General features: G+C 39.5%; 217 protein-coding genes, 10 pseudogenes, 2 riboswitches and 1 other annotated feature (1 of these 230 only partly in view). Of the genes and pseudogenes, 171 read left to right on the forward strand and 56 right to left on the reverse strand.

The genetic code is table 11. The features are described from left to right. From hypB to BQ5321_RS12000, 6 genes are all read left to right on the forward strand, one after another. Positions 1-690: the 3' portion of a hydrogenase nickel incorporation protein HypB gene (hypB, locus tag BQ5321_RS11975; protein WP_071394715.1), read on the forward strand. It extends 6 nt beyond the left edge of the window; 690 of the gene's 696 nt are visible here — the last part of the coding sequence; the start codon falls outside the window, past its left edge; its stop codon occupies positions 688-690. Beyond that, entirely contained in the window at positions 687-1406 is a 720-nt protein-coding gene (locus tag BQ5321_RS11980) for a HesA/MoeB/ThiF family protein (RefSeq protein WP_071394716.1), read from the forward strand. Before hypB ends, BQ5321_RS11980 begins: the two co-directional genes overlap by 4 nt. 159 nt (positions 1407-1565) lie before the next feature. Further along, positions 1566-1766: a helix-turn-helix transcriptional regulator gene (locus tag BQ5321_RS11985; RefSeq protein WP_071394717.1), complete on the forward strand. Its 201-nt coding sequence runs from the start codon at positions 1566-1568 to the stop codon at positions 1764-1766. Further along, on the forward strand, positions 1767-2447 hold the full coding sequence (locus BQ5321_RS11990; RefSeq protein WP_071394718.1) for a DUF3169 family protein: 681 nt from the start codon (positions 1767-1769) through the stop codon (positions 2445-2447). Positions 2448-2659: 212 nt separating this feature from the next. Next, complete coding sequence (locus BQ5321_RS11995) at positions 2660-3046, forward strand: thiol-disulfide oxidoreductase DCC family protein (RefSeq protein WP_071394719.1); 387 nt, start codon at positions 2660-2662, stop codon at positions 3044-3046. 898 nt (positions 3047-3944) lie between these two features. Further along, the gene (locus BQ5321_RS12000; RefSeq protein ID WP_315970103.1) at positions 3945-4895 is read left to right on the forward strand and encodes a ribose-phosphate diphosphokinase; all 951 of its coding nucleotides are present in this window, start codon (positions 3945-3947) and stop codon (positions 4893-4895) included. Between the two features lie 223 nt (positions 4896-5118). Here the strand turns inward: BQ5321_RS12000 and BQ5321_RS12005 are convergent, their stop codons facing one another. Then, positions 5119-5655: a hydrolase gene (locus BQ5321_RS12005; protein ID WP_071396884.1), complete on the reverse strand. Its 537-nt coding sequence runs from the start codon at positions 5653-5655 to the stop codon at positions 5119-5121. Positions 5656-6073: 418 nt separating this feature from the next. On the opposite strand from BQ5321_RS12005, the gene BQ5321_RS24270 reads away from it, so the two are divergent. Further along, positions 6074-6223: a hypothetical protein gene (locus tag BQ5321_RS24270; protein WP_159433428.1), complete on the forward strand. Its 150-nt coding sequence runs from the start codon at positions 6074-6076 to the stop codon at positions 6221-6223. Positions 6224-6301: 78 nt separating this feature from the next. Here the strand turns inward: BQ5321_RS24270 and BQ5321_RS12015 are convergent, their stop codons facing one another. Beyond that, positions 6302-6751: a DUF2269 family protein gene (locus BQ5321_RS12015; RefSeq protein WP_071394722.1), complete on the reverse strand. Its 450-nt coding sequence runs from the start codon at positions 6749-6751 to the stop codon at positions 6302-6304. 363 nt (positions 6752-7114) lie between these two features. On the opposite strand from BQ5321_RS12015, the gene BQ5321_RS12020 reads away from it, so the two are divergent. From BQ5321_RS12020 to BQ5321_RS12030, 3 genes are all read left to right on the forward strand, one after another. Further along, positions 7115-8599, forward strand: a complete 1485-nt coding sequence (locus tag BQ5321_RS12020; protein WP_071394723.1) for an aldehyde dehydrogenase family protein — start codon at positions 7115-7117, stop codon at positions 8597-8599. Between the two features lie 221 nt (positions 8600-8820). Then, on the forward strand, positions 8821-10491 hold the full coding sequence (locus tag BQ5321_RS12025) for a GAF domain-containing sensor histidine kinase (RefSeq protein WP_187143741.1): 1671 nt from the start codon (positions 8821-8823) through the stop codon (positions 10489-10491). 1 nt (position 10492) lies between these two features. Then, positions 10493-11941, forward strand: a complete 1449-nt coding sequence (locus BQ5321_RS12030) for a sigma-54-dependent transcriptional regulator (protein ID WP_071394724.1) — start codon at positions 10493-10495, stop codon at positions 11939-11941. Between the two features lie 120 nt (positions 11942-12061). Here BQ5321_RS12030 and adhP read toward each other — a convergent pair whose 3' ends face one another. Then, positions 12062-13072: an alcohol dehydrogenase AdhP gene (gene adhP / locus BQ5321_RS12035; protein WP_071396886.1), complete on the reverse strand. Its 1011-nt coding sequence runs from the start codon at positions 13070-13072 to the stop codon at positions 12062-12064. A gap of 382 nt (positions 13073-13454) precedes the next feature. On the opposite strand from adhP, the gene BQ5321_RS12040 reads away from it, so the two are divergent. Then, complete coding sequence (locus BQ5321_RS12040) at positions 13455-14582, forward strand: iron-containing alcohol dehydrogenase (RefSeq protein WP_071396887.1); 1128 nt, start codon at positions 13455-13457, stop codon at positions 14580-14582. A gap of 125 nt (positions 14583-14707) precedes the next feature. Continuing rightward, positions 14708-15304 carry a polysaccharide deacetylase family protein gene (locus BQ5321_RS12045; RefSeq protein WP_071394725.1) on the forward strand — a complete coding sequence of 199 codons (597 nt, stop codon included), beginning with the start codon at positions 14708-14710 and terminating at the stop codon, positions 15302-15304. A gap of 286 nt (positions 15305-15590) precedes the next feature. Here BQ5321_RS12045 and BQ5321_RS24030 read toward each other — a convergent pair whose 3' ends face one another. The 3 genes from BQ5321_RS24030 to BQ5321_RS12055 all read right to left on the reverse strand — a co-directional run bounded on the left by BQ5321_RS24030 (position 15591) and on the right by BQ5321_RS12055 (position 18001). Beyond that, entirely contained in the window at positions 15591-15743 is a 153-nt protein-coding gene (locus tag BQ5321_RS24030; RefSeq protein ID WP_139187792.1) for a BH0509 family protein, read from the reverse strand. Between the two features lie 243 nt (positions 15744-15986). Beyond that, entirely contained in the window at positions 15987-17315 is a 1329-nt protein-coding gene (locus BQ5321_RS12050; RefSeq protein WP_071394726.1) for a sensor histidine kinase, read from the reverse strand. After that, a complete protein-coding gene (locus BQ5321_RS12055; protein ID WP_071394727.1) occupies positions 17312-18001 on the reverse strand; it encodes a response regulator in 690 nt (229 codons plus the stop codon). Before BQ5321_RS12055 ends, BQ5321_RS12050 begins: the two co-directional genes overlap by 4 nt. A 179-nt stretch (positions 18002-18180) precedes the next feature. On the opposite strand from BQ5321_RS12055, the gene BQ5321_RS12060 reads away from it, so the two are divergent. From BQ5321_RS12060 to BQ5321_RS12150, 19 genes are all read left to right on the forward strand, one after another. Continuing rightward, positions 18181-18693, forward strand: a complete 513-nt coding sequence (locus tag BQ5321_RS12060; protein WP_071394728.1) for a hypothetical protein — start codon at positions 18181-18183, stop codon at positions 18691-18693. A 447-nt stretch (positions 18694-19140) separates the two neighbouring features. After that, entirely contained in the window at positions 19141-19410 is a 270-nt protein-coding gene (locus tag BQ5321_RS12065) for a CD3324 family protein (protein ID WP_071394729.1), read from the forward strand. Positions 19411-19548: 138 nt separating this feature from the next. Beyond that, positions 19549-20199: a FusB/FusC family EF-G-binding protein gene (locus tag BQ5321_RS12070; RefSeq protein ID WP_071394730.1), complete on the forward strand. Its 651-nt coding sequence runs from the start codon at positions 19549-19551 to the stop codon at positions 20197-20199. A gap of 434 nt (positions 20200-20633) precedes the next feature. Then, entirely contained in the window at positions 20634-21086 is a 453-nt protein-coding gene (locus BQ5321_RS12075) for an SRPBCC family protein (RefSeq protein ID WP_071394731.1), read from the forward strand. Positions 21087-21369: 283 nt separating this feature from the next. Next, positions 21370-21765, forward strand: coding sequence for a VOC family protein (locus BQ5321_RS12080; RefSeq protein ID WP_071394732.1), 396 nt, complete (start codon positions 21370-21372; stop codon positions 21763-21765). A gap of 238 nt (positions 21766-22003) precedes the next feature. Next, positions 22004-23128, forward strand: coding sequence for a betaine/proline/choline family ABC transporter ATP-binding protein (locus BQ5321_RS12085; protein WP_071394733.1), 1125 nt, complete (start codon positions 22004-22006; stop codon positions 23126-23128). Positions 23129-23143: 15 nt separating this feature from the next. After that, entirely contained in the window at positions 23144-23797 is a 654-nt protein-coding gene (locus BQ5321_RS12090; protein WP_071394734.1) for an ABC transporter permease, read from the forward strand. 17 nt (positions 23798-23814) lie between these two features. Beyond that, entirely contained in the window at positions 23815-24729 is a 915-nt protein-coding gene (locus BQ5321_RS12095; protein ID WP_200798711.1) for an osmoprotectant ABC transporter substrate-binding protein, read from the forward strand. Between the two features lie 21 nt (positions 24730-24750). Continuing rightward, complete coding sequence (locus tag BQ5321_RS12100; protein ID WP_071394735.1) at positions 24751-25404, forward strand: ABC transporter permease; 654 nt, start codon at positions 24751-24753, stop codon at positions 25402-25404. Between the two features lie 170 nt (positions 25405-25574). After that, positions 25575-26201 carry a hypothetical protein gene (locus BQ5321_RS12105; protein ID WP_071394736.1) on the forward strand — a complete coding sequence of 209 codons (627 nt, stop codon included), beginning with the start codon at positions 25575-25577 and terminating at the stop codon, positions 26199-26201. Positions 26202-26588: 387 nt separating this feature from the next. Continuing rightward, positions 26589-27476: a 3-hydroxyacyl-CoA dehydrogenase family protein gene (locus BQ5321_RS12110; RefSeq protein WP_071394737.1), complete on the forward strand. Its 888-nt coding sequence runs from the start codon at positions 26589-26591 to the stop codon at positions 27474-27476. Further along, positions 27473-28273, forward strand: coding sequence for an enoyl-CoA hydratase/isomerase family protein (locus tag BQ5321_RS12115; protein WP_071394738.1), 801 nt, complete (start codon positions 27473-27475; stop codon positions 28271-28273). The genes BQ5321_RS12110 and BQ5321_RS12115 overlap by 4 nt, the downstream gene beginning before the upstream one ends. A 138-nt stretch (positions 28274-28411) precedes the next feature. After that, positions 28412-29629 carry a thiolase family protein gene (locus tag BQ5321_RS12120; RefSeq protein WP_071394739.1) on the forward strand — a complete coding sequence of 406 codons (1218 nt, stop codon included), beginning with the start codon at positions 28412-28414 and terminating at the stop codon, positions 29627-29629. Between the two features lie 97 nt (positions 29630-29726). Then, entirely contained in the window at positions 29727-31325 is a 1599-nt protein-coding gene (locus tag BQ5321_RS12125) for an acyl CoA:acetate/3-ketoacid CoA transferase (RefSeq protein ID WP_071394740.1), read from the forward strand. Positions 31326-31522: 197 nt separating this feature from the next. Continuing rightward, positions 31523-32497, forward strand: a complete 975-nt coding sequence (locus BQ5321_RS12130; RefSeq protein ID WP_071394741.1) for an MBL fold metallo-hydrolase — start codon at positions 31523-31525, stop codon at positions 32495-32497. A 262-nt stretch (positions 32498-32759) separates the two neighbouring features. Beyond that, positions 32760-33887 carry an acyl-CoA dehydrogenase family protein gene (locus BQ5321_RS12135; RefSeq protein ID WP_071394742.1) on the forward strand — a complete coding sequence of 376 codons (1128 nt, stop codon included), beginning with the start codon at positions 32760-32762 and terminating at the stop codon, positions 33885-33887. 46 nt (positions 33888-33933) lie between these two features. Next, entirely contained in the window at positions 33934-34686 is a 753-nt protein-coding gene (locus BQ5321_RS12140; protein WP_071394743.1) for an electron transfer flavoprotein subunit beta/FixA family protein, read from the forward strand. Between the two features lie 66 nt (positions 34687-34752). Then, positions 34753-35751: an electron transfer flavoprotein subunit alpha/FixB family protein gene (locus BQ5321_RS12145; RefSeq protein ID WP_071394744.1), complete on the forward strand. Its 999-nt coding sequence runs from the start codon at positions 34753-34755 to the stop codon at positions 35749-35751. 237 nt (positions 35752-35988) lie between these two features. Continuing rightward, entirely contained in the window at positions 35989-38079 is a 2091-nt protein-coding gene (locus tag BQ5321_RS12150; RefSeq protein WP_071394745.1) for a (Fe-S)-binding protein, read from the forward strand. A gap of 87 nt (positions 38080-38166) precedes the next feature. On the opposite strand, the gene BQ5321_RS12155 is transcribed toward BQ5321_RS12150, so the two are convergent. After that, positions 38167-39561, reverse strand: a complete 1395-nt coding sequence (locus BQ5321_RS12155; RefSeq protein WP_071394746.1) for a solute carrier family 23 protein — start codon at positions 39559-39561, stop codon at positions 38167-38169. A gap of 719 nt (positions 39562-40280) precedes the next feature. Between BQ5321_RS12155 and BQ5321_RS12160 the strand changes: the two genes are divergently transcribed. From BQ5321_RS12160 to BQ5321_RS12200, 9 genes are all read left to right on the forward strand, one after another. Next, complete coding sequence (locus tag BQ5321_RS12160) at positions 40281-42494, forward strand: helix-turn-helix domain-containing protein (RefSeq protein ID WP_071394747.1); 2214 nt, start codon at positions 40281-40283, stop codon at positions 42492-42494. 559 nt (positions 42495-43053) lie between these two features. Further along, the gene (locus BQ5321_RS12165) at positions 43054-44622 is read left to right on the forward strand and encodes a class I adenylate-forming enzyme family protein (RefSeq protein WP_234978393.1); all 1569 of its coding nucleotides are present in this window, start codon (positions 43054-43056) and stop codon (positions 44620-44622) included. A 71-nt stretch (positions 44623-44693) separates the two neighbouring features. Further along, on the forward strand, positions 44694-45101 hold the full coding sequence (locus BQ5321_RS12170) for an acyl-CoA thioesterase (protein ID WP_071396890.1): 408 nt from the start codon (positions 44694-44696) through the stop codon (positions 45099-45101). Positions 45102-45219: 118 nt separating this feature from the next. After that, on the forward strand, positions 45220-45912 hold the full coding sequence (locus tag BQ5321_RS12175; protein WP_071394748.1) for a response regulator transcription factor: 693 nt from the start codon (positions 45220-45222) through the stop codon (positions 45910-45912). Positions 45913-45992: 80 nt separating this feature from the next. Continuing rightward, positions 45993-46916 (forward strand): ATP-binding cassette domain-containing protein, encoded by a 924-nt coding sequence (locus tag BQ5321_RS12180; protein ID WP_071394749.1) that lies wholly within the window; start codon positions 45993-45995, stop codon positions 46914-46916. Continuing rightward, positions 46909-47676 (forward strand): ABC transporter permease, encoded by a 768-nt coding sequence (locus tag BQ5321_RS12185; protein WP_071394750.1) that lies wholly within the window; start codon positions 46909-46911, stop codon positions 47674-47676. The genes BQ5321_RS12180 and BQ5321_RS12185 overlap by 8 nt, the downstream gene beginning before the upstream one ends. A 24-nt stretch (positions 47677-47700) precedes the next feature. Then, positions 47701-48600 (forward strand): sensor histidine kinase, encoded by a 900-nt coding sequence (locus tag BQ5321_RS12190; protein ID WP_071394751.1) that lies wholly within the window; start codon positions 47701-47703, stop codon positions 48598-48600. A 32-nt stretch (positions 48601-48632) separates the two neighbouring features. After that, the gene (locus BQ5321_RS23740; protein ID WP_084786756.1) at positions 48633-50078 is read left to right on the forward strand and encodes a serine hydrolase domain-containing protein; all 1446 of its coding nucleotides are present in this window, start codon (positions 48633-48635) and stop codon (positions 50076-50078) included. 265 nt (positions 50079-50343) lie between these two features. Beyond that, a complete protein-coding gene (locus BQ5321_RS12200; RefSeq protein WP_071394752.1) occupies positions 50344-50805 on the forward strand; it encodes a hypothetical protein in 462 nt (153 codons plus the stop codon). Positions 50806-51118: 313 nt separating this feature from the next. Here the strand turns inward: BQ5321_RS12200 and BQ5321_RS12205 are convergent, their stop codons facing one another. From BQ5321_RS12205 to BQ5321_RS24275, 3 genes are all read right to left on the reverse strand, one after another. Continuing rightward, complete coding sequence (locus tag BQ5321_RS12205) at positions 51119-51487, reverse strand: DUF134 domain-containing protein (protein WP_071394753.1); 369 nt, start codon at positions 51485-51487, stop codon at positions 51119-51121. A gap of 259 nt (positions 51488-51746) precedes the next feature. After that, complete coding sequence (locus BQ5321_RS12210) at positions 51747-52271, reverse strand: Fur family transcriptional regulator (protein WP_071394754.1); 525 nt, start codon at positions 52269-52271, stop codon at positions 51747-51749. A gap of 283 nt (positions 52272-52554) precedes the next feature. Further along, positions 52555-52716: a hypothetical protein gene (locus tag BQ5321_RS24275; RefSeq protein ID WP_159433429.1), complete on the reverse strand. Its 162-nt coding sequence runs from the start codon at positions 52714-52716 to the stop codon at positions 52555-52557. 183 nt (positions 52717-52899) lie between these two features. Between BQ5321_RS24275 and BQ5321_RS12215 the strand changes: the two genes are divergently transcribed. From BQ5321_RS12215 to BQ5321_RS12240, 6 genes are all read left to right on the forward strand, one after another. Continuing rightward, positions 52900-54444, forward strand: coding sequence for a phytoene desaturase family protein (locus BQ5321_RS12215; RefSeq protein WP_071394755.1), 1545 nt, complete (start codon positions 52900-52902; stop codon positions 54442-54444). Between the two features lie 191 nt (positions 54445-54635). After that, a complete protein-coding gene (locus tag BQ5321_RS12220) occupies positions 54636-55208 on the forward strand; it encodes a TetR/AcrR family transcriptional regulator (RefSeq protein ID WP_071394756.1) in 573 nt (190 codons plus the stop codon). Positions 55209-55301: 93 nt separating this feature from the next. Further along, positions 55302-56219 carry an SDR family NAD(P)-dependent oxidoreductase gene (locus BQ5321_RS12225; RefSeq protein ID WP_071394757.1) on the forward strand — a complete coding sequence of 306 codons (918 nt, stop codon included), beginning with the start codon at positions 55302-55304 and terminating at the stop codon, positions 56217-56219. Between the two features lie 123 nt (positions 56220-56342). Beyond that, positions 56343-57221, forward strand: coding sequence for a LysR family transcriptional regulator (locus BQ5321_RS12230; RefSeq protein ID WP_071394758.1), 879 nt, complete (start codon positions 56343-56345; stop codon positions 57219-57221). 126 nt (positions 57222-57347) lie between these two features. After that, positions 57348-58415, forward strand: a complete 1068-nt coding sequence (locus BQ5321_RS12235) for a branched-chain amino acid aminotransferase (RefSeq protein ID WP_390622162.1) — start codon at positions 57348-57350, stop codon at positions 58413-58415. Between the two features lie 130 nt (positions 58416-58545). Continuing rightward, positions 58546-60618: a LysM peptidoglycan-binding domain-containing protein gene (locus BQ5321_RS12240; protein WP_071394760.1), complete on the forward strand. Its 2073-nt coding sequence runs from the start codon at positions 58546-58548 to the stop codon at positions 60616-60618. 62 nt (positions 60619-60680) lie between these two features. Here the strand turns inward: BQ5321_RS12240 and BQ5321_RS12245 are convergent, their stop codons facing one another. Further along, entirely contained in the window at positions 60681-61673 is a 993-nt protein-coding gene (locus tag BQ5321_RS12245) for a DUF3231 family protein (RefSeq protein WP_071394761.1), read from the reverse strand. Positions 61674-61895: 222 nt separating this feature from the next. Between BQ5321_RS12245 and BQ5321_RS12250 the strand changes: the two genes are divergently transcribed. Then, a complete protein-coding gene (locus tag BQ5321_RS12250) occupies positions 61896-62438 on the forward strand; it encodes a DUF7010 family protein (protein WP_071394762.1) in 543 nt (180 codons plus the stop codon). Between the two features lie 67 nt (positions 62439-62505). On the opposite strand, the gene BQ5321_RS12255 is transcribed toward BQ5321_RS12250, so the two are convergent. The 4 genes from BQ5321_RS12255 to BQ5321_RS12270 all read right to left on the reverse strand — a co-directional run bounded on the left by BQ5321_RS12255 (position 62506) and on the right by BQ5321_RS12270 (position 67596). Further along, a complete protein-coding gene (locus tag BQ5321_RS12255) occupies positions 62506-65088 on the reverse strand; it encodes an ABC transporter permease (protein WP_071394763.1) in 2583 nt (860 codons plus the stop codon). Beyond that, on the reverse strand, positions 65085-65768 hold the full coding sequence (locus BQ5321_RS12260; RefSeq protein WP_071394764.1) for an ABC transporter ATP-binding protein: 684 nt from the start codon (positions 65766-65768) through the stop codon (positions 65085-65087). The genes BQ5321_RS12255 and BQ5321_RS12260 overlap by 4 nt, the downstream gene beginning before the upstream one ends. Before the next feature lie 138 nt (positions 65769-65906). Further along, positions 65907-66911 carry a sensor histidine kinase gene (locus BQ5321_RS12265; protein WP_071396892.1) on the reverse strand — a complete coding sequence of 335 codons (1005 nt, stop codon included), beginning with the start codon at positions 66909-66911 and terminating at the stop codon, positions 65907-65909. 1 nt (position 66912) lies between these two features. Beyond that, positions 66913-67596, reverse strand: a complete 684-nt coding sequence (locus BQ5321_RS12270) for a response regulator transcription factor (RefSeq protein ID WP_071394765.1) — start codon at positions 67594-67596, stop codon at positions 66913-66915. Positions 67597-67856: 260 nt separating this feature from the next. Here BQ5321_RS12270 and BQ5321_RS12275 point away from each other — a divergent pair, with 260 nt between their 5' ends. Continuing rightward, complete coding sequence (locus tag BQ5321_RS12275; RefSeq protein WP_071394766.1) at positions 67857-68207, forward strand: DUF6054 family protein; 351 nt, start codon at positions 67857-67859, stop codon at positions 68205-68207. A 74-nt stretch (positions 68208-68281) separates the two neighbouring features. Beyond that, the gene (locus tag BQ5321_RS12280) at positions 68282-69025 is read left to right on the forward strand and encodes a hypothetical protein (RefSeq protein ID WP_071394767.1); all 744 of its coding nucleotides are present in this window, start codon (positions 68282-68284) and stop codon (positions 69023-69025) included. Between the two features lie 133 nt (positions 69026-69158). Here BQ5321_RS12280 and BQ5321_RS12285 read toward each other — a convergent pair whose 3' ends face one another. Next, on the reverse strand, positions 69159-69902 hold the full coding sequence (locus tag BQ5321_RS12285; RefSeq protein WP_071394768.1) for an NADPH-dependent oxidoreductase: 744 nt from the start codon (positions 69900-69902) through the stop codon (positions 69159-69161). 421 nt (positions 69903-70323) lie between these two features. Here BQ5321_RS12285 and BQ5321_RS12290 point away from each other — a divergent pair, with 421 nt between their 5' ends. The 19 genes from BQ5321_RS12290 (at position 70324) to BQ5321_RS12385 (ending at position 88704) form a co-directional block, all read left to right on the forward strand. Then, a complete protein-coding gene (locus tag BQ5321_RS12290) occupies positions 70324-70872 on the forward strand; it encodes a hypothetical protein (RefSeq protein ID WP_071394769.1) in 549 nt (182 codons plus the stop codon). Between the two features lie 551 nt (positions 70873-71423). After that, the gene (locus tag BQ5321_RS12295; protein ID WP_071394770.1) at positions 71424-71783 is read left to right on the forward strand and encodes a hydrogenase maturation nickel metallochaperone HypA/HybF; all 360 of its coding nucleotides are present in this window, start codon (positions 71424-71426) and stop codon (positions 71781-71783) included. 109 nt (positions 71784-71892) lie between these two features. After that, positions 71893-72420 (forward strand): cytochrome b5 domain-containing protein, encoded by a 528-nt coding sequence (locus BQ5321_RS12300; protein ID WP_071394771.1) that lies wholly within the window; start codon positions 71893-71895, stop codon positions 72418-72420. Beyond that, positions 72420-73340: a hydrogenase small subunit gene (locus tag BQ5321_RS12305; RefSeq protein ID WP_084786757.1), complete on the forward strand. Its 921-nt coding sequence runs from the start codon at positions 72420-72422 to the stop codon at positions 73338-73340. Before BQ5321_RS12300 ends, BQ5321_RS12305 begins: the two co-directional genes overlap by 1 nt. After that, positions 73318-74724: a nickel-dependent hydrogenase large subunit gene (locus BQ5321_RS12310; protein WP_071394772.1), complete on the forward strand. Its 1407-nt coding sequence runs from the start codon at positions 73318-73320 to the stop codon at positions 74722-74724. Before BQ5321_RS12305 ends, BQ5321_RS12310 begins: the two co-directional genes overlap by 23 nt. Next, positions 74724-75179 (forward strand): hydrogenase maturation protease, encoded by a 456-nt coding sequence (locus BQ5321_RS12315; protein WP_071394773.1) that lies wholly within the window; start codon positions 74724-74726, stop codon positions 75177-75179. Before BQ5321_RS12310 ends, BQ5321_RS12315 begins: the two co-directional genes overlap by 1 nt. Before the next feature lie 426 nt (positions 75180-75605). Beyond that, positions 75606-76607, forward strand: coding sequence for a macro domain-containing protein (locus BQ5321_RS12320; protein WP_071394774.1), 1002 nt, complete (start codon positions 75606-75608; stop codon positions 76605-76607). A 78-nt stretch (positions 76608-76685) separates the two neighbouring features. After that, positions 76686-77336 carry a vWA domain-containing protein gene (locus tag BQ5321_RS12325; RefSeq protein WP_071394775.1) on the forward strand — a complete coding sequence of 217 codons (651 nt, stop codon included), beginning with the start codon at positions 76686-76688 and terminating at the stop codon, positions 77334-77336. A 679-nt stretch (positions 77337-78015) separates the two neighbouring features. Then, positions 78016-78285, forward strand: coding sequence for a hypothetical protein (locus BQ5321_RS12335; RefSeq protein WP_071394777.1), 270 nt, complete (start codon positions 78016-78018; stop codon positions 78283-78285). 105 nt (positions 78286-78390) lie between these two features. Further along, positions 78391-79008 (forward strand): DUF1835 domain-containing protein, encoded by a 618-nt coding sequence (locus BQ5321_RS12340; RefSeq protein ID WP_071394778.1) that lies wholly within the window; start codon positions 78391-78393, stop codon positions 79006-79008. Positions 79009-79136: 128 nt separating this feature from the next. Beyond that, entirely contained in the window at positions 79137-80396 is a 1260-nt protein-coding gene (locus BQ5321_RS12345) for an RNA-guided endonuclease InsQ/TnpB family protein (RefSeq protein WP_071394779.1), read from the forward strand. Then, positions 80389-80700 carry a DUF3658 domain-containing protein gene (locus tag BQ5321_RS24830; protein ID WP_071394780.1) on the forward strand — a complete coding sequence of 104 codons (312 nt, stop codon included), beginning with the start codon at positions 80389-80391 and terminating at the stop codon, positions 80698-80700. The genes BQ5321_RS12345 and BQ5321_RS24830 overlap by 8 nt, the downstream gene beginning before the upstream one ends. A 60-nt stretch (positions 80701-80760) precedes the next feature. Then, entirely contained in the window at positions 80761-81642 is an 882-nt protein-coding gene (locus BQ5321_RS12355) for an EamA family transporter (RefSeq protein ID WP_071394781.1), read from the forward strand. A 64-nt stretch (positions 81643-81706) separates the two neighbouring features. Then, positions 81707-83959, forward strand: coding sequence for an ATP-binding cassette domain-containing protein (locus BQ5321_RS12360; RefSeq protein WP_071394782.1), 2253 nt, complete (start codon positions 81707-81709; stop codon positions 83957-83959). A gap of 101 nt (positions 83960-84060) precedes the next feature. Further along, a complete protein-coding gene (locus BQ5321_RS12365; protein WP_071394783.1) occupies positions 84061-84663 on the forward strand; it encodes a hypothetical protein in 603 nt (200 codons plus the stop codon). 1 nt (position 84664) lies between these two features. Continuing rightward, the gene (locus BQ5321_RS12370) at positions 84665-84997 is read left to right on the forward strand and encodes a hypothetical protein (protein WP_071394784.1); all 333 of its coding nucleotides are present in this window, start codon (positions 84665-84667) and stop codon (positions 84995-84997) included. Between the two features lie 40 nt (positions 84998-85037). Further along, entirely contained in the window at positions 85038-85814 is a 777-nt protein-coding gene (locus tag BQ5321_RS12375) for a class I SAM-dependent methyltransferase (protein ID WP_071394785.1), read from the forward strand. A gap of 1064 nt (positions 85815-86878) precedes the next feature. Then, positions 86879-87757, forward strand: a complete 879-nt coding sequence (locus BQ5321_RS12380) for an MFS transporter (RefSeq protein WP_200798727.1) — start codon at positions 86879-86881, stop codon at positions 87755-87757. A gap of 74 nt (positions 87758-87831) precedes the next feature. Then, positions 87832-88704 carry an SDR family oxidoreductase gene (locus tag BQ5321_RS12385; protein WP_071394786.1) on the forward strand — a complete coding sequence of 291 codons (873 nt, stop codon included), beginning with the start codon at positions 87832-87834 and terminating at the stop codon, positions 88702-88704. 151 nt (positions 88705-88855) lie between these two features. Here the strand turns inward: BQ5321_RS12385 and BQ5321_RS25100 are convergent, their stop codons facing one another. After that, the gene (locus tag BQ5321_RS25100; RefSeq protein ID WP_084786758.1) at positions 88856-89029 is read right to left on the reverse strand and encodes an EAL domain-containing protein; all 174 of its coding nucleotides are present in this window, start codon (positions 89027-89029) and stop codon (positions 88856-88858) included. Positions 89030-89193: 164 nt separating this feature from the next. Here BQ5321_RS25100 and BQ5321_RS12390 point away from each other — a divergent pair, with 164 nt between their 5' ends. From BQ5321_RS12390 to BQ5321_RS12400, 3 genes are read left to right on the forward strand one after another with little or no spacing between them, the layout of a single operon-like run. Further along, the gene (locus tag BQ5321_RS12390) at positions 89194-90396 is read left to right on the forward strand and encodes an efflux RND transporter periplasmic adaptor subunit (RefSeq protein WP_084786759.1); all 1203 of its coding nucleotides are present in this window, start codon (positions 89194-89196) and stop codon (positions 90394-90396) included. After that, positions 90380-91060 carry an ABC transporter ATP-binding protein gene (locus tag BQ5321_RS12395; RefSeq protein ID WP_071394787.1) on the forward strand — a complete coding sequence of 227 codons (681 nt, stop codon included), beginning with the start codon at positions 90380-90382 and terminating at the stop codon, positions 91058-91060. The genes BQ5321_RS12390 and BQ5321_RS12395 overlap by 17 nt, the downstream gene beginning before the upstream one ends. Next, positions 91057-92268 (forward strand): ABC transporter permease, encoded by a 1212-nt coding sequence (locus tag BQ5321_RS12400; protein ID WP_071394788.1) that lies wholly within the window; start codon positions 91057-91059, stop codon positions 92266-92268. The genes BQ5321_RS12395 and BQ5321_RS12400 overlap by 4 nt, the downstream gene beginning before the upstream one ends. A gap of 50 nt (positions 92269-92318) precedes the next feature. Here the strand turns inward: BQ5321_RS12400 and BQ5321_RS12405 are convergent. Beyond that, positions 92319-92753, reverse strand: a pseudogene (locus tag BQ5321_RS12405) (LysR family transcriptional regulator substrate-binding protein); the annotation flags it as partial. 231 nt (positions 92754-92984) lie between these two features. Then, positions 92985-93172: riboswitch (cobalamin riboswitch) on the forward strand. Positions 93173-93330: 158 nt separating this feature from the next. Here BQ5321_RS12405 and BQ5321_RS12410 point away from each other — a divergent pair. The 7 genes from BQ5321_RS12410 to BQ5321_RS12440 all read left to right on the forward strand — a co-directional run bounded on the left by BQ5321_RS12410 (position 93331) and on the right by BQ5321_RS12440 (position 101528). Then, on the forward strand, positions 93331-94311 hold the full coding sequence (locus BQ5321_RS12410) for an ABC transporter substrate-binding protein (RefSeq protein ID WP_071394790.1): 981 nt from the start codon (positions 93331-93333) through the stop codon (positions 94309-94311). Beyond that, on the forward strand, positions 94308-95348 hold the full coding sequence (locus BQ5321_RS12415; protein ID WP_071394791.1) for a FecCD family ABC transporter permease: 1041 nt from the start codon (positions 94308-94310) through the stop codon (positions 95346-95348). Before BQ5321_RS12410 ends, BQ5321_RS12415 begins: the two co-directional genes overlap by 4 nt. Continuing rightward, the gene (locus tag BQ5321_RS12420; protein ID WP_071394792.1) at positions 95348-96226 is read left to right on the forward strand and encodes an ABC transporter ATP-binding protein; all 879 of its coding nucleotides are present in this window, start codon (positions 95348-95350) and stop codon (positions 96224-96226) included. Before BQ5321_RS12415 ends, BQ5321_RS12420 begins: the two co-directional genes overlap by 1 nt. A 16-nt stretch (positions 96227-96242) precedes the next feature. Then, positions 96243-97070: a cobalamin-binding protein gene (locus BQ5321_RS12425; protein WP_071394793.1), complete on the forward strand. Its 828-nt coding sequence runs from the start codon at positions 96243-96245 to the stop codon at positions 97068-97070. Next, the gene (locus BQ5321_RS12430) at positions 97052-98455 is read left to right on the forward strand and encodes a cobyrinic acid a,c-diamide synthase CobB (protein ID WP_071394794.1); all 1404 of its coding nucleotides are present in this window, start codon (positions 97052-97054) and stop codon (positions 98453-98455) included. The genes BQ5321_RS12425 and BQ5321_RS12430 overlap by 19 nt, the downstream gene beginning before the upstream one ends. A gap of 114 nt (positions 98456-98569) precedes the next feature. Next, positions 98570-99607 (forward strand): right-handed parallel beta-helix repeat-containing protein, encoded by a 1038-nt coding sequence (locus BQ5321_RS12435; RefSeq protein ID WP_071394795.1) that lies wholly within the window; start codon positions 98570-98572, stop codon positions 99605-99607. 112 nt (positions 99608-99719) lie between these two features. Then, positions 99720-101528: a sulfatase-like hydrolase/transferase gene (locus tag BQ5321_RS12440; RefSeq protein ID WP_071394796.1), complete on the forward strand. Its 1809-nt coding sequence runs from the start codon at positions 99720-99722 to the stop codon at positions 101526-101528. A 188-nt stretch (positions 101529-101716) separates the two neighbouring features. Here the strand turns inward: BQ5321_RS12440 and BQ5321_RS12445 are convergent, their stop codons facing one another. Further along, a complete protein-coding gene (locus BQ5321_RS12445; RefSeq protein ID WP_234978396.1) occupies positions 101717-104221 on the reverse strand; it encodes a phosphodiester glycosidase family protein in 2505 nt (834 codons plus the stop codon). A gap of 757 nt (positions 104222-104978) precedes the next feature. On the opposite strand from BQ5321_RS12445, the gene BQ5321_RS12450 reads away from it, so the two are divergent. From BQ5321_RS12450 to BQ5321_RS12480, 7 genes and pseudogenes are all read left to right on the forward strand, one after another. Beyond that, the gene (locus BQ5321_RS12450; protein ID WP_071396895.1) at positions 104979-105521 is read left to right on the forward strand and encodes an NADPH-dependent FMN reductase; all 543 of its coding nucleotides are present in this window, start codon (positions 104979-104981) and stop codon (positions 105519-105521) included. 382 nt (positions 105522-105903) lie between these two features. Further along, positions 105904-106509, forward strand: a complete 606-nt coding sequence (locus BQ5321_RS12455) for an IS607 family transposase (protein WP_071394798.1) — start codon at positions 105904-105906, stop codon at positions 106507-106509. Between the two features lie 227 nt (positions 106510-106736). After that, positions 106737-107108, forward strand: a complete 372-nt coding sequence (locus BQ5321_RS12460) for a zinc ribbon domain-containing protein (protein WP_071394799.1) — start codon at positions 106737-106739, stop codon at positions 107106-107108. A 212-nt stretch (positions 107109-107320) separates the two neighbouring features. Then, positions 107321-108399 (forward strand): annotated as a pseudogene (locus tag BQ5321_RS12465) (DUF3626 domain-containing protein). A gap of 200 nt (positions 108400-108599) precedes the next feature. Then, positions 108600-109412: an alpha/beta fold hydrolase gene (locus tag BQ5321_RS12470; RefSeq protein WP_084786762.1), complete on the forward strand. Its 813-nt coding sequence runs from the start codon at positions 108600-108602 to the stop codon at positions 109410-109412. Positions 109413-109569: 157 nt separating this feature from the next. Continuing rightward, complete coding sequence (locus BQ5321_RS12475; protein ID WP_071394801.1) at positions 109570-109779, forward strand: hypothetical protein; 210 nt, start codon at positions 109570-109572, stop codon at positions 109777-109779. Positions 109780-110038: 259 nt separating this feature from the next. Beyond that, positions 110039-110710: a DNA alkylation repair protein gene (locus BQ5321_RS12480; RefSeq protein ID WP_071394802.1), complete on the forward strand. Its 672-nt coding sequence runs from the start codon at positions 110039-110041 to the stop codon at positions 110708-110710. 411 nt (positions 110711-111121) lie between these two features. Here the strand turns inward: BQ5321_RS12480 and BQ5321_RS24835 are convergent, their stop codons facing one another. Genes BQ5321_RS24835 through BQ5321_RS12490 form a run of 3 tightly spaced genes read right to left on the reverse strand, consistent with a single transcriptional unit; the run spans position 111122 to position 113350 of the window. Next, a complete protein-coding gene (locus BQ5321_RS24835; protein WP_261798763.1) occupies positions 111122-111253 on the reverse strand; it encodes a hypothetical protein in 132 nt (43 codons plus the stop codon). 29 nt (positions 111254-111282) lie between these two features. Beyond that, the gene (locus BQ5321_RS12485; RefSeq protein WP_071394803.1) at positions 111283-113079 is read right to left on the reverse strand and encodes a PDDEXK-like family protein; all 1797 of its coding nucleotides are present in this window, start codon (positions 113077-113079) and stop codon (positions 111283-111285) included. Between the two features lie 37 nt (positions 113080-113116). Beyond that, positions 113117-113350 carry a hypothetical protein gene (locus BQ5321_RS12490; protein WP_071394804.1) on the reverse strand — a complete coding sequence of 78 codons (234 nt, stop codon included), beginning with the start codon at positions 113348-113350 and terminating at the stop codon, positions 113117-113119. Between the two features lie 380 nt (positions 113351-113730). On the opposite strand from BQ5321_RS12490, the gene BQ5321_RS12495 reads away from it, so the two are divergent. After that, positions 113731-114579 (forward strand): sialate O-acetylesterase, encoded by an 849-nt coding sequence (locus tag BQ5321_RS12495; protein WP_071394805.1) that lies wholly within the window; start codon positions 113731-113733, stop codon positions 114577-114579. 203 nt (positions 114580-114782) lie between these two features. On the opposite strand, the pseudogene BQ5321_RS25195 reads toward BQ5321_RS12495, so the two are convergent. Further along, a pseudogene (locus tag BQ5321_RS25195) lies at positions 114783-115563 on the reverse strand (Rpn family recombination-promoting nuclease/putative transposase); the annotation flags it as partial. 205 nt (positions 115564-115768) lie between these two features. Here BQ5321_RS25195 and BQ5321_RS12505 point away from each other — a divergent pair. The 10 genes and pseudogenes from BQ5321_RS12505 to BQ5321_RS12545 all read left to right on the forward strand — a co-directional run bounded on the left by BQ5321_RS12505 (position 115769) and on the right by BQ5321_RS12545 (position 122911). Further along, positions 115769-116128 carry a hypothetical protein gene (locus tag BQ5321_RS12505; protein WP_071394806.1) on the forward strand — a complete coding sequence of 120 codons (360 nt, stop codon included), beginning with the start codon at positions 115769-115771 and terminating at the stop codon, positions 116126-116128. 38 nt (positions 116129-116166) lie between these two features. Further along, complete coding sequence (locus BQ5321_RS12510; protein WP_071394807.1) at positions 116167-116922, forward strand: conserved phage C-terminal domain-containing protein; 756 nt, start codon at positions 116167-116169, stop codon at positions 116920-116922. Further along, positions 116915-117259 (forward strand): replicative helicase loader/inhibitor, encoded by a 345-nt coding sequence (locus BQ5321_RS12515; RefSeq protein ID WP_084786764.1) that lies wholly within the window; start codon positions 116915-116917, stop codon positions 117257-117259. The genes BQ5321_RS12510 and BQ5321_RS12515 overlap by 8 nt, the downstream gene beginning before the upstream one ends. Beyond that, positions 117256-118554: a replicative DNA helicase gene (gene dnaB, locus BQ5321_RS12520; protein ID WP_071394809.1), complete on the forward strand. Its 1299-nt coding sequence runs from the start codon at positions 117256-117258 to the stop codon at positions 118552-118554. The genes BQ5321_RS12515 and dnaB overlap by 4 nt, the downstream gene beginning before the upstream one ends. 245 nt (positions 118555-118799) lie before the next feature. Further along, positions 118800-119225 carry a PH domain-containing protein gene (locus tag BQ5321_RS12525; RefSeq protein ID WP_071394810.1) on the forward strand — a complete coding sequence of 142 codons (426 nt, stop codon included), beginning with the start codon at positions 118800-118802 and terminating at the stop codon, positions 119223-119225. Positions 119226-119436: 211 nt separating this feature from the next. Further along, positions 119437-119754, forward strand: a complete 318-nt coding sequence (locus BQ5321_RS12530; protein WP_071394811.1) for a PadR family transcriptional regulator — start codon at positions 119437-119439, stop codon at positions 119752-119754. After that, positions 119751-120458, forward strand: coding sequence for a DUF2812 domain-containing protein (locus BQ5321_RS12535; RefSeq protein ID WP_071394812.1), 708 nt, complete (start codon positions 119751-119753; stop codon positions 120456-120458). The genes BQ5321_RS12530 and BQ5321_RS12535 overlap by 4 nt, the downstream gene beginning before the upstream one ends. A gap of 24 nt (positions 120459-120482) precedes the next feature. Beyond that, a pseudogene (locus BQ5321_RS23750) lies at positions 120483-120605 on the forward strand (helix-turn-helix domain-containing protein); the annotation flags it as partial. Between the two features lie 512 nt (positions 120606-121117). Further along, positions 121118-122197 carry an NAD(P)H-dependent flavin oxidoreductase gene (locus BQ5321_RS12540; RefSeq protein ID WP_071394813.1) on the forward strand — a complete coding sequence of 360 codons (1080 nt, stop codon included), beginning with the start codon at positions 121118-121120 and terminating at the stop codon, positions 122195-122197. Positions 122198-122569: 372 nt separating this feature from the next. Further along, entirely contained in the window at positions 122570-122911 is a 342-nt protein-coding gene (locus tag BQ5321_RS12545) for a MerR family DNA-binding transcriptional regulator (RefSeq protein ID WP_071394814.1), read from the forward strand. A gap of 134 nt (positions 122912-123045) precedes the next feature. Here BQ5321_RS12545 and BQ5321_RS12550 read toward each other — a convergent pair. Beyond that, a pseudogene (locus BQ5321_RS12550) lies at positions 123046-124604 on the reverse strand (IS3 family transposase). A 131-nt stretch (positions 124605-124735) separates the two neighbouring features. On the opposite strand from BQ5321_RS12550, the gene BQ5321_RS12560 reads away from it, so the two are divergent. From BQ5321_RS12560 to BQ5321_RS12575, 4 genes are all read left to right on the forward strand, one after another. Beyond that, the gene (locus BQ5321_RS12560) at positions 124736-125416 is read left to right on the forward strand and encodes a zinc ribbon domain-containing protein (RefSeq protein WP_071394816.1); all 681 of its coding nucleotides are present in this window, start codon (positions 124736-124738) and stop codon (positions 125414-125416) included. A gap of 83 nt (positions 125417-125499) precedes the next feature. Further along, positions 125500-126408 carry a serine hydrolase domain-containing protein gene (locus BQ5321_RS12565; protein WP_084786766.1) on the forward strand — a complete coding sequence of 303 codons (909 nt, stop codon included), beginning with the start codon at positions 125500-125502 and terminating at the stop codon, positions 126406-126408. Positions 126409-126802: 394 nt separating this feature from the next. Next, positions 126803-127372, forward strand: a complete 570-nt coding sequence (locus BQ5321_RS12570; RefSeq protein WP_071394818.1) for a sigma-70 family RNA polymerase sigma factor — start codon at positions 126803-126805, stop codon at positions 127370-127372. Continuing rightward, positions 127369-128394 (forward strand): DUF4179 domain-containing protein, encoded by a 1026-nt coding sequence (locus BQ5321_RS12575; protein ID WP_071394819.1) that lies wholly within the window; start codon positions 127369-127371, stop codon positions 128392-128394. Before BQ5321_RS12570 ends, BQ5321_RS12575 begins: the two co-directional genes overlap by 4 nt. Positions 128395-128595: 201 nt before the next feature. Here the strand turns inward: BQ5321_RS12575 and BQ5321_RS12585 are convergent, their stop codons facing one another. Then, complete coding sequence (locus BQ5321_RS12585; protein WP_071394821.1) at positions 128596-128970, reverse strand: antitoxin VbhA family protein; 375 nt, start codon at positions 128968-128970, stop codon at positions 128596-128598. A gap of 103 nt (positions 128971-129073) precedes the next feature. Here BQ5321_RS12585 and BQ5321_RS24285 point away from each other — a divergent pair, with 103 nt between their 5' ends. The 3 genes and pseudogenes from BQ5321_RS24285 to BQ5321_RS12595 all read left to right on the forward strand — a co-directional run bounded on the left by BQ5321_RS24285 (position 129074) and on the right by BQ5321_RS12595 (position 131004). Then, complete coding sequence (locus BQ5321_RS24285) at positions 129074-129250, forward strand: hypothetical protein (protein ID WP_159433431.1); 177 nt, start codon at positions 129074-129076, stop codon at positions 129248-129250. 335 nt (positions 129251-129585) lie between these two features. Beyond that, positions 129586-130401 (forward strand): annotated as a pseudogene (locus BQ5321_RS12590) (lipid II flippase Amj family protein). Between the two features lie 234 nt (positions 130402-130635). After that, positions 130636-131004, forward strand: coding sequence for a hypothetical protein (locus BQ5321_RS12595; RefSeq protein ID WP_071394822.1), 369 nt, complete (start codon positions 130636-130638; stop codon positions 131002-131004). A gap of 545 nt (positions 131005-131549) precedes the next feature. Here BQ5321_RS12595 and BQ5321_RS12600 read toward each other — a convergent pair. Then, positions 131550-132500 carry a transposase gene (locus tag BQ5321_RS12600; RefSeq protein ID WP_234978398.1) on the reverse strand — a complete coding sequence of 317 codons (951 nt, stop codon included), beginning with the start codon at positions 132498-132500 and terminating at the stop codon, positions 131550-131552. A gap of 502 nt (positions 132501-133002) precedes the next feature. Between BQ5321_RS12600 and BQ5321_RS12605 the strand changes: the two genes are divergently transcribed. Continuing rightward, positions 133003-133194, forward strand: coding sequence for a hypothetical protein (locus BQ5321_RS12605; RefSeq protein WP_071392721.1), 192 nt, complete (start codon positions 133003-133005; stop codon positions 133192-133194). On the opposite strand, the gene BQ5321_RS12610 is transcribed toward BQ5321_RS12605, so the two are convergent. After that, positions 133169-133732 (reverse strand): IS110 family transposase, encoded by a 564-nt coding sequence (locus BQ5321_RS12610; RefSeq protein ID WP_452082099.1) that lies wholly within the window; start codon positions 133730-133732, stop codon positions 133169-133171. The two genes, BQ5321_RS12605 and BQ5321_RS12610, sit on opposite strands and share 26 nt — an antisense overlap. Positions 133733-133794: 62 nt before the next feature. Between BQ5321_RS12610 and BQ5321_RS25200 the strand changes: the two are divergent. The 12 genes and pseudogenes from BQ5321_RS25200 to BQ5321_RS12670 all read left to right on the forward strand — a co-directional run. Then, positions 133795-134241, forward strand: a pseudogene (locus tag BQ5321_RS25200) (IS66 family transposase); the annotation flags it as partial. Positions 134242-134376: 135 nt separating this feature from the next. Beyond that, entirely contained in the window at positions 134377-134691 is a 315-nt protein-coding gene (locus tag BQ5321_RS12620) for a gamma-glutamylcyclotransferase family protein (RefSeq protein WP_071394823.1), read from the forward strand. A gap of 571 nt (positions 134692-135262) precedes the next feature. Then, on the forward strand, positions 135263-137560 hold the full coding sequence (locus BQ5321_RS12625; protein WP_071394824.1) for a hypothetical protein: 2298 nt from the start codon (positions 135263-135265) through the stop codon (positions 137558-137560). Beyond that, entirely contained in the window at positions 137557-138228 is a 672-nt protein-coding gene (locus tag BQ5321_RS12630) for an OmpA/MotB family protein (protein ID WP_071394825.1), read from the forward strand. The genes BQ5321_RS12625 and BQ5321_RS12630 overlap by 4 nt, the downstream gene beginning before the upstream one ends. Continuing rightward, positions 138225-139493 carry a hypothetical protein gene (locus BQ5321_RS12635; RefSeq protein ID WP_071394826.1) on the forward strand — a complete coding sequence of 423 codons (1269 nt, stop codon included), beginning with the start codon at positions 138225-138227 and terminating at the stop codon, positions 139491-139493. The genes BQ5321_RS12630 and BQ5321_RS12635 overlap by 4 nt, the downstream gene beginning before the upstream one ends. After that, positions 139438-142077 carry a DEAD/DEAH box helicase gene (locus tag BQ5321_RS12640; RefSeq protein ID WP_071394827.1) on the forward strand — a complete coding sequence of 880 codons (2640 nt, stop codon included), beginning with the start codon at positions 139438-139440 and terminating at the stop codon, positions 142075-142077. The genes BQ5321_RS12635 and BQ5321_RS12640 overlap by 56 nt, the downstream gene beginning before the upstream one ends. 19 nt (positions 142078-142096) lie before the next feature. Beyond that, positions 142097-143224, forward strand: a complete 1128-nt coding sequence (locus BQ5321_RS12645; protein ID WP_234978400.1) for a DUF4145 domain-containing protein — start codon at positions 142097-142099, stop codon at positions 143222-143224. Between the two features lie 1067 nt (positions 143225-144291). Continuing rightward, the gene (locus BQ5321_RS12655) at positions 144292-144579 is read left to right on the forward strand and encodes a nucleotidyltransferase family protein (RefSeq protein ID WP_071394829.1); all 288 of its coding nucleotides are present in this window, start codon (positions 144292-144294) and stop codon (positions 144577-144579) included. Further along, on the forward strand, positions 144576-144908 hold the full coding sequence (locus BQ5321_RS12660; protein ID WP_071394830.1) for a HepT-like ribonuclease domain-containing protein: 333 nt from the start codon (positions 144576-144578) through the stop codon (positions 144906-144908). Before BQ5321_RS12655 ends, BQ5321_RS12660 begins: the two co-directional genes overlap by 4 nt. Before the next feature lie 124 nt (positions 144909-145032). Beyond that, positions 145033-145325, forward strand: a pseudogene (locus BQ5321_RS23755) (HNH endonuclease); the annotation flags it as partial. A 301-nt stretch (positions 145326-145626) separates the two neighbouring features. After that, positions 145627-145998: a GNAT family N-acetyltransferase gene (locus BQ5321_RS24680; RefSeq protein WP_234978401.1), complete on the forward strand. Its 372-nt coding sequence runs from the start codon at positions 145627-145629 to the stop codon at positions 145996-145998. A 625-nt stretch (positions 145999-146623) separates the two neighbouring features. Then, a complete protein-coding gene (locus tag BQ5321_RS12670; protein WP_084786771.1) occupies positions 146624-147817 on the forward strand; it encodes a YecA family protein in 1194 nt (397 codons plus the stop codon). A 560-nt stretch (positions 147818-148377) separates the two neighbouring features. On the opposite strand, the gene BQ5321_RS12675 is transcribed toward BQ5321_RS12670, so the two are convergent. Next, positions 148378-149085 carry an HAD family hydrolase gene (locus BQ5321_RS12675; RefSeq protein WP_071394831.1) on the reverse strand — a complete coding sequence of 236 codons (708 nt, stop codon included), beginning with the start codon at positions 149083-149085 and terminating at the stop codon, positions 148378-148380. Between the two features lie 379 nt (positions 149086-149464). Here BQ5321_RS12675 and BQ5321_RS12680 point away from each other — a divergent pair, with 379 nt between their 5' ends. The 5 genes from BQ5321_RS12680 to BQ5321_RS12700 all read left to right on the forward strand — a co-directional run bounded on the left by BQ5321_RS12680 (position 149465) and on the right by BQ5321_RS12700 (position 154391). Next, positions 149465-150148, forward strand: a complete 684-nt coding sequence (locus BQ5321_RS12680; RefSeq protein WP_071394832.1) for a response regulator transcription factor — start codon at positions 149465-149467, stop codon at positions 150146-150148. Positions 150149-150159: 11 nt separating this feature from the next. Beyond that, positions 150160-151212, forward strand: a complete 1053-nt coding sequence (locus BQ5321_RS12685) for a sensor histidine kinase (protein WP_071394833.1) — start codon at positions 150160-150162, stop codon at positions 151210-151212. Between the two features lie 150 nt (positions 151213-151362). Continuing rightward, a complete protein-coding gene (locus tag BQ5321_RS12690; RefSeq protein ID WP_071394834.1) occupies positions 151363-152142 on the forward strand; it encodes an ABC transporter ATP-binding protein in 780 nt (259 codons plus the stop codon). Then, positions 152139-154061, forward strand: a complete 1923-nt coding sequence (locus BQ5321_RS12695) for an ABC transporter permease (protein WP_071394835.1) — start codon at positions 152139-152141, stop codon at positions 154059-154061. Before BQ5321_RS12690 ends, BQ5321_RS12695 begins: the two co-directional genes overlap by 4 nt. 15 nt (positions 154062-154076) lie before the next feature. Further along, complete coding sequence (locus tag BQ5321_RS12700; protein ID WP_071394836.1) at positions 154077-154391, forward strand: YxeA family protein; 315 nt, start codon at positions 154077-154079, stop codon at positions 154389-154391. Positions 154392-154490: 99 nt separating this feature from the next. Here BQ5321_RS12700 and BQ5321_RS12705 read toward each other — a convergent pair whose 3' ends face one another. Together BQ5321_RS12705 and BQ5321_RS12710 are read right to left on the reverse strand one after the other, a co-directional pair. After that, on the reverse strand, positions 154491-156158 hold the full coding sequence (locus tag BQ5321_RS12705; RefSeq protein WP_390622163.1) for a glycosyl hydrolase family 28-related protein: 1668 nt from the start codon (positions 156156-156158) through the stop codon (positions 154491-154493). Positions 156159-156514: 356 nt separating this feature from the next. Beyond that, positions 156515-157561: a YeiH family protein gene (locus BQ5321_RS12710; protein WP_071394838.1), complete on the reverse strand. Its 1047-nt coding sequence runs from the start codon at positions 157559-157561 to the stop codon at positions 156515-156517. Between the two features lie 119 nt (positions 157562-157680). Between BQ5321_RS12710 and BQ5321_RS12715 the strand changes: the two genes are divergently transcribed. The 5 genes from BQ5321_RS12715 (at position 157681) to BQ5321_RS12735 (ending at position 161858) form a co-directional block, all read left to right on the forward strand. After that, positions 157681-158574 (forward strand): LysR family transcriptional regulator, encoded by an 894-nt coding sequence (locus BQ5321_RS12715; RefSeq protein WP_071394839.1) that lies wholly within the window; start codon positions 157681-157683, stop codon positions 158572-158574. Positions 158575-159172: 598 nt separating this feature from the next. Then, positions 159173-160048: an SDR family oxidoreductase gene (locus BQ5321_RS12720; RefSeq protein ID WP_071394840.1), complete on the forward strand. Its 876-nt coding sequence runs from the start codon at positions 159173-159175 to the stop codon at positions 160046-160048. A gap of 49 nt (positions 160049-160097) precedes the next feature. Beyond that, complete coding sequence (locus tag BQ5321_RS12725) at positions 160098-160763, forward strand: DUF429 domain-containing protein (RefSeq protein ID WP_071394841.1); 666 nt, start codon at positions 160098-160100, stop codon at positions 160761-160763. A gap of 220 nt (positions 160764-160983) precedes the next feature. Next, positions 160984-161352 carry an IclR family transcriptional regulator gene (locus BQ5321_RS12730; RefSeq protein WP_071394842.1) on the forward strand — a complete coding sequence of 123 codons (369 nt, stop codon included), beginning with the start codon at positions 160984-160986 and terminating at the stop codon, positions 161350-161352. 200 nt (positions 161353-161552) lie between these two features. Next, positions 161553-161858: a UPF0175 family protein gene (locus BQ5321_RS12735; protein ID WP_071396898.1), complete on the forward strand. Its 306-nt coding sequence runs from the start codon at positions 161553-161555 to the stop codon at positions 161856-161858. A gap of 687 nt (positions 161859-162545) precedes the next feature. On the opposite strand, the gene BQ5321_RS12740 is transcribed toward BQ5321_RS12735, so the two are convergent. Next, complete coding sequence (locus tag BQ5321_RS12740; RefSeq protein ID WP_071394843.1) at positions 162546-162728, reverse strand: hypothetical protein; 183 nt, start codon at positions 162726-162728, stop codon at positions 162546-162548. A 337-nt stretch (positions 162729-163065) separates the two neighbouring features. Next, positions 163066-163309, forward strand: a binding site (T-box leader). A 68-nt stretch (positions 163310-163377) separates the two neighbouring features. Here BQ5321_RS12740 and BQ5321_RS12745 point away from each other — a divergent pair. The 5 genes and pseudogenes from BQ5321_RS12745 to BQ5321_RS12765 all read left to right on the forward strand — a co-directional run bounded on the left by BQ5321_RS12745 (position 163378) and on the right by BQ5321_RS12765 (position 168245). Further along, positions 163378-165081, forward strand: a complete 1704-nt coding sequence (locus BQ5321_RS12745) for a 2-isopropylmalate synthase (RefSeq protein WP_071394844.1) — start codon at positions 163378-163380, stop codon at positions 165079-165081. Between the two features lie 160 nt (positions 165082-165241). Next, entirely contained in the window at positions 165242-165961 is a 720-nt protein-coding gene (locus BQ5321_RS12750; RefSeq protein WP_071394845.1) for a hypothetical protein, read from the forward strand. 204 nt (positions 165962-166165) lie between these two features. Beyond that, on the forward strand, positions 166166-166501 hold the full coding sequence (locus tag BQ5321_RS12755) for a hypothetical protein (RefSeq protein WP_071394846.1): 336 nt from the start codon (positions 166166-166168) through the stop codon (positions 166499-166501). Between the two features lie 138 nt (positions 166502-166639). Further along, a complete protein-coding gene (locus BQ5321_RS12760) occupies positions 166640-167155 on the forward strand; it encodes a GNAT family N-acetyltransferase (protein WP_071394847.1) in 516 nt (171 codons plus the stop codon). Positions 167156-167333: 178 nt separating this feature from the next. Continuing rightward, positions 167334-168245 (forward strand): annotated as a pseudogene (locus BQ5321_RS12765) (MBL fold metallo-hydrolase). A 120-nt stretch (positions 168246-168365) separates the two neighbouring features. Here the strand turns inward: BQ5321_RS12765 and BQ5321_RS12770 are convergent. Further along, positions 168366-169787, reverse strand: a complete 1422-nt coding sequence (locus tag BQ5321_RS12770; protein ID WP_071396899.1) for a DHA2 family efflux MFS transporter permease subunit — start codon at positions 169785-169787, stop codon at positions 168366-168368. Between the two features lie 409 nt (positions 169788-170196). Between BQ5321_RS12770 and BQ5321_RS12775 the strand changes: the two genes are divergently transcribed. From BQ5321_RS12775 to BQ5321_RS12795, 4 genes and pseudogenes are all read left to right on the forward strand, one after another. Continuing rightward, a complete protein-coding gene (locus tag BQ5321_RS12775) occupies positions 170197-171480 on the forward strand; it encodes an SPFH domain-containing protein (protein ID WP_071394848.1) in 1284 nt (427 codons plus the stop codon). 207 nt (positions 171481-171687) lie between these two features. After that, positions 171688-172752 (forward strand): TFIIB-type zinc ribbon-containing protein, encoded by a 1065-nt coding sequence (locus tag BQ5321_RS12780; RefSeq protein ID WP_071394849.1) that lies wholly within the window; start codon positions 171688-171690, stop codon positions 172750-172752. Further along, a complete protein-coding gene (locus BQ5321_RS12785) occupies positions 172746-173579 on the forward strand; it encodes a TPM domain-containing protein (RefSeq protein WP_071394850.1) in 834 nt (277 codons plus the stop codon). Before BQ5321_RS12780 ends, BQ5321_RS12785 begins: the two co-directional genes overlap by 7 nt. A 423-nt stretch (positions 173580-174002) precedes the next feature. Then, a pseudogene (locus tag BQ5321_RS12795) lies at positions 174003-175115 on the forward strand (transposase); the annotation flags it as partial. Positions 175116-175194: 79 nt separating this feature from the next. Here BQ5321_RS12795 and tnpB read toward each other — a convergent pair. Then, a complete protein-coding gene (tnpB, locus tag BQ5321_RS12800) occupies positions 175195-176367 on the reverse strand; it encodes an IS200/IS605 family element RNA-guided endonuclease TnpB (protein ID WP_071394852.1) in 1173 nt (390 codons plus the stop codon). A 66-nt stretch (positions 176368-176433) separates the two neighbouring features. Between tnpB and BQ5321_RS24450 the strand changes: the two genes are divergently transcribed. From BQ5321_RS24450 to BQ5321_RS24685, 4 genes are all read left to right on the forward strand, one after another. Beyond that, positions 176434-176571 carry a hypothetical protein gene (locus BQ5321_RS24450; RefSeq protein ID WP_187143718.1) on the forward strand — a complete coding sequence of 46 codons (138 nt, stop codon included), beginning with the start codon at positions 176434-176436 and terminating at the stop codon, positions 176569-176571. Between the two features lie 625 nt (positions 176572-177196). After that, the gene (locus BQ5321_RS12805) at positions 177197-177388 is read left to right on the forward strand and encodes a helix-turn-helix transcriptional regulator (protein ID WP_071394853.1); all 192 of its coding nucleotides are present in this window, start codon (positions 177197-177199) and stop codon (positions 177386-177388) included. Continuing rightward, positions 177381-177959 carry a peptide deformylase gene (def, locus tag BQ5321_RS12810; protein ID WP_071394854.1) on the forward strand — a complete coding sequence of 193 codons (579 nt, stop codon included), beginning with the start codon at positions 177381-177383 and terminating at the stop codon, positions 177957-177959. Before BQ5321_RS12805 ends, def begins: the two co-directional genes overlap by 8 nt. Before the next feature lie 79 nt (positions 177960-178038). Further along, on the forward strand, positions 178039-178131 hold the full coding sequence (locus BQ5321_RS24685) for a hypothetical protein (RefSeq protein WP_234978464.1): 93 nt from the start codon (positions 178039-178041) through the stop codon (positions 178129-178131). A 225-nt stretch (positions 178132-178356) separates the two neighbouring features. Here BQ5321_RS24685 and arr read toward each other — a convergent pair whose 3' ends face one another. Next, positions 178357-178773, reverse strand: a complete 417-nt coding sequence (gene arr / locus BQ5321_RS12815; protein WP_071394855.1) for an NAD(+)--rifampin ADP-ribosyltransferase — start codon at positions 178771-178773, stop codon at positions 178357-178359. A gap of 363 nt (positions 178774-179136) precedes the next feature. On the opposite strand from arr, the gene BQ5321_RS12820 reads away from it, so the two are divergent. Next, positions 179137-180195 (forward strand): alpha/beta hydrolase family protein, encoded by a 1059-nt coding sequence (locus tag BQ5321_RS12820; protein ID WP_200798712.1) that lies wholly within the window; start codon positions 179137-179139, stop codon positions 180193-180195. A 439-nt stretch (positions 180196-180634) separates the two neighbouring features. On the opposite strand, the gene BQ5321_RS12825 is transcribed toward BQ5321_RS12820, so the two are convergent. The 3 genes from BQ5321_RS12825 to BQ5321_RS12835 all read right to left on the reverse strand — a co-directional run bounded on the left by BQ5321_RS12825 (position 180635) and on the right by BQ5321_RS12835 (position 182995). Next, the gene (locus BQ5321_RS12825) at positions 180635-181828 is read right to left on the reverse strand and encodes a chromate transporter (protein ID WP_071394856.1); all 1194 of its coding nucleotides are present in this window, start codon (positions 181826-181828) and stop codon (positions 180635-180637) included. An 18-nt stretch (positions 181829-181846) separates the two neighbouring features. Then, positions 181847-182155, reverse strand: a complete 309-nt coding sequence (locus tag BQ5321_RS12830; protein WP_071394857.1) for a PadR family transcriptional regulator — start codon at positions 182153-182155, stop codon at positions 181847-181849. 252 nt (positions 182156-182407) lie between these two features. Further along, a complete protein-coding gene (locus BQ5321_RS12835) occupies positions 182408-182995 on the reverse strand; it encodes a TetR/AcrR family transcriptional regulator (RefSeq protein ID WP_071394858.1) in 588 nt (195 codons plus the stop codon). A gap of 145 nt (positions 182996-183140) precedes the next feature. Here BQ5321_RS12835 and BQ5321_RS12840 point away from each other — a divergent pair, with 145 nt between their 5' ends. From BQ5321_RS12840 to BQ5321_RS24045, 11 genes are all read left to right on the forward strand, one after another. Further along, on the forward strand, positions 183141-184004 hold the full coding sequence (locus BQ5321_RS12840; protein ID WP_071394859.1) for an alpha/beta fold hydrolase: 864 nt from the start codon (positions 183141-183143) through the stop codon (positions 184002-184004). Positions 184005-184180: 176 nt separating this feature from the next. After that, the gene (locus BQ5321_RS12845) at positions 184181-184900 is read left to right on the forward strand and encodes a sigma-70 family RNA polymerase sigma factor (protein ID WP_071394860.1); all 720 of its coding nucleotides are present in this window, start codon (positions 184181-184183) and stop codon (positions 184898-184900) included. Between the two features lie 50 nt (positions 184901-184950). Further along, positions 184951-185526 (forward strand): ATP-dependent Clp endopeptidase proteolytic subunit ClpP, encoded by a 576-nt coding sequence (clpP, locus tag BQ5321_RS12850; RefSeq protein WP_071394861.1) that lies wholly within the window; start codon positions 184951-184953, stop codon positions 185524-185526. A 220-nt stretch (positions 185527-185746) separates the two neighbouring features. Beyond that, the gene (locus BQ5321_RS12855; protein ID WP_071394862.1) at positions 185747-185965 is read left to right on the forward strand and encodes a DUF1659 domain-containing protein; all 219 of its coding nucleotides are present in this window, start codon (positions 185747-185749) and stop codon (positions 185963-185965) included. 35 nt (positions 185966-186000) lie between these two features. Continuing rightward, entirely contained in the window at positions 186001-186219 is a 219-nt protein-coding gene (locus BQ5321_RS12860) for a DUF2922 domain-containing protein (RefSeq protein ID WP_071394863.1), read from the forward strand. A gap of 105 nt (positions 186220-186324) precedes the next feature. Then, entirely contained in the window at positions 186325-186456 is a 132-nt protein-coding gene (locus tag BQ5321_RS12865) for a YvrJ family protein (protein WP_071396901.1), read from the forward strand. A 220-nt stretch (positions 186457-186676) separates the two neighbouring features. Next, complete coding sequence (locus tag BQ5321_RS12870; protein WP_071394864.1) at positions 186677-188929, forward strand: oxidoreductase; 2253 nt, start codon at positions 186677-186679, stop codon at positions 188927-188929. A 354-nt stretch (positions 188930-189283) separates the two neighbouring features. Further along, positions 189284-189565: a hypothetical protein gene (locus tag BQ5321_RS12875; protein ID WP_071394865.1), complete on the forward strand. Its 282-nt coding sequence runs from the start codon at positions 189284-189286 to the stop codon at positions 189563-189565. A gap of 345 nt (positions 189566-189910) precedes the next feature. Next, positions 189911-190051 (forward strand): YczI family protein, encoded by a 141-nt coding sequence (locus tag BQ5321_RS24690; RefSeq protein ID WP_234978402.1) that lies wholly within the window; start codon positions 189911-189913, stop codon positions 190049-190051. A gap of 61 nt (positions 190052-190112) precedes the next feature. Further along, a complete protein-coding gene (locus BQ5321_RS12885) occupies positions 190113-190412 on the forward strand; it encodes a hypothetical protein (RefSeq protein ID WP_071394867.1) in 300 nt (99 codons plus the stop codon). 113 nt (positions 190413-190525) lie between these two features. Then, positions 190526-190630 (forward strand): LPXTG cell wall anchor domain-containing protein, encoded by a 105-nt coding sequence (locus tag BQ5321_RS24045; protein ID WP_139187796.1) that lies wholly within the window; start codon positions 190526-190528, stop codon positions 190628-190630. A 205-nt stretch (positions 190631-190835) separates the two neighbouring features. On the opposite strand, the gene BQ5321_RS12890 is transcribed toward BQ5321_RS24045, so the two are convergent. From BQ5321_RS12890 to BQ5321_RS12900, 3 genes are all read right to left on the reverse strand, one after another. Continuing rightward, complete coding sequence (locus BQ5321_RS12890) at positions 190836-191117, reverse strand: YciI family protein (protein ID WP_071394868.1); 282 nt, start codon at positions 191115-191117, stop codon at positions 190836-190838. Positions 191118-191291: 174 nt separating this feature from the next. Continuing rightward, positions 191292-191927 carry a hypothetical protein gene (locus tag BQ5321_RS12895; RefSeq protein ID WP_071394869.1) on the reverse strand — a complete coding sequence of 212 codons (636 nt, stop codon included), beginning with the start codon at positions 191925-191927 and terminating at the stop codon, positions 191292-191294. Between the two features lie 3 nt (positions 191928-191930). Continuing rightward, positions 191931-192695 (reverse strand): MerR family transcriptional regulator, encoded by a 765-nt coding sequence (locus BQ5321_RS12900; RefSeq protein WP_071394870.1) that lies wholly within the window; start codon positions 192693-192695, stop codon positions 191931-191933. Positions 192696-192960: 265 nt separating this feature from the next. On the opposite strand from BQ5321_RS12900, the gene BQ5321_RS12905 reads away from it, so the two are divergent. Then, the gene (locus BQ5321_RS12905) at positions 192961-193494 is read left to right on the forward strand and encodes a hypothetical protein (protein ID WP_071394871.1); all 534 of its coding nucleotides are present in this window, start codon (positions 192961-192963) and stop codon (positions 193492-193494) included. A gap of 67 nt (positions 193495-193561) precedes the next feature. Beyond that, a complete protein-coding gene (locus tag BQ5321_RS12910; protein ID WP_071394872.1) occupies positions 193562-194542 on the forward strand; it encodes an NADPH:quinone reductase in 981 nt (326 codons plus the stop codon). A 195-nt stretch (positions 194543-194737) separates the two neighbouring features. Here BQ5321_RS12910 and rbr read toward each other — a convergent pair whose 3' ends face one another. After that, entirely contained in the window at positions 194738-195271 is a 534-nt protein-coding gene (rbr, locus tag BQ5321_RS12915) for a rubrerythrin (protein ID WP_071394873.1), read from the reverse strand. Between the two features lie 426 nt (positions 195272-195697). On the opposite strand from rbr, the gene BQ5321_RS12920 reads away from it, so the two are divergent. From BQ5321_RS12920 to BQ5321_RS12940, 5 genes are all read left to right on the forward strand, one after another. Beyond that, entirely contained in the window at positions 195698-196006 is a 309-nt protein-coding gene (locus BQ5321_RS12920) for a hypothetical protein (protein WP_071394874.1), read from the forward strand. A 106-nt stretch (positions 196007-196112) separates the two neighbouring features. After that, the gene (modA, locus tag BQ5321_RS12925; RefSeq protein ID WP_071394875.1) at positions 196113-196934 is read left to right on the forward strand and encodes a molybdate ABC transporter substrate-binding protein; all 822 of its coding nucleotides are present in this window, start codon (positions 196113-196115) and stop codon (positions 196932-196934) included. After that, a complete protein-coding gene (gene modB / locus BQ5321_RS12930) occupies positions 196915-197595 on the forward strand; it encodes a molybdate ABC transporter permease subunit (RefSeq protein WP_071394876.1) in 681 nt (226 codons plus the stop codon). The genes modA and modB overlap by 20 nt, the downstream gene beginning before the upstream one ends. 64 nt (positions 197596-197659) lie before the next feature. Beyond that, positions 197660-198370, forward strand: coding sequence for an MOSC domain-containing protein (locus BQ5321_RS12935; protein WP_071394877.1), 711 nt, complete (start codon positions 197660-197662; stop codon positions 198368-198370). 273 nt (positions 198371-198643) lie between these two features. Beyond that, positions 198644-199906 carry a hypothetical protein gene (locus BQ5321_RS12940; protein WP_071394878.1) on the forward strand — a complete coding sequence of 421 codons (1263 nt, stop codon included), beginning with the start codon at positions 198644-198646 and terminating at the stop codon, positions 199904-199906. Between the two features lie 53 nt (positions 199907-199959). Here BQ5321_RS12940 and BQ5321_RS12945 read toward each other — a convergent pair whose 3' ends face one another. Beyond that, positions 199960-200583 (reverse strand): nitroreductase family protein, encoded by a 624-nt coding sequence (locus tag BQ5321_RS12945; protein ID WP_071394879.1) that lies wholly within the window; start codon positions 200581-200583, stop codon positions 199960-199962. Between the two features lie 228 nt (positions 200584-200811). Here BQ5321_RS12945 and BQ5321_RS12950 point away from each other — a divergent pair, with 228 nt between their 5' ends. Together BQ5321_RS12950 and BQ5321_RS12955 are read left to right on the forward strand one after the other, a co-directional pair. Beyond that, positions 200812-201243 carry a hypothetical protein gene (locus tag BQ5321_RS12950; protein ID WP_071394880.1) on the forward strand — a complete coding sequence of 144 codons (432 nt, stop codon included), beginning with the start codon at positions 200812-200814 and terminating at the stop codon, positions 201241-201243. Between the two features lie 328 nt (positions 201244-201571). Then, positions 201572-202765: an MFS transporter gene (locus tag BQ5321_RS12955; RefSeq protein WP_071394881.1), complete on the forward strand. Its 1194-nt coding sequence runs from the start codon at positions 201572-201574 to the stop codon at positions 202763-202765. Between the two features lie 129 nt (positions 202766-202894). Here the strand turns inward: BQ5321_RS12955 and BQ5321_RS12960 are convergent, their stop codons facing one another. Continuing rightward, positions 202895-203422, reverse strand: a complete 528-nt coding sequence (locus BQ5321_RS12960; RefSeq protein WP_071394882.1) for a VUT family protein — start codon at positions 203420-203422, stop codon at positions 202895-202897. 13 nt (positions 203423-203435) lie between these two features. After that, positions 203436-203933, reverse strand: coding sequence for a preQ(1) synthase (gene queF, locus BQ5321_RS12965; RefSeq protein ID WP_071394883.1), 498 nt, complete (start codon positions 203931-203933; stop codon positions 203436-203438). Positions 203934-204346: 413 nt separating this feature from the next. Between queF and BQ5321_RS12970 the strand changes: the two genes are divergently transcribed. Further along, a complete protein-coding gene (locus tag BQ5321_RS12970) occupies positions 204347-204718 on the forward strand; it encodes a hypothetical protein (protein WP_071394884.1) in 372 nt (123 codons plus the stop codon). 226 nt (positions 204719-204944) lie between these two features. On the opposite strand, the gene BQ5321_RS12975 is transcribed toward BQ5321_RS12970, so the two are convergent. Next, positions 204945-205241: a HesB/YadR/YfhF family protein gene (locus BQ5321_RS12975; protein ID WP_071394885.1), complete on the reverse strand. Its 297-nt coding sequence runs from the start codon at positions 205239-205241 to the stop codon at positions 204945-204947. Positions 205242-205876: 635 nt separating this feature from the next. Here BQ5321_RS12975 and BQ5321_RS12980 point away from each other — a divergent pair. From BQ5321_RS12980 to BQ5321_RS12995, 4 genes are all read left to right on the forward strand, one after another. Then, entirely contained in the window at positions 205877-206755 is an 879-nt protein-coding gene (locus BQ5321_RS12980) for a thermonuclease family protein (protein WP_315970105.1), read from the forward strand. A gap of 132 nt (positions 206756-206887) precedes the next feature. Continuing rightward, positions 206888-207295 (forward strand): VOC family protein, encoded by a 408-nt coding sequence (locus BQ5321_RS12985; RefSeq protein WP_071394887.1) that lies wholly within the window; start codon positions 206888-206890, stop codon positions 207293-207295. Between the two features lie 193 nt (positions 207296-207488). Beyond that, positions 207489-209366, forward strand: a complete 1878-nt coding sequence (locus BQ5321_RS12990) for a sensor domain-containing diguanylate cyclase (RefSeq protein WP_071394888.1) — start codon at positions 207489-207491, stop codon at positions 209364-209366. 23 nt (positions 209367-209389) lie between these two features. Next, positions 209390-209986, forward strand: a complete 597-nt coding sequence (locus tag BQ5321_RS12995; RefSeq protein ID WP_234978465.1) for an EAL domain-containing protein — start codon at positions 209390-209392, stop codon at positions 209984-209986. 392 nt (positions 209987-210378) lie between these two features. Here BQ5321_RS12995 and BQ5321_RS13000 read toward each other — a convergent pair whose 3' ends face one another. After that, complete coding sequence (locus tag BQ5321_RS13000; RefSeq protein ID WP_071394890.1) at positions 210379-211311, reverse strand: diacylglycerol/lipid kinase family protein; 933 nt, start codon at positions 211309-211311, stop codon at positions 210379-210381. A gap of 274 nt (positions 211312-211585) precedes the next feature. On the opposite strand from BQ5321_RS13000, the gene BQ5321_RS13005 reads away from it, so the two are divergent. Then, on the forward strand, positions 211586-212437 hold the full coding sequence (locus BQ5321_RS13005) for a DegV family protein (RefSeq protein ID WP_071394891.1): 852 nt from the start codon (positions 211586-211588) through the stop codon (positions 212435-212437). 49 nt (positions 212438-212486) lie between these two features. On the opposite strand, the gene BQ5321_RS13010 is transcribed toward BQ5321_RS13005, so the two are convergent. Next, on the reverse strand, positions 212487-212729 hold the full coding sequence (locus BQ5321_RS13010) for a hypothetical protein (protein ID WP_071394892.1): 243 nt from the start codon (positions 212727-212729) through the stop codon (positions 212487-212489). Positions 212730-212998: 269 nt separating this feature from the next. Here BQ5321_RS13010 and BQ5321_RS13015 point away from each other — a divergent pair, with 269 nt between their 5' ends. After that, positions 212999-213217, forward strand: a complete 219-nt coding sequence (locus tag BQ5321_RS13015) for a hypothetical protein (protein ID WP_071394893.1) — start codon at positions 212999-213001, stop codon at positions 213215-213217. Between the two features lie 68 nt (positions 213218-213285). Here the strand turns inward: BQ5321_RS13015 and BQ5321_RS13020 are convergent, their stop codons facing one another. Further along, positions 213286-216435, reverse strand: coding sequence for an S-layer homology domain-containing protein (locus BQ5321_RS13020; RefSeq protein WP_071394894.1), 3150 nt, complete (start codon positions 216433-216435; stop codon positions 213286-213288). A 264-nt stretch (positions 216436-216699) separates the two neighbouring features. On the opposite strand from BQ5321_RS13020, the gene BQ5321_RS13025 reads away from it, so the two are divergent. Next, entirely contained in the window at positions 216700-217488 is a 789-nt protein-coding gene (locus BQ5321_RS13025; protein WP_159433432.1) for a S1C family serine protease, read from the forward strand. Positions 217489-217539: 51 nt separating this feature from the next. Here the strand turns inward: BQ5321_RS13025 and dacB are convergent, their stop codons facing one another. The 5 genes from dacB to BQ5321_RS13050 all read right to left on the reverse strand — a co-directional run bounded on the left by dacB (position 217540) and on the right by BQ5321_RS13050 (position 221764). After that, a complete protein-coding gene (gene dacB / locus BQ5321_RS13030; protein ID WP_071394895.1) occupies positions 217540-219027 on the reverse strand; it encodes a D-alanyl-D-alanine carboxypeptidase/D-alanyl-D-alanine endopeptidase in 1488 nt (495 codons plus the stop codon). Positions 219028-219184: 157 nt separating this feature from the next. Then, positions 219185-219367 carry a hypothetical protein gene (locus BQ5321_RS13035; RefSeq protein WP_071394896.1) on the reverse strand — a complete coding sequence of 61 codons (183 nt, stop codon included), beginning with the start codon at positions 219365-219367 and terminating at the stop codon, positions 219185-219187. 60 nt (positions 219368-219427) lie between these two features. Continuing rightward, the gene (locus BQ5321_RS13040) at positions 219428-220372 is read right to left on the reverse strand and encodes a DMT family transporter (RefSeq protein ID WP_234978467.1); all 945 of its coding nucleotides are present in this window, start codon (positions 220370-220372) and stop codon (positions 219428-219430) included. A gap of 354 nt (positions 220373-220726) precedes the next feature. Continuing rightward, the gene (locus BQ5321_RS13045; RefSeq protein WP_071394898.1) at positions 220727-220984 is read right to left on the reverse strand and encodes a DUF1292 domain-containing protein; all 258 of its coding nucleotides are present in this window, start codon (positions 220982-220984) and stop codon (positions 220727-220729) included. 108 nt (positions 220985-221092) lie between these two features. Beyond that, complete coding sequence (locus BQ5321_RS13050) at positions 221093-221764, reverse strand: DUF421 domain-containing protein (RefSeq protein WP_071394899.1); 672 nt, start codon at positions 221762-221764, stop codon at positions 221093-221095. 397 nt (positions 221765-222161) lie between these two features. Between BQ5321_RS13050 and BQ5321_RS13055 the strand changes: the two genes are divergently transcribed. Together BQ5321_RS13055 and BQ5321_RS13060 are read left to right on the forward strand one after the other, a co-directional pair. Next, entirely contained in the window at positions 222162-223166 is a 1005-nt protein-coding gene (locus BQ5321_RS13055) for a 2-oxoacid:acceptor oxidoreductase family protein (RefSeq protein ID WP_071394900.1), read from the forward strand. A 26-nt stretch (positions 223167-223192) separates the two neighbouring features. Next, positions 223193-225511: a thiamine pyrophosphate-dependent enzyme gene (locus tag BQ5321_RS13060; RefSeq protein ID WP_071394901.1), complete on the forward strand. Its 2319-nt coding sequence runs from the start codon at positions 223193-223195 to the stop codon at positions 225509-225511. A gap of 61 nt (positions 225512-225572) precedes the next feature. Here the strand turns inward: BQ5321_RS13060 and BQ5321_RS13065 are convergent, their stop codons facing one another. Continuing rightward, a complete protein-coding gene (locus BQ5321_RS13065; RefSeq protein ID WP_071394902.1) occupies positions 225573-227543 on the reverse strand; it encodes a CoA-disulfide reductase in 1971 nt (656 codons plus the stop codon). A 373-nt stretch (positions 227544-227916) separates the two neighbouring features. Between BQ5321_RS13065 and BQ5321_RS13070 the strand changes: the two genes are divergently transcribed. Continuing rightward, a complete protein-coding gene (locus BQ5321_RS13070; RefSeq protein WP_071394903.1) occupies positions 227917-228753 on the forward strand; it encodes a methyl-accepting chemotaxis protein in 837 nt (278 codons plus the stop codon). Positions 228754-228836: 83 nt separating this feature from the next. On the opposite strand, the gene thiW is transcribed toward BQ5321_RS13070, so the two are convergent. Together thiW and BQ5321_RS13080 are read right to left on the reverse strand one after the other, a co-directional pair. After that, complete coding sequence (thiW, locus tag BQ5321_RS13075; RefSeq protein ID WP_071394904.1) at positions 228837-229340, reverse strand: energy coupling factor transporter S component ThiW; 504 nt, start codon at positions 229338-229340, stop codon at positions 228837-228839. A gap of 267 nt (positions 229341-229607) precedes the next feature. Continuing rightward, positions 229608-229716: riboswitch (TPP riboswitch) on the reverse strand. Between the two features lie 67 nt (positions 229717-229783). After that, positions 229784-230410, reverse strand: a complete 627-nt coding sequence (locus tag BQ5321_RS13080) for a class I SAM-dependent methyltransferase (RefSeq protein ID WP_071394905.1) — start codon at positions 230408-230410, stop codon at positions 229784-229786. Positions 230411-230686: the final 276 nt, after the last annotated feature.

Consider the following 230686-nt stretch of genomic DNA (forward strand, 5'->3'; position numbering starts at 1 on the left):
GAAATAAGTGTGATCGATAGTATCCTGAAGGCTAATGATGAGCGAAGTTGCTTAAATAGAAAGCTACTAGATGAAAAAAAGGTGTATACCATCAATCTGATGGGTTCACCAGGCGCAGGCAGAACAACCATCATCGAGAAGCTGATTTCCAGGTTAAAACAAGAGCTAAACATAGCGGTAATTGAAGGAGATCTTTTTACAGCTATGGACGCTCAAAAAATAGAGTCACACGGTGTTCCTGTCGTTCAAGTTAACACGAGAGGGGCCTGTCATCTTGATGCACAAATGCTGAAGAAGGCCATTGATCAACTCAATCTGGACCGTATCGATTTACTCATCATTGAGAATGTCGGTAATTTGGCTTGTCCAGCTGAGTTTGCACTGGGCGAGGATAGCATCCTAACCATTTTGAGCACAACAGAAGGAAGTGACAAGCCACTGAAATATCCATTTATTTTTGAAAAATCGGATGCCGTTATCTTAAATAAAATGGATCTGATTGAGTTTACCAACTTCGATTCGTTGAAATTTTTCCAAGAGGTCCAATTACTCAACAAAAATACCAGTTTATTTCAAACCTCCTGCAGGCAGGAATCTGGATTGGATGAATTATGCTGTTGGTTGGAATGGAAGGTAAAAGCGAAACAGGAAAGCAGCGCAGTCAGTACTTCGAAGGAGGTACTGCTATGAGATATGATCGACAAATAATCATTCCTCAAATTGGACCGGACGGGCAAAAAAAACTGGAGCAGAGTACCGTGACAGTAATCGGGACAGGCGGGCTCGGTTCCCCGGTGCTGACCTATCTCGCCAGTGCAGGGGTTGGGACCATTAGAATGATCGATTGTGATGTTGTTTCGGAGTCTAATCTAAACCGTCAGTTTTTACATCTTACGGAAGATATCGGAAAGTTGAAGCTTCAGTCAGCAAAGGAAAAACTAGCTAGGCTCAATCCTCATATTCATCTAGTTATGATTGATACGAAATTGGAGCTCGAAAACAGTGAAGAGCTTCTTGCAGGTTCTGATGTGGTCGTTGACTGTGTTGATCATCTTGCTACAAGGACTGCGGTCGCATGTGCATGTATAAAGCTGAATATTCCCCTCGTAGAAGGCGGAGTTGAAGGGTTCTATGGCTATGTGATAGATATTAACAAAGACTCTGCTTGCTTATCCTGTATCGGTTATGATGAGGCAAAACAAAAAACGCCGGTTCCGATTATGGGTGTGACAGCCGGTGTGATTGGCAGTCTGCAGGCAAACGAGTGTATCAAGCTGCTTCTGAAAATCGGCGAGCCACTCTTTGGTCGCATGCTATGCTATGACGGGCTAAGCGGAAGCTGGGATGAAATAGCGGTAAAAAAATCAGAAAGCTGCTCCGTTCATGGAGAAAATCATCATAAATAAGCTTTCAAGGGCATGAATCCAAAAACGGATTGATGCTTTTTTTATTTTTTTAAGGATGACGAATGAGACCGTTTTGACAAAATTGCTATTCATTTTGACAAATATACTTGTCAAAATGAATAGTATCTTTTACAATTAAAATAGAAAGGAGATGCAGATATGAAGAGTCGGCTGAAGGAGCTTCGGGCACGGGATGGTTTAAATCAAACCCAGCTTGCTAAGCTCGCCAAAGTGTCTAGACAAACCATTAGTTTAATTGAACGGGAAGAATTTATTCCTTCACTCTTAATTGCCGTCCGTATCGCACGTATTTTTAAGGAACCTGTTGAAAGTGTATTTTTAATAGAGGAGGAAGAATAAATGAAAGCATGGTTACATATTTTATTAAGTGCTATTGCTGGCTTTGTCGTATCCATTCTTTTGATTAAAGGGTTTAAGGAAGTGGATTTCATCCAATATGCAGATAGCGTGGTAGTCGGTATTCTGGTGATTATTTTCATCCTGCTTATGCTGAGCGTTGTGTTTTATAGACAAATTAAAAGATTAAATAATCAAGAGGTTTCCGGTGATGAAGAGGATGAAATGGACGGCTTAATGTATAAAAAAGCTGCAGATTATTCATTATTTGTACAGTTGAGTATGATTCTTGCCGTTTTAGCTCTATGTATCTCTGTTATTACAACTCAATCAGTCGCCATTGCGATTACTTCAGTTACGGCCATGTTTATTTGTTATCTTTTTAGTATGCTCTTAACCATTCTTATGAAGCAGGTATACCCTGAGCGCAATCTACCAGGCTTTTCCGAGAAGGATTATGCCAAAAAGTTATTAGAAGTATCTGATGAAGGGGAACGACATGTCATGCTGATGGGATTGTACAAATCCTACAATTTCTTTAGTATTGGCTTACTCTTTGCCATTTTCATTACGACCTTTTATTCGCTTGCCACAGGCAACTCACAGATTTTTTCTATTATTGTCATGTGCATGGTCTTACTGCTGGCACACGGAAAGTATAGCTTGACGATTCGGAATAAATGATGCTACATCCACTTTTCAAGACAATCGATATCAGGATAGAATAACTGCCAGGAATTCGTACCAACGACGAGTTTTGGCAGTTTTTTTAATTTTTCAGAATAAAATATTCATTCAGGTATTCACAATGCCAACCTTGTGTGTTAAAAGGTTAGTAGGAGTGTTAAAGGGCAAAAAAGAAGTAATGATTGAAAGAGGCACAGGGAGGCGAAGGCTTGAACGTTATTCTATTCGACGGAGAATGTCATCTTTGCGATGAAAGTGTTCAATTTATCATCAAACGGGACCAAAAGGCTCTTTATTATTTCGCTTCCCTACAAAGTGAAGCAGGTCAAGAGCTATTAAGAAAGTATCAAATTCCTGTTCATCTAAATAGTTTTATCCTTATTGAGGGTCGGCAATGCTTTTACAAATCATCAGCTGCACTTAGAGTATGCAGGAATTTAAAGGGTGGATGGAGATTATTATATGGCTTGTCCATCGTCCCTAAACCATTGCGAGATTATATATATGAAATTGTTGCTAGGAATAGGTATAAATGGTTTGGGAAGAAGGAGAGCTGTATGCTACCGGATCCTAAAATAAGAAAGCGGTTTTTATAAGTTTTATATCGTTAGACTCTATACTCGTTGGAGGTATTTACTTATTAAAAAAAGGATTAACAAGAAAAGTAACATAGAAGCTATGCCTCTAAGCAAATCAATGCCTTCTGCATAACAATATCGTTTATAATACGAATGTAGTACAAACATCAGGAGGGTAAGAATGATTATTACAGACGCAGGACGTGAAGAATTACAACAAATGTTCACTGAAGAGAACTGTTCGAGCATTCGTATTTTTTTTAGTGGGTATGGCTGAGGACAGCCGAGAATTGGACTGGCTCTGGACGAGCCGGAAGCAGACGATATCATTGTCACAATAAATGAAATAACAGTAGCGATTGACCCCTTCATTGAACAAGTGACAGAAGACCTTGTTCTTGACCGGAGTGGACAGGGTAGTGGGATTTCAATGTTTGGAAATACAGGAGATTGTTGCTAGTAGAATGATTAATATTTTTGTTTAACTTCATTCAGCAAATGCTTTTTGTACCGAAAGCTTGCGACAGGTACAGAAGTCCTCCACTTCTACAAGTGGGGGATGAATGCAAATGGTACTTCGATTCAGTGGGGGTACAAACCCCCGCTGAATGAAGTTAAGCCTCCGGCGGATGTCTCGGATTTTCTAAAGGTAGTTTATCGAGCAAGCTCGATAAAAATCCGGACGCAAATTCGCCCGTCGAATTTGATACTAATAATATGTATAAAAAGGTCCGATTATGGGCCTTTTTTAGTATTTACAAGCCGTCTTTGGTTATAGATAAAGCGGTGGAGTTCTAGACCAATTTATTTTAACATGGTTAGTCACTATTTCCACTTCGCAAAAGAATGAAATAACGGTTATAATAAAGAAAATAATAACGAATTTTGTAGAAAAAAGGGTATGGGGGTACAGGGAGTGTCTAATAAAGAGAAGAATAAAGTAAAATTATTTACTTTGAATTCAAATCGCGAGCTGGCATTAGAAATTGCCGAAAAATTAGGGTATGAGCTGGGCAAGGTTCATGTCGATCGTTTTAGCGATGGAGAAATTCAAATACATATTGAAGAAACAGTACGAGATAGTGATGTTTTTATCATTCAATCTACGTCAGGCCCTGTTAATGAAAATACGATGGAGCTCCTCATTATGATTGATGCCTTAAAGAGGGCTTCTGCCAGCCAAATCAATGTGGTGATTCCTTATTTTGGGTATGCACGACAGGATCGATTGGCACGTCCGAGGGAGCCAATCACGGCAAAATTAATGGCAAATCTATTGCAAAAAGCTGGTGCGACAAGAGTTCTTTCCATTGACCTCCATACAGACCAAATGCAGGGATTTTTTGATATTCCGATGGAACATTTAACGGGAATACCGGTTCTTTCGCAGTATATTGAAAACAAAGGGTTAGAAAATATCGTTGTCGTGTCAGCACATCTTGGGAGCGTTCGAAGGGCTAGAAAATTAGCCGATATACTAGACGTTCCCCTAGCACTGGTGGATGAAAGGGAGCCGGAAGAATGCGGGACTGAAACTCGCAGCGTCATCGGAGATGTGGAAGGTAAAAATGTTATTTTGATTGATGATTTAATTGATACAGGGACTACGATGCTGACTGCAGCCCAAGCTATCGCAGAAAGCGGTGCTAAGTCTATCTATGCCTGCTGTACGCATCCTGTTTTAACAGGAAATGTGATTGAAAAAATTGAACGCTCACCCATCACAGAACTGGTCGTGACCAATACGATTCAGCTGCCTCAGGAAAAGCAGCTACAGAAGATTGTCACCATTTCTGTGGCACCATTATTGGCAGATGCTATTGACCGAATTCATTTTGAAAAAGCAGTGAGTCCTTTGTTTGAATAGAATATGGTATGAACGTAAGAAGCCGAACAAATTTGTTTTCGGCTTCTTACGTTCATACTCGCATACAGAGTCATCTACTTGAATGATTGACAACTCGATTCTTTTGATAATCGGCTTTTCTTGTCCGAACTAAGGGGTAGCTCTGACAAATTCTCTTAAAAAGCAGTGCTCGTTGTCCGAACTTAAGAGGAGACTCTATCAAGTTCTCTCATAAATACCTTTTTTACTTCACTAATCGCAATATCGTTTTAAATTCCTCATGGTCGGCCCTTTGCAACAACTCATACATAATCATTTCCGTACTAGTAGGCAATATACCCAGTGCTTGCATTTTTACTAATCCAATTTCCTTGTTTTCCTTCGTACGGGAGGAGACGGCATCTGCTACGACTTCAACCTCAAAGCCCTGTTCCTTTAGCTGTCTAGCAGTCTGATAGACACAAATATGGGCTTCAATGCCTGTAATAATAAATTGAGTTCGACCACTTCTTTTAACAGCCTCCATAAACTCTTCTTCCCGGCAGGCACTAAAGGAAATTTTGCTAATCGGCTGCTCCGTTAAATGCTGGGCAATCTCTGGTGAGGTGGGTCCTAACCGGCTCGGATTCTGTTCCAGCCATAAAATCGGGACCTCCAATGCCTGCATCGCTTGAACCAGCTTTGCTGAATTACTAATAACAGATTCGCTTTCCTCCACAATGGTGGCTAGCTTTCCTTGTACATCCACAAGCACAAGACAAGCTTCTTCTACTGTAAACAACATGACTCACTCCCTAAATTAAGAATTATACTATTAATATTACATATTTTTTAGGAAAAAAGGTGGTTTTTCCTTCTCATTAATCAAATTCGCCCGTCGAATTTGCGTCCGGATTTTTATCGAGCTTGCTCGATAAACTACCTTTAAAAAAATCCATGACATCCGCCGGAGGTTTAACTTCATTCAGCCGGGGTGTGAACCCCACTGAATCGAAGAACCATTTGCATTCATCCCCCACTTGTAGAAGTGGAGGACTTCTGTACCTGTCGCAAGCTTTCGGTACAAAAAGCATTTGCTGAATGAAGTTAAATGTACTAAAAAGTTCAAACTTTAAAATCAAATAAAATAAGCCTTTTTGTATAATTTATCTATTATAGTAAAATAGTAATCAAGAAGGAAAATTTCACTTGGAGGGTTGATGAAAGTGACGATACATGTGTGTCCGAAATGCTACGAAGAAGGAAAGCTTGTTCAAATCAAATTCATCGGTAATTACGGCATCGTCATGTGGTGTGATGAATGTCAGGAAGCCTATTATGAAGAAGAGCAGGAGGCCGCCGCCTTATAGCAAGGCGGTAATCCTTGCCTAAAAAACACTCGTTTTTTGACGAGCAATGTGTTTGATACTCCTCGAAAACGAATGAAGTTAAAACGGCTTAACAGACATGAGCACAATAATCAGGATAGCTAGAAGAGTCACTACCATATGGATAGGGGTAGTCGCTTTAGCAACCGCTTTATATTCCTTTGGTATTTCTTCCCCCTTAGAGTCCATCACAACAGGCATAACCTTTTTCATCTTTGCCCCAATGACAACATAAATTAAAAATTCCACAATGATATATAAAACAATCGAACCAACAAACCAAATTTCTTTGAAATAACTAGGTGATAAATATCCCATTATGAAACCTGTGATAATTAAGATGGCACCGCCGATTTGCGGATACTTTTCTAATCTTTTCATCAGCACAAGGGTATGCTTTAATTGAGACAAATTTTGCGGCATGGTCGATATCACTGGAAAGGCAAAGGTAACACCGATTCCAATGATGGCGGCTAACACATGAAGTAATAATAAAAGCGAATAAAACAAAAAATCACCTCCTAATTAAGAACAACTAAATGTATGCTGTAAAATTAATAGATATGTTTCTATAAAATTGCAAAATATAACAAGGAAAAAGGAAAGGGAATACGCATGTATTGTCATCAGACAGGAGGAACGATATTTTGTTTCTGTCAGCCGGAATATCGGCTCAAGAAGCCGTTTTTTCGGCTATTTTTTTATTTTCTTTTGAAAAAAATAGAAGATTCCCTCCTGCAACCATTGGCATCCTATTTGCTTATAGAAAGAGTGAAATCTAAAAAAAGGGAGATGAGCACTTCGTTAATTCTGAATATTCAGTTAACAAAAGCCGGATGCTAGCAAAATATTAAAATATGAGGAGGAAATAGGATGAAACAGCTTACAGAGGGGATTAATGAAAAGGTTGTAAGGTTTTTACAAGGAAATAAGAAATTATATATTAATGGGCAATTTGTGGAAAGTCAATCTGGAAAGACCTTTGATACGTATAATCCTGCAACAGGAGAGGTTTTAGCAAGTGTGTATGAAGCGAATGCCATGGATATTGATCAAGCAGTAAAAGCTGCTCGAAAAGCCTTCGATGAGGGTCCATGGTCAAAAATGAGCGCTTCTAGCCGAAGCAGGCTGATGTACAAGCTTGCTGATTTAATGGAAGAAAATAGTGCTGAGCTTGCCCAGCTCGAAACGTTAGATAACGGGAAGCCGATTCGTGAAACATCTAATGCCGATATTCCATTATCCATTGAACATATGCGCTATTATGCCGGCTGGTCAACTAAACTGGTTGGTCAAACCATTCCGGTTAATGGGCCATTCTTCAATTATACGCGACATGAAGCGGTTGGGGTTGTCGGACAGATTATCCCTTGGAATTTCCCGCTTTTAATGGCGATGTGGAAGTTGGGAGCTGCGCTTGCAACAGGCTGCACCATCGTCCTGAAGCCAGCTGAACAAACACCATTATCCGTCCTTTACTTAGCCGAATTAATAGAAGAAGCTGGTTTCCCACCAGGTGTAATTAATATTGTTCCAGGCTTTGGTGAAACAGCTGGTCAGCCGCTTGTTGATCACCCCTTAGTAGATAAGATTGCTTTCACCGGTTCAACAGCGGTAGGTAAGCGGATCATGGCAAGTGCTTCAAATACTTTAAAGCGAGTCACACTAGAGCTAGGTGGAAAATCACCGAATATCATTTTACCTGATGCGGATTTAACCAAGGCTATTCCCGGAGCCTTAAATGGAGTCATGTTCAATCAGGGACAGGTATGCTGCGCTGGATCACGTGTATTCATTCAAAAGAAACAATTTGATAATGTGATAGCGGATATGGCGGCACATGCGAACAACATCAAACAGGGTGCCGGCATCCATGGTGATACTGAAATTGGACCGCTTGTTTCAGCAGAACAGCAAAACCGAGTACTAAGCTACATTGACAAAGGGCTTAATGAAGGGGCACAGCTTGTTGCAGGAGGGAAAAAGCCTCAGGAGCAGGGCTACTTCGTCGCACCAACTATTTTTGCCGACGTACGAGATGAAATGACGATTGCCAGGGAAGAAATTTTTGGACCGGTTATTTCTGCCATGCCGTATGAGGATTTAGATGAATTAGTGAAGCGGGCAAACAATAGCGACTTTGGCCTTGCTGCGGGTGTTTGGACACGGGATTTGCAAAACGCACATTACATTGCGAACAATCTTCGGGCTGGTACGGTTTGGGTAAACTGCTACAATGTCTTTGATGCGGCGTCACCATTCGGTGGCTTTAAGCAATCCGGTATTGGCCGTGAAATGGGCTCCTATGCGCTTGAAAATTATACAGAAGTAAAAAGTGTCTGGATTTCGCTGAATTAAACGAAAAGGTCCTTACATCCTTGGATGAAAAATGTTGGATAGTAAAAAACTCGTCAAAATTGACGGGTTTTTTTACCATTTCTTAAGTTATGAACGGGGACCTGCAATACTCTGATGAATATACTTCAGAAAATTTTGGCAACAGGTTATTTTTTTGATAAATTAGTCTTAAATCGTTTTATGATGAACAGGATGGATATGCTTCCTAAGGGGGAACTTATGTGCAGAACAGGGAGAGAATGATTGAGCTTTTGACGGGGGTGCAGTCGTCCAAGCGGAATTATTATACAGAGTTAAAGAAGACAGTAGGAGAGCTGCAGAAGAAGAATATTCAATTAGAAATCATTAATGAGGTAATGAAGGGCTTTAATGTGGAGATGTCGATGGAGGATTTACTAAGGAACGTCCTTGAGAAGCTAAAGGAAATTTTTCCAATTGAAAGAATAAGCTTATCGATGATAGAGGAGAAGGATCTGATTCTAACAAATATCTATCCTTCGAATTCCTTTGTTATTAAACCAGGAACCGCTTTTCCACAGGACAGCTCCTTATATTGGCATGTGATGAACTCTGGCCAACCTTACCTGTATACAAAACAAGAGGAAAGTCAGCCTTGGTTTGAAGAAATGGCGTTTGCCGAAATGGGACTTAATAGTATTTTTATTTTTCCATTAAAAAGGAAGGGACAGGTAACAGGGATTCTATCGCTCGGCAGTCAAGATATGCTTGAGGGCTATTGGTCTGATTTATCCTTTTTTCAACAATTATCAGATCAGCTGGCCGTTTGTATTGAGAACACGCATCTTTATAAAGAGGTGCTGATGACGAAAAAGAAGTGGGAAAAGACCTTTCAAGCGGTGCCTGATGCCATTATCATTATCGGGTTAAATCGCGTCATTCTACAGGCAAACGAATCCGCACATCAATATTATCCAACAAAGGAAAGTCTGATTGGAAGACGAGTGGACGAGCTTTTGTTCTCGGAGGAGGAAAATCACCCATTTCAACAGAAGCTGCTTGAGCTCCACACCTCTTCTGATGAAATACATATTGAAAATAAAATCTATGAATGTCATAGCTATCCTATTTTCGATGATGCTAACAGCCATTTTGCCTCCATCATCTATTTGGAGGATGTGACAGCCAAAAGGCGGATTGAAGCACAGCTGATTCAATCTGGAAAGCTGGCGGCAATTGGGGAAATGGCTGCAGGGGTGGCCCATGAACTGAATAATCCACTTACAGCCATTATGGGCAATGCACAGCTGCTCCTACGAAAAGCGGATCGTGCTGATGTAAACTATCAGCTGCTAGAATCTGTTTATGAATGTGGAAAACGGAGCAAAACTATCATCCAGAATCTGCTCACCTTTTCCCGACAGGATGAATACTTATTTGAGGTCTGTTCCATTAATGAAGCTGTACAGCAAGCATTATGTTTAATAGGAAATCAACTGACAAAACAAGGAATTAAAGTGGAAACGAGACTGGATACGACCCTTCCGCCCATTGAAGGCAGCTGCCAGCAGATTGGTCAGATCATCTTAAATCTACTTTTAAATGCAAAGGACGCCATGGAGGATAGTGAACAAAATGATAAAAGGGTAATCCTTCAAACGTACCTTGATAAAAACTCCCCTCATATTATTCTTACTGTTACGGATAATGGCTGTGGGATGGAGAAAGACGTGCTGTCAGAAATTTTTCATCCCTTTTATACAACGAAAAATGCGGCGAAGGGGCATGGCCTTGGTCTATCGGTCAGTATTGGCATTGCACAATCGCATGGAGGAACGTTACAGGCTGAAAGTGTGCCGGGAGAGGGCAGCTGTTTTATCCTGAAGCTGCCGATTCTAGGAAATGTAAATCATGAGGAAGAAAGGGAACGCTAGCATGTCTACTATTTTAGTTGTTGATGATGAGAAAGATATTTGTATTTTTCTTCGCCACCTATTAAGTGAGAAAGGGCATCAAGTCACACTTTGTACAAGCAGGCGGGAGTTTGACGATGTGAAGAATGCTGTCTCATTTGATCTGGCCTTTTTGGATGTTAGGCTTCCTGATGGAAACGGGCTTGAAATACTAAAGGACCTGAAGACTTCTCAGCCCTTGTGCAAGGTGATTGTGATGACAGGCTATAGTACGGTAAAAACAGCCGTAGAAGCGATTAAGCTAGGAGCCTATGATTTTATCGAAAAACCATTTGATGAGATTGAAGAGATTGAAAGAATAACCGAACGGCTTTTGACAGGCGGAGTCACACCTTCCCATGATCATGTACATGATTTGGCTACCCAAATAGGCTGCTTTATCGGACAACAGGAAGAAATGAATCAATTGTTTTCACTGGCCTATAAATTTGCCCAGAAAAATGTAAACATCTTGATTGAGGGAGAAACAGGGACAGGCAAGGAGGTGCTTGCCCATTTTATCCATGAGGCAAGTCAGAGGTCTCATTATCCTTTTATTGGGGTCAATTGTGGAGCGATTTCGGAGCATTTACTTGAAAGTGAGCTTTTTGGTCATACAAAAGGGTCCTTTACCGGTGCAGCGAAGGATCGTAAGGGATTCTTTGAATTGGCGGATAAAGGGACTTTATTTTTAGATGAAATAGGTGAAGCATCCCTAGCGACACAGGTGAAGCTTTTGCGTGTTCTTGAGACAGGGGAATTCATGAAGGTAGGAGGGGAAACGGTCCAGAGAAGCAAAGCAAGATTAATTACGGCATCACATGTTGATTTGCATCAGGCTGTGACAAAGGGAACCTTCCGTGAGGATTTATTATATCGTCTAGATGTGGTGAAATTAACCATCCCGCCCTTACGAAAAAGGGTGGAGGATATCCCACAATTGATCGACGATTATGTAAAAAGACATCAATTAAAGCTGTCCTTTACGGAAGATACGCTTCAGCTTCTTAAAAGCTACAACTGGCCGGGGAATATCCGTGAACTGGTCAATATCATCAAAAGAGCAGCAGCCTTAGCTGAAGGGGAAACAGCCTATATTACGCCGGATTATCTGCCAACGAAAATCACCAGTCCTATCGAAGGGGCTATAGAGATGGCAGCGGCAGAAGAAGGCGCTCAGTTTGCCGGTAAAAATCTCGGTTTTGATTCCTTTCTTGATCTATGGCAGCAGGAAATAAGAGACATGTGGAAATCAGAGGAAATCACGGAATTACAGCTGGTCCTTGATGGCATTAAAAGGCTGGAAACAGAAGCGATTCATGCCTTTATCGAGAAATCATTGAAGAAAACAGTTGGAAATCGGAAAGAGGCAGTAGAGGGTCTTGGAATTACAATGAGAAAGCTTAGATATTATTTGAATGAAAAAAAGTAGGCTTAAATTATACTCTAACATAAAGATAGCAGTGCACATTTGGGTGTGCACTGCTAAATCGGATTGTCTATTGAGATTGAACAAGATAGCGGACAACCCCAGTGATAGGTTAAAACGAAATTACATCTTTAAAACGATTCGGCCGTTAATTTTACCGGAAGACATCTTATCAAACACTTCATTAATCGAGTCAAGCGGAGCTGTTTCGATTTGCGAACGAACTTTACCACGAGCTGCAAAGTCAAGCGCTTCCTGCATGTCTTTTCTGGTTCCAACGATAGAGCCTTTTACGGAAACTCCGTTAAGTACTGTATCGAAAATTGGGATTGGAAGCTCATCATGCGGAAGTCCAACCACGACGAGAGTTCCACCTCTTTTAACAGATTGATAGGCTTGTTCAAAGGCTTTTTTCGTTACGGCAACACTTACAGATGCTTGTACGCCGCCCACTTTTTCCTTAATCGTTTCAACAGGATCAACCTTTAAGCCATTGATGGTAATGTCAGCACCTAATTGTGAAGCAAGCTCTAACTTTTCATCGGCAATGTCGACTGCAATGACGTTGAAGCCCATCGCTTTAGCATATTGGAGAGCAATATGACCAAGACCGCCGATACCATAGATAGCTACCCAATCGCCTGGCTTCGCTTCGGAAACCTTCAGCGCCTTGTAGGTTGTTACACCTGCACACAGAATAGGGGCCACTTCCACTGGATCAAGACCTTCTGGAATTCTTGCTACATAATCAGCTGGTGCTTTGCAATATTCAGCATAGCCGCCATCAACAGAATATCCGCCGTTTAGCTGATTCGGACAAAGGGTTTCTCTGCCGCTTAGGCAATATTCGCATTCACCGCAAGCCGAGAATAACCACGGAATCCCAACGCGATCGCCCATTTTCAATGATTTCACGCCTTCGCCTACTTCAACGACAACGCCAACCCCCTCATGTCCAGGAATTAAAGGAAGCTTTGGTTTTACTGGCCAATCGCCATGTGCCGCGTGCAGGTCCGTATGGCAGACACCGCAGGCTTCGATTTTGACCAGAACTTCTCCGTGTTCTAAAGTGGGTTTTGCCACCTCTTTAATCTCCAAGGCTTGTTTAAATTCATTGACGACGGCTGCTTTCATTTTTTCTGTTCCTTGATGATTCATTTGTACTTGCTGCTCTACTGTTTTCATTTTTACATCATCCTTTTTAAAAAATTTTTTAACGCTTCACCCTTGTATTAGCAAGCATCATGCCAATTGTAAAAATCATATGAATATTAAGAAAATAACGCTTTTAAATTTATCAAAGCCAAAATATTGTGGAGATAGGCCAATTTTTCGGCTAAGTCAGCCGTATTATCGGTCATTTTCTAATAGATGATGGAAGAGATTAATAGAACATCGGATAATTTAAAGAAAATTTGTAAAATTCAACCCTTTTACAGTAAAATCAAGTCATAAGGTTTCATTTTCCATACATATTGAAAAAAGGTCGGTGGAGGGTTTGATTACGAAATTTGTTATGCCAGAGGTGATTTTTGGTGATTACTCGCTTAAGCAGGTGGGGGAAAGCTGTATCCGTCTTGGAGCGCAAAAGGTCTTGATTGTAACCGATACAGGGGTCATTCGTGCGGGCTGGGTCGAACATGTGATTGAGAGCTGTCAAGAAGCAGGGCTAAGCTATGTTTGCTTCGATGATATATCGACCAATCCAAAGGCTGAACAGGCAGAGCGGGGCACTGCTGTTTACCGGGAGAATCAGTGTGATGCGATTATTGGGGTTGGGGGTGGTAGTGTGATTGATATCGCTAAGGCGATCGCCATCCTCGCTACGAATGGGGGAAGAATTTCAGACTATGAGGGCGTCGACAGAATTGATATACCGCTGCCACCTTTAGTTATGGCTGGAACCACTGCAGGCTCGGGTGCAGAAGTGTCTCAATTCTCCGTCATCGTTGATTCTGAAAGAATGAAGAAAATGACGATTATTTCTAAGTCCCTTGTTCCTGATATTGCCATCATTGACCCTATTACGCTGTCAACGAAAAGCAGCCATCTAACAGCCTCAACCGGATTAGATGTATTAACCCATGCGATAGAGGCCTATGTTAGTATCGCAGCGACACAAATGACCGATGTTTTTGCCAAAAATGCGATTGCATTGGTTTCGAATAATTTACGGCCTTCGACAGCATCACAACTAAACGCAAAGGCTAAAAATAATATGGCTATGGCCAGTCTTCATGCTGGACTTGCTTTTTCAAATGCAATCTTGGGTGCTGTACATGCTATCAGTCATGCGATTGGCGGAAGATATCCGATGATGCATGGAGATTTAAATGCTGTCCTTCTTCCCCATGTGATGGAATTTAATTTGCTGGCAAACCCAACTAGATTTAAGGAAATTGCCGAGTTGCTTGGTGAAAATATTACGGGGTTATCTACAATGGAAGCAGGACAAAAAGGAATCGAGCATATCAAACAACTATCCTTTGACATTGGGGCACCACAGCGGCTGTCAGAAATGGGCTTTGAAGAGCATATGATAAAAGAAATTAGTCAGATTGCCCTGCAGGACGCCTGTATGATTACTAACCCAAGAGATATTACCGCCCAGGATGTCGAAGGGATACTGCAAAAGGCGTTGTGATGGTGGGGTAGCGATAATGAAGAAAAAAACGTGGTAGAATATAATAAGTCCATGTCCATTTAATATGAAACAGTAATATAAGGAGTGAAATAATGGGGCATCCATGAGTAGTCTCGGATAAGGTCGTGTACGATCTTCAGGATAATAGGTGGGTAAAAAACAGCAATCAAATCAAACCAACAGAGAAAAAGGTGGTCCTTACCTTTGATGATGGACCGAGCCGCAGTTTAACGGCCATTTTAGACATTTTAAAGGAAAAAGATGTAAAGGCGATATTTTTTTGGCAATCAAGATTAGTTCATAAGCAAAGACCCTGGAAAAGAGTGTTACTGGAAGGTCATAAAATCGGTTCGCATGCTCAAAATCACAAAAACTTGGTCAAATTATGTAATGAGCAGCAATATCAACAAATTAAAGGTTCAGTTGAAAAGATAAATAACATGACAGGAGCTCAAGTACAATTTTTCAGACCACCATTTGGTCAATACAATGAGTATACGATGTCTGTCTTGAAGGAATTACAATTAGTCCCTATGCTGTGGGAAATTTCTTCCTTTGACTGGGAACTCAAGCACAATCCCGATAAGATTATTTGTAATGTGGTCAACCATTTAATGGATGGTTCGGTTATTCTCCTTCATGAATTAGAGCAAACAGTAGCCATACTCCCACAGTTAATAGATAAAATTCGAGAACATGGATATGAATTTACCGTAATATAATGGAAAGAGGGTCTGGTATGTAGAACCATTTAATAGTACATCTACATACCAGACCCTCTATTTTAATTTCATTCAGCAAATGCTTTTTGTACCGAAAGCTTGCGACAGGTACAGAAGTCCTCCACTTCTACAAGTGGGGGATGAAGGCAAATCGAACTTCGATTCAGCGGGGTTGAAACCCCGGCTGAATGAAGTTAAGCTTCCGGCGAGTTATGCGATTTTTTAAAGGTAATGTACCCGAGCGAACTCAGGTTATCCGGACGCAAATTCGGTGATCGAATTAGATTTAAAAGTCGCTTTCCATAATTTTTCGTCTGTAAGCAAATTCATAGGTGTTATCGAGTGAATGATCGCTCATCTTTTCTAATTGGAAACGATTCACACCAAAATAATTAACTAAAAATTGGATTATGTTATCTCGCTCTTGATTCGAAAGCATTTTCATCATCCTCCCTTTTAATATATAACACATATATTTAACTTAAAACTATTATATAACAGAAAAACCATAAAAGTCACACTTTTATTTTAAAAATATTCCGACTTTTTCCGCGATTGTTTTCGACATGGAATGAACATAGCTCGATTCGTGGCGGTCAAAAGAAACTCCTCCTAATAAAAAGGGGATAAGGCTTTCCCTTATCTCCTTCGTTGAGCAAAGTGTACTTTTCAATGTCCATTTTCACAATGGGAGTTGAATGATAAACATAGTCCCCACATTCAACTTACTTTCCACTTCAATATTCCCGCCATGTGATTGGATATATTGCTTCGCGATGGCGAGGCCAAGTCCTGTACCACCGCTGTCTCTTGAACGAGCTTGATCCGTGCGATAAAATCGATCAAATAAATGTGGCAGATGCTCCGGTTCAATTCCTACGCCAGTATCCTCTACAATCACCTTTAAGGTTTGGTTGTCCTCCTTTAGTAAGCGAATGGAAATATGTCCATTTTCTGGGGTATACCGTAAAGCATTCATAAGTAAATTAAGAAGAACCTGTTTCATGCGATTTGCATCAATAAGCACGGTCGTATCGTTTGTGTGTTTATCAAGCTCTAAATGGATGCTTTTCTCTTCAGCTAATGGCTCCAAGGCAAAGAGAAGCTGGGAAGCTAGTTCAGACATGTCGGTTGGCACTTTGTCTAATGTCAATTTACCTGCTTCTGCAAATGAGAGGATTCGTAGGTCCTCTACTAACTGATTCAGCCGAATCAGCTCATCCTGTAATGGCAATAAGGTTTCCGGCTGAATCATTTTTCCCTGCTGCTGTAAATAGTCCAATTTACCACTAATAATGGTCAATGGCGTTCTAAGCTCATGTGCGACATCGGCCGTGAGATTTTTACGGAGGGTTTCGGCATGCTCCAGCTCCTTTGACATATGATTAAAGGCTTCAGCAATTTTTCCATATTCATCCTTCGTTTCGGTCTGAACCTGGATTCCCAGCTCACCTTTACCCAGCCTGTCGATCACAGGCAATAGCTTTTGTAATGGCGCAGCAAGCCATTTTGATAGTCGATAAGCAATAATCAACGAAATCAAGATAAGAATGGAGCCGGTCACAGTTAGAATAAAAACAACCGATATCGGGATTCCAATCATGACCTTGGTGAAATTGGCTATTTCGGGGTCATAATAATAGAACTCACCAACTCTATCCTTTGCAATACGAATGTCACCCTTAATCCCCAGATTGCGTATTAATTGATGGGATGAGTCACCTTTTTGGTAAACAATCTGTTGTTCTTTGTCCAGAACCAATAGTTCTGGATCATCCTGTTGAATCGTTTTTAAGACGTCGATCTGTTGAAGGTCATTCCAGGAGTCATTATTCTGTAAAAAATAGGCGGTTAATTCCTGAGTCAGGAGCTTCATTTCTTGACCTCTTGTTTCGTCGATACCCACTTCAAGGGTTTTTTTCACCGTAATATGGGTCATAAGAATAAAAACAAGGCTGACTCCTAGGATGGAAAGGGCTAAGGCTAAAAAAAGCTTTCGGTGAAAACTCATGGTTGATCACCGAAACGATAGCCAAATCCGTATACCGTTTGAATGTACGTCGGATTGGCTGGGTCATCCTCGATTTTTTTTCGTAATCTGCTAATATGGGCATCAACCGTACGTTCAACATTCAATAGTTCATCCTCTAATGCAGCCTTTAATAGTTGAAGCCGGCTATAAACGATTCCAGGCTTTTCCGCAAGTGTTAATAATAGCTTGAATTCAGTAGGTGTCATCGTCATTTCTACACCATTTTTCCAGACACGATACTGTGAGACTGATATGGTCAACTCACCACGCTCTATCGTTTCCTCCGTTGTAGCAGGGGTAACGCCAATTCTTCTCAGTACGGAACGAATTCGAGCTAACAGCTCTCGTAAGGAGAAGGGCTTTGTTATATAATCATCCGCTCCTACTTCCAGGCCAACGATTTTATCCATTTCATCTGATTTGGCGGTTACCATAATAATGCCGGTTTTACTTGTCTTTCGAATTTCACGGCAAACATCCAGACCATTCATTTGTGGCATCATCCAATCAAGGACAACTAATGCTGGATTTACTTCATTGATTTTCGCTAGCGCCTCTGTTCCTGATTGTGCAGTAACGATTTCATATCCTTCATTTTTCAAGAAAGCCCCCATGAAATCTAGTACTTTTATCTCGTCGTCTACTATTAAGATGGTTTCAGCCATGAATATTCTCCTTTATTTTCTCCATTTTCCACATTATACACTACGGATGATTCAATCTTTAAGATTTCACTGAAACCGTAATAGACCGCAACAAGTTCGCAACATTTCATTGTTACTATTAAAACGTACCCAAGATGGTAACAATATAATCTCAATAAAGTATAGGAGGAATTAACCCTATGGCCTATCGACTCACTCAGAAGAAAAAAAGCATTCTAGTAGCCATACATGTTCTATCAGTCGCTTCATGGATAGGCGGTACACTTGCGATGTTGCTGCTTGCTTTCTATTTAAAAACTGGAGCGAATGCGGAACAGCTATTATATACGATGGGAAGCATGGAGGTAATTGATGAGAACCTATTAAAGTATCCCGCTCTGCTCTCGTTACTTACAGGTATTTTATTGTCTGTTTGGACACAATGGGGGCTGACGAAGCATTACTGGGTAATCATAAAATTTAGTTTAACACTATTAACGATATTAATCGGTATTTTCTTTTTAAGTAAATGGACAGCTGGAATAGGGGAAATGATTGAAAGTATGGGCTTTGGCTCGTTAGAAAATAAAGAGTTCCAATCGACTTGGCTGTCGATTGTGACAACCTCTAGCTTTAATCTTTTATGCTTGGCATTCATGACCTTTATTACGTATCTAAAACCATTTGGCAAGGTAAAGAAAAATAAAAAATAACAAATACGATTTGGGGCCTTATGATCGGGGCGATTGCTTTCGCAATATTGAGAAATAAAAGGGCATTTTAAAGACTGACTGGGATAAAGGGCAGATAACATTCACAATAGCATCATCCATCAGGATGGTGTTATTTTTCTTAAAAAATTAGTGAGGCTTCATGAACTGCTGGATATATGTTAGGGGAAAGAGGCTAAATGATTCATATGAATAATAAATTGTTTTCATCACCACTGGTATTGTCTATAATAAGACTTAAAGGGGGTGCGTACAGTTGGAGAATCATGTAAGATTGTCTGGTACTTCTTCCACTCATGCAAAGCCTATAATTGGAAAGGCGATACTTTGCATGGGGCGAAATGTTTGATTAAATCGCTGAATAAGCTTTTCTAATATCATGGCTTTGCACCTTATTTTTAAAAGTTCAAAATAAGGGAGCGGGCAAACGTGAAATATATGAATGCAAACCAAGTACTACCTGAAAAGCTAATCATGGAAATTCAAAAATATGTCCAGGGGACAGCACTTTATATACCGAAACCGGAAACGGAATATCGAAAATGGGGCACCTCCAGTGGCGGGAGAAACATGCTCGATAGACGAAACGCAGAAATTCGAGCTTTATTTAGGAACGGCAGCACGATTGAGCGACTGGCCGAAGAGTATTATCTTTCAACAGCAACCATTAAGAAAATCGTATATTCACATAATAAGTGAGGAAAAAAGCACTGGTGAAAATCATCAGTGCTTTTTTGGATAAAAAACGTTTCTAAATCATTCTCTCCATTTTATTGATTTACTGGATGAAGTAAACTAAGTTTTAGCTTTGTCAGTAATAGATTAGGAGTGAATAGGATGAATGAAGAATTCATTAAGAATGAACAGATAAATTATATTAAACAACAAATGGGCTTGATTAAAGATAGTGCCAAAAAGAATCTTCCGCCAGCTGTTATGATGGCTGTCATTGACCTGGCAAATGCCAAAATCCTAGACCTTTTTCCAAATACATCCTCTAAGCAACAGGCATTGCTGGACCTTTCCAGCTTGAAAACAGATGACGAGTATAAGCAATATATCGAGCGGCTTACAGAATATCTGATTCCCTTCCCAAAGGTCACAGAGCAGCAGCTGAAAAAGCTGTTCCCCAAGAATAAAAAGCTAAAGCTGCCTGATTTAACCAGTATAGACTACAGCCAGTTGACCTATTTAAGCTGGAATGATTTAGGATCGAATAAAAAGTATATCGTCTATGAGCTGGAGGGGAGAATATCCGGCATTGAATGCCGGTTAACACCAACGGGTAAAAAGAATATTTGTTCCTTCTGTAATTCTCACAGCGAAGTGGCCTATTTCTCCACAGTCACAAAAGCGAAAAAGCCGAAAAACCCAGATTATTACCGAGCCATTGGTAACCTGATTTGCACCGATAGCCATGAGTGCAACAAAAAAATCACCAATGTTGATTACTTAACCGAGTTTCTAAAGGATTCATTAGCAAGATAAATAATCAAATTCGCCCGTCGAATTTGCGTCCGGATTACCTGAGCTTGCTCGAATAAACTACCTTTAAAAAATCCGTGACATCCGCCGGAGGCTTAACTTCATTCAGCCGGGGTTTGAACCCCCACTAAATCGAAGTACTATTTGCCTTCATCCCCCACTTGTAGAAAGACTTCTGTACCTGTCGCAAGCTTTCGGCATTTGCTGAATGAAGTTAAAGGTCCATAGCACAACAGTGAACTATCGACCTTTTTATATGTTCCTTCCTCCTTCTATGATTCAATGATGGAAAACAAGATTTTTCAGATGTGCCTAGTCAACCTTTAAAGAAGGAAAAAAGATGGCTCTTGTTGAACTTATAGAAACAACTTAATAAGTACTAAATAATTAATTAGTTATTTTTATTGTATTTCAACGTATTGGAGGAGGGGGTTTACTTGAGTATTCGCTTTGAAGTCAAAAAAACAATCGAGGTCCCTAAGCAACAGGCTTACATAGGTCTCCTTGACCTTGACTCAGCTCAGAGTTGGATGCAAGGATTAGTCGGGATGGAGCGATTGGATGAGGGTCCAATGCGTGTAGGAAGTCAGTGGAGAGAAACAAGAACCATGTTTGGAAAAGAGGCTTCTGAGCATTTTGAGGTAGTCGAACTGAAGGAGCCGGATAAGATTGTGCTCCGCTGCGATGGATCAAAGGGAACTACGGGGAAAGGTGAATTTGTGTTTACGTATATTCTGAATTCATGCGGTAATCATACTGAGATTACTTTAGATGGAGAGATCAACGGACTTACAGGATTAACCAAACTATTTGGTAAAATGATGGCCGGAACCTTTAAGAAGGCATGTGAGAAGGATTTAGATGCTTTAAAAATATATTTAGAGAATTAATTGAAGAGTGGTAAAGGAGAACGCTATGATACAATCGTTCATCGGGATGAAATCTTTTCTGCCATGAAGGTGGGAGAGGATGGCTATGTCGGAATGGTTTGATATCCTATCACAGGGATATCAAACCGTTGATTTATATCGAATGCAGAAAAAATAAAATTCTCCTTAAATCATAGAATCCAGTATATTCTTTCCGGTTTTCTTCAATAATGGATAAAGGCTTTCATGTCGAAAAAAGAATAATCATTTGTTGATGACGAAAAATCAATAGTAGGAGGAAATCATGGGAAGATTAATTCATTTCGAAATCCATGTCGAAAATATGGATCGAGCAAGAAATTTCTATGGAGACGTATTTGGCTGGACGTTTCAGGACTGGAGTGAATATGCAGGCATGCCCTATTTTGGTGTAGTGACTGGCTCCGATGATGAGCTTGGGATTAATGGAGCACTTATGCAGCGGCAGGGTCCTGCTCCAGAACCCAATCAAGCATTGAATGGCTATGCCTGTACAATCGGTGTGGAGGATTATGATTCAATCGAAGCAAAAATCCTTGAACATGGTGGCAAGCTCGCCTTGCCGAAATACGCACTGCCTGGAATGGCTTGGCAAGGCTACTATATTGATACAGAAGGAAATATCTTTGGCATACATCAGCCAGATGAAAACGCGAAATAATCAGGGGCAGAGGAACCATATTGAACCAATTACGACTTGGTTCAGAGTGATTCCTCTGTCTTTTTTCTTTTACCTCAGATAAAAGAAAAATTCGCTGGTCATGTCATGGAAGTGAATATTCTATTGGATAATATAGGATTAATTAACAATTTTTATATTTTTTGAATTTAATATTATTTTAGAATAGTATATAATAGATTGTGAAGCATTTCATTAATCACATGGAGGTGTAGGTTCATTGCTGAAATTTGACCATGTTACAAAAATCTATAAAGGCGGTAAGAAGGCTGTTGATGATTTTACATTAGACATCAAAAAAGGAGAGTTTATCTGCTTTATTGGACCTAGCGGCTGTGGAAAAACAACCATTATGAAGATGATTAACCGTCTTATCGAACCCTCTGCCGGAAATATCTACATAAACGGTGAGAATGTGATGGATAAAAATCCTGTCCAGCTTAGACGGGAGATTGGCTATGTCATCCAACAAATCGGACTATTTCCTCATATGACGATTCAAGAAAACATCACGCTAGTCCTTAAATTGTTAAAATGGCCGGAAGAAAAACGTTATACACGTGCAAAAGAGTTATTATCCTTAGTTGACATGACTTCCGATTATTTAGATCGTTATCCACATGAACTGAGCGGTGGGCAGCAACAGCGGATTGGTGTGCTACGTGCCCTTGCCGCAGATCAGCCCCTTATTCTAATGGACGAGCCCTTTGGCGCTTTAGATCCTATTACTCGCGATGCCTTACAGGATGAATTCAAAAAACTTCAGAAAAAACTAGGAAAAACCATCGTATTTGTTACTCACGATATGGACGAGGCCATTAAATTGGCCGATCGAATTGTCGTCTTAAGAGAGGGACAGGTTGTCCAATATGATACCCCTGATGAAATATTGCGAAATCCCATTAATGAATTTGTCGAAGAATTTATTGGTAAGGAACGCTTAGTACAGGCAAGACCCAATATTCAAACCGTCGAACAAATCATGAACCCCCATCCTATTACCATAACCGGCAACCATTCCTTTTCTGAAGCGATTCAGTTAATGAAGCAGCATCGGGTGGATTCCCTGCTAGTGGTTGATGAAAAGCAAGTGTTTAAAGGGGTAATTGATGTTGAAAGCATCGATCAAAACCGAAAAAAAGCCAGCTATGTCATCGAAGTCATCAACAAGGAGGTTTTTACCGTTGAAACCGGCACATTAGTCCGTGACACGGTGCGAAAGATATTAAAAAAAGGCATAAAAAATGTGCCGGTCGTTGACCAGGATCATCATTTAGTTGGGATTGTGACAAGAACAAGCTTAGTAGACATTGTCTATGATTCTATCTGGGGAGAGGTTGAATAATAAGGAGGAGTTGAAATGAATCAAATATTCACGTTCCTAGGCACCTATGGATCTGAAATGCTATTCAAAATATGGGAGCATTTATATATTTCTGTGATTGCGGCCTTATTAGGGATTGTAGTAGCAGTCCCACTGGGGGTGGTCTTAACAAGAATGCCAAGGGCTGCCGAAGCCGTAATGGGGATATTAAGTATTATCCAAACAATACCGAGCTTTGCCATCCTGGCTTTTTTCATCCCGATCCTAGGTGTAGGCAAGCTTCCGGCCATTACCGCTCTATTTTTCTATTCAGTCCTGCCTATCCTGAGAAACACCTATACAGGTGTAAAAGGAGTAAATCAAAATTTAATTGAAGCTGGACGCGGGATGGGAATGACTGGATGGGAAAGAGTGATGTATGTAGAAATCCCATTAGCTATACCGGTGATTATGGCCGGGATTCGGATGTCCACCGTCTATTTAATTGGCTGGGCAACATTAGCATCCTATATTGGCGCCGGCGGACTCGGTGATTATATCTTCAGCGGCTTGAATTTATTTCTCCCTGAATTCATTATTGCTGGCGCGGTTCCGGTAACCATTCTTGCCTTACTGGTCGATCTTTTTCTAGGAAAAGTAGAGGAGTGGGTAACACCGAAAGGAATCAGAAAGCTGCAGGTAAGAGCGTAGGAAGGAGCTGGTTTAAAATGACAAATATGAAAAAGAGATTATTCTTCGGATTAACGTCTTTAATCGTTTTCTTATCAGCTTGTTCCCTTCCAGGCTTAAGTGGTACAAGTGAAAATACGATTAGGATTGGAACAACCAACACATCTGAATCGCAAATAATTGGATATATGACAAGGTATATGATTGAGCATTATACAGATTACCAGGTGGAAATGGTCAATAACTTAGGCTCTTCTATCGTGCAGCATCAGGCTATGACGGATGGTCAGGTCGATATTACACCAACACGCTATACAGGGACTGATTTAGCAGGAGCACTGGGGATGGAGCCTGTTAAAGATCCGGTAGAGGCCATGGAAATAGTCCAACGGGAATTTATGAAAAGGTTTGACCAGACATGGTTTGATTCCTATGGTTTTGAAAATTCCTATGCTTTTACTGTAACGGAGGATTTTGCTGCAAAGGAAAATCTTGAGTCAGTCTCTGACCTCGAGAGATTAGCGCCTGAATTACGATTAGGAGTTGATAATTCATGGCTGAAGCGGAAGGGTGACGGCTATGACGGCTTCGTTCAAACCTATGGCTTCAAATTTGGGGAAACGATGCCGATGCAGCTTGGTTTAGTCTATCAGGCAGTGGCCAATGATGAAATGGATGTTGTATTAGCCTATACCTCAGATGGACGGATCGCAGCATTTGATTTGAAGGTATTACAGGATGATCAACAGTTTTTCCCACCCTATGATACCTCATTAGTGGCTAGAAATGATTGTTTAAGAAATCACCCTGAGCTGACAGATATCTTTCAGCGCTTGGTCGGTAAAATCAATACAGAAAAAATGCAGGAATTGAACTATGAAGCAGACGGTTTAATGATTGAGCCCGCTATCGTAGCTCAATCCTTTTTAGAGGAAAATCATTATTTTGAGTAAAGAACAACGGAGGTGAAGAGAGTGGAAATCATACAGGATTTATTTCACTATTATTTTCAAAATGCAGGCTATGTTTGGGAGCAGTTCTTCCGTCAATTTCTGATGTCGGCTTACGGAGTTTTATTCGGCGCCATTGTCGGAATTCCAGTCGGCATCCTTATTGCCCGATATAACAAATTAAGTCCATGGGTGCTTTCATTAGCTAATATCATTCAAACGATTCCCGCTTTAGCAATGCTGGCGGTCTTAATGCTGGTGATGGGACTTGGTTCCAATACGGTGGTCTTTGCATTATTTCTTTATTCCTTATTACCGATTATTAAAAACACCTACACAGGGATTCGGAACGTGGATCATGCTATTTTGGAATCTGGAAAGGCAATGGGAATGACCAAGCTTCAGATATTACGGATGGTCGAAATCCCTTTATCGATTTCAGTCATCATGGCAGGTCTACGTACGGCGCTTGTGATTACGATTGGTGTGTCTACGATTGGAACGTTTATCGGTGCAGGTGGTCTAGGAGATATTATCATTCGTGGAACGAATGTATCAGATGGAACAGCGATTATCCTAGCAGGGGCCATTCCTACCGCCTTAATGGCCGTTATAGCCGATATCACCATGGGCTGGGTTGAACGCAGGCTCTCGCCGATTAAAACAGGTACGAATTAGGTAGGTATGAGAGTGGTCCGTTCTTACGGTTTTTGTCGCATCATTAAGAAGTTCACCGAGGCGAAAATCTATCAGCAAGTAGGGGAATTACTAGTCTAATTGAATGAACTCGATAGGAATATCTAGTAAAATAAAAGAGAGGGCTAAGGTTCAAAAAGGAAGTGGCAAATATGAAAGGGAAAACCCCATTGTTGGTTGGTGGTTTTATTGGTGTATTTGTTGTTGGTGCCCTATTAGGTTATGTTGGTCACTCATTAGTAACAAAGGATGCCCTCGAAGCTGCTAATGAGGAAGCCGTCATACAAACACCTGAGGAAAATCATTCACAGTCTTCTGATGAAGAGGTTGCTCAAACACCTGCTGAGCCAGAATCTAACACTTCTGAAGAAGATAAAATCTTAACAGATACGTATATCTGTCCTATCACTGGAGAAGTATTTGAAAGCGGGACAGGAATGGGACAAAACTTTGCCCAATCCCTGCAACAGGATATTGCAGAATCTCTTGAGATGACAGTGGAAGAGTTACAGACTTCCCGTTCAGAGGGGAAAACGGTATCTGTGCTTGCAGAGGAAAAAGGGATCACGGTTGACGAGCTAAAGGAAAGAATAATCACAACAAGGAAAGTGAAGCTTGAACAACTAGTAGCTGATGGCATCATTAGTCAAGAACAAATGGATCTTATGATGGAAAATGTTCATTCTATTGTAGAAACAGCCCTCTATCGCGATGGCTATGTTCCACTCAATCCACAAGCCGGAATGGGCTGGGGCCCAGGTGGAAGATGGAACAACTAGCCTTAAACCTCAGAGAAATAGAAGGAACCTACAGATATTAGTTATGGGAAATCCCCTGAGCAGGCATCATGATTTCTTACATTTATGCACATTCTTTAGGAATGTGTCTTTTTTATTTAAGCTGTGTTAAGTACAATGTTGATTTTCCAGCAGGTTGATTGTAGTGGAAGGCACGCAAACTCCCGCGGGAGAAAATCAACACTCATGTTTAACAGAGCTTTTATTTAAGATAAGTAAAGCCGTGCAGATACAAGCTACCTTCCTTCATAATAGATGAAATATTCGAAAACTTTCCTACAGCATGTAGATTACAACATTTTTTGCAAGCCTTTACAATAAAGTTATAAATTAATAAATCAATAATAAATGGAAGAGGAGAGATAGATTATGACGATTAAAACAGTTGGTGTTGTTGGCGCAGGTTCAATGGGATCAGGGATTGCAAATGTATTTGCATTAAATGGATATCATGTTGTATTACGCGATATTGAGGAGCGTTTTGTTCAAGGTGGACTTTCTCGCATTGATAAGTTTATGAGCAAAAGTGTGCAAAAAGGAAAGATGACAGAAGAAGCCAAACAAGAGGTTCTTTCTCGTATCACATTAACAACGGATCTAGAGGATTTGAAGGATGTAGATTTAGTGGTAGAGGCCGTACTGGAAGATATGGATTTAAAACAATCTGTATTCTCGCAGCTAGATGAGATCGTAAGAGAAGAGGTTATTTTAGCAACCAATACTTCCTCCTTATCTATTACAGAAATTGCTTCTGCAACCAAACGTGCCGATCGTGTAGCTGGACTGCATTTCTTCAATCCAGCACAAGTAATGAAGCTCGTTGAGGTTGTTAGAGGGTTAAATACTAGTGATGAAACGGTAGCAGCACTTAAAGAAGTGTCTGAAGTGTTGAAAAAAGAAGTAGTTGAAGTGAAAAAGGACGTTCCTGGTTTCATCGTAAACCGTATTATGATTCCGCAATTTATTGAGGCCATTAAGGTTCTTGAAGAAGGAATTGCATCAAAAGAAGATATTGATAAAGCCATGCGTTACGGCTTAAACCATCCAATGGGCTCCTTCGAGCTTCAGGATTATGCGGGTGTCGATATAGGCTACCATGTAATGGAATATTTCCAAAAGGAATTTGCCGATAATCGCTGGGCACCACCATTATTATTGAAAAATATGATGAGAGATGGTCGTTTCGGTAAAAAGGTCGGCAGAGGCTTCTATGATTATAACCAAGAACCAGCAAAAAAAGAGAAGGTGACAAAATGAGCATCGAAAATGTAGTAACAGAATACAAGTATTTAATGGTTGAAGTAGAGAACAAAGTAGCAACCGTTACCATTAATCGTGCACCGGTCAATGCTTTAAACGCTCAAGTCTATCAAGAGCTTTCCAGGATATTCGATGTGCTAGATGCAAATGATGATGTGCATGTAGTGGTAATAACTGGAGCAGGTGAAAAAGCCTTTGTAGCAGGTGCGGATATTAACGAGATGGCTGGTGCAGATCTTGTAACGGTTGTAAAAAATAACAAAATATCTCGCAATATGTTCAAAAAGGTGGAGAATTCCACGAAGCCAGTTATTGCGGCACTTAACGGTCTTGCTTTAGGCGGTGGTTTTGAACTGGCGCTAGCCTGTGATCTTCGTGTTGCTTCAGAAAATGCTAAGTTTGCTTTTCCTGAAGTCGGTCTTGGCATTATCCCTGGAGGCGGCGGTACACAGCGATTGCAAAAAATTATTGGACAAGGTCTTGCAAAAGAGCTTCTATACACAGGTGAAATGTTTACAGCAGAGCAAGCTTTAAGCTGGCATATCGTAAACAAAGTGGTCCCAGCAGGTGAAGCGCTAGCTGCTGCAAAGGAATTGGCAGAAAAATTAGCGAAACAGCCGCCAGTTGCTTTACAAATGCTGAAGCTTGCTGTTAACACAGGAGCAAACACCGATATAGAATCTGGACTAATCATTGAAAGTAACAGCTTCAATACAGCCTTTTCCACTGAGGATGGTAAAGAAGGCCTCGTCGCCTTTACTGAAAAAAGAAAACCAAATTACAAAGGTAAATAATAAAAGCTGTTAACAGGTATAAGAGTGAACGATGGAAAAAACCGGGTGGATGATATCCCCCGTTTTTTTCTCAAATGAATTAAATGTAGAATTTTCTAAAATTACTAACAAAAAGATGGATAGAAGAGGAGAATAGAAATGGGTAAAGTAGTGATTACAAGCGGAGCAAGAACAGCAGTTGGCGCCTTTCTTGGCGGTTTAAAAACAGTTCCGGTAGAAGAATTAGCAGCAACCGCCATCAAAGAAGCATTAAAACGTTCAAATGATCTTGATCCAAAATTAGTGGATGATGTTGTATTAGGACATGTGGAATCCTCAGGTGATGCACCAAACCTTGGTAGAAATGCTGCCTTATTAGCAGGCTTGGACCATGTACCAGGGTATACGCTAAATCGTATTTGTGGTTCTGGAATTCAATCCATTGTCAATGCGACACAGGATATCCTAACAGGGAACTCTGAGATTGTTGTAGCCGGCGGTGCAGAAAGCTTATCCAGAGCTCCTTATTATCTACCATTAGAGGTTCGTTATGATGGGTTTAAAATGGGCAACCAGGAATTAAGGGACGCCAATACAAAGTTCCATCACAATTGCCAGCCATATCCACAATTCCCGATTATGCATATGGGAAATACAGCAGAGAATGTCAATCGGAAATGTGAGATTTCGAGAGAAGATCAGGACCTATTTGCCTACAATAGTCAAATGAGGGCAAAAGCAGCGGTGGAAAGCGGGAGATTTGAAAGAGAGATTGTACCCGTCGAGATTAAAGGGAGAAAAGGTGTTACCGTTATCGATAAAGACGAGCATCCAAAGCCACATACAACATTAGAGGCACTAGCCAAGCTGAGACCAGCATTCGAAAAGGATGGTTCTGTTACGGCAGGAAACGCATCTGGATTAAATGATGGCGGTGCAGCGGTAGTTGTCATGTCAGAGGAAAAAGCAAACGAATTAGGGCTTACTCCAATGGTAGAAATCGTCGATTTCGCGGTAGCTGGCCTTGATCCATCTCTTATGGGACTTGGACCCGTATTTGCCATTCGGAAGCTATTAGAAAAAACAGGAATGGCGAAGGAAGACATTGATTTATATGAAATCAATGAGGCTTTCGCAGGTCAAATGCTTGGCTGCATGAAAGAATTAGACATGTATTTAGATAGCCCATTATATGACAGATTGAACGTAAATGGCGGTGCAGTAGCACTTGGGCACCCACTTGGAATGAGTGGGACGAGAATTACCATTTCCTTAATGTACGAATTAATCGAAAGAAAGGCAAAATACGGGATTGCCAGTGCGTGTATTGGCGGCGGTATGGGAATTGCCCTATTAATTAAAAATCCAAATGCTTAAATGATGAGGATATCGTGCTTGAAAAATGAGCTTAGCACGATATCTTCTCCTGTAAAAGTGGATATGATAGATCGGTAAGCAAGGGGGATGATGGACAATGAGTAAAAAGATTTCTCTAGAACAGGCTACTAAACTAATTAATGACGGTGATATTGTTGCTACGACGGCCTCTTCTGGTTTGGCTGGTTTACCTGAGGAGCTAATTGTCGGCATTGGAGAGCGTTATAAAGCTGAAGGAAGTCCGAAAAATATAACCTTTGTTAATGGTTCTGGTATCGGGATTAACTCGGAAGGAAGAGGAATGGACCATATTGCGCACGAAGGTTTAGTAAAACGAGTAATCTCCGGTCATGCCGGCTTTTCTCATCGCATGTCAAGATTTATTTCTGAAGGAAAAGTCGAAGGCTACCTGTTTCCGCAAGGAGTCTTGACACAAATCTGGAGATCCACGGCTGGAAATAAGCCAGGTGTACTTACAAAGGTTGGTTTAGGTACTTTTGTGGATCCTAGAATTCAAGGTGCCAAGGCTAACTCTATAACCACAGAGGATTTAATTCGTGTTGTTGAATTAAATGGTGAAGAATGGCTTCATTATCCTAATATTGACGTGAAGGTTGCTTTGATTCGGGGAACGACAGCAGATGAAAATGGCAATATTACAACCGAGCATGAAGCAGCAAACTTTGAAATATTAGCATTAGCAACTGCAGCGCGGAACAATGGCGGTATTGTCATTGCACAGGTAGAAAATATCGCTAAAGCAGGGGCACTTGATCCAAAGAAAGTTCGAGTTCCTGGCGTGTTGGTCGACTATATTGTCGTATCGGAAAAACCAGAATATCACTCCCAAACAATGGCAAGATACTATCATCCTGCCCTTTCTGGAGAAATGCGTGTGCCGCTTGGCTCGATTGAACCCGTTAAACTAAATGCTAAAAAAATCATTGCTAGACGTGCTGCAATGGAATTATCGCCAAGCTCGATTGTCAACCTGGGAGTTGGTATGCCGGCACTGGTTTCAAATGTTGCAGCCGAAGAAGGGGTTTCAGATGAAATGACCTTAACGGTAGAATTTGGTATTTTCGGCGGAGTACCTGCGAGTGGCTTTGACTTTGGAGCGTCTTATAATCCCGAGGCCATCATTAATCATGATGCCATGTTTGATTTCTATGATGGCGGAGGGCTTGATGCAGCATTCTTAGGCTTGGCTCAGGTTGATCAGTACGGAAACGTCAATGTGAGTCAATTTGGTCCGAAAGTTGTGGGTCCAGGTGGCTTTATTAATATTAGCCAATCCTCCAAAAAGGTTGTATTCATGGGTCAATTTACAGTCGAATCAAAAGAAAAAATAGAAAACAATCAAATGGTGATCACCAATCATGGTAAAGGAAGAAAAATAGTCAACAATGTTGAGCAGATTACCTTCAGCGGCGAGTATGCATCAAAAGCAGGGATTCCTGTTTTATACGTCACGGAAAGAGCGGTTTTTGACGTTGTTGACGGTAAACTAAGACTTATTGAAATCGCACCAGGCCTAGACCTTGAAGAAGATATACTAGCATGGATGGACTTTAGACCATTAATTGATGACAGCTTGAAACCGATGGATCCAAGTATCTTCCAAGAGCAATGGGGGGGACTTAAGGAAATCATTGATGAAAAAAGAAGGAAGAAAGTCTTACAGACTATCGTCTAAACATATAAGATGCAGCTTGATGGTTCTGCCATCAGGCTGTTTTAATTTAAGATACTGGCTAAGCTCCTCAATTCGGTTACAATAGTATGGTAAAATTGAAGGGAAATGAATGGTATTTTGTATATCTTATTGGTCCAATCTTTTCCTTATTGTATGATTTGTAATCCTTCATTCTAGCTAAAAAAAGGAAGATACATATGATGAACAATACATTGCCGATAGTAGAAGTTGCAGACGATATCTATTTATTATCCCTTCCAGTGCCCTTAATGCATCAGGTCAATTGTTATTTATTTCGGGGTGAAAATGGCTTCACACTAATAGATACTGGTGTGTATATAAAAGAAGGAATCGAAATCTGGGAAAGTCTAATGTCATCTGGAATGATCATTGAAAAAGTAGTTTTAACACATTTTCATCTTGATCATATCGGCTTTGCGAGATGGTTTCAGGAAAAGCATCATATCCCTGTTTATATCTCTCATCTAGGATATCAGGAGATGAAAAAAAGGAGAGAAGGAGACTACTCGGATTGGGTTTTTAGCGTATTCGAAGAGCATGATGGGTTTCGGGTATATAGAGCCGCAATAGAAGAACAGATTGCTCTAGAAACCCAATTGAGTGATATTTATGACTTTGAACCTGACGGAATTTTGAATCCTAAGCAAATGATTAGGATTGGAAATGAAAGCTATGAAACCATTTGGACACCGGGACATTCCTTTGACCATTTTTGTTTTTATAACCAAGAAAAAAAGTGTATGGTTACAGGTGATCATATATTGGAGAAAATTTCCCCAATTGTGTTAATCGAGTCACGTGCTGATGTAAACCCCTTAATGAATTACTTCGATTCTTTAGAAAAAGTAAAGGATTATCATGTTGAAATAGCACTTCCAGGACATGGTCGTGTGATGAAACAGATTAATAATAGAATCGCAGAAATAAAATCAGGTCACGACTATCGGATGAAACAAATGATTCAATCACTTAATAGTGGCGGTAAAACAGCAGGTCAGTTGACAGAAGAAGTATACAAGAAAGGGTACAACAAATTTGCGTACGGTCCTATTATGTCCACGATTGTAAGATGTATTTACCTTGAATCCATTGGTCGATTAAAATCAAAATGCATTAACGGTAAAAGAATTTATGAATTGACGTGTGAATAGGGTTGACTACTAATCATTGGGCTGGAGATGATCCAAAACTACTGATTTTTATCTACAGGATAAAGATGAGTAGTTTTTTTATTTGAAAATTATACCAAAATTCTTTCTTTTTCGTTTCTGCATAATGAAAATCTACAGAATATTCCTACATCATGAAGGTATGTTTTTACCTGAAAACACCCTAAAATTTAACTATGAGCTAAAACGATATAGTAAATATTCATTTAGAGTCAATTAGATATGTTTAAGGGGGATTACGGAAATGGATTTTAGATTAAATGAAGATCAAGAAGCAATCAAAATAATGGCACGGGATTTTGTGAATCAAGAAATGATCCCAGTAGCAAGGGAGTACGATGAAAAGGAAGAATTTCCTTTTCACATCCATGACAAACTGAGAGAAGTCGGTTTATATAATTTAGCTCTTCCGGAGGAATATGGCGGACCTGGAATCGATAAGATTTCACATGCTTTAATTGTAGAAGAATTAGCAAGAGGCTGCGCAGGGATTGCGACTTCGGTTGAAGCCAATTCCTTGGCCTCGTATCCCATCCTTGTAGGTGGGACAGAAGAACAAAAGAAAAAGTATTTTGGGATTATTGTCAATGGAGGATACTCAGCCTTTGCTCTTACAGAACCGTCTGCTGGCAGTGACGTTTCTGGTTTGAAAACTACTGCAGAGCGTGTTGGGGATGAATACATTTTAAACGGAGAGAAATGTTTTATTACAAATGCCAGCTATGCGAATTATTATACTGTCTTAGCGAAACTAAAAGACTCCAATAAATTTGTTGCGTTTATCGTTGACCGAGAATTAGAAGGCTTAAATGTCGGTCCGCATGAAAAGAAAATGGGTCTGCGATCCTCCAACACGGCTTCCGTAACCTTTGATGATGTACGTGTTCCCGCAGAGAATCTACTTGGCGAAGAGGGTGATGGCTTTAAAATCTTTATGAAAGCGTTATCCTATGCTCGTCCAATGGTAGGTGCCCAGGCCCTGGGGATTGCACAAGGGGCCTACGAAGAAGCGTTACGTTACGCGAAAGAAAGAAAGCAGTTTGGAAAACCAATTGCCAACTTCCAGGGCATTCAATTTATGCTAGCAGATATGGCCATGCAGGTAGAAGCAGCCCGATTACTCGTTCATAAGTCGGTATGGTATGTACAACAGGGAACACCGAATACAAAGGCTTCATCTTTTGCTAAATGTTATGCTTCAGACATAGCGATGAAAGTAGCAACAGATGCTGTGCAAATTCACGGAGGGTACGGTTTTATTCGCGAATATGCGGTTGAAAAATATTTCCGTGATGCGAAAATTATGCAAATCTATGAAGGCACAAACCAAATTCAACGTGTCGTCATTGCGAAGGATATTCTAGCAGATTAATAGATGTAAAAAAACACATTAGGAACTAAGGAGGAGCGGAAATACAATGAATATTTATGTTGTGATGAAACGTACTTTTGACACAGAAGAAAAGATTTCTATTATAAACGGACAAATCAATGAGGAAAGTGCAGAGTTCATCATTAATCCTTATGATGAATATGCCGTTGAAGAAGCTCTTAAACTACGAGAAGAACATGGCGGCGAAGTAACGGTTGTGACATTAGGGGAAGAAGAAGCGGAGAAACAGCTTCGAACAGCCCTTGCGATGGGTGCTGATAAAGCCGTTCTGATTCATGATGAAGAGGTGGGAGAAGGTGACGAATTTACATCTGCATTCATTTTAAGCACCTACCTGAAAGACCAAAAGGCCGATATTATTTTAGCGGGAAATACAACCGTTGACGGCAGTTCCGGTCAAGTCGGCCCGAGACTTGCAGAAGCATTAGGATTCAGTTGTGTGACAACGATTACGAAGCTGGCAGTGGAAGGGGACAAAGCCATCATCGAACGTGATGTCGAAGGAGATGTGGAAACGGTTGAAGTACAGCTTCCATTGTTAGTAACCTGCCAGCAAGGATTAAATGAACCGCGCTATCCTTCCCTACCAGGCATTATGAAGGCGAAGAAGAAACCGTTAGAAAAACTAGATTTAGATGACCTAGACATTGATGAGGAAGAGGCAGAAGCAAAAACAACCACTGTTAACCGCTTTATGCCGGCAGCCAAGAGTACAGGAAGAATCCTTGCAGGTGAAATCTCTCAACAAGTGAAAGAGCTTGCCTCTTTACTACGATAATAATCCAAAATGACCATATAATGCTCGTCCAAAATTAGAATATATGAAATAAGGGGAGGGACCGTTATGTCAAAAAAGGTATTAGTTTTAGGTGAAGTACGTCAAGGAGAGCTGCGCCAGGTTTCGCTTGAAGCGATTGCGGCAGCGAAGCAAATAGCAGCTGCAGGAGAGGTCGTTGGACTTTTGCTAGGAAATGAGGCTGCTAGTCTAGCCCCGACTATGATTCAATACGGAGCAGATCGTGTTTTAGTGGCTGATCATCCACATTTACAGAACTTTACACCTGATGGATACACGCAGGCAGTCATGCAGGTGCTAGAGCTGGAGAAACCTGAAGGCTTTATTTTGGGACATACTTCGATTGGAAAGGATATTTCTCCACGAATTGCTGCGAAGTTAAATGCTGGTTTAATTTCTGATGCAGTAGCCCTTGAACAGGACGGCGAGAAGTTCATCTTTACTCGCCCAATTTACTCAGGGAAAGCGTTTGAGAAAAAGGTTATGAAAGAGGGATTGATTTTTGCTACAATTCGTCCGAATAATATCGAAGCCTTAGCAAAGGAAGAAGCACGTACAGGTGAAATAGCATCCTTTGCGGTTGATATGAAGGATCTACGTACAATCGTAAAAGACATTGTACGCAAAACGGCAGGCGGCGTTGATTTGTCAGAGGCGAAGGTGATTGTATCCGGCGGCCGTGGTGTAAAGAGTGAGGAAGGGTTTAACATCCTTCAGGAGTTAGCTGATGCACTTGGTGGTGCAGTAGGGGCTTCACGCGGTGCTTGTGATGCGGGGTACAGTGATTATTCCTTACAGATTGGTCAAACTGGAAAGGTAGTGACACCTGATATTTATATCGCCTGCGGAATATCTGGTGCGATTCAGCATGTAGCCGGTATGTCAAACTCAAAAGTGATTGTTGCCATCAACAAGGATCCCGAAGCCAATATTTTCAGCATCGCTGATTATGGAATTGTTGGAGATCTCTTTGAAGTGGTGCCGTTATTAGTAGCTGAGTTTAACTTCATTCAGCAGAAGTCCGCAACTTCTATATGTGGGGGATGAATGCAAATGGTACTCCGATTCAGTGGAGGTTCAAACCCCGGCTGAATGAAGTTAAGCCTCCGGCGAGTCATGCGATTTTTTAAAGGTAGTTTACCCGAGCGAGCTCAGGTAATCCGGACGCAAATTCGACGAGCGAATTTGATAAGCGTAGCTTTTAACTAAACAGAATAATTGTGGTAAATCTAATTAGGGAGGAAATCATTTCCTCCCTTTTACTTACAGCAACCATGGGAGGAGATGAATAGGATGTTATCATTATTGAATTTACTTGCTTTCCTAGCCGTGGCAGGATATGCAGTCTATTTATTTGTTAATCTTGTATATACCCGCTATTTGTTTATCAAGCTTGGCAAAAAAGCGGAGTTCGAACCAAACCTAAAGGAAAGAATCCATCTCGTTTTAAAGAACGGGTTCGGTCACTCGAAGCTGTTCAAAGACAATAAAAGCGGTCTGATGCATCTCGTTTTATTTTATACTTTTTTTATCATTCAGATAGGTCTTATTGAATTAATCGTAAAGGGATTTATTAATGGCTATGAATTTCCTTTTGGTGAAGCCCATAAATATTTTAGTCTCCTGCAGGAATGGGCGACATTCCTTATGCTTATAGCCGTTCTCTATGGCTTTTTCCGCCGATATGGCGAAAAGCTAAAGCGATTGCAATGGAAGCGCGATGGTAAAGCCGCATTTGTTTATCTTGCCTTAAGTACCCTGACTTTATCAATCTTGATTACATTAGGGTTTGAAGCGGTTATGTTAAATCACGAACCTAATCTAGTCTATGCGCCATTTTCAGGTGTGATTGCGCAGCTGTTTTCTGGAATTGGAGCCAATGCCGGAACGTTCCTGTTCTATGTATTCTGGTGGATTCATATGCTGACGGTCTTTACCTTCCTTGTGTTTGTACCACAGTCAAAGCAATTTCATGAGCTGTTCGCCATGGTCAATATTTTTTTCAAAAAGCAAGGCCCAGTGGGTAAATTAAATAAGATTGATTTTGAGGATGAGACAAAAGAGGTGTTTGGTGTTGGAAAAATTGAGGACTTTAAGCAGCAACAGCTGATTGATTTATATGCCTGTGCCGAATGCGGACGTTGTACCAATATGTGTCCGGCATCAGGTACCGGAAAAACATTATCTCCTATGGACTTGATTTTGAAGATGAGAGATCACTTGACAGAAAAAGGGGCAGCGGTTACGTCCAGACAGCCTTGGGCACCTGCCTTTGTTTTTAAAAACACAAAAGCCAACCAACTGGCGTTAGCAGGCAGTGGGACAGAGGAAGTCGCAGCCGCCAAGGAGGATGTTAGTTTAATTGGGGATGTCATTACAGAAGAGGAAATTTGGGCCTGTACAACGTGCCGAAACTGTGAAGATCAATGTCCTGTGATGAATGAGCATGTTGATAAAATCATCGATCTTCGCCGTTACTTAGTACTGACAGAAGGAAAAATGAATAGTGATGCCCAGCGCGCGATAACCAATATCGAGCGTCAAGGAAATCCATGGGGAATGAACCGTAAGGAACGTGTCAACTGGCGTGATGCTGTAGAGGAGGTCATCATTCCAACAGCAAAAGAATTGAAAAAAGCAGGCGAAGTGTTCGACTATTTATTCTTTATTGGCTCTATGGGGTCCTATGACAATCGCAGTCAAAAGCTGACACAGTCCTTTGTTCGACTATTAAATCATGCAGGGGTAAAGTTTGCGATTCTTGGGAATGAAGAAAAGAACTCCGGTGATACACCGCGCCGGATTGGTAACGAGTTCTTATTCCAGGAATTAGCCAACACAAATATTGAAACGTTCAAGAAATATAATGTGAAGAAAATTGTCACGATGGATCCACATGCGTTTAATACACTTAAGAATGAATATCCTGAATTTGGCTTAGAAGCAGAGGTATATCATCATACACAAATGCTGACTATGTTAATGGAAGAAGGCAAGCTGAAGCCGAGTAAGGCTGTTGATGAAATCATTACGTACCATGATTCCTGTTATTTAGGCCGTTATAACAATGTATACGATGCACCACGTGACATCTTGAAGGCGATACCAGGTGTTACTCTCGTAGAACCTGAGCGCAAGCGTGAAACGGCTATGTGCTGCGGTGCCGGCGGCGGACTCATGTGGATGGAGGAAGACAAGGGGACACGAATCAACGTAGCAAGAACGGAGCAGCTGCTTGATACAAATCCAACCATTATTAGTACAGGCTGTCCTTACTGCTTAACCATGATCGGTGATGGAACGAAAGCTAAAGAGGTAAATGAAAAGGTTCAAACGCTTGATATAGTTGAAATACTTGAAAAGTCCATTATCTAAATGAAAAAAGCTGATTCCAGCAGTCACAAGTATATGACTGGGGATCAGCTTTTTTCATTTATTCATGTGGAAAACTTGTCTAATCTTTTATGAAATCTGTTCAGCTTTTTCTTCTTGTTTTTCCGTTACGGCCTTTTCCATTCCATCTTTTTTCAAGGACAATAGATTCTTACGTTGGATAAGGAAGTAAAGCACCATCCCAATCATTAATCCATATGCCGCACCGTAAAGTGCAAGGACAACGGCCATGACTACGGCAACACCGATTTCTTCTTCTGTATTTACCTGCTTCACGCCAAGTGTTACACAGAGATACCCTGTCAGGATGAGTGTGATGGAATAAGCAACCGGTAAAATGGGTTGAAAGAATGTAACAAGCGGTAAGACGAATAGGGCACATATCATCGAAATAACGAGTGAATTAGAACCAGAAAAAATCGAATCCATTGCTTTTCTGCCAAAGGTATATCGTTCGGCAACTGAGGCTGTTCCGGCAGAGAATAATGGGCCTGCTAACCCTGGATGCGGTGCAAAGAAGGAATGTAAAAATCCGCGAACCGCTGTCACCATATGAACTTGATTCATATCATATTGAATTTTTTCATCTTTTCTAGCTTCATTTGCACGGCGGACGATATTTTCACCAACGATAATATCACCATAAGCTATAATATAAGCAAGAATCCCTGTTGGAATCGCACTTATTAGTAAGCTGAGGCTAGGGAAGCCAACAACAAATGGTGTTACATTCCATAATTCCGCAATATTCGGGATTGTAATTCCCCATTGTACCTGTGGCATCGAATATTCGCCCACAATCCAGCCCACGACCATTGCGATAAGAATGGCGGGTACAATCCCAAAGTTAGCAATTTTCTTAAAGAAACGGTTATGAGCGTATAGCTTCTTGAAATGAAGAGAGAACATGATATATAAGCAAAGCATTCCACCGATTGTTAACGTAATAGGGGTTGCCGCTAGCCGGCCGCCTTCTTGAATTTCCCCCATTATGGCTCCAATCCCGGCACCAATTAAAATTCCTGCTTTCAATGAATTAGGCAAAATCTTAATCACCTTTTGTCCAAGACCTGTGACCCCAAGAAGAAAGAAAATGAGCGCTGTCACAAACTGCACAGCAATTAAGGCTCGAACGGCTTCAGGACCGGGTTCGAATTTTCCTAGGAAGACAATCAATACCGGTAACACCGGGGTGATGAAACCAGAAACAAATGGAACACCAAGGGTAGAAGGCAATACCATTAGGATCAGATGTAGAATGACAATCGCTAAGGCTGCCTCATAGGACATCCCGAGGACCGTCCTCATAATTTCAATCATACTCAGTCCAATGGTAAAAATAACAACCCCTTGAATCAACTCAGGTGTTTCTAAACGATAATGGATAAACGGCAGCCTCAATTGATATTTTCCAATCGGCCAATAGGGCTGGATTTCTCCATCTTTTCTTTTAAAGATAGACATTCACTTTCCTCCTATAAATAGAATCAAATTCGCCCGTCGAATTTGCATCCGGATTACCTGAGCTCGCTCGGGTAAACTACCTTTAAAAAATCGCATGACTCGCCGGAGGCTTAACTTTTTACGTGCTAGGGTTCATTTCCTTTAAATAATTATCCTAGTATGAAGGCTTCTCCTTTCCACTGTATTGATTCATCAAAACTTGTAATAGTTCTGAATTATCAGAAATTAGTAATAATCTTACCAATCAGCAGAAATATATTCATACTATGATAAGTAGGTATTTAACGATTGAAATTCAGACGTTTTGACCGATGAGGATTTTGAAAAAGATGGGATGATATCATGAGAATAAAATAATCAAATTCGCCCGTCGAATATGCGTCCGGATTACCTGAGCTCGCTCGGGTAAATTACCCCTAAAAAATCGCATGACTCGCCGGAGGCTTAACTTTATTCAGCCGGGGTTTGAACCCCCACTGTATCGAAGAACCATTTGCCTTCATCTCCCACTTGTAGAAGTGGAGGACTTCTGTACCTGTCGCAAGCTTTCGGTTCAAAAAGCATTTGCTGAATGAAGTTAAATTGTAAAATTCTGATATAATACTATTAAGTTTCAGAATTATCTTGCAAAAAGCAGACAAGACTGAAACAATTCATAATATGATCATTTAATAGCTACATAACAATTCTTAACTTTTAGCATAAAAGGGGATGCGGTAATGGAAATAACCAATAATGAAAAGATAGTCAAGAGATTAGATGCTCACCTTCGCCTGACAACCCGGCAAATGATTCATTATGATACGGAAGAGGAAACATTGAAATTCTTAGTTCATTCCATTCGTTCGAAGCTTTCATGCGACTTTGTCGGGATCATTTTAATCGATGGAGATCGCTTTATTCCAAAGCTATGGGAGCATGCGTTAACAACAGGAATAGAAAGTTTTTCTCTAAGTGTGGACCAATGTAATCCCAATTTATTAACGAAAAGTATGATGTTTACCTCTAAGGATAAAGATTCTACCTGTGAATTTACCAATCTATGGATAGAGCAAGAATTACCGGCATGGTTTACGGTACCATTGAAGGATGAATTCCATTCATTGGGGTTTTTTATTGCAGGTTATCTTCAGCCAGTAACCTTTTTTCCGGAATTGGAACAGTCCTTCGATGAATTCGGAAAAGACGTTGCGGCGGCTATTAACCTCTTTAAAAGTAAGGAGTTGCAACAAACGAGAATACAGGGAGTAGAATGGATTAATCAAAACTCGTCACTAGACCTTTCGGTTGAAGCAGCCGTAGCGAAGCTGGCAAAAGGGGCAAGTAAACTGGTTGGAGCCGATGCTGCTTGTATTTATTTATATGATGAAAATAAGAATTGCTTTATTTACCAGCCTCCTTCTTACGGTAACATGGATCGAGAACATAAGATAAAAGTCGAAAAGAATGACGAATTATCCCATTATTTCCCCAACGTAGAGACTCCAGGTGCTAAGCAACTAACCATTCCTTTACTATTTAATCAAAAAACCGTAGGAGTATTATTTATTGAAAATAAAAATAACGGTATTTTTACACAGGATGACTTAGAAACATTAGACTTTCTATCAAATCATGTTGCCGTCATGCTGGAAAATGCCCGTTTGTATCGGAATGAAAAGGAGAATAAACAGAGACTTCATTATTTACTGGATTATCAACAATCTCTCGTCAAAAAAACAGTAGAGGGAGATAGTTTTGACGGAATAACAGATACCCTTAGCAAGCTATTTTCGACTTCTGTTATATTGCTCGATCGATTCTTAAGGCCACTATCCTATAAGCTTTTTGAAAAAGAAGAAGAGGAGCTTCAAGAGTTGATTGAGCTTGCCACCTATAAGATTGTTCAAAGTCAACAGCCTGTCGGGTTATGGTTTACCCCAAAGGAGAACCATGCTATTCACTTAGGTGCCTGGCCGATTGATGGAGGAGGAGATCTATTAGGCTACCTAGTCGTCGATATGACGAATGATGAACTGGATACGTATAATCGCTTAAGCATAAATATCGCTCGAAATATCTATTCGGTGCAATTTATTAAACAAAAGCTCGTGTTAGACGCGAGGGAACAGGTGAAGGAAAGCTTCATGAATAAACTGCTTGTAGAGAAAATTGATGATGAAGAAAGCATCATTCAATATGCTAATCTATTTAAATGGGATTTATTTCGCCCCCATCGCGTGGCAGTTCTTTCTCTATCGATTCAAGATAAGAACAAAAAGATAAATGTATTAGAAATGGAAGCACAAAAGTCATTGATATGGGAACAAATAAAAGAAAAAATTTCACACCGCCATCCGGAAATTCGCATGGCGAATAAAGATGGTGAATCGATCCTTGTTGTTCCGACTGAAAGTGAGGAAGGGAAACCAAAGGTATACTGGTCGAAGCTCTATCAGTATGTAAAATCATGGATGGACATTAATTTCAAACATTTTCAGGTTTATATAACGGTTGGTGGAAAAACAGAAAAATTAAGTGACTACTATGTTGGCTATATTCAAGCATTAAAGGCGTTAAATGTAGTCATGAATCGTTTTTATGATATCGGATTTGCGCTGTTTGATGAATTAGGCTCCTATACGATATTACATGAATTAAAGGATTCGAAAATATCAGACCTATTTATTCAAAAGCATCTGGCTCCATTACTGGAGTATTCTGAGGGTAAAAGTATGGATTTATTTCAGACACTGCGGGTCTATCTTGAACGAAATGGGAGTATCAAAGAAACAGCGGAGGAATTATATATTCACCGAAGCTCGCTTATCTATCGACTTGAGAAAATTGTTGATTTACTTGATATCGATATTAATGATTCAGAATATCGATTTGATTTAATGATGGCGTATAAGCTCTATGATTTACATATAGGCAAAGTGGATCTTTCCTAATATTAGCATGGAACAGGAGTCCCTCAGGTTATATTGATACACAAATGGAGCTTCTCGCATCCTGCCTTCCTTCAAGATGTGGAAAACCGGCTCGATAATTCCATTATCATGTCGGTACAGCTATCAAGTAAATTCCTTCATAATAAAAAGACAGAAAATTTTTAATCTTATTTTAACTTCATTCAGCAAATGCTTTTTGTACCGAAAGCTTGCGACAGGTACAGAAGTCCTCCACTTCTACAAGTGCGGGATCAAGGCAAATCGAACTTCGATTCAGTGGGGGTTCAAACCCCGGCTGAATGAAGTTAAGCCTCCGGCGAGTCATGCGATTTTTTAAAGGTAGTTTACCCGAGCGAGCTCAGGTAATCCGGACGCAAATTCGACGGGCGAATTTGATCTTAGTCATTTAACGCTGGCATAGGAGGAGTCATTCCGAATTAGGACAAAGGAGGAGTCGTTTGCAAAAATGAAAGCCCTGTCAAATGGGGACCATTTATGTATCTTTATTTATGTATCTTTCGGGAATATCTACTAGTTTCATGGATTAGGAGGGAAGCATGTGAAGAAATTTATTTCAATACCTGAAGCACTGGAAAGAGCCTATAAAATGAACTCCGAGAAGGAAGTACTTTATGATGGATACACCCGAGTTACCTACGGACAATTATATAAGGAAGCACAGTTAATCGCCTCGGGGTTAGCTCAAAAGGGGATTCAAAAAGGAGATCGAGTGATTGTTTGTCTCCCTAACTGGAATGAGTTTGTTTCTCTCTATTTTGGATTGGCTTCATTGGGAGCTATATTGGTGCCATGTAATACACGCTATCGTGCAGATGAGCTCAGCAATGTATTGGTAAAATCGGGAGCAAAGGCTGTGTTTGTTGCCGAGGAATATAAGCATGCTGAATTCTTTCAGCCTTTTCTTAACAACAACCACTCCGATTTAGAACACATTTTTACGGTTCGGTTTAAACAGGATGACCACCTCTCATTAGATGATTTATTAGAACTAGGAAGTGCTATGCCACATCCAGAGGTCAAAATTGATCCGGCTGAGGATGTGTTCTCGATTCTTTATACATCTGGAACTACGGGTAAACCAAAAGGTGCGATGCTGACACATTCCAATTTCATGTATTCGGCAGAGGTATCGAATGTGAAATTAAAGTGTACAGCTGAGGATGTATTTCTCATCGCTGTACCTGTGTTCCACGTATTTGGAATGGGGCCTGGAATCATGTCGGCCATTGCAGCTGGAGCAAGAATGGTGTTAATGGATCAATATAAGGCCATTCATGCCTTAGAGCTGATTGAAGCGGAAAGGATTTCTGTTCATCATGGTGTCCCAACCATGTTCATCCTGGAGTTAAACCATCCAAGATTTTCTGAATTTGATCTTTCTTCGCTTAGAACAGGGATTATTGCAGCTGCACCATGTCCAGAAGAAATCGTAAGAAAAATTCGCAATGATATGGGCTGTAATATCCTTGTGTTTTACGGTTTAACAGAGTCCACCGCCTCCATTACGGCAACATCCTTTGATGATGATGACTATATTCAATCGATAACGGTAGGAAGACCTCTCCCTGATTCCGAAGCAAAGGTTGTGGATGCACAAGGGATGACGGTTCAGAATAATGAGGTAGGAGAATTATTGTTAAGAGGACCTGGGATAACAAAGGGCTATTATCAAAGCCCTGAACAAACCATTGAAGCCATCAACCATGAAGGTTGGTTTCATACAGGAGATTTAGCGACGATGGATGAAAAGGGATACATTCGAATTGTCGGCAGAAAAAAGGAAATGATTATCCGAGGTGGATTTAATATCTATCCTCGTGAGATTGAAGAAATTTTTTATAAGCATCCTAGTGTTTTAGAAGTGGTTATTATCGGGCTCCCTGATACGGTACTAGGAGAGGTGTCTTGTGCAGCGATTAAATTAAAAACGGGTCATGATGAAGATGAAGGAGCCATGAAGGACTATATTAGGGATAAAGTAGCCGATTATAAAGTTCCGGATAAAATTATATTTCTTGATGAGTTCCCAATGACCGACAGTGGAAAAATAAAACGGGTTGCTCTGGAAAAGGAATTAAGACAACAATTACAAGCAACGCTTCGATAGGTTAGTAGGCTGAGGAAAGGAGATGTGTTATTATTATTAATTGTAATGAGGAAACGAAAAAAGTGAAAACAATTGAGTATCATTTTCAAGTTCGCTGGGGTGAAACAGATGCGGCTGGAATTGTCTTTTACCCAAGCTTTTATAGCTGGATGGATGAAGCCTCACACCATTACTTTACCGAAATAGGATATCCGACAACTAAGCTTTATGAAAATGAAAATATAGGAATTCCGCTTGTCGAAGCAAAATGTGTCTTTAAATCGCCCTTGTATTTTGGTGACCAGGTGACCGTTGAATCGACTGTCTCAAAAGTACGTAATAAAGTGTTCACAATCAATCACGTATTTTTAAAAGAGGGTAAAATGGTTGCCGAAGGAATGGAAATTCGCGCTTGGGCAGCATTAAATCCCAACTTAAAAGCCGTTTCCATTCCCGATGAAGTGAGAAACGCTCTGCAGCAGACCGGCACTGCCGTGTAATGCCATGTTAGTTTTTAAAAAGTGAGAAAAACTGGGCGGATAGTGTCTATCCAGTTTTTCTCACTTTTTTACTGGTTATATGGAATGTGATTAATTCAGAAAGAAATGGAGAAAACAAGTGGATAAGCAAATAAACATATTAGTCGTTGAAGATGATAATGACATCAATCAGTTACTCTGCAGGATTATAAAAAAAAGTCAATACCTCCCGCAGCCCGTCTATTCGGGTACAGAAGCGATGCTCTATTTAGAAAAACAAAAATGGGACCTCATCCTATTAGATTTAATGCTTCCTGGGATGACCGGTGAGGAGTTGCTGACAGAAATCCGGTCGAAGGGACCGATACCCATCATGATCATATCGGCTAAAAATGAGCAACAGACGAAAATTGATTGTTTACGCGCTGGTGCAGATGATTTTATCTCTAAGCCATTTGATGTGGAGGAGGTATCGGCTAGGATTGATGCTCTTCTGAGAAGATATCACTATAGCAATGAAACGAAACAAAAGAATCACTTACTACATAAGGATATTCAAATGGATTTAGAAGCCAAAACGGTTACAGTGAATGGGGACTTACTGACCTTAACAGCCCGTGAATACGCAATATTAGCCCTTCTAATGTCATCCCCAAAGAAGGTCTTTTCGAAATCGAATCTGTTCGAAAGTGTATGGAATGAGCCCTTTCATGGGGACGATAATACGGTCAATGTTCACATGAGTAACCTGCGCAATAAACTCATGAAGGCCAATCCGGATGAAGATTATATCGAAACGATTTGGGGAATGGGGTATCGCCTTAATTCTTAAGGTTTTCTTAAGCTTTACCTTAAGCTTTTCTTATCTTTTATCCCTGATACTATAGGAAGAGCTAGTAAGGAGGCAAATAGATGAGTGAATATATTTTAAGAACCAAGGACCTATCGAAAAAATATAAAGATGATTTTGCGATTCATAATATAAATGTATCGATTAAAAAAGGAGAAATCTACGGCTTTATTGGACAAAATGGGGCGGGAAAATCAACCATGCTGCGCTTAGTTACCGGTCTTGCCTTTCCGACAAGCGGAACCATTGAACTGTTCGGGAATGATAATCCAAATGCTTTAACAGATGCACAAAAAAGAATGGGGGCTATCATCGAGAATCCAGCACTTTTTCTCAACATGAGTGCCTATGAAAATTTAGAGGTTCAACGATTGCAAAAGGGAATCCCAGGAAAGGCATGTATTGAAAAAACACTGGAGCTTGTTGGACTAACCGGTACGGGCAAGAAAAAAGCCAAGAATTTTTCACTTGGAATGAAGCAAAGACTTGGATTGGCGATGACACTTTTAAGTGATCCCGAATTCATCATCCTGGATGAGCCAACAAATGGGTTAGATCCTATGGGGATTGTGGAGCTAAGGGAATTAATTAAAAAATTAAATCGTGAAAAAGGACTAACCGTGTTCATTTCCAGTCATATTTTGAGTGAGCTCCATCAGCTTGCCACTAGCTTCGGTATTATCCATAAAGGGAAATTGCTGGAGGAACTCTCATCAAAGGAGCTTGATGAGAAATGCCGGCAGCATTTACGGATAAAGGTCGATAATTCTGCTAAGGGTGCCACGGTTCTAGAAAATCAACTATCCACAACGGATTTTGAAGTCATGCCAGACGGCACGATTAAGCTTTACGATTATCTTGATGATGTCCGTACTGTTTCACGTGCTTTAACAAGCGATGGTCTTGTTATTGAACATCTCTCACAAAATGGAGATAGTCTGGAAAACTATTTTTCTAAGCTTGTAGGGGGTGCCGAGCATGACTAATCTGATTAGGGCAGAAATATTTAAATTACAGCGGAATCAATCCTTCTGGGTACTACTTGGAACGATTACAGGATTGAGCGTCTTACTCCACTTTCTCGTTATCATTGAATGGTGGCAACTATCCGGAACAGAATTTGATCAGGTTGGATTAAGTGAATTAAACGCTTTAACTGTTTTCATCCTTCCCTTATTTTTTAATCTAATAGCTAGTGCTCTAGCAGGGTTTTATATCTCAACTGAATTTTCACAGACTAGTGTCATCAAAAACCAAATCATAAGCGGAAATAAAAGAAGTCAAATTTATTTGGCGAAGTATCTTGTTTTTTCAGTTGGAGCCGTCATCATCACGGTATTGGTTCCATTATTGACTGGTATAATCATGGTTATCCTATTTGGACAAGGGGAACTATTGTCTTTTTCTCAGATTATTTATCTTGGACGAGCCTTTAGCTTGTTTACACTGCAATTTTTATGTTTTACCTCGCTGGTGCTGTTGATTGCCATTATAACGGAGGATAGCGGGAAGACGATTTTATTTACCCTTTTACTTTCGATTATCATGTTTATCATCGAAAAATTTGTCACGACACCCTTTATTCAAATGCTGTATGAGAATACGTTCTTTTACCAATTAAGTGAAGTGTTTAAGGCAGGCATGACAAACGGGGATATTCTAAAATCGATTATGATTGGCGTCGTTTGGCTCATAATCTTAACAATGTTCGGCCTTTATCTTTTCAAAAGAAAAGAAATTAAATAATGATCAGGCAAGCGGGTGAGGGCGATGGTTTATCTTGGAATCTTCATATTATTATCAGCTTTATTTTTGCTCATTCGTTTACTCTCGCTTAAAAAAGAAGTGAAAAATATAACCGAGCAGCTGCAGCTCTATAACCAACGTAAAACGAACAAAAAAATGGATATGGTGCTTGGGGATCAAGATATGGAAAGGCTCGGATTAGAAATCAATCAACTGATTGATCTTTACGTGTCAGAAAATCGAAGACGAGTCCGTTTTGAGCAGGAGCAAAGACAAGCCATTGCCAATATGTCACATGACTTAAGGACCCCATTAACCTCTATTCTCGGCTACATCCAAATGGCTGAGGCAGAGGATGTGACCGAAAAGGAAAGGAAGGAATGGCTATCGATTGCCAATAGTCGCGCTAGAAGACTGGAGACATTATTAAAGGACTTCTTTGAACTGAGCGTGATTGAATCGACAGATTACCATCTGAAATCGAAAAAAATCAGCCTAAAGAACCTCACAATCGATGCATTAATGAGCTTTTATGACCGATTTAAGGAGAGGAATATGGAACCCATGATTCACCTGCCTGATCAAGATATTTTCATTCACTCTGATGGATCAGCTGTCACGAGAGTGATTGAAAATTTACTTGCCAATGCCATTACCCATTCAGATGGAAATATCATGGTCAGCCTTGATGATTATGCTTCAACAGCTCGATTAACGGTGACAAATGATGCCCATTCGTTAACGGAAGAAGCTGTGAGCCGTATGTTCGATCGATTCTATATGGCCGATCAATCTCGTACGGGAAAAAGCACCGGGCTAGGCTTATCAATTGTGAAAGGCTTAATGGAAAAAATGAATGGGACGATTACTGGAACACTAAAGGATAAGAAATTAACCATTGTTTGTGAATGGAAAAAGGGTTAACTAGAGCTATTGTATAAAAAAGGAGTTTTAATATGTTGAGGAAAAACGGGGTAATCATTCTGCTAATGCTCATTCTGTTGATTCAAATGTGGAAGGTCCCTTTATCAGTAAACGCTACCCCATCATTCGATACAGGAGCAATTGATGAGTATGTTAATGGTTATATAGATAAAAACGGACTGCCTGGTGCAGCCATTGTCGTGGTGAAGGGTGGAAAGGTCCTCTATGAAATGGGCTATGGTCATGATTCGGTAGGAAAACCATTAACAGCGCATTCTAAGATAGGACTGGCTTCTGGAACAAAGCCCTTTACGGCATTTGCGGTTTTACAATTGGTCGATGAAGGGAAAATAAAATTGGACGACCCGATTATAAATTATCTGCCGGAAATAACCGTAGATGATGCTAGATGGAAACAGGTGACGGTACGGCAGCTGTTGAGTCACACCTCTGGTCTTCCAAATCCGACTATTGTAGCTCCAGCAAAGACGTTAAAGGAAGGGGTTGAACGTTTTCATGATTGGAAGCTTCAGACTGACCCTGGAGAAAAATATAATTACAGTAATGCAAACTATTGGACCTTAGCTTATTTGGTGGAGCAAATGAGCGGGATGGAGTTCAATGATTACTTAACCGAAAAGGTCTTCACTCCGCTTGAAATGAAGGACTCCGTATCAGCGGTTCATACGAGCGAGCTTGAAGGGGAATTAGCGATTCCGCGAGGCTATGTCACATTATATGGCACAGCCATGCCATGGACAGAGCTTGAGAAAATGTTTAGCGGCTCTGGAAGCTTGTTTACGACCGCAAATGATATGGGAAAATGGTTAGCCATGCATACGAACGAGGGGAAAAATGAAGCAGGGAGACAAATTTTATCACAGGAGCTGCTGACAGAATCCTATACACCGCAGCCTGACAGTGAAAAATATGGACTCGGCTGGTCATTAAGCTCACCAAAGACGAAGCCAGCACGCATTTCACATAGCGGCTCCATTTCCACCTTTCAGTCGCAGCAGGATATTGTCCCAAGCAGTGGCTATGCAGTCGCCGTTCTTCTAAATAGCTTCACGACTACCTTCGAGCATGCCTATGAAATGAGTTCAGGAATTATTCAAATAACGGAGGGACAAGAGCCGGAAATAAAGGCTCCAACTCCGAAAATCATTGATTTATCACTTGGAGCGGTCACCTTGCTTTATTTATTTTTAGGTATCAAAGGGCTGGTGAGAAGCAAAGGATGGGCAGAGAGTCGAAAGCAGCATCCAGCTTGGAGATACTATCTGCGCTTCATTCCGCAACTGATACCGGTAGTGGGGGTTGGCTGGCTCCTCTTTATTGTACCAGCGCTTAAGGATAATAGTTCGACCATGATGGACGCATTTGGACTTTTCCCATCAGCGATGGTTCTATTAGCCACAGCTTTCATCATCGGATTGCTACTAATCATTTTACGAATCTATCATCGAATAAGATAAATCATTATGGGTGTCAGGCACCACAGATGATAAACATGGGAGATATTTTGAAGGAAAGCAATTGTAAAGAAAAGCGTCTAAACCAGATTTAGATAAAGGGAATCCTCCAATAAGAAGCTAAAGCACTAGAACCAGCCGTAAATTTGGGTGTTAACCGGTTACTTTTCAAGAAATTCTGGTTAAAGGCACAATTATACAAGTACAAGTTGAGAGTCCCTATACGTCTGAATAGGATGTTGGTGATAACAGAAAGGATGTGCCCAAAATGTATCCATACCCATATCATAGCTATGACCATCATCCATATCAGCAGTTAGAAGCTTATCCATTATCATCGTTTCCAGCTGAGGAATTATATCAGGAAGGTTATGATGAAAGAATTTTTGGTCCTTTATTTCCTTCACAGGGAGGACCCATGGGACCACCTCCAGGACCTCCTGGAACTCAAGGACCTGGTCCAGGCTCCCAATCGGGACCGCCAAGCGGACCGCCACCATCGTTCGTTCCTGCACAAACACAGCAAATGGGAACATTTGCCGTTGATCCCGGCAGTATTAGGGGCTGTTTATTCCGATACACGTATGTGTGGCTGAATAATCGCCAGCAATTTTGGTTCTTCCCAGTATTTGTCGGACGCACTTCTGTCTCTGGCTGGCGCTGGACTGGTTGGAATTGGGTGTTCTTTGGCATCAGTCTGAGACAAATTCAATCGTTTACATGTGTTTAACTTCATTCAGCAAATGCTTTTTGTACCGAAGCTTGCGACAGGTACAGAAGTCCTCCACTTCTACAAGTGGGGGATGAAGGCAAATGGTCCTTCGATTCAGTGGGGTACAAACCCCGGCTGAATGAAGTTAAGCCTCCGGCGAGTCATGCGATTTTTTAAAGGTAGTTTACCCGAGCGAGCTCAGGTAATCCGGACGCAAATTCGACGGTTGAATTTGATTGGAAATATTAGAATAAATGATAAAGTTTTGTGTGAAAAGTAGGGAGATGGATAGAGTGTCAAGTACCAATAAGATGCCTGACACTCTTATTTTTTAGGTATCGCTTGAATCCATCATCAGCGCTCTTCTTTTACGGCAGCCACAGCCCCGACATGGTTTGCCATCACTTTCACAAAGCTTATAATTTCCGCCTTCAATTCGTAGCCTTTTTCCAAGCACAAGGGATTCGGCCAGTTTTTTTCTCGCATCATTATAGATTCCTTGAACAGTTGTTCTAGCAATATCCATTTGCTTCGCACAGTCCTCCTGTGTTAGCCCTTCCAAATCAATCAGTCTAATGGTTTCATATTCTTCAATATTCATGGTCACAAAATGATCTTGTTCTGTTTCTACATCAAATGGGCCGAATTGGCTGCTGGCTGGTAAACAGCATACTTTCCGCCACTTCTTAGGTCTTGCCATTTCATCAATCACCCCTTTACAAAAAGCTGTGTTAAAGCACAATGTTTATTTTCAAGCAGGTTGATTGTAGTGGAAGGCACGCAGACTCCTGCAGGAGAAGCGAAACAGACGAGACCCCGCAGACACGAAGTGTCGAGGAGGCTCGGCGGTCGCCTGCGGAAAGCGAAGTGCCTGGAACGAAAATCAACACTCATGTTTAACAGAGCCTTACAAAAAAGAGAAGAGTTATCCTATCAAATTGAATTGTTTAAGGCATATGTCATTTATATGCTAGAGTGTTTTCTAAAATCTCTCTTGAAGCATCCTCAGTATGAAGGTTTGAGTCATCCTCAAGCTGCTTGTTATTCTTACAGGAGCTACAAATACCGCTCATAACCATCATGATGTCATCAATATCGTCATTAAATATTTCTTCCACATAATCCCTTTGCTCAATTAATTCATTGAAAATATGACTATCGGAGTATTCTTTAATTTGACCGCACACCTTACACTGAAAATGCATATGAAGCTTCTTTTTACTAAACATACTAAGCTCGTAATATCTGCTGTTATTCATGATGACCTCATTAATAACACCCATTTTCTTTAACACATCAATATTACGATATACAGTCGGTAGACTGACCCCATGTTCCTTCGTCAATAGATAGATTTGTTCGGGTCGTAAATGTTCAGTTGACTCGACAAACAGCTTGATGATGATGGATCTTGAAGCAGTAGCTTTATAGCCTTTGCTAGTGAGCAGCTTGATAATCCTCGAAATTTTGTCCTCCACGTCCATGCTTTCACCTGTCCCCTTAAAATGATTATGATGTTCGTGCCATAGATTAATAGTATTACCATAGAGCTATTCATGATGGTGGTTCATGACAATAAAAGAAAAACCCTATTTCTAACATATGTCATTAACAGAATATTCCTTTATCTGACATATGTCAATAATTTTAGAAAAATTAAAATAGTAGGGTTATACCGTTAATAATTAATAGGGGATGCAGATGTATATATTCGTATTTCCTGTTAAATAGCAGTCTTAGCTCATGTTGTTCAAGAGCCCGACACAATTAATTCCTGTACATGTTGTAAAATGAACATAGAGTTATATACTGCTTCGCAGAATCATATCCCCATAGAGTTGTCTTCACCTTTAATCCATTCTCTTCATGAATCAACCCAAAATAACTACTAAATAAAGTTCCTATCGTTTCTTTTAAATTTAACTTCATTCAGCAAAAGTCCTCCACTTCTACAAGTGGGGGATGTATGCAAATGGTACTTCGATTCAGTGGGGGTTCAAACCCCGGCTGAATGAAGTTAAGCCTCCGGCGGATGTCACGGATTTTTAAAGGTAGTTTACCCGAGCGAGCTCGATAAAAATCCGGACGCAAATTCGACGGGCGAATTTGATTATGAGTGTGGTGCTTACGATGGAAAATTATGATTTCATCATCATTGGTGCAGGGATGGGTGGCTTAAGTGCTGCCAATTTTTTAGCCAAGTATCATAAAAGGGTACTGGTGCTGGAAAAGCATCATATTCCCGGAGGTCTTGTCACGTCTTTTACAAGAAAAGGAGTCCATTTTGATTTAGGGATTCATGGACTTTATGAATTAAAAGAAAACCAGGCTATCCCTCAGTTCCTAGAATTCTGGGGAGCACCACCGATTGATACAGTGCCCTGTTGCGGAGCTATGAATGGTTATATCGATGGCAAAAAGCATGAATTCAGCGCTGAGAGCCTTAAAGAAGATTTCATACGTGAATTTCCTGACAACAAAAAGGAGATTATGAAACTTTTTTACATAATTGAAACGATCAATCAAGAAATGTTTTCCGGTACAGAAGCACCGGATCCACCCTATGATATGAATTGGCTTCAGTTGCTTCGCTTTGGCATCAAAACCAAAAAGCAAAAGCCGATGTTTATGAAATATGGCAATAAGGATGCGAGGAAAGTCCTTGACCAAATAACCACTTCTAATGAATTAAAAACCGCTATCTATTCCTACTGTCCCTATCCGATGGTGTTTATGGCATTTGCTTATCAGTGGGGCGTATTCGGTCATACTGAATATCCGCGAAAAGGAATGCAGGCGATTCCAAATGCAGCCGTTACAGGTCTGAATCGAAACGGCGGCCTATTGAAGCTTAAGACAGAGGTATGCGAGATTCTTGTGAAGGATGGACGTGCCTATGGCGTCAGGACAAAGGACGGAGATGAATACTACGGAAAGGTCATTAGCAATGCATCACCACACTATACCTATAGCTGGATTCAGGGAAAGGAGAAAGGTGTGAAAAAATGCCAGGGAAGGATTGCTGATAAAAAGATATTTCCTTCTATATGTGCTTTATTTATGGCTGTGGAAGAAAAGTATGATTTTGGAAAGGTGAAATGTATTAGCATCACAGGAAGCAAGGATTATCAGAAGGTGCCTGAAGAATACAATGAGGAAACGGCACCAATCGTCATCAATATCTATCCGAAACAGGAAGAGGACCGATATCAGCCACTTGTTGCGCTAATTCCTCTTGAGTACAGCTATGAGGATAATTGGAGAACAGAGGAAGGAAAGGTGCGCGGGGAGGACTATCGATTATTGAAGAAACGGGTTGAAGAAACCATTTTAAATCGAATCAACCATCATTTGGGTGCGGAATTTAGGAAGGCGACTGTTTTTCATGAGCTTTCAACGCCACTAACCTACGAGAGGTATACATACAGCGAGAAAGGCTCGTTTATGGGATGGTCCATAGCAGAAAAGGAATATGGAAGGTATTTGAAACAAAGAACGGATCTAAACGATTTATATTTGGTGGGACAATGGGTGTTTCCTGGCTTTGGCGTAGCGGGTGTTATGGCTAGTGGCTATTACCTCGCGAAAGAGTTACTAAAGGAAGACGGCATCGACTTGAAGCGGGAGTTTACAGAGTATTTTTCAGAAAAGGAATGAAGGTAAGTCTCCGGCGATTCCTGCGCTTTTTTAAAGGTCGTTTAGCCGAGCGAGCACAGGTAATCCGGAGGCAAATTCAACGGGCGAATTTGATCAGGTCCTTTCATAAAAAGTATGAATACTGCTTTTATTCTATAAAAGAAGCTGTTATACTATTATTAACCAGTGGTCAATAAAGGAGTTTTTCGCAGATGTCCCCTCGTAAACCAACCTCTCAGGAACTGACAAAAGAATTAATACTCGAAAAAGCCCGGCTTCAGTTTGTTGAAAAAGGGTTTCAACGGGTATCGATGCGCAGTATTGCACAGCTTCTTGGATGTAGTCATGGAGCTATCTATTATCATTTTAAAAATAAAGCCGAATTGTTTTATGCGGTGGTTGAGGAGGATTTTTCTAAGCTGAAGCGTCGGTTAGAAGAAACGATTGAAGGACCTGAGGATGATACCACAAAGCTGTACTCTGTACTACTCAGCTATATTGAATTTGGCTTAAATCATCAAAGTCAGTATGAGCTGATGTTTTTGATCAGAAATTCAGAAGTGGATAGTCTTTCACAAGCATCCGCCAGCCAGAGCTATCAAAGGTTTGCTGAAACAGTTCAATCATTGTCAGACAAAAAGTTGAAAATTGTAGATGTCTGGTCGGCATTTCTTGCGCTTCACGGCTTTGTATCTCATTATCGTGGATATGTTGAAAGCTTTGAAGAAGCACGTTTGGCTGCTCAAGCACATGTAAATTTTATTATAAAAGGACTAAAGGGATAATATGCTTCATAATATTTTAGGCAGGTGTGACGCTTGCCTACATTTTTTATATCGTATTGACCAGCGGTTAATAAAAATAGGAGGCTGTTTTATATGAAGAAAGCATTGGTATTAGGTGCAACAGGTGGGATTGGTTCGGCGTTGGTTCTTGAGCTTGTTGAACGAGGCATAGAGGTAGTTGCTTTTGCCCGAGGACAGAAAAAATTACATGATTTCTACCAGCATGTGCCAAGGGTATCCATTTTTTCAGGAGATGCTCTCGTCGAGAAGGACGTGTTGGAGGCGGCTGATGGGGTCGATGTCATTTTTCATGCAGTGAGCTTTCCTTATGAAACTTGGGAGAAGACACATCCTTTATGCATTGAAAACATGATTAAGGGAGCAGAAAAACACGGAGCCAAAATCGTCTTAGCGGATAATATTTATGCTTATGGAAGACAGCCAGGAATAGAGGTACAGGAAGAGACGGAGAAGAAGCCACATACAAAAAAGGGGAAAATCCGTCTCGCGATGGAAAATAGAATCAAAAGCAGTCTCGTTCCTTATTTGATTGTGCATCTACCAGATGTATACGGCCCCCATGCCGAAAATACCATCCTTCATGAAACACTCAAAAATGTCGCTCGTAATAAAACAGCTAATTTTGTTGGTCCCATAAACGTGCCTCGAGAGTATATTTTTACCCCGGACGCTGCAAAAGCAATGGTGGAATTAGCGAGAAGAGAAGAGGCGTATAATCAAAATTGGAATATCCCAGCTGCACGCCCCATCACGGGTGAAGAAATATTAGAAATCGTACGGAACGAAGCAGGCTATCAGAAGTCATTTAGAACAGTCTCCAAAAATATGATTCGATTTATCGGAATCTTCCAACCATTCATGAGGGAGATTGTCGAGATGATGTACTTAACAGAAGAACCCGTCCTCTTATCGGGAAAAAAATACGAAACGCAAATCGGACCCCTACCAAAAACAACCTATCAGGAGGGAATTAGAAGAACCTTACCATAAGCAGGCATCTCAGGTGCCAGGCACCTGTCGATTTATGTCAATAAGTGTTGTTTGTTCACTTTTGCTGGTTTTTTTATTATTGTTAAGAGAGTGATACACCTAAAAACCAAAGGGGTTTATTATATGGATATACAGCACCTTAAATATTTTGTAGAAGTGGCTAGACAAAAGAACTTTACAAAAGCATCACAAATCTTGCATGTCTCGCAACCATCCATCAGCAAGATGATCAAAAGCCTTGAGGATGAATTAAAGGTCACATTATTGGATCGTTCAGAGAGAAAAATTGAATTGACTGATGCAGGCGTAATCGTTTTTGATCAAGCATTAAAGATTCTTCAGTCACTTGAGGATGTTTATTCTTCTGTAAATGAGCTGGCGCAAGTAAAAAAAGGAACCGTGAAATTGGGATTAATGCCGACAACCGGTGTCATCCTTTTTCCTAATGTCCTTGCCGGATTTAAGAAGGAATATCCACAAATAGATATCCAAATGGTTGAATATAATGCGAAGCAATTAAAGACTAGGGTTGAGCAAGGAGATATTGATTTAGGAATTACGGTTCTTCCGGTAGATTCCGAACGTTTTGAAACGGTCCCATTGTTATCTGAAGAACTCGTGGTCCTTGTAGATAGTGAGCATTGGCTAGTCAAAAGCGATTCAGTAAGTTTAGCAGATTTAAAGAATGAATCCTTTATCCTTTTAACCGAAAATTATGCCCTTCATGATGTGGTGAAACAAGCGTGTATGCAGTCGGGATTTGAACCCATTGTGACTTACAAAAGTTCACTTTGGGATTTAATCGGTGAAATGGTATCAGCAAGGCTTGGAATTTCATTAATTCCTCGGTCGATGGTAAGGCTTATCAATCAAAACGTCCATACGATTTCCTTGACCTCTCCACAAATCGAGTGGCAGTTAGTTCTGATTTACAAGAAAAATAAATATCTTTCCTTTGCGGCACGAGAGTTTATTAAGTATATCCAAATGCATAAACCTTAATCCACTATAACTTTAACCTATAGTTTGTATAGTTTATATATATTTTACGAATCGACACCCCCAGAGTAAGATGAGAAATAAATCTTCATTCTATTTGAAATGTTTATGCAAATGACTATGGGGGCTATGATGATGAAAATAAAAATGGAATTAACCAAGGTTAAAAAAGATAAACCTATCAGTAACCAGTTAGGCTTTGGACAGTTTTTTACTGACCATATGTTTATCGAAGATTATACTGACGAAAAGGGCTGGCATGATCCACGAATCCTACCGTATCAATCCATTTCCTTAGATCCAGCAGCAAAGGTTTTTCATTATGGTCAAACGGTATTTGAAGGCTTAAAGGCGTATCTGACAATCGACCAAAAGGTGCGGTTATTCCGGCCAAAAAGCAATTTTAAACGATTAAATGCCTCTAATGAACGGCTATGCATTCCTGCGATTAATGAGGAGCATGTATTAGAAGCATTGAAAGGATTAATTACAGTCGACCGTGAATGGATTCCGACGAATCCAGGAACGTCCCTGTATATCCGTCCATTCATCATCGCAACCGATCCGTGTTTGGGCGTGTCCTCTTCTAAGAGGTTCCAATTGATCATCATTATGTCACCGGTGGGGTCTTACTACAAAGAAGGGATAAAGCCCGTAAAAATTCAAGTGGAGCAGCATTATGTACGGGCTGTTGCAGGGGGAACGGGCGCCGCAAAAACAGGTGGGAACTATGCTAGCAGTCTGAAAGGACAAGAGCTTGCAAGCAAGGATGGATATTCGCAAACCTTATGGTTAGACGGGATTGAAAGGCGATACATAGAAGAGGTAGGAAGCATGAATATCTTCTTCAAAATAAATGGTATCGTTGTAACACCTGAGTTAAATGGAAGCATCCTACCAGGTATTACACGTGATTCCATGATACAGCTGTTAAAATCAAAAAATATCCCTCTTGAGGAGCGCCGAATTTCAATGGATGAGGTTCTTGAAGCCTATCATAACGGAACCTTAGAGGAGGCCTTTGGTACAGGAACAGCCGCCGTCATCTCACCAATTGGTGAATTCAAATGGAAGGACAATCGAATCATCCTAAACAATAGCGAAATAGGCGAAGTCACACAAATGCTCTATGATACGTTAACAGGCATCCAAAACGGCTCACTGGAGGATCCATTTGGTTGGACGATTACATGGTAATCGACAAAAAACGACGTAAACCGACGGGTGACAGGCACTCGTCGAAAAGTTCGCTAAAAGGAGAATGATTTGATCCAATTCGTAGGACACTACTGTCAATGACTTTTTTTGAAAAGGAGCTTGAGGCAGTATGGACCGAATTCAGAAATACGAGCTAAGGCGAATTAATCAAAGTGATGAGTATGAAATCGTTCTTTATCTGGCAGAGGATTTATCCGAGTTTGCTGATGAATTAGGTACGTTGCCTAAAGATAAGAAAACGGTGGTTTCACTTGCCAAACAGATTGTGAAACAACATTATCCCAATATGAAGGTAACGATGGTCAAGGTTATCATCGGAGGCATGGCCGTTACGGCTATCCCATTTATGAGTGGGAATGTTTCAACTGCACAGGCATCCACTTCAGTAAATACAACTCAAGTAGCACAGGAGGATTCTATATATTATCAAGTGGCATCTGGAGACACTCTGTGGAATTTATCACAGAGGTTTAACACAACCGTTGATTTGATCAAACGAGCGAACAATCTTACGTCTGACAACTTAAACCTAAATCAGAAACTCATGATACCAAAAGCCATTCACACAGTAGGAACAGGAGACTATTTAACGGTGCTCGCTAAGAAATATGGCACAACCGTGTCTGCCATCAAGGTAGCAAACAGTTTAACGAATGATAGTACACAGCTTGGGCAAGTATTGATCATCCCAACCGTGATGAGCGGACAAACACAGCCTGCACCCGCTCCCGTTACTCAACAGCAGCCCGCACCTCCTGCCACTACACAGCCGCAGCCTGTAGAACAAATCAACACCTATAGAGTGGTTGCTGGAGACAACTTATTCGCCATTGCCAATCGCTTTGGCACAACAGTCGATGCTTTACGAACAAGTAATAACCTTACAACCGATTTATTACAGATTGGGCAAACCTTGACGATTCCATCGAAGGCAGCGATTGCCCCGCCACAAGGCAATACAGCTCCTGCTCCACAGCAAACCAATAGCACATATACGGTAGTGGCAGGAGACAGTTTATCATTGATTGCGAAACGCTTTGGCATAACAGTCGATGCATTAAAAACAGCGAATCAATTATCAACGGATTTTTTACGGATTGGTCAGGTGTTAACCATTCCTACAGGAACCATCGCTCCAGAAACAGGTACGGTGCAGGTTAAGCCACCCCCTGTAGAAACAGCTGTACCTACAACCTATACAGTTGTAGCGGGTGATAACCTATGGGCCATTTCTCAACGGTTTGGAATAACCGTTCCACAACTAAAAAGCGCGAATCAATTAACGACTGATGCGTTACAAATTGGTCAAGCACTAACGATTCCTACTGGAACAACCGGGAGTAGTCAACCAGCTCCTGCAACAGGAACAACTGAGTCAGCTCCAACACCGGCACCAGAGACTACGGCTGAAAATCGCGTCACTTTTACTTATTCAGTTCGCTCAGGGGACACACTCTATGCCATTGCTAAGAGGTATGACGTTCCAATCGATAAGATTCGTTCGGCAAATCAATTAACATCGGATGCTTTACAGGTAGGGCAAGCACTGACGATACCGGATGGAATGAACGCACCTGAGCAGACAGGAGCCAATACCATTACTTATACAACTCATACGGTAGCTTCAGGTGATAATATTTGGGATTTGAGTGTCCGATATGGAATACCTCAGGCTGAATTGTTACGGGCAAATAATTTAACTACGAGCAGCAGACTTTCCATTGGTCAAAAATTAAAGGTTCCGGTCTATCATATTGCTGTCAAGCCCGTTATCAGTGAAAGACATGGCGAATTATTGGATTGGTGGAGTGAAGCCCAGTATATTTTCACGATTGGAAAAACGGCAAAAGTAACGGATTATGCAACAGGTAAAAGCTTTAATATCACGCGAACAGTAGGTGCTAATCACGCTGACAGTGAAACGGTGAGCATAAATGATACGAATATAGCCAAATCGATATGGGGCGGTTTCTCCTGGACGCCTCGAGCGGTCATTCTTGAAATCGATGGCAGAAGGATTGCCGCCAGTATGAGCTTTATGCCTCATGAACGTGAATACATTGCCAACAACGGCATTACCGGCCATTTTGATGTATACTTCGGGAACAGCACGAGACATGTAGACGGAAAACCTGACGCATCACACCAAAAACAAGTTGAAAGAGCCGCCGGCCTTAAATAAGACTGTAAATCGACAGGTGAAAGGTACCTGTCGATTTTGTGATTGATCACCATCATGATCCATTAGTGGTGACGATCTTCCATTTGTGGGGGTTCTTCAAACCATCCGTTTTTAATTTTAATTTCAATCCCTTCCTGGGCATAGGTATATATATCCTTTGCCAGCACAAAAGCCTTCATGGCTAAATCATTTCTTAAACTAAAAAATCCACCTGTTCCAGATCCTACTAACCCGAAGCCATTCAGGATATAAATGCAGTGCAACATTAATTTATCTGAAAAGGGAGGAACAGTTGATGAGGTTACCGTAGCACCAGAGGCGGCAGATAGCTGAACGTCGGCCTCTAAAAGCAGCTCTTCCATCATTTTGACCTGTTTCTTAGCCAACTCTTTTCCTTTTAAGAAATATTTTCTGGCTTCTTTGTTTTCGGCGCATTGAGCAAAGCCTGTAATTAACTGCATCCCAATATTATTTACCTCAAGATTATGGTGAAGGATGCCGACTTCCAGATTATTTAATGGCCTTTTATCACCAATGAGTTTAAAACCTTCCATATATTTTTTACTTTTAATGAATTCCGTTTTCTTTGGCATTGTAACTTTGGGAGGCAGAGTTAGAATTCCTTTTTCAAGTAAATAGGTAGTTGAAAGCTTATAGATTTTTTGTGTAACGGTGGTGAGACCCTCATAGATCCCCATGACCTTTTTATTGTAGGACATGTTAAAACCAAGAGTGTACAGCCCCATACTGACTTCCTTTAACACCCGGACAAACATAATGTCAAAGCCGTTATCATACAATTTGGGTGCCTCGAGATTCACATCTTCTGCAGTAAAACCAACTGGTATCACCATTCCTTGTTCAGAAAAGAGGGTTTCCATCTCTTTTACATAAAAATCAAGCTCCTGCCATAGGCCGCCTAAAATATTCCTTGCCTTCGGGTCATCTGCGGTTTCAATAAAATATTCGAGCATTCGCATAATCAAGGTTTTTTCCTGGTAGGTCTGCCAAAGTGAGCCAACCTCAGATACATTGATTGGATTTGTTAAAACCAAGTAGGTAACCTCCTAAAAAAATGTAAACAACTTAAGATTTGAATATATAGACATAATTAGAATAACCAAAAAGGGGAAAACGATACCAAGCTTTGCTGCTGATACCGTCCTCGTTCCTACTGAATTTCACAAAATTTATAATAATATAAATTTTATCCTAAACATGTTAGTATGAATGTTAGAGAATGAACAGAAAGATGAAAGGAAGGGTGAGAAGTAACCTTGAATCTAGACGAATCGAAAATAGCCTTATCGCTAAGAGGTAAAAATGGAATTGGTTTTTTATTATCCGGACTCATCATATGGATCATTATTACCGTCATTTTCTTACTTTCGATTGGTAACTATGAGAAAAGTGTTTTTATGCTATTTTCCACTGGCCTAATGTTTCCTCTATCTGTTGTTTTATCTACAGTCATTAAAGCAGATTGGAAAAGTAAGGATATTCCTCTAGGAAGCCTCGGTTTTTATTTAAACATTGCTCAAATGATTTATTTTCCTATCCTTTTCTGGGCGATTGGTAAAAGCCCGGCGGACACGGTCATGTTTTTTGCCATTATAACAGGCGCTCATTTTTTTCCTTATGGATGGTTATATCATGCAAAACCTTTTTATTTCATGGCACCATTCATATCGGTCTTCATCACAGCACTTGGATGGTATCTGGATGGCGAGAGTCTGTGGTTAATACCGATGTCAATGGTTTTTCTTTTACTGGTGTTAATTATTTGGCTTTATTTTGATTACAAAAATAAACGAAAATAATGTGCATCCAGACCTCATTCCAGCTAAACAAAAACGCGATTAGCATGTGGGCTAATCGCGTTTTCTTTTAAATATTTTCCTGCTTCAAGCTTTCGATAATGTTATCATTCTTTATTTTCGAAATCGAATACAGCATCGCTGAGCCGACAATCAAGAAAATCACAATGATAACCAATAGAATACTCATCCACGGAAGGCTAAATTCATACTCGAAGGTGTAGCCGGTGGAGCGATGAATCCCGAACATAACAAGCACGCTGAGTGGCAGACCATAGAGTAAAGCCTTTACGCCATAAAAAATACTTTCATAATGAATCATCTTATTAAAGCCCTTCGGCGTCATACCCACGGACCTGAGCATTGCAAATTCCCGTTTTCGCAGGGAAATGCTGGTTGAGATTGTATTAAAGATATTAGCAACTGAGATGAAAGAAATAAGCGTAATAAACCCATAAGTGAAGACAGACAGCAAGATTATCATCTGTTCCTCTTGTTGGCGCTGCTGATAGACATTGTATACTTGGAGATTCGTTTCTTTTCGATCTTCAATCGCTGTTTGAGTCGCCATTGGATCCGTACTGTTTAGATGGACATAAGTGCCTACTTCCTCTGGGTCAATCCCTAACTGCTCCATGCTGGTTTCGGGGACGATTATATTTAAGCCACCTAGAGAAGGAGTATGAACGCCCATTGGAACTTGGTCTGTTAGAGCACCAATTTCAACACTGCTCAAAAATTCTCGTTGTAGCTGTTCATTAGGGTTATCTCCGTTAGGGATATTAGATAAGTCAAGGGTATCTCCCACCTCTGCTTCAATCGTTTTGGACTCAATAAATTTTTTCGATAGATAATCTTCATAGGAGGTTTGATTGATGATAATCGCTCTTGGTGTATCTTGCTGGTAAAAAGCATCAGCGTTTACACCGATTTGTTCCGCATAGTCTTTAAAGCTTTTTTGATCCAAGCCATGCACGGTCACAAAATAAGGGAACTTACCATCCTCAAGTTCCTGGTTATGCTCTTTGATTTGCGTTTTCAGCTGAGCTGGAAGCTTATCCATCTCAACTAGGGCATCCAATTGTGCTTCCTTCATGATGGAAGCTTTGGTAACATGTTCTAACTCGGTTAACTCAGCAAGCTTATGCCACTCTAATTCGCTAGAGTATATTTGAATATCAAACTGTATATCATTTTGCGACATCGAAAGTGACTTTTTCAGATTATCGGTAAAATAACTGACCGATAAAAACAAAACAATGCTAATCACAAGTGAAAACACGGTGGCCAAATATCGCTTTTTATTTCTTTTGACATTCTTCAGACCAATTTCCGCTTCCAATCCAAACACTTTTCGTACAAGCTTAGAGGTTTTTACCGTTTTCCCTGACAGCTTGATGTCATGGGTTTGGCGTATGGCATCAATTGCTGACACTCTTGAAGCCTTTCGTGCTGGGATATAGGTGGATATAAAGATGGTTACAATTGAAATTCCACAGGCAATCAAAAGGGAAGAAGGTGTCACGACTAGCTCTAGCTTTTCAGAAACCCCAAGTGCACTCTGGAGGAACTTGTTGATAAAAGCAAAGGTAATCCCAATCCCTCCAAGTCCTGCAAGAATTCCAATCGGAATACTAATTGCTCCAATCACCGAGCCTTCAAAAAAGACAGAATTTCGTTTCTGCTTTTTCGTCGCACCAACACTTGAAAGCATCCCTAAATGTCTGGCCCGCTCAGATACACTTATGGCAAACGCATTATAAATTAAAGCGACAGAGCCGATGATAATGACAGCCATAATAATACCGGCTAGAGAAAAAAGCGTCATCCGCAGGTTATCATTTTTCGTTAGACCATAATAGCGTAAGAGCTCGGTATTATAATGAAACTTTTCAATCTTATGGGCTTGGGCGAGAGTTTCTACATGGTCATAAAAGGAACGATTTATTTTCTTCCATACCACAAACGCGTCAACCTTTTCACTTAAAGTCTGTTCATCCACGTAGCCAATAACGGTGTAACCTGGGGACCAGCTCGTTTCCCAAGAGGGGCGTTCAATCGTCCCAACGATTTTCACCGTTTTGGTTTCGTTTATTTTCAGCTCTTCATTGATAGTCTCGTCCTTCCATTTAAGGAAGTCCGTTTGCGTGAGTGTCTTTTCGTTTTCCTTGTCCCAACGGTCACCAATGTCGACTGTGATCTCTTCGCCGATTCTGTACTCGACTTTCGCATTACTCTCAATCGCTTCAGAAATCGCGATTTCATTCTCATTGCGGGGAAGTCTGCCTTCTAGCACTTCAATCGGGAAGTGCTCCATACCTGTTTTGTTATAGTTTTTAAAATATAGGTAAGGTTTATTGATGTTATTTGAGTCTTCTAGTGCAGCATAGCCATCGCTAGAGAGAATGACCGATTTGGTTTCACTGTCCTTCGCAATCGCCTCGATTTGCTCTGGTGTAACATTTTGATATTGAACATGCCATTCTCCATTGTCACTAATTTCCTGGCGAATCATTAGGTCTAAAAAAGAAACACCCAATGTCGCCACAGCGGTTATCATGGCTACTGAAATGATGACCCCGATAATGGTTACGAGGGAGCGGCGTTTGTTTTCTTTTAAATGCCTAATGGTTACTTTATTGATGATATTCACGGACGAATCACCTCATCCTTGGCAATCCTGCCATCTTCAATCGAAATGATGCGGTCTGCTTGAAGAGCGATGCGTTCATCATGGGTGATGACCATCAAGGTTTGATTGTAAGTTTTGTTGAACATTTTCAGCAGTTCCATGATTTCCTTGCTGTTTTGACTATCCAGGTTACCTGTCGGTTCGTCGGCAAGCATAATCGCAGGAAGGCTGATTAAGGCACGTCCGATGGATACACGCTGCTGCTGACCGCCTGAAAGCTGGTTAGGTAGGTGGGAAAGGCGTTCGTTCAAGCCCAAAATCTCAACCACCTTGTTAAAATGGGCCGAATCCACCTTTTGTTCATCCAAAAGCATCGGGAGTGTAATATTTTCTTCTACCGTAAGGATGGGTATCAGATTGTAAAATTGATAAATTAAGCCAATTTGTCTTCGTCTAAAAATAGCTAGCTGTGTTTCATTCAAATCATAAATATCGGTTCCATCAATCAGCACTTTTCCACTCGTTGGACGATCGACACCGCCTAGTAAATGAAGCAGGGTGGACTTTCCTGAACCAGATGGTCCAATGATGCAAACAAAATCGCCTTTTTTCACGGAAAAAGAAACATCATCAAGGGCTTTAACCGCTGTTTCACCCTTGCCATACACCTTTGAAAGATTTTTAACTTCTAATATATTCATGTGATTGCCTCCATCATTTCTTTGTATGATGTCAGTATATCGAGCCAGTATGACTTTAACGTGACTCTAAAGTGACAATTTATTCACTTAAGCGGTGAAAGGGAGGGGATGAGTTATGATGGATGAAAAAAAGCAGGATTATATCACCTGCTTGAAAAACTTAATCTGGAATTGACTCCCGGCACCAGGCTGACTTTGCACCTCAATATCCCCCCGCTGACTCGTAATAATACTGTACGCCATCGCAAGCCCGATTCCGACACTATCCTCACTTGCGTTTTTTCCTTTGTAAAAGCGTTTGAAAATGTAGGGGAGTTCCTCCTTAGGGATTCCTTTGCCATTGTCACGAATGATGATTTCTGTGAATAAAGCATTCTCTGTGTAGTGAATGTCGATTTCGCCGCCTTCTGCCGTGTGCTCCACACAGTTTTTGATAATATTTATGAGTGCTTCTGCTGTCCACTTGAAATCACCGAAAAAAGTGGCCTCTTGCTCGCCCTTGACAGTAAGGCTTTGCATTTTAATGTCCATTGGTACTAATAATGGCTCGACGGCTGCTTGAATGAGCGCATCGACCATGACTGTTTCTTTTTTAAAATTAATCGTACCGGCATCGATTTTGGACAGCTTTAAGAGGGAAGATACAAGCCATTCCATGCGCTCCAGCTGAACCTGTAGATTCCGAGTAAATTCCGCTCGTTTTTCATCATCCAAGCGTGGATCACATAATAAATCCGCCATCACCACCATCGAGGTGAGGGGGGTTTTTAATTGATGCGAGACATCTGAAATCGCATTGGTCAGCTTGGCTTTATCCTCTTGCAAAACAGCCCCATGCTCAGAAAGCATTTTCGTCACTTTGTAAAGATGACTTTTTAAAATGCTTAACTCTCCTTCATGGTTATCACGAACATCCAACTGAAAGTTCCCAGAGCTAATTTCCTGTAAATAGCCTGAAAGTCTTTCAATTTCACGGTAGCGCCAGTTCGTGAACATCAGCGTACTGCCTATCAGAAGGATAGAGACCACAATCACCAGGACAGCGGAGGCGAGGGAAAGGAAAATAGCGGCTACCGTAAAGGCAATTCCGCTAATCAGGAGAAGAGTGGCAAGTAATAATTGAATTTCGCGGTTACGAAGCAATTCAATCACCGACCTTATAACCCATGCCTCTAATCGTCTTGATGATGGTTGGGCTTTGCGGATGGTCTTCTAGCTTTTCTCGTAATCTTTTAATATAGACGGTTAAGGTATTGTCGTTGACAAAATCACCGCCCACATCCCAAATCTGATCGAGCAGCTGAGCTCTTGTGAGAATTTGTCCAATATGATTGGCAAAAATCAGGAGCAACCGATATTCTAATGCCGTCAATAAGATTTCCTTGCCATCTTTATAGACCTTTCCATCCAATAGGTTAATTTGAATATTTTTAATTTCGATAAGGTTTTTCGGTTGAGTATCGCGATGATAACGGCGGTAGACCGATTTAATTCTAGATATAAGCTCACGAATGCGAAAGGGCTTTGTAATATAATCATCCGCGCCCATATCAAGACCCATGACCACGTTTACTTCATCATCATAAGCGGTTAAAAAGATGACCGGAATATCTCGGCGTTTTTTCACCAACTGACATAGGTCGTAGCCGCTGCCATCCGGCAGATTGAGGTCAAATAGGCATAAATCGATTTCATCTATTTGATTATGTATGATATCTGTTGCTGCTGCTGCATGATAACACAGCACGGTTTCATAATCCTCTTGCTTCAAGGAGTACTCTAATCCTGAAGCGATGGTGCGATCATCTTCGACCAATAGAATTTTCATTCATTTCACCCTAACATTCCGTTATTTACTGTTACATCTTACTGAAAGAGGAGGCGACCGTCAAAAAAAAAAGAGTGATTAATATTAGAGCATGGTTCGAGGCGATGAAAAAACAAGATGACCCAAAAAAATCACACTTTTTGGGTTACACATGTAAATAATAAGCTATCATGAAAATAAGAGTAACTGGAAAATGAAGTGCACTGGGCAAAAAATACAAATTTAGATTGTCATTTAAGCATTGAAGGGGGAATGAGTGAATGCAAAACCCTATTGAATTCAAAATATCCTTATCACCGTTTGAAGCAGCAAATATGATTCTAAGTGCACCAACAGCGAAGGATGATTTAGTCTATTGGGAACATCATTTAGTTGGAGACGAAGGGAAACAAATCTGTACCTTTATCTTTGAAAGGTATTATTTCCGGACAAGCGGCAGGGCGACGCTAACGGTCATCTTAGAAAATTTCGATGGAGAAAATAAGGTAAGATGTATCCCTTCAGGAAGTGCTGAGAGCCTCTTCAATGTCGATTTTGGAGCAAGCAAGAATTTTATTGATTGGATACGGGATGTACTAAAAGAATTCGTTTTGAAAGAACCTCATGAATAATCTGTTTCATGTTAGGTTTATCTCATCGCAATCCTAACGATTAACTAAAGTATCCTACTAGGAGGAGAGTTAATATGATTCAAGAAAAAAGATTACCACTAGATAATTTAGAGTCTTTCCCAGGCAGGTGGCTGGGAGGCCTGTCGTTAATAATAGCACCAATATTATTAGTTGTAGCAGCATTACTTAGAATACAATTTAATTTCTTTTTCCCTGATCAATTAGCTGCTTATGAAACACATCCAACCTTAATGCTCACATCCTATAGTCTTTTCTTTATTGGCATGGTTTTATTATTTCCAGCAGTATTAATTCTTGTTCAGCTAATTAGTAAAAATAAGCCACGTTTAGGATTTTGGGGTGGTCTATTAGTAATAGTTGGTTTATTTGCAAGAGCCTTCCACTCGGGAGTCGATCACTTTGCTTTTCAAATTGTTAAAAGTGAAACTGTTGACGTTGCTGCTGATTTTATAGGTGACTTTTATGGGATGTTTCATATCGTTAATATATTAAATTTTTCTATTCTGTTTGGCTGGATTGTGTTAGCAATAGGAGCATATCTTTCTAAAGTATTTGGTTGGTTCCGTTCTCTTGCATTAGGATTGATGTTTGCATTAGCGATAGGGGTATTAAAAGGAACGAATATGACAACAATCATCTCTTTAATTGGACTCTGCCTTGCCTTCCCTCCATTAGGAGTACAAGTTCTGAAAAGTGGAACCAAGCCAAAATTAAAAGCCGTTCTATTTTACATCTTCATTATTGTATTGGTGCTTTGTTCATGGTTATTTATGAGTGAAATGGAAAGACCACATTAAAGACTAGGTGACAGGCACCGCCCGAAAAATCTTGTTTCACAGAATGTTCCACAGTGTGTGAGTATGATTTCATTTCGCCAAATAAACAGGGCAGATTTAAGCACCATCCCATTTTTAGGATGGTGCGTTTAGATTATTTCTCTCCGCCGGGAAATTTTTGTTGCTTTAACATCTCAGCTATTCCGTGATAGTAGGACTTGCTGAAAAAGTTAGCCACTGATTCTGTCCATGTGCTGGAGCGGTTGTTTTGCTCTCGTTCTTCTAAATATTTTTTATAGGTATCATTATATTGTTCCAAAAGTGGCATCAGCTCCTGCTGATAGGTTTCTGTATGGTAAACGGCTTCCTTTGGAAGACGAGGCTTTTGATCAGGTACCTGTGCAGGATGTCCAATACATAAACCTGAAACAGGAATCACATATGGTGGTAGATTAAGCTCCTTAATCACTTCAAGTCCATTTCTTCGAATTCCACCAATCGGAACCGTCCCAAGCCCCAATGATTCAGCCGCTGCAACAGCCGTCCCGAGGGCAATGCCTACGTCTGTGGCCCCGACAATGAGTGTATCTATATCGAAAATAGCCTCCATTGATTTGTCTTCCATTTGACTGGCGAGATAGGTTCGATAAAAGTCAGCGCAAAAGATAAGAAATACGGGTGCTTCAGCAATATGCTTCTGTCCTCCACAAAGCTCTGCTAATTTTTTCTTACGTTCAGTATCCTTCACCGCAATGATAGAAAACTGTTGTCCATTAATCCAATTCGGTGCCGTCTGTACGGCCTGAATGATTTGATCCAACTCTTTCTCATCGACTGGTTTGTTCTCATAGGACCTTACGGAACGGTGTGAAAGCAATGATTGAATAACCTCGTTCAACTAAATAACCTCCAGTTTCTTTTTAATATCTAAAGATAATTGTATCGAAAGCTTATTTATTAAAGCAAGGAAACCGGCTTGTTGGAAATAAAACGATGATACTTTATTTGGATTTTCCGTTTCTTTTATTTTCTAGAATTAGCGTGAGTAATAGTCCACAAAGCGCCCCAATAAGTCCTCCCATGATAGCGCCGATTTGGCTCACAGCTTCGTATCCACGCCCTTTCTACTAATTAGTAGATCAATAATATGGGCAGTTAATTCTTGGCACCCAAATCCTGCTTGGATTTCGGTGCTGAAGCATTTTCTCTATGTTTCCTTGATGCAAAGTAAGTGACTTTCACTTCCTATTTTCAGTCATTTGTCATTTTCAGGGTCTATTCTAAAGATAATAAATGGCTACTTAAAGGAGATTTTATGTATGAAGGTTTTGAAAATGTTGCTCATCGCATTATTCTTTGTTTTTTCACTTAGCTATGTAGCGGTTGGAAGCAACGTCGTTTCGGCTGATGATGATTATGAAGAAGACTACGAAAACCATGACGAGGAGGAGAAGGAAGAAATTTATGAAGAGTTAGGTGAAACGCTTGGCTGGGCATCGGTTATAGCTATGGTTGCTGCTGGATTACTATTCCCATTTAGAAAGTCGGCGAAATGGATTGTCATTCATTATCCAAGATTAAAAACTCATTATATTTCGATTGTGAAGTTCTTTGGAAAATACCACTTGGCTATTGGCATCATTGCCTTTGCTGTAACTATTTTTCATGGTGTTACCATGTATCTTAGTGAAGGAAAGCTGGGGGACGATGGTATCATTGGATTAGGCTCTGGTATTCTAATGGTCATCGCTGGCATTATCGGATTCTTCCTTTTTAAAAATAAAAAAGTGAAAATACTTCGCACGACACATATGATCTTGTTTGCCTTTGCATTGCTTATTGGGGTTGTTCATATCATCGCCTCATAGTTCAATTTGTAAACTATAGATAATTTCCTTTTTCTTGTGATTATAAACTTTTGTCAACTATATTTTTCATTTGTCATAGAAATTTCATTTTTAACTTATATGATGGAATCAATAAATTAGTAAAGGTGGTATTTAAAATGATGGAAGCGAAAGAAAGAATGAACTTTATTTTTAAAGGAATCGGTATGGTAGTGATTGTTGGGGTAGCTTTATTATCAGGAGGCTTGCTTGGATAAGAATTAGGGTTTATTTATCGAATTGGCGATGTTATACATGAGTGTTGATTTTTGCTCCAGGCACTTCGCGCAACTTAAGGCGACCACCGAGCCGACTCGGGCACTACATGTCTGCTGGGTCTCTTCTTCCTCGCTTCTCCTGCTGGAGTCTTTGTGTCTGAAACGAAAATCAACCTGCAAATAAGCAACATTATACTTTAACACAGCAATCGAAGTAAAAAAGACTACGTGAATATATTTCATCCATGTAGTCTTTTTTACTATATTGCGAGCATAAACATCTGATGAAGGAAAATTTTAGAAGGTGTGTAAAGGATGCATGAGATGTCTCTAATGTCTGAAATTATTGAAATAGTCTCTAGAGATGCAAGCTTACATGGCTTTAGCAAAGTAGATAAAATTGATCTGATTGTTGGTGAGTTAGCAAATGTAATGCCAGAGGCTCTTGAGTTAGCCTTTTTCCATTTTCGGCAACAAGGAATCGGCCTTCTTAATGAAAATACGAAATTAGAAATTATACGTGAAGTGGCGAAGGCAAAATGTCAAGAGTGTTGGTTTGAATTCACACCTGACTATAGAATCGCGTTATGTCCAAAATGTGGAATTTCAAATGGTCTACTCGTTTCCGGTGAAACCTTTCAAGTTGAAGCTTACGAAGGAAGTGATGAACTGTGACAGTGGATTAGTAGAGAAAAGATGTTTATCGTCAATGCTTTTGAAGGTGTATGTTCATTTATGTTTGTATGAAGCGGATAGGGGGAAACGGTCTAAAGGGGAGAACATCATGCAAAACATCGAAATGATTAGAATGCAAATCCATTTTCTTGTGACACAAGCGCGTCAGGATCTCTATACGTTATCTACCTTGAATGACGCTTCTATGAAACCGCTGATTCTTCAGCGATTATGGGATGCATTATCAACAATCCATTTTCTTAGTGAGTGGCTGGCAAATCAAGCGAAGACTAGTTACCCTTTTTCACCTTCACTTCCAGCAATTCCAGTTCCTTCAGGGAATTTACATCAAGGACAGATTCCTCCCATTACTCCTTTACCCATTCCACCTATATCACCATCGAATCAACGAACCTTTACAATGGAAGAATTAGCTGCATTTACTGGGAAAAATGGCAGGTCTGCCTATGTTGCGGTTAATGGTGTTGTCTATGATGTAACGAACAACCGGACATGGGCAGCTGCTACCCACTTTGGCTTAGTGGCAGGCAAAGATTATACGCAGGAATTTGCTTCATGTCATGCTGGGCAACAATCCATCTTGGCTACACTACCGGTTGTAGGGAGGTTAGTTTAATGGAAGGACCTATTTTGCCACCAGAGTCTTTAACAAATGAAGCCATTGCAGGAAGGTTAACACATACGGCATTGGAGAACCTCCAAAAGGGGTTGATCCAAAAACAAAACCTCATTTACTTGGAATTAAACGGTTGTTCCGGTAATATCATTTCCTTGTTAAACGGGCAGAAGCCGGACTTTGAGTACACGTTACAATCGATGGTTGACCTGAAATATTCGAATAGTTTAATGGCTGCTGAAGGAGAGCAGGCTATCGAGAAACTAATCAAGGCGATGGATGAGGAGTATATTTTAGCCGTAGAAGGAGCGGTAGCACTTAAAAACAATGGTTTATATAACATTATCGGCAGCTGGGAAGGAAAGCCTCTAACTGGTCTTCAAGCAGCTAAGATGCTCGGGGAAAAGGCTTCACATATTTTAGCGGTGGGGTCATGTGCCACACATGGAGGGGTGTCTGCGGCTAAACCCAATCCATCCCAATCGGTGGGGCTGCAACAGGTCCTGCCTGATAAAAATATGATTAAGCTTCCTGGGTGTCCTGTTCACCCGGACTGGTTTTTAGGGACATTAGCGCATTTTTTACTTTATGGAGAGCCGGAAACAGATAACTTAGGCCGGCCTTTACTGTTTTATAGCACACTGATCCATGACCGATGTCCAAGAAGACCGTTTTTTGACCGAGGGATTTTTGCTGAAAAATTAGGAGATAAAACCTGTTTATTTAAGCTAGGCTGCCGTGGTCCTGTGACGAGGGTGGATTGTCCAACAAAGCAGTGGAACGGTCATGTGAATTGGCCGATAGGAGATGATACGCCATGCATTGGCTGTGCTCAGTTTGGTTTTCCAGATGCTATGGCGCCGTTCATCAGCTATGACACGACAAGGGTGGTGAAGAATGAGGAAGAGAATCGTCATTAATCCGTTGACACGAATTAGTGGTTTTATGGAAATTGATGTCATGATTGACCAGAATCAAGTCATGGATGTGCAAACAAAAGGAAATTTATTTCGCGGCTTTGAGCAAATGTTAGTAGGGAGAAGCCCGTTCGATGCCGTTTATTTCACTCAGCGAATATGCGGCATTTGCTCTGCCGCCCACTCCGTGGCGTCATCCTTAGCTTTAGAAGATGCATTAAATATTGAACCATTAGAACAAGGAAAGTATTTACGCGATATCATCCATTGCTGTGAGTTTCTCCAAAATCATATCCGCCATTTTTATCAATATACAGTTCCCGACTTTGTAAAAATTGAACAAAACACTCTTTTCCAGACTGATCATGACGATTATCGATTACCTAAAAACGTGAATGATCGGATATCACAGCATTACTTTGATTCTCTCAGGTACAGTCGACTGGCACATGAGATGTTAGCCGTTTTAGGTGGAAAAGCACCCCATAATCATGGAGTTTTTATTGGAGGAATCACCACACAGGCGACAGCCGAGAAAGTCGTACATATCGATTCTATTTTGGGGAAAATCTCCAGTTTTATCGATGAAAAAATGATACCTGATGTATATGACATTGCGCGCTACTATGAAGACTATTTTCGTATGGGCGGAGGATATGGGAATCTATTAACCTATGGTGCTTTTAACCATTATAAGGAGTTAGGCACCCTATATGCGGATCCTCTTGTCTCCACAATGGAAACAGTTGAAGCATTTAATGAAAGTAAAATTCAAGAAAAAATAGATTACTCCTATTTCATACAAAAAACGAACAGCGACCAACCAAATGAACAAGTAACAGAGCCGGATATGGAAAAAGAAAAAGCCTATTCCTGGGTGAAGGCACCAAGATACAACGGTCTCCCCTTTGAAGTCGGACCGCTGGCAAGATTAGTATTAAGTGGAGAGTACAGTAATGGAATCTCCGCTATGGATCGAACAATTGCCAGAGCACTAGAAACAAAGAAAATCGCAGAGATTATGAAAATATTGCTTCAGCAAATCCTTCCAGGTGTAAATATGCAAAAAATATACGAACTTCCAGAAACGGCATCTGGAAGGGGGCTAGTGGATACTACGAGGGGGGCGCTGGGACACTGGCTAAAGATTCAAGATAAGAAAATCTCTTTCTATCAAATCATTACACCTTCTACATGGGATTTTTCAACGAGGGATGATCATGGTTTTAGAGGTACGGCTGAAGAAGCTTTAGTTGGTACACACATTCAGAATCCAGATAAACCTGCAGAAATTGGCAGAATCCTACGTTCCTTCGATCCCTGTATGTCCTGCGCAACCCATGTATATAGTCCAGGTAAACAAGTAAAAACGATAAAGGTATATTAATGGAAAATATCATCGTTTTAGGTATTGGCAACCAATTAATGATGGATGATGGAATCGGAATTTATCTCATTGAGCAGCTATCCAAGCAGAATCGTACGCCAAATGTAACTTTTTTGATTGGAGAATCAGACATTGATTACTGCTTGGACCAAATCACGCATGCTACATTTGTCATCATTGTAGATACGGTCTGTTCAGGAAACAAACCAGGAGAGCTTACTGTTTATCCCCTTGCTGGTTTGCATGAATATGTCACTTTAGATATCTCTGCACATAACTTCCACTTATTTCAATCGTTGTATCAACAGAAGGAAGCCATAAAGGGTTTTCTCATAGGGGTAGAGCCTCATCAGATAAAATACCTGATTGGATTAAGTGAAACGATAAGAAAAGAATGGCAGAGGATTCTTCAAGAGGTCTCAGAGACAATTGAGAGATTGATTGGAATGAATTGAAAGATGAAACAGAACAGGATCATCGATGATCCTAGGAAAGTAAAGCAGAAATGAGCTGCAGGCGTTATATGGCGTCGATGAGATGATGATTGTGACGATTACCCCATTCGCTGTGAGATAGCTTCAGTCTTATCAATTGATTGCCGAGGAGATGTTACATTAAGTGCGGCACTTGGGTAGCGGAAGCGCCTTATAGGCGACCGTACTTCGCTTTTTCCGAAAGGTTGGGTAGCCTAGACGCCTTATAGGCGACCACAATTTGCCTTTTTCTTTCATTTCGGTCGCCAAAACCCTATTATCAAAGCGAAACTAGAACCCCAAAAATCTAAATCAGTGAACTAGTTGCTTATTCTCCTTTTTCCCTTCAAAAAATCACGGTTAATCGGTATCATGTAGGGAAGAACGAATAGTGGGAAGTGAAAATAGATGCCATTAGAAATGGTCCGGAATGATATTACGAAGATGAAGGTAGATGCGATTGTGAATGCGGCGAATCCTGCCCTACAAATGGGCGGAGGTGTTTGCGGGGCAATTTTCCGTGCAGCAGGAGAGAGAGAACTACAGGAGGCATGCAACAAAATTGGAGGCTGTAAGACAGGGGAAGCGGTCATTACTCCTGGATTTATGCTTGAGGCCAAATGGATTATTCATACGCCAGGCCCTATTTGGCAGGGCGGTACCCATCACGAAGCGGCCCTGCTAAAAGCCTCGTATCAGAATTCTTTAGAACTTGCGAAGCAGAAGCAATGCGAATCGATTGCGTTTCCATTGATTTCAACCGGTATTTACGGTTTTCCAAAGGAGGAAGCGTTACACATTGCCGTCACTACTATCAGCTCCTTTTTGCTTCAGCATGACATGCATGTCTATTTAGTTGTTTTTGACAAAAACTCATTCGGTTTAAGCCAAAAGTTATTTTCTTCCATACATCAATATATCGATGAGCATTATGTGGAGGAAATCGAAACCACGTTTCAGCGCAATCGAATGGAAGAACCGTACATAGTGGATACTTATCTTGAAGCGGAAATGGACGTGCAGGAAATCCAAGTAGAAGAGGACGCATCATTAGATATCCTGCTTAATCAGCTTGACGAATCTTTTTCCAATCAACTGCTCCGAAAAATTGATGAAAAAGGCATGACAGACGTCGAAGTGTATAAAAGAGCCAATATGGATCGTCGATTATTTTCGAAAATCCGGAATGGAGCCAATTCTCCGAAGAAGAAGACCGTTCTGGCGTTAGCGATTGCTTTACAATTAGATGTAGAGGAAACCAGTGCATTATTAGAAGCCGCTGGCTATGCCCTGTCACATAGCCAAAAATTTGATGTCATTATTGAATTTTTTATCAAACAAAAGAACTATCATATTCATGAAATCAATGAAGCTCTTTTTGCTTTTGATCAACCGCTGCTTGGTTCCTAATATGTCGCTTTCCAAGCGACCATTTCTGTCTTGAATCTTGTTATCCTATACGTACAAAGAATACGGAGGGTGATAAGAATGAAAAGAAATCGAACAGAGCTCGTGTTTATTTTAGATAAAAGTGGTTCAATGGCCGGACTGGAAGATGATACCATCGGCGGCTTTAATGCGATGTTAAAAAAACAACAAAAAGCTAAAGGCGATGCTTTTGTCACAACAGTGTTATTTGATCATCATTATGAACTATTACATGACCGCGTGAATGTCAAAAAGGTTTCCCCGCTTACCGAAAAGGATTATGAAGCAGGGGGGACAACGGCTTTACTCGATGCCCTTGGGTTTTCGATCCAAAAAATGATCCATATACAGAAGAAGTCGAGTCCGCCTGAACGGGCAGACAAGGTCCTCTTTGTCATTACAACTGATGGAATGGAAAATGCCAGCCGGGAGTATACAGCAGATAAAATCAAACAAATGGTTCAGCACCAACAACAGGAGTATGGCTGGGATTTTATGTTCCTTGGCGCCAATATCGACGCCATCTCAACCGCGGAAAAATATGGAATTCGAGAAGAGTTTGCCGTGAATTATCATGCAGACGAGGCAGGAACTCTGCTAAACTACGAAGCGGTCAGTGATGCCGTCAGTACCCTTCGAAGTGGGAAAAAGATTGATCGAAATTGGAAGGGTCAAATCGAGAAGGACTATAAGAAACGGTCAATGCGGTAATGAAATAACGTAGCTTGAAACAAGTTTGCTGGATTGACAAGAAAGGCGCTCAGATTTTTTCTGAGCGCTTTTTGGCGTAACATTTACCAACACTTCATGATAAAAAGTTTATTGCCTTCTATGCCAAAAAAATATCCCATAACAATAGGTAAGATGGCAAAGAAAATGAATAATAAATTGCCGAAACTCATTCCAATCAAAAATAACAAAATACCGTACAAGGGACTAATAATAAAGGTCATTAAATATTTTAGTATTTTATGATCAATCAATTTAAACACAATAAAACCATACGAAATCACACAGATAGCTAATAATAAAGCTATCATTTTACTCATCTCTTTCGATGGGGACATCTGCTAACTCACATATTTCCGATGATTTATATTTTCTTCATAACAAAAATGCTACTCGTTCGTTTAATAGCATCCATTCATAATCTATACCATTATTTTAGCATAAAAACTCTATATCATTATAACTTCGCAATAAACTCTAGCTTTTGGTAAATTTGCTCATACATTTGGATACCCCATATACAACCAATACAGTAATTAACTCGGAAGGTGCCCTTTCGCAACGGAAAGTGGAAGGATTGTTTCGCTAACAAGGCAGATTACTTTTAGATAAAATGGTAACCTAATAGATAAGGATGTTGAAGCGACAAGGGGGAATGAAAATGGAGCATTGGAATCCAAGGTCAAAACGTATTTATATTTCAATTGCGATTGTTGTCATATGGTTTTTCTTATTTGGAATACGACTCATTGATTATTTTTCAGCCATACATGAAAAAGGATTACGCGAAACAGTTTGCGGAACGCAGGGTTGTAACGATATTGTCTTATATTTAGGAGCAACGTGGACTTTCTCATTTTTCATAATCATTCCCCTTATCATTCCATTGATTCTTGTCCTTTACTGGAGTATTAAGAAAAAGAGTTCCTAACGGCTGCTATAACAGAACAATGGACGATCCATTTGGCTGCTTCTATTGTATTTAATAAGATATCCTAGATTTTTTTAGAGATATTTTTATAAGGGGGGAAAGAAATTGATAGATGAATTAAAAAGAATCGTTAAACATTTACCTGATGATGAAGTAAGAACACTATTATTTCAAACTTTTATTCGAATCCAAATGCTTGATGAAACAGACCGGTATTCTGAAGAACAATTTGTCGTTGACTTGAAAAGAACCTATCATGACTTTCTGAATTTTAAAAGAAACCAAGCTGAAAGGACAGGTAATAGCTGTAAGGTTGTACATATTCTTTTTGGTGATTCAGCATCTGGTAGCATGAAAAGAGTATTAGAAGAAATAGAAAGGCAAAACGATGAAAAGGTCATCTCCTTTTCGGATTTGTTTTCGATTGGCCCCGTTTGGCAATTGCATACTGAGACGGGGCTTAAGCAAAGGGATGAATGGCTAAAAAATCACCTCATTCTTGATGAGGATTATTTAGATGAATACCAGCATCATTTCTATCAAACTACCACAATGATAAACGCTATTCCGAACCATACTAAAATAATCCTTTGGGTTGGAGAAAACGCTCACGAACAGACTGGATTAAGGTATGTTCTGTATTTATTGAGGGATAAAAATAATGATATTTTTATAGGCTTTTCCGAACGAGAAAACCCACCAAGGGCGTTAGCCCGCCTTTAGGCGTGGGATGATAGTGAGGTCGGTCAAGGGATGGCTTTAGTCATCTTAATTGACCGAAAATTTCACCAAAATAATTATTCGCTTCCATATTTTGATATATAATAAACATATAACAAGGAGGTGAAAACATGTACTTGACGCAAAGCAATCAAATACGAGGTCTTTCTAAAGAGCAATTTCAACAATTAAGAGAAATGTGCCACTATGCAAAAAATCTATATAACGTAGGGCTCTATAATATTCGCCAGCATTACTTTGTAGAAAAAACCTTCTTGAAATATGAATCGAACTATCATGTAGCGAAAACCAATGAAAATTACAAGCTTATTCAAGCAGGTGTTTCTCAACAGATTCTTAAAGTAGTGGATCGTTCTTTCAAAAGTTTCTTTAATCTAATAAAGAAAGCTAAGAAAGGCGAATACCGTTTTCAAGATATTAAAATGCCTGGTTACTTAAAGAAAGATGGTTTGTTTAATCTCATTTTTTCTACGAATGCTATCAATATTAAAGATGATTTCTTTCGTGTGGCTGTTTCGAATGCTTACAAAAAATTACACCCTGACTATCAAGATATTTTGATTCCTTTTCCTTCTCGTTTAAAAGGTAAGAAAATCAAAGAAGTTCGGATTGTTCCTCGCAACAATGGACAATACTTTCATATTCAATACGTGTATGAACAAATTTGTGAAAAAGTAGAATTAGATTTCAATAAAGCTTTAGCTATTGATATTGGACTTAACAATCTTGCTTCTTGTGTTGATTCAGACGGGGCATCCTTTTTAGTGGATGGCAAAAGACTCAAATCAATTAACCGTTTGTATAACAAAGAGAAAGCACGATTACAGTCTGTTGCTATGAAACAAGGTTTAAAATACACAAAGAGAATGGATTCGTTAACGTTAAAACGAAACAATCAAGTGCAAGACTATATTAAAAAAACAACTAGAATCATCGTTAACTATTGTTTGAAAAATCAAATCGGTAATCTTGTTATTGGCTATAATGAAGATTTCAAACGAAACATCAATATAGGCAAAAAGAACAATCAACAATTTACACAAATTCCGTTTGGAAATCTTCGAGAACAGCTTTCTAATCTTTGTGAGCATTACGGAATTTTCTATAAAGAACAAGAAGAATCCTACACAAGCAAAGCATCCTTCTATGACAACGATGAGTTACCTAAATGGAATCCAGCAGATGAAACTAAATACCACTTTAGTGGAAAACGTATAAAGCGAGGACTATACCGCACATCTACTGGATATAAATTCAATGCTGACATTAATGGTGCTTTGAACATTTTACGTAAAAGTAACTTGCTGGATTGTAAAATCCTACAAGCTAGAGGGAGCTTGGCTCGCCCATCAAGAATAAGGGTTGTATAACCACACTTCTTGTAAAGAATCCCACCGAAATACCGCAAGGGATAAGGCTTGCGGCTTTAGCCGTGGGAGAAGTCAAGATGACTATATCATCCAAAAAGCTATCAAGCTACATAAACAGCAAAAGAAGAAGAGCTTTATGAAATCAGCACGTCTTATTGGTGAGGTTATTGGCTATTTAGATCAATACATTGGTGACGAATATTTTGAGTACCGAGTAAGACATTTGATTATGAATGGCGTGTTTGAAATAGAAGGGATTCCAAAAGCGATGTGGTTTTATAGTGTCAAACTCAAGAACATATAATGGAAACACGAGATTTCCTCTCTTAGTATTTCAAAAGAGGAACTTTATTGAGGTGATGAAATGAAGCGAAATTTGCCTCCTTTTTTCGTATTATTGGCCGCCATCCTTTGGGGGACGACGGGAACGACGCAGGCACTGGCTCCTGAAACAGCACACCCGATTGCAATTGGAGCGACTCGCTTAGCTGTAGGAGGGCTGTTTTTATTAACAATTGTATTCGTAATTGGAAAATTCAATTTCCAAGGCTGGTCCATGAAGGCAACGCTAATGGCTTCATTATGCATGGCTTTGTATCAACCTTTGTTTTTCTCAGCTGTTTCCATTACCGGAGTGGCAATTGGGACAGTCGTAGCGATTGGGAGTGCCCCTATTTTCTCAGGTCTCACAGAATGGATTTTTTTGAAGATTCGTCCAGCTAAAGTATGGTGGTACTCTACTTTTCTAGCTATTTTAGGTTGTCTCATGCTGTTTGTGAATCAAGAATCTGTTAGGGTAGACCCTGTTGGGATCTTCTTGGCGCTTGGGGCAGGGCTATCATTTGCTAGTTATACAATTATTAGCCAATCCTTAGTGGAAAAACATTCGTCATTATCAGTCGTAGCCGTGGTTTTCACCCTTAGTGCCATTGGTTTATCGCCATTTTTATTTTTATTTGATATGTCATGGTTGATGAGTTTTCGCGGAGTGGGTGTCAGTCTACAACTTGGAATTATCGCAACGGGGATCGCCTATTTCCTTTTTTCCAAAGGTCTTGTCCATGTTTCTCCATCCACTGCGGTTACCCTTTCGTTAGCAGAACCGTTAACCGCAGCATTATTAGGTGTTTTTCTATTAGGCGAAACCTTAACAACCACCTCGTGGTTCGGGATCATTCTATTGTTGCTGGGAATTGGCCTCTTGTTATGGCAGCCCAAGAAATCTATTAGCTACAACCAAACTTGAGACAACCATTCAGAAGTATGTACGATAATCTTACTAGAGTGTTCGCATTTCAGGAGTGGATCATATGAATGAAAATCATTTTATTAAACTGGTTGGATTAAAAGAAAATAACTTGAAGAATATATCGCTACAAATTCCAAAAAGGAAAATTACGGTATTTACTGGGGTTTCTGGGTCAGGCAAATCGTCGATCGTATTTGACACCATCAGTAAGGAAGCCCATCGCCAGTTGAATCAGACGTATTCAACCTATATTCAAAACCGATTACCAACCTACAGTCAACCAGACGCCTTGTCCATTGAGAATCTTTCACCCGCTGTAGTGATTGACCAAAGACGAATGGGTGGAAATGTCCGTTCAACGCTTGGGACAGCAACCGATATTTATTCCTTGTTGCGCTTGCTATTTTCTCGATTGGGAAAGCCATTTATGGGCGAATCAGATGTTTTTTCCTTCAATAACCCGAAAGGCATGTGTCCAAAATGTCAGGGAATCGGGAGAAGCATCGAGCCGAATATCGAGAAGCTATTCAATAAGACGAAATCACTGAATGAAGGGGCCGTTTTATTTTCCACCTTTGCTGTAGGAACCTGGTATTGGCATAAGCATTTAGTCTCAGGAATCTTTGACCCTGATAAAAAGCTGCAAGATTTCACGGCTGCAGAGTGGCAAACGTTATTACACGGGAAGGACGAGAAGCTCGTATTACCCTTAGAAAATGAACCCCTCAAATATTTTGAAGGGGTGATTGATCGATTCAAACGCCTGTACTTAACAAAAGAAAACAATCAAATATCAAAAAACATCAAGAAATATATCAGCTTAAAGGACTGCTCTCAATGCAACGGAACTCGGTTAAGTCAGGAAGTATTAAATTGTAAAATCGATGAGTATAATATTGCTCAATTTGCTGCGATGGAAGTCAGTGAATTGATAACGGTAATCGAAAAGATTGAGGATCCAATGGTAATGCCCATCCTCTCCAATCTAATGGTTCGACTGCAATCGTTCGTGAACATGGGAATCGATTATCTTACACTCGATCGTGAAACATCGACCCTGTCCGGGGGAGAATCGCAACGAGTCAAAATGCTTAGACATCTTAATAGCAGCCTAACCGATATGATGTTTATTTTTGATGAGCCAAGCACTGGATTGCATCCAAGTGATGTCCATCGACTGAATACGATGCTGCAAACTCTCCGGGACAAAGAAAATACGGTGATTGTGGTCGAACATGACAAGGATGTTATGAAAATCGCTGATCATCTTGTCGATGTTGGACCTGGTGCAGGGACAAATGGTGGGGAGATTGTTTATGAAGGAAGCCTTGTTGGCTTATACAAAGCAGATACACTAACCGGAAAATACTTGAGAACTAAACAGCCTTTAAAGAAAAGTGCCCGAAAAGGGAACGAATTTTTTTCCATTGTTGATGCCTCTAAACACAATCTGAAGCATGTAAGTGTTCAAATTCCTTGTCGTGTGCTGACAGTGATTACTGGCGTAGCTGGTTCTGGGAAAAGCACATTGATTTTCAATGAATTTTTAGAGCAGTATCCAGATGCGATTGTGATCGACCAAAAATCAGTCACTACCTCCATTCGCTCCACCCCGGCGACCTATACCGGCATGATGGATGTGATCCGAGATATCTTTGCAGACGCTAACAAAGTCAGTAAATCTCTTTTTAGCTTTAACTCCAAGGGTGCCTGCCCAGAGTGTCAAGGGAATGGTTCGATTCAATTGGACCTTGCTTTTCTTGAGACGATAAGAACGACCTGTGGCACCTGTAAGGGAATGCGGTTCAAAGAGGAGGTTCTGCAGTATAAGGTAAATGGAAAATCCATTTCAGATGTGTTAGACATGACCGTATCAGACGCCCTATCCTTTTTTCAGGAAAAAGAAGTGCGATCCATCTTAAAAGCCTTATCAGAAGTAGGACTAGACTATATGACATTAGGCCAGCCACTCAGCACATTATCGGGCGGGGAATGTCAAAGAATAAAGTTAGCTGGTGAACTGCATCGATCAGGAAACATTTACATTCTCGATGAGCCGACAACGGGACTTCACATGTCCGACGTTCAACATGTCATCTCCATACTCAATCGTTTAGTGGATAACGGCAGTACAGTTATTGTGATTGAGCATAATCTAGAGGTTATGAAACAAGCAGACTGGATCATTGATTTAGGACCTGGAGGCGGTAAAAATGGAGGGGAAATCATGTTTTCAGGTACACCGCATGATTTTATCGAGAAGTGCAACTCCTTAACCGCACAATATCTTAGAAGCGATATTCAGGAGGATTAGTCGTTAAAAAATTTTTAGTAAAGATATGATGAACAACAAGCTTCCTGTTTCCAATATATGTTAAGATGAATGATAATACAGAATCCAAGGAGGGTAAATAATTGAAACGATTGCCATTCGAACCACCAACGGAACATTATGATGAGCGAATTCAATCCATTGACGAGCAAATTTGTGCGTTAATCAAAGAGCGAAAAGTAGTTTCAGATCAAGATCCTGGATTTCCAGCAAAGAAACTTATTTCTGCTTGGAGTGATAAGTACGATTTTCAAGAGGATTTTTTAAACAGCGTGTTTTCCCATTTTTTAAATGAAGACCTGTATCGGCCTGTTGTTGAGCCAGAGGGTTTTGTAAAAAATATCCCCGTCCTAAAATCCTTTGAAAACAAGGATGTGTTTTATTCGATTACTTTTATCCGTCAATATGAAAATGCTAGTGTTGTCCATTTTAACATCGATAGGGAGTATCGCGAGGAAGATATGCATCGAGGTTTTCAAGACCATACGTTTTTTGAGCTTTCGATTCAAGGTTTAGATACGGAGTATGACTGCCGAAACGACGGCGGAGGCGGCTCCAGAGGACATGAGTCCTATACATACATCATTTCGCCGGCATTGCCTGATGATCTTTCCACCTTTACATTAGTCTTTAAAGAGCACAAGACGCCATACCAAAAACCAACGGGCTTGGAAGTGTTGATTTAATATGGTTGGTTTGCTTAATCTGGGGAGCTTCGTTTTGGGACTCATTGCCTGGATTCTTCCAATCGTTTATCTCACACAAGGGAAAAAGAATGATCATAAGAAGTGGGCTGCTTTGACTGTTTTGAGCTTCAGCGCTTGTACGATGGCGCTTAGTTTTCAAATTTTCTATAGCTATCACCTTGTAAAAATCGAGGATTGGGGCGCGCTTCTAGACATTTCAGGGGCTGTCGCGTTCAGCGCGGCCGTTCTTACCATTGGTACGATTCTATTAAACATTGTAACGCTGATGGTATATCGAAGGTCTGAAGTTAAAAATCACATTATTAAAAAGTAATAAGAGTATCGACACATTTTTATGCAAGGAGGGATTATGTATGAAAAAAATAAACAGCACAAACGATAGCTGGAATGCCAACCTCTATGATACGAAGCATTCCTTTGTTTCAGAGTATGGAAGTAGTTTAATTGAATTATTAGCTCCAATGCCTGGCGAAAGGATTCTCGACCTTGGGTGTGGGACAGGGGATTTGGCTAATAGCTTATATGAGAAGGGCGTAAATGTGATCGGTGTCGATAAGTCTGCCAATATGGTTGAGCAGGCCATCCAGAAATACCCTCATCTCGAATTTCTTGTTCAGGATGCAACCGAGCTGGAGTACCAGAATGAGTTTGATGCGGTGTTTTCTAACGCAACCCTTCATTGGGTCAAGCCGCCCGCTTATGCATTAAATTGCATCTATCAATCTTTGAAAAAAGGCGGCAGATTCGTTGCTGAATTTGGTGGCAAAGGGAATGTGCAAACGATAACAGATGAAATCATCCGGCAAAGAACAAAAGCAGGCTTTGATTTCATGCCGGAACAATTCCCGTGGTATTATCCAAGTATTGCGGAGTACTCCACATTAATGGAGGAAGCAGGATTTCGCGTGACGTTTGCCCAGCACTATGATCGACCAACCAAATTAAACGGAGAAAATGGCTTGAAAAACTGGATTGATATGTTTGGGAGTTCTCTATTAGAGGGTGTTCCTGAAGATACCAAAATCGAGATCATCGCTATGGTTGAACATAATGTAAAGGAAGCTTTATACAAGGAAGACAGCTGGATGGCTGATTATAAAAGAATACGTGTGGTTGGGGTAAAGGAATAATTATCAGATGTCACAAACGCCATAGCTGTGGCACTACCGACAAATTTGATACTTCCTAGAGGAAACGTGGGCTTGCTCCCGCGTTTCCTTAGTTCATTGAAATGAATTCTACAAAATCCATCACACCTAAAGTGAAACTTCCATCAGTGGGGGTTTTCATCATCCCCACTGATGGTTAGTTGAGGCCAGCGGCATGCTGGTCACATAGACGTTGCCGCAGGCGTTTATAGTCTATGTTCCTCAATCGGATCTTTACTGGCAGTTGATCCCCTACCTATCTACTTTCCATATTGCCTCAGTATCTTGAGGTAGGTGTCTTACTGCAGTTAAGATGGGATAAAATATAAATACAGGCAAATGAGCAAAGAAAGTCCTTTCAACCGTTTTGTCTATATTTCACGTTTGCTTCATCCACCACAATTATGGTTCCTAACCTTCCAAGCCGAGTTGACTTTTGTCAGCTATCAAATTCTCCCGTCGAATTTGCGTCCGGATTACCTGAGCTCGCTCGGGTAAACTACCTTTAAAAAAGCCGAAACACCCGCCGGAGGCTTAACTTTTCCTTTTGTATAAGTCCCTTCCTCAGCAAATGGAAGAAAGTGGTCTGCAGATAATTCAAGACCAACCATGCGAATTCAGTTGGAGCTACATAACATGCCTGAAACATTAAGAGTCGGTAGCAGTCACTTTTCTGATATACTGTAGGATAACGTCTAAATATTGATAATAACTATAAATTAATATTTTTATATAGGTATATATCGGAGGTAAGCTTCTAGCGTCATTTCGTTTTTATTTTCATCATTTATGCCACCTTTATCAGTTTAGGATTACCTGATTCGCTTTTGGGTGTAACTTGGCCTGAGATGGTGGGGGAGTTTGATGTGGCATATAGTGCGGCTGGGATCATTTCCATGACCATTAGCATATGTACCGTTATCTCAAGTGTGCAGACAATTCGAATCACGAAAAAGATCGGAACAGGAAAACTCGTTTTAGGGAGTGTCTTGTGTACTGCCATTGGATTGATAGGGTTTGCGTTTACGCAAAATTTTTTCTAATTAATCGTTGCCGCATTACCTTTAGGCTTTGGCGCTGGCGCGATTGACACTTCTTTAAATGACTACGTGGCGATTCATTTCAAAGTGCATCATATGAATTGGTTACATGCTTTTTGGGGAGTGGGAGCAACGTTAGGTCCCATGATTATGGGAGTGATTCTCAATCATGATTCTTCATGGAGAAACGGTTATTTAATTATTGGTGGTATTCAATTCCTGCTAGTGATCATTCTCTTTCTTTCTCTACCACTTTGGAGGCAAAACGAAAAGGCAATATCCCATGAATCTGGGGAAACAGCAAGTTCTCTTCGAACATTATTAAAACAAAGGGGAGTTTTCTTCTCTCTATTATCCTTTTTGTTTTATGTAGGCGTAGAAGGAACTATTTTTTTGTGGGGTAGTAGTTACTTAATTGAAGTAAAATCGTTCACGATTGCAACCGCTAGCTTCATTCTATCCATATTTTTTGCTAGTTTAACAGTGGGAAGGTTGGTTTCAGGATTTATCACGTTTTGGCTATCCAATCACAAGTTGCTGGTGTTTAGCGAAATCGCTCTTCTAATGGGGATTTTAATCGTTGCTTTTGGGACAGGAAGCGTTTTATATGGCGGATTTATCCTTATCGGTCTTGGATGTGCTGCCATTTTTCCAACCATGATACATGAAACACCAAGCAGGTTTGGAGCAAAAGATTCAAGAACCATTATGGGATTTCAAGTAGCATCTGGTTATGTTGGGATAACAGCCCTGCCACCATTATTAGGCCTACTATTTCAACATTTCAGTATGAATCTATTTCCATTCTTTTTAATTGTTTTCACCCTTATACTTCTTGGAGCAACCATTGTGATAGATAAACCGAGAAAGGTTAAAAATTTATAAGGGAATTCTAAAAATAAATAGAGGCAGTCTTTCGAATACTAACGAGTGAAATGATCACTTGGAGGTTGTAATAAATGAGCAGCAATCAAAAGCAAAAGAAGCAAACGTTTCCCCCACAGCATCAAACAAGACAGCCTGGAGTCGAGACCGAAATGAATCCTCGTCCCGTTTCCCAAAGCCCCGAATACAAGGCAAGCGGAAAACTGGCTGGCAAAAAGGCGATCATAACCGGTGGGGACAGCGGAATTGGAAAAGCGGTCGCCCTTTTATTTGCGAAGGAAGGGGCGGATGTGGCCATCATCTACTTGGATGAACAGGAGGATGCCGCTGAAACGAAAAGGCTGATTGAAGCAGAAGGCCGTAAATGCCTGCTGTATGCCGGTGATGTCGGCCAGGAAGACTTTTGCCAAGAGACCATTCATCACATACAGTCGGAGTTCCAAACCCTGGATATCCTCGTGAATAATGCAGCTGAGCAGCATCCGCAAAAGAGTCTGTTAGATATTACAACTGAACAGTTCGAGAAAACATTCCGAACCAATATTTTTTCTTATTTTTACCTGTCGAAAATCGTATTACCTTATTTGAAAAAAGGAGCATCCATTATTAATACTGCTTCCATAACAGCCTACCACGGCCATGAACAGCTAATAGACTATTCGGCCACAAAGGGAGCGGTGGTTTCCTTTACCCGTTCACTGGCCATATCATTGGCTTCTCAAGGAATCCGGGTCAATGCGGTAGCACCGGGACCTATTTGGACACCGCTGATTCCTTCTACGTTTACAGCCGATCAGGTCGCCACCTTTGGCTCTGATACACCCATGGGAAGAGCAGGACAGCCGTTCGAGCTGGCACCTGCCTATGTGTATCTGGCCTCGGATGATTCTAGTTATGTTAGTGGGCAGACCCTTCATGTCAATGGCGGTACCATTGTAGGCGGTTAGAAAAGAAATACTGGATCAGGATGTATCTTTGATCTTTACTTTTAACAAAGAGCGTGTATGGTTTGAAATTCAAACGGATACACGCTCTTTTTTCATAACACTAAGTGCCAGCACCATCAGTCGTGAGGATTCCTGGCATGATTTTTACTGTCTAACACTGTGACTTCCCAGTCCTTCGGTGGCAGGGCTTATAAAAGTAGTATCCCTGTGCTTCGTCACAATCGTAGTCTGTGAGCATTTCTAGTTGGTCTTTTGTTTCGACTCCCTCTGTGACAACCTGTAAACCAAAGCTATGGGAAACGCAGTAATGATAGAGTGAAACAATCGCAGCTCCCTCGAGGTGCTTGAAAAGATTGGTTTATATAAAAATGGTAAATGGAAGTGGGATTTTCATGGATTAACCGTTATAATAATGGAAGGAAATTATCGAAATTTCTGTATTTTTGATAGAAATGTCATCATTTCGAATACGTTTAGGGGGATGTACGATTGAAAAGAAAAAAGGTTTGGATACCAGTAGTATCTATTGTTGGACTGGCTGTGATTGCCATGGTGGTCCTATTTGTCATGAAGGATAAAAAAGCCGAAATGGCCGCAGGTAATGATTTGCAGAATATGTCAATAGCCGTTCAAAAGGCAGCAGAGCAGGAGTTAACCGAGACCATACTTGTAACGGGTGAAATTGTACCAGAAAGTGAACAAAAGGTATATCTTGAACCTGATAAAGGAGACATCATCGAATATAAGGTGGCAGAGAATCAGACGGTAAAAGCGGGGGAGCCATTATTTTTATATGATTCATCTAAACTAGATGTGGAATACAACGGAGCTGTCCGTGAAAGGGATTTAATTAAACTGAGAGCGAAAGCAGAAGAAGCTCAAATAGCAGAAATGAACAAGCAAATAGAAGCGGCCAAGAAGAATCTGACAGCGGATGCAGAAGGGCAAGCGGTGGATGTCAATCAGCTGACAAAAGAAAAGGCGCAATTGGAGCTCCAATATGAAAGCACGAAAACAGAAGCGGCTTCCGCTCAAGAAAGAATCAATGAAGCGGCTAACCGGAAGAAGGAAATGACGATTGTCAGTAAAATAGACGGCATCGTTGTGAAGGTCAATCAAAATGTCGCGAAAACGGAGACAGGTGCTTCAGAACCCGTTATACATATTATTTCTAATAGTCCTTATAAAGTGATTGGGACTATGAGTGAATTTGATGCCGTGAAGATTCAACCGGAACAAGCCGTTGTAATTCGGCCAAAGGTGTTTAAGGACCGGGAATGGAACGGCGTCGTTGAATCGGTTTCACAGTTTCCAAATGAAGACGGAGCAAGTGGAGAGATGATGGGAGCACCAGGTGGGGGCAATGTAACGATGTATCCCTTCAAGGTGGCGATTACCGATGATACATCCGAGCTCCGTCAAGGTTTTCATGTTTCTTTAGAGGTCAAAATTGTGGGAACCGAAAAGAAACCGGTCATCCCGCATAGTGCGATTTTAGATGAAGGCGGTGTCGCGGTCACGTATGTTCTAGTAGACAAAAAGTTAGAAAGAAGAGAGATTCAAACAGGATCCATGAATGATGAGTTGATCCAGGTGACTGAAGGCGTGAAGAAGGATGAGCTTGTCGTGGTGACACCAAATGAAGAAATGTATGACGGAATGGAAGTGACCTCCTTTGATGAAATTAAGTGAGATTACGAAGGTTTATGGAAAGGGATCACTAGAGGCTCCCGTCTTACACGGGATTAATCTGACTATCGAGGAAGGGGAATTTGTCGCCATCATGGGACCCTCGGGCTCAGGAAAATCAACCCTCATGAATATCATTGGCTTCTTGGATTATCCCTCATCAGGTACATATGAATTGAATAATGAAATCATTGGGACCGAAAAGGAAAAGAAGCTGACAAAGCTAAGAAATGAACATATTGGATTTGTCTTCCAGCAATTCTTTTTACTGCCAAGACTATCGGTGCTGAAAAATGTCGAGTCTCCACTTATCTATGCAGGCGTACCAAAGCGTGAAAGAATCGAAAGGGCGAAGGAAATGCTTTCAAAGGTTGGACTAGGGGATAGGATGAGCCATTTGCCCAATGAATTATCCGGCGGCCAAAAGCAGCGGGTTGCGATTGCCCGGGCGCTTGTGAACCATCCCTCCATTATTTTAGCGGACGAACCAACGGGTGCACTGGATTCCAAGACAAGCGAGCAGATTATGGATGTATTCGTTCGGCTCCATCAAGAGGGAAAAACAGTCATTATCGTTACACATGAGGAGGAAATCGCAGCGTATACAAATAGGGTGATTACGTTAAGGGATGGCGTGATTACGGATGACCAGAGGAGAACAACATGAGTTTAGTCGAAAGCTTCAAATTAGCCCTATACTCGATTTGGAAGCATAAGATTCGTTCGGTGTTAACAATGCTGGGCGTCATTATTGGTGTTGCCGCTGTCATTATCATTGTAGCCATCGGTCAAGGCGCTAAAACGAAAATGACGGAAGAGCTGTTTAGTACAGAAAAAAATGCGGTGGATCTTTATTATGAGCCGATGCCAGTAGAGGGTGATGATGAAGCAGACATGTATTGGGTGGAGCCGGAATTAACCTCAGAGGATGTGGTCATCCTTTCTCAGGTTCCCGGTGTTAAGTCGGTGATTGCGACAAACCAAGGCTGGGGCCCGATGGTCTACGATGACCAGCAGGGGGAAATGGAAATAACCGGCGTGGGTCCCGAATTTTTTACGGCAAGGGATATTCAATTGGTTGAAGGAAGACCCATTAACCTAAAGGACAATGACGGAATGAACCGAGTCGTCATGATTGATACTGTAGCGCGAGAAAAGTTTTTCCAAAAGAAAAAAGAGGTAATCGGTGAGATTGTGGATGTCAATGGGAGTCCATATAAAGTGGCTGGGGTGTATGAATCTCCAATACCAGAGCAGTATCGTTACAGTGAAAATGGTGAAATGCTTATGCCGCGAACGGTGATTTCGATGATGTTTGGGAATCGCGAGATTGAGAGAATAGCGATTGTCGCAAGTGACCCCGAGAAAATCTCTGAAACAGGCAGGCAAGCGGCAGATACCTTAACTCGAGAAAAAAAGCTTGAAGACGGGAGGTATACGATTAATGACTACTCAGAATATGAGCAAGAAGTCGATACCGTCATTACGTTAATGACCCTGTTTATTGGCAGTATTGCAGGCATTTCTCTCTTAGTTGGGGGCATTGGGGTTATGAATATTATGCTTGTTTCGGTTACAGAAAGAACGCGGGAAATCGGGATTAGGAAAGCCATCGGTGCAACAAGAGGAAGAATCCTCCTTCAGTTTCTCATTGAATCGATGACCTTAACCTCCATTGGAGGAATACTTGGAATTGGCTTAGCCATTATGGGTTCGATGCTTGTGACGAAGTTTTCACCAATAGCGGCTACCGTAAGCCCGCTTGTCATCCTGATTGGTGTCGGTTTTTCTGCCTTCATCGGCATCATCTTTGGCATCCTTCCAGCTAACAAAGCCGCCAAGCTAAGCCCAATTGAAGCCTTAAGATATGAGTGATAAAAGGTGCCAGGCTCCTTCCAGATTGTGGATGGTGCCTGGCACTTTTTTTAGTTGCCTGTTCGATAGGATAAGTAGTCTAAAAACTTCTTCGATGCAAGGGACAGCGATCTATGTTCCCTCATCGCAACACCGATATTTCTATAGGCAGGAACTTCAAGCTCCTTCGCAATAATTTTGTGTGGAATCCGCTGTAATATCAATTCTGGCTTTTCGCAAGCAGCAAGAGAATGGTATTCCGGAAGCACCACCAGTAAACGGTCTTGCTCTAGAAAGATCGTTTCAAACTCTGCTTTTGTCGGCAGCCGTAAAAAGCCAAAGTCGACACGTCCATTTAGAATCCAGCTCTCAATTTCTGTATAAGCCCCAAGCAGCAATTCAAAATCGATCATGGGGTAATCCTTCTGGAAAATTTTTATCATGTTAGGGAGCCAGTGTGAGGCAACGCTAGAAAAGGTCCCAATCCGAATCATCCCAGATTCCATTTGTGAATATGATATCCCATGTCTAAAGACGGTCTGCGACCTGCATGGGCTTTCCCGTTCGGAAAATCTGTAAAAGATAATGAAATCTAAAGTTCAGTTTATCTTAACCATGATGATATTCGGTACAAATGGGTGGTGCCTGGCATTTTTTCCTATTCTATGAAAATAAAGAGTTGATTATTGAAACGATTGTGCTAGAATACTAGATGAGAAAATTGCTTGACTAATTGAATCTTACATAGCTAGTAGGTGCCTTATCTTTGATAAGGTTAAAAGGGAAGCCGGTGCGAATCCGGCGCGGTCCCGCCACTGTTATTCGGGGATGACCTCGCAGTACCACTGTTCCAAATCTGGAATGGGAAGGAGAGGAAGTCACTTAACCCGTAAGCCAGGAAACCTGCCTATTTAGCTTGCCAACGAAATCCTTCGTGGAAAAGGATCGGCAGAATCAGTGTTTTTTATATATTCTGATTTCGCGCGCCCTGTTTCCAAATGGAAGCAGGGTTTTTCGTTGTAAGGAAAGACTTCAGCACATCAAGCTCCTCTCGAACAATTAACGAAGGGAAGAGATTGAGGAATGAAAAAAGTATTGGTATGTATTTTGACCGTATGGATAATGGTCATAATGAGCGCTTGTGGGACAACGCAAGAGACTTCGGATGGTGAGAATAACCGCACCTTTGAAACAGAAACAGAGAAAACAAACGAGAAAGCCACCGTTTACCCGCTTACGGTGAAGGATGCAACAGGAGTTGAAATCACTTTTGACCAAGCGCCGGAAAGGATTGTTTCCACCTCTCCATCCGAGACAGAGATTCTTTTTGCCTTAGGCCTTGGTGATAAAATTTATGGTGTATCTGATTTTGATGATTACCCAGAAGCAGCGAAAGACAAACCAAAAGTAGGCGGTGTGACAAAGCCAAATGAAGAAGCGATTATGGCGGTGAATCCGGATTTAGTAGTCGGTGGCATTTCCATGAAGGATGATATTGCAGAAAAATTCCGTGGGTTAGGTCTAAAATTGTATAAAACAGAGCCGAAAAAGATGGATGATATTCTAAATAATATTATTCAAATCGGGATTATTACTGATACACAGGAAAAGGCGGAGGAGCTTGTCGCCCAAATGAAAGAGGATATTCGTACCGTAACGGAAGCGGCTGCTGCCATAGAGGAAGAGGATAAGAAAAAAGTCTACATCGAATTTTCTCCAGGCTGGACGGTTGGTAAGGGTGAATTCATGGATGAACTGATTACATTGGCAGGAGGCGTAAATATTGCCGCTGATACAGAGGGCTGGAACGCCATTAATGCAGAGAAGATTATCCAGGATAACCCCGATGTCATCATCTATACTGCCAATGTGGTGGATGATAAATCTGGGAAACCTTTAGAAGAGCTTATTCAATCTCGAAATGGCTGGGATAAAATTACCGCGGTTCAAGAAGGCCATGTGACAGGGATAGAAGGAATGATTATGTCCAGACCTGGTCCTCGCATCACAGTGGCACTAAAACAAATCGCTGAAGCCATTTATCCAGGTTCAATTGAAAAATGAAAAAGAGATTAGCACTATGGGGGGGAGCGTGTTTCGTTCTCCTTCTCCTATCCGTTGTTATTAGTTTATCGCTTGGTTCTGCTCAGTTACCACTTTCGCAGGTTTGGGGAATTCTTTTACACCAGGTTCCTTTTGTTAAAAGCTTCATGGATCCCAATTGGCCTGAATCAGCACAGCAGATTATCTTAAAGGTTCGTTTGCCGCGAGTTTTCCTTGCGATTCTTGTTGGAGCCTGCTTATCACTGGCTGGGGCCGGCTTTCAGGGAGTGCTGCGCAATCCATTAGCCGATCCGTATACATTAGGGGTTGCCTCTGGATCAGCGGTAGGGGCGGCTTTCTTAATCTTATTCGGGTATCATACGATCCTTATTGGTCAGTGGACCATTCCGCTCGTTGCCTTTGTGACAGGGCTGATTAGTTTGCTTGTTGTTCTACGTCTAGCCAATGTACATGGAAAATTCAAACTAGAAACGATCATTTTATCGGGGGTTGTGGTTTCTGCCTTTCTTGGATCACTTGTTTCTTTCATGGTGTCGATGTCCGATCAGGTAGTCAATGAAATCATCTTTTGGCTGATGGGAAGCTTAGCCTTAAGAGGCTGGTCGTTTACCTTTGTCCTTCTGCCTTACTTAGCCATCGGAATCGTTGTGCTGCTGGCCTATGGATGTACATTAAATTTATTTTCATTAGGAGAGCGGCAGGCAGCCCATTTGGGTGTCAACATTAAACGCACAAGGCTAATCGTCTTGGTCGTTTCCACCCTTATCACCTCCGCTGCAGTGTCGATTGTTGGGACCATTGGCTTTGTGGGACTTGTCGTACCACATTTAGTACGGTTGGTTGTTGGGCCAGATTATCGATTATTACTTCCTTTGTCCGTTATTTTTGGTAGCATTTATGTCCTTTGGGCCGATACCATTGCCCGTACTTTACTGAGTCCGACGGAGATTCCGCTCGGGGTTGTCACCGCCTTTTTGGGTGCTCCATTCTTTGCTTACTTGCTTCGGAAAAATAAGCAAATGTCAGGGGGAAATTGATGGTGTTTATCAAGGTGGAAAATGTAAACAAACGTTATAATGACAAGGTCATCCTGGAGGATATTAGCTTTTTCGTCAAACGCGGAGAATGCTTAGGGATTATTGGTCCGAATGGAAGTGGAAAATCTACCTTGCTCAAGCTATTGTCAGGTGTAGAAGATAAGTCAGACGGAATCATTGATCTAAATCGAAAGGCAATCGAGCGTTATTCTCGTAAAGAACTAGCCACATGGATGGCGGTCCTGCAGCAGGAATCCCTGCCTCCCATCGGTTTTACGGTAAGAGAGGTTATCGAAATGGGGCGGTTTCCGTTTCAAAATTGGCATGGGGAGGAAAAGCATGAGATTGAATTGCTGATTGATTCAATCATTGAAAAAATGGGGTTAACTCATTTAGAAGATTGCTATCTTGAAAATCTAAGTGGGGGAGAAAGACAGAGGGTCGCGATTGGAAAGACGATGGCCCAGCAGCCAAAGCTTTTAATGCTAGATGAACCGACCACCTATCTCGATATTGGTCACCAGATTGTATTGATGGACCGAATTCGAGAATGGCAGTTGGATGAGAAAATGACCGTAATTGCCGTTTTGCATGACTTAAATCTTGCCGCACTGTATTGTGATCGTTTATTACTTTTACATAATGGGAGAATAGTAGCGGCGGGAGCTCCAGAGAAAATCATTCGAGCTGATTTGATTCAGCGGGTATACGGTACAACACCGATTATCATGGAACACCCGGTTTATCAGGTGCCACAGATCATTCTTCAGAGTGAAATGGGACTAAAGCATACTATTCCAATAGAGAATTTTCAGGTCAAAAAATTCTGCCATAATAATGGAAACAGAATCTATAGTGTTCCTTCGAGAAAAAGATAGAGGAGAGAGGATTCCAATGAGAATGATATCGTTATGCCCAAGTAATACCGAGCTTCTTCGCTTTATTGGTTTAGCATCAGAGATTGTGGGGGTGGATAATTATTCGGATTTGCCTGTGGAGAGCAATGCTATACCTAGGCTCGGTTCCGATTTGGATATTGACATGGATCGGGTTGAAGCGCTTCAGCCGGATTTGGTACTTGCATCGTTGTCGGTTCCCGGTATGGAAAAGAACATAACCGGTTTGGAGGAGAGAGGCTTACCGTCTATTATCCTTAATCCCAAAAGCTTATCTGATATCGGGAATAATATTCTTGAGGTGGGAAACGCAACGGGACAAGAACGGATCGCACGTGAGGCCTACCAGAAGTATGGTACATTATGGGAGCAGCTTACAGAATGGGGACAAAAAGTAGAGCAACGCCCAAGTCTTTATTGGGAATGGTGGCCAAAGCCTGTATATACTCCGGGCGGGGGGAATTGGTTAACAGAAATCAGCCATTTAGCTGGAGGGCGAAATGTCTTTGCTGATGACGAGCGGGACAGTGTCATGACGGATTGGGAGGATGTACGAAAACGAAATCCTGATGATATCCTAATGGCTTGGGTTGGTGTGTTGGAAAAACAAATCAAACCCGAATTGCTTAAGAAGCGACCCGGTTGGTCAGAGCTTACGGCAATCAAAGAAAATCGAGTCTGGGTGATGGAGGAGTCGCTTTTTTGCCGACCCTCTCCAAAGCTCTTGCTTGGGATTCACAAATTAGGTGCTAGGCTTCATCCCCATCTATTTCCTGCCTATGACGAGCTGAAAGCCGAGGAATGGCTATGTCCAACAATCGAATAGTCATTGCAGGAACTGGAAGTGGTGTTGGAAAAACAACCTTGACGCTTGGGTTAATGTCAGCATTGGTCAAGCGAGGGCTAAAGGTTCAAGGCTTTAAATGCGGTCCAGACTATATTGATCCATCCTATCATACCGCTGTCACCCATCGAGCTTCACGGAATTTAGACAGCTGGATGCTATCGCATGAAACCGTTTTAGATATTTTTACCTATGGAAGTCGGGGAGCGGACATTTCAATTATCGAAGGAGTGATGGGGTTTTTTGATGGAAAAAGTCCGGAATCGAATGGAGGCAGTACGGCAGAGATTAGTATCCTAACCAATAGTCCAGTACTGCTTGTGGTCAATTGTGCAAGTATGGCCCGCAGTGCTGCAGCCATCGTGAAGGGGTTTCAATTATTTGCAGAGAAAACCGATATTGCCGCCGTCATCGCTAATAAAGTGGGGAGCGAAGGTCATTTTCAGCTTGTTAAAAAAGCCATTGAACTGGAATGTCATATCCCGGTGATTGGCTATTTGAAACGAGAACTGGAGATGGAAATTCCAGAAAGACATCTCGGGCTGATTCCTTCAATCGAAAGAGGAGAGTTGACTCCTTTTTTCAATCGAATAGGGGACATCGTTTCGGAAACGATTGATCTAGACCTGCTGCTTGAATTAGCCGCAGCTGAACCGCTAGTTGTAAAGAACAAACCCTCTCTTTTTGAAAAAAAGCAAGAAAAGCTGCTAAAAATGGCCGTAGCGAGAGATGCAGCCTTTAACTTCTATTATCCTGAGAATCTAGAAATGCTGGAAGCGAATGGGGTAGAACTGCTTTATTTTTCTCCATTGGCTAATGAAGAGCTGCCAATGGATGCTGCGGGTCTTTATTTAGGAGGCGGGTTTCCTGAGGAGTTTGCTCATGTGCTGGAGGAAAATAGGAAGACAAAGGAATCAATCAAAAGCGCCATTGAAGCGGGATTGCCTACCTTGGCTGAATGTGGCGGGTTCATGTATTTAACCGATTTCATTGAAACGACCGAAAAGAAGGAATATCAAATGGTTGGACTCATCCCCGGCAAGGTAAAAATGAAATCTACGTTAGCAGCTTTAGGCTATCGGGAGATTAGTGGTCTGAATAACAATTTTCTGCTCAAAAAACAAAAAGCAAGAGGACATGAATTTCATTATTCCACTTTTTTGCCCGAAAAAGAGGATTACCGATATGCATATAAAGTGAAAGACAGGCGAGGCGTAGTAGAAGAAGGATACCTGAAATCGAATTTAGTTGCTGGTTATACCCATCTACACTTTGGTTCCCATCCCGCACTGGTTGAGAATTGGGTGGAAAAATGCTTGGAATATAAGGCTGAGAAGGCAAGAATTGGTTCCTGGTCACACCGCTGATTTAGAAGAAAATCCCATTTATTTTTTCTTCCAAGTATTTCCGATAAACTTGTCCAAGCAGCTTTCTATAGAATTCATATAATAAATGGATTTGATAAGAAAGGAGCTAAGAATATGGCGGTTTATTTTGTTACGCCAGGTGAGAGTATTAATGCGGCTATTTTAAATGCAGCCCCTGGCGATACGATTCGTCTGGCAGCCGGCACTTTTTATGAAAGTGTAGAGATACCTGCCGGCAAGGATCGATTAAGACTTCTTGGGGCAGAAAAAGGGAAAACGATTCTTGACGGGACAGGCTTAGGAGCTGGAAATGGGATTACCTTGAATGCGAATTTGGTTACCATTTCAGGCTTCATGATTAGAGATTTTCAGAATGACGGGATTGAAGTGAACGCCAATGATAATATTATTCGAAACCTAACAGTGCAAAATAATGACATGGATGGCATCGAAATTAATGGTACGCGCAATCTGATGATGAAGATAGTATCGATGCTAAATGGTGAAAATGGGATTGATATACTAGCAGGAAGTCATAATTATATCCTTGAAAGCGAGATTAAAAACAATAGACAAAGTGGTATTTTCATCTCAGATGGAACTAGCCACCTGATTCTTCGTAATAAGGTGAATGCGAATCATGTGGATGGTATTGCTTTTGAAAACGTAAGTGATGGAAACTTTATCATCGATAATCTATCGGAACACAATCGTGAAAATGGGATTTCAGTTAATACAAACGAAAACTTTGTCTATCGAAACAAATCCAATAACAATGGAAATGATGGAATCTATTTAATTGGTGAAGATAACAACTTGTTATTGGATAATATCACCAATCATAATGATGATGACGGAATTGACCCATCAGGCGGCACAAACAACCGGATCATAGGCAATGTGACAAAGAATAATAGGGAAGAAGGCATCGATTTAGATTTAACTGCTATTGGAAATATTATTGATCAAAATGTGGTCAAGCAGAACCAGCGCTCTGGGATTCTTTTAGTAAGTGAAGCCGTTGACAACGCAGTACGAGAAAATAAACTCAGTGGCAATACCCCAGACATTCAAGCAGACCCACCAGCAGATGTCAACAATACCCTTGACGAAAACGACTGTCAATCAAGCTCCCCTCCAGGCTTATGCTAGGCACTGTTGCCCGTTTCGGGGCTCATAAAAATATCCTAGGATGTATAATCATTTCTTTCCTGTAATCATAATATATGATGATTATGATTAATACTTAAAGGGTGGAATTTATATGGAAAAAGGACACGCCAAACGGAATGGGAAAACCCCCAAGACAACAAGGCCAAATTTCCTTATCTTTATCGTGGATGAACAACGCTTTCCGACCGGATACGAAAATGAAGAGCTAAAGAGGTGGCGCAGGGAAAACCTCAAGACCCAGGAATTATTTCGCGAGAGAGGGATGGAATTTTTAAACCATTATGTCGGCAGTACGGCCTGCTCCCCTAGCCGAGCCACACTATATACCGGTCAATACCCGTCCCTGCACGGGCTAACGAAAACAACAGGCGGTGCTTCATTTTCATTTGCACCGGATGTATTTTGGCTGAATCCGAACACGGTTCCAACCTTTGGAGATTATTTCCGTGCGGCAGGTTATCGAACCTTTTGGAAGGGAAAATGGCATGCGAGCGTTCAGGATATCTTAATACCAGGGACGCACAATGCAATGCCTAGCTATGATGCGACTACTGGTGTTCCTGATCCTCAGCTTGAAAAGCTTTACTTGGACGCTGAGCGTCTGGATGATTATGGATTTTCAGGCTGGTTAGGCCCAGAGCCACATGGGCCCAACCCTCGTAATTCCGCCTCTTCAGCTGCCATTGGAACCAGTGGGCGTGATGAAGTGTATGCAAGGGAAGTCGTTGATTTACTTCATGCACTTGAAGTGGAAAGTTCGGATCAGAGCGAGCCATGGATGATTGTCTCTTCCTTTGTCAATCCGCATGACATTACATTATTTGGTGATATCACAGAATTCCATCCTTTATTCAACTTTGAAGTAGACCCGTCTGTTCCAATCATTCCTCCGGCCCCAACAGCCAATGAATCATTAGCCACAAAGCCAACCGCACAACAAAGCTACAAAGAAACCTATCCAAAGGCCTTTCAACCCACAAGAGACAGTCTATTTTATCGTCAGCTTTATTTTTCCCTTCATAAAAAAGTAGATCAAGACATGGGTAAGGTATTCCGTGCATTACAATCCTCTAAATTTTATGAAAATACCATTGTCATTTTCACAGCTGATCATGGTGATTTATTAGGTGCCCATGGGGGACTATTCCAAAAATGGTATAATGCGTACGAAGAATCGATTCATGTTCCTTTCATTATCCATAGTCCCAAATGGTTTACAGGCCGCCAAACGACAGATATGCTGACAAGTCATGTAGACATTCTGCCAACCCTGTTAGGACTCGCTAAGCTAGATGGAGACAGGATTCGCCAGGAGCTTATGATCGATCATTCTGAGGTCCATCCACCAGTGGGCAGGGATTTAACACCGCTCCTCCATGGAAATGAATCGTTTCTTCGGGCCAATGAACCACTTTATTTTATGACAGATGATGATGTCACAAAAGGGTTATTTCAGATGAGCTTCACAGGTGAACCCTATAATTCTGTTTCTCAGCCGAACCATATCGAATCGGTCGTGGCTTATCTTCAAACAGGCCTAAATAGGGAAAAGGAGCTCTGGAAATTCTCCCGTTATTTTGACAACCCGCAATTTTGGAGTGAACCGGGAGTGGAAGATCAACTAACTGAAATCGAAAGTCAAATTCCGATTGATGATGAGGTCACCGTATCCGTGTCCAAAGTAACGACGAGAACAGTGCCTGTTCCTGAACAATATGAGTTATACAATCTCACAAAAGACCCTTTGGAGGAAAGAAACTTAGCTGATCCTTCCCATTCAAATATTTTAACAGAGCTAATCCAAACTTTACTGATGAGTCTTCTCGAAGAACAGCGCCAACAGAAAAGACTTGCACCTACGAATGGAACGGTACCAGGTATGGAAAGTAGCGATGAATGAGGTCCATTGGGGCAGGTTATGAAACCTGATTCTTTAATTTCATAAAAAATAGCCCTATCTCACGGATGAATGAGATAGGGCTTACTTCGTTTCTTCTTACACTTTTACCTTAGGGATAACCCTGTTCCTCTGGGTTTGAAGTAAAGGTGCCTTTGCATTCATTCGCCATGTGTAAAAGAAGAAGACTACTACTGCTTGAAGTTATACGACTTATAAAGCAGGTTGGCAAAATCACCGCGCATAATCGGTTCGTGTGTGCCAAAGGAGGTGGTGGTTCTTCCGGAAGTGATTTCTGCTCCGTACAGTGCCTCGATATATGGTTCAAAGACACTGCCATTGACATCGGTAAATGGCGTCTCGACAGCTAAATCTGTAAGCCCAAATGTAAGGGTCAGTATTTTGGCCACGGCACCGCGTGATAACGGTTCATGTGGTGCAAAGGTATCACTTGTCACACCTGAGACAATTCCTTTAGCGGCGAGCGCATTGACGGCTCCTTTTACACGAGGGTTTAAATCGGTAAAGCCGGCATCTGGGGCATTTTCGGTATCAAAGCCCATTAACCGAGCGAGGATGACCGCTGTGTCACCTCGTGTAATATTCTGATAGGTGCCAAACTCAGATGAACTGAATCCATTGACGATGCCCGCCTTATGCAAATAATCAACTGCTACAGCATAGCGTTCGTTGACATCGGTAAAGCCAGTAGGTTTATCCTCATCTTGTTTCCCCCCATCATCTTCACCACCATCATCTTCACCATAGACAGCACGAATATTGTCCACGTAGAGGGAGCCTTTTGTCATCGGTCCAGCTGTTCCTGAATTCGTTGACATTAAGCGAATAGCCTGGGTGCTATGGATTTTGAAGGGTCCGGTAAAGGATGCTGGTATGTCTGCCTTCACATATTTCCAGCCTGTCCAATTAATCGCCGAAGCTAGGGTCAGCGTTTGATTTGTACCATTTCCGTCAACGATCATCATTCGGAGCCAATAGCCCTGTGCTTCCGGAGTACCATACACCCACATCCCGATGCTGGTTGGTTCACCATCAATCGGAACCGCTTTGCCAGGTCCGGCATAAACGCCAAGAGTTGTTCCTGTTTGTGCTTTTGTAAAATCAAAATCAATTCCTAGGGCATGGCTGCCATTATGTACAGGTGCTGGGACACTGGCATGCTGTAAACCGCTTGTTTCCCCGCGGTTTGCGGTAGAGGTCTTCCAGCTGCCGAGCGATTCCTCGAAATTAAACAATACCTCTGGCTGCTTCCCGACAGATACCTTCATTTGTGCGGTAAGGCTTGTACCTTTCAAACGGGCCGTAATCGTGCCTGTGACACTTTGGCTGCCAGTATGCAGAACCCCATTTTCATCAATGGTTCCTAGACCGGCTGGAAGTTCAAATTCGATATCCTGAGGGGTCCACTTTACCTTTCTTTTTTGATACTGTGTGGTTAAATTCAACGCCTTCTCGCTGTTTCTAGCGATGGTTAATTCCTGTGAACCGAAGGACATGGAATCTGGTTGTTCGATTTCAATAATTGATCTTCCAACCTCTGTTCCTTGATAGTTTAATAGAACATGGAACTGACCTGTTTTTCCGCTCGAGACAAAGGTTCCATTCTCATTAATCGTACCGAAGGATGGATCTTCTACCGCCCAGGTTAAACCAGATGTCGGCAGGGGAGCGGAGGCATAGGATTGATCTCTACCTTTTGCACTGAATTGAATCGTTGAGCCTGGTGTATAGGATTGATCATATGGCTCGATAGAAGCATGATGGAAAACCTGGTCAGACGGTGCCTTGTTCACGATGAGCCAGCTGTTTGCCACGCTTCTTTCTGCACGGTCTGACGGTGAATTATCAAGCTCCAGCCCATTCCCGTCATTTTCACGCGTGATAAAGGTAGAAGAGCCTCCGCCATCCAAATTCAGAGCAGTCACAGCGCCCAAATCAATCATCAGCTGCGCGAGCTCCGGCATGGAAACCCCGCTTGAATAAGGCTCCTGTCTTCCGTCAATCACGGCAAAGAAAACATCGCCATCTGCTTTAATCCCAACGGCTGTACGAGGCTCAATCTCTCCACCGGTTTTCGGTGTTTGATACACCTGGCTATTTTTCACCAGAATCGCATTACCGCCAAGTGCCTCCTGCAATTGATCCTTGATTCCTTCATATTCCTCGCTGCCTCCAATGAGCGCTTCACCTGATTTGGTGATACCGAAGAAATAATGATTGTGGTTGTAATCCGTCTTTAGCGCTTGTCCGTTTTTATGAACAATTCCAACTGGTTCGCCATTGGTAAAATAAAAAAAGTCCGCATTGACTGCCGCTATGACTCTATGATTCTCACGATCGGCACTAGCCGCTTGTTTTTGAACAGACTGCAGTCCATAGGCTGTTCCATCATTCGGCGTTCCGGCTTCAATAGAAAGATTGGGCGTTTGTCGATCAATATCGATGACAAAACTCTCAATCTTTTTCCCGTCTTTCCCCTCGAATGTATAATGTTTTTCTGTTACGCCAGGTGCAAGGGTTTCCTCATACTGATTGATTGCCGTATGTACCACGGTTGAATGTAAATCAAAGGGGCCTAAAGCTGATGCATTCAGTGGTGCAAACATACTACCAGCCAACATGGCTGAAAGCGAAACACCCAAGATTCTCCTCTTCCTATTTTCGTTCCTCATCATATTCCTCCTTGCTTGATGACTTGACATGTGATGGACAAGGTCGCTATTTTTCTGTTTCCTAACTGGAAAATATGTAGAATTATGTAGAAAACAATAACACTAGTTTAGCATAATAATAGAATAAATCTTGGGTAATTGGGATGAGTTATGAAAAAAAGAGGGTGGGGGTAGATTAAAAGTAGAGTTGGAATGAATGTGTCATAGGTTTTACAAAATGAGTTGAATCGTATCATAAGCAGCCTATTTCAATTATTCCTTGTTACGCTAACACTTTACAGGGACTACCATTTTTTATCTAAAAGCATTGTTAATGCACAGTGTTGATTATTTAAGCAGGTTGATTGTAAGTGGAAGACATACAGTGCCCGAGTCGGATCGGCGGTCGAATAATGTGCGCGAAGTGCCTGGAATGAAAAATCAACATCCTAGTATAACAGGTCAATAAAAAAAGAGTTGACGGTCATGATCAATATGTGATAAATTTATCTCGAATTCGAGATACTCGATTTAAATGTATTTTTTTGATCAACTATCTCGAAATAAGGATAATAAAATACCTTTGATCAGTTAAAACGAGTTTCTTTAAAGGCACAAAGGAGGTTGTTTTTTACCAAAAATCTCGAATTCAAGATAACTTAACTAAAGATAGCTTGGTATCGAGTAAATGTTTACTTGTATAAGGAATAATTGTAAGTGGGTGAGGTAAGTGGGATTATTAAATAAATTATTTGGAGCAAAAAATGAGGAGGAAGAAACCATGACAAAATTAAACATTGGGATTATTATCGGATCTACACGTGAAGGACGCGTGAGCCCGCAAGTAGCGGAATGGGTCAAAGAAGTAGCAGATAAACGCGGGGACGCAAACTATACTATCATTGATATTGCCGATTACAAATTGCCGTTGCTTGGTGAAGCAGGTGCGGACGCTTCAGGTGCAGCTGCATGGTCAGAAATCATTGCAGCACAGGATGGATTTGTATTTATTGTTCAAGAATACAATCATTCCATTACAGGAGCACTGAAAAATGCATTAGATTATCTTCGTGAAGAATGGAACAATAAGGCAGCTGGAATTGTATCCTATGGTTCAGTTGGTGGTGCACGTGCAGCGGAACATTTACGCGGGATTTTAGGCGAATTGTTAGTGGCTGATGTTCGTGTTCATCCAGCCCTCTCCTTATTCACTGATTTTGAGAATGGTACGGACTTTAAACCACAGGCGGTACAAGAGGATTCTGTTCATCAAATGTTAGATCAATTAATTCCTTGGTCAAAAGCATTATTCACTATCCGCTAAATCCGAACAAATTTTTCAGGTAAGCTAACATGGATAGGAGAATACAAGATTTTTGCTAAATGATGGTTTAATATAAGAGGCTTTTTACAAGTTGAATAAACTTGTGAGAAGCCTCTTTATCTATTTATGAACGGAGTATCAATCGATGGGGAGCCGTTAAACAAATCTTGTCATTTGATTGTAGCGGCTTTTAAAGATGAAACCTTTACTTTTCTATTTCGTAAAACTATTAAACACAAAATTTTTGGAGGACCTACTTGAAAGATATGTTGAAAGGGGCTAGATAACTGTTTGTTTAAAATTATCCAAAGTTAATCTAAATTACTTAAATTAAGCAAGTAAATATGTTACACTTCATCTACAAAGGTGAGGTGTTTTTATTATGTTCACAATTAGAGAAGCGGCAGAAATGTTAGGAGTGGCAACATCTACGTTAAGAAGGTGGGAAAACGAAGGAAAAATTAAGTCCGTTCGTACAACAGGCAACCACCGTCGGTATACTGTTGAAGAATTATCTAAAATAAAAAAAGTGAAGCCATTAAATGGAAAAATAACCGTAGGTTATTGTCGCGTTTCTTCTTCTGATCAAAGAGAAGATTTGAAACGTCAGGTAGAACTGGTGAGTATGTATTGTACGGCAAAGGGGTACGGTTTCGAAATAATAGAAGATCTGGGAAGTGGATTAAACTATAACAAAAAAGGTTTAACAAAATTAATTAAAATGATTCAATCGAATCAAGTGGAACGTGTGGTTATAAATTATCGAGATCGGTTGATTCGATTTGGTATGGAATTAATCGAACAAATTTGCGAGTTTCACGATGTGAAAATAGAAGTCATTAATCAAACAGAAGACAAAACATATGAACAAGAAATGGTAGAAGATATATTATCCATTTTAACCGTATTTAGTAGTCGGTTATATGGAAGTAGAAGCCATAAGTCAAAAAAATTAAAACAAATGGTGGAAGAAGTTATAAAAGAATAAAATTATTCAAACTTACTTATTCTTACTTGAAATATCACCTGAATAATCTTATAATTAGGTTAATTATCAAAGAAAGGAGGGAGAAAACTTGAGTATAACGTTCAATCGTAAGGTGGAAATTATTTTTCCAAAAGAAACCACTTATGCCTTAGACGGTCAAAGTAAAATATGTAATTGGCTGTATAATCAATTAATTCAAGCTGCCCAAAATGATTATGAGAATGNTGTTGAATCAAACACATATTGGTGAATTCCGTAAAATATTACAGTGGGTTGCTTCTAAACGTGGGAAACAATATAAAATAGTAAACGAAAGAAATACAACCAAAGAATGTTGTGTTTGTGGTCATAAAGAAAAGAAAGAACCGGAGGTTCGTTTGTTTATTTGTCTTTCTTGTGGACATACCATTGTTCGTGACTTAAATAGTGCCATTAATATGGCTAAAAAGATACAAATATTGTCTGGCTCGGACTGGGTGAAAAAGTGGAAGCTCGCTTGTATCACCTATGCGGTAAGGTATGATTTGTTCGCAAATCATGAGAAACCGATTGCATCCGTTAGAAATAGCGGTGCAAATAAATTGAATCCTATGGCTTGACCAAGGGAGCAAGGTTTACTGGAAAACTTGCCTCTAAGTAGTATTTAAGTAAGTTTAGGTAAATTTTGTAGAGCGGCAATAGCGGTACTCTTAGGCTTCGCAATATGGGAAGGAATGAAAAACTTATGGGGCTAGATATCAATAAGACGGACGATAGAAGATTTTCTTAATAAATGTTTGAAAAATCATATACTAGGAGATTTTTTTCTGATATGGAATTCACTAAGTCACAATTAACAGCTTTGGAACATATTACAGGATATGCAAGAAACCATGCTGAGAAAGCTAAAAAAACAATCAACCATATATTAAAAATGTCTAATATTTCAGAGGAAACTTTTGCAGATGCTGTTAATAAAATAAAGGATCATGCCAGGATCGGCTTACATTTTCACCCTGATAGACCAAATTCATCTATGAAAAGTATTGCTGAAGCACTCTTAGAGGACGGAATCTATAAGAGTCAGTTTGAAACAGGTTTATCTAACGGCAGCGTTTCGGCGTATTCTGGTGGTGAGAGAGACCTTTGGGAGAAAAAATGTTTGGCGGTGCCTATCAACTTGAAGGGACAACCCCTAACCAACGTCCTAAATATGGTGCGTTAAATTTGATGTTGCATCCAGATGGACCTGCTCCACGGTTTGGTTCATGCTATTTTCTTTTAGCCCCGAAGGTTTCATATCGTTCCACTTATACCTATATGGATTCGCATCAAGACCCAAAAGAAAAGGGAACCTATGAAGAATTTGACATGATATTGGCTGCACTCTTAGAGGAAGCGTTCTTAAGAGATTTTGCTCTTGGTGAAAGAAATCTGACACCAGTTAGCTTAGTTAAGCATTTACTGGTTCAGCTTGAACGACCATTTACCGATCCTGCAACCAGAAAGCCAAATAGAAATCTTAATCACTATATTGAAGCACAAATCCATGGCGATATTTCACTTCAAGATGACGTGGAAATGCTTGTTGCAGACCCTTCTTTCAAAAAGACGCCCTTAGGGAAGGTCTTAGAAGAACTATGTCGAAAATATTCCATTGAATTGTTTTGGCACAGCGGGTTTGTACTTAGGACAGACGAGGTTCCACCAGATTTTAGGGGCCCAACCATGCCTTCCTTAGCGGAACGGATAGGACAAAATAATGTGATTGATGCGAGTATCATTGGAGCTGCTGTATGGGACTTAACACATAATCCAGCTTCTTGGAGTGAGCGAGGTCCTTATGAGGAGGTACTTCAGGAATTGAAACTATTATGGCATGTTTTAGTGAAGTATGGAAAGCCAATGTAATGGTGGAACGGATTTAGTCGGTAAGTAAAATCATTTGATGAATCCCACGATACCATTTCCATATGCACGCTCCTATATTAATAAAAAATGAAGTTAATTCTATATCAATTTTTTCAGGAATCTGTTAATAGAAATGTCAACTCATATATGTATGCTAAAAGGAATATATTATTGTAAATCCTTTTCAGGGGGAATCATGTGTGGGATATTACGTGAAGGTAGAGCCTGGCATTAAATTATATGTAGAAGACATAAATCCAAAGGGCAGAAAGACCCTCGTCTTTTTACATGGCTGGCCGTTAAGCCATAAACAGTTTGAATATCAATTCAATGTTCTACCCGCAATGGGATATCGCTGTATCGGTATAGACTGGAGAGGATTCGGAAAATCAGATAAGCCAATAAGTGGTTACCATTATGACCGATTGGCAGATGATATCCGAACCGTCATTGGCGTGCTTCAATTAGACCATTTCACATTAATTGGTCACTCGACAGGCGGAGCAATCGCCATTCGCTATATGTCCCGCTATAATGGCTATGGAGTATCCAGCCTAGTCCTTGTAGACGCTGCAGCTCCTATCGGCTTTACGGCAGAAACGGCAAATCGATTGCTTACGCAAGCGTTAAATGACCGTCCTAAGATGATGCAAGAGGTAACAGACACCTTCTTCTTTCAATATATCACAAGCTCCTTCTCTAAGTGGTTTATTCAATTAGGGCTCCAAGCAGCAGGCTGGTCCACCGTAGCCATCATCCAAACACTTAGAGATGAGAAGCTTTATTCAGATTTGGATAAAATACAGGCACCGACCTTAATCATTCATGGCGTTCACGACAAAGTCATTCCATTTGCACAAGCTCAGGAACTGAAGCAAAAGATCAGACATTCACAGCTTGTTCCGTTTCAATATAGTGGTCATGGTGCTTTCTGGGAAGAACGCGACAAGTTTAACCAACTATTAAGGCAATTTAATGGTTCTATCCATGAAGGCTTCAATCAAAAAAGATAATTCTCAAACAGGCGCTTAACCGAAGCAAGGGTAAGCGCTTCTTTTCATTTTTGGGCCATATTGCATAGTAGGTGAAACTAAATATCACATTAATCGTAATATAGCTAAGGTCAATTGAAAAACTGCATTGGTTTATATATTGATAGGAGGGTTCATAATGAAAAGAGTTTGTAATCAATGTCAAACTGAAATGATAGAAGATTGTAAAGTGACGGTTGAGGGTGATTTGGCTGGAATAAAAATTAGTCAAAAAAGGAAAGGTCTTTTCCATAATATATCGGCAAAACCCAAAGCAGCTGTATGTCCAAATTGTGGTTATGTCGCTTTCTATATTGATGAGTTTAGAGAATTCGACGGGCGAATTTGATCATAACCTATATAAAAATGGTTGTTCTTCTATTATAGGTGGAGAAAGCATTAAATACGATATATTTTACAATATTAATAAAGGTAAACTATCGAGGCACACGACTATAATTCTTCGATTCAGTGGGGGTTCAAACCCCGGGTGAATGAGTTTAGCCTCCGGCGACTCTTGCGATTTTTTAATGGTCATTTACCCGAGCGAGCTTAGGTAATCCGGACGCAAATTCGACGGGCGAATTTGATTAAAGGAGTTGTATTAAATGAATGAAAAGAAAGGTACCGAAATAAAGATTTCTTCAAAAGCAGAAAGTATTCTAACTCAGATTAATAGTCAAACGAAGCTAGGCGACATACGTAAAATCGCAAAGGAAATTAAGAAAGATCACGAACTAGCGATGGAACTTTGGTCAAGCGAGGAGTTTCTTCCCAGACTATTAGCCATCTTAATTATGGATAAAAAACTTCTTTCACAAGATGTACTAAATAAGCTCGATAAGGACATGCAGACTCACACTTACGATGAGCGAAATAACTTAATGGATTGGCTAATGGCTAATCAGCTCACCAAAGACAAGAAGCTAATTGCCTTGATGGAGTCATGGAAAAATAGCCCTTCTGCGCTTCAAAGGCGAGCTTTCTGGTATTACCAAGCGCGATTGAGATGGACGGGACAAACACCACCAGATAACACCGAAGACCTACTATCTGCATTAGAAGCTAATATGACGCAGGAAGAACCGGAAGTTCAATGGGCGATGAATTTTACCGCTGGCTGGATAGGCGTTTATGATGAACAGAACCGCGCACGTTGTATGAACCTTGGTGAGAAGACGGGTCTTTACAAAGATGAAATGGTATCAAAAGGATGTACTCCCAACTATTTACCAGAGTTCATTACGATTGAAGTGAACAAACGACAAAATAAATTGTGAAGTACAGCTATCCAGCTGCACAGTACAAAGATTCTATTCAATAGAAAAAGCTCTTCCACAATCGGGCGCAATCCAACAGAAAAGATCGTGCTCCTTTTGCTTTTATCGGGCAGATTCAGTTCGGTTCTTCCTGAAGGAATGTCACTAAATTTGTTGATAAACTAACAATCCACGATGGAAAAAACATTTGGATTTTTGGCTGGAGAAAATTCAGGAAAGGGGTAATTTATCGAGCGAGCTCAGGTAATCCGGACGCAAATTCGACGGGCGAATTTGATTTGAAGGAAATTCGAAGTAAGCCTGTCCCGACATCTACTTCAGGTAAAAATACGCACAGATTCATATTTTATCTGTGCGTTTTGATTCTAATTCCCGTATACAAACACTGCTTGTTTGTATAGTATCCACAACCTAATTTTCATTTATTTTATCTTCTAATTCTTTTATTCTCTTTTCTAGTTTCTTGATTTTTTCTTCTGAAAATAAGGCAAAAGAGAACGCACCTACCGCTAATGAAAAGGCTAAAATTTCCATAGCACCCAAATTAGACCCCCCTTTAGATTAATCATACATTACTTATCCAGATTCATGACAACCTCATCAAAAATCTCTTCAAGTTTTTGTAGAATTTCTTGAAGTTCTGTATTATCATACAGTGTATTAAATGTCTGCATCATTCTATTTTCTTCCAAACCTTCAATCGAAAGGGTTTCAGAGTGTATTCGGTTAAATTTGGCTTCTGGTGTAAGACCTTTCTTTGTGATTCGAATGCCTTTTTCCTTTAGGTTTTCCATTAGCATCACTCGTTTCTCAGCTTCAAGGGGACCAACCTCTAACGTGAAAAAGATAGAATCAGCTCTTATTTCCATCCAGAACAGAAACGGACCATTGTCCCACCACCATTTTTCTCTTGTTTCACCCAATTTCTCTTTATACGCATCAAAAAGCGGTATTTTAAAGGAAAGGTGTTTTGATGACACACGATAATGGTCTTCAGGAATCTTCCTCGTCTCCATCCAGCATTTGAAGGCACGCTGCACTTGAACCCTCGATTCCTTTATACTTACTTCCGCTGCAGGGGTTTCTTCCATTTTCGGGTTCTCATTATTCAATATCGCTGCCAGCTGTTGCCGTAATAAAGTGAATTCTGAGCTATTATATAGATTTAGCATCGCCTGAGTAATCTCCGCCATATCATCCCACTTATTTACATCTGCTTTTTGCGAGAAAAATCGCGTATATCGCGCTTTCTCTAACTTCGAACCCTCTTTAAACGTCAAGCCAGCTCTTTCTAATTGTTGAATTAATGCCAGCCTATCCTCATATTCAATCGGCCCCAATTCAGCAATCATCCGTAAACGACTATCATTGGTTTGTTCAAACCAAACGACTAACCCTTTGCCCAACCAATAATATGGCTCCTTTACATGAACTCGGCTAATCCCATTCCATTCAGGAGGCAATAGATAGGGAAGGGTTGGATGTGCTTTAAAAAGGACTTCCTCTTTAAACTGCTGCTTGATGAATCTTTCAAAGCTATACGAAAGAATATTTTGACCATGCTTGTAAATATACTGAATGGTATTTTTATATTTCATGATGAATTCAAAGCGATATCCCGATTCAAAATATAACGGCTTATAAATCGATTCTGCTTCCCCAAACAACTCCTCAATGGTCTGCTTATGATTGCGATAAATATCTATCGCCTGCAGGATTTGTTCCTGGTTAGGATAGAAACGTTCCTCGAGTAACCGATCATAGTGCTCGATAAATTTATACACATCATCACTTAGCTGGTCCTTATATAGCATTAGAACAGTGTTCAAGATAGATTCAATTCGTTCATAGGTAAGAATAAAATACTGTGGATTCGAAGGCTCTTCGCCAGTAAGAGTTAAATAAATGGGAATGACCGTGAAATTCTTAAAGTTCTGCTCAATAAATTCCAAGTAATCATCCAGCTGATTTTTTGATTCAGTCGTATAAAATTTATTCTCAATCAGAAAGACCGTTTTCATTTGTTGGTTTATAATAAGCAAATCAATATACCGATTCTTATTCGTTTTAACTTCTCGATAGACATGAGAATCCATTAGAGAGTGATTCAGAATTTCTCCAACATTTTCATATTGCGATTTCGCAGTGTTTTCCTCGATTAAGATAAGATGCTCAACCAATTTACGCAGAAAATAATCACGCAAACCATGGTTTTCCTTCGGACTTAATAACCAGGCCAAAACATTGGAATGGCGAATCTCATGATTTTCTAATTTAAGGATTTTTAATGTATTAAAGGAATTCACCTGTTGGTTGAGCTGCTGGAAGGTTGTATCGTTTTCTAAATCAAATAAATCTCTTATTTCCACAATCATTCACCTCGAGTGTCAGTTAATAACTTATGAATTATTCTTCTTCTAATTTAGCTATTATGATTTCAGTAATATCGTGATTTTTATCGTAGGTGACTTTGATGATCCTGCTCACGATATGTTCCCTTTTTATTTGCTTAATCCAATGAATAGCAGCTTCTGCGGCAGCCATATCCAAATCCTTATTGTATTTTTCTATGGGGAAATTCCCTTTTCTAAGTATCTCACTTCTTTGCCCAAAGTAAATAAGCTCAATGAATACTTCCATCTTTCCACCTTCTTATATAAATGACCTGTATAGTTGTTAACTCTTATCTATTTTACCATAAATAAGAACATTTGTTCTTATTAAGGCGATATTAATATGAAAACTCACTAACCATGGCAGTGAGTTTTTGATCATGAATGTCTCAGAGCACACTAATCAAATGTTAGTTTTGAATCTACCTATTAAGGCTGTCAGGACGATGGACCTTTGTCCCACAGTCTTATAAAAGGGCGCTATCCAGTAACAAGGGAAGCGTTTATTTTCCTTTTAGCGCAATTAGTTAAAAGATAAAATCGAATTGAAAAAAAAGTCTAAGTAAGCTACTCTTATTCCTATTCAGTCTAATTAGGGCTTTGTAAACAAAGAAAGAAGGTTTTTCTATGAAATCGATATTATTAATCGGACAATCGAATATGGCGGGCAGAGGATTTATCGAGGATGTACCGCCAATTTATAATGAGAACATCCAGATGCTGCGTAACGGTAGATGGCAAATGATGGCAGAGCCGCTTCATTTTGATCGTCACGTTGCTGGCGTTGGGCCGGCAGCCTCCTTTGCACAGGCTTGGACAGAGGATCATCCTGGCGAGTCCATTGGGCTCATTCCATGTGCCGAAGGGGGAAGCTCGATAGATGAGTGGGCAATGGATGGGATATTAACAAGACATGCGATTTCTGAAGCAGCATTCGCTATGGAAACAAGTGAACTAGTGGGAATCCTGTGGCATCAAGGAGAAAGCGACAGTTACGGAGAACGTTATAAGACGTACGAAGGTAAATTACGTTCATTATTAAAACACTTAAGAGAGGAATTGAAGGCACCAGATATCCCGATTATCATTGGTGAGTTGGGACATTATCTTGGAGAAGTCGGATTTGGAAAAAGCGCAGTAGAATATAAACAAATAAACCAGATATTATCTAACGTGGCACATACCGAAAATAATTGCTATTTTGTCACAGCAAAAGGCTTAACCGCCAATCCTGATGGAATTCATAAGGATGCTGTTTCCCAAAGAAAATTTGGCTTAAGATACTATGAAGCTTTTTCCAAACGAAAGCATGTGTTAGATCCTTTGGACAGAGAGCTAGATTGGATTGAAAAGGAAGCAAAACGTGTACTAACCAAAAAGGAGCGTATATTTGTTCAAAGCACGAAGTTTGCCTTAGGACAATTGAGTTTTGAGGAGTTTTCTAATAATATCACCAAGATTAATGAAGGTAAATAATGCATTAAAGTACTCTTAAGAAAAAATATAACCGTTAAAAAGACCACTTCCTACTACTAAGGTTAGTGGTCTTTTTAAAATCCTTTCTCTTATTTCTTCTTGTTTCTTTTTTCCTCAGCCTTTTTATTATTTTCAGCCACTCTAAATTTTACGATTTGAGTCATTAATTCATAAGGAATCGGCTTTTCCATTGGAAATTGAACTTCTTTCCCTAACCTCCGCTCACCTCGAATGTTTGACAGTTGATCGCGTAAAAACTTTAATCTAGCTTCGTATAATACTTTATTTTCCTTATTGGCACTCAGATTCTCCCATTCAATTAGAGCCTCTCGCACTTCCTGTTCATTCAAGGCTAATTCCTCCAGTTCGTGAAAAATGTCTTCATCAATGGTGTTCTTTTGATAATCCGCTGCTGATAACATCATTAACCATGGGTATTCAACAGGTGGGTTTAATTTCATTTCTCTTCGATATTTTTTCCATTTTACCATAAATTGTGATAGGTCAATGGAGTGAATTTCGATGTGAGGACACCAGAGAAAATACTCGATATCTTCTCTTAGATGAAAAATATTGTGGAAGCTGTCTGTATCATGCGGGAAAAAGCGGGTAATTTAGGATGCTAATCATGATTGTTGGGGTTAGCTGGAGATAATCCTCACTAGATGCAAGGGACGAAGAAAATAATTTGGACCAATAATAGAGGACTCGCTGCGGCATATCATGCTGATCAACCAATTGAATTTCAACATTAATCATTTCACCACTTGAGGTCGAAACCAACACGTCCAGCCTGATTGTTTTTTCATCAGGTACATTTTTCACAAGCTCTGTATTTTCATACTGTACTTCCGTGATACGGTCAGGCCCTGTTCGATGCAACAAAGCATTTAGAAAGGCAATCGTAATCGACTTGCGACTCGGGTGGCCGAAAAGTTGCTTGAACATAAAGTCCATTTTTAAATCGAGGTATTCTTTTGTCATAAGGTTTGTCCTTTCGAGGGAATAAGAAGATTCTAGAGGGGATTCATTTTCATTAAAGCGTAATTTTTCAAAGTATTTATATTTACCAATCAAAATCTACTCAACCATCCCACACTTCACAAAACCGTCACAAATCCCCCAAATTCATGGGACGTTTTGAACCCCTTTCTCTATATAAGAATAGTGAAAGGGTGGTGCAGAAGCCATGAAAATAAAATCTGGCGCAGTTGTTCAATTTGAAGCTTATTCACAATTTAAATCGGTGGAGGAGTTCCTCCAGCATGTGGAAAGGCTTCTCGTCGATTACGAGAAAGAACTGACGCAAAAGGAATGGGTGGCGTTATCCATGCTTGCTCAATATTCCACTATCATACCAGGAGTTTCTAATCCAACGATTGCGGTGATGCTGGAATTTATTCAAGAAAAGGATTACGACAAGATGATTTCACGGGCAACGTTCAAGCGGATGTTAACAAAGGCAAAAGCACTCGGGATCCTTACGGTAGTCGAGACGGAAAAAGAAAACGGCTTTCAGCTTAGCAATCTCTATATCTTCAATAAATAGAAGGACATAACAAACCGAAACCGTAGGGGGAACGCAATATGAGCAGACTATTAATTTCAGAAAAACCACTAATGGTGATCCCGTCCTTAGCCCAAAAAATCGGATTGAATGAAGCTATCATTTTACAGCAAATTCATTATTGGCTTCAAATCAGCCAGCATCATAATGAAGGAAGAAAATGGGTGTTTAATACCTATAAGGACTGGCAGCTGCAATTTCCTTTTTGGTCAGAATCGACGATTAAGCGAACGATCAAATCACTAGAAGAACAAGGGTATGTCATTTCAGCTAACTTTAACCGATTTAAAATGGATAAAACGAAATGGTACACGATTGATTATGAAAAAGTTGAAGCATTAGAGATGGAGGAGCTAATCAGTCAGGATTCCACCATAGTTCAGGATGAGACGTCTAGTGAATCATTTTGCCAAGAGGAAGAATGCGTCGTGAACCAAGCAATACCAGAGAGTACTACAGAGAATACTTCAGAGAATAAAAACAATATCCCTTTTTCCGAAATCATCACCTACTTGAACGACCAAGCGAATACCTCCTACAAGCCGGGAACGAAGAAAACGAAGGATCTGATTACCACACGCTGGAATGAAGGGTTTCGGCTGGAGGATTTTAAGCGAGTGATTGATTTAAAAGCACAGGAATGGCTCCATGATTGTGTTTGGAATAAATATCTAAGGCCTGAGACCTTGTTTGGACCGAAATTTGAATCGTATTGCAATCAAAAGTCTGCTACTAAGAAAATTTATTGTGAAGGAGATTTTAACCTTGATGACTAAGCGAGAGGTCTTCCAGCTGCTCAAGCTCATTTCCGTTTATTACGAAGCCTATGAAATTAACCAGGAAAAGGTCGATCAGTGGTTTATGATGTTACAGGACTATCCTTACAGTAGGCTGGAGAAGAATCTGCGCAAGCATGTCGCCTTTTCTCCTTACGCACCAAAGGTATCTGACCTGATTCGAACAGCGGACAACGGCTCACGAGCGATTCCAAATGTTGAAGAAACACTTGCCTTTTTATACAAAAAACAAAAACCAGCAAGCCCAGAGGTTGTCCAGCAATCGCTGACGAAAATACGAGAAATACTTGGCATCAAGAGAGGGGAAGTCCAATGAACAAAAGCCCTTATTACAGCTTGGAGGTAGAAGAGGCCTTCATCGGTTCCCTGCTATTGGACGGGGAGCTAATCAAGGAGTGCACCATTATTCCGGAGCAGCTCTATGTGCAGAGACTAAAGACCATTTTCACGTTTATGGTCAGCCTGGCTAAAAAAGGAAAGCCGATTGACATGGTGTCAGTGGCAGAGGAAGCAGGCAATGAGCTATTCCAGTTAGGTGGTGGCAGTTATCTTGTGGCCATCTCCGGAAGTGTGCCCTCAACGGCTAATTTTCACTATTACGAGGAAACCGTGAAGGAATATTTTCGAAAAAGAAAGACCGTGGAAATCGCCCATCGTATCAAGCAGGAGGCAGAGGAAGGGGATATCGAAATCATCCTCCGTGATGGAATTTCCCATTTGCAGCAGGTGGAAGATCATGGAGCTGTCCCGGATCAAGGTGATATCAAAAACGGTTTAATTGATCTTTATCAGGAGTGTGAAAAGGACCTAGGAGACCTTGGCGGAATTCCGTCAGGCTTTACCATGCTCGACCAGTTAACGGGAGGGTTCCAGGAATCCGATTTAGTCGTGATTGGTGCCCGTCCAAGCGTTGGAAAAACAGCCTTTGCCTTGAACCTGGCGCTACAGGCTGCAAAGGACGATGTGTCCATCATTTTCTCTTTAGAAATGGCGAAAAAGCAGCTGTTAAAAAGAGCCGTTAGCCAGGTCGGAGAAGTGAGCTCCGTGAAAATTCGAAATCCCTACCGGCTTTTTGAAGAACAGGACTGGAATCAGCTTCACAAGGCCATGGCTACACTATCTGAATTGAATCTACATATTTTTGATCAAGGTGGAATGGATGTGTCCTTTATTCATTCAAATGTACGAAAGCTGCGACGCAAATATGGGGAGGAGAAGCGAATCCTAGTCCTTATTGATTATCTGCAATTAATTCAGGGCGATTCACGGTTGAGGGGAAACCGGGTCGCTGAGATCAGCGAAATCAGCCGCGCTCTCAAGCAAATGGCAAAGGAGCTAAATGTCGTCGTCATCGCTTTATCCCAGTTAAGCCGTGCGGTGGAAAACCGGCAGGATAAACGTCCAATGCTGTCCGATTTGCGTGACAGCGGTCAAATTGAACAAGACTCCGATTTGATTGCCTTCCTGTATCGTGATGATTATTACGATCAACAATCAAAAGAAAAGGACCGTATTGAAATCATCCTTGCCAAGCAGCGAAACGGCCCAGTTGGAACGGTTCACCTGCGGTTTCAGAAGGAGTTTGGAAGGTTTGAGGAGTGGGTTGGTTGAGACTCCCAAAGGATAGTGTAATATGAAGAAGTCAGGGTACGCCGGGACGGTACTGATGTTTCATAGAAATTCTATATAGATTTTCCTATAGAGGTTTATATTGTCAATGAAATACCAGATCCGTACCGGTGTTTCACCAGGTTACGCTCCATAGAATAAGAGGGGAAGACTTTTTCATATTTGGTAAAACGGACAAACTTCAGCCGGTTGCAGTGATCGCTATAATATTGTTGGAGGTGATGGTCTTGAAATATTCCTCTAAGAAAGACCTTTGGTTAATGCTTTTCATTTGGATATCCATGCTCTTTTCAATAGGAAGCAGTATTTATGGATTAATTGTAAAGGAAGCGGGTATGGCTGGTTTTATCATCGTATCGTTAATGGGTGTCCTGCTACCGATTTTTTTCCTCTGGATGCTGTACTCAACCTACTACTTGGTCACGGAGACTCATTTAATCATACGGTTTGGTCCATTTAAACAGGTTATCCCGTTAGATTCGATAAAATCGGTGCAGAATACAAACAGTCCATTATCCGGTCCGGCACTTTCAATGAAAAAAATCGAAATTAAGTATGGAAAGTATGATAGCGTGCTTATCTCACCAAAGGATCGGGAGGCATTTATGGACATGCTGGTTGAAAAGTATCCAGAAATAAAAATAATCAAATAAAAAGCACTAATCATTTTCTGAACAGACGGACGGTGTTTATATTTTTTAACGGAGAGCCCATGTAAGGGTTCTTTTTTAATGGAAAAATATTACACAACATGATATATCAAATGATGATATATCTGTTGATACTTATATCACATCATGATATATTTATTTTAGATATATATCGTTTTGTGATACATCTTCGTAAGAGAAAGTAGGTGATGAGTTGAAGAAAACCGAGCAATTAACTGATTCGATGTTTTATATTATGGCGGCTTTAACTAAACCAAGGCATGGCTACGGGATTATGAGCTTAATTGAAGAAACAACGAATGGGGCCATTACGATCGGTCCTGCTTCCATGTACACGATTATTAAAAAGCTATTAAAGCAGGAGTGGATTTATTTGTATGATGGGTCGGATTCAAGACGTAAAACCTATCTGCTTACCGAAAAGGGCAGAGAAGTATTAGAAGAAGATGTGAGGATAAGAAAGTGTTTGCTTCGATTAGCAGAAGCGGGATTAAGGGAGGGTTATAAATGAGTCAAAAAAAGTATATGATGTCGGGTGGGTTAGCTTTTTCTGAGGATAAAGATATGGAAAAATTACGCCAATTATCTTTGAAAGGTTGGCATGTGAGTGATTTTAAGTTTATGGGATATACGCTTGAAAAGGGGGAAAGCTCAGAGTATATCTACAGTATCGATTATCGTTCATTAAAAGAGGATGAAAAAGAGGAGTACTTTGACTTTTTCGAAGCTTCTGGATGGGGGCACATTGCCTCACAAGGGGACATTCATTTATTTCGAGCACAGCCTGGAACGACACCGATTTATAGTGATCGTGATACAACGATTGATAAGTATGTGAATTCAAACGATTCTATGAAACGTCTCACCATCCCGATAGTAATCCTAACCGTACTCCTTTGGATTGGGGCAATGGTAAGCACGGGTACATTCGCATCCGTCCTACTTGTAATCGCATCGATTCTCAGTATATTTGCCTTCCCAGCAGCCTGGACCTTACTCGCCACCTATAATAACAAATGGAAGGCAAAAGGGGAAAAAGGATTCGTCTATCTATTGAAAACTTTATACTTCCTCCTCATCATTGCTTTATTCTTGTTAATTTTCTATGGTTCTGACCATGTCATTGGTCTTTTTGCATCCATGATTTTTGGAGCCGTCGCCCTTCCATTTGCTATTTGGGTCTTTATGTTTCTGTATCATAAGTTGCGTGTTTAGGTGAGGTATTAGGCACCATCCATTTATAAAAATCACGCAGGAATGAATTATGCAGTAAAGCTATATAACGAAGGAAGTATGACTGTTAATCAAATTTGTGAAATTACAAATGTATTTAGAGTAGGACTGTATAGAAAATTGGCAGAGGAAAAAATAATCCTTATGTTATTTAACTTCATTCAGCATGCATCCTCCACTTCTACAGGTGGGGGATGCATGCAAAAGGTCCTTCGATTCAGTGGAGGTTCAAACCCCGGCTGAATGAAGTTTCTACCAAAATTTTATGGTTGTAACATTGTATTTTATAAATTTACACAATTGTTGGGACTTGACTCTTATAAGCTTTATAGGCGACCGTAATACAAATTACCTGTTCCTGACGGTAGCTTATAATTGGAATAGGTACTCCTTCATTAAACCCATATGATTCATCTTAACCTAGGGTGCCTAATACCTTTCAGTAATCCCCGACTTGTAGAAGTGGAGGACTTCTATACCTGTCGCAAGCATTCAGTACAAAAAGCATTTGCTGAATGAAGTTAAAGTAGAATCTTCCATAAAAAAGGAATAGAATAAATCTATCTTTATCATTCTGAATTTTATATCTTTTCTGATTCACCATTGGGAAAAATTAATAAATATAGGAAAGGGGTAGAAAGATGATTACCTTAGATACACCCTTATGTGATGGATTAAATATTAAATATCCTATTATACAAGCTGGAATGGCTGGAGGCTCTACGACGGTGGAGCTAATAGCTAATGTATGTAATGCTGGAGGATTGGGAAGCTTGGGTGCTGCATACATGATGCCCGATGACATAAGGAAGGCCATTAGGAACATTAAGCAGCAAACCGATCGCCCTTTTGCCGTCAATTTGTTTTGTGTAGAAGACATCATCAACCAGAATGATAAGGAACACGAACACGAGGTAAAAGAGGTGTTACTTAGCCTTGGGGAAAATCTAGGCATTACGGAAGATCATATCCAGTTCCAAACCCCTAACCTGTTTAATGAGAGGTTTCAAGTTTTAATCGAAGAAGAAGTACCCATCATAAGCACAGCTTTTGGAATACTACCCGTTGATAAAATGGCAGCGGCTAAACAAAGAAATATAAAGGTAATCTCGATGGTAACCACAGTGAAGGAAGCAATGATTGCAGAAAAAGCAGGAGTAGATGTGATTGTAGCTCAAGGTAGTGATGCGGGTGGTCATCGAAGTACCTTTGATATAAAAGAAGATCCCATGGGAGCAAATATAGGAACTTTTTCACTCATTCCACAGGTGGTAGAGAATGTTCATATACCAGTTGTAGCTGCTGGAGGCGTCATGAATGGAAAGGGGCTAGTCGCAGCACTTGCTTTAGGTGCTCAAGGTGTTCAGCTGGGGACAAAGTTCCTGGGGTCAAAGGAGTCAGGCATTCATCCTCTCTACAAAAAAGCTCTCTTTGAGAGTACAGAAGAACAAACCGTCCTTACAAAAAACTTCTCAGGAAGGCCTGCGAGAGGCATAAAAAATAAATTTATCGAAGAATTTGATAGGTCAGGCGTTCACCCTTTAGCCTATCCTCTTCAAAATACAGCAACCAGTAGCCTTAGAAAAGAAGCCTTCAAACAAAATCAAATCGAATATATGGCGCTGTGGGCAGGACAAGGTCTTCGATTCATGCAACATGAAAATCATGCAGAAATGATTATTAAGGAACTGATAGACGAGGCTGAGGAAATCTTGGGATAAACGAAAGGTATTTAAGACAGAGAGCCTATAAACTAAAGGAACGGGTCAGATTATAGAGTAAAAAGGTGAGTGGTCTCGGCTAGCACTCTCCGTTACGTCATATGTTATTCCAAAATTATGATAATGGGGGAGATTAGCCATATGGAAATTCAAAAACAAAAATTCCAAAAAATTTTCGATAACGTTACAAAGAAAAAGCAAATACATGAATCGGTTCTTCTCGTAGAAAACTCCAATGGAGATGTTTCATATAGTTTTGGGTACGGGGGCTAGATAACTGTTTGTTTAAAATTATCCAAAGTTAATCTAAATTACTTAAATTAAGCAAGTAAATATGGTACACTTCATCTACAAAGGTGAGGTGTTTTTATTATGTTCACAATTAGAGAAGCGGCGGAAATGTTAGGAGTGGCAACATCTACGTTAAGAAGGTGGGAAAACGAAGGAAAAATTAAGTCCGTTCGTACAACAGGCAACCACCGTCGGTATACTGTTGAAGAATTATCTAAAATAAAAAAAGTGAAGCCATTAAATGAAAAAATAACCGTAGGTTATTGTCGCGTTTCTTCTTCTGATCAAAGAGAAGATTTGAAACGTCAGGTAGAACTGGTGAGTATGTATTGTACGGCAAAGGGGTACGGTTTCGAAATAATAGAAGATCTGGGAAGTGGATTAAACTATAACGGTGTTTGTCAATATAGTTGTCGCATTTAGCTACTTTAGTATTCTAATAGAATTTTCCCAATGCCCTAGCTTAGTCAAGGCTACCGCGCTGCGCTTGGTGCCCTGGTGATTTGAATCGAAAGTAAAAGCTTGCTTTCAATTCAAATCACCAGGAAATATGGATCCTATGGTTTTCTTAATACTTTACCCTGTCCCTCATCTCGCATTGGATTTAGTGCTACTTTCTCATTTGGTGCCCAATTTCTTGTGCCTCTTGCCCAACGTTCTGGATGCTTATCCTTTGCGACTTCGTATACCTTTTTTCGCTTTTCCAATATAGCTAAGTGTTCTCCGGTATGACACTGCACAGGCGTCACAAAATTTAGCCCACTATGCAGGTGAATTTCGTTGTACCAATAGACAAATTGCTGTGCCCACTTTCTTGCTTCTTCTAGTGATGCAAAACCTTTATGTGGATAATCCGGTCGATATTTGAGTGTCCGAAACATTGCCTCTGAGTAAGGATTATCATTACTCACACGCGGTCTTGAAAAGGAGCTTTGAATACCTAATTTCTCTAGTAAACTTAAGAATGTTTCAGCTTTCATCGGGCTACCGTTATCTGAATGCAGCACAAGTGGTGCCCCTTGTATTTTTTCATTGATTACTGCTTTTTTCACAAGCATTTCAGCGTGCTTTGATTCTTCTGTTTCCCAAACTTCCCAGCCAACTGCCTTTCTACTAAATAAATCGATAATTAAATAGAGTCGATAATATAAACCTCTCACCGGTCCGCCAAGCCACGTAATATCCCATGTCCACACTTGATTTGGTGCTGTTGCCAGATGACTCTCAGGGACTCTTTTACCAGGTTTTTGACTACGACCGCGATGATGTTGCATTTTTTCTTCACGTAATACTCGATAAAAAGTTGATTCTGAAGCAATGTAAGTTCCTTTGTCTGCCAGCTTTGGTACAATCTGTGTCGGCGGTAAATCGACGTATTCTTTCTGCTTAATCACTGTCAGAATTTCTTCTTTTTCTTCTTCAGACAACTTATTTTTCGGTATGGGTCTTTTCGCAAATGGACGCTGATCGACTTTCACGTTTCCATCTTCCACCCAGCGCTCATATGTTCGAACACTAATATGAAGTTCCTCACAAGCCTTCGCTAATCGCGCACCATTTTGATTAGCTTCTTGGATGAGTTCAACTGCTAATGCGCGATTTGACGGGCTAATCATTCTTCCTCGTTGTCCCCCCAAATCGCTTGGGCCTTTTTTCGCAAAAGTAATAAAGCCGCAGCTTCTGCGAGTGCCTTTTCTTTCTTTTGAAGCTCTTTTTCTAATTCCTTAGCACGCTTCTGTTCTTCCTTCAGAGCTCCATTTAGCTGTTTACTTTGGTCGAAGGCCTGACCATTTGCTTGAAGGCATACCGTTTTCCATGCTTCAATTTGTTCACGATACAAACCTTTTTTACGACAATACTCGGCAAGCTCCGTTTCATTCATCGCGAACGTCTCCATCACGATTAAAAACTTATCTTGGCTGCTCCATTTATCACTTGTTTTTCCATTACCGGGAGTGGCCATACCATCTGCGCGCGCTGCCCTACGCCATTTGTACAACGTCACATCTGAAATACCCAATTCTTTCGAGATTACCGGTACAGATGGCGGCATCATTCGTTTGATAATAGCCTCTTTTTGTTCTTGCGTATATCGTGCTCCATTTTTTTCAGTCATATCGATCAACCTCCGTGTTATTTACTTAACTATAACACTAAAGTATCGTACGACATCTATCCTAACAGAGAGGGATAANAAATCATAAAAATTTCTTTGTAGCAGTAGATTACAAAGGAGTTTCCTATGAAATGAGTAAAATTTATCAAACAGAATTCTGGGATCAAAAGATTGATGAAATCAAAAGTAAAAGAGATTTTTGCGAGAGAAAATCAATCAAAATAGAAACAGAACACGGCAACGCTTACTGGCAGCCAAGCAAAAGATGGGCTCGATACAATAATACTTTGAATAAAGCGTACCATACACGACGAGAACAAATTAAAGTCGCGTTATATAGTATCGCACATTGGTTATATAATCACTACGATTTAGTGATTATTGGTGATTATACGCCTACGAATGGCACAGCTCGTTCTAAAAATATGAAAAGAAGTATGTTGAATCAAACACATATTGGTGAATTCCGTAAAATATTACAGTGGGTTGCTTCTAAACGTGGGAAACAATATAAAATGGTAAACGAAAGAAATACAACCAAAGAATGTTGTGTTTGTGGTCATAAAGAAAAGAAAGAACCGGAGGTTCGTTTGTTTATTTGTCTTTCTTGTGGACATACCATTGTTCGTGACTTAAATAGTGCCATTAATATGGCTAAAAAGATACAAATATTGTCTGGCTCGGACTGGGTGAAAAAGTGGAAGCTCGCTTGTATCACCTATGCGGTAAGGTATGATTTGTTCGCAAATCATGAGAAACCGATTGCATCCGTTAGAAATAGCGGTGCAAATAAATTGAATCCTATGGCTTGACCAAGGGAGCAAGGTTTACTGGAAAACTTGCCTCTAAGTAGTATTTAAGTAAGTTTAGGTAAATTTTGTAGAGCGGTAGACATATAGATACGCCATTCGTTATTGCGAGTATCACCAAGCTGTTCACAACCACTTGTATTTTTATTTTGAAAGAGCAGGGAAAGCTGTCATTGGATGATGAAATCACAACCTATTTTAAAAAAGACATAGTAAAGAACCTTCACGTTTACAAAGGTCAGGAGTATTCTCATAGACTTACCATCTCGAACTTATTGTTTCATACAAGTGGATTGAGGGATCTGATAGAGGAGGGGAGCAGTAAGTCGAAAAAACGTGCGATTGTTAAGGATGAACCAATTGATTTTAATGAAACCATCATAAAGACGAAGGAAATAAAACCGCATTTTGCACCAGGTAGGAGAAAACGAGCTCATTACGCAAATATAAACTTTGAAATCCTCGGAAAAATAATTGAAATCGTTACGAATTCCACATTGGAAGATGTGTATAGACAATTAATTATTGAACCTTTAAAACTCAAAAATACGTATCTCCCGACAGACGAGGATAATTTTATCCCGTATGTTTATTATAAGAACACGGCCTTTTATCGTCCGAAATTACTTAGGAGTATTCGCGCAAGTGGCGGTTGTATTTCTACGGCTCGTGAATTAATGGTATCTATCAAAGCGTTCTTTAACGGAAAGTTATTTAATCCTACTGTTTTTCATGAACTAAAAGTTAATAACCGGTTGCAGGCTTCTATGCTTCCCATTCATTACGGTGCTGGATATATGAGAGTTCCACTAACTGGTCTTGCAAATCTTTTTATGGGAAAAGGTGAGCTAATGGGTCATTCTGGTTCAACAGGTTCCTTAGCCTTTTACTATCCGGAAAAGGATATGTTTTTTATTGGCGATGTCAATCAAATGAAAAACCCAGCAACTCCTGTACGGCTGGTAATGCGGCTTGCCATGTCTATGAAAACATGAAAACATTGGGGAAGGTCTCATTGTTTACCTATTTTTTCCAACCTATATATGTATTCATGGTGAACAGTGCAGCCACTGTTCGCCATGGTAATCTTGTTCTGCTTCATCCATCATCGATTCCTCTAATTTCTCCACTTCTTCAATCGATCATTCCGTACATTTCGCTACGATTTCAATAGACATACCATTCCTCAACATCTCTAAAGCAATATGGTTCCTTCAAAGTGGCCGATAACAATTACTATTAGAGTAGAACAAATTGTAGGGTAAGAGGATTAGTATATATACTAATGGAGAATTTTTGCTTGATTACGAAAATAGTTGCGAATATTCCCCCGGTCGCTTCGTTATAGTTAATGAAAAAGCTTTTTCAAAAAATGAAGGAGAAGAATCGATGTTCGTTTCTAATAAAAATTTTATTAAACGTTTAAAGAAGCAAAAAGAAGCTGCATTGGAATATGTCATTGATGAATACATGCCATTTGTCAAAGCGATTGCACTTAAAATCTTACAGCCAATTGGAAAACGTGATTCAGTCGATGACTGTATCAATGATGTGTTTTTAGAGGTATGGAAAAACAGCCATCAATTTAATGGGAATGAGGTAGATTTCAAAAAATGGATAGGCACCATTACGAAGTATAAAGCAATTGATTACTATCGAGTCTATGAAAAACAAGCGGCACGTGAAAAACAACTGAATGAATCTGAACAAATGAGTACGCATTCGAATATACAAAAGACCCTATTAGAGCGTGAACAAAAGAGTGAGTTGCTATTTGAGCTGAGTAAACTGGATGAAATCGATCGGGATATTTTTATGATGAAATACTTTTTAGAGATGAATAATAGTGAAATTGCTTCTTCACTACATTTAACAAAATCAGCTGTCGATAATCGTTTGTATCGTGGAAAGAAAAAATTAGCGAAAAATATGAAATGGAAGGAGCAATGGATCTTATGAACGATTATAAAAAGTTACTAGATTTAAATATTGATAAAATTGAACCGGTGGAAATCAGTGAATTTGAAAAACAACGTGTGAAACAGCATGTATTAGGAACAAAAAAGAAGAAAAAGAATGGTTTTAGATACATAGCAATGGCTGCAACAATTGCTATAGGTGCCGCGGTTGCTAGTGGCTTTGCTGTCCCGTCATTTGCCTCACAAATTCCTATTTTGAATAATATTATGAATTATTTCAAAGACGAGACCTCATATAATCACAACTTTGCTGATGTAGCAACGGATATATCACAGGTTCAATCCAGCAATGGCCTATCCGTCATGATCGAGGAGGCGGTGTATGATGGGGCTTCCATTACCGTTACCTATGCGATAGAAACGACTAAGGATTTAGGGACAAGCCCTTATACGTCTGCACAGTTTCATGTCAAAGGGTCAGAGGGCATGGGTTCAACGGGTATAATTGAAAAAGTTGGGGATACCACATATGTAGGAACAGAAAAAATCACTCCTTTATTTAATGGGGATCATCCGGATATGATTGAAATTAGTTGGGAACCTCGGGCATTTGTCAATATGGAAACAAATGAATCCATTACAGGTGATTGGCAATTTGCTTTTGAAGTACAATCTTTAACAAACAAAAAAGAAGTGGTGAATCAATCGGTGTCAGAACATGGCGTTTCAGTTGTAATCAATTCCTATGAAACGAATGATTTATCGACCGTGATCTATTACAAACAATTTGTCGAAAAACACATTCTAGACGAATGGCCTGAAGTAACAGTAGAATTTTTAAATGTGAAAGATGATTTAGGCAATCTTTATCATGTGGATAGTAATGGAGGTATCAGCCGTGACAACGGATTATCCTCTGAATGGAGTAGTACGATTAAATCAATTAATCCAAATGCACAATCAATAACAATTATACCCGTTATACATTTTTCTCAGGGCTCTGGTAAAAAAGTAGAAACAAAAGAAATGGAACCCATTACTGTTGATTTAAAAGAATATTGACAACAAGGTGAGTCATGGGCGAATGGTGCCTAGTACCGTTCGCCCACTAACCCCATTCCCCGACTTGATAGTACAAAGATCTTTCTGTTGCCACTTGTTAGGGCATCCTTTATTATCGTTTCTAAATATTTGTAATTTCGTTCTTTTTAATTTGTTGATTAAAACATTCGTATTTTTATAGACATAAGGATCTTTCATAAACTATTCATCCTGTTTATAAATTTGTTTTAATTTTTCTATGATTTCGTCTGATGAAATCTCACCATGAGTTTCCTTTTCCATCAATTCTGATAATAATGGACTTGGTTTATAGACTCCATCTATCTGATTTAAATCTAATGCATATTCCCAGGATTGTCTTTTTTCCTCTAGCTGCTCTAACTTTCTAAGCCGGCTGTATATTTCTTCGTAGTATTGATAATCTAAAAGCACTTCCCCAACTACACCATTCTCTGTAATAAATTGAGGTACCTGCTTTACTTTTTTTCTTAAAGATCCAAAATTTTTTGCAGCAATCGTAGCTGGAATTAACTGATCTGCAGTAAACGTCGGTTTATCTTTTAGAGGCTCATTCACTTTCGTTTCCTCCATTTAAAATAGTTACGGATATACTTATAACATACACCATATATTACGTAACATATCGCGTATTTGGGAATTTTTGATTAGAAGGGGAAAATTGATTCAGTATTCTACAACATGGGGGATGATTATCTTTTTCCCCTGGCGAGCAGTGCCAGGCACTGTTCGCCTTTGTGATAGCCATTACCTGTCTATTCAATTGAGGGAAATCAAAAAGGTCAGTGAAGAAAACAAAGAAATATTAGAATTATTAAAACAAGAAAAAGAAAAATAAGTATTATTAGTTATTGTGCTAACGGAGTGCGATTGCAAGCTTTTTCTTTCGGGATGTTCACAGTTAATGGACGATATAGTTGTAATTTCTCAGGGAAGCAAAATAAAACACTAAATGTAAATGAAGCAAGTGAATCGAGTTTAGAGACAGTTATAACCGTAGTAGAAACGGAAATAAACTCATACATTGCGTGAGTGATAGATGAAATAGTTGGTGCAATCTCTCATTTTAAGAAGGTCCAGTAAAAGAGAACCGAAAATTAAGAAAACGAATGTATTGGATTTAAAATATGGTAAAATTAGGTATTGGATTCATTCGAAAAAGAAGGTAACAAAATGGAATTTTTAACTGAAAAACTATTATTTATTGCTTTGTTTATTTTTATCATACATTCGATAGAAACACTTGCTTATGCTGTGAGGTTATCAGGTGCAAGAGTTAAAATGATAGCGTCCGCTTTATCACTCTTTAATATAATGGTCATCTTTTCAAGATTGGATAATATGATGCAACAACCGTTCACTGGTAGTTTAATTGATACTGCTCCAAGTGAAAATACTCTAGAGTTTGTGGAAACCCAATTTCGAATTCTTATTGGCGCATCAACGGTTGGAACAGTATTTGGAATAATTCTACTTCCTACTTTTATAGCTTTATTTTCAAGAGCAATCATTCATTTATCAGCGGAAAAAGGATCTGTGCCCTCCTTAATGAAAAGGATGTTCACCTTACAGTACATAAAGCGAGGCATAACGCATCTTAATTTTCCTAAGTTTTCTTACCTACGGAATGTAAGAGGTAAGGATATTCCAATAAGACTATTTTGTATAAATATGTTAATAACCGCAATCTATACAATCGGTGTATTATCTGCATTATATGCGGCCTTATTAACTCCAGAAAGGGCTTCAACTGCAATTATGGCATCAGGATAAATTAACGGGATAGCAACAATACTATTGGTTATTTTTATTGATCCCAAGATATCTGTTATTGCAGACGATGTTGTTAATCAAAGAGGAAGTTACAATAAGCTAAAAAGTATGTCACTAATGATGGTAACCTCAAGGTTATTAGGCACAATAGTTTCTCAATTTTTGTTTATATGGGGAGCGAAGTATATAGCTTGGTTTACAAAATTCATTGTGTAAGGTTATTAGGCGAACGGTGCCAGGACTGTTCGCCTAAAGAAAATCAGATCTCTATGTTAAATTTTAAAAGATATCGTGAAATTTCTCACTTAAAGTAACGAAGCAGGTTAATTAAATAAGTCTCTGGATTTTTATGGTGAAATTTGAATGAAATGAGGGAGGTGACGATGAAAAAACTTTTTTCTTTATAAGTTTTATATATGTTGTACTTAAAATTAGAAAAAGAGGTGAAATATGAGAAAAATAGGAATTAGCATTTTAATAGTTTGTTTATACTGTTTTCCATTTGTCTATTTTTCTATGTATCAAGACTTTGCTAATCGTTCAATGTTTGGTTATTTAATAATGATTGTAGCGACCTTGCTGCTTGCATTCTTTGGAAAATTCTTTGGTAACCTAATCCCTTTTATTATTGGCAATATAGTATCTGGAATAGTTTCATTTTATTTCATCAGTGAGATGGCGGGAAACGAACGATGGGGAGTCTATTTTAAGCCACTTACTCCGAATCAATTATTAATATTCGTTAGTATTTTGAATTTGATTCCTCAGTTCCTCGTTATGATGTTAGCAAATAAATATAAAAATAAAGTTCAAGATTAATTTAATTGGGAGGGAGTAACTTCTAATTCAAAAAAGTAACTCATTTTAAAGAAATATCAACAATATTGATCAACATATCCAAGATAAGAAAAAATAAATAATCAGTATATCCGAGGATAATACAGCGAATTGTAAAGGCGAACGGTGCCAGCGTATAATGGTAAATTAGTCAAGCGTGAAATTTATCAAAAAAAGGCCGACCTAAAGTAAAACTAGGGTTTCCAATTTTTGGAACTAGTTCAACTATCACAGAGTTTTTATATAGAGCTCCTCTAGAACGTGAAAGGATCTTGCGTTTTCATCTTGCAGAGGATACAGCCTAGTGAATATAAACTTAGTTTTCACGTATTATTCGTACTTGCAGGACAAGATCCATAAGGCTGGCACACGAGGTCTATGCCTCAGGCACGAGGTACAATGTGATCTAACGTCCTAGAGGAGCTCCATTTAAATAAAATCAAATCTAATTAAGAGTCTACTTTACTTACATAAATTAATATTGTAATAGGCACAAAAGGGTAGAATTTTTGAAATAAACACATAGTCTAGGCAATCTGGGAACTTGTTGAGATGACAAACCTTTCATAGAATTGTTTAACATTGGCCTTGTACAGTTTCTTTCGTAATTGTTTGTATAAAACGTAGTCAGGTTGGTCTGTACGATATAATGTTTGGTGTTTGATCATTGAAAAAGCTAGACGAATCATTCGGTTTCCTAGAGCGATATACGCCTGACCTGGAAGTTTTCCACGATCTCTTAATGCCGCATACTTCTGTTTCATTTCAGGGTTGTTCATAGACAGGGATTTTCCCACTTGATATGTTATATTTCGAAAGGTTCGCCTTCCTTGCTTAGATATCGCATGATAAGAGGGCTTTTTCCCTCCCGATTGCTTAACGATAGGATTCGTTCCTGCCATTTTAATTAGCTGCCCTGCATGGTCGAAATCAGAAATATCCCCCATCTCGGCATATAGTTCTGCTCCAGTGACAACTCCAATTCCGGGAACACTAAGGATGACGGCTCCGTCCGTTTGAACAAATAAATCTTCAATTTTTCTTTCTAATAATTTAATCTGCGTATCCAACATATCTAGTCGATCTAGACTTTGAATAAGTAAAAATTGTTCGACTTCTAATTGTTCTTTCGCTTGAGAAATGGAATGTTTTGCGTAATCAAGCAGACAATCAATGGTTTGTTCGCGCAACTTAAGATTTACTTGTTTTGAAAGGGCTCGTAATCCCTTTTTTCCAAGGGTAAGGATGTCACTTGGATGGAGACAATGACGCATAAAATAGAGTGAAGACTTTCCCCAGAAATCCGAAAAAATTTGTACATGTTTACGCTTTCCATTTATCCATACACTTTTCCCTTGAAACTCACGAAATATATGGTCCACATACACACGAATAAGATTTTTTGTAGCCGTTTGTTCTTGGACTAACTCACGACGGGCACGAGTCAATTTTTGTAGTCTGTGAACGGTGTTTGTCAATATAGTTGTCGCATTTAGCTACTTTAGTATTCTAATAGAATTTTCCCAATGCCCTAGCTTAGTCAAGGCTACCGCGCTGCGCTTGGTGCCCTGGTGATTTGAATCGAAAGTAAAAGCTTGCTTTCAATTCAAATCNTGTTCGCAACGATACGAGACTGCGATTCGTTGAGGAAGGAAATGCAAAAGAGAAATTTATTGGTTGCAACACTAATAGAGAATAAAATCTAAACATGGATAAAAAATAGTTGATATATACACACCAACCAACATTCAAAATTTAATCACTCGTTGTGTTCCCTCGCACATATTATCTAATTCGAACTCGATTCATGCGGAGTATGTAGCACAGCTTGTAAGGAAAGAACACTAAAGAGTCGTATTCATTTAAAGAATCGGCTCTTTTTACTATCTAATAGTAAGCCCGTATTCAAACGACGCATATAAATAGAGCTGCACCTCCTGTAATATGATCATATCAATATTAAAGGGAGGTGCTTTTCATATGCCAGATCAAAAACTGACTATTGTTCCCGTTACACTTCTTCCTGAAAATAAAAGTAACTCCGTGTCACCACCAACCAGCTCTTCCTCTAGCATCTGCACAATCAAAACGGCAAATGCGGAAATCCTCTTTTATAATGGTGTAGACGAGCACATCATCCTAACAATCATGAGGGAGTTGAAGCATTGGTGAAACATNGAACATCTCCACTAGGGAGCTCATTAGATGTCCCCCGCCCATGAATAATCGACTGAAGTATAGCCATCAAATCTAAGTTATCTGTCTTTGACCAGTTTAGAAGAGCTTCTCGTTCCCTAGCTGTGGTCGCTGCATTCAAGATACGGACATGAAAAGCTTCGGAATAACACTTTCTTACTAGTGCCTCATAATAATGCCCTGTCGTTTCAACCCCTACAACTACCTTCATATCGTTGTGAACAATCGCTGTTTGGATTTGTTTTTTTAGTACCTCAAAACCAGTTAAGGAAGCATCAAACTCAAATGGTTTTACTATTATGTCGCCATAAAATGTAGAGATCATGGCCTTATGTGTATATTTCGCTGCATCTACTGCCACCAGTAATAAATTCTCTGTACCTGTTTCCCTAATAAATTGTGCCCATCGACTTCCGTTTTTGCCCTGAATATGATTGAATAAGTTATAAGCCATCATTTTCATCTCCTTGTGGTAGGGAATTGTAGTTGGAAGTTCTGTGATAGGTACTTCCATTTTACAATGAAAACGGTGGCCTTTTTTTATTTACTTATAACTATTTACTATACTAGGCACNAAGTAAGCGCAGAAAAAAACGACAAAAATACTCAAGGCCAATCCTTGAGGAATTTCTAGACTGGGTTGAAAAATCCCCATTCTTCGGCAAAAATGCGCTTGCGAAGGCAGCAGAATATACCTTAAACAGAGCGAATGGTTTAAAAGCATTTTTGATGGATGGTCGTATTGAAATTGATAATAATCCAGCTGAAAATGCCATCCGTCCAAGTGTAGTGGGCCGAAAGAACTGGATCCACTCAGTAAGTGAGGCTGGCGCAAAGGCCAATGCCATCTGTTTAAGTATTGCAGAAACTGCAAAAGCAAATGGTGTGGATTTTTATCGCTATCTATTGAAGTTACTGACGGATTTACCTAATCTAGATATCTATCAACAATCGGATATTTTAAATCAATATATGCCTTGGTCAAAAATGATCCAAGCTGAATGTGGAATTAACATGAAATAGCCGTACATCTGACAAAAAAAGTCATGATATACGGCTATTTGTCATGCATACCGGAAAGGTGCGCTTATTTTTATAATTCGGGCTTACTCATTAAAAACCAACATTGTTTACGAAAACAGCCTTAATAAAAAAGGAGTGGCAAGCATTATAGAAGGGCATGACAGCTTTGTTGAAGGTATTCTTTGGACAGTGTTACCAGATGATGAAAATACGTTAGATCGTTATGAAGGGGTATCGGCAAATATTAATAAAAAAACAAAAGTTGTTGTCAGAAATTCTGAATTCGATAATAATGAACCAGCGCTGGTCTATATAGCTACGGAAAGTAACTATGGTAATGCGCGTATGGGGTACTTAGAAAAAATTGTTGGTGCAGCGAAAAGGTTTGAATTTGAGACTGGATATATTGAAGAAGTTAATACTCGGTTTAATGGAGAGCATAATAGTTAGTTCTACCTCGTTGAGATGGTACTGTGACTGCGATTGATTGATGGAGTGATGAGAAATCTATATGTGACTTCTATGAATTGTAAGGAAACGTAACTGCGTTACAATTGAGAGATGAAAATGAATAATTATTTTACTGAATTATTTTCTAAACTCTGATACAAAGTAACTATTAAATAAATGTTTAAATGGAACATCTTTTCATATAAAAGGCTTTAGGAGAATTATCCGAAATACTTGCATAGACTGACATCTTGTTCGACCCCGACCACCGGAGTCGAACAGTAACATATCGCAAAAAAAGTAAATATATCCTTTTAATGACTAACAACCGACTACTAAGACTCTCCTAAGTAATTTCCTCCCCAGCAATACATTTATTCCCCTTAATACACGACTGAACATTCCCAACCCACCCAAACACAACTACCAAACCTCTCCACAACTGGAAATAAAAATCCATCATCCAATATATATACGAAATAAAGTTTATGATACGATAGTAATAGTGCTTATTAACTATAAATATAACAATTAATTGACAAATGACATAAACCAAAAGGGTGGTTCTGTATTGTATCCTTTATTTGAAAATATTTTTTCAGCGATTCAAGAAATGGGAACCAATGGATTTACCAATATTTATCTATTGATTCAAACGGGTGTGGCTGTAGGATTGGCTGCTGTTCTTTATTTCTTTATTTCGAAAGAAACTCAGGCAATGAAAAAGGTAAGGAGCGCCATGGGTACTTTAACAGATAGCGATGGGGTTGACCAACAAATCCATGCTATTTTTAAGGATTTGAAAGGATCGAGATATAAAAAGCTGTGGGAACGCTACTATAACCGTGTTAAAACGAAAGATGAGGATGAGAAAATTAATATTGATTCCTTCTTCAGTGAAGATGTTCTGTTCCACCAAATGGGCTATCGTCCATGGATGGATATGGGAGCGGGGTTGTTTGTTAGTATCGGTGTTCTTGGTACCTTTATTGGACTCTCAGCAGGTCTTTCTGATTTGAATGTAGGGGACACGGAATCATTACGCACAGGGATTGGGTCTCTTTTAGAAGGAATGAAAGTGGCCTTTTACACGTCAGTATGGGGTGTCTTTCTTTCTTTACTATGGACGTTTTATGATCGATTTATCGGCCACTCTCTTGAGCTTCAAATTGATTGGCATGCGGAAAAATTAGATTACCTGTTAAGTACAGAAGATGAAGAGTTATTTTTGAACCGCCTGGAGAAAATATCGAGAAATCAAGCAGACCATCTAAAAACATTACTGACCGATGCGATGGAACGGGCGATGCAGCCGATGGTCGCGCAAATTCAACAATCGCAAAATCATGTTCAGGATGCGTTTCATCAATTAAGCCATCAATTTGAAAACATAAATCATGGTATGGAATCACAATCCAAGTTATTAGAATCACAAATTGAATTGACGCAAAAAAATAGTGTGGATTTAACGGATCGACTAGTCGACCAAATTACAGGCGGAACTGAAGAATCGATTACGCAATTTAGTCAATTAATCCATGATACACAGACAATGCAGCAAAATATGATGAGTACATTAAATCAAGTGGTAGACAGTTTCTCGATGATGCATCAGCAGCAAAATGCGACAAGTGAAAAGACAGAAAGAGTGTTCTCTCGTTTTGATAGGCTATCCCAAGAGCTTGAAGCAATGGGAGGAAGCTATCAACAGGCCCATTCTTATATGGCTAACTTAAGTGAACAAATTCAAACGGTACAGAACCTAACACTTGAGCAGCTGCCCGTGCAGCAGGATGTATTAAAGAGCAATAAGCTGCTTGCGGAGAAATATGAAAAAGTGACGCAAGGATTTAGTGAGTTTAACGAAAAAGCAGAATCCAAGCACGAGGAGCTGCTGACTAAACTCATCACCATCTCATCAGAAATGTCGACGAACTATCAAGGAATTTCTTCTGGATTTAAGGATTCCTTAGAAGTTCAAAAGCAGGCATTGGTGGATTCAAATCAATTATTAACAAATGCTCAACATATTGTGGATTCGATTGTGAGCATTTCGCCGCAGCTTGACCATATTCTCAATAGTATCGAAACCCTTTCCGATCACTTAAACGAAGCCCAAACGATTCAAAATCAACTGTTGCCGGTGCAGCACGACATAGCCAAAAGCAGCAATCAGCTGGCTCAGAAATACGATCATCTAACGGACGGCTTTAACGAATTCAATGAGAAAATCGAAAGAAAGCATCTAGAGTTGATTGATCAAGTGACAACCGTTTCTGCCACTATGACAGAAACCTATAAAGAAATGACGGATAATTTTAAACAAGCATTAGCATCACAAGAGCATTCATTACATGAATCCGACACGCTACTGCGGAGTGTGAAAGAGGCTGTATCAAATCTACTTCCTGTGGCACCTGAGCTAAGAGAGGTCGTTGGGAATATTGATGTTCTTCGAGCACAATTAGAAAAAGCCCAGCAAATGCAGAACGACTTATTACCAGAAATTGTTTCGATGAGAAAGGATACCAATACAGTCATTCAAGATGCAATGATTTCAACGGGATCTTTTGTGAATGAAATAACGAGCCAGGTTCAAATGCTGCAATCACATTGGAATACTACTAAAGAACAATTTGCTGCCACAAGAGAAAACTTGGATTCTTCTGTCAAGGACTTTGGCGAAAATATTGATCATGGCCTAAGTAAAACCTTTGAGCATGTGGATCGAACTCTTACGAAAGCTGTTTCAGAGGTTAGCAATCTAGTGAATCAATTTAGTGACGTACAAGGGGAATTACTAGATGGCTTGGAAGAATTAAGTGACGTAATTGTTAAAACTAGACCAAAAGAAGTGATGCAAGGATGAAACGTCGTCACAAATCCGAAGTCAATTACTGGCAGTCCTATGCAGATTTAATGAGTGCCATGTTAATGGTATTTGCTCTTCTTTTAACATTAGTTATCTTAGATATTCGTGAAATTCAAGAGCAGCAGGAAGAGAAAATTGAAGAAGTCGTGAGTGTAAAAAGTGAAATCATTAAGGCGTTAACAGAAGCTTTTTCTGAGTCCAATGTTTCGATTGACATTGACCAGCAAACAGGAGCCATCCGTTTCCCTGGAAGTGTTTTATATGAGTATAATTCCGCCGCCCTATCACCAGCGGGGAAGGATTTCTTGAATCAGTTTGTGCCGAATTATTTAGATATTCTGCTACAGGATCGCTTTAAGGATGAAATCTCTTCTATTATTATTGAAGGTCACACCGATAATAGCGGGACGTACTTGTATAATATGAAACTTTCTCAGGAGCGAGCTTATTCGGTTCTGGATTATATTTATAATGAAGAAATGCCTGACTTTCATGTTCGTGAATTATCAAAGGAATATGTCACAGCGAATGGCCGTGGCTTTACGAGCCCTCTAGAAGATAGCAATGGACAGTATAGTCCTGAATTATCACGAAGAGTTGAATTTCTATTCCGTCTAAAAGATGATGAAGCAATTGAAGCCATCGACAAGTTGGTGAATCAATGAAATATGAATATCACATGTATAGCCTTGAGTCATGGTTAAAAGAGAATAAACAGTCTAGACTTTCCATAAAAGATGATCATCTAACAACAGATTATGTCGGGAAGCTTGAGAGGCTTGAAAACGAATTTAACCAGTTAGCTGTTGAAGAATTCGATCAATGGGCAGAATCAAAAACACGAAAAATAAAAAGATATATTCCCTACCTATATAAAAAGGATTTAGATGAGCAGCGAAAGTCCAAGCTGCTCCATTTTATCCATCATCAGGTGGAAAAGGACCATCGCTATTTTCGTGTTACAGTGGATGTTCTTTATCAATCCCTAGATACAGACAATCTGTGGCCTATAGTAAAGAAGGCATACCAATTAAACAAGCCACAGGTTAGCCGAAGGATGGAGGAAGAACAAGCAAAAAAGTGGCAAGTCTTCACACGCGAGGAAAATCCGATTCTTTTTCTGGCAAAGGCAGCCGCCAACAGCGCATTAAGTTTTATCGAAGAATTAAAGACATTTTTTTTGACGGAAAATCTACCATTCTTTCAATCTGTTTTCTTAGAAGGCTTAAAAGGAGCCGATGAAGCCTTTTTTATTCGAGAAAAAGCGTTATTCAAAAGCTTCTTCGTCAGCTCCTCGATTATCGAACAACAACAAATGGCTGAATCCTTAATTCAAAGATGCAAACTCAACCATGTGAAACCGCTGGGATTATTAGTTTATGAAAAATTAAAAATCTACCGACGGAAACCGATGCTCTGGAAGCATGTGGGTGAGGAAGAAAAGAAACGTTTTGCGAAGTGGGTTCTAACACTTGAGATTAAAGAATTCTTTGATCAAGTCAATAAAAATCACGAGCGCTTTCAGTATTGGAAGAAATTTATTGTGAAATTAGAAGATGCGGTCGTGATTGATAAAAAGAAAACGTTGATTCTCTATTTTGAGGATGTCGTGATAATGGAAGTGCTGGCAACAGGCGCTGTGTATGTGTATGAAATGAGTGTCTTTAATCGTCACTTCCAACACAAGGTTGATAAGCTTTTGGATGATCGCGAGAAACCTAGAAGAGTGTTGGAAAAAGAACCGGATTTAAGCCGGGAAGATGTTAGAGATCAAGATTTGGTCTATCAATATGGCCGTTTGTCACACCATCGTGGCTGGCAGCATGTGTTTGACCATTGGCTGAAAAGTAACCTAGGTTGGGAGGTAGAGGCAGATGTTCTTCAGAAGGAAGCAGACAGAGATGAAGGTTATTACGATACCTTCGATTGATGGAATACTGATTGAATTTGTTCGAAAGCATGGACGGAAGGAAACCCATTTTTCCTTGCCGTTATCTAAAGAGGAGATTGAACAATCCTACCGGTTACCTGGCTTTATGTCCTATGTTTCTTGGGAAGAATTAGCAGAATCAGGCTTTATCGAAAATGGTATACTTTCCTATGATTCCTATTATCAACTGCTGCAATCAGATGAAGGACGTACTGCCTTACAATCTCTCATCCTTCCAGTTGACCCTGTAGAGGTGACAGGCGAACTACGCTTAGATTCTACTCCTGACCAAGCCGAACTTTCTCTAAAGTTGATGCTGGAGGACGCTAGTAATTTAGATCGGGTTGGTACAGCGTATGGTGCTATGTATCAAATGGACGATGAATTGCTGCTTCTGCCTCAAAACGTATACGAGTTAAAAAAAGCCATCAATCGTGAAGAACTGACTGGTTATCAAAAAATAGGGATATGCCAGCAGCTCGCTCGTGAAGCAGGTATTTCTTTAGAGAATTTCCTTGAGAATGAGACCTATCATGTGATTGATCACTATGACTTAGAGGTCAAGGTTCATGCGCCTGATCATATTGAAGTGTTACCCATTGGCGTGAGCGAGGAAGAAACCTATGCTCTAAATCAGCTCAGTCAACCAATGACAAGCTTTAAAAAGGGGATGAAACGGAATCGATTTGTTCGTACAGAGGAAGTTAGTGAAGATATCACGAAGCTAGCAGCCAAACGCCATATAACAGGGGAAGAAGTGCCATTATTTTTCGAAAATCCGTCTGCTGTCTTGCCTGAGCATGATTATCAAATTGACTTGGAATTATTTTCAGAGCGGGTGAAAGGCTTGATTCCGATTCAGCATGTTCGACCCATTTATAATCAGGAATCAAAAATGAATTGGTTTGGAACCGATGAAAATGCGTCAGATGACACCGTCAAGGCCTATGAACCGGAATTTCTAAAAGGCTTAATGGAGCAGCATCCAAATGAGCAATACGCTTTCCACGAGGGAAAATGGTATTATCTAGACCCGATTATGCGAAAAACACTGTTAGATCTTCCATCAGATGAAGAAGCAGGGTATAGTAAAACGTTCACCTTAGATATTCGTGATAATGAAAATGAATTAGAATACCAGCTAGCTGAAAATGCGGACAAGGCATTTCAGCAATATCCTGTATCAAATAAGCTGTGTGCAAACTTATTTGAGCATCAGCTTCAAGGGTATCAATGGCTCTGTCATCTTTATGAGCAGGGGAAGGGCGGCTTGCTTGCGGATGATATGGGTCTAGGAAAAACGATTCAAGTGATTGCTTTTCTTCTAAGGCAAAAAGAACAAAATCGCTTGAAACCAACCCTTATTGTCCTTCCGATTGCTTTAATTGAAAATTGGTTGGAGGAAATACAAAAGTTTGCATCGCTATTAAATGAGAGCCTTTACGTTCACAAAGGCAGTAGTAGACTTAAATCGGCTGAGCAAATTGCCCAATATGAAATTATTTTAACGAGTTATGATACGCTAAAAATTGATCAGTTGATTTTAGGAAAAATTGACTTTCAATCGATTATTTGTGATGAAGCACAAAATATGAAATCCCATTCTAGCCAGCGTTCGCGGGCATTACGAGCGATGAAATATGAGTTTCGTCTCGCTATGACCGGAACTCCAGTCGAAAATAGCTTAGAAGAGCTGTGGTCGATTATGGATTTTGTTCAACCTGGCCACTTAGGCTCGTTAAAAGAGTTTAGAAGAAAGTATATGGAGCAGGCTGACTATGAAGGTTTATTGAAAGAGATTAAACCTTATTATTTAAGAAGAACAAAAGCCGAGGTATTGGATGACAGGCTTCCGAAGAAAACCATTCTCGACCCTATTTATATAGAAGCAGCAGGTGTTCAAAAGCAAATCTCACAAAATATGCTGCTAACGAAGGAAACCGGTCAAATTGCGATTTTAAATATGCTGACAAAGCTAAGACAATTATACGGTCATCCTGGAGTCGTAATCAAAGATTACGAGAATCTGTCTTATAAAGAAATTCCTAAAGTACTTGCTTTAATAGATTTGATTGAAGGCATTAAAGTGAAAAATGAAAAGGTGTTAATTTTTACAGAGTTCCGCGGAATTCATTCGATTTTGAAAAGATTATTTATGAGCATGTATGGAATTTCCATCCCTGTGATTGATGGCCAAACGAAAAATAGGCAATCGGTGGTAAAACAGTTTAATCGTGAGCCTGGATTTGGCATCATGCTGTTATCACCGAAAGCAGCGGGAGTGGGGTTGACGATTACGAGTGTCAATCATGTCATTCACTATACAAGATGGTGGAATCCTGCTGTTGAAAATCAAGCAACAGACCGTGGGTATCGTATTGGACAAACAAAGGATGTTTTTGTCTACCAATTGATTACTACAGACAAGCAAAACTTCCCACAGGGGACGGTAGAAGAGCTTATGCATGAGCTGTTAGAAAGCAAACGGGAACTCGCTGAAAACGTGATCATTCCTTTCGATTACTCGGAGATTCAAAGTATGGTTATGGAAAAGATGGGGATGGCGAAGGAGCAGTATGTCTAACTTTCAAGGGGAGTACTAGATGATGAATCAATCAACTTATTTTTACCAGTTCCTAGAACCGATTTCAAAGGAGCTTGCCTTTGTTGCACGTGAACTTGAAAACAGTATATATTCTAGCCCTCGTACGATGCTGACACATGCAAGAGTTTTTGTGGAGAATATTCTACAACAGGTGATTCAAGCGGAAAGGATTGAAGAAGAACCTCGGTCCAACCTGAAGGAGCGCATTGATCTTCTTAATAGCAATGGTTATTTAACTTCTGACATCCGTGATGCACTGCATTATGTCCGTCAAATTGGGAATCAAGCCTCACACGACGTTCGCATGTTCCGGTATTCTGAAGCTCTCTTATCTTGGGAAGCTGTGTATAAAATTGTTAAGTGGTATGTAGAAGTCTATGGTCCAGTCGATTTTACTGTCCCGGCTTATCAAGATCCATCACCACGAAGTAACCATTTCTATGAAAATACAGAACTTGAAACGAGATTAAAAGTATTAGAAAAGCTTCTTAAAGAGTCACTCGAGCAAGGTGAAAAACCTCCCGAAAAAGAAGAACCAGAAACAACACCAGAGGGAGCAACGGTTAAAGAAGAGCTTCCAGGCTTTACGACCATTCGTACACTTGAATTTAAAAATCAAACACTAGAAATTCCTTACTTTCTACGAGATGCTTTTCTTTTGCCGCAACGATTTGCTAAATCTGTTACTTATTTAATTAGACTAGGTGCGGAGCAGCAGGCACGGATTATGAGTGAGCTGCCAAACCATTTGGAAGGCTTGAACCAGCATGTAAAACGATTTAGTGATAAAAATGATGAACTCTTTTTTGAAGAATTGGCCATTTTTATTGAAGAAGAAAAAATCCGCAGAAAGCTGACCTTAGAGCGTCCGGGAGAGCTCTTCTTATTTTACAAATCCGATTACATTATCGTCACTGAGGAATTGGCCAAACTCCCGCTCACCCCAGAAGAGTTTGCAGGGATTCCCAATCTGCTTCGACAGCTACAAGACGACCAAATTGAAACCGTCGGACAGCTACCGAAGGAATTGGTTATCCTGGCCAAATATGAAAATGTTGGAGTAGGGACAGTTGAGAAATTGTTTGAGCAATTGAAAGCGAAGCAGTTAGTTAGAGTGGATTCGTAAGATGTTTGGGAGATTGGCTCTATTTATAGTTAGAGTAATGATTTAATAGTGTAGTTATGTTATTTAGGAGAGATTATGAATCTTCTTTATTAAATAAGAGGGCAGTTCTACTAAGAATGTGGTAGGGACTGCCTTTTTCGTTTATAAATAAAAAATACCTAAGAATCAGCATTTCTAGAATGTAGAAATGCTCATCAAAAGGACAAATTATTGCCAATAGAATTGTAGAAATGTATACTTGATGCCAATGGTAGCGGAAAGAATTTGCGTGCCAAATGTCCGAACTGTAATGAAAAAATTGAAATCAATTCGCTTTGGTGAAATATTAAATGCCAGAGGAAGGGCCGTTGTCCAAAAAGTATATAATGGAAGAGAATTCGAAGTAAACCCTGCTCTTATTGACCAGAGAGATAGGGACATAGGGACGTTGTTGTCCCAGAGATCAAATTCGCCCGTCGAATTTGCGTCCGGATTTTTATCGAGCTCGCTCGATAAACTACCTTTAAAAAAATCCGTGACATCCGCCGGAGGCTTAACTTCATTCAGCCGGGGTTTGAACCCCCACTGAATCGAAGTACAGTTTGCATTCATCCCCCACTTGTAGAAGTGGAGGACTTCTGCTGAATGAAGTTAAATATCGTAGGCAGCCCTATCTCATAGAACAGAGATAGGGTTATTTTTATTTTAAAAATATTTAGAGATATATTAGACCTGACTCTATGGTTCTAGGCTTATTTTAATTTGTTTTCAATAATGTTCTTCAAAGGCAGAAGGTTATTAAGTAAATTAACTGGTTGCTCTTCTATTATAAGTGGAGAGAGCTATAATACGATTATGTTACAATATTGAAAATGGTAAACGTTGGAGGCACACCAATACAATGTGCTTCAAGAAAAACGCGGGGACGGTTTTGTCCCGGTGTCTCTATTACATAATCGGTCGCTTATCTTCAAAAAGCAAATACGTGTTTCCTCATATGGAGTTGAATGATTATTAATTAGTTACAGACATTTTTCAAGACATGTTATAATGTCTTTAAGATTAATGAAGAATGTGAGGGATTCGTTATGTTATATGATATTCTTCAGGAAAAGCGTGAATTAATTTTGAAAGTAGCAGATGATCATGGTATTCAAAGTGTAAGGATTTTTGGTTCTGTTGCAAGGCATGAAGATGGACCTGAAAGTGATCTTGATTTACTTGTAGAATTTGAGAAAGGCAGAAGCTTGTTTGATTTGATTCGCTTTAAACAAGAGCTCGAAGATCTACTTAATATTAAAGTTGATGTTGTAACAGAAAATGCAATTCATTGGAGTTTGAAAGAAGATGTGTTAAACGGAGCCATTCAATTATGAAGAATGACAAAATCTATTTACTTCATATTTTGGAGTGCATAGAGAATATTGAATCATACATTCCGAATGGCGAAAATGATTTTTTTAGTTCAAAATTAATTCAAGATGCGGTCATTCGTAATTTAGAAATTGTAGGAGAAGCAACTAAGCGAGTATCAAAAGACTTTCGAAACCAACACCCCCATGTACCGTGGCGTGAAATGGCGGGATTAAGCGATGTTCTAATATATGATTATTTTGGGGTAGATAACGGAATTGTATGGAAAGTGGTTGAAAAAGAGTTACCCCTCTTAAAAGGTAAAATATCCAATTTGCTAGACCATTACTAGGTATAGAAAGCCTTTTTTCGAATCTGCAAAAATTGATTTTCTATTAAGGAGAGTGTTGATCCAAGAAGGATAAACGCTCTTTTTTGTGGAACTTATTTTAAATTGTCACAGGGACAATCCATATGAGGCTGCACATATTAAGGGCATCAAGCGGGTGGTCCAGATATTGAAAAAAATGGTATTGCTCTATGTTCTCTCCATCACAAGCTATTTGATATGGGTATTTTTACAATTAATAATGAGAGACGTTTCCTAGTATCTGAATATGCCAACGGAAATATAGGATTTGAGGAATGGGTGATGAAATATCACGGTCAATTTATCAGAAAACCCATTCAATCTTATTATATACCAAATGACAAATTTCTTGGCTGGCATATTCGTGAGGTATTTAAAGGGCCATATAGGGCTGTATAATGCCAGCCCCCTTTTACAAGTTCTTAAATTGGAAGGTGACCTTTCCTTGTCATAAAAAAAGTTCGTTTTGTATAAAGGAAGAAGGATTATAAATAACCATCATTCACATTATTGAGACTAATAACATTATGTGCTAAATACACAATAAATTTATTAACTGCTCGTCCCAATGATAGAATAGTACAGAAAATCCAGCTCGTAATAAGCAACTAAATCAACATTCATAAGGACTTGAAACGTTGGGATGGGTTCTGCTGTTTTATTCATTAAATTCATGGAGAAATGCAAAAGAGGAACATTGATGGAAATCGAGAATTTTTTTAAACCAATACCTGTACTTGAAACAGAACGTCTTTTATTAAGAAAGATAGAGTTAGATGATGTGGACGACTTATTTGAGATTTTTTCTGACTCACAAATAACAGATTCTATGACTTGGGAAGTTAATCAAACCAAAGAGGATACATTAAATAAATTTATTAAAGTTGTAACGAAACGACACGAAGAAGGTCAGTCTGTTGATTGGGCAATTGTCTTTAAAGAAAATGATAAAGTTATTGGCAATTGTGCTTTTATTGATTGGTCTAATCGTCATCGCAAAGCAGAAATTGGCTACGTAATGAACAAAGCATACTGGGGAAAAGGACTGGCAACAGAAGCATTAATGAATTAATTCGATTTGGTTTTGATGTGATTGGGTTAAATCGAATTGAGGGTGGTTGTGACATTAATAATTATGGTTCAGAGAAATTAATGCTAAAGGGTGGTATGCAGTACGAGGGTACTTTTAGAAAGAATGAATTCATTAAAGGAGAATTCCGAGATACTAAGGTATTTGCGATTTTGAAAGAAGAATATTCGTAAAACCTTCTGTTATTAAATTTCAAAGGTTTTAATTGAAAAACGATCTTCCACAATCGGGCACTGTACTAAATACACAAGCCAATTGATTAACAGCTCGTCCCAAGAATAAAATAATACAATTAATCCAGCTCGTAGAAAGCTTCTAAATAAAAAAGTCATATGGGCTTATCATTTGGAAGGTGCCACCATAGCCGATTATTATTTTTTCTAGCAAAAAAGTTAATTCTTTCAAATTATTTATACCCAGACTGATGAATTTCTGTTATAAAAAGATGTAGCAAGTATGAATCGAATAAAAAGGGACTTGAGAACCATCGTTTCATTACTTCTTATTAAAGTGAAAATTTGTAACGTATATGACTCATTGATAAATACAGTACTCATTGTTTTGACTGAAAATAATTCAACAAGAGGTAAAAGGGATGTGAAACAATATGAACAACGAGCCGGACTTAACGGTATTAATTGAGGCAATGGAAAAATTAAAGGAAGATACCTTAAAGCGGCAAGAGGCAAAAAGGTGGAAGCCCATTGAGAGCACTCTATCATTAAAGGAGGCTCTTAACCGATTAACAAAGGATGATTTAGATGCCATTCGTAAACAGTTAGAGATAAAAAGGGCAAGCAGTTTAAAAAAAGCAGAGTTAATTTTGGTATTAGAGGAAAAAATCCCTGCACTGTTAATCGAAACGATAAAAATGCAAGATCAAGAGCGTTTTCGTTTATTAATGAAATTGGTTAATCAGGGTGGCTATTGTAGTGATACATTTTTAGAAGAACACCAATTGGACTATTTTGCTAGGTCTGGTGTTGTTTTTTCCGGAAGGTTGGAAGGGAAAAAAGTTCATGTGATGCCACAGGAAATTATGACTGCTCTATCTGCTTTTCACAATGATTCCGAACTAAAAGCAATTATTGCACGGAACACAGAATGGATTAAGTTGACTCAAGGAATGCTGTATTATTATGGGGTTCTTACATTAGGACAAATGGAGGAAATGATAGAAAGTTATTTGCGTAAACCTTTGAGACTTTTAGATTACTTAAAAGTAATGTATCATGCACAGTCTTACTATCAAGAGTTTCGAATAGGGGACAAGCACTGGTCTTACTACCGGGTATTTGATCCCAATAAAGTATTACTTGAAGTGGAACAACGGAAAGATTTAGCTTATTATCCATTTTCGAAGGAGCAGCTCATAAAAGCGGGAGTACCGGATTTTATCGAAAGGAACGCAGTCTTTAACCATTTCGTTCATTTTTTATTGAAAAATTATCAGATGACAAGGAAAGAAGCCGAGGAAATAGCTGCAGAATGTGCGATGGCGGCCAAAATGGGAGAGCGGCCACAGGATATCCTCCAATACCTTACTTCGAGAGTGGAATTTTCTAATTTAGAAGCGATTTCTGCAATAATGGAGGTTCTCATAGAGCTTATTAATAATACTAGAGAATGGTTTCTAAAAGGTCACTCGCCTGCTGAATTATTTGTAGAAGAGAAAAAGCTTTTGAGATCCATCCCAAGCAATGGGAATATCATCCATTTCCCAAGCAATCAGAAAATTGGACGGAATGACCCCTGTCCATGCGGTAGTGGGAAAAAATATAAAAAATGCTGCGGAAAATAATGGGTGGCAGATGCCTTCTAGAATTCTGAAAGGTACAGACACCATACAGGATTTCCCGGTTTGCAAACGCGGGACAAGCTAGTTCTCCTAGAGGTAAATATCATAGATGGCCCTATCTTATAGACCAGAGATAGGGTTATTATATATATATGTTACAATATTGAAAATGGTAAACATTGGAGGCACACCACTACAAATGCTTTACTTCAATAACGATATATTGTAAACGGGCGCAAATCATTAATTATATATACCTATTTCCACATATGATGATCAAATACGCCCGTCGAATTTGATTTTTTATAGTAATTATTTATCAATAGATGTTTCCATCATTCAGTACTTTAAAATATCATGAGGCAAAAAATAAAATAGATAGTAAAGATATAGAAGCCATTAGAAGAATGAACAATCGTCAAAAATCTGGTAAATGCTTCTAATTATTCAACGATCGGGCGCTTTCCGTGAAGAGAAAAGCGTCTAGTTATATTTAGAATGTACCCTCTCTAAAAAACTAAATAGGAACCAGGATAACAATCGCTGATTCCTATCATAACGACCTAAGCCTTTTTCTTAAATAAGTCTAATAACTCCTTGGCACTATGTACTTCTTTATCTGGTTTATAGGTAGCATGAGAAGGTAAATCTTTCTTACGATGATTCATCCAAATCGCTTGCCAGCCTGCTTGTTTTGCCCCGATGATATCTTTTTCAAAATGATCCCCGATATACACGGTTTTCGTTTGGTCAAGGTCCAGCTTTTGTTCGATAAAATCAAAAACTTCTCTCTTCGGTTTTGCATGACCAATCGTACCAGAAATAAACGTCATCTCGGCCGGAATCCAACGACTAAGGTGGAGCTGTTTAATTTTCATCGCTTGATGCTTTTCTTCCCCATTTGTAAGAATCCCAAGCTGTTTTCCTTCCTTGTAAAGTACATTTAGTAGTTCTTCGACTTCCGGAAACAAGGTGATGTTCTTTTGTTCGGTCACATACGTTTCATGAAAAATAGTCGCTTTTTCCGTATCGATTGGGATGTTAAAATCCTTACAGGCAGCTTTAATTCGTCCGGTTTGCCATTCAAATGGGGTTATTTCACCTGCTTCACTTTGATCAAATAAAATCTCGCTATACTTACGACTAGCTTGATATAATTGATTGATTTCTTCATCTGACAATGGCTCTTGAAAAAGCTTCTTCACCGTTCTATGAAAAGATTGTGCTTGATCATATAATGTATCATCGACATCAAAAATTATTGTATCCATTCTCATAAGCCTCCTTATATTATGATGATATAACATATTTATCAACTTGAGAAATCCTTGTCATTAAGAAAAGTCACAGGGACTCCTCGAATAATCTTGTTTCATAGGAATGTTCCACACAAACCTTCCAAGTAACGAAACGCCGGGACGGTACGAAACTACTGATAAAGTACCGATTTTGAAAACTAACCTTAGATCTTCTACTAGATATAGTAAGTGAAATAAGCGTTTGTTCTACATAATGTAGGTAAAGTGATCTTGTTTTTCTCGAAACAGACTTTTTCAGTGGCCCGCACCGTCCCGCTGTTTTGGAAGAACCAATAGTTTTCTAATCATGAATCGTTTAGAATAGATAAGTATAGAGGAAGGAGGACCCCCAATGAATATGAACATCTTTATTATTGAAGACGACTCCCTGATCTTAGAAGCATTAAATGAAGGACTAAGCCAGTGGTCATATGAGGTAAGTAGTCCAAGTGATTTTTCGCATGTAATGGAAGACTTTATAGCGCATCGGCCTCACTTAGTTATGATTGATATACAGCTTCCTAAGTTTGATGGGTTTCATTGGTGTAGAGAAATACGTGCAGTGTCCAAAGTTCCTATTATTTTTCTTTCATCAAGAGATCATCCGATGGATATGGTGATGGCCATGAACCTTGGGGCGGACGATTACGTTCAGAAACCATTCCATATGGATGTCCTTCTCGCCAAGATTCAGGCGATTCTTCGTCGAACCTATACATATGAAGAAGTATCCTCCGAAGTCATTGAATGGAATCAAGCCATTATTGACTTAAAACGTGGCGGTATTTATAAGGACGGGGAAACCATTGAACTAACAAAAAATGAATTTTTTATTCTTACGGCACTAGTCAAATCCAATAATGAAATTATCTCGCGTCATGAATTAATGAAAATGCTTTGGGACGATGATCAATTTATTAATGATAATACGCTTACAGCCAACGTCACAAGGTTACGACAAAAGCTCTCTGCTCTTAATTTATCCAATGGGATTGTGACGAAAAAAGGGCTCGGGTATATGGCCGTTACACTATAGGAGGTTCCAAATTGTTTATCGCTTATCTCGTTTATAAAAAGAGTTGGATTGGCCTAATTATGTTACTCCTTCTACTTACCAACGCTTTAATCCTATTTGATGTGGGCATTAGTGTGGAGCCTTACTCAATCGTTTATTTAAATGGATTATTTCTAACCATCTGTGTGGTTTTTTTTATTTTGAGATACAAAAAAGAAACCTCCTATTATAAATCCCTGCTTACTCTATTTAACGATCTGGGCGATGACTGGTTTGAACGCATTCCTTTTCCTCATAGCCGTTATCCGGACCGTATTGTGTTTACACTTTTACAAACCATTCATGAGTATGAGCAAAGCAAACGTCGTGAGGATCAATACTTTCAACAAATGGACCATAATGAACTTGCATCATGGGTTCATGAAATGAAAACACCCCTTACAGCGATGAAGATAGCCATTGACACTCACCGTTCGAATGAGTTAGCGCAAAGGCTTCATACCTCTTGGCTTAAGGTACACTTATTAATTGACCGACAACTTTACATTTCACGTTTAGCGACCCTTGACTCAGACTTACTGCCAGAAAAGCTGGAAGTGAACGCTTTGCTAAAAGAAGAAATTCGTGAGCTATCAACATGGTGTATGGATAAAAATTTAGACGTTGATGTAACGGGAAACACGACCGCTACCGTTTACACGGATAAAAAGTGGTGCGGGTTTGTCATCCGACAGCTTTTAACCAACTCCATTAAATATAGTCCTACGAATGGAACAATCGTCATTCACGTGAGTTTACATGAGGATGAATCTGTCAGCCTCACCATTAAAGATGATGGACCAGGCATTCAAGCACATGACCTGCCACGAATATTTGATAAAGGCTTTACTGGAGAAAATGGGAGGGTTCAGCACTCAGCCACTGGAATGGGACTTTATCTGGCAAAAGAAATAAGCAAGAAGTTACGTATTCGACTTGAGGTTGCTTCAGCCGTTGGCGAAGGAACCTCTATTTCGATGATATTCTCTAGTGATAATTCCTTTGAACGTATCAGACGATCAATAATGCAAAATAGCCATGAATGAAGTAGTTAGGATATGTAAAGCCTAACTGCTTTTTATTTGCCAAGGTGACAAAAATATCACATTAGCCTTCATATTATCACCAAAAGCTTGCGACCTGGAGCGACAAAAGAATTACACTGTGTATAGAATTACTTGATTGGAGTGTATGGGATGAAAAATCAAAAGACACCAAAAACCGTTTTAAATGCTGAAGGTGTAAATAAAACCTATGGTTCAAAGGGAAATGCTCAACACGTTTTAAAAGGAATCGATTTTCGTGTAACAGAAGGTGAGTTTGTTGGCATTATGGGACCTTCAGGCTCTGGTAAGACGACGCTTCTTAATACGTTAGCCACGATTGATCGTGTTACTGATGGACGCATTTTGATCCATGATCATGAGATATCAAAAATGAAGGATAATCAACTTTCCAACATTCGCCGTCAGCATCTAGGCTTTATTTTTCAGGATTACAATTTGCTTGATACATTAACGGTAAAAGAGAACATATTGTTACCTGTTTCTTTAACAAAAATAAGTAATGATCAAGCTGAATCGGAGTTTTATGCCATTGCAGAAATGTTAGGAATCACGGAATTAGCTGATAAGTACCCTTCTGAAATTTCAGGTGGCCAAAAGCAACGTACTTCTGCAGCCCGAGCGTTAATTCATTCGCCCTCGCTCGTTTTTGCTGATGAGCCTACAGGTGCCCTCGATTCCAAAGCTGCCTCCAATTTATTAGAAAATTTATATGAGATTAACCAAGCCCGACAAGTCACCATTGTCATGGTCACTCATGATCCGTTAGCCTCTAGTTATTGTAACCGTGTCGTGTTCTTAAAGGATGGTCGGATTTTCTCTGAATTGTACCGGGGAGAAAAAACAAGAGAAGCATTTTTTAAGGACATTCTAGATATGCAAGCTGTTCTTGGAGGAGGCAGTCAAGGATGAACACACAGAAATTATTGATTCGTAGTATGCGAAAAAACATTAAAATGTATTATCTCTATTTTTTCGCGATGATTTTCAGCATTAGTTTGTATTTTATCTTTGCTACCCTGCAAAATGACCGAACTATTATAACTATGGCTAATGATAGCACGCTCTTCTCTACGGCCTTTCAAGTCGCTGGATTATTACTCATTTTCATTACCATTGTATTTACGATATACGCTACGAGCATCTTTATTAGAAGACGAAGTCAAGAAATCGGATTGTATCAACTCATTGGCTTGTCTAAGGCTTGGGTCGCTCGGGTCCTGATCCTAGAACACACGATTCTTGGTCTAGGCGCTTTACTTATCGGCCTAATCGTTGGTGCTATGCTCTCACGACTCTTTCTTATCCTGTTTATGAGCCTGATCGGTCTTGAAGCGATGCTTGGCTTAACCTTCTCAAGCCAAGCAGTCATCCAAACCATTGCTGTTTTTACTTGCTTACAGGCTGTCACAGTCTTACAAATTATCGTGATGGTTTATCGAAGTACACTACTACAATTGTTTCAAGCAAACAAGCAAAATGATACCTTTGTCAAACGTCCAAGCATCGTTTCTGGCATTTTAGGGATAGCTGGCTTAAGTCTAATAGGGTTTGGCTATTATGTATCTACCTTGATTGTAGACAATGCAGACTTGCTGCTGTTTCTGATGTTATTCGTTCTCGCCAGTACCATACTCGGAACCTATTTAGTCTTCCATACGACCATAAGCTGGATCCTATATGTTTTTCGAAAAAAGAAAAATGGAAATCTCGGCTTGTATAATAGTCTGTCGGTAGCATCATTAATGCACAGAATGAAAGGTCATGCCAATTCGTTAACCATAATCACTGTATTATCTGCCATGACGATTACGATGGTTTCACTTTCCTATTCCTTATATTTTTCAACCGAAAACGATGTGAGATTGGCGATGCCTTTTGATTTTGCAGTGGAAAATATGCAGGAGGAAGCCGCTACCATATCAAGTAGGTTAGAAGAGGAGCAGATTGAATTCGATCATTATCAGCTAGATGCCATCCGATTTAATGGCGCATGGGTGGAGCAGGATTCAAATGTAGACAATCGTCACAGATCATATATGCTTTTCTCTGCAGAGCAAATGGCACAGGCTGGATTAGATGTAGAGAGTCCCAAAAATGGTGAAGCAATCTATCATAATACGCGAGCCATTATAGAAGGAAAGGATCATTCGTATCCAAAAGACTTAGAGTACGCATCAAACGATGAAGCAAATCGATTAACCGTCTCCAAGTATAAGCTTGAAAACGTGATGAATTACACATTCTATGGCGAACAAATACTTGTTTCTGAAGAAACCTTCAAGAGAATGAGAGACAGCATTCAGGAGAATGAGTACAAAGAATTTTTGACCTTTGATGTGTTTCACTTATTGGATACGGAGAAAGCAAATACCGCCTCTGACATCTTTCTAACGAATGTGGACAAAGACCAGTATATCACTGACTTTTATTCCGCATACGAGGAATCACGTCAAACCTTTGGGCTCCTCATTTTCATCGCCGGCTTTTTAGGCTTTGTGTTTCTCCTTTCAACTGGAAGTATTTTGTACTTTAAACAAATGACAGAGGCTGAACAAGAAAAAACTCATTATCGGACACTGCGACAGCTCGGATTTCAAGTAAACGATATTATGAAAGGCATCATTCGTAAGCAGCTCTTTGTTTATTTGATTCCTCTGGGAATTGGGTTAATTCACGCTGCTTTTGCTCTTAACGTAGGTTCTGTTCTCATCGCCGCAAGCATGCTCACCCCAATCATCATTAGTATGGCAGCGTATATTGTCATCTATTTGATGTTTACCATGATTACCATTCGGTATTACAAAAGCATCGTCACAAATGCTTTATAGAAAGGAAGAAAAGTTATGAAAAAGATGATCTTAATTTCTTGTATAGTTGTAGTTGTTATTGCTAGTATATACCTTTTATTTCCCGAGCCATTCGATCGTTTTAATCCATTGATTGAACAGGAATATGTATATGTTGAGGTTCAAGGTGAACCTGCAGATGATAACAGAAGATATAAATATAAGGAGCAGGGTGTCACCGAAAGCGGAAAGACTAAACAAGTGGTATTCAGCACCAGTATTAGACTCGATCAAGGCACATTCTTAAAAGTACTCGCTAAAGGTAGCTACACAGTAGAATATGAATTTATAAATGAGGATGAAATACCTTAAATTAAAAAGAATGGAAGTGATTTAGTAAAAATGACAACGATGAAAAGAATATGGCTGCTACCACTTCACATTCTAACTGCTGTGATGCTTCTGTTGCCATTAAAGATTTTTTGGTGAAATTTTAATTTTAGGCATTTTATCGTGCTGAATGATCTTTATATTTTTCAAATGAATATTCTCGATATCCTTACCAACCTGGATACCTTCCAGTGAGGAATTTACCATCGTAATATTTTGAAGAGCAATATGATCGGCACGATGATCGCCGCCAAATAGCTTGATATCTGCACCAGCCTTTTTAAAATTGGAAAGGGTAATGTTATTTAACGTTACATTCCTGGCCCGGTACTGAACAGCAATGATGGGGTTATTCTCATAATCATAATCCGGATCGCCAATCAGAATAAAGTTATCAATCACTACATTCCGATAAGCGGAAACGACCATTCCTCTCGGGGTAGAGCCCGCATACAACGAGGTAAAGACAGGCCGAATCGCTACTAAATTGGAGGCTCTAATGTTAAAGGCCGTTTTGGATTCAGAATCCGTGCTCTTATGATGACCAATATGGCGAAAGTTAAAGGAACGATTATCATGGACAGAAAGATGGCCAAATATTTGCACGTCAGAAGCGGCTGAGGAATTATGGTGGGCTTTAATTTCCACCCCTCCAAAGCATCTGGCTGAGGAGTTATTGACCAGCCAAACAAATCGGGAACCATCATCCACTTCGATTCCGTTGGAGTTTGAAAACCCCTTTTGATGAGCTCTTCCGCTCGGGTCACACATATGCGAATTAGTAATAAAAATATAGTCGCTGTGATGAGTGGTGATGCCATCATCCCCAAAACCATATCCATTTAATTGATCGAGCCAAATGTATTTGCTGCCTCCCCGTGCACGAAAGCCATCACCTGAATAATCGTAAAGAGTGGATGAAACATCGAAGCAATGCAGGCCAGGATTGATTCCTTCCACATTTTTCACCCAGCCGTAGATAACGTGGGCGTAAGTCAGGCAGCTCGAATGGTTTCCCCAAGTCGCGGTTTTCTCCGCGTTGCCTAATCTTTCCACGTTCCAATCTAGGCTCATTCCTTCCACATAAATATTGCGATTTCCTCTTCGGTGATGACGGTTGGTTATCAGCCGAGTTCCTTTTGGCGCCTCATCATGAAGCTTGATTATTGTTTTGCCTTTTCCTTCTCCGACAAGAATGGTCCAGGAGGGGAGTCTTATCCCTTTTGTGATAAAGCAGCCTGCTGGTATCTTGACCTTAACCCGCCCGCGTCCAATCGCTTTATTAAAAGCTTCTGTATCATCCGTTTTCCCATCGCCCACGGCTCCAAATTCCATGACATTCACTTCTCGAGTAACGGATGTTAAGAGCTTTTGATACTCTTCATGTAAAAGACTCAACCACTCAGGATAGGCACGGCCCTGTTCATCGAATAACGTATCATATGTTTTGTTGCTGTCTTTTTCAAAGGAAGGAAGAACCATATGAGCAGTGCCTGACACCAGCTTTTTAAGAAAACGGCGGACACTGTTCCTTTTTTCAACGGCTATGGGAACGGGTTTTGGACTAAAGCTGTTAAACAGTTTATCCCCGTTATCCAAACCTTCTTTAGTCTTAGGAGCATCCTTTAAAAATTGCTTAATTAAAGCTTCATTTATACGCGGGTCATGATCTTTATCTAGGAAGACCATTCCATTCACCTCGCTCATCAACAAGTTTTCGTTCATTTCCCTTATTTTACCGTACGTCATCCTTACTAACCTATGTAAATGCCTGTTGCTTTATTTTCGTTTCATGATGGGATTTTTTTCACAAAAACAGCAATCAATCAAATTCGACGAGCGAATTTGATCATTGTTTTTACCACTGAATCTCAAAAGTGTACTAGTGAATGACAGACTGTTTACTATTTCATACTTTCTAGATGTCAAAGAGTAAAAAGATATTATTTTGAATCAAAAAGGTTATACAAATTTGATTGGTTTTCGATAAATAAATATTCCGTAATCGGGCCAGATTCTTGAATAAGCGAATGGATCAGTAGGAAGGAATCAAGGCCCTAAGATATTCAAGTAACTTTCAGTTTACTATAATAACCTATCCTTATTTATACAATAAAATAGGCTAAAATGGATAGCAAGATAGATGTAACCCCCATCGCGATTAACGGTTTTAATGCTTTAGTGCGGAGTTCTCCTAGACTTACATTTAATCCGAGTCCGACCATTGCTGCTGTTAAACACCATGCGGTAAGCTCAGAGATGCCATTTATAAAGTCAATTGATACTGGAATAGTTGTACCAATTACATAACTTCCAATAATGCTCATAATAATGAACCCAATTAAAAACCATGGAAATTCAACCTTCGTATCTGAACTTTTGTCTCCAAAGCCTTTTCTTTTCATAATGTACATGAAAAGAAAGCACAGTGGAACTAGCAGAAATACTCTGCCTAATTTTGCAAGCAATCCAATGGCTAGCGCATCTTGCCCTCCTGGTGCTGCAGCTAAGGCTACGTGAGCAATTTCATGTAAGCTAATTCCTGACCAAATACCATAATCTATCTCTGATATCGGTAAGAAAGGTCGTAATATCGTATAAGTAATTGCAAAAATTGTCCCGACTAATGCAATGATCCCAACAGCTATGGCGGTATCTTCATCCTTTGATTTTATAATCGGTGCTACTGCAGCAATGGCTGCTGCACCACACACACCTGTCCCTACTCCAAGAAGAAGAGAGATATTTTTATCTGCTTTCAACATTCGAGCTAGCCATACTGTCACTACGATAGCAAAGATAATAACCCCGGTATCTCGTACAAATAATCCTAAGCCATCCTGTAAAACCGTACCTATATTGAGCTTGAGTCCATATAAAATAATCGCAAAGCGTAATAATCTTTTCGAAGAAAATACTATACCTAAGCGAAGGGATTCAGGGTAACCAAAAAATTGCCGATACAAGACTGAGATCATAATCGCGGATGCTAACTGGCCAACTTGATTAAATCCAGGTGTTTTTGCCAATAAGTAGCCCAGTAAAGCGATCAAAAAAGTAAAGCCAATTCCACCAATCCATTTCCCAAAAGATGAGGTTTTTTTGGGAGATTGGATAGGTTCTTTATTTATTCTAGAGTATTCTGCTTCCATCTCTACACCGCCTTTAACTCAGACTATACCTTTTCTAGCTATAAGAAAAATAATAATTTATTATAGTTATCATAAGTAAAACAATATAATAAAAGTAAACTGAAAAAGGGTTGATAAAAATGAATCAACAGTTACATGTCTTTGTAACAGTAGTAGAGATGGAGAACTTTTCACGTGCGGCAGAAGAATTACATATGACTCAACCTGCAGTAAGTCAATATATTCAATCTATTGAACGTACTATGGGGACAAAATTGTTGGAGCGCAGTAATAAATTTGTACGCTTAAATAAAGCTGGGGAAATTGTCTATCATCACGCGAAGGAGATATTAGGTCTCTATACAAAAATGCATTACTTAATAGATGATCTAACCAACAAGACGAGTGGACCTCTTTCAATTGGTGCCAGTTATACATTTGGGGAATATGTTTTGCCATATGTTATTGCAAAAATGCATAAGAAATACCCAATGATTATTCCAACCATTACGATTGGGAACACAAAGGAAGTAGCAAACTTGGTTTTGGGAAACCAATTAGATGTGGGAATTGTAGAAGGGGAATTAAAAGATAAACATTTAGTAATTGAACCGTTTGCAGAAGATTCCATGTATCTTGTGACTTCACCAAAACATAGATTAGCTCAAAAAAATGGCGAAATTAGCATATCAGAATTAGAGGAAGAAACGTGGATTGTCAGAGAAAATGGATCTGGAACTAGAGAAGTAACTGAGGAAATGTTCAGATTATGTGGAATGATTCCGAAGAATACATTAGAGTTTGGAAGCACACAATTAATTAAGGAATCGGTAGAAGCAGGTCTTGGTATTAGTATACTTTCTCACTGGGCGATTCGTAAGGAATGTTCAATGGGCACATTAAATATCATAAACGTAAAACAACTCCCAATTCTACGGAAATTTTCAGTGGTTTTACGATCCCCATTCCAGACTAAAGCATTAAACGTATTTTTAGAACTATTAAGAGAAGGTAAGACAATACCCAATTTATAAAGTGGTTGTAGTTTTTTTGCTTTATACAATACGACTCCCTTCATTAATAACACTATGCAAAAATTGTAAAACATTTATTCAACAATCGGGCGCTTTAATCGAAGTAACTGTCAATAAAACGCAAGATCCGGCCTGATGTTTCAAAAAAGAAGGTATATAATCCATATAGCTATTTAACAAAACAAGACCATTTGGTATAATTGAATTAACTTTAATGAATGGAGGCTTCCTAATGATTGATATCCTAACTTTGAACCGTTAATTTCATACGTTCAAAGGCTCTGCTTATGCTCAGAGTAATAGGATAAATCTGTCTTCTTATAGGAAACCTTTATTATACGGTTATAGTAAAAAGAGGGAGATAAATCTTCCTCTTTTTATTTTTTAGGGAGATTTCCCGTGACACATCGTATACAAGGATACATCTATGAATTGGATGTCATATTTGTGGTACTAACATTCGGATAAATCCTGTTGAAATATTATATTTCAATATTTAGAGCATTGGCAGATTGCCTGTGCTTTTTATTTTTGTTTTTTTATAAAAAATAGGGATTGAATGAAACCAATATTCCCTTTTAATGGAGGAGATTTTTTTATGACATTTAATAACAATGAAAATACACGTGTGTGGTTTATTACAGGTGCAAGCAGTGGACTAGGATACGAATTCACAAAAAAAGCATTAGAATCGGGAGATCAGGTTGTTGGTGTTGCTAGAAATATTGAAAAACTGAATGAGTTAAAATGCCAATTTGAAGGAATGTTACTTCCATTATGTCTTGATGTTACGGATAGAAGTGCTGTATCGACTACAGTGGAAACGGCCATTAAACATTTTGGAAGGCTCGATATTGTTATTAACAATGCAGGAAATATGGTCATGGGAATGATTGAAGAATTTAGTGAGGAGGAAGTTAGACGTCAAATGGAAACGAACTTCTTCGGTACAGTATGGGTTAGTCAAGCAGTTATGCCGTACTTGCGGGCACAAGAATCAGGACATATTATCCAGATTTCTAGTATTGGTGGGCTAATTACTGGTCCAATGTCGGGAATCTATAGCGCTAGCAAATTTGCTTTAGAAGGATTTAGCGAGGCTTTAGCACAAGAAGCTGCACATTTTGGTATAAAAGTATCTATCGTAGAACCTGGAGGTTACTGGACGAATCTATACTTGAAAATGAGTATGACTGCACAGAAAAAAGAGTATGGTTCATTACGTGAAAAGTTGGCTCAACAATATTCAAACGAACCGGTGGATAGTGATCCTAAGTTAGCCGCCGAAGCGATAATAAAATTGGTTAATAGTGAGAATCCGCCTCTCCGATTGATTCTGGGAAGCCTTGTATATGATTTAGCTGTTGAAAATGCAGAAAAACGTATATCTACATGGAAAGAGTGGGAATCCGTCAGTCGTTCTGCGGAACATGGGATTCCAGCACCAGAAGGATATGGAATTATTGAGGAATAAAAATCGTAGTCAAAACTAGTTTATACTAAGGCAAAGAAAGAAGGATAAAATGAGAGTCATGGGAATCGATTTATCGGGTCCGAGTAATCACAAGGATACAGCACTTGCGGTGTTTGAAGGGCAAAAGGGCCAATTACAATTTGTAAAAAGTAGAAGTCATCTGAGTGATGAAGAGATTTTGAAAGAGATTTCAGACCAAGCCCAGCTTGGTGAAGTCATAATCGGCATCGATGCCCCATTGTCCTATGAAGATGGAGGCGGGGACAGGGAGTCCGATCGGGCATTGAGGAAATTTATTGTTGGAATCGGGATGAAGCCCGGGTCGATTATGCCGCCGACACTCAATCGGATGGTCTATTTAACCTTGAGAGGCATCAAGCTCAGCAGGGAAATTGCAGCACAGGTCAAATCATCGCCACACCCGATTTCCATCGTTGAAGTGCATCCTGGATCAGTGATTGGCTCAAGGTTGTCTGCAATAGATTTCGATTATGTTTTAACCTATAAGCAGGATGTGAAAGTGAGAAATCTGCTGCTAGGTTGGTTCGAGCTGCAACAGCTTCTTGGTATACCATTATCAGTCGCTGAACAAAGCCATTCGATCGATGCCTGTGCAGCGGCATTAGGTGCTTGGCATTGGAAGGATGCAGCCTTTACACCAACATGGAGTTTTCCGGCTAAACCGCCATTACATCCGTATGATTTTTGCTGCTAATTCGTACATCTCTCTAAAAATTTAGAGCGTACAAAACGGCATTCTCGACCGAAAAACTATAGTTACTTTAGGGTATAAGGGGAATGGAAAATAAATTCTGATAGGGGAGATGATTTTGGTATAGATACTCAAACAAAAAAAGGCTAGTTATATATGTTAACCTAAACAGAAAAATGGGCTTGCACAATTGTAGGCCCATTTTAACGTTCATTCACATACAATGGGGAAAAGAGTACCATCTCATTGTACAGCTGCTGGAAAAGCATTATTAGCTTTTCAAGAAGATGAGGAAATCGCCTGTTATATCAATCAGCCTCTTAAAGCCATAACCAGACATACCATTACTTCATCTGAGGATTTGTGGAATGATTTAATTAATATAAGAAAACAGGGATATAGTATTTCACATGGTGAATACAGGGAAATGATAAGTGCGGTGGCAATCCCTGTTTTCGATGATGATAATCGTGTAATTGTGTCTCTTAGTGTCACAAAACCTACAAATTTATTGTCAAATGGTCATATTCAACGAATTGTTCCGGCACTTAAGAACTATGGCCAATTAATATCAGAACAGTTGGGGTACTAATGGGACAAAGGGGCAGGTTCATTGTCTCTTATACATTAGGTCTAAGGAATGGTGAAGGATATGATGTAAGGTTCCTTTTTAAATTAAAGTGAGCTTTCCGGGAAGAGTAATAGCGCCTATTTTTAGGGGCGGATACGGAGTATTTGCTTATTAATGTTATAATCAAAATAATGAATTAGAGAGGAATGATACCATTGGCAATGGAGGAATCAAAAGCAAAGGTTGAAATCAATCCCGAATTCTTACCTTTTTTGCAAGGGAAAAATGCAAATTCAGTTGATGAGGATGTTAATTTATCATTAGCCATGTATTTATTTACCGCAAGAAAACTAACACTGGCACGAGCAGCTGAACTTTGTGGTAAAAGCTTATCAGATTTTATCCAAATGTTAATTGACCATAATATTCATTGGGCAGTGTATACAGAAGAACATAAAAAGCAAGATGATGAAACCATTGAATTTATTTTAAAAGAAGATGGCAAACAAAATGAAAGCAATATGTAATACTAGCCCTATGAAGTTATTGTAGAAGCTAAGGAAATTGGTGCTAGTATCGTTTTTAATAGAATAACTAGTTTCGAACAAAATTCGGATATCCAACAAAATAATAAATCAGTTGCTAAAGGAAGTTGGGGAGGAATAAATACTCCAACACAACATAAACGATTTTAACTATACATTATTTCCTAGTGAAAAAATCAAATTCGCCCGTCGAATTTGCGTCCGGATTACCTGAGCTCGCTCGATAAACTACCTTTAAAAAAATCCGTGACATCCGCCGGAGGCTTAACTTCGATTCAGCCGGGGTTTGAACCCCCACTGAATCGAAGTACAGTTTGCATTCATCCCCCACTTGTAGAAGTGGAGGACTTCTGCTGAATGAAGTTAAAACTAGTCATCTGAACCCTAGCTAATAGTTTATTATTAAATGTCAGGTGCCAGGTACCTGACATTTAAATAACCCAATTATTAACTAAAAACATTATGTGTTAAATACACAAAAAAACTGATTGACAGTTCGTCCCTAGTCAAGTATATTTCAATGAATCCAGCTCGTGATAAGCTTCTAAATCAAAATGATACGGACTCATTAGATCAAGCAAACGTTACGGCAATGTGTGAAAAGAAGCGGATAATGTTATCATTTTAATTATTATACAGTGTGTTTAAATGACATAAAAAGCGAAATCTCTAGGATTTCGCTTTTTCCATCCTATAGGTTGTAAAAAGAAATAGCCATGATAGAAGCTGTGTTCCTAGAACAGATGTGAGAATATTTCTATGCTCAAGTGAGTTTTTCCTAACAAAGTATAAAACGAAGGAAGCTGCAAAGGTACCTGAAATCAAATGCATGAGAATAATAAATCTCTTCATGTACTCACCCCCTTTTTGTGCAAGAACGCGAAGTCTTGAAGTAGTAGTATTTACCTATTCGGTTAGGATATTCTTAGAAAAGCAAAAAAAGAGGGAGATTCAACAGAGGTTACATAAAAGGTTGAGTTGACAGGGTGAACAACGAATGAGTGGACGAATGAGTGGCAGATACGAAAGAATTTAGAAGAACAGAAGCAGAAGGATAATTTTAGGAAATGAAGCCATGCTCTAGTGTTAAAAGGAAAAAAGCGATATGGATTTATTAATCTAAACTTTCGCTAAATTCAGGATTGACACTCAAGTTTGGAGATATTATTATTGTATTTAATTCAATAGATAACAAGCGAAGATTGGAAATAGTAAAAGGATTTATAAGCTTTTCAGAGAGCCGATGGTTGGTGAGAATCGGCAGTTATAGCCTTTGAACTCATCCAAGAGCTACTCCTTGAACTGAATCAGTAGGGGATGTCGGTTTTCTACCGTTATGAGGATAGGTGGTGATGGCCACCGAAAATAAGTGGGTGAATCAAATCATGATTGATCAAATAGAGTGGTACCGCGAGCAAAGCCTCGTCTCTATATTTTTATAGAGACGGGGCTTTTTTATTTATCAAAATGAACAAAAGTCTATGAAAAGGTGGGAGTTAGAATGAAAAATGTGAATAAATACTCTAGAGGTTACGATATGCCCCCAGTGAAAAGCTTGAAATGGACAGAGAAGCAATATATTACAGAAGCGCCCACCTGGTGTAGTGTCGACCTTCGTGATGGAAATCAAGCCTTGGTTGTCCCGATGAATTTGGAGGAGAAGCTAGAGTATTTTCAAATGCTTTTGCAAGTGGGTTTCAAGGAAATAGAAGTGGGATTTCCGGCTGCATCGGAAACCGAATACGCTTTTTTACGTAAGTTAATAGATGAAAATTTGATTCCGGATGATGTCACCATTCAAGTGTTAACACAGTCAAGAGAACATATTATCAAGAAAACCTTTGAAGCGTTACAGGGTGCAAAAAAAGCAGTCGTGCATTTGTATAATTCCACATCTGTGGCACAGCGCGAACAAGTATTTAGAAAATCGAAGGAAGAAATTATTGATATTGCTGTAGCAGGTGCAAAAATGCTCAAGAAATATGCTGCTGAAACGGAAGGGCAGTTCCAATTTCAGTATTCACCGGAAAGCTTCACGGGTACCGAAATGGAGTTTGCACTTGAAATTTGCAACAAGGTACTGGATATTTGGCAGCCAACAGCTGATAACAAGGTCATTATCAATCTACCAGCTACGGTATCCATGTCGATGCCTCATGTTTACGCAAGTCAAATTGAGTATATGAGTGATCATCTAAGCTACCGCGAACATGTTATCCTTTCCCTTCATCCACACAATGACAGAGGAACGGGCGTAGCAGATGCTGAGCTAGGAATGCTTGCCGGTGCGCAAAGAGTTGAAGGAACCTTATTTGGAAATGGAGAAAGAACAGGAAATGTGGACATTGTCACGCTCGCGTTAAATATGTTCTCACACGGGGTAGATCCAAAGCTTCATTTTGAAAATATCCCTGCTATTATTTCTAAATATGAAAGATTAACCAGAATGAAGGTTCACGAAAGACACCCATATGGCGGTGAACTTGTCTTTACCGCCTTCTCAGGTTCCCATCAAGACGCCATTGCCAAAGGGATGAAATGGCGCGAGGAAGAGGAGCGTCAGTATTGGACGGTACCATATCTATTAATTGATCCGATGGACATTGGAAGAGAATACGAGGGGGATATCATCCGAATTAACAGTCAATCCGGAAAGGGTGGGATCGGTTATATCCTTCAGCAAAAATATGGCATCGATCTCCCTATCGAAATGCGTGAAAGCTTTGGATATAGTGTGAAGAATGTTTCAGACCATCAGCACAAGGAACTGATGCCGAATGATATTTATGACATTTTCATGAAAGAGTATGTGAATCTTCATAGTCCTGTCGAATTTATTCGTTACCAATCTACTCAAAATGGTCATTATGAAACGCTTGTATCGATTCGGATGAATAATGAAGAACTTGAATTAAAAGGTGTGGGAAATGGTAGACTTGATGCGATTAGCAACGCAATCCAAACCAAACTGGGTATCGACTATACAGATTTGGTTTATAAACAGCATGCACTTGAGATAGGCTCAGGATCGAAAGCAGTATCTTATGTGGGGATTACGGCAAAGGATGGTACGGTCAATTGGGGCTGCGGGATGGACGATGATATTATGACCTCATCTGTTAAAGCACTTTTTAGTGCCGTGAACAAAATGATATCCAACATACAGCTTCCTGTTGAGAAACCCTATTATCCTTTAAAAAAATAAGTGGCAAAATACGATTATCTTCAAATTCGACGGGCGAATTTGATTTTCAACTAATCCCATTTTGTACCATTACCCTTACTTCGTTTGTACCTTTTATTTTCTTAAACATATATATGGTTAGGAAGCACATAGAATTTATCTTTTTCAAGGAGGTAACGGTATGTATTATTATGGGGAGCCCAATTATTATGGTAATCCGTATTATCATGTAAATCCATATCAACCGGCAGAAATGGTTCATCCTAATGCACAGCATTATTTTGATGAGTCCCTTGAGCACTCTATGCGTCAGCCTGTTAACTTAGGCACTCGTTGGGAGGTTGAAGAAGGTGGCTGGAGAGCGGTTTGGACCCGGAGAGGGAATAGTAATGTATTTGATGGACGATGGACGCGACCGGGTGCAACGCCGATTACGGCTGTGTTGAGAATGCAAGTACAGGATAACTTTGTTTGTATTTCACGTCGTAACAGCAGTGACGGGAATAATTGTCAATATGTCGGTAAAATAGAAGGGAATCGTGTGACAGGGACCAATGTTTGTGATCGTGGAGGTGGCTCATGGAGTGCCACCATCCAAAGAGGTCCGCAAGCTCCGGACTTGGGAAGACGATGGGAGGTTCAAGAAGGTGCATGGAGAGCTGTCTGGAACCGAAGAGGGAACAGTAATACCTTTGATGGTAGGTGGACTAGACAAGGAGCTGCGCCAGTTACAGCTGTCTTGACGATGGAACAGGATGGCAATAATGTCCGGATTCTTCGCAGAAACAGCAGCGACGGAAATAACTGCCAGTATACCGGTAGAATTCAAGGGAGAAATGCCAGTGGTTCTTTCACCTGTAATCAAGGTGGAGGTCAATGGTCAGCCAACATACGTAACTAGCGAAAAAGTTCACCGGAAGATAAAGCCAATACTCCAACTACGCTAGCAGTAGTCTAGGATTCAAAATAGAAAATAAAGCTAATCAGCTACTAAAATAAAGTGTGCCATACTTCGAAAAGGAGTATGGCCGTTTTCATGATCTTGAAATATAAACAAAAGAAAACCCAAATAAATGATAGACTATAAGAAAGGAGGGGAATGAAAATGGAATTTGAAATGGGGAACGGTGTGCTTGTACTTCCTCCTTTGCCGATTACAATGGCAGCAATAATCATTATTTTCATTTTAATCAGGTGGAGCAAGCAATTAGAAGCACGACGTTTTACCGTTTTCTTTTATTTTCTAATTAGCACCTACATATCACCAATCTATTCTCAAAGTACTGATGATGGAATTTTTGAAATATGGATACCCTTGGGATTTATCATGGTTATCTTATATCTGTTTCTCAATGAGAGATATCATCCGGCAAAAATGAAAGCAAGTATTCTAGGATTAAGTATCGCAATCTATCGATTAATTTCAATCTATATCGCTTAACTTTTTTGTTCCCTTATGAAAGAATGTTGATTTCACTGTGTTTGAAAATAAAAGGAGATGACAGGCACCATCCAAATTATGGAGGTACCCTGGTGTTTTTAGACATTAACAAAATAGCAAGTCAGTAAGGAGAATCCTATGCTAACGTTTTTACAAGAAGAACAGTTCGATGATTTTTATCAATTAATTGAAGAGTCTTTTCCTCTAGATGAATATAGGCCATACCAAACACAACGTGCATTACTTTCTCATCCTCACTATCAAATACACACTTATGAAAAAGATTATGAGCTAGCAGCTATTTTTGCTACTTGGGAAGGACCCGATTTTATCTTCATCGAGCATTTTGCCGTTAAAGCAAGCTTTCGTGATGGCGGCTTAGGTTCGAAACTACTCCAAGCATTTCTTAAGCAGCACACCAAACCGATTGTGCTTGAAATCGAAACCCCTGAGGGGGAAATCGAAAAAAGACGAGCCAATTTTTATGAACGAAATGGCATGATCCTTAGTCAGTGGGGATACAATCAACCTGCACTTGCAAAAGGGCAAAGCGCGGTTCCAATTGTATTAATGTCTTACCCGAAGCCCTTACAAGAACAAGACTATCAATCTTTCAAACAATGGGTATTTAAACACGTCTATACATCAGATTGAGACGCCAGGACGGTAAGGATATTTCTACGACCTAAATTGTAGGATTGAGACTCCCTTAAAGGGTGCCTGGCACCCTTTACTAAAAATAGTTTACAGTGTAAAAAATAATCACTAGAAATAAAATGAGAATGAAAGAGAAAGGACTGGGACAAAAGTGACCTCTGTCCCAAAGGTGATGATGAGGACAAGATATCGTAATTTGAATGGTGTGTCGAATAAGAAAACGTTTCGGGATATGCGTAAGTGGCAGAAGGAAAGACGAAGTAAAGTGAAGAATACAACGGAAAATATCCCGCAATGTTCGAACAAAAGGATCCAAGAAATAAAGGAAAATAGAAGCCAAACTTCTTATACCTGGATTGGACATTCTACCTTTTTGCTTCAATTGGATGGACTTAATATACTGACTGATCCGGTATTGGCGAAGTGAATGGGTTTTCAGAAGCGATTAACGGAACCTGGCATTCCGTTAGAGGATTTACCAGAAATCGATGTCGTGGTCATTTCACATGGTCATTATGACCATCTTGATTTTCCAACGTTGAAAAAGCTAAAAGGAAATCCGTGCTATTTTGTTCCCATTGGGATGAAATCGCTTTTTATAAAAAAAGGGTATCAAAAGGTAAGAGAAATGTGCTGGTGGGAATCGCTAGAATACGGAGGGATCCACATTCACTTTGTCCCGGCTCAGCATTGGACTAGAAGATCCCTTTTCGATATGAATACCTCCCACTGGGGTGGGTGGATATTTCAAACAACCAGTAAAACGTATTATTTTGTGGGGGATACAGGCTATTTCTCAGGTTTTAAAGAAATAGCTGAACGCTTTATGATTGATATCGTATTTATGCCAATTGGTGCCTATGAACCGGAATGGTTTATGAAAGACTCGCATATCACTCCTGAAGGTAGTGTGAAGGCATTTATTGAACTGAAAGCGAAGCAGTTCATTCCAATGCATTATGGTGCTTATCGATTGGCAGATGACACAGGGCCCGAAGCCTTAGAGCGTTTACTGCGCGAATGGAAAAAAAGCCAGCTACCAGTGGCGCAATTGAAGGTTTTATCAATAGGGGAAACCGTCATTTAAGACTCCCACGTCTAAAGACACAAATTGGGAGGTGCTAGGCACCTCCCAAATATGAAAATAACGAGAACAGGCTCTCTTGGTAGTTAACAAAGAGGCGACTCTCTGTCCCATGTCCTATTCCTATACCTGAACTCTTTTAATAAATAGGCCGACAATCAAGCCAACAATGGCAACAATAATAGCAAAGATAAAAGCGTCATGTATTCCCGATGTAAAGGCGAGTAATGGATTCAGTGGGTTCTCTGCATCTGTTACATTTTTTAAATACTTCTCAGTTCCAGAAGATAAGATGGAAATCGCCACTGCCGTTCCAATGGCACCAGCCACCTGCTGCAAGGTATTCATAATGGCTGTTCCATCAGGATATAGTTCTCGTGGTAATTGGTTCAAGCCGTTGGTTTGAGCAGGCATCATAATCATGGAAACTCCTAACATCATGAAGATATGCATCGCAATTAAAAAGGCAGAGGAGGTTTCTAAATCAATCGTTGAGAAGCCGAATAATGAACCAATTACGATGACAAGGCCTGGGATGACTAACCATTTCGGGCCATATTTATCGAATAAGCCCCCCATCACAGGAGAAAGCACTCCATTGATAATTCCTCCTGGTAATAGGAGCAGTCCAGCTGCGAATGTACCTAAGGCAAGCGATGTTTGCAAATAGAGCGGCAATATAATCATAGAAGATAATATGACCATCATACAAATAAGTACTAACAAAAGCCCGACTACAAACATAGGATACTTAAATGCCTGAAGCTTTAACATAGGCTGCTCCATTCTTGTCTGACGAATACAGAACAAAACTAAACCAATCATACCAATAATAATAGTAGAAATGACGGTTGGATCTCCCCATCCTTCTGCTGCAATACTAAAACCATAAACTACGCCACCAAAACCAACGGTTGATAAAATGATTGATAAAATATCAATTTTTGGCTTTGTTGGTGTGGATACATTTTGCATATAAATAATCCCAAAAACAAGCGCCATAACTAATACTGGAAGAGAGAACCAAAAAATCCAATGCCAAGTAAGATTTTTTAAAATAAGTCCAGACAGTGTTGGTCCTACAGCTGGAGAAAAGGAGATGACTAGACCCATTAGCCCCATGATCTTTCCGCGCTTATAAGGTGGAACGATTAGTAGGATTGTATTAAACATTAGAGGTAACATTAAGGCTGTACCCATTGCTTGAATCACTCGTGCCACCATAAGAACAGCAAATGAAGGGGCCATTGCGGCGATAAATGTCCCAAATATGGTTAATGTCAGTGAAACAATGAACAATTGTCTTGTTGAAAACCACTGCAAAATTAATCCAGATACTGGGACGAGAATCCCTAATGTTAACAGGTATCCGGTTGTTAGCCATTGAACAGTCGTCTCATGGATGCCAAAATCAACAATTAAAGTACCTAATGCCATATTCAAAGCTGTTTCACTGAATAAACCCACAAAACCTGCAATTAAGAAAGAAACCAGAATGGGTACGATTTTATATTGCCCCATTTCCTCACCCTTTGTGTTATTCATTTGAGTATCGATATTCATTATTACCTCCAAAATAAATATATTTAACATTAGAATTTCAGTCTATCCTAACTTCCGAACAGCTAAAAGCGACTTTATTATAATACTTGTTGGTGAAATATATTTTCAATATTTTTGCCTTACCAAGAAGAGAAAAAATATTGAAATGAGGAGATGTCGAGACGGCTATGCTTTGCGAAAACTCCATGCAATACAATCTGATAATTCAAACAATCAAGTCAATTAGCATTATGTGCTAAATACACAACAAAAATATCATGTCTCGTCCCAATAATAACTTATTACAATCAACCCAACTCGTCCTAAGCAGCTAAATCAAAAGCATTCTATCGAAAGCCACATGTTATACTTAGATTAAACAGGAAAAGTGATAGATAAGGAGGATTTATAGATGGGAATTATTAAAGCAGCAGTGAATGCTGTAAGAGGAGGACTTGCCGATCAATGGTTGGAAGTGATTGCTGCGAAGGATATGAGCGATACGACAGTGATGTCCGTTGGTGTGAAAGTGAGGGCAAAGGATAAAAGAAATCAGAATGTAAAAGGAACCGATACGACGATATCAAATGGATCCATCATTCATGTACAACCGAATCAATTCATGCTCTTAGTTGACAGCGGGAAAATTATTGATTACACCGCAGAAGAGGGTTATTACCAGGTCGTTAATTCATCTATGCCTTCTTTATTTAATGGACAGCTAGATGAAGCAGTCATGGAGACGTTTAATCGGTTTAAGTTTGGCGGCGTTCCATCATCCTCACAAAGGGCGTATTTTATTAACCTTCAAGAAATTAAAGGGATAAAATTTGGGACCAGGAATCCGATTAATTACTGGGATAACTTTTATAATGCGGAATTGTTTTTACGTACACATGGAACGTATTCAATCAAAATTATCGATCCACTGAAGTTTTTTGAAGAAGCGATTCCTCGAAATAAAGATGTTGTGGATATCACTGAAATCAATGCCCAGTATTTAGCCGAATTTATGAATGCCCTGCAAACGGCCATTAACCAGATGTCAAGTGATGGAATCCGTATCTCGTTTGTTACTTCAAGAGGAATGGAATTAGCAAAGTACATGGCGACTGTATTGGATGAGGAGTGGACTCGACTTCGCGGAATGCAGGTCGAATCGGTTGGAATAAACAGTATTACATATGATGATCAATCTCAAAAACTAATCAATATGCGTAACCAAGGGGCGATGCTCCAGGACCCATCTGTCAGAGAAGGCTATGTTCAAGGTTCAATTGCACGCGGACTTGAAGCAGCGGGGTCCAATGAAGGCGGTGCGCTGAACGGCTTTATTGGTATGGGCATGGGCATGCAGGGGGCTGGCGGCTTTACAAAAGATACATCCGTTACCAATCGCATGCAAATACAGGAGCAAGAAGCCAGAAAGAAGCAGTCACCTGAACAACAGACATCACCACAGTCATGGCAATGTCCTTGTGGTCAGCAAAATGAAGGAAAGTTCTGTTCGGAATGCGGGTCACCAAAACCACAGCAAGATACATGGACATGTGCATGTGGTCATGTAAACAACGGGAAGTTTTGTTCAAACTGCGGCAATAAAAAGCCTGAAGTCCTATCCTGCAGTGAGTGCGGGTTTACTCCTCAGAAGGACACTAGGATGAAATTCTGTCCAGAATGTGGAACCAAATTTTAACTTCATTCAGCCATAGTCCTCCACTTTTATAAGTAGGGGATGAAGGCAAATGGTACTTCGATTCAATAGGGGTTCAAACCCCGGCTGAATAAAGTTAAGCGTCTGGCTAGTCTTGCGATTTTTTAAAGGTAGTTTACCCAAGCGAGCTCAGGTAATCCGGACGCAAATTCGACGGGCGAATTTGATATGAGAAAGAGGTGATTTGGCATGGGAGTTATCGTGTACAAATGTATCAATTGTGGGGGGCCGCTTGCCTTTAAGGCAGATTCCCAAAACTGGACATGTGATTATTGCTTGAGTGAATTCAGCGAGCAAGAGGTACGTAATTTTATCAACAATGAGCAAGGAGAAGCGGAAACCGCTTCGGCTGCTTTACAGGAGCTAGAGGAAGAATATCTGGATAAAGCGCAAGGATATACCTGCGAGAGCTGCGGAGCTGAAATTGTCACAGATGATACAACAGCTGCCACCTTTTGTTATTATTGTCATAATCCAACCATTATTCCACGAAGGCTGGAAGGAGAATATCGTCCTGAAAAGGTCATCCCGTTTCAATTTAATCGCGAGCAGGCAACAGAAATCTTTAAAAGCTGGTGTAAGAAAAAACCGCTTCTATCGAAACAATTTACCACCACCTCGGAGCTTGAAAAGCTTTCAGGAATATATGTGCCGTTTTGGTTATTTGATTCCCATTCTATGGGCGAAATTAGCGGGGATGCGACGCGAGTTCGCACCTATACAAGCGGGGATACCCGTTATACCGAAACAAAATACTATCATGTTCACCGTGAAGGCAAAGCTATATTTAGAGACCTACCGGCAGATGGGTCAAAAAAAATGGATGACGAGTTGATGAGTGTTCTTGAACCCTATCATTATAAGGATCTTACTGATTTTTCGATGTCCTATTTATCTGGTTATTTAGCAGAAAAATACGATATGGACCAAAATGATGTCTATGGCCGGGTGTCGGGAATCATCCGAAATCATATGAATACATTATTAAGAGACACTATCCAAGGCTATAGTACTGTTAGCGTCAAAAACACTGACCTTAAATTAAAGAATGTCAAGGCGAGATATGTATTATTGCCAGTTTGGATGTTTACGTACCAATTTAAAGGAAAGACTTATATGTTTGCAATGAATGGGCAGACAGGAAAGGTTGCTGGTAAGCTACCAATTAGTCGAGGCAGGGCCAGTTCGTGGTTTGGAGCTATTTCTGCTGCTGTATTTGTCTGTTTGGCGATTGGAGGACAATTTTTATGGTGAAAAATATACGGTCCTGCTTTCTTTTTCTAATGTTATTGTTTCTTCTAAATAGTACTGGTGCAAATGTACAAGCTGCCTATGAAAAGGTATTTGATGAAGCCGATTTATTCACAGAGGAACAACGGGAAGAATTGAATAATCAGGCGCTGGCTTTAAGCGAACAAACCGATTTGGATATTATTGTCGTAACAATCAGTGATAATCAAGGGAAAACCTCAAGCCAATATGCATTGGACTTTTATCAGGAACATGGATTTGGCTATCAAGGAACATTAGATGGTGTACTTTATTTATTAAATATGGCTGAACGAGAGGTTTATATTTTTACAAGAGATCGCGGAACGGATTATATTCCTGCAGATAGAATTGAAGAACTACTTGATCTTGTTTATCCCTCTTTAGGGGAAGAAAACTATAGTGAAAGTGTTCATATATTCCTCAATGAAGTTGGAAAAATGATGGAAGCAGGGTATCCAGGCGAGGATGATGTTTCCCCTTCAGGAGAGTCAGGTTATTCCTATACAGATAATGAGGTTACAACAAATGAATCTAGTACGGTAAAAGAGCTAGGAATCTACTTGCTTATTTCGTTTGCAATCGGTGGAATCGCAGTTACTATGATGGCAATGGGCAATCGGGGTCGTTCGACTGTTAACGCAAGAACCTATTTAGAGAATGATTCCTTTATTTTGACAAGAAAAAGTGACCGTCATTATAATACGATTGTGACACAGCAAAAAATCCAAAGAAATAACAATAGTGGCGGAAGCTCCTTTACAGGCGGTTCTGGCGGTGGTGGTATCGGAGGCGGAGGGAGAAAGTTCTAGCTTACTTCCTATTGCGAGGATCCTGACGATTCAAGACAAGAGGTATGTGGGGACAACTATTGTTCCAAAGGTAAACATGACCATTCAATTATGAAGACTGACAAGGTCTATTTGGGGTCCTACCAACAAAACGCGGAAAACATACGCTAAGCAAATTTCGATATAAGAAAAGCCGAGATTTCCTACGCTAAGGAATATCGGCTTTTTTATCACTCACAAAGTTATAAGCATCCTAATTGATTCTTTTTTTGTCTTTACCTCTAATGATAATTTCATATGGTTCTCCATCAATCTTACTTTGGGTTTCTTCGGAATTTAAGAATTCATTAATTGTCTCTTCTATAATACGAATCTTTTCATCCGCATCTTTATCGGATGCATTTATTGATGTCTTTATAATAATTTGAAGGGGTGCTGGATGAAGCACTCATGGCAATGGGAACCAATATCGGATTGACTAAAATGGCAGATGCCACACCTGGGATTACTTATCACCAGATGGCTAATGCTGCACAATGGCGCTTGTATGATGATGCTATAAGTCGAGCACAGGCCACTTTAGTAAATTTTCAGCACAAGCTTGCTCTAGCCTCTTATTGGGGAGATGGTACAACATCTTCATCTGATGGAATGCGAGTACAAGTTGGTGTTTCATCGTTGCATGCAGATGCAAACCCGCATTACGGGACCGGAAAAGGAGCCACCATCTACCGTTTTACTAGTGATCAATTTTCTTTTTATTACACAAAGATTATTCATACAAATTCAAGGGATGCGATTCATGTTTTGGATGGATTGTTGCACCATGAGACGGATCTAAATATAGAAGAGCATTATACAGACACGGCTGGTTACACAGACCAAATATTCGGACTGACTCATTTATTAGGATTTAAATTTGCGCCAAGAATAAGAGATTTATCGGACTCAAAATTATTTACAATAAATAAGGCAAGTGAGTATCCAAAACTAGAAGCCATTTTACGTGGACAAATAAATACAAAGGCCATTAAAGATAATTATGAGGATGTTTTGCGATTAGCTCATTCTATAAGGGAAGGAACAGTTTCAGCATCCCTTATTATGGGAAAACTAGGTTCCTATTCAAGACAAAACAGCTTGGCTACGGCCTTAAGTGAGATGGGGCGAATAGAAAAAACGATCTTTATTTTGAATTACATATCGGATGAATCATTAAGAAGAAAAATACAAAGAGGATTAAATAAAGGAGAAGCCATGAACGGCTTGGCAAGAGCATTATTCTTTGGAAAACGAGGCGAGTTACGAGAAAGAGGATTGCAGGAGCAGCTCCAACGCGCAAGCGCATTAAACATTATAATTAACGCCATTAGTGTATGGAATACAGTATATCTTACCGAAGCAACAAAATTAATGAAAGAAAAAGGAGCTTTACGGGAGGACTTACTAAAACATATTTCCCCATTAGGATGGGAACACATTAATTTTCTAGGGGAATACACTTTTGACGTGAAGAAAGTAGCAAGCTTAGATTCACTCCGACCTCTTGTACATTGAACTACCCACCACTTAATTTTCTTACGAAAATTTGAAGTGGGGGATTCCTAAGAACACCAGCCTATCAGCTAGTTATTGGTTAGGCGAGCCCCGTCGCACCGACGGTTAGAAGCCTTATCGCTTCATTTTTAAGATTTAAACTTGCGTTAATATCCCTTTGGTGATGGGTGCCACAAATACATGTCCATTCACGCAAAGCCAGATTTTTAACGTCTTTGTTTTGGTAGCCACAACAAGAACAAAGTTGACTGGACGGAAAGTTTTTTGCAACCGTGACAATTTGCTTTCCGTACCATTTCGCTTTGTATTCAATCATGATTTTAAATTCTGACCATGATACTTCGCTAATGGCTTTTGCAAGATTATGATTCTTTAACATGTTAGCCACTGACAAATCTTCCATCCCGATGATGTCGTGGTTTTTGACAATTTCGGCGGAGATTTTTTGTAAGTAATCGGTTCTGGCATTCGTTATCTTTTCGTGAATACGCGCAACCTTTATTTTTGCTTTATACCAGTTCGCACCACCTATGGTTCGTCTACTCATAATTCTTTGCGCTTTGGCTAACTTTTCTTCTAACGAACGGAAGAACTTTGGATTTTCATAGATGGTTCCATCTGAAAGAATAGCAAAATCTTTCAAACCTACATCGATTCCAACTGCAGAATTGGTACTTGGAAATTCTACAATTTCAACTTCTGTTCCAATAGAAACAAAATATTTACCCGATGGGCTCCGTCTAATCGTTGCATTAAAAATTTTTCCTTCGACTTCACGACTTTTTGCAAAGCGAACCAATCCAAGTTTAGGTAGTTTGATATAGTTATCTATGACAGCGATATTTCCATTTGTATACTTGGTAGTGTAAGACTGAATAGGATTTTTCCTCGACTTGAATCGTGGGTACTTATTTTGCTTTTTATAATATCTATCGAAAGAATCTGCTAGATTCTCAACCGATTTCTGCAAAGCGATACTATCTACTTCTTTTAGAAAGGCATATTGCTTCTTTAAGTCAGGAAGTTCCTTTACCGTTTGGTACTTATTCAAGCACCCACCTTTCCAAGTATTATTTAGAAGTTGACCGTTTTGAACCATTTCTTCAACAATATACCAGTAAGCATCTTTTTCTTTTTGTTTACCTAAAAAGAAGTTGAATACAAATCTTGCCGAACCAATCGTCTTATTAATGAGTTCAGTCTGTATCTTGCTTGGGTAGATTCTGAATTTATATGCTTTATTTACTAACATTGATTATCACCTCCTTATCTGTTATTATATACGTGGATACGTAATATAACAAGGAGAATGATACCAATGGCTAGAAAAAAGTTCACTACCTCTTTAGACGAAAATATTATTCAACAACTTAAAATGCAAGCTGTTAAAGAAGGTACTGATGCAAGTAAGATTCTTGAAAAACTAATTGAGGAATATCTCAAAAAGCAAGCTTAGGCTGACGCCTAACGACATTCATCTCCCACCTACTCACTGCGTTCCTTGAGGTGGGAGTCTTCTGTCGTAAATCAGATAAAATAAAGCCGGTGATTCCTTAGCCTAGGAAAAATCGGCTTTTTTCATGTTGAAATTTGCTTAGCGTATGTTTTGTACTTTTTGTTGGTGGGACCCCTATCTACAAAAGTTGATTTTTCACAAAAAACGAGTGTTAATCCATGAAGGGTTAGCACTCTTTTTTTTGTGAATTTATAAGTTTAACGTACGATCAAATTCGCTCGTCGAATTTGCGTCCGGATTTTTTATCGAGCTCGCTCGGGTAAACTACCTTAAAAAATCGCAAGACTCGCCGGAGGCTTAACTTCATTCAGCCGGGGTTTGTACCCAACTGAATCGAAGGACCATTTGCCTTCATCCCCCACTTATAGAAGTGGAGGACTTCTACTGAATGAAGTTAGATTACAAAAAAAACTCCTAGTATTTAGTAATTGGGAGATATCCTTCAGCAAAAACCAAGCGCTTCAGTTCATTATAAGACAAGATATAAATGTCTAAAACATTAGACATTCTTTGGGTAGTATTATATGATATATGTCTAAAGTATTGGACAAATAAGGTGATTAATTTGAAAAATATTATTAAGGTACTACGGAAGAAATTGGGGATTACGCAGGAAGCTCTAGCAAAGGAATGTGGAGTGGTTAGGCAAACCATTAATGGTGTAGAAAATGATAAGTATGACCCTACACTTGAATTAGCTTTTAAGATTGCAAAAGTGTTAAATAGGAAAGTCGATGAGGTGTTTATTTATGAATAAGTTCAATCCAGAATACATTATTACGATGAAGGATATTGTACAGGAAGGGTCCGCCATACTAAGAAAGAAGACCGAAGAGGTAAAAATTCCTGTTTCTCATGAAGATAAAGATGCATTGCTATGTATGCTTCAATATTTGAAAAACAGCCAAGACCCCAATATATCAAAAAAATATAAGCTCCGCCCCGGATCAGGATTATCGGCAAATCAAATTGGACTGGATAAACGCATGTTTGCAGCACTATTTGAGGAACGAGAGAAAAAGAATGAAGTGATGATGATTAATCCCAAGATTATTAGCCACTCTCTTAATATGATCTATTTGCCTCAAGGAGAAGGCTGTCTTTCGGTGGAGAGGGAAGTAAATGGCTTTGTTCCGAGATACGAGAGAATTAAGGTAAAAGCATTTGATATCACTGGGAAAGAAGTAATTTACAAATTCAAAGGCTATGGATCCATCGTTATCCAACATGAAATCGATCATTTAAATGGAATCATGTTTTATGACAGGATTAATACAGAAAACCCCTACAAGTTGCCTGACAATGTTGAGATTGAAAGTCTGAAGTGAACCTAGGAGCAATTATTGGTGATATTTAGCTTTTCTAGAATCCAAGAGCTTTGAGGATGCTATCCGAAATGCCATCTCAATTGGAGGTGACAGTGATACTCTGGCTGCCATAACTGGAGGAATTGCGGAAGCCTATATGGCATACCAGCAGATATTCGCAATCAAGCTCTGACCTATCTGGATGAGCCACTAAGGAATATACTGGTCCGCTTTGAAAATCAATATCCGCCGCAGCCTGAAAAAAAATAATAACAAATAAGAAGCATCCTTCTCAAATTGTATATCGATAAATTTGTATCATGAAACAAGCGCCATTTTTGATTTGGCGCTTGTTTTCCATTTTATTGACCATTAGTTTCTAAACATTGAAATGGTTAATCTTTTACCATTGTTGACATTAATCATATATTACATTTTTTCCTTCTTCACTTAACTTTTTTAAAGCTGTAAGCATATTATTGATTTCTTCGTCGGAATGTCTTTCCCATGAACCTAATTCGGCTACTATTTTCAGCGGGGATTTTGATCGATAAGAACGTGTTGGGTTACCAGGGAATTTTTTGTCCGTTACGTTTGGATCATTTTCAAAATCACCTAGTGGTTCTACAATATAAATTCTTTCTTTCGAATTAGACCTTGCTAATTCAGCACCCCATTTAGCCGCATTCAATGTTGCAGTAAAATAGATATAGTTAGATTTTTTATCTTGATAATTTGATAAGTATTGTGGCTCTAATAAATCCCCATTTTTCAGTTCTGCTTTCGTCCCATGAAAAAAAGGACCATGATCTAAAACATCCTTTTTGTCATTCATACTGATACCCCCACATTTTCAAATTATATATATAATAGTATATTATGTAATTCTAGAAAGAGTAGTCTATAAATAATCTAGGAAATAATGGTATAATATAGGTATAAAGAATAAGATTGAATGACCATTACCAATTATTTGGGTTTATATTAGCAATCCATATCTTTGGATACTAGAGGTTTTGTATATAAAAAGAAATATTGAAAAGGAATCCGGCGCAATTCAGCATCATGAATTGTGCTTTATAAAGTTTGTGAATATATTCACTTAAAGTGAATATTTATGTTTTAAAAAGTCGAGGATTCTTGTATCACGCAGTTAATCGAAATTTGCATTTAAGATAAAATTAGGGGGGCAGAATAAATGCATATTAGGAAGCGAAAATTCATTATTACTTTTATTACCGTCATCGTTTTCCTATTGTTGATAATGCCCTTCGTTCTTTCAGCGATGATATATGAAGATAATTTTGGTGATCGCTATGAAACATATGCACCAATGGCTCGAAGCATTGATGAATTTTATGGTTTAAATTATCAGAGACATACATTTACGTCAAATCAAGGGCAGGTCCTTGTTGGTTATAAATATTTCAGAAATCTTGAGAATAGTAAGGGTGTTGTGGTTATCTCGCATGGCCTTGGCGGCGGAGGGCATAACTCCTATATGGATGTAGCAGACTACTTCGCTTCAAATGGATATATGGTGTTTGCTTATGATGCAACAGGAAATGATGAAAGCGAGGGTCGTTCTGTAAAAGGCATTCCGCAAGGTTTAATCGATTTAGATTTTGCTCTTCAATACGTGAAACAAGCATCTGACTTTGAGGGTTTACCTATCATGCTGTTTGGACATAGCTGGGGTGGATATGCTGTTGGCAGTGGATTAAATCTTCACCCTGATGTGAAAGCGGTTGTTATGGTTGCCGGTTTTAATAAGTCTATGGATATTATAGAGGAAGAAGGTAAAAAAATAGCTGGTGATGGAATTCATTTTCTTTTGCCGTACATTTCATTCTATGAAAGAATGAAGCTTGGTAAGTATGCCACATATAACTGTATAAAGGGATTTGAAAATTCAGAGGCAGGAGTCATGATCATACACAGTACAGATGATGAGATGATTTCACAAGAAAATGGCTTTGATGTTTTTTATGACCATTATAAGAGTAATCCACGATTTTGTTTTATGAAATATGAAGATAGAGGACATGATTATATTTATTACTCTGATAGGTCACGTGAATATAAGGCTGAGTTTAATAGAAAATTCGATGAATATATTAACTCTCTAGATAAAGAATTTACTAGTGAAATAAAGGAATCATATCTGAGTGATAACCTAGATAAGAAAATATTATTTGATCTTGACGAAGACCTTATGAAAAGCATTGTGAAATTTTATGATAACCACATTAATTAGCATATTAGAGATTTTGAACAGATTTTGTTTGATGATAGAAATACAAATTGCAGTTATAAAACCTACCCGATTACTCATTTTGGAGTATATGATCCTGATCTACGTGATCAAATATCATCCGACCAAGTCCATTTTTACATGAGATTTAATGAAGTGATTGTAAATTATAAAAACTCACATCGTTTTCTGTATCAATAGGCCTCATTAAGGCCATAAGAAAAGACTAATAAATTGTATTAGTCTATTAATCGTTTGGCTCTGTTAAACTTGTTGATTTTCGTTCCAGGCACTTCGCTTTCCGCAGGCGACCGCCGAGCCTCCTCGACACTTCGTGTCTGTGGGGTCTCGCCTGTCTCGCTTCTCCTGCAGGAGTCTTCGTGCCTGAAACGAAAATCAACCTGCTAAAAAATCAACACTGTGCTTTAACAGAGCTAATCATTTAAATGGAGGTCATAAGTGAGCCACCAATAGCTCCAGTTACCACTATAATCCAAGGAGGTAGCTTCCAATAGACTAACAGACTAAATAAAATTGCGGCAAACGCAAAATCAATCGGAGTGAATATCGTACTAGTCCAAATAGGTTGATAAAATGCCGAAATTAAAATCCCAACAACGGCTGCATTTACTCCCATTAATGCACCTTTTATTTTTGGGTTACGACGTAAAGAATCCCAAAAAGGTAAGGTACCTAAGATAAGGAGGAATGCAGGCAAGAAAATTGCAATAGTTGCGAGTAAGCCACCTTGCCAACCATCCATCACGGCACCTAGATACGCGGCAAATGTAAATAAAGGACCCGGTACAGCTTGTGCCGCTCCATATCCAGCTAAAAACGCTTCTTCGCTTAACCATCCAGTCGGTACAAATTCACGTTCAAGCAAAGGTAAAACGACATGACCACCACCAAATACTAAAGAACCTGAACGATAGAAGCTATCAAACATAGCAATCCAGCTTACAGAGGTTAATTCTCTTAATAGTGGTAAAAGGAAAAGTAAGCCAAAAAACAAGGATAAGCATATTAATGCAAAACGACGAGATATAGGAAAATGTATTTTTGAGTCATCCTTTTCAGTATGTTTCTTATAAATCATATAGCCAATAATGGCCGAAATGATGATGACACCAATCTGAGTATAGGCTGTTTGCCATAAAAGCGATACGACTAATGCAAACAAAGCGAGTGCTTTTCGCTTTAGATCAGGGGTTAGTTTTTGCGCCATCCCTAAAATGGCATGTGCAACAACAGCGACGGCTACCATTTTTAATCCGTGAATCCAACCCGCATCACCAATATGAAGTCCTTCCAAGATTAAGGCAAATAGAATCAAAGCCATCACGGAGGGTAAGGTAAATCCAAGAAATGAGACAATTCCACCTAGTACTCCTGCTCGCATCACTCCGATTCCAATTCCTACTTGACTACTTGCCGGCCCAGGTAAGAACTGGCATAGCGCCACTAAATCAGCGTAACTTTTTTCATCCATCCATTTTCTTCTTTCGATGTACTCGTTATGGAAATAGCCTAGATGGGCAATGGGTCCGCCAAATGAGGTGAACCCGAGCCGAGCTGAAACAAGGAGGATTTCCAAAAGGGACTTAACATCACTTTTCTTATGCTGCTGTTTCACTTATTTTCACCTTCTCTTCTAGTCTTTGATTTCTTTAAAAAGCTCATAGGCTTTTTTCCTTGCTTCATCAAGCACCAGATTGCCTTTTTCTGTCGTGGTATAGTATTTTCTAATTTTCCCGTCTACATTTCGATTTTCTCTTACTAAAAGTCCATCCTCTTCCATATGATGGAGGATAGGGTAGAGGGTACCCGAGCTGATATCATAACCATGTTCTTTGAGTTCTTCGAGCATCCATGCACCAAAAATAGGGTGTTCCTTAGCATGGTGTAAAATGTGTATATGAATAAAGCCAAGAAATAATTTACGCAATACTTTATCTTCCAAATCATCATCTCCTTTACTGATATCGAATATCAATATCGAATTTCGATATCAGAAGTATATAATGTACTCTTACTACTTTCAAGGTAATCCTAATCATTTACATAATCTTTACATAAGTGACATAAAAAAACCTTCAGTTTACGGAAGAATAAAGGCAAAGGCAAAAGAATGAGATTTAAGAAAGGAGGGGGAGTTTTTGAAATATATTAAGCTTAGAATTGATAAATCCGTTAAAAGGGATAGAGATGGCCTCTATCCCTCACGTTTTCCGGCAATTCCATAGAAGAATAACCGTGTAAGATCCTCTGTCATTGGTAGTATGATTTTAGCCAGGTCCTCACGTCTCAAGTATTCTTGAAACATTTGTAGATAGTACAAAAGGGACTCGTTTGATATGGCTGAATCAATATAACCTTGCTGCTTTCCTTCTTCAAAAAGTGTAAGGAAAAGTGGGAGAGCCTCTTTCCTATATACTTCTTCTACATAGCTTTGTCCACTTGCGTAATCCTTCATAAAGTCTTGAAAAAACCCTTCATTTATCTGTGTTACCGCTACACCTTTTTCAAAAATAATCTTTTTAATTTTTTCATTAAATGGAAGTTCACTTTGCAAGAGCTTTTTTTGTTCCTTCCATTCTTGGTCAACATAAAACTTAAAGACAAAGCGGACTAAATTATCTTTACTTTCAAAGTAATTATAGATGGTGACTTGAGATACATTTGCCTTTTTTGCTATTTCTGATATGGACACCTTTTGTATTCCAAATTTCATGAATAAGGCCAAAGCAGCTTCAACTATATCTTTTTTCTTTTGTTCTCTACGTTTTTCAAATCCATCCACATTATTCACCTCATGATAAGTTTAATGAAATTTATGAAACAATACAACGAAATAAGTTCATAACCTATTGTAAGAAGCTTAATTTTTGTATATTATGAACTATATAGAACAAAAAATTTCATAACTTATAAAGAGGAGAATTATCATGCTAGGTAACTCGTCAGAATTAAATACAATAACACTTCAATTAAATGGTATCAATGTCAATTGCTACACAGCTGGAGAAACGGGTTCACCAGTCATCCTCTTACATGGAGCAGGGGTCGATTCAGCTGATATTTCATGGTGTGAAGTAATGGAGCCTTTGTCTAAACAACATCGTATGTTTGCTCCTGATTTACCTGGTTATGGAGCAAGTGACAAGCCTGATGTAGAATATTCACTTTCCTTTTATATTGATTTTTTAGAAAAGCTAATCGATGCATTAAATCTTAAGAAAGTAAGTCTAATTGGATTGTCCCTTGGTGGGGGTATCTCTCTTGGGTTCACACTTAAGCATTCAAGTCGGGTAGAGAAGCTAATCGTAGTAGGGGCATGGGGTCTCTTTAGCAAACTTCCATTCCATCTCCTTTCCTATTGGTATATAAAATCCCCATTTAATGAACTTTCCTATAAAATGTCGAGCAAAAGTAGAAAATTTGTCAAATGGACGCTCCTGAATAGCTTGTTTGGTAACCCTGACAATCTCACAGAAAAGCTCGTTGATGAAATTTACACTCTTTTAAAAGCACCGAATGCAGGCAAAGCCTTTGCCTCATTTCAGAGAAGTGAAATTACAAGTAGCGGACTTCGCACGAATATATCAGACAGATTAACTGAAATTAACGTCCCAACCTTAATTGTACATGGGTCAAAGGATAGTAGTGTCCCTGTTCAACATGCAAAAGAGGCCTATAAGCTGATAAAAAATTCTGAGCTTTATTTGATGGAAGGGTGCAAGCATTGGCCACAAAAAGAAAAGCCAGTGGAGTTTACCCATGTGGTAGAAAACTTTTTGATGAAAGAATAATCATCTATATTCTTATTTATAGATATATCATACATTGAACGGGAAGCGGAAAAATGGATTAGAACAATTCAGCATAGATGCGAATAAATAAACTAGAAAAAGGTTTCCCTTTACCCCGTATCTTTTTAGACTTGTTGATCGTTTATAAGGTAGAACGTGCTGAGGGAGTGATGTTTATGCATGAAAAAGAATGTAAGGTTCTAGAAGATGTCCTGAAAAATAAACATAAATTTTCTGAAGAAGAGCTTCATGAAATTTATCCTAAACTTCTCCGAAACTGCCGATTTTTATCCCAAAATAGTTGGGATGGAGAGGATCTTGTACAAGAATCTTTGATGAAGGCTTGGCTTCGATATAAGCACCAACCTGAAATATCCATGGCATTACTTAATAAAATTGCTCGAAATGAATGGATAGACACGGTACGAAAACGAAGAAAGGAGTCACTTGAGGCTATTCCTGAACATGCTTTTGATGAATCAAAACAAATTGAAAACCGATTTGAGGCTGTTCAAAAGCTTATGAATAAATTAACACCGAAGCAGGCTATTATGTTTCTTTTAAAAGAAGGATTTCAGTTTCAATTATCTGAGATTGCCGAGCTATTGAATACAACGGAAATGGCTGTAAAGGCTACCATCTATCGTGCTAAACAACGAATGGAGAAGCAGGAACAAAAGGAAACAAATCCCCTTTTAGAGCAGTATTGGGATATGGAAGAACAGGTTGAAATCGAACGATTACTTCACAACTCTATCCAAGCACAAGACCCGACTGTCCTTATACGTTCTATTCCTTATTTAAAATCATTAAGAAAGGACACAAGCACACTTTACTTCAGGTACAAATCACATCACTTGAACTTTCATTCAAGCACTGTCTACACGGCTGCATAATAAGACGATTTTTCATAAGTTAGTCATAAAGATAAGGGAGGCAAACTAAAATGAATATGATTCCGTATGTTATTGAGCAATCGAGTCACGGGGAACGCTCCTATGACATCTACTCAAGACTGTTAAAAGATCGCATCATTATGATTGGAGAAGAAATAAATGATGATGTTGCCAGCCGTGTTGTGGCACAGCTGCTATTTTTAGAAGCAGATAACCCTGATAAAGACATTTCAATTTACATTAATAGTCCAGGAGGTTCAACCTCTGCAGGATTTGCGATTTTTGATACGATGCAATATATAAAACCGGATGTAAAGACGATTTGCACTGGGTTGGCGGCATCCTTTGGTGCCATGCTATTACTTGCTGGAGCAAAAGGGAAACGGCTTGCCCTCCCTAATAGTGAAATTATGATTCATCAACCTCTAGGTGGAGTTCGTGGTCAAGCAACTGAAATAGAGATCTCTGCAAAACGAATTCTTAAACTACGAGAGCATATCAATGAGATTATTTCAGAACGTACAGGTCAACCCGTCGAAAAAGTAGCAAATGATACGGAACGGGATTATTTTATGAGTGCTGAAGAAGCTAAAGAATACGGGATTATCGATGAAATAATCAAATAGAACCAAAAGTACAGGTAATATAACGTTATTTAATAAAAACATCTATTTGCTTAAAATCCATTAAGCGAACAGATGTTTTTTTACTTTGAGACCAGAGTGTATGTGAATAACTCAAAGTATATTTAGAATATATACAGTATATGAACGTAAATAAAAAATTCATAGGACACTTTTTGCCCCTTTCTCTATATAACAAGGATGAAAGGAGAGGATGATAAAAATGGCACAGACATTAGCAAAATCATTCAAACTGCAATTGATTTACGAAACCGGGATTGGTGACAATGGTAAACCGATTTTAAAGAGAAAGACGTATAACGGGGTTGTAGAAGAAGCTACGGCTGATCAGCTATACCAGGTTGGACATGGATTGGCTTCTCTTTCCATCCATCCGCTTTCGTTTGTAGAAAAGAGTGCTATCTACGAAGTAATGGGTTAAAAATGAAATGATTTTACTAGGAGAGGATGACGATTATGGCAAAGAAGCTTGAGCTACATTTTACAACGGGTCAGGGAAAAACGGCAAAGCTGACCATTGATTATCCAAAGGAACCGGTCAATAAAACGACGGTGAAGCAGGTGATGGATTTGGTGATTGCCGCCAATATTTTCGGTGGTGATAACCAAAGCTTCGTCAGTGTAAAGGAAGCACGTCTTGTGGAGCATAATGTTACAGACTACGAAATCGTGTAAGATTCTTTCTAATTTGTCATGACTGAAAAACTGATGGGCTGCTTTCCTTCCGGAGGCAGTCTATTCTTATACTAGCAAAGAAACGAGGTGTCTTTCGTGGAATCAATGATTCCTATAATAAGTGAGGTCGGCTTTCCGATTGCTGTGACCCTATTCATGCTTTATCGAATTGAAGCAAAACTGGATTCCGTCGTACAATCGATCCAAAGCCTGCCGGAACGGTTAAGTGGAAAATAGTATTTCCGGAACTATTGCTCGTTCATAGGATTCTATTACAAGTAAGGAAGCGGGAAAATTCTGCTTCCTTTTTAACATTTTTTTAACAAAGTGATTTAAATGGTTATACATATCCAATTGTCTACTAAATTGGCAAAATGTAACTTCTGTTATTATAGTAAAATATTTGAGAATACTCTGGTACACAAAGCACATTAATACTTCAAGAGGAGTTGCTTACATGAGTGAAGAGACTAAGGTAATAAATCGACGTACATTTTTGAAAGGGGCTGCTGGGGCTGCTGGTGTTGTCGCATTGGGAGGATTGGTTGGATGTTCGACAGAAGAAGCCGCTGATAAATCTTCAAAGACTAGCAGTAGCTCTGGTAGCACAGCAGGAAGCAAAGCAGTGGCAGGTGAACTGATCGCGGCAGCCTATCTCAATCCGCAGGATTATGATTACCGTCAAAACACAACCGACTTCAAGACGCTATTTTCGCCACTGAAGATTGGTTCGCTCAACCTAAATCACCGCATGATTAAGTCTGCCGCTGGGTCTGCCACCTACCTTGCTGGGCTTACTGATGAGCTGCTCCAGTACTATGTTAGCTTCGCCAAGGGCGGAGTTGAGCTGATCTGGGTCGAAGGTCTTCCTGAGTTTGAACCGTCGATGGATGGCAGTCCTACAGCAAATGCAACCATTGAATTCGGTAAGAAGCTGGTTAAGGAATGTGGAAAATACGGGGCAAAGCTTGGCTATCAGTGGGCGCAGTTCCCAATGAAGCCAGTTGGTGAAATGACGGTCGAAGATATTGCCGGTGCCCAAGCCCGTGGTGTGGCCATCGCCCAGACGCTGAAGCAAATGGGCTTTGTTGCTTTGGAAATCAATGCTGCCGGCTTTAACCTCGGTGAGCAGTTCCTGTCACGTTTCCATAATGTCCGTACGGATGAATACGGTGCCGGCAATTTGGAAAACCGTGCACGCTTCGTGACCGAATGTATTGATCAAATCAAAAAAGCCTGCGGAAAAAGCTTTATTGTTCAGCTGTTAATCGACTGTATCGAGGAAAACGACAATCTCACCAACAACGCCACTCTGATGACGTTAGATAACGCAGTGACCGATCCGTACAATAAAGTCACAACCATCGAAGAAGGTATCGGTCTTGCCAAGCTGTTCGAGGCGGCTGGCTGTGATTCAATGCATCTGCGCTTAGGACCACTTGGCAACCACCCTTGTCAATTCGGCAGCGACCTTTACTTTATCTTGAACGGGATTGAAGGGGCAACCGGCTATGGTACCCAATGGGATTTCTCCAGGCATTGGCAGGGCCAGTTGATTGGAAATCACAGCGGTGCTGGTATGCTCATTAATATTGTCGGGCGCTACAAAGAAGCGCTTAAGATTCCTTGTGGCACGGTGACGTACATGGATCCGGCCCATGCTCCGGATTTATTTGAGAAGGCGCTCGCAGATGGCAAGGTCGATTTCTATTTGATGAACCGTCCGCTTACCGTTGACACCGAATACGTCAACAAATTAAAAGAGGGACGCATCGAAGAAATTGCCCCTTGTACGCGTTGTCTGCACTGCCACATTGGCTCAAACGAGATGAACCGTGAGTTGGGTTATTGCCGCGTTAACGCCCTAACGCAACGCGTCATGACCGACAAAGGTCCGAAAACGTATGAGCTTGAACTAGCTCCAAAACCGAAGAAGGTTATGGTCATTGGTGGCGGTCCAGCTGGTATGGAGGCCGCTCGCATCGCAGGTGCTCGTGGTCACAAGGTTACACTCTATGAAAAAAGTAGTGCGCTTGGTGGTCAGCTCACCGTTGCTAGTTTGGTAAAAGGACCTCACGAAAACCTGGACGACCTAACAGCTTACCTAACCAAGCAGCAGGAGCTTAATGGGGTGACCGTCGTTTTGAAAAAAGAAGTCGACGTTTCGCTTATTGCCAGTGAAGCTCCCGATGCTGTTATCCTGGCAGTCGGTGCTTTGCCAGGCAAGGTGGAGGCAAGCGGCAGCGGTGTGCCGATTCTCAACTATGAAAAATTCATGGGTAAAGAGACCGGAGAAAACGTCGTCGTATACGGATCAAACGCCCAGGCCTTCGACGCAGCTCTGTGGTTGACCGTGCACAAGAAGAAGGTCACAATTGTAACGCCGAACTCGAATGAGGACCTGGACAAGCAACAGTCCCAGCACGCCAAACGCTTTATGACGACAGCGCTCTATTCATTGGGTGTAAAAGCCTATCCAGGATCCACCATTAAGAAAATCGGTAAAGGCGAGATTACGATTGCAACGGATGCCGGGTTTGAGACCATCATCGCTGCAGATTCAATCATCAATGCTGCCGACCTATTACCAAACAAGTCCTTACTTAAAGGTATTTCAGTAAAAGAGACTTACGCAATTGGCGACTGTAATGAGCCGTATAACATCGCTTTGGCTATCCGTGCCGGAAACGATGCCGGCCGAGCTGTGTAGGAAAGGGAAACTGAACTCCTTTTGAAGTTATTATATCTGATAGATCAAGTAAATGAACCAAATGGGAACCCGAGGGCCATACCTCGGGTTTTCTTATTATATCGGCAAGAACCATTAAAGCGATTAGACAGAAAGGAACGTATCAATTCAAGCGTAAACTCACAGAATATTGCAGATGTTCCCAAAAGACAGTTGGATATTTATGATAAAATATCAGGTGAGATGAGGAGGAATTACTGTGGCTGTAACCATTATTTTTAATCCGATGTTTGCTTTAATGCTTGTTAGTGTATCGCCAACTAAATAATCTGTTTATGATAACATAATAAGAAACCTTTGTTTAAGGAGGAGTCAATGAGTTTGATCGCACAACACCCTTATATAAAAACAGAACGAACAGTAACAAGTATTGAACAACTTGAAGTGGAGTATGACCGAATCATTTACTTATACAATGATAAGGTAGTTACACAGAATAGAGAGTTTCCGATTAAGGATGTGATGGATTTTTCTTATCGAGAAATTGCCAAGCAAGGTGGTATTCTCTATTTACACACGGTACAAGGCGTATATCCGTATATCGTGAAAGCTTCACCAGAAGCTTTTCTCACAGCCTATCGAGCTTATTTTAAGTAAAAGTTGCATGAAAGAAAATCATCCTGCTATATAATTAACACTGTGCTTTAACAGAGCCTATAAAAAAGACCCTAAATGTAGAATAGACATCATTTGCTCCATTAAAGGCATCGAGCGCAATCCTGTAGTAGGTAAGCGCTTATTTTCATTTTAAGACGAGATTAGTAGGCAGCCCAATATTAGAACTATGCTAAAATTAACTAGAGTGAAAGAATGCGACGAATTTGTTCGAATAGAGAGGGAGTGACATGCTTGTTGAAAATACTTCGTTATGTGTTATCAGTCATAACCCTTATACTTGCATCTTATGGGCTAATTACGAAAAGTTATAAGTTAGGGGATTTTATGATTCTTTTCTTAGGTCTAACCATGTTGGTTATAGGGATAGAAGAGTTTCGAAATGAACGAAAAGTAATCGGATGGTTTCTAATCGGCGTTTTTCTATTTTCATTGTACGTAGCGATTGAAGGATTCTTATTAAGATAAAGGCGCGATATTCTAACAACAGCTAATGATAGGATGATCCTGAGCTGGTTAGGGGGAGACCATGAGAGTCATTTTAGAGCTATTACGTATTATTATAATATTTATGATACTAGGTAGCCTTGCTTGGTTAGTCATAGGGAATATTTATACAATTAATGAAGTGGCAGAGAGGTATCAGTGGGTGGCAGCACTAGGAATTTATGTGGCACTCTTTGTATTGTATAGGAATAAACTCCAATTTTCAGGTTGGTATAAAGGAAAAGGACGCGAAAAACTATCTAGAGCAGCAACAATTAGTATACTGTGTTGTTCAATTTTTATGCTGACTTTACCCATTATTCTAGGCTTACTACTGAGCTGACAATAATACATTGAAAAGAAATTGTACATAACGGAACTATGAAAAGGTGTGTTCTTATGTTCTTAAAAACTTATAAGCTCTTACATTAGAAATCATTTTAGGGGGTTGAATGAATGTTCAGTTTGAGTGATGCAGCTGCACAATTACTATTTATAGGGGTCTTGATGATCATTGGATGGGCGATATTTTCATTGGTGCGACGTAAAAAAAATAAGTAGTATTTCTATAACGGGTGCGAACCTTTAGAATTTTTGCTCATTAATCAATCAGGAGCGTTTAATTGAATCATGCTTAATTATGTAATTGGCTGTTTAATAGTTGAGTCTATATGAAAAGGAAACCTTATCCTAACCTAGTATTTACGTTGAAAAACGGAGAATAAAAGAAGTAGGAAATCCCTACTTCTTATCTATCCTAGCTTCATTACTCCATAGCTTTAAGAGGAAACGGCGGGACGTCCCAAGATTCAATTTCAAAGTCTCTCACCCCATTAACGATATAAGGGTCATTCTCAACTAAACGCTGCGTTTCTTCATAAGACTCTGTTCTAAACAAAAGATATCCGCCAACCTTACCTTTAAACAATCCTGCCGTCAGTAAAGTTCCTTCATCATATAAACCTTTAAGATAATCTAAATGAGTAGCCTTTAAATGTGCTCCCTTATCATTCCCTTTTAAAGTATATTTTACTAAGTACAATAGCATCTATAATCTCCCTCTCTGAAAATATTCTTTTTAAATAATGAGAATATTATGAATATTATTCTCATTATATAGGAATATAAGTCTGCTTCGCAATTAGTAATACATATTTTGAATAGAAACGTTGTTTTATAGTGGTAACTTTGATCATTAACGTCAGCCATTATCTTTAGCTAACTATTTAGACGGAAAGATGGTATATGACCACGAATAGATAAAGTCCACGATGAAAACGAGACACCAGATCCTACCAATAGAATATATCGTTTCATTTGGATATGGCGATTGCTCTACGTTACCAACATCAACCCAGGAAAAATCCTTGATATACATGAGCATTTCCTGAAGGCTTTCTGTTCCCATGGACCAAAAGATGACTTGTGCTATAAGGAAAATAACCAAGTGAATCATTGCACTAACGCGATATTTCTTCGCTTTACACTTAGAATCTTTTTCTCTCGCCATCGTCTGATAGTCTTTTTCATTTAAAAGCTCTACACCGCGCCATTCCCCAATTTTTCTCCGCATCCAGCGATCAAGGCGAAGAAAATCAAATATCCCAAACGTACACGCATAGATGACAAAGATGGTGATGACAATTTGAAACGTGGAGAATTCCCCTGTATGCTGATAAATCATGAGCGCTAAGACTGCTTCCAATACGATAAACGCAAGGAAAGTGAAGACAAAAAGGACGCTCACCCTTTTATTAACTAAAAAATAACGAAAAAATCCAAATAGAATGAGGGACAATACGGATAAGATTTCTGCCGCAATGAAAATACCCCATTGGTATTCAATTAATAATTCCATGTTTTAGCTCTCGCCTCCCATACGTTCAGCCTCTTTTTTGAAAAAATAGTCTGTTGCTGCTTCGACAAATTCAAGTACCTCTTGTTCAATCGGATACAATCCGGTCATTTCAGATTTTTCCTGGGACTTCCGTACTTCCCAAAAGGCATTGGACAGTTCTTCATTTCCAGCAAATAACTCCTGATCCTTTTCTAGTAATCTGCGTATGATACGCTGCACTTCAACGGATTCGATTCCTTTTGCCATGTGCTTCTTAATTTGGGCCAGTAAAGCAACCCATTCCAATGTGTCAGGATCGCTGCTGTTTACATTGGGGAGGAGATCGAAAAGCTTCTTTTTATCCTCCTTGAATTGCTGCTGTAAAAATTCCTCCCGCATGAACTTGTTTTGTTGGGAAAAGTGGATAAGCTGCTGTATTTGTTGCATATCCACTTTTCCCTCAAGAGTAAATTGATTCATTAACCCGGTTACCATCTTTTCCATTTGTTCCAGTTTTTCTTTCTCCCTGATAATGTAATTCAATTGACTTTGAAGTCCGCTAAACCAATCATGCTTCTCGTTTGCAAGCATCTCTGCTATTTCTTTTAAAGAAAAGCCTAAGGATTTTAAAAACTGGATTTCCTGAAGCTTCTTCAGCTCCTTTTCCCCATATAAACGGTGACCGCCGTCTGTTTTGCCTGCGGGTAATAGTAGACCGATATGATCATAATGCCTTAAGGTTCTTACCGTTAAACCAGTTTGTTTGGTTACTTCCTTAATAGATATCATGCAATAAAACCTCCTACAATTGCATTTTACCAAATGACGCTACGTCACTTTCAAGAGATAATTAATTAAAATAGTTCCTGCTTTTTAAGCAGAGTAAGGAATAGCGATAAAAAAAGTAATCTTCAACAATCGGGCGCCATCTTGAGGACAGCTTTCAGGTTTTCATGTAGAATAAAGCGGAGAAAGGACATAGTAAGTATAGCGTTACCCTTACCTTTATACTTACAGAATTTGGATCGTACCTGACGCCATTGGAGGTGAACAAGTGAAGATAAGAAAACGGATACTTGGTTATGTAATTGATTTATTTATTTCAATAGCTATGTGTATCGTTCTTTCAATCCTACCATTTCTCGTTGTTGCCGTAATCGCTTTACTATTCTTGCCTTTCGTTGCCAGTTACGAAGATACATGGAATCCAATCTTAACTGGAATCATGAATGGCATGCTGCTGCTGGGTGCTTTAGTGTTTATCTTCAGGTCACTAGGGGCTCATTTCAAATTAACCTTCACACGGGGTTACAAATTTACCGGTTTAATAGTCGAAAATACCAATAAATTTAGATTGTTTACATGGTGGTTTATAAGAAACGGAATAGCAGGTCTATTTATTTTCCTAATTGCTTATCATTTAGCAAATGAAATCGACTACAAGTACTTATTTGTACCAATTATTATTTACATAATCTATTTATGTATAGATGGGATCGTGTTTCTTCTGACAAAGGGGCAAAGAACTTTGACTGAAATTTGGACTGGCATAGAAGTGTTAGAAATAACGAAAGGTAGTAAAAGCTAAGTCCTTTCAAATAAAGAAAAAAGGTTATGTATAATCTACTTAGGAAACCATTTTTAGGGGGGATAAAATGAAAGCCATTCAAGTAACAGAGTTTGGTGGACCTGAAAAATTAGTCTTTACAGATGTTGAGGATGTAGAAGCAGGCAAGGGAGAGGTATGTGTTCGTTTATTTGCAGCGGGTGTGAATCCGGCAGATGCCTATACGTTAACAGGTACATATGCGACAGTCCCACAGCTGCCTTATATCCCAGGGGTAGACGGTGCAGGCATCGTAGAAGCGATTGGAGAAGAAGTCTCAAATGTACGTGTGGGTGATCGTGTATTTATAGCGTCCTTCAAAGGAAGATATCATTCTGGCACATTTGCCCAAAAAGTAGTATGTGATCAAACAATCGTTCATCCCTTACCAGAGCACGTCTCTTTTGAACAAGGGGCGGCATTAGGCATACCGGCATTGACTGCCTATCGGGCATTATTTCAACGTGCCTCTGTAAAGCCTGGTCAAACCGTGCTGATTCATGGAGCGAGTGGTGGGGTTGGATTACAGGCTGTACAAATGGCAAAATCCCACGGAGCTAAAGTGATAGGAACTGCAAGTAAGCCAGAGGGTAAAAGATTGGTTGAGCAAGCTGGTGCAGATGTGGTCATTGATCATGTGACAGAAGCAACGATTAATGAGACGCTAGCCTTAACGGATGGCAAAGGACCTGATGTCATTATTGAATTTTTAGCAAACGTTAATTTAGAAACAGACTTAAAGCTGATTGCACCATTTGGTAAAATCGTCGTAATTGGAAATCGTGGTTCCATCGAAATCAATCCACGACTTGCCATGCAAAAGGAATGTGATATTTTAGGAACCGCCCTTTGGAACGCAAGGCAAGATGAATATGAACAAAGCATTCACGGTGTCATCGATATGCTAACAAGGGGTGCACTACGGCCGATGATTGGTACCATTTTGCCATTACAGAAAGCATCTCAGGCCTTTGAACAGCAGGCTAGAGGGATTGGAAATGGGAAGATTGTTTTAAGTTTTATTATATAAAAAAGGTAACAAGGGAGACCAGGGCGCAAAAACATCGACAGATGATTGCGCCTTTTCAATTCTTGTTTAGTCTAAATTGTACAGAATAAGCTTAACGAGATTCGAGTTCATATTAAATATAAAAGAAACTTCTGAAATCATTCATTTTAAATATGTAAATATACTGAGCATTTTAGGTTTCGGAATCACTTAAGATTAATAATTTTCATTTCTCACTTCAAAAAAGCTTTGAGCATGTTTGCAGACCGGACAAACTTTAAGCGCTTTCTTTCCGATTACAAGATGTCCACAGTTTCTGCATTCCCACATAGTTTCTTCACTCTTTTCAAATACTGCTTTCATCTCTACATTATTCAGAAGGGAACGAAATCTTTCCTCATGTGCTTTCTCAATTTGTCCTACCATTCTGAACTGTGCTGCAAGTACCTTAAAACCTTCTTCTTCCGCTTCCTTTGCAAAGGTTTCATACATATCGGTCCACTCGTAATTCTCACCTTCCGCTGCATGAAGTAAATTGGATGCGGTATCACCAAGCTCTCCAAGCGCATTAAACCAAAGCTTTGCATGTTCCTTTTCATTATCAGCTGTTTTGGTAAAAAGTTCAGCTATTTGCTCATAGCCCTCCTTTTTTGCAACGGATGCGAAATAAGTGTACTTGCTTCTTGCCTGAGATTCACCTGCAAACGCTTCTTTCAAGTTTGCTTCTGTTTTAGTTCCTTTTAAGTTCATCGCCACTTCTCCTTCCAAGAATTTTGTACAATTGTGACAGCCACCAGTTAACATATTCTGTCTATAAAATCCGGTAGCATCCTTTCACCTTTCTTATATAGAATAACTAAGAATAAGAAGCCAAACCATCGATTTTATGGATTGTCATTAAAAATTCAAAGATTTCAAAACTAATTTTATTAAAGCTTCTCATCGGTTCCATTTTAACTTCATTCAGCGGTAGTTTACCCGAGCGAGCTCAGGTAATCCGGACGCAAATTCGACGGGGAATTTGATTACTTACAAGTGATGTCGTAGTCCAATTACGCAGTGATAACAACTATTGTCACTGTGATTTATGTTAAAATATAGCGAGAAGCAAAACTATTCTTGTCCATTAGAAGTTTCATAGGATAAGGACAATAACAGCATAGAAGGGAGATAAGCATGATTGAGATTAAACGAGCAGTCAGCTGGGCTGATAGACTAAGAAACTATCAAGTGATATTGGATGAAGAAGTGGTTGGCTCGATTAGACCACAAGGAGCCTTTGAGTATCCAGTAAAACCAGGCTTACATACACTATACCTGCAAATTGATTGGTGTCGAAGTAATAAATTGGAGTTTGGAATTCGAGATAACGAAACGCTAAGATTTAAGTGTGGTGGATTAAGAGACTTCAAATTTCTCGCTATCATTTGGTATATAACGATTAAAAGAAACAAATATCTATGGATTAAGCAGATAACATCGTAAACATCCGTCAACTTTAACAAGCTAATACATAGTAAAGAATGCTACATTCAGTTTTAGAATTAGTTATAATAAGATAATGAGTTATAACTAAGGTCGAGGTGGAAACATGCAAAAAAGGTTTAAGGTTGTTAGCAGTCTCTTATTATTACTTATGATTACAGTGGCTTGTTCTAATAACCAGAACCCTAATCAAGGGTCAGTCAAAGAGGAAACACAAACCGCTTCTGAAAGGAAGGAAAAGGTTGATCTAACTATTTCAGCAGCTGCTAGTTTAAAGGATGCACTGGATGTAATCGGGCAGACCTATCAAGAGGAACATCCTGAAGTAACATTGAAATTCAATTTTGGAGCCTCGGGTTCTTTAAAACAGCAAATCTCACAAGGAGCACCGGTTGATCTATTTTTCTCAGCTGCAGAGGATAAATTTGATTTATTGGTTGAAGAAGGTAATATTGCAAAAAAAGACAGATTGGACCTTCTTGGAAATGAACTCGTTTTAGTGGTCCCGAAAGAGGATCAATCGATTAAAGGATTCGAGGATCTTAAGAAATCTGACGTAGGTAAAATCTCCATCGGAACTCCCGAAACAGTACCTGCGGGAAAATACGCAAAAGAGTCACTTGAAAAGACGGGTCTATGGAAGGATATCGAGTCAAAAGTTGTTTTGGCAAAGGATGTCCGTCAAGTATTATCCTATGTGGAAACCGGAAATGTTGACGCAGGAATTGTATACAAAACGGATGCCTTAGTTTCAGAGAAGATAGAAATGATTGCGTCGGCCGATCCTGCCACACACACACCTATTATTTATCCAGTGGCGATTATAAAGGATACTGACCATTACGAAGCAGCAAAAGAATTCTACGAGTATGTACAAACCAATGAGACTTTAAAGGTATTTGAGGAATATGGATTTACTACTAAATAACGAAACGATGCATGAATTTTTAAGTCCCATTTGGTTATCTATTAAAATCGCTACGATATCAGGTGTTATCGTTATTTTACTAGGAACATGGATTGGACGAATATTCGCTAGAAGAACGTTTAAGGGGAAAGCGGTTTTGGAAACCCTGCTGATGCTCCCGATGGTTCTACCACCAACAGTTGTTGGATTTTTCCTGATCGTCATATTTGGCAAAAATAGCTGGGTTGGACAGGCCATAGAATGGCTTTTTAAACAGCCGATTATTTTCACTTGGTATGCAGCTGTGATTGCGTCCATCGTTGTAGCCTTTCCACTGATGTATCAATCCGCCAAATCAGGATTCCAAGGCGTAGATCGTGACATAGAAGATGCAGCGAGAGTGGATGGAGCGAACGAATGGAGAATCTTCTTATTAATCTCTGTGCCTTTAGCATCAAAGGCTCTTATTTCCGGTAGTATCTTAAGCTTTGCACGGGCATTGGGCGAATTTGGCGCAACCTTGATGTTTGCAGGGAACATTCCGGGGGAAACCCAGACGATTCCTACAGCAATCTATATCGCGATTGATTCTGGTCAAATGGGTATGGCATGGTTGTGGGTGATTTCCATTGTCATTATTTCCTTTATCATGCTGCTCATTGTCCGAGTGAAACAAGACTAAAGAAACGCTGGGAAAAATCTATTTCAAACATTCTAAAAGTCATTTTTGAAGAGGAAGATAGCAAATGAGTAAACCCTATATTGAAAGATTGTTTGCCGGAAAAGTGAAAAAGTTGGGCCAGCCTCATGCAATGAACCCTATGGACAGACAATGGGAAAGCGGAATGTTTAAGGACAGAATCCATGAAAAAATTTGGCTGTCCAAAACGGGGTTAAAGGGTGATGAGGTAGCAGACACGAAAAACCACGGCGGGGAAGAAAAAGCCCTATTTGCCTATTCCATTCACCATTATGATGAATGGCGAAAAGAACCAGCATTAGAAGCCATCGGGATAGGCTCAATGGGAGAGAATCTGGCTGTTCGTCATATGGATGAAAACACGGTTTGTATCGGCGATACCTTCCAATTTGGTGAAGCAATTATTCAAGTATCCCAGCCGCGTCAGCCATGCTGGAAGCCTGCACGTCGTTTTCGCTTGCTTGATTTTGCTTTACAAATCCAGAAATCAGGCAGAACAGGCTGGTATTTTCGAGTGTTGCAGGAGGCCTTTGTCCAGGAACAAGTGAAGCTGGAATTGCTGGAGCGGCCATACCCACAATGGACAATTGCTAAATGTAATAAAGTCATGCACGTGAAAAAAGAAGACCGAAAGCTGGCTGAAGAACTGGCCTCTTGCGATCTATTAGCAATAAACTGGAGAGAAACCTTACATAAGCGGGCAGCCGGAGAAAATGGTTCGATTGATAAACGGGTATTTGGCCCGAATTTGAATTAAGCAGACCTTGAATCCATGCTCGGTCAAGAAATTGCACAGTGCTCCATCTGCCCAGAAGACAATATTCATTTTGGATATTGTCTTTTCTTTAAGTTAACCCTCTTGTTTAAAAAATCATTTTTTTCTTTACTTGCTCTCATTTCTTTTAGAAAAGCTCTATCAGGCAAGAAACGGTCATACAATAAGGTGAAAGATGGAAGAGTAACCGAATAACACCAACACTGGTTGGAAAGATTAATAAAGGACATTGAACCAAAGGAGATCACATTTTCTATGCCACATCAGAAGTTTCAGTCAGCTACGATTAAACCGCGCTATTCAAAAGGAAGGATATCAGTCTTTGGGATTAATTCGGTCTATCCGCGTCCTCCCTGGATTGCCGCCTGGTGGTCGGCTGCTTTCCCTGGCTTTGGACATATGTTCATCGGGAAGTATCTACATGGATTAATTCTCATTGTCTGGGAGCTCGTAGTTAACAATCTATCACATTTAAACATGGCGATTGCTTTTTCCTTTCTTGGCCGATTTGAAGAAGCGAAGGCGATCTTAAATCAGGACTGGGCTCTGCTTTATGTGGCCGTGTATATCTATTGCATCTGGGACAGCTACCGCTGTGCGGTTGAAATCAAAAAAAGCCATGTTCTGGCTGAAATTGAGGATGCTCCTGTAACGCCTTCAGATGTGAGCTTTTTTGATGTTGTCACACTTGACAAAAAAAGTCCTATAATGGGTTCGCTCTGGTCGATTTTTACACCCGGGTTGGGGCAATTATATGGCGGCAGTACGGTTGTTGGGACATTCATCTTGGCGTGGTGGATATTTGTTTGCTATAAGGCTAAGGCTGTTCGTACCTTTCTTTATTCATTCCTAGGGGAATTTGAGCAAGCAACCTCCATTGTAGATTGGCAGTGGTTCTTATTTTTGCCTTCTATGTACGCTTTTGCCATTTATCAGGGGTATGTATCGGTCACTGAAAATAATACACTATATGATATCGAGCAGATACGATTTCTTAGAGTGAGGGATACAAACTTGACACAACCAATGATGATAGAAGACCATTCAACAAAAATAGTCGCTTCCATGGACCATTCACCCTTTGTCGAAATGGTCATTCATGATATAGAAAAACTGGGAGTGCCCATGCAGAATATCGTGGCATTACCTCTAGAAAACCTTGATTCCCAAGTACATATTATTGACACGATCCATCGTGTAGATGGGAGGAGTGTTCTAGATGGAGCAATGATGGGTGGAACGATTTTTGCCGTCCTAGGAGGGATATATGGTTTCATATGGCACTGGGGACCTATCATTTGGGGTTTATTAGGTTTTCTTAGTGGTTTTATCTTGGGATTGATCATCGAATTAGCGGTTAATAAAAAGAAAATAAAGGCACTTGCAAGTCGTAAAAGTGAAGTGATTATTGAGGTAACATGTCAGGCTTCACTTCAGGACCAGCTGATAAAAATCCTAAAAACACGGCAAGCAAAGGGGTTTGTTATAATGCCGCAACGATCCACATCTACTACATAACTATTTTTGGAGAAAAAAAGGGAAACGCTAAATAGTGTTTCCCCTTCATTTTATCATTTTAAAACTAAAACACGTTCTTCAATCGCTTGAATTGGTTTTTCTTTCGGAGGTGCCGTTGGTTTACCAAATGGCATTTGGGCAATGAGCTTCCAATGACTTGGAATATCCCATAATTCTTTCACTTCATCATCAATCAATGGGTTGTAATGCTGCAGGGAAGCACCAAAGCCTTCCACCTCTAAAGCTGTCCATATTGTATTTTGAAGCATAGCAGATGTCTGTAGTGACCATCCAGGGAAGCTGTCCTTATATAATTCAAATTTTTCCTCAAGACCTTTGACTACCTCTTGATCCTCAAAAAACAAAACCGTTCCATAGCCGTTTCTAAATTGATTTATTTTCTGCTCGGTCGGTTCAAAATTTTCAGCAGGGACGATTTTCCTTAACGTTTCCTTCGTCAAATTCCATAGTTTATAATGATATTTCCCCGTTAATAAAACAACTCGCGAGCTTTGACTATTCATCGGGGAAGGATTATGTAAAACAGCCATATTCATAATCTCTTCAATTCTATCATCCGAAACAATCGGTTCATTATTGATGGAATAATACGAACGTCTTTCCTTTATAGCAGAATAAAAATCTTTACTAGTAGTTTTTTCTTTTATGTTTGTCATCGTAATTCTCCCTGTCATATTTTGTAGAATATTGGTATTATTTCATAGATTATTTTTATCATCAAATATATTGCTTTTCTTTTTCCTATTCTTTCTTCTAGTTTTGAACTCTAGGTATAGAGAAGGACCGTTCTGAAGGATGAGATGAATTCATACTTGAGGGCGATGGAAAAATCAACACATTCTGTTATTATTAATAGATAAATAAGCAAAAAAATGGGGAATCATATGAAAGAAATCATATTAATACTAGCAGAAATCATTAACACCATGCATGACATTATACTAGATGTCATGGATTTTGCGGGCTTAGAGCTAACGGATAAGGACCTGCATCTTTGGATTATGGGATTGATCGGAATCTGTATATTTGGCTGCACCCATATATTCTTCAAATACCTTTCAAAGTTTGGAATAACCGCGATTTCATTTGTTTATACGTTCACCGTCATGGTGGTCATTGTGTTTGCCATCGAGATTCAGCAGCAAATCACAGGTAGAGGGAATATGGAGTTTGACGATGCTGTCATTGGTTTATGGGGATTTCTCCTGTTTTTTGCCGCTTTTCTACTCATTAAAGCCATTCATAAAGGGATTCATAATCTAGTAAATAAGAAAAATAGTAAACCTACGAATCAACGGTTTCGATCAAAATCATAGGGCATGGTCACTATGTCATCATAGCAGAGCTTCCATATCGGCATTTATATAGTCAGCATCCTTTGTGTTCGTTTTAAGTATGCAATTTTAGATATTAAGCTCCTAGAATGTAACGCGAGATCACACACTTCTCGCGTTTTTGTTTTACAGAAAGCATTTGCTTCTTTATTTTATTTAAAATCATTAATAAAATATATATATCATGACGTACTTAATTGTATGATTAATAGTTGGAACAAATGGGAATTGGCATAAGAGGCATAGATGATAAATATGGTATAAGTGAAAAAAAGCACAAAGTGTTTTTTGAAATGGGGAGAATAGAATAATGGAAAACGGAAAAATTTGGACGAGGGATTATATACTTTTATTAACGTCCAATTTCTTGGTGGCAATAAGTTTCTACTTATTAATGACATCCATGGCTGTATTTGCTATCCAGCAGTTCAAAGCATCAGAAAGTAGTGCTGGATTTGCGGCAAGTATCTTTGTTATTGGGGCGCTCGTTGCCCGAATATTTGCCGGAAAATATATCGATGTAATAGGGCGTAAAAAAATGCTATATAGTGGATTATGCTTATTTTTACTATCATCGATAACCTATTTAATTGTCACAAGCATGGAATTTTTAATGATAATCCGATTTATTCATGGGGTTGCCTTCGGTATTTCAACAACGGTATTGATTACGGTTTCGATGGAGGCACTGCCACATGATAAACGAGGCGAGGGTACAGGTTATTTTTCTTTAAGCACCGCATCCGCAACAGCCATCGGACCCTTTTTAGCCTTATTTTTAACCAATCATTTTAGTTATGACAGTATGTTTATTTTTTGCATCGTCTTTAGTGCACTTGCATTGGTATCAACGTCATTAGGAACCATAGCAGAGATTGAATTAACGCCTGAACAAAAAGAGAACATGAAAAAGGGATTTAGATTGAGTGATTTCTATGAAAAGGAAGCTCTTCCGATTTCATTGCTCATGTTCATTAGCGGTATTGCCTATTCATGTATTATTTCATTTATTAATTCGTATGCCATTGAGATTCAGCTAACAGAAGCAGCATCTTATTTCTTTGTTGTTTATGCCATCTTTCTATTAATAAGTCGGCCCATTGCAGGAAAATTATTTGATACTAAAGGTGAAAATATCGTTGTTTATCCGTCAATGGTATTCTTTGCGATTAGCTTCTTATTCATTGGCTTTGCAAAGAGCGGGTTTATTCTTTTACTTGCAGGAGTGTTTTTAGCTTTTGGATACGGAACATTAATGTCTAGCATGCAAACACTTGCTGTAAAAGTATCACCGCCACATCGAATAGCCTTAGCCATTTCAACCTTTTTTATTTGCATGGATGCAGGGCTAGGAATCGGTGCTTATCTTATTGGTTTAATTGTCGAACAGGTCGGATTCCATACCACGTATATCGTTTTAGGAATTACGATTTTCTTTTTAATTCCTGTTTACTATTTAGTTCATGGTAAAAAAGCCAGTAAAGAAATGTCAGGACAGTACTGAATTCTCCTAAGTATCCCCATGGATATTGGATCGCTTCTGTATAGTGTTGAACAAAAAAAACCGACTACCATAAAATAGTAAGTCGGGTTTTTTTGTTCTCATAAACTTATTAACTAGCTTGTATGTTCGTTAATAAACTTCTTTTCTTACACTTGCCAACTGCAGCACTAGGACCCCAAGGAACTGCATAATGGTTTTGACGACCACTTGGCCCAATACCGCCATCCAAATCACATTCCACGGTAATATACCCGCACCGATGGGAGACAATCCAACGACAACAAAAATCGCTGAATCTAAAAATCCGCCAATTAAGCCGCTGTACAAGACGCGTAAATTCATTGGCAGCTTTAATCTTGAATAAATCTCCGTATCAGTGGTTTCTGAGACAGCAAAGCTCAACGCACTAGCAAATACAATCCATAATGTATCACCAAGTAAAGAAGAAGAAATCGCTGATAGAATTAAAGCTAGCAGAATAAATAGATAGGTTTTCGTTTTACCATATTTATTTTGAACTAAATCACGAAAAATAAAGGTCGCTCCAATAAGAAAGGATCCCATCGGAATGAGAAAAATACCCAATTCTAGAGGGGCAAATTTAGCCGTCACCACATTGGCTAGGACAATTGCAACTAAATACACTATTAATCTCATTTATAACCCCTCCTTATCGATTATCCACTTTTTCAGGATATAAATCATGATTCATCAAGCGATATTCCGCCATTTTTTCATACTTTGTTTCTGGTCGTCCGTAGTTTGTGTAAGGGTCAATGGAGATGCCACCCCTTGGCGTAAATTTACCCCAAACTTCAATATATTTTGGGTCCATTAACTCGATTAGGTCATTCATAATAATATTCATGCAATCCTCATGAAAATCGCCATGATTCCGGAAGCTAAATAAGTATAGCTTGAGTGATTTACTTTCGACCATTTTTTCGCCAGGGATGTAGCTAATATAAATCGTTGCAAAATCAGGCTGACCTGTAATTGGACAAAGACTCGTAAACTCAGGACAATTAAATTTGACAAAATAGTCCCGATTCGGATGTTTATTATCAAAAACCTCTAATATCTCAGGAGAATAATCAAATAAATATTTTGTCCCTTGATTTCCTAATAATGTAATATTCTCTAATTCATCTTTTTGACGTCCAGACATAAAAAAATCCTCCCTATATAGCCCGGATGGAGCAGGAAGGTTAGCAGAGAAACTCAATAAAAAAAAACCATATCGATTAGAGAATATGGTTTGCACCATAGTTTTTTATAGAGGGTTTCTGCTATGAACCTCTCCCGTTCAAACGGGTTTATTCTATTCATTAACAAAATCAACTATAAAGGAAGGACAAAGTAGGTGTCAATAGAAAACTGAAAATTAGATTCAAGCAAAATGAATCCCTATCTACTGCGATAGGTTCACATAGTGAAACAACAAAACCATTCAAGTATTGTAATAACCTTTGGATATGATTAGAATAGGCTCGAAATAATTGTTTGAGAGGATGAAGGATAATCAGTCTAAAAAAGAAAAAGTATAAAACCAAGCAAGAAAAATTCAGTTTTTGGCAGGTCGTGCCTTTTTTAATATTTGCCGGTGCGATTTTATTTGCTTTTCTAATCAACGATGGATATACCTATTTTGAAAATCAAGGCTGGAATCCCATTTTCATCGTTGCCATTAGAAAGGGATATTATATTGCTTTAGCCATTCTCGCTGGGCTTGTTTCATATTTCTTATTCACATTTTATAAGGATATCGTTTCAGATTGGAAGGACGGTCACATGTTTTCTGATTTCAACAAAGTATTTGAAATCATCTTTATTACCATTTTTGTGTTAGGACCTGCCATTTACGGCCTATTCGTCATTTTCCAATCACTTTTCATATTATTTGGTGTGAGTGACTCCTACTGGGAAGGGATATGGGATTTAGACTTTAGATGATAATGGACAAATGCGCTGATAATAATACCCATTACGGTATCATCAACCAAATTTAATGACTTTTTCATTTAGAGAAAATTGAGCAAGGGAACCAGATTTCACATCTGAGACCTTTCCGCTTAGTGATAGAAGAAAAAGGTCATCAGAATCCAAAACTGATGACCTCTTTCCGCTAAGCTAACCATATACAGACACCAAATCATGCCGTCTAAATGGCGATTCTTTTCTATGGCTTTATATATTCAAATTCAACCTCATCAATGGCTTCATTATAATGAACATGTAAATCATGCCCATCAAAATACCATATATCGCTAGCCTCCACATAAAAGACAATTCCATCCTTCTCAACCGAAACGCCCACATCAATTGGTTCATTATCTCTTGTAAAGCCAAGTGTATAATTCTCCTGAACAGGACTTGATCCATATATTTTGGCAAAAAACTTCACCTTTTCACCTGCTTCCAACCCCATCTCCTCCTTGAACCATTTTAAAGCGGTATCATGAATAACCATTTGCATCCGTGAACTCCTCCTGTTGTAATCCTCAATGGTAGTATTTTCATAAGGATTAGCTTTTAATCAAATTCGCCCGTCGAATTTGATTAATGTAACTAAGTTGAAGCGTCACTTCCATATCGCAAAAATTTGTAACATTCTATCTTATTTTGTAGAAAATAACCAATATTCTGAAAAGGTATGTTAAAGTAATGAAAACATATCTGAGGAGGAGAGGGAATGCAGTTTATTGATAGCTTCGGTTGGACATTAACTATCATTCTAATGATTTGTTTTGTTGCGACATTATTAAAATTAATAAGAGGACCAAAGGATTAAAATAGAAGTAGCCTGCTATTTTAGTCAATATTTTATCCTCAACCACATGGTTTAACGAAATAATATTTCATATTCGTAAGACTAATTATGATATAGTAATGGATTACGGACTAAATTATGCTGTTATTCGTAATCGTAACGAACGCAACCTTCAAATAAGGTTGCGTTTTCTATTTTTCAACTATCCGACAAGCTGTTTCTATAATTTTTTGCTTACAAACATCATCGTTTTTAAAGTGTGTTATGATAGATAAGTTCAATAGAATCGTTGAGGCAGCTCCCAATATAATAGAGAAGATGCCTAGTAAGGTTACAAAGGAGTGTATAGATTGACAAAGATTAAATGGAGTATGTCCCTTTTGTTGTCCATAACGTTTTTGTTTGGATGCGGAAGCGAGGACTTAAATACGGATCAAAAGGACAAAGCAACGAAGGTCATACAGCAAGAGGAAGCACCACCGGAGACAGACGACACTTCCATTGAGGAGCCGGTAAACGAGGACCCACCTAAAACGTCAGAAACACCAACAGACCGAAAGACATTTGATGCAGAAGTGGTGTCTGTCACGGATGGGGATACTATTAAAGTAAGAATAAATGGTCAGGTTGAAGCGGTTCGATTTTTACTAGTAGACACTCCTGAAACCAACCATCCTCGTCTTGGTGAACAGCCCTTTGGACAAGAAGCCAAAACATTTACGAAGCAATTGCTAGAGGGAAAGACAATACAGCTTGAAAAGGATGTTAGTGATCGTGATAAATATGGTCGTCTGCTGTATTACTTATATGTTGATGGAAAAAGCGTCCAGGAAGAGCTGCTGCGAAATGGGTTAGCAAGAGTGGCCTATGTCTATGCACCCAACACTAAATATGTTGACCAATATTATGCCATTCAAAAGGAAGCTCAACAGCAGGGAGTTGGGATTTGGAGTGTGGAGAATTATGCCCAAGAGGACGGCTTTCATGAAGAAATCATAGAAGGGAAGCAAGCAGAAACGAGTACCCCAAATCAATCAACCCAACAGCCTTCAGGCGATTGTACAATCAAAGGCAATATTTCTTCAAATGGAGATAAGATTTATCATATGCCAGGCCAGCAATTTTATGATGTAACAAAGATAGATACCTCTAAAGGTGAAAAATATTTTTGTAGCAAAGAAGAAGCAGAGCAAGCGGGTTTTCGGGCCAGTCAGAGATAGAATAAATAAGGGCGCCAGGCACCTTCCGGAAAAATGAAAGGTGCCTGGCGCTTTTTCGGAGGTTTGATTTTACGGTAGATTTTTTGTTAAGATTTGGGTCTAACAACCATGCTAATTTAAGGAGGAATCTAAATGGCAATAAATCCATACTTAATATTTGACGGAAATACCCGAGAGGTTGTGTTATATTATGCAGATGTGTTTGGACTTGAGGAACCTACCTTCCTGACTTTCGGCTCCATACATTCTGACGATGAAATACCTCCAGGAGCAAAGGATTTGATCATGCATACGTTCCTCGAGATAGCAGGAACGAAATTGATGTTTTCGGATAATTACCCAGGGATGCCTTATCAAACCGGTAATAACTTTACACTTGCCTATGTGAGTAACAATGAGGCAGCAATCAGAGAGGCGTTTGAAAAGCTAAAAGAGGAAGGCTCTGTTGAAATGGAGCTGCAAGAAACTCCCTGGAGCAAATGCTATGGCAGCTTGACAGATAAATACCATATCAAATGGCAATTTAGTCATGAGGCCTAACTCCTAAACCTTTACATAAGGTAGCGAGCGCCTATCACTTTCTTTAAATCAAGATGGGGATAGGCGCTCTTTATTATTGAACTGGAAAAAGATACATATTTTATCATTATTATTATCACAATAAAGGATATAATATATCCGAAATGAGCGATGTGATTTAGTAAAGGTAAATTGATTGGTAGGAGGGACCCTCTTGACATTCGATTCTAAAAATGAGTCATTAAGAAAATTTATGGTCTCTCACATTCGAGATGACATGAACACCCATTCAAATGGATTCATGATGGATTATTATACTTTACTTTATAAACATTATCCTGACGCCATTTTCACTATGGATAGAGAAGGTAACCTGATAGATATTAATGATAAAACGGAAGAGGTAATTGGATATAAACCACGTGACATAATTGGAAGCAACTTTTCTCACTTTTTAAAAAAAGAGCACCTACCTACGATTCAGGAGTATTTTGAACGTGCCTTGAAGGGAGAACCCCAGAATTACCTTTGTGAAGTGCTTCATAAAAATGGACAAATCGTACATTTATCTGCCCAAATCATTCCAATAGAATGGAAGCATGAAATTGTTGGCGTCTTTGGATTTGCCAAAAGTCAAACAGAGCTTGTCCAGAAGGAATTAGAATTAACAAAGGTGACAAACAGCTTGAATTTGGCTCAACAGGTAGCAAAAATTGGCAGTTGGGACTATGACATTGAGACAGATTGTCTATTTTGTTCGGAGTCCCTGAAAGAAATCTTAGGTTTTGACAATCAGCAAAAGGTAGTCATTAATTATGAAAACCTGCTAAAAATGATTTATTTTCAAAAGGATCGGGAGTATTTTGACCATCATTTCCAGCGAATTAAACACAGCGGCGGAAAAATGGACTTAGAATATAAGGTTAAACTGTTAGATGACCATATGATTACCCTACGAGTAACAGCGGAAGCAAAGAAAGATAAGCATGGAAGGATTTCCAGGATTATAGGAATTGCGAATGATATTACTGATCAGGTTCTTACCAAAAGCAAGCTGAAGGAAAGTGAGGAAAAGTTTGAAAAGATCGCCCAAAATATAGATGTTGGGCTTTGGTCAATGGACTATACGCTAAACCAAATTGTCTATGTTTCACCAGCGATTGAACAGATTGCCGGATATCATCCGGAAGTGTTTTTAACTGGAGAAAAGACATGGGAAGAACTCATACACCCAGACGACATGGAAAATTATCGTCATCATCTAAATTCACTTTTTCATGGGGAAATCGTATCTCAACAATATCGAATCATAAATGCACATGCTGAAGTACGATGGCTCGAGGATAAAACCTTTCCGATTATAGGGGCAAATGGAGAATTAATAAGGCTGGATGGGATTGTTCAGGATATTAGTGAAAGAAAAGAACATGAGGAGAAAATAAACTTTATCGCGAACCATGATTATTTGACAAAGCTTTATAATCGAAGGATGTTTGATCAAAAATTAGAGGAGTTCATCTCTAAAAAAGATAAATTTGTTTTGTATTATCTGGACATTGACCGATTCAAATTTGTAAATGATACTCTAGGCCATGAAATCGGAGATGGTCTTCTTATAGCAATATCGGAAAGACTTTCAACCCTAGTTGGAAACGATCTGGTTTTTAGACTTGGTGGGGATGAATTTGCTATTATTTTAACGAATATTCAAGAATATGACTATTTGGCATTAGGACAGGAAATAATTAGGGAGATCGAAAAACCGTTTCAAATTGAGGGTTATGATATTAATATTTCCACAAGCATAGGGGGCAACATTTTTCCCGATGATGGGGAAACATTAAGTGAATTAAAAAGTAATGCTGATGTTGCGTTGTATCGTGCAAAAGACTTAGGGAAAAACAATGTTCAATTCTTCACAAAGTCTTTGAATAGTGAAACGTATCAACTTTTTAATCTAGAAAATGACTTGAGGAATGCAATAAGGAATGATGAGTTTTCTCTATACTATCAACCCAAAGTGGATACTTTTACAGGCGAGATGGCAGGAGCTGAAGCTCTAGTAGGTGGAATCATCCAGAAAGGGGGCTAGTATCTCCAGGACAGTTTATACCTATAGCGGAAGAAACAGAAATCATAAATGAAATTAGTGATTGGGTCATCGAAACGGTCTGTAGCCAGCTAAAAGAATGGCAGGACCAAGGATACTCCTTAGTACCGATATCAGTCAATCTGTCTGCCAAAACATTAATGAAGGCCGACCTGGTTGATAAGATTCAAAAGTATTTAACAAAGTATTCTATTAGACCTAGTCTTATTGAAATTGAGATTACAGAGGAGTCAATCATAAAAAGTGAAGGATTTGGATTATCCACGATTCAACAATTAAGAGATATGGGACATGCTTTTGCATTGGATGATTTTGGGACGGGATTTTCATCCATTGGTTATTTGAAAAGATTTCAAGTGGATTATCTCAAAATTGACCGATCATTTATTATGGATATCCACAAGTCTGATGAAGATTTAACGATTTTGAAATCGATTATTTTATTGTCCAAAGGTTTTGGATTGAAGGTTGTCGCGGAAGGTGTTGAAGACGAAAGACAGTGGAAATTAATCAAGAAGTTAAACTGTCATTATATACAGGGGTTTTTATTTAGCAAACCTCTGCCAGTGGAGGCGTTTTCAAAACTGCTGCATTTATTATAATGAAGGATATTACAAGAATGAACTTAAATTTCCCCCTTTTATGTAATTAAATTTTAGTAGCCGAAAGGGGGTTACCATTATTAATTTTTTACATAAGATCGTTGTCTTGTTGAAAAAAACTGATAGCGAATTAACATGGCTAAGCAGCAATAAATTTAGTTATTACAGTTAGAAATCAACTAAAAATTTCATTCTGTCTCACTATTTAGAGTTTACTTAGATTATGAGACAAAAAAGTCTCTTTTGAAATTGGTTCCTATAATGTGCATTATGTAAACTAGAAAATTAAAAATACACAAACCGAAATATTTAGCTTCCCTTACTCTACTGTTAGCTGTTCTAGTTTGTGTCTGAATTCATTTGAGCCCACTATATAAAATAGATCATTATCCTTATAGTTTTGAAAAAACTTGAAAATATGATGGCTTTACTTTAATTTTTACCGGTGATTCTCCAGCCATTTCACCATCTGTGTGAACTTTCATAGGTTCATGACTATTTATGGTTATATTTTTCCCAGAGAGCATTTTGACCTCCTTAAACTTAGTATGTTTACCGAAAAATACACTGATAAAAATAAAAAGCAATTTAATCTTTGAAAGCTGATGTACAACGGTAATATTTAATAATCCATCATTCGGTTTTGCTGCTGGTGAGATTTTCATACCCCCTCCATAATACGTTTGATTTGAGATTGTGATAAACCAAACTTTAGGAATATGTTTAATCTCATGATCGATAGTTAACATAACATCATTGGGCTTATAGGTTATCGCTGTTTTTATAAGTGCTACTACATATGTAAAACGACCGATTCCAAGCTTATTAAACCATTTTTTCATTCGTGATTGATTGGCTGCTAGGGAGACCTCTGCATCAAAGCCTACTCCTAAATTATTAATAAACAGTCGTTCTTTCTCATTTTCGTTAAGTTGATACGCGCCTGCATCAACACCTATTGTCGAATCCTCGATTAAAATAAAGTCTAACGCCCTGTTTGGATCCTTTGGAATGAGAAATCCTCGTGCGAAATCATTACCAGATCCGGCTGGTATGAAGCCGATTTTGATATATGAATAACCTTGAAGACCATTCATCACTTCATGTATGGTGCCGTCTCCCCCTACTGCGATGATGGCTGCTATCTTCTCTTTTTCGGATTGAGCAATATCCCTAGCGATTTTCTCTGGATGCCTTGGATATTCCGAAAAGAAATAATCGTATGGAATATTCCTTCTATCTAGTTCAGCCTTTATCATTTCCCAGTTTTGCTTCGCTTTTCCATTCCCTGCTGCTTCATTGATGATAAAGTAGTATTTTTCCAGGAGAGTTCTCCCCTTTCGTTAGATGACGATATAAAGCTTTTCTCTATAAGAATATAACTCCATTTCATTTCTCGCAATAAGTCTTTCCCTTTTTATCAGCAATGAAAGGAAGTCAAAAAATTCTTTTATTAGGAATTTTGATGGTTTATCATATATACTACATATAGTAGCTGGTACTAATAAAGAGAAATGTAATCTCTATAGATTTAAAGATTAGGATAAAAGATATGAGTATAAATAGATATAAAATAAACTGTAGACAGGGGGAATTCAGTTGAAAAAAATCGCGTGGATTACCGACAGCACTTGTTATATTGATCCTAAATATGCAAAGGAACACAACATTTTTGTAGTACCAATCGTTATTACGTTTGATCAAGTGAGCTTTCTAGACGGGATAGATATTACAGAAGAAGAATTTTATTCAAAGCTCACTACGTCTCGCACTCTTCCAAAAACCTCACAGCCTGTAATTGGCGAATTAGTGGCTCTTTTTGAAGAACTAAAGAAAGAATATGATTTAGGAATAGCTGTTCATTTATCCACCGAGCTTAGCGGTACAGCAAATGCAACAAAGCAAGCGGCCGATATGGCTGGCTTCCCTCTTGAGCTAGTTGATTCCAGATTAATTTCGTTACCTGTAGGTCACTTGATTCAAAAGGGCCAGGAAATGATTCGCGATGGCATCTCTCCTGAAGATACGGCCAATACATTGAGGACGATGTATCCATCGAATCAACTCTATGTCATGATTGGTTCATTAGAGCAGCTGCATAAAGGCGGCCGTGTGAGTGCGCTTCAAATGATGATGGGCAGCTTGCTGCAAATAAAGCCTATTCTTACGTTCAATGAAGGAAATATCGTACCGTATGATAAAGTTCGTTCGCAGAAAAAAGCGTTATCCTATATGGTTACACGATTAAAAGAGGATTTGGATCAAGGATATAAGATCAATAAGGTCTATATTTTAGAAGGCACTGCGAAACAAGAAGCCCATACTATTCAAGAGCAGGTCCGCTCCCTTTCTCCGGAAATGGAGATCATTATTGGTCCATTGGGATCAGCCATTGGAGTACATGCCGGGGCTGGAACAATTGCACTTACCTGGTTTAGGGAAGAACAATAAAATAAAAGAAAAAGGAAAATCCAATTACGCGGGATTTTCCTTTTCTCTTTTAGGCATATTTGATACCGGCCTGCATAATATTGTTACAATCATCTGAACCACATGGCGTAACCGCATACGTCATTTCGCATTTTGGACAATTCATAATAACCTTTTCTAATGTAAAAACTTCACCACAATCACATGCAATTTCATGGGCAATTGCCGGAGCCAAATCCGCTTTTCCTTTACTTTTAACATGATCCACAATTGATTTTCCATCGTGTAATCTTGATGTACAACCACAGCTCATAGAAAGTACCTCCAAAAAATTTTCTCTTATATGCTCAAAACTTAACAAATCAAGAATAGCATAGAGAACTGAACATACATATATCAAAAGTCACACATTAGTTCTAAGACTATGCTCCCTCCCGCTCCCTTCATACCATTTCAAAAATTCTTAGAGAATACAAGCTGTATTTGGTCTAATATGTAGGTTTCTTCAATATTTTAGTAAGGAAGCTGAATAAATTCGAACTCTCTTTTTGTGAAAAATTTAGTAAAAAGGAGAAGCCACCTATGGTTGCCGTTCATTTTTATGAGAAAAATAACTTAGTGCTAAGCCAATGTCGACAGCAAATACCAGCTGTAGATGAGAATATTAAAATAAAAGGCCGGAAAGGAAAAGTATTAAGTGTACTGGAGGTAAAAGAAAACGTCATTCATGTACAGGTCGAATTTGAAAAGGTTGTGAAGAAACAGGTGTTCGTTAGTGATAATAAGAAAAAAAGAAGATAAATGGATCCTAAAAAGAGACAGCCCACTGGTGATTATCACACCAATGGGCTGTTTCCAGTTTGAATGATTTATGGGGCCGGAGCTTCATTTTGAGTTACGGTATAAGTAAACGTATTATCCGCTGTGGTTGGGTCCATGCTGCCCTTACTATTTCCAGCCTCGTCTCTTAGAACCGTGTGGAACGTGACATTGCCTTTGTTCACGATAGCATCTGTCACGGTTTCACCAAAATCAATGGTCCATGTTTGTGTCTCTGCATTATAAGTGACAATTACACCTTGTTCTTCAAAAGCTTTTTTAGCATCGGCAGAACCATATGGATTTTCTTCACTCGCATAGACGCTAAACTCCGGTAAGCCCGTCAGGTTGTGGTCAACTTCTAATTCACGCAAATTTTCATCTTGTGCTTTTACAGTGAGTGTAAAGTTTTTATCGTGATCTAAGTTTACATTGGTTCCACTTTCTGGTGTTACCTCTAATAATTCTGGAGCGGTTGTATCCGTTGTTGGATCTTCTCCCTCATCATCAGTATCTGCTTGCAGCACATCCATGATTGACGTAACGGAAGGATAACCAGTATCTCCTTTACTATCCAATACCTTCGATGCCATTGCATCATCTACCGTTAGATCAAATAACGAAGCGATACCCCCTAAGGCTGTTTTCATTCCATCTACATCGGAAGCTTCGTTCACTCCACCTAAGAGCTGGTTATACGTTGTGATGGCAGCACCAAGCTTGTCTTCAATCTCATCAACAGACGTCAAGCCTTTTGTACGTTCACCATCTTCAACAGTCGTTTCATTTTGCACTAAAAATAATTTTGCCACTTCGGTTTGTTGTGCCTCAGATAAGTCAGCATAATCCCCATGATTAAGCTCCAGCAATAAATCTCTTAGGTTCCCTTCTCCTTCCGTTACATTTACATCGTATATAAATTGATTTTCATCAAGGGTCGGATCTGGTTCTGGATCCGTTGTTGGATCTTCTCCCTCATCATCAGTATCTGCTTGCAGCACATCCATGATTGACGTAACGGAAGGATAACCAGTATCTGCTTTACTATCTAATACCTTTTGTGCCATTGCATCATCTACCGTTAAATCAAATAACGAAGCGATACCTCCTAAGGCTGTTTTCATTCCATCTACATCGGAAGCTTCGTTCACTCCACCTAAGAGCTGGTTATACGTTGTGATGGCAGCACCAAGCTTGTCTTCAATCTCATCAACAGACGTCAAGCCTTTTGTACGTTCACCATCTTCAACAGTCGTTTCATTTTGCACTAAAAATAATTTTGCCACTTCGGTTTGTTGTGCCTCAGATAAGTCAGCATAATCCCCATGATTAAGCTCCAGCAATAAATCTCTTAGGTTCCCTTCTCCTTCCGTTACATTTACATCGTATATAAATTGATTTTCATCAAAGACTGGGTCTGGATCCTGTCCGTTATTATCTCCATCACCTGGTGTAGTACCGGTGTTATCACCATCTCCAGCATCTTCATTAGCCTCATCATTTACTTTTTCAATATTTTGTTTGACCGAATCATAATTTTCAATAATGTCACCTGCTGACATCCCTGCAGGAATGACTAAATTGCCTATCTTAGCTGCTTCGTCAAGGGTTACTTTTGTACTTGCCTTTTCAATCGTTAACTTTGTAATCGTTGAACCCTCTGTTACAAAATTAACCGTACCTTTAATTGCTACTGCTCCAAGCTTAGAATCTTTAATGGTGATATTGGTGCCCGTTGTCGTGTCTGTAGCAGCTGCTGCAACTTCTGAAGCAGTACCATTAATGGTGGTATCGCCTTTTACCGTTAAACCATTAATCGATAAATAATCACCACTAATGATTAATGGTCCATGGATGACTGTGTCTCCTCCCTCTAGGACTAAAGGAGAACCTTCTGTACCTGAATTTTTAATTTCTAAATATCGTATTTTTTGAACCGTATCCTCTTTATCTGTCGACAGATAGACAACGGCATCTTCTAAAATAGTTTTGTTGTTTAGATTTATCAGTTCTTTCAAGTCATTAGATAAACTAAATTCGGTACCATTTACGGTAACAGCTGTGTCGCTTATATCTTCAATCGGAACAAGACCGTCAGCTTGACCGAACAAATCCACATTGATAGAGCGGTAAATCATCGTGGCAGCTTCCGCTCTTCTTGTATTTTTGTAAGGTTCAAAGGTATCGTCTGTGCTACCTTTTGTAATACCCGCTTCATGAATCGCGGCAATATAATTTTTAAAGGTTGAATCCTGACCAACATCTGTAAAGGTTGTTTCTGCATTTTCATCTACTTCTATATTTGTAAAGGTTCCAGCAATCATTTTGGCAAGCTCTGCCCTTGTGATTTTTTGATTTGGCTTAAAGGAACCATCATCGTAACCAGAAATAATATCTTTATCTGCTAGAGCGGCAATCGTCTTGTAAAAATCACTATTAGCTGAAACATCATTGAAGCCTGGATCGGTAACAGTTCCTTCCGTATCAAGATTTAACGCACGAGCTAACATAGCGGCTGCTTCTGCTCTTGTAACTTCTCTGTATGGAGCAAAGTGATCATCGTTAACCCCTTTAACAACTCCTTTTTCAACCAATACCTCAACAGGTTCTGTAAAATATGTACCACCCGTATCCTTGAATGATACGACAGTATCGCCTGCTGCATCGTCAGTATCACCAACAGCCGCTTCTTCATCAGTCTCATCTGTAGGATCACCAGCAATCGCATCCTCATCATCAGTTCCATCTGTAGAATCACCAGCAGTCGTATCTTCTTCATCAGTTCCATCTGTAGGATCAGCAGCGGTCTCATCTCCATCAGTCTCATCTGTAGGATCACCGACCGTCCCATCCCCATCACCACCTGTTGGTGTACCAGTCGTATCCTCCTGTGCTACCACTGATGAAGGAGGGTTTATCGCATCATTAGCCTCAGCTCCCGCTTTTTGTGGAGACAGACTGGCAGCACCCAATGCTAATGTGGAAACAAGCATACCCCCCGCCATGATTTTAACCGTCGCATTTTTTAAATTAGGAAATTTTGATTTTATATAGCTTTTTGCGCTTTTTTCTAAGTCTTCATGTTCATTTTGACTTTTGCCTAATTCTGCTGCAAATTCTACATTCGGTATATCTAAATATAATGAAATCACTAATTGATTTTCTTGTTCTTGTACAACATGCTTTTTAAATTGATACATAGTTTGACTAACGCTCCTTATTCTTATTAGGACCATGGCGGTCGCAATTAGCGTTTGTTTTGAATGCGTGTTTTATTCAATTAAGATACATTTTTAATATAGGTATTCTAAGCAAAATTTAAATATTCTAATATTTCGATATACAAATATAATATTTATCAATTAGCCAGTCTTTCCAATCGAAACAAAGAAAGATGTTTGATTTTTATCTGAGTTTGGTACCATAATTGAAGAATAATTAGCTATATGAAAGGATTAATGAAAATGGATCAGCATGAGCAGGATGAAGAAAAGAAATATGGCGAGGAACCACCTATAGAGGATTTTTTACCGAATGAAGAGGATGTCATTTTACGTAAAAAACAGAAAAAACGGAAATCCTTATTGGTAAAACTTGTTTCAATCGGATTGGTATTAGCCTTATTGATTAGCTTTAATCAAGTATGGCCGCAGGTATTTAATCTCCCCTCGATTAAATTTCTACAAAAATCTAATCAATTATCTAAACAGGAGGATATCAAGAAATACAAGGAGGCCGTTGTCACGATTCAAGATCCTTATACAAAGGGGACGGGTTTTAATGTGTCAGAAGATGGCTTTATTATCACCAATCGACATGTGGTAGAGGACATGAATCCGATTAGCGTTATTTTTCCACAGGGGGATGTATTAGAAGCCTCTATCGTTCAGATGGATTCTGAGCTTGATTTAGCCTTCCTAAAGGTGGATGGCAACAATTTACCGTTTCTGACTTTAAGCAAGCCTGAAAAATGGACCACACACGATCACATCTACGTAATTGGCAACCCGCTTTTCCATAATCAAATTGTAAACGAAGGAAATATATTGGAGGAATCCAATCGTAATCATTTACTGATGATTTCTGCGCCTATATACAAAGGAAACAGTGGAAGCCCCGTGATTGGTTTACATGGAGAAGCAATAGGAGTCGTTTATGCCAAAACGTTAGATGACGGTACAGGTCTTGCGATACCAGTGGAAGCCTTTTTCGAGAAAATCCCTCAGAATCAGGGTGTCTCAATTGGAAAGTAACAACATTTTGACACCCTTTATCATAGTGATGTGGCCAATGCTCCCTCCTGATTATCCTTCAGCAAGCGCTCTTACTATTTGATCCTCCATATCGGTTACGGAGGGAGCTAGAACATTATTCATCATGATAGAAAAAATGTATCTTTGACCGCTCTTTGCTGTCATATATCCACTTAATGTAGAAACTCCAGAAATCGAACCTGTTTTAGCTCTTACCTTTCCATTTGTAGGCTCAGCCTTAAGACGATTCCTTAACGTGCCTCCTATCAATTTGTCCGGATGACCAGCAAGCGGCAAACACTTTTCGAATTCAGGAAACCAGCTTTTGCGCTGTACTGTATAAAGTAATTGGGAAAGTTCATTTGCCGGAATCATGTTTTTATGGGACATTCCGGACCCGTCTCGAATTTGAATGGTTTTTTCGTTAAGACCCCATTCTGCCAACGTCTCCTCAATGACTTGTAAGCCTGATTCCCAGCTGCCGTTATCATAGACCATCTTCCCCATTTCTTTTGTTAACATCTCGGCATGGCCATTATTACTCAGCTTCATAAAGGGGATCAAAAGTTGTTTTAATGGGATGGACCTTTTGAGAGCCAGCCTTTCCGCTTTCTTGGGGGTAACACCTAATAGGGCTTTTCCTGTAAACGTAATTCCATTCTCCTCTAAAGAATCCTTGAAAATCTCCAAGACAAACTCAGTCGGTTCCCAGACGGCAGCCCACTTTTTTATCGGTTTACTGTTTTTCGAAATCGTTCCTTCCACCATGATGGTGTTGGTTCCGTGAATTCGCTCAAAGGTAACCCGGCTTATTTCCTTATCAGCAACTGTTTTTGTCTTGTTTATAATAGTGACATATTTATTTTTCGGGGTCACCTGAATACTCCCCAGATTCCCGTTCTTATCTCCAGGGGTGATTTCAAGAAGAACCGTACCAGCATCATAATCTTGATTAGGAGAGAGGGTTAAGGCTGAAACCTGGGCACCTGTATGAAAGGCTTCGTCAGACCAATTTAAGTCCTGTGACAGTCGAATAGAATCATACCAGCTGTCATCTGCTATCAGATTTCCTTTAATTTGAGTAATTCCTTTTGCCCTTAATGCCTCTGCAAAATGGTCAAGATCCTCCTTCATCAAGGTCGGATCCCCTTTACCCTTTAGATACAGATTACCATCAAGAATTGTTCCCCTAACCCTGCCATTCGTCCATAATTCCGTTGAAAATTGATAATCGGCACCAAGTCTTTCTAGGGCAGCTGCAGCAGTCAAGAGTTTCATATTAGAGGCTGGATGCAATCGAATATCACCATTTTTGGAATAGACAATCTCACCGCTCTCCGCTTTTCTTATACTTATTCCTGTTATGGATCCCTTAAGTCTCGAGTCCTTTACAAGCTCATCTATTTCCGCCGCTACTGGTAAAAAAGGATCGGCAGCCTGAGCTGAATCCGCATTATGCATGGTTAAACTTAAGAGTATCAGAGCAATTATTATGTAGCCTTTGACCCAAATGCCTTTTAGCCAAATATTCCTGTTCATCACTTCACACTCCGTTACTGATAGTAACCATAGGATTCCACATGACATGGAAAAAAATAACTAAAAAATATTATCCACCCTGTGTGATCAAAAAAGCTTACCGAATAGAAAAAGCACCCATATAGGCGCTTTTTCTATTCGGTTCATTTGAATGTACTTACTCTCCTAAATGAACAACAATTTTATAATGTAAATCCTTAAGTGTCTGTTCAAAAGCCTCGCTTGAAACTATATAATAGGTTTCATCGTTATTGGTCACAACTAACTCCTCAGGGCTTTTATCTACCTGTGCTGCATCTAAGCTGAAATATTTTTCTCCTAGTATTTGTGTCATCTCCATGTTCTCACCCCCTTCCCCTATTGTAACTGTTTTATTATTGTAAAAGAAAGAGGAATGTCCCTAGCCGACATTCCTCCTTAGCGGTTTCACTGAACTTAACAGCTGTCCTTGATAATTTATCGCAAGAATTCCAACGGCTACCAATGAAACTGCCGCAAGGATGAATAGATTAAAGCTTTCACCAGGAATAAAAATTGCTGACAGAATCGTGCCAAAAACCGGTGTTAAAAAGCTATAGATACTCATTTCCCCTGCTTTATTATATTTGAGAATGTTCGTCCAAAGGGCAAATGCCACCGATGAAATAAGGGCAGCATAAACCAACAATCCCAAACCAAACGGTGTAAAGGTGATGGACTGTTCACTAAGCTGTGGAACGCCGATTAATAATAGAACAGAGGAACCAATCGTTAGCTGCCAGCCTGTTAAGGTTATTGGCCGGATATCCGCAGCTAGTTCCTTTGTCATAATCGTTGTGACAGCACTTGTTAGTCCAGATAAAATCATAAAGCCTTCTCCACTCCATTCAAAATGGAATTGAATTTCTTGTCCCCAGTTAGCGGCAATGATTCCAGCGACTCCGGTTATCATACCGACTGCTTTTTTCCAATTCATTCGATCGTCCCGATAATAAAAATGCGCTAAAATGACAGCGAGGAACGTGCCACTCGAGGAAAGTATGGCCCCCTGCATCCCTGATACCTTTGACAGTCCATTGTAAAAGAAAAAATACTGCACAGCCGTTTGAATGATGCCAAATAATACTAAAATCAGAATATGCGAACGTTTCACCAGCAATTGACTTCGGTTCGTAAAGAATAAAAACAGTAGCAGAATTAGTCCAGCCAACAGAAAACGAAGTCCAGCAAATACAATCTGTGCCATTGTATCATTTGCAGCTAAGTGTAATTCTATATAGCTAACCTTAAGGACGGGAAAGGCACTTCCCCATAATATTGAACAGAAAATCGCCATCCCGATGATTGCCCATTTATTTTGAAACACACTCTTCAACCCAATTCATCTCCTATAGGTCCTATTTGAGGGTATCTATACCCCTAAAGGTTTATTATAAACCCATTTCAATCCAAGAGTGCTCTTTTTTTATACTGGAAATATTCAGAACTTCTGACTCAATGACATATTTTCTTAAGTAATGAACAGACTATAATCCTGGAGGTGTGTCCTATGGTTAATCAAAAAAACTTTTCCAATGTCAGCCTGGGCGGTAAGGTAAACAAGGAAAAAGGCATGAATCATGACCAGCTAAAATACGGAGAAAAAGAAAGATCCGAGCAAAAAAAATAATTAGATACTAAGAAAAAAAGCAGCACCTATAGGAAAGGGCTGCTTTTTTCTTTATTCCTCCGCAGGAACGGAATCCACAGCAATTTGATAAGCATCCAAGAGAGATTCTTTATCTGAAGCGCTGGAGATGTTGACTAAATGCTGTCCATGTTCATCCTCTTCCACTCTCATTAAGATCGTGTCATCCTGATTGCGCAATAGGGCATAGGATTCACCCTGCATTTCAAATAAGGCTTCAACCTCATAGGATACTTGCCTTCCGCTCTCATCCTCAACGGTCACAAGGTCTCGTAGTGAATCGTTCTCCATTTCGACTACCTCCTATAAAAAATAAGCACTTATATACATTCCCCTTAAATCAATGGAACCATTCTCGAATTCGTTGATTGATAAACCATCCTTATACTACTTTTTATCCTAATAGGTCTGTACAAACAGCTTTTTACCAGGTTCATACTCTGCATAACAGATTTCTTTTTCCGTGTTTAACCCGTTATTCTTAATCTCCTTTTGCAGCCACTCTCTGGTAACGCCTGCTTTTTCTAAGTTGTTTTCAAGCACCACACCGTCACTAATAATCGTTAAGGGCAATGCTCTATCTTCCACTTGAATGTTTAAGTCCTGATTGGTCGGCTGATTAGCTGCTGATTTCCGCAGAACACTAATTCCACCGTTATTCTCCAATATGGCATACTCAACCTCCTGTATAGAAAAGACATCCTTCATCCGCAGCATTTCCTGAAGCTGGTCAATATCAATTTGATTTTTCTTGAGCTCTTTCCAATCCAGCTTCCCTTTATTGATAAGAATCGCAGGTTTCCCTTCAAAAATATACCGTAGTTTTCTAAACTTTTGTGTTAGGAATTCTGTTAAGTAGATTAGTGTGCCCCAAACGGTAATAGCAAAAACAATAGGAAGTGTATCCCTTTTATCATCAAACACCGTATTACCAACAAGCTCTCCTAATACTAGTGCAGATATAAAATCAAACGGCGTGATTTGGCTGAGCTGGGTCTTTCCTAATCGTTTGACTACAAGAAATAATGCGATGTATCCAACGACTAGATCCGACAAAATATTTATGTACAACCCATCACCTCTTTCTTCTTGTAAAACGTCTTTGTTACAGGTATTGACACATAAAAAAATTCTAAACCTCTCATTTTTCACTTAACCATACAGTTTGGAAAAAATGTCGAATCGAAATGAAAATACTCGTATATTTATGCTTTTTAGCGAATGGAAGATAAAGATTTACACTATCGCTATATATGAAACAAGACTGAAAAACGAATGGTACAATTTTAATGAAAAGTCCATAAAACAACTATTAAAGCAGTAATAATAGTGGTTGAAGTACAAATGATAAAAAACTAAAAAATCTGTTGCATAAAAAAAATACCGCTGTTATAATGAGTTCATATTTATGAATATTCACAAAATTGAATGAGCTCAATTATTATTAGGTTTGAACGGAGGAATTCTTTTGACTAAGTTACCCAAAGTAAATGAATTAGGTTTTTTTGAAATTCGTCTTGAATCCATTGGTGGATTGGGAGCTAATCTGGCAGGTAAATTACTTTCTGAAGCTGGTGTCGTTGGAAATGGATTCAATGGCCTAAGCTTCTCATCCTATGGCTCTGAGAAAAAAGGTTCACCAGTAAAAGGTCATATTCGTTTTTGTGAACCCTATACCAATATTCGCGACACGACTCCTGTTGAACGACCACATGTCGTAGCGATATTCCATGATGCTCTATACAAAACACTAGATTGTACAAGCGGGATTTATCCAGACAGTACGATTCTAGTAAACTCAATGCAATCTCCTGATGAGCTTAAAACGTTAATGAATATAGACGGTGGAATTATGGCTGTTGTGGATGCAACAAAAATTGCCTTAGAAGAAAAAACAAAGGTAAACACAGCCATGCTTGGTGCCCTTTACCGCATTCTTGATTTCTTAGATGCGGATTCAATGAGAGATACGATTCGCCGTACCTTTGAGAAAAAATACCCGCATTTAGTAGAATCGAATCTTCGTACATTTGATAGAGGCTATAACGAAGTACAGTTTAAAACCTTTGAAGCAAGTCCAGAAGCTGAGTCGAAGCCATTTGTTCGTCCTGAAGCAACTCTTGGATACGAAACACAGCCAATTGGCGGGCTTGTCATTGACCCAGGAAATAGTATTTTCAAGGATTTAAGTATTTCTCGTGCAGGTATGCTGCCACATTATCATGATGATAAATGTATCCACTGTGCTGCCTGTGATACAGCCTGTCCTGACTTCTGTTTTGTTTGGGAAGAGCGTCCCGATAAAAAAGGGCGTCCACAAATGTTCCTGCAAGGAATTGACTATCAATATTGTAAAGGCTGTTTAAAATGTGTCCATGCCTGTCCGGTTGAAGCATTGACAAGTGAAGTGGAAACAAATGACGGATACGCTGATGCAAACCGCGTACCGCATTTATTCGAGCTAGTAAAATAATTTCATAGTGAAAGGTGATTACGTACATGTCTAAAGAGATTATTATAGATAAAGAGAAAGCAGGTCTATCAGAAGGCTCTGTTGATCAGGCGATTGTGTTTGAATCAGGAAATGAAATGGCAGCCTACGCTGCACACCAAATTAACTATCATATCATGGGATACTACCCTATCTCCCCTTCTACGGAAGTTGCTCAGTTCCTTGATGGAATGAAATCAAGAGGCCAGCATGACATTAAATTAATTGCAGCTGACGGTGAGCATGGCTCTGCAGGGATTTGTTATGGTGCGGCAGCTGGTGGCGGTCGTGTATTTAACGCAACAAGCGCGAACGGTTTCTTATATATGCTAGAGCAATTACCCGTTCAATCAGGAACTCGTATGCCAATGGTATTAAACCTAGTCAACCGCTCCGTTTCAGGCCCATTAAACATCCATGGTGACCACTCTGACCTTTATTTTGCCTTAAATATTGGCTGGCCGATTCTTATGGCTCGTGATGCACAGGTTGTTTACGATATGAATATTATGGCAATTAAACTAGCGGAAGACCCAGAGGTTCGCTTACCTGTTATTGTCTCTTATGATGGATACTTCACTTCTCACCAAAAGAGACGTGTACAAGTTATTAAAGATAACAACGAAGTACAAAAATTCATCGGACCAGTTCCAACGAACTATCCGCATGCATTAGACCGTGATAACCCAGTATCAATCGGTGCTTATATGAATGAGCCTGATACCATCAACAACCGTTATCAGCAATCTGAAGCGATGTATAATGCTGAAAAAGTATTTGAAAGAATTGCAAAAGAATATGCTGAATTAACTGGTCGTGAGTACCCTATCCTTGACCTATATAAAATGGAAGATGCTGAAGTAGCTGTATTCATGCTAAATTCAGCAACTGAAGTATGTAAGGATGTTGTTGATCAGCTTCGTGCGAAAGGCATTAAAGCAGGGGTGATTTCTCCTAACATTCTTCGTCCATTCCCGCAAAAGCAAATTGCTGAAGCGTTAAAGAATGTAAAGGCGATTACGGTTGGTGACCGTGGTGATTCATACGGAGCACATGGTGGCAACATGGCTCTTGAAGTAAGAGCAGCCCTTCAAACTCATGGTAACACTAGCACAAAAGTCATTAACCGTGTTTACGGCCTAGGTGGTAAAGACTTCTATGCTGATGATGCAGAGATTTTCTTCCAATTAGCAATCGACGCGGTAGAAGCAGATAAAGTTGAAGTGCCATTTGATTACTTTGGACATACTCCAGGCAACCCAGAATTAGCACCAAAACGCCGTGTAGAACCATTGAAAAAGGAAGATTTAACGACTGGTCTCATTACAGTTACACCAAATGAAGAAACAGGCGAATTGAAAGTAAAGATTCCACCATTACGTGCACTAACGAAAAAGCCAAAACGTGTATCTTCAGGACACGGTGCATGCCCTGGCTGTGGTATCTTCTCTGGCTTAGAATTATTCTTTAAAGGTATCGAAGGCGATATTGTGGTCTTATTCCATACTGGCTGTGGAATGATCGTAACAACAGGCTATCCTTACAGCTCACATAAACAAACCTATATCCATAACCTATTCCAAAATGGTGCAGCGACATTATCAGGTGTTGTAGAAATGTTCCATGAGAGAAAACGCCGTGGGGAGTTTGATGAGCTTGGCTTAAGTGATGATTTCACTTTTGTTATGGTTACTGGTGACGGTGGTATGGATATCGGTATGGGTCCTGCAATCGGTACAGCTTTACGTAACCACAAGATGATTATCATTGAGTATGATAATGAAGGATACATGAACACAGGTAGCCAATTGTCTTATTCCACTCCACTTGGACATATGACAAGTACTTCTGGTGTTGGACCATACCAAGCAGGTAAAGCGTTCCACCACAAGGATACAGCGCAAATTATGGCGGCTACGAATATTCCTTATGTGTTCACAGGTTCAGAGGCCTTTGATCGTGATCTATTAAAGAAAGCGGCAAAAGCACAATGGTATGCCAATAATGTCGGTATGGTATATGGAAAAATCCTTATTGCCTGCCCACTTAACTGGAAATCGAATGAAACACTAGGACAATCGATTGTTGAAGCTGCGGTTAATGCTTGCTTCTTCCCACTTTATGAAGTGGAAAAAGGCGTTACAACCATCACTTATAATCCAGAGGATAAGAAGAAGCGTGTGGAAGTGAGCGAATGGTTAAAGCATATGGGTAAAACCAAGCATATGTTAAAAGAAGAAAACAAAGACATGCTAAAAGATTTCGAAAACGAAGTAGAGCGTCGTTGGAATCAATTAAAGGCAAAACACGAAAGTCCATATCTATAAAAATATGAAAGAGGCTATCCTACTGGACGGCCTCTTTCCTTGTATGACTTTCTATTAGAGCTTATTTCTTTTGAATCCAGAATTTAATCACATTGCCTTCTTGCTCCGATTTTAGGAGGGAATGACCAGCATTTTTTGACCATGCAGGAAGGTCATTTAATGTTCCTTTATCAGTAGCATGAAGTTCTAAAATTTGATTGCTACCGATAGCTTCCATTCCTTTTTTCAGCTTGACAATCGGCATTGGACAGGTTAAGCCAGTAACATCTACAACTGAATCTGCTGTTATATCATCTATAATGGTATTTGCTTGGGCATCTTTTGTTTTTGTTAATACAGTCTCACCTAAGTCATTAATTGTAATATCTGCATCAACCTCGAGATTGCTTCCAAATACAGAAGAATAGGTTCTCCAACCACCATCAACATTTTTTACCTTATAGCCATGACTCTGTAGGATGCGTGCGGCTAAATAGCCTCGTAAGCCTACCTGACAGCTAACATAAATAGTCTTATCAGTTGGTATTTCTGATAAACGATCTCTTAGTTCATCTAATGGAATATTGATAGAGCCTTCAATATAGCCAAATTCTCGCTCCATAGGTTCACGAACATCAATTAATAATTCTCCATTAGCAACAATCTCATCAACCTCATGCCATTGAATATGCTCTAATTCTCCGTCCATTAAGTTGGTCGCAACGTAGCCTGCCATGTTCACAGGGTCTTTTGCTGAAGAATACGGAGGGGCATAGGCTAATTCTAAATGAGTTAAATCCTCAACGGTCAAGCCACCTTTAATCGCTGTGGCTATAACATCTATTCGTTTTTCAACCCCGTCAGCACCAACTGCCTGTGCACCAAAGATTTTTCCCGTTTCTTTATCAAAGATAAGCTTTAAGGAAATTTGCGCAGCACCTGGGTAGTAGCCAGCATGGGAGCTTGGGTGAATATGTGCTACCTCATATGGTACTTCCAGGCGTTTTAATAATTTTTCATTGTTTCCCGTTGCAGCCACCGTTAGGTCGAACACTTTGGCAACAGAAGTTCCTAGTGTTCCTTGGTACTGTTCTTTCTTACCCATCATATTATTGGCTGCAATCCGACCTTGACGATTTGCAGGACCCGCAAGTGGAATCATCGCCTTTGTTCCGCTCAAATAATCGACCACTTCAACCGCATCTCCAACAGCATATATGTCACTGTTCGAGGTTTGGAGGTATTCATTGACGATAATACCTCCACGTGCACCTAGCTCCAATCCGGCACTTTTTGCCAACTCGTTTTCAGGTCTTACGCCAATGGAAAGAATCGTCATATCTGTCTCGACCACTGTACCATCAGATAAAATAACCTTTTTGCCATTATCAGTAAATGATTGAACACCATTTTCTAGGATTAACCGAACCCCTTTTTCCTGTAGGTGGCTGTGTAAAATACTAGCCATTTCGTAATCAATCGGAGCCATTACTTGATTAGCCATTTCGATAATGGTCACTTCAATCCCACGGTCTACCAAGTTTTCAGCCATTTCGATGCCAATAAAGCCACCACCAACCACAACTGCCTTTTTCGGATTTTGCTCATCCACATAGCCTTTTATCCTATCGGTATCAGGAATATTTCTTAACGTAAACAATGTTTCATTCTCATTTAAGCCAGGAATGGGCGGTACAATAGGGCTGGCTCCTGGTGATAATAATAATTTGTCATATGTTTCTTCATATTCTTCCTTTGTACGTAGATTTTTAATGGTGACCGTTTTTGTTTCAGGCTGTATGCTAGTTACTTCACTTAAGTTGCGGATATCCATATTAAATCTTGTGGATAGTCCCTCTACAGTTTGTACCAATAACTTACTTCTATCTGTAATGGTTTCACCAATATAGTATGGCAGACCACAGTTGGCAAATGAAACGTATTCTCCACGTTCAATGAGAATAATTTCTACCTTCTCACTAATCCGTCTTAATTTCGCTGCTGCTGTAGCTCCACCGGCTACTCCACCTACGATAATTACTTTCTGTGTCACGAGGTTTTCCTCCTTATAGATAAAATGATTTTGATGCTTTTGATATATACCGGCATGGGTATAAAATATATTAAAAAAATAAATTGATACAATATGAACTTGTTACGTCAATCGCTCTTACAAGTCATATGATATACCCTTGTAGGTATGAAGTCAATGTGAAGTTTTGCTGAAAATGTGTCTTTTTTATGTCTTTATAATCGATCTTTGTTATTTAGACGACTGCTATGTCTTCTCGATTGTCCCATTCCTTCACTTCTCTGATTATTCTTTGGTCACACATATTACTCCTATATTTTTTATTGTATAATAATATTTGAAGAAAATATTTCCTTATTTTTTTATCATTCGGACATAGAGAAAGGAGAACCCGATGCACATCAAAGCTACTGGTGAAGATTTAATGCAGGCTTTAATTAAGATAACTCCTTCAATTGCAGAAATCATGCAGACAGACATGGGCTTTGCAGTGACAGATACAGAAAAATTCATAATACAAAAGGATGGAAAAACGGTTAAATTAAATATTTCTCCCGGTGATCCCGTGAATCCAAAATCAGCAATGGCTGAGGCTATGAGAACAAAAAAACCAGCTGCTAAAAATATGGATGCTTCCCTTTATGGAATTCCCGTTAGAATTTATGGCTATCCACTGATGGATGAGCACCGAAATGTCATTGGTTCTGTTGGCATAGCAAAGAATATTGAAACCTGGACAGGCTTAAACAAAAGTGCAATCGAGTTGGCAGATTCTAGTGATGAGGTTGGAAATATTATTGATTTGTTCTTAAAGGTTGCCTCCCAATTGAATCACGATAGTATTACGCTTCAAGGAAAGGCGGATGAAATCAATAATAAATTTAAAAAGACGAATCAAATTCTTGATTCTATTAAATCCATCTCATCACAGACAAGGTTAATTGGATTAAATGCCGCCATCGAAGCAGCTCGAATTGGCGAGGTTGGAAAAGGGTTCGGGGTCGTAGCAAATGAAATTAGAAAACTATCGGGACATAGTAACGATGCAAGTGTAGAAATCGAAAAAACGTTACGGGATCTTCAGGTTGATTTGCAAACGATTACGGAAGAAGTGGCCGCCATTAATTCAACCGTTATCAACCAATTAGAGAAGGCAAAGGAAATAAACTCACGAATATCTAAGTTTGAAGAAATCTCTAAGCTATTACTAGCATTATCCAATCGTCTGTAATAGATTTCATGTCGAAAAAAGAGAACAGCCTGTCTTGTATCGGCTGTTCTTTTTTCCATTTTCATCCAACGATAAAGGTTGTACTAGAGATGTCTCTGTTGGAGAGCTTTAATGGCTGGGTTTTTTAGCATCATACTCAGCAGGATTAACCCGATCAAGCTCCCAGCTAGAGAACTAACCAAAAAAGCCGGAATAAAGCCAAAGAGTGCAGCCTTCTGACCAAGTAACAGGGTGGCAATCGGATAGCAGGCTAATCCGCCCAATATTCCAGTCCCCACAATTTCACCGGTAAAGGCAAAGGCTAGCTTCTTTGTCTTCATAAATAAATATCCGGCTAATAGTGCACCAATCATACTTCCTGGGAAAGCAAAGATGGAGCCAGTGCCCATTAAATTCCTGATTAAGGATACGGCAAAGGCCTGTAGTACAGCATAGGCAGGACCCAATAAAACAGCAGATAATACATTTAAGAAGTGTTGAATCGGGAAAACCTTCGTAAAACCAATTGGAATATAGATGAGATGACTCGTTAATGTACCGATTGCCACAAACATAGCTGTCATAGTCAATTTCAATGTTTTATTCATACGTTTCTCCTCTCTACAGTTAAAAAAAATCAAATTCGCCCGTCGAATTTGCGTCCGGATTTTTATCGAGCTCGCTCAATAAACTACCTTTAAAAAAATCCGTGACATCCGCCGGAGGCTTAACTTCATTCAGCAGGGGTTTGAACCCCCACTTGTAGAAGTGGAAGACTTCTGTACCTGTCGCAAGCTTTCGGTACAAAAAGCATTTGCTGAATGAAGTTAAAAAGCCGAATCCCAATAAGGACCCGGCTTTGGTTAACAAAAGTAAGTGATTAAAGCCTACTTTCCTACGCCGGAATTATCCGGATCAGGTCCGAAGGGTTGAAAAACACTCGTTTTTCTCTCAGCCCTTTAAAGGGCACCCCTAGTAGTTGTTCAAGATATTATAAATCTTTTATTATCATACGATGGCCAGCAAATAATGTAAAGGAAATATCTCCTTTTCATTTTAATAGTTTCCCATCTTCTTGCCCTGGTTTTTGACCAATAAACTGGATCACATGAGCTAACCCGTTGTGTAAGTCTCCTTCATGACGTACAACCTCTCCCATAAAAAAGTGGCAAATCCGCCAATCTGAAAAGGTCTGGATCATATCCTCCGGTCTATATAGCAGTTCAATATCCTTAGGTCCGCCACTTTCATAAGGAATTTGATAGGTGGAGTATACCTCAGATACAAAATAGCCACCTGGTTTAATCGCATCCTTTACACCCTTTAATGTCTTCAGCCTTAATTCAGTTGGCAGGTGTCCAAAGATACAGACAATCTCATCCCAACGATTGCTTTTCCAGTCTGCTTCATTTAAATCCATAAGCTCTGTTGTAACTTCAACACCACGTTTTTCCGCTAGCTTTTTTGTTTTTTCTAGTCCTGCTTCAGCATAGTCCCAGGCTGTAACGTTCATCCCTTGCTGTGCTAAATAGACGGCATTACGCCCCTCCCCCTCTGCAATGGCTAAAGCATCTCCAGTTAACTGAAGCTTGTTCTGGTATTCCGCTAAAAATACATTGGGTTCTGTTCCATATACATAGTTTTCAGCGCTAAAACGTTTATTCCATGGATTCGTCATTATTTTTATACCCCTTAAAATAAAAATCATACTTTGAATCATATTGTAGCAAAGGACGGCAAACTTCTCATGTTTTAAGCTTTACCCCAAAGGATTATGCGAACAAATATCTAGCTACTTGGATAGCAATTTCTGCTAAAATCGTGGAACAACAGGAAAATTTCCTGGGCAAGCGCAGAATATTACATTTTCCTACACAAACAATACCTTATCTTGCAAAAATCAGGTTGTTTTTGTCGTAATAATAATTCTGTTGTAATAGATTGTTACTATTAA

It is taken from the genome of Bacillus tuaregi, assembly GCF_900104575.1.
Taxonomy (GTDB): Bacteria; Bacillota; Bacilli; order Bacillales; family Cytobacillaceae; genus Bacillus_BD; species Bacillus_BD tuaregi.

Coding starts and splice junctions, on each gene's coding strand:
- BQ5321_RS11980 (WP_071394716.1), top strand. CDS start 687: ATGAGATATGATCGACAAATAATCATTCCTCAAATTGGACCGGACGGG.
- BQ5321_RS11985 (WP_071394717.1), top strand. CDS start 1,566: ATGAAGAGTCGGCTGAAGGAGCTTCGGGCACGGGATGGTTTAAATCAA.
- BQ5321_RS11990 (WP_071394718.1), top strand. CDS start 1,767: ATGAAAGCATGGTTACATATTTTATTAAGTGCTATTGCTGGCTTTGTC.
- BQ5321_RS24270 (WP_159433428.1), top strand. CDS start 6,074: ATGAAAGTGACGATACATGTGTGTCCGAAATGCTACGAAGAAGGAAAG.
- BQ5321_RS12020 (WP_071394723.1), top strand. CDS start 7,115: ATGAAACAGCTTACAGAGGGGATTAATGAAAAGGTTGTAAGGTTTTTA.
- BQ5321_RS12030 (WP_071394724.1), top strand. CDS start 10,493: ATGTCTACTATTTTAGTTGTTGATGATGAGAAAGATATTTGTATTTTT.
- adhP (WP_071396886.1), bottom strand. CDS start 13,072: ATGAAAGCAGCCGTCGTCAATGAATTTAAACAAGCCTTGGAGATTAAA.
- BQ5321_RS12040 (WP_071396887.1), top strand. CDS start 13,455: ATGCCAGAGGTGATTTTTGGTGATTACTCGCTTAAGCAGGTGGGGGAA.
- BQ5321_RS24030 (WP_139187792.1), bottom strand. CDS start 15,743: ATGCTTTCGAATCAAGAGCGAGATAACATAATCCAATTTTTAGTTAAT.
- BQ5321_RS12050 (WP_071394726.1), bottom strand. CDS start 17,315: ATGAGTTTTCACCGAAAGCTTTTTTTAGCCTTAGCCCTTTCCATCCTA.
- BQ5321_RS12055 (WP_071394727.1), bottom strand. CDS start 18,001: ATGGCTGAAACCATCTTAATAGTAGACGACGAGATAAAAGTACTAGAT.
- BQ5321_RS12060 (WP_071394728.1), top strand. CDS start 18,181: ATGGCCTATCGACTCACTCAGAAGAAAAAAAGCATTCTAGTAGCCATA.
- BQ5321_RS12070 (WP_071394730.1), top strand. CDS start 19,549: ATGAATGAAGAATTCATTAAGAATGAACAGATAAATTATATTAAACAA.
- BQ5321_RS12080 (WP_071394732.1), top strand. CDS start 21,370: ATGGGAAGATTAATTCATTTCGAAATCCATGTCGAAAATATGGATCGA.
- BQ5321_RS12090 (WP_071394734.1), top strand. CDS start 23,144: ATGAATCAAATATTCACGTTCCTAGGCACCTATGGATCTGAAATGCTA.
- BQ5321_RS12095 (WP_200798711.1), top strand. CDS start 23,815: ATGACAAATATGAAAAAGAGATTATTCTTCGGATTAACGTCTTTAATC.
- BQ5321_RS12105 (WP_071394736.1), top strand. CDS start 25,575: ATGAAAGGGAAAACCCCATTGTTGGTTGGTGGTTTTATTGGTGTATTT.
- BQ5321_RS12110 (WP_071394737.1), top strand. CDS start 26,589: ATGACGATTAAAACAGTTGGTGTTGTTGGCGCAGGTTCAATGGGATCA.
- BQ5321_RS12115 (WP_071394738.1), top strand. CDS start 27,473: ATGAGCATCGAAAATGTAGTAACAGAATACAAGTATTTAATGGTTGAA.
- BQ5321_RS12120 (WP_071394739.1), top strand. CDS start 28,412: ATGGGTAAAGTAGTGATTACAAGCGGAGCAAGAACAGCAGTTGGCGCC.
- BQ5321_RS12125 (WP_071394740.1), top strand. CDS start 29,727: ATGAGTAAAAAGATTTCTCTAGAACAGGCTACTAAACTAATTAATGAC.
- BQ5321_RS12130 (WP_071394741.1), top strand. CDS start 31,523: ATGATGAACAATACATTGCCGATAGTAGAAGTTGCAGACGATATCTAT.
- BQ5321_RS12135 (WP_071394742.1), top strand. CDS start 32,760: ATGGATTTTAGATTAAATGAAGATCAAGAAGCAATCAAAATAATGGCA.
- BQ5321_RS12140 (WP_071394743.1), top strand. CDS start 33,934: ATGAATATTTATGTTGTGATGAAACGTACTTTTGACACAGAAGAAAAG.
- BQ5321_RS12145 (WP_071394744.1), top strand. CDS start 34,753: ATGTCAAAAAAGGTATTAGTTTTAGGTGAAGTACGTCAAGGAGAGCTG.
- BQ5321_RS12150 (WP_071394745.1), top strand. CDS start 35,989: ATGAATAGGATGTTATCATTATTGAATTTACTTGCTTTCCTAGCCGTG.
- BQ5321_RS12155 (WP_071394746.1), bottom strand. CDS start 39,561: ATGTCTATCTTTAAAAGAAAAGATGGAGAAATCCAGCCCTATTGGCCG.
- BQ5321_RS12160 (WP_071394747.1), top strand. CDS start 40,281: ATGGAAATAACCAATAATGAAAAGATAGTCAAGAGATTAGATGCTCAC.
- BQ5321_RS12180 (WP_071394749.1), top strand. CDS start 45,993: ATGAGTGAATATATTTTAAGAACCAAGGACCTATCGAAAAAATATAAA.
- BQ5321_RS12185 (WP_071394750.1), top strand. CDS start 46,909: ATGACTAATCTGATTAGGGCAGAAATATTTAAATTACAGCGGAATCAA.
- BQ5321_RS12190 (WP_071394751.1), top strand. CDS start 47,701: ATGGTTTATCTTGGAATCTTCATATTATTATCAGCTTTATTTTTGCTC.
- BQ5321_RS23740 (WP_084786756.1), top strand. CDS start 48,633: ATGTTGAGGAAAAACGGGGTAATCATTCTGCTAATGCTCATTCTGTTG.
- BQ5321_RS12200 (WP_071394752.1), top strand. CDS start 50,344: ATGTATCCATACCCATATCATAGCTATGACCATCATCCATATCAGCAG.
- BQ5321_RS12205 (WP_071394753.1), bottom strand. CDS start 51,487: ATGGCAAGACCTAAGAAGTGGCGGAAAGTATGCTGTTTACCAGCCAGC.
- BQ5321_RS12210 (WP_071394754.1), bottom strand. CDS start 52,271: ATGGACGTGGAGGACAAAATTTCGAGGATTATCAAGCTGCTCACTAGC.
- BQ5321_RS24275 (WP_159433429.1), bottom strand. CDS start 52,716: ATGAAGTTAAATTTAAAAGAAACGATAGGAACTTTATTTAGTAGTTAT.
- BQ5321_RS12215 (WP_071394755.1), top strand. CDS start 52,900: ATGAGTGTGGTGCTTACGATGGAAAATTATGATTTCATCATCATTGGT.
- BQ5321_RS12220 (WP_071394756.1), top strand. CDS start 54,636: ATGTCCCCTCGTAAACCAACCTCTCAGGAACTGACAAAAGAATTAATA.
- BQ5321_RS12225 (WP_071394757.1), top strand. CDS start 55,302: ATGAAGAAAGCATTGGTATTAGGTGCAACAGGTGGGATTGGTTCGGCG.
- BQ5321_RS12230 (WP_071394758.1), top strand. CDS start 56,343: ATGGATATACAGCACCTTAAATATTTTGTAGAAGTGGCTAGACAAAAG.
- BQ5321_RS12235 (WP_390622162.1), top strand. CDS start 57,348: ATGATGATGAAAATAAAAATGGAATTAACCAAGGTTAAAAAAGATAAA.
- BQ5321_RS12240 (WP_071394760.1), top strand. CDS start 58,546: ATGGACCGAATTCAGAAATACGAGCTAAGGCGAATTAATCAAAGTGAT.
- BQ5321_RS12260 (WP_071394764.1), bottom strand. CDS start 65,768: ATGAATATATTAGAAGTTAAAAATCTTTCAAAGGTGTATGGCAAGGGT.
- BQ5321_RS12270 (WP_071394765.1), bottom strand. CDS start 67,596: ATGAAAATTCTATTGGTCGAAGATGATCGCACCATCGCTTCAGGATTA.
- BQ5321_RS12275 (WP_071394766.1), top strand. CDS start 67,857: ATGCAAAACCCTATTGAATTCAAAATATCCTTATCACCGTTTGAAGCA.
- BQ5321_RS12280 (WP_071394767.1), top strand. CDS start 68,282: ATGATTCAAGAAAAAAGATTACCACTAGATAATTTAGAGTCTTTCCCA.
- BQ5321_RS12290 (WP_071394769.1), top strand. CDS start 70,324: ATGAAGGTTTTGAAAATGTTGCTCATCGCATTATTCTTTGTTTTTTCA.
- BQ5321_RS12295 (WP_071394770.1), top strand. CDS start 71,424: ATGCATGAGATGTCTCTAATGTCTGAAATTATTGAAATAGTCTCTAGA.
- BQ5321_RS12300 (WP_071394771.1), top strand. CDS start 71,893: ATGCAAAACATCGAAATGATTAGAATGCAAATCCATTTTCTTGTGACA.
- BQ5321_RS12305 (WP_084786757.1), top strand. CDS start 72,420: ATGGAAGGACCTATTTTGCCACCAGAGTCTTTAACAAATGAAGCCATT.
- BQ5321_RS12310 (WP_071394772.1), top strand. CDS start 73,318: ATGAGGAAGAGAATCGTCATTAATCCGTTGACACGAATTAGTGGTTTT.
- BQ5321_RS12315 (WP_071394773.1), top strand. CDS start 74,724: ATGGAAAATATCATCGTTTTAGGTATTGGCAACCAATTAATGATGGAT.
- BQ5321_RS12320 (WP_071394774.1), top strand. CDS start 75,606: ATGCCATTAGAAATGGTCCGGAATGATATTACGAAGATGAAGGTAGAT.
- BQ5321_RS12325 (WP_071394775.1), top strand. CDS start 76,686: ATGAAAAGAAATCGAACAGAGCTCGTGTTTATTTTAGATAAAAGTGGT.
- BQ5321_RS12335 (WP_071394777.1), top strand. CDS start 78,016: ATGGAGCATTGGAATCCAAGGTCAAAACGTATTTATATTTCAATTGCG.
- BQ5321_RS12345 (WP_071394779.1), top strand. CDS start 79,137: ATGTACTTGACGCAAAGCAATCAAATACGAGGTCTTTCTAAAGAGCAA.
- BQ5321_RS12355 (WP_071394781.1), top strand. CDS start 80,761: ATGAAGCGAAATTTGCCTCCTTTTTTCGTATTATTGGCCGCCATCCTT.
- BQ5321_RS12360 (WP_071394782.1), top strand. CDS start 81,707: ATGAATGAAAATCATTTTATTAAACTGGTTGGATTAAAAGAAAATAAC.
- BQ5321_RS12370 (WP_071394784.1), top strand. CDS start 84,665: ATGGTTGGTTTGCTTAATCTGGGGAGCTTCGTTTTGGGACTCATTGCC.
- BQ5321_RS12375 (WP_071394785.1), top strand. CDS start 85,038: ATGAAAAAAATAAACAGCACAAACGATAGCTGGAATGCCAACCTCTAT.
- BQ5321_RS12385 (WP_071394786.1), top strand. CDS start 87,832: ATGAGCAGCAATCAAAAGCAAAAGAAGCAAACGTTTCCCCCACAGCAT.
- BQ5321_RS12400 (WP_071394788.1), top strand. CDS start 91,057: ATGAGTTTAGTCGAAAGCTTCAAATTAGCCCTATACTCGATTTGGAAG.
- BQ5321_RS12410 (WP_071394790.1), top strand. CDS start 93,331: ATGAAAAAAGTATTGGTATGTATTTTGACCGTATGGATAATGGTCATA.
- BQ5321_RS12415 (WP_071394791.1), top strand. CDS start 94,308: ATGAAAAAGAGATTAGCACTATGGGGGGGAGCGTGTTTCGTTCTCCTT.
- BQ5321_RS12420 (WP_071394792.1), top strand. CDS start 95,348: ATGGTGTTTATCAAGGTGGAAAATGTAAACAAACGTTATAATGACAAG.
- BQ5321_RS12425 (WP_071394793.1), top strand. CDS start 96,243: ATGAGAATGATATCGTTATGCCCAAGTAATACCGAGCTTCTTCGCTTT.
- BQ5321_RS12430 (WP_071394794.1), top strand. CDS start 97,052: ATGTCCAACAATCGAATAGTCATTGCAGGAACTGGAAGTGGTGTTGGA.
- BQ5321_RS12435 (WP_071394795.1), top strand. CDS start 98,570: ATGGCGGTTTATTTTGTTACGCCAGGTGAGAGTATTAATGCGGCTATT.
- BQ5321_RS12440 (WP_071394796.1), top strand. CDS start 99,720: ATGGAAAAAGGACACGCCAAACGGAATGGGAAAACCCCCAAGACAACA.
- BQ5321_RS12445 (WP_234978396.1), bottom strand. CDS start 104,221: ATGATGAGGAACGAAAATAGGAAGAGGAGAATCTTGGGTGTTTCGCTT.
- BQ5321_RS12450 (WP_071396895.1), top strand. CDS start 104,979: ATGACAAAATTAAACATTGGGATTATTATCGGATCTACACGTGAAGGA.
- BQ5321_RS12455 (WP_071394798.1), top strand. CDS start 105,904: ATGTTCACAATTAGAGAAGCGGCAGAAATGTTAGGAGTGGCAACATCT.
- BQ5321_RS12475 (WP_071394801.1), top strand. CDS start 109,570: ATGAAAAGAGTTTGTAATCAATGTCAAACTGAAATGATAGAAGATTGT.
- BQ5321_RS12480 (WP_071394802.1), top strand. CDS start 110,039: ATGAATGAAAAGAAAGGTACCGAAATAAAGATTTCTTCAAAAGCAGAA.
- BQ5321_RS12490 (WP_071394804.1), bottom strand. CDS start 113,350: ATGGAAGTATTCATTGAGCTTATTTACTTTGGGCAAAGAAGTGAGATA.
- BQ5321_RS12495 (WP_071394805.1), top strand. CDS start 113,731: ATGAAATCGATATTATTAATCGGACAATCGAATATGGCGGGCAGAGGA.
- BQ5321_RS12505 (WP_071394806.1), top strand. CDS start 115,769: ATGAAAATAAAATCTGGCGCAGTTGTTCAATTTGAAGCTTATTCACAA.
- BQ5321_RS12510 (WP_071394807.1), top strand. CDS start 116,167: ATGAGCAGACTATTAATTTCAGAAAAACCACTAATGGTGATCCCGTCC.
- BQ5321_RS12515 (WP_084786764.1), top strand. CDS start 116,915: ATGACTAAGCGAGAGGTCTTCCAGCTGCTCAAGCTCATTTCCGTTTAT.
- dnaB (WP_071394809.1), top strand. CDS start 117,256: ATGAACAAAAGCCCTTATTACAGCTTGGAGGTAGAAGAGGCCTTCATC.
- BQ5321_RS12535 (WP_071394812.1), top strand. CDS start 119,751: ATGAGTCAAAAAAAGTATATGATGTCGGGTGGGTTAGCTTTTTCTGAG.
- BQ5321_RS12540 (WP_071394813.1), top strand. CDS start 121,118: ATGATTACCTTAGATACACCCTTATGTGATGGATTAAATATTAAATAT.
- BQ5321_RS12545 (WP_071394814.1), top strand. CDS start 122,570: ATGTTCACAATTAGAGAAGCGGCGGAAATGTTAGGAGTGGCAACATCT.
- BQ5321_RS12560 (WP_071394816.1), top strand. CDS start 124,736: ATGAGTAAAATTTATCAAACAGAATTCTGGGATCAAAAGATTGATGAA.
- BQ5321_RS12570 (WP_071394818.1), top strand. CDS start 126,803: ATGTTCGTTTCTAATAAAAATTTTATTAAACGTTTAAAGAAGCAAAAA.
- BQ5321_RS12575 (WP_071394819.1), top strand. CDS start 127,369: ATGAACGATTATAAAAAGTTACTAGATTTAAATATTGATAAAATTGAA.
- BQ5321_RS12595 (WP_071394822.1), top strand. CDS start 130,636: ATGAGAAAAATAGGAATTAGCATTTTAATAGTTTGTTTATACTGTTTT.
- BQ5321_RS12605 (WP_071392721.1), top strand. CDS start 133,003: ATGCCAGATCAAAAACTGACTATTGTTCCCGTTACACTTCTTCCTGAA.
- BQ5321_RS12630 (WP_071394825.1), top strand. CDS start 137,557: ATGAAACGTCGTCACAAATCCGAAGTCAATTACTGGCAGTCCTATGCA.
- BQ5321_RS12635 (WP_071394826.1), top strand. CDS start 138,225: ATGAAATATGAATATCACATGTATAGCCTTGAGTCATGGTTAAAAGAG.
- BQ5321_RS12640 (WP_071394827.1), top strand. CDS start 139,438: ATGTTCTTCAGAAGGAAGCAGACAGAGATGAAGGTTATTACGATACCT.
- BQ5321_RS12645 (WP_234978400.1), top strand. CDS start 142,097: ATGATGAATCAATCAACTTATTTTTACCAGTTCCTAGAACCGATTTCA.
- BQ5321_RS12655 (WP_071394829.1), top strand. CDS start 144,292: ATGTTATATGATATTCTTCAGGAAAAGCGTGAATTAATTTTGAAAGTA.
- BQ5321_RS12660 (WP_071394830.1), top strand. CDS start 144,576: ATGAAGAATGACAAAATCTATTTACTTCATATTTTGGAGTGCATAGAG.
- BQ5321_RS24680 (WP_234978401.1), top strand. CDS start 145,627: ATGGAAATCGAGAATTTTTTTAAACCAATACCTGTACTTGAAACAGAA.
- BQ5321_RS12670 (WP_084786771.1), top strand. CDS start 146,624: ATGAACAACGAGCCGGACTTAACGGTATTAATTGAGGCAATGGAAAAA.
- BQ5321_RS12675 (WP_071394831.1), bottom strand. CDS start 149,085: ATGGATACAATAATTTTTGATGTCGATGATACATTATATGATCAAGCA.
- BQ5321_RS12680 (WP_071394832.1), top strand. CDS start 149,465: ATGAATATGAACATCTTTATTATTGAAGACGACTCCCTGATCTTAGAA.
- BQ5321_RS12690 (WP_071394834.1), top strand. CDS start 151,363: ATGAAAAATCAAAAGACACCAAAAACCGTTTTAAATGCTGAAGGTGTA.
- BQ5321_RS12695 (WP_071394835.1), top strand. CDS start 152,139: ATGAACACACAGAAATTATTGATTCGTAGTATGCGAAAAAACATTAAA.
- BQ5321_RS12700 (WP_071394836.1), top strand. CDS start 154,077: ATGAAAAAGATGATCTTAATTTCTTGTATAGTTGTAGTTGTTATTGCT.
- BQ5321_RS12705 (WP_390622163.1), bottom strand. CDS start 156,158: ATGACGTACGGTAAAATAAGGGAAATGAACGAAAACTTGTTGATGAGC.
- BQ5321_RS12710 (WP_071394838.1), bottom strand. CDS start 157,561: ATGGAAGCAGAATACTCTAGAATAAATAAAGAACCTATCCAATCTCCC.
- BQ5321_RS12715 (WP_071394839.1), top strand. CDS start 157,681: ATGAATCAACAGTTACATGTCTTTGTAACAGTAGTAGAGATGGAGAAC.
- BQ5321_RS12720 (WP_071394840.1), top strand. CDS start 159,173: ATGACATTTAATAACAATGAAAATACACGTGTGTGGTTTATTACAGGT.
- BQ5321_RS12725 (WP_071394841.1), top strand. CDS start 160,098: ATGAGAGTCATGGGAATCGATTTATCGGGTCCGAGTAATCACAAGGAT.
- BQ5321_RS12730 (WP_071394842.1), top strand. CDS start 160,984: ATGGGGAAAAGAGTACCATCTCATTGTACAGCTGCTGGAAAAGCATTA.
- BQ5321_RS12735 (WP_071396898.1), top strand. CDS start 161,553: ATGGAGGAATCAAAAGCAAAGGTTGAAATCAATCCCGAATTCTTACCT.
- BQ5321_RS12740 (WP_071394843.1), bottom strand. CDS start 162,728: ATGAAGAGATTTATTATTCTCATGCATTTGATTTCAGGTACCTTTGCA.
- BQ5321_RS12745 (WP_071394844.1), top strand. CDS start 163,378: ATGAAAAATGTGAATAAATACTCTAGAGGTTACGATATGCCCCCAGTG.
- BQ5321_RS12750 (WP_071394845.1), top strand. CDS start 165,242: ATGTATTATTATGGGGAGCCCAATTATTATGGTAATCCGTATTATCAT.
- BQ5321_RS12755 (WP_071394846.1), top strand. CDS start 166,166: ATGGAATTTGAAATGGGGAACGGTGTGCTTGTACTTCCTCCTTTGCCG.
- BQ5321_RS12760 (WP_071394847.1), top strand. CDS start 166,640: ATGCTAACGTTTTTACAAGAAGAACAGTTCGATGATTTTTATCAATTA.
- BQ5321_RS12770 (WP_071396899.1), bottom strand. CDS start 169,787: ATGAATAACACAAAGGGTGAGGAAATGGGGCAATATAAAATCGTACCC.
- BQ5321_RS12775 (WP_071394848.1), top strand. CDS start 170,197: ATGGGAATTATTAAAGCAGCAGTGAATGCTGTAAGAGGAGGACTTGCC.
- BQ5321_RS12780 (WP_071394849.1), top strand. CDS start 171,688: ATGGGAGTTATCGTGTACAAATGTATCAATTGTGGGGGGCCGCTTGCC.
- BQ5321_RS12785 (WP_071394850.1), top strand. CDS start 172,746: ATGGTGAAAAATATACGGTCCTGCTTTCTTTTTCTAATGTTATTGTTT.
- tnpB (WP_071394852.1), bottom strand. CDS start 176,367: ATGTTAGTAAATAAAGCATATAAATTCAGAATCTACCCAAGCAAGATA.
- BQ5321_RS24450 (WP_187143718.1), top strand. CDS start 176,434: ATGGCTAGAAAAAAGTTCACTACCTCTTTAGACGAAAATATTATTCAA.
- def (WP_071394854.1), top strand. CDS start 177,381: ATGAATAAGTTCAATCCAGAATACATTATTACGATGAAGGATATTGTA.
- arr (WP_071394855.1), bottom strand. CDS start 178,773: ATGAATGACAAAAAGGATGTTTTAGATCATGGTCCTTTTTTTCATGGG.
- BQ5321_RS12820 (WP_200798712.1), top strand. CDS start 179,137: ATGCATATTAGGAAGCGAAAATTCATTATTACTTTTATTACCGTCATC.
- BQ5321_RS12840 (WP_071394859.1), top strand. CDS start 183,141: ATGCTAGGTAACTCGTCAGAATTAAATACAATAACACTTCAATTAAAT.
- BQ5321_RS12845 (WP_071394860.1), top strand. CDS start 184,181: ATGCATGAAAAAGAATGTAAGGTTCTAGAAGATGTCCTGAAAAATAAA.
- clpP (WP_071394861.1), top strand. CDS start 184,951: ATGAATATGATTCCGTATGTTATTGAGCAATCGAGTCACGGGGAACGC.
- BQ5321_RS12855 (WP_071394862.1), top strand. CDS start 185,747: ATGGCACAGACATTAGCAAAATCATTCAAACTGCAATTGATTTACGAA.
- BQ5321_RS12860 (WP_071394863.1), top strand. CDS start 186,001: ATGGCAAAGAAGCTTGAGCTACATTTTACAACGGGTCAGGGAAAAACG.
- BQ5321_RS12865 (WP_071396901.1), top strand. CDS start 186,325: ATGATTCCTATAATAAGTGAGGTCGGCTTTCCGATTGCTGTGACCCTA.
- BQ5321_RS12870 (WP_071394864.1), top strand. CDS start 186,677: ATGAGTGAAGAGACTAAGGTAATAAATCGACGTACATTTTTGAAAGGG.
- BQ5321_RS12875 (WP_071394865.1), top strand. CDS start 189,284: ATGAGTTTGATCGCACAACACCCTTATATAAAAACAGAACGAACAGTA.
- BQ5321_RS24690 (WP_234978402.1), top strand. CDS start 189,911: ATGATTCTTTTCTTAGGTCTAACCATGTTGGTTATAGGGATAGAAGAG.
- BQ5321_RS12885 (WP_071394867.1), top strand. CDS start 190,113: ATGAGAGTCATTTTAGAGCTATTACGTATTATTATAATATTTATGATA.
- BQ5321_RS24045 (WP_139187796.1), top strand. CDS start 190,526: ATGTTCAGTTTGAGTGATGCAGCTGCACAATTACTATTTATAGGGGTC.
- BQ5321_RS12890 (WP_071394868.1), bottom strand. CDS start 191,117: ATGCTATTGTACTTAGTAAAATATACTTTAAAAGGGAATGATAAGGGA.
- BQ5321_RS12895 (WP_071394869.1), bottom strand. CDS start 191,927: ATGGAATTATTAATTGAATACCAATGGGGTATTTTCATTGCGGCAGAA.
- BQ5321_RS12900 (WP_071394870.1), bottom strand. CDS start 192,695: ATGATATCTATTAAGGAAGTAACCAAACAAACTGGTTTAACGGTAAGA.
- BQ5321_RS12910 (WP_071394872.1), top strand. CDS start 193,562: ATGAAAGCCATTCAAGTAACAGAGTTTGGTGGACCTGAAAAATTAGTC.
- rbr (WP_071394873.1), bottom strand. CDS start 195,271: ATGAACTTAAAAGGAACTAAAACAGAAGCAAACTTGAAAGAAGCGTTT.
- BQ5321_RS12920 (WP_071394874.1), top strand. CDS start 195,698: ATGATTGAGATTAAACGAGCAGTCAGCTGGGCTGATAGACTAAGAAAC.
- modA (WP_071394875.1), top strand. CDS start 196,113: ATGCAAAAAAGGTTTAAGGTTGTTAGCAGTCTCTTATTATTACTTATG.
- modB (WP_071394876.1), top strand. CDS start 196,915: ATGGATTTACTACTAAATAACGAAACGATGCATGAATTTTTAAGTCCC.
- BQ5321_RS12935 (WP_071394877.1), top strand. CDS start 197,660: ATGAGTAAACCCTATATTGAAAGATTGTTTGCCGGAAAAGTGAAAAAG.
- BQ5321_RS12940 (WP_071394878.1), top strand. CDS start 198,644: ATGCCACATCAGAAGTTTCAGTCAGCTACGATTAAACCGCGCTATTCA.
- BQ5321_RS12945 (WP_071394879.1), bottom strand. CDS start 200,583: ATGACAAACATAAAAGAAAAAACTACTAGTAAAGATTTTTATTCTGCT.
- BQ5321_RS12950 (WP_071394880.1), top strand. CDS start 200,812: ATGAAAGAAATCATATTAATACTAGCAGAAATCATTAACACCATGCAT.
- BQ5321_RS12955 (WP_071394881.1), top strand. CDS start 201,572: ATGGAAAACGGAAAAATTTGGACGAGGGATTATATACTTTTATTAACG.
- BQ5321_RS12960 (WP_071394882.1), bottom strand. CDS start 203,422: ATGAGATTAATAGTGTATTTAGTTGCAATTGTCCTAGCCAATGTGGTG.
- queF (WP_071394883.1), bottom strand. CDS start 203,933: ATGTCTGGACGTCAAAAAGATGAATTAGAGAATATTACATTATTAGGA.
- BQ5321_RS12975 (WP_071394885.1), bottom strand. CDS start 205,241: ATGCAAATGGTTATTCATGATACCGCTTTAAAATGGTTCAAGGAGGAG.
- BQ5321_RS12985 (WP_071394887.1), top strand. CDS start 206,888: ATGGCAATAAATCCATACTTAATATTTGACGGAAATACCCGAGAGGTT.
- BQ5321_RS13010 (WP_071394892.1), bottom strand. CDS start 212,729: ATGAGCTGTGGTTGTACATCAAGATTACACGATGGAAAATCAATTGTG.
- BQ5321_RS13015 (WP_071394893.1), top strand. CDS start 212,999: ATGGTTGCCGTTCATTTTTATGAGAAAAATAACTTAGTGCTAAGCCAA.
- BQ5321_RS13020 (WP_071394894.1), bottom strand. CDS start 216,435: ATGTATCAATTTAAAAAGCATGTTGTACAAGAACAAGAAAATCAATTA.
- BQ5321_RS13025 (WP_159433432.1), top strand. CDS start 216,700: ATGGATCAGCATGAGCAGGATGAAGAAAAGAAATATGGCGAGGAACCA.
- dacB (WP_071394895.1), bottom strand. CDS start 219,027: ATGAACAGGAATATTTGGCTAAAAGGCATTTGGGTCAAAGGCTACATA.
- BQ5321_RS13035 (WP_071394896.1), bottom strand. CDS start 219,367: ATGGAGATGACACAAATACTAGGAGAAAAATATTTCAGCTTAGATGCA.
- BQ5321_RS13045 (WP_071394898.1), bottom strand. CDS start 220,984: ATGGAGAACGATTCACTACGAGACCTTGTGACCGTTGAGGATGAGAGC.
- BQ5321_RS13060 (WP_071394901.1), top strand. CDS start 223,193: ATGTCTAAAGAGATTATTATAGATAAAGAGAAAGCAGGTCTATCAGAA.
- BQ5321_RS13070 (WP_071394903.1), top strand. CDS start 227,917: ATGCACATCAAAGCTACTGGTGAAGATTTAATGCAGGCTTTAATTAAG.
- thiW (WP_071394904.1), bottom strand. CDS start 229,340: ATGAATAAAACATTGAAATTGACTATGACAGCTATGTTTGTGGCAATC.
- BQ5321_RS13080 (WP_071394905.1), bottom strand. CDS start 230,410: ATGACGAATCCATGGAATAAACGTTTTAGCGCTGAAAACTATGTATAT.